Source organism: Microbacterium invictum, from assembly GCF_014197265.1.
Classification (GTDB): domain Bacteria; phylum Actinomycetota; class Actinomycetes; order Actinomycetales; family Microbacteriaceae; genus Microbacterium; species Microbacterium invictum.
Genome location: NZ_JACIFH010000001.1, coordinates 2,735,797 through 2,966,482 on the forward strand (window position 1 = coordinate 2,735,797; position 230,686 = coordinate 2,966,482).

At 67.7% G+C, this 230,686-nt stretch carries 197 protein-coding genes, 1 tRNA gene and 4 pseudogenes (2 of these 202 running past the window's edge); 91 read left to right on the top strand and 111 right to left on the bottom strand.

Going from position 1 to position 230,686, the window contains the following annotated elements:
• From BKA10_RS12760 to BKA10_RS12785, 6 genes are all read left to right on the top strand, one after another.
• On the top strand, positions 1–106 hold the 3' portion of the coding sequence (locus BKA10_RS12760; protein WP_183501200.1) for a DNA-3-methyladenine glycosylase. Its footprint begins 569 nt before the window's first position; only the last 106 of its 675 coding nucleotides appear in the window; its start codon lies beyond the left edge, outside the window; its stop codon occupies positions 104–106.
• Between the two features lie 211 nt (positions 107–317).
• On the top strand, positions 318–554 hold the full coding sequence (gene rpmB / locus BKA10_RS12765) for a 50S ribosomal protein L28 (RefSeq protein WP_055987914.1): 237 nt from the start codon (positions 318–320) through the stop codon (positions 552–554).
• Positions 554–724, top strand: coding sequence for a 50S ribosomal protein L33 (rpmG, locus tag BKA10_RS12770; RefSeq protein WP_029145259.1), 171 nt, complete (start codon positions 554–556; stop codon positions 722–724). Before rpmB ends, rpmG begins: the two co-directional genes overlap by 1 nt.
• A gap of 4 nt (positions 725–728) precedes the next feature.
• Positions 729–1,034 carry a 30S ribosomal protein S14 gene (gene rpsN, locus BKA10_RS12775; protein ID WP_183500231.1) on the top strand — a complete coding sequence of 102 codons (306 nt, stop codon included), beginning with the start codon at positions 729–731 and terminating at the stop codon, positions 1,032–1,034.
• A 466-nt stretch (positions 1,035–1,500) separates the two neighbouring features.
• A complete protein-coding gene (locus tag BKA10_RS12780; RefSeq protein ID WP_183500232.1) occupies positions 1,501–1,779 on the top strand; it encodes an HU family DNA-binding protein in 279 nt (92 codons plus the stop codon).
• A gap of 319 nt (positions 1,780–2,098) precedes the next feature.
• Positions 2,099–4,075, top strand: a complete 1,977-nt coding sequence (locus BKA10_RS12785) for a cytochrome c oxidase assembly protein (RefSeq protein ID WP_248199260.1) — start codon at positions 2,099–2,101, stop codon at positions 4,073–4,075.
• A 62-nt stretch (positions 4,076–4,137) separates the two neighbouring features.
• Here BKA10_RS12785 and BKA10_RS12790 read toward each other — a convergent pair whose 3' ends face one another.
• Positions 4,138–5,238 (bottom strand): hypothetical protein, encoded by a 1,101-nt coding sequence (locus BKA10_RS12790; protein WP_372491442.1) that lies wholly within the window; start codon positions 5,236–5,238, stop codon positions 4,138–4,140.
• Positions 5,239–5,272: 34 nt separating this feature from the next.
• Between BKA10_RS12790 and BKA10_RS12795 the strand changes: the two genes are divergently transcribed.
• Positions 5,273–6,655, top strand: coding sequence for an ATP-dependent DNA helicase (locus BKA10_RS12795; protein WP_206686883.1), 1,383 nt, complete (start codon positions 5,273–5,275; stop codon positions 6,653–6,655).
• Position 6,656: 1 nt separating this feature from the next.
• On the opposite strand, the gene BKA10_RS12800 is transcribed toward BKA10_RS12795, so the two are convergent.
• Positions 6,657–7,319: a biliverdin-producing heme oxygenase gene (locus tag BKA10_RS12800; protein WP_183500234.1), complete on the bottom strand. Its 663-nt coding sequence runs from the start codon at positions 7,317–7,319 to the stop codon at positions 6,657–6,659.
• A 70-nt stretch (positions 7,320–7,389) separates the two neighbouring features.
• Positions 7,390–7,698 carry a DUF2470 domain-containing protein gene (locus BKA10_RS12805; RefSeq protein ID WP_183500235.1) on the bottom strand — a complete coding sequence of 103 codons (309 nt, stop codon included), beginning with the start codon at positions 7,696–7,698 and terminating at the stop codon, positions 7,390–7,392.
• 75 nt (positions 7,699–7,773) lie between these two features.
• Between BKA10_RS12805 and BKA10_RS12810 the strand changes: the two genes are divergently transcribed.
• Entirely contained in the window at positions 7,774–9,021 is a 1,248-nt protein-coding gene (locus tag BKA10_RS12810) for a serine hydrolase domain-containing protein (protein WP_183500236.1), read from the top strand.
• A 270-nt stretch (positions 9,022–9,291) separates the two neighbouring features.
• On the opposite strand, the gene BKA10_RS12815 is transcribed toward BKA10_RS12810, so the two are convergent.
• From BKA10_RS12815 to BKA10_RS12830, 4 genes are all read right to left on the bottom strand, one after another.
• Positions 9,292–13,443, bottom strand: coding sequence for a beta strand repeat-containing protein (locus BKA10_RS12815; RefSeq protein WP_183500237.1), 4,152 nt, complete (start codon positions 13,441–13,443; stop codon positions 9,292–9,294).
• A gap of 183 nt (positions 13,444–13,626) precedes the next feature.
• Positions 13,627–13,700: transfer RNA gene (locus tag BKA10_RS12820), tRNA-Gly, on the bottom strand.
• A 279-nt stretch (positions 13,701–13,979) separates the two neighbouring features.
• Entirely contained in the window at positions 13,980–14,213 is a 234-nt protein-coding gene (locus tag BKA10_RS12825; protein WP_183500238.1) for a hypothetical protein, read from the bottom strand.
• Positions 14,206–14,784: a hypothetical protein gene (locus tag BKA10_RS12830; RefSeq protein ID WP_248199258.1), complete on the bottom strand. Its 579-nt coding sequence runs from the start codon at positions 14,782–14,784 to the stop codon at positions 14,206–14,208. Before BKA10_RS12830 ends, BKA10_RS12825 begins: the two co-directional genes overlap by 8 nt.
• Before the next feature lie 148 nt (positions 14,785–14,932).
• On the opposite strand from BKA10_RS12830, the gene BKA10_RS12835 reads away from it, so the two are divergent.
• From BKA10_RS12835 to BKA10_RS12860, 6 genes are read left to right on the top strand one after another with little or no spacing between them, the layout of a single operon-like run.
• On the top strand, positions 14,933–15,592 hold the full coding sequence (locus tag BKA10_RS12835; RefSeq protein ID WP_183500239.1) for an AAA family ATPase: 660 nt from the start codon (positions 14,933–14,935) through the stop codon (positions 15,590–15,592).
• 2 nt (positions 15,593–15,594) lie between these two features.
• The gene (locus BKA10_RS12840) at positions 15,595–16,086 is read left to right on the top strand and encodes a hypothetical protein (protein ID WP_183500240.1); all 492 of its coding nucleotides are present in this window, start codon (positions 15,595–15,597) and stop codon (positions 16,084–16,086) included.
• A complete protein-coding gene (locus BKA10_RS12845; RefSeq protein WP_183500241.1) occupies positions 16,083–16,340 on the top strand; it encodes a glutaredoxin family protein in 258 nt (85 codons plus the stop codon). The genes BKA10_RS12840 and BKA10_RS12845 overlap by 4 nt, the downstream gene beginning before the upstream one ends.
• Positions 16,337–16,804 (top strand): hypothetical protein, encoded by a 468-nt coding sequence (locus BKA10_RS12850; RefSeq protein ID WP_183500242.1) that lies wholly within the window; start codon positions 16,337–16,339, stop codon positions 16,802–16,804. Before BKA10_RS12845 ends, BKA10_RS12850 begins: the two co-directional genes overlap by 4 nt.
• A 16-nt stretch (positions 16,805–16,820) precedes the next feature.
• Positions 16,821–17,072, top strand: a complete 252-nt coding sequence (locus BKA10_RS12855; protein WP_183500243.1) for a hypothetical protein — start codon at positions 16,821–16,823, stop codon at positions 17,070–17,072.
• A 9-nt stretch (positions 17,073–17,081) separates the two neighbouring features.
• A complete protein-coding gene (locus BKA10_RS12860; protein ID WP_183500244.1) occupies positions 17,082–18,227 on the top strand; it encodes a hypothetical protein in 1,146 nt (381 codons plus the stop codon).
• 22 nt (positions 18,228–18,249) lie between these two features.
• Here the strand turns inward: BKA10_RS12860 and BKA10_RS12865 are convergent, their stop codons facing one another.
• The 3 genes from BKA10_RS12865 to BKA10_RS12875 all read right to left on the bottom strand — a co-directional run bounded on the left by BKA10_RS12865 (position 18,250) and on the right by BKA10_RS12875 (position 20,772).
• A complete protein-coding gene (locus BKA10_RS12865) occupies positions 18,250–19,227 on the bottom strand; it encodes a zeta toxin family protein (RefSeq protein ID WP_183500245.1) in 978 nt (325 codons plus the stop codon).
• Positions 19,228–19,490: 263 nt separating this feature from the next.
• Positions 19,491–19,958: a hypothetical protein gene (locus BKA10_RS12870; RefSeq protein WP_183500246.1), complete on the bottom strand. Its 468-nt coding sequence runs from the start codon at positions 19,956–19,958 to the stop codon at positions 19,491–19,493.
• A gap of 340 nt (positions 19,959–20,298) precedes the next feature.
• Positions 20,299–20,772, bottom strand: coding sequence for a hypothetical protein (locus BKA10_RS12875; RefSeq protein ID WP_183500247.1), 474 nt, complete (start codon positions 20,770–20,772; stop codon positions 20,299–20,301).
• Positions 20,773–21,229: 457 nt separating this feature from the next.
• On the opposite strand from BKA10_RS12875, the gene BKA10_RS12880 reads away from it, so the two are divergent.
• Positions 21,230–22,435 carry a hypothetical protein gene (locus tag BKA10_RS12880; RefSeq protein ID WP_183500248.1) on the top strand — a complete coding sequence of 402 codons (1,206 nt, stop codon included), beginning with the start codon at positions 21,230–21,232 and terminating at the stop codon, positions 22,433–22,435.
• Between the two features lie 289 nt (positions 22,436–22,724).
• Here the strand turns inward: BKA10_RS12880 and BKA10_RS12885 are convergent, their stop codons facing one another.
• The 3 genes and pseudogenes from BKA10_RS12885 to BKA10_RS12895 all read right to left on the bottom strand — a co-directional run bounded on the left by BKA10_RS12885 (position 22,725) and on the right by BKA10_RS12895 (position 26,074).
• A complete protein-coding gene (locus BKA10_RS12885; RefSeq protein WP_183500249.1) occupies positions 22,725–23,909 on the bottom strand; it encodes a hypothetical protein in 1,185 nt (394 codons plus the stop codon).
• Positions 23,910–24,234: 325 nt separating this feature from the next.
• Positions 24,235–24,522 carry a putative quinol monooxygenase gene (locus tag BKA10_RS12890; protein ID WP_183500250.1) on the bottom strand — a complete coding sequence of 96 codons (288 nt, stop codon included), beginning with the start codon at positions 24,520–24,522 and terminating at the stop codon, positions 24,235–24,237.
• A gap of 165 nt (positions 24,523–24,687) precedes the next feature.
• Positions 24,688–26,074 (bottom strand): annotated as a pseudogene (locus BKA10_RS12895) (IS1380 family transposase).
• A gap of 580 nt (positions 26,075–26,654) precedes the next feature.
• Here BKA10_RS12895 and BKA10_RS12900 point away from each other — a divergent pair.
• Positions 26,655–28,124 (top strand): hypothetical protein, encoded by a 1,470-nt coding sequence (locus BKA10_RS12900; RefSeq protein ID WP_183500251.1) that lies wholly within the window; start codon positions 26,655–26,657, stop codon positions 28,122–28,124.
• A gap of 32 nt (positions 28,125–28,156) precedes the next feature.
• Entirely contained in the window at positions 28,157–29,029 is an 873-nt protein-coding gene (locus BKA10_RS12905; RefSeq protein WP_183500252.1) for a DNA adenine methylase, read from the top strand.
• 248 nt (positions 29,030–29,277) lie between these two features.
• On the opposite strand, the gene BKA10_RS12910 is transcribed toward BKA10_RS12905, so the two are convergent.
• Positions 29,278–30,480 (bottom strand): Shedu immune nuclease family protein, encoded by a 1,203-nt coding sequence (locus BKA10_RS12910; RefSeq protein WP_183500253.1) that lies wholly within the window; start codon positions 30,478–30,480, stop codon positions 29,278–29,280.
• 505 nt (positions 30,481–30,985) lie between these two features.
• On the opposite strand from BKA10_RS12910, the gene BKA10_RS12915 reads away from it, so the two are divergent.
• Complete coding sequence (locus BKA10_RS12915; RefSeq protein WP_183500254.1) at positions 30,986–33,976, top strand: AAA family ATPase; 2,991 nt, start codon at positions 30,986–30,988, stop codon at positions 33,974–33,976.
• A 4-nt stretch (positions 33,977–33,980) separates the two neighbouring features.
• Here the strand turns inward: BKA10_RS12915 and BKA10_RS12920 are convergent, their stop codons facing one another.
• Entirely contained in the window at positions 33,981–34,286 is a 306-nt protein-coding gene (locus BKA10_RS12920) for a hypothetical protein (protein WP_183500255.1), read from the bottom strand.
• Between the two features lie 81 nt (positions 34,287–34,367).
• On the opposite strand from BKA10_RS12920, the gene BKA10_RS12925 reads away from it, so the two are divergent.
• A complete protein-coding gene (locus tag BKA10_RS12925; protein ID WP_183500256.1) occupies positions 34,368–34,628 on the top strand; it encodes a hypothetical protein in 261 nt (86 codons plus the stop codon).
• 12 nt (positions 34,629–34,640) lie between these two features.
• Here the strand turns inward: BKA10_RS12925 and BKA10_RS12930 are convergent, their stop codons facing one another.
• From BKA10_RS12930 to BKA10_RS12980, 11 genes are all read right to left on the bottom strand, one after another.
• Positions 34,641–35,003 carry a hypothetical protein gene (locus tag BKA10_RS12930; protein ID WP_183500257.1) on the bottom strand — a complete coding sequence of 121 codons (363 nt, stop codon included), beginning with the start codon at positions 35,001–35,003 and terminating at the stop codon, positions 34,641–34,643.
• A gap of 173 nt (positions 35,004–35,176) precedes the next feature.
• Positions 35,177–35,617: a single-stranded DNA-binding protein gene (locus BKA10_RS12935; RefSeq protein WP_183500258.1), complete on the bottom strand. Its 441-nt coding sequence runs from the start codon at positions 35,615–35,617 to the stop codon at positions 35,177–35,179.
• 37 nt (positions 35,618–35,654) lie between these two features.
• The gene (locus BKA10_RS12940; protein WP_183500259.1) at positions 35,655–36,128 is read right to left on the bottom strand and encodes a hypothetical protein; all 474 of its coding nucleotides are present in this window, start codon (positions 36,126–36,128) and stop codon (positions 35,655–35,657) included.
• Between the two features lie 377 nt (positions 36,129–36,505).
• Positions 36,506–38,326, bottom strand: coding sequence for a type IV secretory system conjugative DNA transfer family protein (locus tag BKA10_RS12945; RefSeq protein WP_183500260.1), 1,821 nt, complete (start codon positions 38,324–38,326; stop codon positions 36,506–36,508).
• A gap of 13 nt (positions 38,327–38,339) precedes the next feature.
• Positions 38,340–39,623, bottom strand: coding sequence for a ParA family protein (locus BKA10_RS12950; protein WP_183500261.1), 1,284 nt, complete (start codon positions 39,621–39,623; stop codon positions 38,340–38,342).
• Positions 39,620–41,227, bottom strand: a complete 1,608-nt coding sequence (locus tag BKA10_RS12955; protein ID WP_183500262.1) for a putative type IV secretion/conjugal transfer ATPase — start codon at positions 41,225–41,227, stop codon at positions 39,620–39,622. The genes BKA10_RS12950 and BKA10_RS12955 overlap by 4 nt, the downstream gene beginning before the upstream one ends.
• On the bottom strand, positions 41,227–42,723 hold the full coding sequence (locus BKA10_RS12960; protein WP_183500263.1) for an SCO6880 family protein: 1,497 nt from the start codon (positions 42,721–42,723) through the stop codon (positions 41,227–41,229). The genes BKA10_RS12955 and BKA10_RS12960 overlap by 1 nt, the downstream gene beginning before the upstream one ends.
• Positions 42,720–44,156, bottom strand: a complete 1,437-nt coding sequence (locus BKA10_RS12965) for a hypothetical protein (protein WP_183500264.1) — start codon at positions 44,154–44,156, stop codon at positions 42,720–42,722. The genes BKA10_RS12960 and BKA10_RS12965 overlap by 4 nt, the downstream gene beginning before the upstream one ends.
• Positions 44,156–44,452 (bottom strand): hypothetical protein, encoded by a 297-nt coding sequence (locus BKA10_RS12970; RefSeq protein WP_183500265.1) that lies wholly within the window; start codon positions 44,450–44,452, stop codon positions 44,156–44,158. The genes BKA10_RS12965 and BKA10_RS12970 overlap by 1 nt, the downstream gene beginning before the upstream one ends.
• A 10-nt stretch (positions 44,453–44,462) precedes the next feature.
• On the bottom strand, positions 44,463–45,023 hold the full coding sequence (locus BKA10_RS12975; protein ID WP_183500266.1) for a M23 family metallopeptidase: 561 nt from the start codon (positions 45,021–45,023) through the stop codon (positions 44,463–44,465).
• A 61-nt stretch (positions 45,024–45,084) separates the two neighbouring features.
• Positions 45,085–45,837: a hypothetical protein gene (locus tag BKA10_RS12980; protein ID WP_183500267.1), complete on the bottom strand. Its 753-nt coding sequence runs from the start codon at positions 45,835–45,837 to the stop codon at positions 45,085–45,087.
• A gap of 322 nt (positions 45,838–46,159) precedes the next feature.
• On the opposite strand from BKA10_RS12980, the gene BKA10_RS12985 reads away from it, so the two are divergent.
• The gene (locus BKA10_RS12985; RefSeq protein ID WP_183500268.1) at positions 46,160–46,477 is read left to right on the top strand and encodes a winged helix-turn-helix transcriptional regulator; all 318 of its coding nucleotides are present in this window, start codon (positions 46,160–46,162) and stop codon (positions 46,475–46,477) included.
• Between the two features lie 187 nt (positions 46,478–46,664).
• Here BKA10_RS12985 and BKA10_RS12990 read toward each other — a convergent pair whose 3' ends face one another.
• The 3 genes from BKA10_RS12990 to BKA10_RS13000 form a co-directional block, all read right to left on the bottom strand.
• Positions 46,665–48,707 (bottom strand): beta-galactosidase, encoded by a 2,043-nt coding sequence (locus BKA10_RS12990; RefSeq protein WP_241740153.1) that lies wholly within the window; start codon positions 48,705–48,707, stop codon positions 46,665–46,667.
• Between the two features lie 144 nt (positions 48,708–48,851).
• A complete protein-coding gene (locus tag BKA10_RS12995; protein WP_183500269.1) occupies positions 48,852–51,968 on the bottom strand; it encodes a family 43 glycosylhydrolase in 3,117 nt (1,038 codons plus the stop codon).
• 117 nt (positions 51,969–52,085) lie between these two features.
• Complete coding sequence (locus BKA10_RS13000) at positions 52,086–52,379, bottom strand: hypothetical protein (RefSeq protein ID WP_183501271.1); 294 nt, start codon at positions 52,377–52,379, stop codon at positions 52,086–52,088.
• Here BKA10_RS13000 and BKA10_RS13005 point away from each other — a divergent pair.
• The 3 pseudogenes from BKA10_RS13005 to BKA10_RS17015 form a co-directional block, all read left to right on the top strand.
• Positions 52,348–52,546: pseudogene (locus BKA10_RS13005) on the top strand (IS256 family transposase); the annotation flags it as partial. The gene BKA10_RS13000 and the pseudogene BKA10_RS13005 overlap by 32 nt on opposite strands.
• Before the next feature lie 267 nt (positions 52,547–52,813).
• Positions 52,814–53,032: pseudogene (locus BKA10_RS17010) on the top strand (hypothetical protein); the annotation flags it as partial.
• A gap of 57 nt (positions 53,033–53,089) precedes the next feature.
• Positions 53,090–53,726, top strand: a pseudogene (locus tag BKA10_RS17015) (ATP-binding protein); the annotation flags it as partial.
• A 509-nt stretch (positions 53,727–54,235) separates the two neighbouring features.
• Here BKA10_RS17015 and BKA10_RS13020 read toward each other — a convergent pair.
• From BKA10_RS13020 to BKA10_RS13050, 7 genes are all read right to left on the bottom strand, one after another.
• Complete coding sequence (locus BKA10_RS13020; RefSeq protein WP_345048085.1) at positions 54,236–56,491, bottom strand: family 78 glycoside hydrolase catalytic domain; 2,256 nt, start codon at positions 56,489–56,491, stop codon at positions 54,236–54,238.
• Positions 56,492–56,540: 49 nt separating this feature from the next.
• On the bottom strand, positions 56,541–58,643 hold the full coding sequence (locus BKA10_RS13025) for a hypothetical protein (RefSeq protein WP_183500270.1): 2,103 nt from the start codon (positions 58,641–58,643) through the stop codon (positions 56,541–56,543).
• Positions 58,640–61,081, bottom strand: a complete 2,442-nt coding sequence (locus tag BKA10_RS13030) for a beta-glucosidase H (protein WP_183501205.1) — start codon at positions 61,079–61,081, stop codon at positions 58,640–58,642. Before BKA10_RS13030 ends, BKA10_RS13025 begins: the two co-directional genes overlap by 4 nt.
• Positions 61,081–61,920, bottom strand: a complete 840-nt coding sequence (locus BKA10_RS13035; protein ID WP_183500271.1) for an ATP-binding cassette domain-containing protein — start codon at positions 61,918–61,920, stop codon at positions 61,081–61,083. The genes BKA10_RS13030 and BKA10_RS13035 overlap by 1 nt, the downstream gene beginning before the upstream one ends.
• Complete coding sequence (locus tag BKA10_RS13040) at positions 61,917–63,785, bottom strand: dipeptide/oligopeptide/nickel ABC transporter permease/ATP-binding protein (RefSeq protein ID WP_183500272.1); 1,869 nt, start codon at positions 63,783–63,785, stop codon at positions 61,917–61,919. The genes BKA10_RS13035 and BKA10_RS13040 overlap by 4 nt, the downstream gene beginning before the upstream one ends.
• Positions 63,782–64,723 (bottom strand): ABC transporter permease, encoded by a 942-nt coding sequence (locus tag BKA10_RS13045; RefSeq protein ID WP_183500273.1) that lies wholly within the window; start codon positions 64,721–64,723, stop codon positions 63,782–63,784. Before BKA10_RS13045 ends, BKA10_RS13040 begins: the two co-directional genes overlap by 4 nt.
• 73 nt (positions 64,724–64,796) lie before the next feature.
• Entirely contained in the window at positions 64,797–66,329 is a 1,533-nt protein-coding gene (locus tag BKA10_RS13050) for an ABC transporter substrate-binding protein (RefSeq protein ID WP_183500274.1), read from the bottom strand.
• A gap of 173 nt (positions 66,330–66,502) precedes the next feature.
• Between BKA10_RS13050 and BKA10_RS13055 the strand changes: the two genes are divergently transcribed.
• The 9 genes from BKA10_RS13055 (at position 66,503) to BKA10_RS13095 (ending at position 75,713) form a co-directional block, all read left to right on the top strand.
• Positions 66,503–67,147: a TetR/AcrR family transcriptional regulator gene (locus tag BKA10_RS13055; protein WP_183500275.1), complete on the top strand. Its 645-nt coding sequence runs from the start codon at positions 66,503–66,505 to the stop codon at positions 67,145–67,147.
• Between the two features lie 2 nt (positions 67,148–67,149).
• Positions 67,150–67,794: a TetR family transcriptional regulator gene (locus tag BKA10_RS13060; protein WP_183500276.1), complete on the top strand. Its 645-nt coding sequence runs from the start codon at positions 67,150–67,152 to the stop codon at positions 67,792–67,794.
• Between the two features lie 571 nt (positions 67,795–68,365).
• A complete protein-coding gene (locus tag BKA10_RS13065; RefSeq protein ID WP_183500277.1) occupies positions 68,366–69,076 on the top strand; it encodes a GntR family transcriptional regulator in 711 nt (236 codons plus the stop codon).
• The gene (locus tag BKA10_RS13070; RefSeq protein WP_183500278.1) at positions 69,073–70,239 is read left to right on the top strand and encodes a mandelate racemase/muconate lactonizing enzyme family protein; all 1,167 of its coding nucleotides are present in this window, start codon (positions 69,073–69,075) and stop codon (positions 70,237–70,239) included. The genes BKA10_RS13065 and BKA10_RS13070 overlap by 4 nt, the downstream gene beginning before the upstream one ends.
• Positions 70,236–71,039: an SDR family NAD(P)-dependent oxidoreductase gene (locus tag BKA10_RS13075; RefSeq protein ID WP_183500279.1), complete on the top strand. Its 804-nt coding sequence runs from the start codon at positions 70,236–70,238 to the stop codon at positions 71,037–71,039. The genes BKA10_RS13070 and BKA10_RS13075 overlap by 4 nt, the downstream gene beginning before the upstream one ends.
• A 38-nt stretch (positions 71,040–71,077) precedes the next feature.
• Positions 71,078–71,974 (top strand): dihydrodipicolinate synthase family protein, encoded by an 897-nt coding sequence (locus tag BKA10_RS13080; protein ID WP_183500280.1) that lies wholly within the window; start codon positions 71,078–71,080, stop codon positions 71,972–71,974.
• 288 nt (positions 71,975–72,262) lie between these two features.
• Entirely contained in the window at positions 72,263–73,267 is a 1,005-nt protein-coding gene (locus tag BKA10_RS13085) for an NAD(P)-dependent alcohol dehydrogenase (RefSeq protein WP_183500281.1), read from the top strand.
• Positions 73,264–74,256 (top strand): carbohydrate kinase family protein, encoded by a 993-nt coding sequence (locus tag BKA10_RS13090; protein WP_183500283.1) that lies wholly within the window; start codon positions 73,264–73,266, stop codon positions 74,254–74,256. The genes BKA10_RS13085 and BKA10_RS13090 overlap by 4 nt, the downstream gene beginning before the upstream one ends.
• A gap of 50 nt (positions 74,257–74,306) precedes the next feature.
• The gene (locus BKA10_RS13095) at positions 74,307–75,713 is read left to right on the top strand and encodes a glycoside hydrolase family 28 protein (protein WP_183500285.1); all 1,407 of its coding nucleotides are present in this window, start codon (positions 74,307–74,309) and stop codon (positions 75,711–75,713) included.
• Here the strand turns inward: BKA10_RS13095 and BKA10_RS13100 are convergent.
• A complete protein-coding gene (locus tag BKA10_RS13100; RefSeq protein ID WP_206686880.1) occupies positions 75,644–76,798 on the bottom strand; it encodes an AraC family transcriptional regulator in 1,155 nt (384 codons plus the stop codon). The genes BKA10_RS13095 and BKA10_RS13100 overlap by 70 nt on opposite strands.
• An 88-nt stretch (positions 76,799–76,886) precedes the next feature.
• Between BKA10_RS13100 and BKA10_RS13105 the strand changes: the two genes are divergently transcribed.
• The 5 genes from BKA10_RS13105 to BKA10_RS13125 all read left to right on the top strand — a co-directional run bounded on the left by BKA10_RS13105 (position 76,887) and on the right by BKA10_RS13125 (position 83,163).
• A complete protein-coding gene (locus BKA10_RS13105; protein WP_183500287.1) occupies positions 76,887–77,825 on the top strand; it encodes an ABC transporter permease subunit in 939 nt (312 codons plus the stop codon).
• A complete protein-coding gene (locus BKA10_RS13110) occupies positions 77,818–78,732 on the top strand; it encodes a carbohydrate ABC transporter permease (RefSeq protein WP_183500288.1) in 915 nt (304 codons plus the stop codon). Before BKA10_RS13105 ends, BKA10_RS13110 begins: the two co-directional genes overlap by 8 nt.
• Before the next feature lie 49 nt (positions 78,733–78,781).
• Positions 78,782–80,101 carry an ABC transporter substrate-binding protein gene (locus BKA10_RS13115; RefSeq protein ID WP_183500290.1) on the top strand — a complete coding sequence of 440 codons (1,320 nt, stop codon included), beginning with the start codon at positions 78,782–78,784 and terminating at the stop codon, positions 80,099–80,101.
• 189 nt (positions 80,102–80,290) lie between these two features.
• The gene (locus BKA10_RS13120) at positions 80,291–81,907 is read left to right on the top strand and encodes an aldehyde dehydrogenase (NADP(+)) (protein ID WP_183500292.1); all 1,617 of its coding nucleotides are present in this window, start codon (positions 80,291–80,293) and stop codon (positions 81,905–81,907) included.
• Between the two features lie 134 nt (positions 81,908–82,041).
• The gene (locus tag BKA10_RS13125) at positions 82,042–83,163 is read left to right on the top strand and encodes an IS110 family RNA-guided transposase (protein WP_206686879.1); all 1,122 of its coding nucleotides are present in this window, start codon (positions 82,042–82,044) and stop codon (positions 83,161–83,163) included.
• A 282-nt stretch (positions 83,164–83,445) separates the two neighbouring features.
• Here BKA10_RS13125 and BKA10_RS13130 read toward each other — a convergent pair whose 3' ends face one another.
• Positions 83,446–84,786, bottom strand: a complete 1,341-nt coding sequence (locus tag BKA10_RS13130) for an alpha/beta hydrolase (protein WP_183500296.1) — start codon at positions 84,784–84,786, stop codon at positions 83,446–83,448.
• Between the two features lie 271 nt (positions 84,787–85,057).
• On the opposite strand from BKA10_RS13130, the gene BKA10_RS13135 reads away from it, so the two are divergent.
• Together BKA10_RS13135 and BKA10_RS13140 are read left to right on the top strand one after the other, a co-directional pair.
• Complete coding sequence (locus BKA10_RS13135) at positions 85,058–86,194, top strand: COG1470 family protein (RefSeq protein WP_183500298.1); 1,137 nt, start codon at positions 85,058–85,060, stop codon at positions 86,192–86,194.
• 138 nt (positions 86,195–86,332) lie between these two features.
• Positions 86,333–87,550 (top strand): family 1 glycosylhydrolase, encoded by a 1,218-nt coding sequence (locus tag BKA10_RS13140; RefSeq protein WP_241740152.1) that lies wholly within the window; start codon positions 86,333–86,335, stop codon positions 87,548–87,550.
• 323 nt (positions 87,551–87,873) lie between these two features.
• Here BKA10_RS13140 and BKA10_RS13145 read toward each other — a convergent pair whose 3' ends face one another.
• The 10 genes from BKA10_RS13145 to BKA10_RS13190 all read right to left on the bottom strand — a co-directional run bounded on the left by BKA10_RS13145 (position 87,874) and on the right by BKA10_RS13190 (position 104,033).
• Positions 87,874–88,416 (bottom strand): gluconokinase, encoded by a 543-nt coding sequence (locus BKA10_RS13145; RefSeq protein WP_183501207.1) that lies wholly within the window; start codon positions 88,414–88,416, stop codon positions 87,874–87,876.
• Positions 88,416–89,654, bottom strand: a complete 1,239-nt coding sequence (gene manD, locus BKA10_RS13150) for a D-mannonate dehydratase ManD (RefSeq protein ID WP_183500302.1) — start codon at positions 89,652–89,654, stop codon at positions 88,416–88,418. Before manD ends, BKA10_RS13145 begins: the two co-directional genes overlap by 1 nt.
• Positions 89,655–89,697: 43 nt before the next feature.
• On the bottom strand, positions 89,698–91,023 hold the full coding sequence (locus BKA10_RS13155; RefSeq protein WP_183500304.1) for a mannitol dehydrogenase family protein: 1,326 nt from the start codon (positions 91,021–91,023) through the stop codon (positions 89,698–89,700).
• The gene (uxaC, locus tag BKA10_RS13160) at positions 91,020–92,447 is read right to left on the bottom strand and encodes a glucuronate isomerase (protein ID WP_183500306.1); all 1,428 of its coding nucleotides are present in this window, start codon (positions 92,445–92,447) and stop codon (positions 91,020–91,022) included. Before uxaC ends, BKA10_RS13155 begins: the two co-directional genes overlap by 4 nt.
• The gene (locus tag BKA10_RS13165) at positions 92,447–96,130 is read right to left on the bottom strand and encodes a glycosyl hydrolase 115 family protein (protein ID WP_183500308.1); all 3,684 of its coding nucleotides are present in this window, start codon (positions 96,128–96,130) and stop codon (positions 92,447–92,449) included. Before BKA10_RS13165 ends, uxaC begins: the two co-directional genes overlap by 1 nt.
• Positions 96,127–98,226, bottom strand: coding sequence for a beta-galactosidase (locus tag BKA10_RS13170; protein ID WP_183500310.1), 2,100 nt, complete (start codon positions 98,224–98,226; stop codon positions 96,127–96,129). Before BKA10_RS13170 ends, BKA10_RS13165 begins: the two co-directional genes overlap by 4 nt.
• Positions 98,227–98,270: 44 nt before the next feature.
• Positions 98,271–100,841, bottom strand: coding sequence for an alpha-L-rhamnosidase C-terminal domain-containing protein (locus BKA10_RS16965; RefSeq protein ID WP_183500312.1), 2,571 nt, complete (start codon positions 100,839–100,841; stop codon positions 98,271–98,273).
• Positions 100,842–100,921: 80 nt separating this feature from the next.
• Positions 100,922–102,208 (bottom strand): ABC transporter substrate-binding protein, encoded by a 1,287-nt coding sequence (locus BKA10_RS13180; RefSeq protein WP_183500314.1) that lies wholly within the window; start codon positions 102,206–102,208, stop codon positions 100,922–100,924.
• Between the two features lie 53 nt (positions 102,209–102,261).
• Positions 102,262–103,083 carry a carbohydrate ABC transporter permease gene (locus BKA10_RS13185; RefSeq protein WP_183500316.1) on the bottom strand — a complete coding sequence of 274 codons (822 nt, stop codon included), beginning with the start codon at positions 103,081–103,083 and terminating at the stop codon, positions 102,262–102,264.
• Positions 103,080–104,033 carry a carbohydrate ABC transporter permease gene (locus BKA10_RS13190; protein ID WP_206686878.1) on the bottom strand — a complete coding sequence of 318 codons (954 nt, stop codon included), beginning with the start codon at positions 104,031–104,033 and terminating at the stop codon, positions 103,080–103,082. The genes BKA10_RS13185 and BKA10_RS13190 overlap by 4 nt, the downstream gene beginning before the upstream one ends.
• A 242-nt stretch (positions 104,034–104,275) precedes the next feature.
• On the opposite strand from BKA10_RS13190, the gene BKA10_RS13195 reads away from it, so the two are divergent.
• Entirely contained in the window at positions 104,276–105,298 is a 1,023-nt protein-coding gene (locus tag BKA10_RS13195; RefSeq protein WP_183500318.1) for a LacI family DNA-binding transcriptional regulator, read from the top strand.
• Positions 105,299–105,462: 164 nt separating this feature from the next.
• On the opposite strand, the gene glpX is transcribed toward BKA10_RS13195, so the two are convergent.
• From glpX to BKA10_RS13220, 5 genes are all read right to left on the bottom strand, one after another.
• Positions 105,463–106,482: a class II fructose-bisphosphatase gene (gene glpX, locus BKA10_RS13200; RefSeq protein WP_183500319.1), complete on the bottom strand. Its 1,020-nt coding sequence runs from the start codon at positions 106,480–106,482 to the stop codon at positions 105,463–105,465.
• A complete protein-coding gene (locus BKA10_RS13205) occupies positions 106,479–107,486 on the bottom strand; it encodes a zinc-dependent alcohol dehydrogenase (protein ID WP_183500320.1) in 1,008 nt (335 codons plus the stop codon). The genes glpX and BKA10_RS13205 overlap by 4 nt, the downstream gene beginning before the upstream one ends.
• Positions 107,483–108,376: a carbohydrate ABC transporter permease gene (locus tag BKA10_RS13210; protein WP_206686877.1), complete on the bottom strand. Its 894-nt coding sequence runs from the start codon at positions 108,374–108,376 to the stop codon at positions 107,483–107,485. Before BKA10_RS13210 ends, BKA10_RS13205 begins: the two co-directional genes overlap by 4 nt.
• The gene (locus tag BKA10_RS13215; RefSeq protein WP_206686876.1) at positions 108,373–109,329 is read right to left on the bottom strand and encodes a carbohydrate ABC transporter permease; all 957 of its coding nucleotides are present in this window, start codon (positions 109,327–109,329) and stop codon (positions 108,373–108,375) included. Before BKA10_RS13215 ends, BKA10_RS13210 begins: the two co-directional genes overlap by 4 nt.
• A gap of 75 nt (positions 109,330–109,404) precedes the next feature.
• On the bottom strand, positions 109,405–110,781 hold the full coding sequence (locus BKA10_RS13220) for an extracellular solute-binding protein (RefSeq protein WP_206686875.1): 1,377 nt from the start codon (positions 110,779–110,781) through the stop codon (positions 109,405–109,407).
• A 183-nt stretch (positions 110,782–110,964) separates the two neighbouring features.
• Here BKA10_RS13220 and BKA10_RS13225 point away from each other — a divergent pair, with 183 nt between their 5' ends.
• Entirely contained in the window at positions 110,965–111,717 is a 753-nt protein-coding gene (locus BKA10_RS13225; RefSeq protein WP_366932113.1) for a GntR family transcriptional regulator, read from the top strand.
• A 39-nt stretch (positions 111,718–111,756) separates the two neighbouring features.
• Here BKA10_RS13225 and BKA10_RS13230 read toward each other — a convergent pair whose 3' ends face one another.
• The 7 genes from BKA10_RS13230 to BKA10_RS13260 all read right to left on the bottom strand — a co-directional run bounded on the left by BKA10_RS13230 (position 111,757) and on the right by BKA10_RS13260 (position 121,037).
• Entirely contained in the window at positions 111,757–113,088 is a 1,332-nt protein-coding gene (locus BKA10_RS13230) for an FGGY family carbohydrate kinase (protein ID WP_183500326.1), read from the bottom strand.
• Between the two features lie 134 nt (positions 113,089–113,222).
• Complete coding sequence (locus tag BKA10_RS13235; protein WP_183500327.1) at positions 113,223–114,671, bottom strand: FGGY family carbohydrate kinase; 1,449 nt, start codon at positions 114,669–114,671, stop codon at positions 113,223–113,225.
• Positions 114,668–116,158 (bottom strand): FGGY family carbohydrate kinase, encoded by a 1,491-nt coding sequence (locus tag BKA10_RS13240; protein ID WP_183500329.1) that lies wholly within the window; start codon positions 116,156–116,158, stop codon positions 114,668–114,670. The genes BKA10_RS13235 and BKA10_RS13240 overlap by 4 nt, the downstream gene beginning before the upstream one ends.
• A gap of 10 nt (positions 116,159–116,168) precedes the next feature.
• Positions 116,169–117,008: a class II fructose-bisphosphate aldolase gene (locus BKA10_RS13245; RefSeq protein ID WP_183500331.1), complete on the bottom strand. Its 840-nt coding sequence runs from the start codon at positions 117,006–117,008 to the stop codon at positions 116,169–116,171.
• A gap of 182 nt (positions 117,009–117,190) precedes the next feature.
• Positions 117,191–118,525 (bottom strand): MFS transporter, encoded by a 1,335-nt coding sequence (locus BKA10_RS13250; RefSeq protein WP_183500333.1) that lies wholly within the window; start codon positions 118,523–118,525, stop codon positions 117,191–117,193.
• Positions 118,526–118,724: 199 nt separating this feature from the next.
• A complete protein-coding gene (locus tag BKA10_RS13255) occupies positions 118,725–119,930 on the bottom strand; it encodes a tyrosine-type recombinase/integrase (RefSeq protein WP_183500334.1) in 1,206 nt (401 codons plus the stop codon).
• Positions 119,931–120,398: 468 nt separating this feature from the next.
• Entirely contained in the window at positions 120,399–121,037 is a 639-nt protein-coding gene (locus BKA10_RS13260) for a Fic family protein (RefSeq protein WP_345048320.1), read from the bottom strand.
• A 61-nt stretch (positions 121,038–121,098) separates the two neighbouring features.
• On the opposite strand from BKA10_RS13260, the gene BKA10_RS13265 reads away from it, so the two are divergent.
• Together BKA10_RS13265 and BKA10_RS13270 are read left to right on the top strand one after the other, a co-directional pair.
• Positions 121,099–123,576, top strand: coding sequence for a helix-turn-helix transcriptional regulator (locus BKA10_RS13265; RefSeq protein ID WP_183500338.1), 2,478 nt, complete (start codon positions 121,099–121,101; stop codon positions 123,574–123,576).
• Between the two features lie 84 nt (positions 123,577–123,660).
• Positions 123,661–124,389: a sigma-70 family RNA polymerase sigma factor gene (locus BKA10_RS13270; RefSeq protein ID WP_183500340.1), complete on the top strand. Its 729-nt coding sequence runs from the start codon at positions 123,661–123,663 to the stop codon at positions 124,387–124,389.
• On the opposite strand, the gene BKA10_RS13275 is transcribed toward BKA10_RS13270, so the two are convergent.
• Together BKA10_RS13275 and BKA10_RS16970 are read right to left on the bottom strand one after the other, a co-directional pair.
• Positions 124,323–126,752, bottom strand: a complete 2,430-nt coding sequence (locus BKA10_RS13275) for a LuxR family transcriptional regulator (RefSeq protein ID WP_183500342.1) — start codon at positions 126,750–126,752, stop codon at positions 124,323–124,325. The two genes, BKA10_RS13270 and BKA10_RS13275, sit on opposite strands and share 67 nt — an antisense overlap.
• The gene (locus BKA10_RS16970) at positions 126,749–129,196 is read right to left on the bottom strand and encodes a LuxR C-terminal-related transcriptional regulator (protein WP_183500344.1); all 2,448 of its coding nucleotides are present in this window, start codon (positions 129,194–129,196) and stop codon (positions 126,749–126,751) included. The genes BKA10_RS13275 and BKA10_RS16970 overlap by 4 nt, the downstream gene beginning before the upstream one ends.
• Before the next feature lie 149 nt (positions 129,197–129,345).
• Between BKA10_RS16970 and BKA10_RS13285 the strand changes: the two genes are divergently transcribed.
• The 3 genes from BKA10_RS13285 (at position 129,346) to BKA10_RS13295 (ending at position 131,768) form a co-directional block, all read left to right on the top strand.
• Positions 129,346–130,098 (top strand): SDR family oxidoreductase, encoded by a 753-nt coding sequence (locus BKA10_RS13285; protein ID WP_183500352.1) that lies wholly within the window; start codon positions 129,346–129,348, stop codon positions 130,096–130,098.
• Positions 130,099–130,159: 61 nt separating this feature from the next.
• A complete protein-coding gene (locus BKA10_RS13290) occupies positions 130,160–130,918 on the top strand; it encodes an SDR family oxidoreductase (protein ID WP_183500354.1) in 759 nt (252 codons plus the stop codon).
• A gap of 100 nt (positions 130,919–131,018) precedes the next feature.
• Complete coding sequence (locus BKA10_RS13295) at positions 131,019–131,768, top strand: SDR family oxidoreductase (RefSeq protein ID WP_183500356.1); 750 nt, start codon at positions 131,019–131,021, stop codon at positions 131,766–131,768.
• 25 nt (positions 131,769–131,793) lie between these two features.
• On the opposite strand, the gene BKA10_RS16770 is transcribed toward BKA10_RS13295, so the two are convergent.
• The 6 genes from BKA10_RS16770 to BKA10_RS13320 all read right to left on the bottom strand — a co-directional run bounded on the left by BKA10_RS16770 (position 131,794) and on the right by BKA10_RS13320 (position 136,640).
• Complete coding sequence (locus tag BKA10_RS16770) at positions 131,794–132,093, bottom strand: oxidoreductase C-terminal domain-containing protein (RefSeq protein ID WP_241740150.1); 300 nt, start codon at positions 132,091–132,093, stop codon at positions 131,794–131,796.
• 45 nt (positions 132,094–132,138) lie between these two features.
• Positions 132,139–133,050: an NAD(P)/FAD-dependent oxidoreductase gene (locus tag BKA10_RS13300; protein ID WP_241740149.1), complete on the bottom strand. Its 912-nt coding sequence runs from the start codon at positions 133,048–133,050 to the stop codon at positions 132,139–132,141.
• 24 nt (positions 133,051–133,074) lie between these two features.
• Positions 133,075–133,998 (bottom strand): alpha/beta fold hydrolase, encoded by a 924-nt coding sequence (locus BKA10_RS13305; RefSeq protein ID WP_183500358.1) that lies wholly within the window; start codon positions 133,996–133,998, stop codon positions 133,075–133,077.
• Complete coding sequence (locus BKA10_RS13310) at positions 133,995–134,813, bottom strand: SDR family oxidoreductase (protein WP_183500360.1); 819 nt, start codon at positions 134,811–134,813, stop codon at positions 133,995–133,997. Before BKA10_RS13310 ends, BKA10_RS13305 begins: the two co-directional genes overlap by 4 nt.
• A 78-nt stretch (positions 134,814–134,891) precedes the next feature.
• Positions 134,892–135,635: an alpha/beta fold hydrolase gene (locus tag BKA10_RS13315; RefSeq protein WP_183500362.1), complete on the bottom strand. Its 744-nt coding sequence runs from the start codon at positions 135,633–135,635 to the stop codon at positions 134,892–134,894.
• Between the two features lie 57 nt (positions 135,636–135,692).
• Positions 135,693–136,640 carry an alpha/beta hydrolase gene (locus BKA10_RS13320; protein WP_183500364.1) on the bottom strand — a complete coding sequence of 316 codons (948 nt, stop codon included), beginning with the start codon at positions 136,638–136,640 and terminating at the stop codon, positions 135,693–135,695.
• A gap of 135 nt (positions 136,641–136,775) precedes the next feature.
• Here BKA10_RS13320 and dcd point away from each other — a divergent pair, with 135 nt between their 5' ends.
• The gene (gene dcd, locus BKA10_RS13325) at positions 136,776–137,381 is read left to right on the top strand and encodes a dCTP deaminase (protein ID WP_183500366.1); all 606 of its coding nucleotides are present in this window, start codon (positions 136,776–136,778) and stop codon (positions 137,379–137,381) included.
• Between the two features lie 69 nt (positions 137,382–137,450).
• On the opposite strand, the gene BKA10_RS13330 is transcribed toward dcd, so the two are convergent.
• The 3 genes from BKA10_RS13330 to BKA10_RS13340 form a co-directional block, all read right to left on the bottom strand.
• A complete protein-coding gene (locus BKA10_RS13330) occupies positions 137,451–137,885 on the bottom strand; it encodes a type II toxin-antitoxin system VapC family toxin (protein ID WP_183500368.1) in 435 nt (144 codons plus the stop codon).
• Entirely contained in the window at positions 137,885–138,121 is a 237-nt protein-coding gene (locus BKA10_RS13335; protein WP_183500370.1) for a type II toxin-antitoxin system prevent-host-death family antitoxin, read from the bottom strand. The genes BKA10_RS13330 and BKA10_RS13335 overlap by 1 nt, the downstream gene beginning before the upstream one ends.
• A 79-nt stretch (positions 138,122–138,200) precedes the next feature.
• Positions 138,201–138,929: a MarR family winged helix-turn-helix transcriptional regulator gene (locus tag BKA10_RS13340; protein ID WP_183500372.1), complete on the bottom strand. Its 729-nt coding sequence runs from the start codon at positions 138,927–138,929 to the stop codon at positions 138,201–138,203.
• 129 nt (positions 138,930–139,058) lie between these two features.
• Here BKA10_RS13340 and BKA10_RS13345 point away from each other — a divergent pair, with 129 nt between their 5' ends.
• Complete coding sequence (locus tag BKA10_RS13345; RefSeq protein WP_241740148.1) at positions 139,059–139,691, top strand: MarR family winged helix-turn-helix transcriptional regulator; 633 nt, start codon at positions 139,059–139,061, stop codon at positions 139,689–139,691.
• Positions 139,692–139,741: 50 nt separating this feature from the next.
• The gene (locus BKA10_RS13350; protein ID WP_183500373.1) at positions 139,742–141,640 is read left to right on the top strand and encodes a BCCT family transporter; all 1,899 of its coding nucleotides are present in this window, start codon (positions 139,742–139,744) and stop codon (positions 141,638–141,640) included.
• A 40-nt stretch (positions 141,641–141,680) separates the two neighbouring features.
• Here the strand turns inward: BKA10_RS13350 and BKA10_RS13355 are convergent, their stop codons facing one another.
• Entirely contained in the window at positions 141,681–143,075 is a 1,395-nt protein-coding gene (locus BKA10_RS13355; protein WP_183501212.1) for an MFS transporter, read from the bottom strand.
• Between the two features lie 234 nt (positions 143,076–143,309).
• On the opposite strand from BKA10_RS13355, the gene dnaK reads away from it, so the two are divergent.
• From dnaK to BKA10_RS13375, 4 genes are all read left to right on the top strand, one after another.
• Positions 143,310–145,178: a molecular chaperone DnaK gene (gene dnaK / locus BKA10_RS13360; protein ID WP_183500379.1), complete on the top strand. Its 1,869-nt coding sequence runs from the start codon at positions 143,310–143,312 to the stop codon at positions 145,176–145,178.
• A gap of 5 nt (positions 145,179–145,183) precedes the next feature.
• The gene (locus tag BKA10_RS13365) at positions 145,184–145,804 is read left to right on the top strand and encodes a nucleotide exchange factor GrpE (RefSeq protein WP_183500381.1); all 621 of its coding nucleotides are present in this window, start codon (positions 145,184–145,186) and stop codon (positions 145,802–145,804) included.
• Positions 145,805–145,817: 13 nt separating this feature from the next.
• Positions 145,818–146,804: a DnaJ C-terminal domain-containing protein gene (locus BKA10_RS13370; RefSeq protein WP_183500383.1), complete on the top strand. Its 987-nt coding sequence runs from the start codon at positions 145,818–145,820 to the stop codon at positions 146,802–146,804.
• A gap of 64 nt (positions 146,805–146,868) precedes the next feature.
• Positions 146,869–147,312, top strand: coding sequence for a heat shock protein transcriptional repressor HspR (locus BKA10_RS13375; RefSeq protein WP_183500385.1), 444 nt, complete (start codon positions 146,869–146,871; stop codon positions 147,310–147,312).
• Between the two features lie 62 nt (positions 147,313–147,374).
• Here BKA10_RS13375 and BKA10_RS13380 read toward each other — a convergent pair whose 3' ends face one another.
• Positions 147,375–151,070, bottom strand: coding sequence for a DUF5979 domain-containing protein (locus tag BKA10_RS13380; protein WP_183500387.1), 3,696 nt, complete (start codon positions 151,068–151,070; stop codon positions 147,375–147,377).
• 265 nt (positions 151,071–151,335) lie between these two features.
• On the opposite strand from BKA10_RS13380, the gene BKA10_RS13385 reads away from it, so the two are divergent.
• Genes BKA10_RS13385 through BKA10_RS13395 form a run of 3 tightly spaced genes read left to right on the top strand, consistent with a single transcriptional unit; the run spans position 151,336 to position 153,693 of the window.
• Positions 151,336–152,436 (top strand): alcohol dehydrogenase catalytic domain-containing protein, encoded by a 1,101-nt coding sequence (locus tag BKA10_RS13385; RefSeq protein WP_183500389.1) that lies wholly within the window; start codon positions 151,336–151,338, stop codon positions 152,434–152,436.
• Between the two features lie 55 nt (positions 152,437–152,491).
• A complete protein-coding gene (gene fabG, locus BKA10_RS13390; RefSeq protein ID WP_183500391.1) occupies positions 152,492–153,241 on the top strand; it encodes a 3-oxoacyl-ACP reductase FabG in 750 nt (249 codons plus the stop codon).
• On the top strand, positions 153,238–153,693 hold the full coding sequence (locus BKA10_RS13395; RefSeq protein ID WP_183500393.1) for a MaoC family dehydratase: 456 nt from the start codon (positions 153,238–153,240) through the stop codon (positions 153,691–153,693). Before fabG ends, BKA10_RS13395 begins: the two co-directional genes overlap by 4 nt.
• 111 nt (positions 153,694–153,804) lie before the next feature.
• Here BKA10_RS13395 and BKA10_RS13400 read toward each other — a convergent pair whose 3' ends face one another.
• Entirely contained in the window at positions 153,805–155,022 is a 1,218-nt protein-coding gene (locus BKA10_RS13400) for an acetyl-CoA C-acetyltransferase (RefSeq protein ID WP_183500395.1), read from the bottom strand.
• A 43-nt stretch (positions 155,023–155,065) separates the two neighbouring features.
• Entirely contained in the window at positions 155,066–156,280 is a 1,215-nt protein-coding gene (locus BKA10_RS13405; protein ID WP_183500396.1) for an acyl-CoA dehydrogenase family protein, read from the bottom strand.
• Between the two features lie 92 nt (positions 156,281–156,372).
• Here BKA10_RS13405 and BKA10_RS13410 point away from each other — a divergent pair, with 92 nt between their 5' ends.
• The 6 genes from BKA10_RS13410 to BKA10_RS13435 all read left to right on the top strand — a co-directional run bounded on the left by BKA10_RS13410 (position 156,373) and on the right by BKA10_RS13435 (position 162,331).
• A complete protein-coding gene (locus tag BKA10_RS13410; protein ID WP_183500397.1) occupies positions 156,373–157,020 on the top strand; it encodes a QsdR family transcriptional regulator in 648 nt (215 codons plus the stop codon).
• The gene (locus BKA10_RS13415; RefSeq protein WP_183500399.1) at positions 157,017–157,421 is read left to right on the top strand and encodes a thioesterase family protein; all 405 of its coding nucleotides are present in this window, start codon (positions 157,017–157,019) and stop codon (positions 157,419–157,421) included. The genes BKA10_RS13410 and BKA10_RS13415 overlap by 4 nt, the downstream gene beginning before the upstream one ends.
• A gap of 459 nt (positions 157,422–157,880) precedes the next feature.
• Complete coding sequence (locus tag BKA10_RS13420; RefSeq protein WP_183500401.1) at positions 157,881–158,933, top strand: phosphotransferase family protein; 1,053 nt, start codon at positions 157,881–157,883, stop codon at positions 158,931–158,933.
• Positions 158,933–160,135, top strand: coding sequence for an acyl-CoA dehydrogenase family protein (locus BKA10_RS13425; RefSeq protein WP_183500403.1), 1,203 nt, complete (start codon positions 158,933–158,935; stop codon positions 160,133–160,135). Before BKA10_RS13420 ends, BKA10_RS13425 begins: the two co-directional genes overlap by 1 nt.
• A 39-nt stretch (positions 160,136–160,174) precedes the next feature.
• A complete protein-coding gene (locus BKA10_RS13430) occupies positions 160,175–161,773 on the top strand; it encodes an AMP-binding protein (protein ID WP_183500405.1) in 1,599 nt (532 codons plus the stop codon).
• Positions 161,774–161,878: 105 nt separating this feature from the next.
• Positions 161,879–162,331 (top strand): SRPBCC domain-containing protein, encoded by a 453-nt coding sequence (locus tag BKA10_RS13435; protein ID WP_183500407.1) that lies wholly within the window; start codon positions 161,879–161,881, stop codon positions 162,329–162,331.
• 107 nt (positions 162,332–162,438) lie between these two features.
• Here BKA10_RS13435 and BKA10_RS13440 read toward each other — a convergent pair whose 3' ends face one another.
• The 9 genes from BKA10_RS13440 to BKA10_RS13480 all read right to left on the bottom strand — a co-directional run bounded on the left by BKA10_RS13440 (position 162,439) and on the right by BKA10_RS13480 (position 170,432).
• Positions 162,439–163,737: an ABC transporter substrate-binding protein gene (locus tag BKA10_RS13440; protein ID WP_183500409.1), complete on the bottom strand. Its 1,299-nt coding sequence runs from the start codon at positions 163,735–163,737 to the stop codon at positions 162,439–162,441.
• Positions 163,738–163,741: 4 nt separating this feature from the next.
• The gene (locus BKA10_RS13445; RefSeq protein WP_183500411.1) at positions 163,742–164,920 is read right to left on the bottom strand and encodes a branched-chain amino acid ABC transporter permease; all 1,179 of its coding nucleotides are present in this window, start codon (positions 164,918–164,920) and stop codon (positions 163,742–163,744) included.
• A complete protein-coding gene (locus tag BKA10_RS13450; protein WP_183500413.1) occupies positions 164,917–165,795 on the bottom strand; it encodes a branched-chain amino acid ABC transporter permease in 879 nt (292 codons plus the stop codon). The genes BKA10_RS13445 and BKA10_RS13450 overlap by 4 nt, the downstream gene beginning before the upstream one ends.
• Positions 165,795–166,511, bottom strand: coding sequence for an ABC transporter ATP-binding protein (locus tag BKA10_RS13455; RefSeq protein ID WP_183500415.1), 717 nt, complete (start codon positions 166,509–166,511; stop codon positions 165,795–165,797). Before BKA10_RS13455 ends, BKA10_RS13450 begins: the two co-directional genes overlap by 1 nt.
• Entirely contained in the window at positions 166,508–167,230 is a 723-nt protein-coding gene (locus tag BKA10_RS13460; RefSeq protein ID WP_183500417.1) for an ABC transporter ATP-binding protein, read from the bottom strand. The genes BKA10_RS13455 and BKA10_RS13460 overlap by 4 nt, the downstream gene beginning before the upstream one ends.
• 98 nt (positions 167,231–167,328) lie before the next feature.
• A complete protein-coding gene (locus BKA10_RS13465) occupies positions 167,329–168,069 on the bottom strand; it encodes a glucose 1-dehydrogenase (protein ID WP_183500419.1) in 741 nt (246 codons plus the stop codon).
• On the bottom strand, positions 168,066–169,046 hold the full coding sequence (locus tag BKA10_RS13470) for an NADPH:quinone oxidoreductase family protein (RefSeq protein ID WP_183500421.1): 981 nt from the start codon (positions 169,044–169,046) through the stop codon (positions 168,066–168,068). The genes BKA10_RS13465 and BKA10_RS13470 overlap by 4 nt, the downstream gene beginning before the upstream one ends.
• Before the next feature lie 4 nt (positions 169,047–169,050).
• Positions 169,051–169,650, bottom strand: coding sequence for a TetR/AcrR family transcriptional regulator (locus tag BKA10_RS13475; RefSeq protein ID WP_183500423.1), 600 nt, complete (start codon positions 169,648–169,650; stop codon positions 169,051–169,053).
• 38 nt (positions 169,651–169,688) lie between these two features.
• On the bottom strand, positions 169,689–170,432 hold the full coding sequence (locus tag BKA10_RS13480) for an SDR family oxidoreductase (RefSeq protein ID WP_183500425.1): 744 nt from the start codon (positions 170,430–170,432) through the stop codon (positions 169,689–169,691).
• A 91-nt stretch (positions 170,433–170,523) separates the two neighbouring features.
• Between BKA10_RS13480 and BKA10_RS13485 the strand changes: the two genes are divergently transcribed.
• On the top strand, positions 170,524–171,630 hold the full coding sequence (locus BKA10_RS13485; protein WP_248199254.1) for an AI-2E family transporter: 1,107 nt from the start codon (positions 170,524–170,526) through the stop codon (positions 171,628–171,630).
• A gap of 82 nt (positions 171,631–171,712) precedes the next feature.
• On the opposite strand, the gene BKA10_RS13490 is transcribed toward BKA10_RS13485, so the two are convergent.
• The 3 genes from BKA10_RS13490 to BKA10_RS13500 all read right to left on the bottom strand — a co-directional run bounded on the left by BKA10_RS13490 (position 171,713) and on the right by BKA10_RS13500 (position 172,944).
• Positions 171,713–172,306 carry a hypothetical protein gene (locus BKA10_RS13490; protein ID WP_183500427.1) on the bottom strand — a complete coding sequence of 198 codons (594 nt, stop codon included), beginning with the start codon at positions 172,304–172,306 and terminating at the stop codon, positions 171,713–171,715.
• Positions 172,307–172,421: 115 nt separating this feature from the next.
• Complete coding sequence (locus BKA10_RS13495; protein WP_183500429.1) at positions 172,422–172,760, bottom strand: type II toxin-antitoxin system PemK/MazF family toxin; 339 nt, start codon at positions 172,758–172,760, stop codon at positions 172,422–172,424.
• Positions 172,744–172,944 carry a hypothetical protein gene (locus BKA10_RS13500; RefSeq protein ID WP_183500430.1) on the bottom strand — a complete coding sequence of 67 codons (201 nt, stop codon included), beginning with the start codon at positions 172,942–172,944 and terminating at the stop codon, positions 172,744–172,746. The genes BKA10_RS13495 and BKA10_RS13500 overlap by 17 nt, the downstream gene beginning before the upstream one ends.
• 152 nt (positions 172,945–173,096) lie before the next feature.
• Between BKA10_RS13500 and BKA10_RS16975 the strand changes: the two genes are divergently transcribed.
• Entirely contained in the window at positions 173,097–174,152 is a 1,056-nt protein-coding gene (locus BKA10_RS16975) for a DUF998 domain-containing protein (protein ID WP_183500432.1), read from the top strand.
• 4 nt (positions 174,153–174,156) lie between these two features.
• Here the strand turns inward: BKA10_RS16975 and BKA10_RS13510 are convergent, their stop codons facing one another.
• Together BKA10_RS13510 and BKA10_RS13515 are read right to left on the bottom strand one after the other, a co-directional pair.
• On the bottom strand, positions 174,157–176,718 hold the full coding sequence (locus BKA10_RS13510; protein ID WP_183500434.1) for a helix-turn-helix transcriptional regulator: 2,562 nt from the start codon (positions 176,716–176,718) through the stop codon (positions 174,157–174,159).
• 71 nt (positions 176,719–176,789) lie between these two features.
• On the bottom strand, positions 176,790–178,292 hold the full coding sequence (locus BKA10_RS13515; RefSeq protein WP_183500436.1) for an arylsulfatase: 1,503 nt from the start codon (positions 178,290–178,292) through the stop codon (positions 176,790–176,792).
• Between the two features lie 181 nt (positions 178,293–178,473).
• On the opposite strand from BKA10_RS13515, the gene BKA10_RS13520 reads away from it, so the two are divergent.
• Positions 178,474–179,406 (top strand): HAD family hydrolase, encoded by a 933-nt coding sequence (locus tag BKA10_RS13520; RefSeq protein ID WP_183500438.1) that lies wholly within the window; start codon positions 178,474–178,476, stop codon positions 179,404–179,406.
• A gap of 45 nt (positions 179,407–179,451) precedes the next feature.
• Here BKA10_RS13520 and BKA10_RS13525 read toward each other — a convergent pair whose 3' ends face one another.
• Entirely contained in the window at positions 179,452–180,345 is an 894-nt protein-coding gene (locus tag BKA10_RS13525) for a formylglycine-generating enzyme family protein (protein WP_183501214.1), read from the bottom strand.
• 127 nt (positions 180,346–180,472) lie between these two features.
• Here BKA10_RS13525 and BKA10_RS13530 point away from each other — a divergent pair, with 127 nt between their 5' ends.
• Positions 180,473–182,827 (top strand): arylsulfatase, encoded by a 2,355-nt coding sequence (locus tag BKA10_RS13530; protein ID WP_183500440.1) that lies wholly within the window; start codon positions 180,473–180,475, stop codon positions 182,825–182,827.
• 255 nt (positions 182,828–183,082) lie between these two features.
• On the opposite strand, the gene BKA10_RS13535 is transcribed toward BKA10_RS13530, so the two are convergent.
• The 5 genes from BKA10_RS13535 to BKA10_RS13555 all read right to left on the bottom strand — a co-directional run bounded on the left by BKA10_RS13535 (position 183,083) and on the right by BKA10_RS13555 (position 187,614).
• Positions 183,083–185,413, bottom strand: a complete 2,331-nt coding sequence (locus BKA10_RS13535) for an arylsulfatase (RefSeq protein WP_183500442.1) — start codon at positions 185,411–185,413, stop codon at positions 183,083–183,085.
• Between the two features lie 94 nt (positions 185,414–185,507).
• Positions 185,508–186,119: a hypothetical protein gene (locus tag BKA10_RS13540; RefSeq protein ID WP_183500444.1), complete on the bottom strand. Its 612-nt coding sequence runs from the start codon at positions 186,117–186,119 to the stop codon at positions 185,508–185,510.
• Between the two features lie 13 nt (positions 186,120–186,132).
• Positions 186,133–186,480 (bottom strand): SHOCT domain-containing protein, encoded by a 348-nt coding sequence (locus BKA10_RS13545; RefSeq protein WP_183500445.1) that lies wholly within the window; start codon positions 186,478–186,480, stop codon positions 186,133–186,135.
• Between the two features lie 2 nt (positions 186,481–186,482).
• Entirely contained in the window at positions 186,483–186,914 is a 432-nt protein-coding gene (locus BKA10_RS13550) for a DUF6325 family protein (protein WP_183500446.1), read from the bottom strand.
• A 28-nt stretch (positions 186,915–186,942) separates the two neighbouring features.
• Complete coding sequence (locus BKA10_RS13555; protein ID WP_183500447.1) at positions 186,943–187,614, bottom strand: GAP family protein; 672 nt, start codon at positions 187,612–187,614, stop codon at positions 186,943–186,945.
• A gap of 234 nt (positions 187,615–187,848) precedes the next feature.
• Between BKA10_RS13555 and BKA10_RS13560 the strand changes: the two genes are divergently transcribed.
• The 5 genes from BKA10_RS13560 to BKA10_RS13580 all read left to right on the top strand — a co-directional run bounded on the left by BKA10_RS13560 (position 187,849) and on the right by BKA10_RS13580 (position 195,688).
• Positions 187,849–189,063: a glycosyltransferase gene (locus tag BKA10_RS13560; protein ID WP_248199251.1), complete on the top strand. Its 1,215-nt coding sequence runs from the start codon at positions 187,849–187,851 to the stop codon at positions 189,061–189,063.
• 2 nt (positions 189,064–189,065) lie between these two features.
• The gene (locus BKA10_RS13565) at positions 189,066–190,163 is read left to right on the top strand and encodes a glycosyltransferase family 4 protein (RefSeq protein ID WP_183500448.1); all 1,098 of its coding nucleotides are present in this window, start codon (positions 189,066–189,068) and stop codon (positions 190,161–190,163) included.
• 451 nt (positions 190,164–190,614) lie between these two features.
• Positions 190,615–191,580, top strand: a complete 966-nt coding sequence (locus tag BKA10_RS13570; protein WP_183500449.1) for a GlxA family transcriptional regulator — start codon at positions 190,615–190,617, stop codon at positions 191,578–191,580.
• 142 nt (positions 191,581–191,722) lie between these two features.
• The gene (locus BKA10_RS16980) at positions 191,723–193,387 is read left to right on the top strand and encodes a SulP family inorganic anion transporter (protein ID WP_183500450.1); all 1,665 of its coding nucleotides are present in this window, start codon (positions 191,723–191,725) and stop codon (positions 193,385–193,387) included.
• A gap of 84 nt (positions 193,388–193,471) precedes the next feature.
• Positions 193,472–195,688, top strand: coding sequence for an ATP-dependent Clp protease ATP-binding subunit (locus tag BKA10_RS13580; RefSeq protein WP_183500451.1), 2,217 nt, complete (start codon positions 193,472–193,474; stop codon positions 195,686–195,688).
• 7 nt (positions 195,689–195,695) lie between these two features.
• Here BKA10_RS13580 and BKA10_RS13585 read toward each other — a convergent pair whose 3' ends face one another.
• Positions 195,696–197,060: a glucose-6-phosphate dehydrogenase gene (locus BKA10_RS13585; protein ID WP_183500452.1), complete on the bottom strand. Its 1,365-nt coding sequence runs from the start codon at positions 197,058–197,060 to the stop codon at positions 195,696–195,698.
• A gap of 56 nt (positions 197,061–197,116) precedes the next feature.
• Between BKA10_RS13585 and BKA10_RS13590 the strand changes: the two genes are divergently transcribed.
• On the top strand, positions 197,117–198,910 hold the full coding sequence (locus BKA10_RS13590) for a glycoside hydrolase family 15 protein (protein ID WP_183500453.1): 1,794 nt from the start codon (positions 197,117–197,119) through the stop codon (positions 198,908–198,910).
• Between the two features lie 202 nt (positions 198,911–199,112).
• Here the strand turns inward: BKA10_RS13590 and BKA10_RS13595 are convergent, their stop codons facing one another.
• Positions 199,113–200,402: an MFS transporter gene (locus tag BKA10_RS13595; RefSeq protein ID WP_183500454.1), complete on the bottom strand. Its 1,290-nt coding sequence runs from the start codon at positions 200,400–200,402 to the stop codon at positions 199,113–199,115.
• A gap of 57 nt (positions 200,403–200,459) precedes the next feature.
• Here BKA10_RS13595 and BKA10_RS13600 point away from each other — a divergent pair, with 57 nt between their 5' ends.
• On the top strand, positions 200,460–200,966 hold the full coding sequence (locus tag BKA10_RS13600; RefSeq protein WP_183500455.1) for a helix-turn-helix domain-containing protein: 507 nt from the start codon (positions 200,460–200,462) through the stop codon (positions 200,964–200,966).
• A gap of 10 nt (positions 200,967–200,976) precedes the next feature.
• On the opposite strand, the gene BKA10_RS13605 is transcribed toward BKA10_RS13600, so the two are convergent.
• The gene (locus tag BKA10_RS13605; protein ID WP_183500456.1) at positions 200,977–201,558 is read right to left on the bottom strand and encodes a nitroreductase family protein; all 582 of its coding nucleotides are present in this window, start codon (positions 201,556–201,558) and stop codon (positions 200,977–200,979) included.
• A 164-nt stretch (positions 201,559–201,722) separates the two neighbouring features.
• Between BKA10_RS13605 and rraA the strand changes: the two genes are divergently transcribed.
• Both rraA and BKA10_RS13615 read left to right on the top strand, forming a co-directional pair.
• Positions 201,723–202,190, top strand: a complete 468-nt coding sequence (gene rraA / locus BKA10_RS13610) for a ribonuclease E activity regulator RraA (protein WP_183500457.1) — start codon at positions 201,723–201,725, stop codon at positions 202,188–202,190.
• A gap of 118 nt (positions 202,191–202,308) precedes the next feature.
• Entirely contained in the window at positions 202,309–202,884 is a 576-nt protein-coding gene (locus BKA10_RS13615) for an NADPH-dependent FMN reductase (RefSeq protein WP_183500458.1), read from the top strand.
• An 89-nt stretch (positions 202,885–202,973) separates the two neighbouring features.
• Here BKA10_RS13615 and BKA10_RS13620 read toward each other — a convergent pair whose 3' ends face one another.
• The 4 genes from BKA10_RS13620 to BKA10_RS13635 form a co-directional block, all read right to left on the bottom strand.
• Entirely contained in the window at positions 202,974–204,089 is a 1,116-nt protein-coding gene (locus BKA10_RS13620) for an ABC transporter permease (protein ID WP_183500459.1), read from the bottom strand.
• Positions 204,086–204,970: an ABC transporter ATP-binding protein gene (locus BKA10_RS13625; protein ID WP_183500460.1), complete on the bottom strand. Its 885-nt coding sequence runs from the start codon at positions 204,968–204,970 to the stop codon at positions 204,086–204,088. The genes BKA10_RS13620 and BKA10_RS13625 overlap by 4 nt, the downstream gene beginning before the upstream one ends.
• Before the next feature lie 219 nt (positions 204,971–205,189).
• Positions 205,190–205,885, bottom strand: coding sequence for a response regulator (locus tag BKA10_RS13630; RefSeq protein WP_183500461.1), 696 nt, complete (start codon positions 205,883–205,885; stop codon positions 205,190–205,192).
• Positions 205,882–207,192 (bottom strand): sensor histidine kinase, encoded by a 1,311-nt coding sequence (locus BKA10_RS13635; protein ID WP_183500462.1) that lies wholly within the window; start codon positions 207,190–207,192, stop codon positions 205,882–205,884. Before BKA10_RS13635 ends, BKA10_RS13630 begins: the two co-directional genes overlap by 4 nt.
• 169 nt (positions 207,193–207,361) lie before the next feature.
• Between BKA10_RS13635 and BKA10_RS13640 the strand changes: the two genes are divergently transcribed.
• The 3 genes from BKA10_RS13640 to BKA10_RS13650 are packed head-to-tail and all read left to right on the top strand — an operon-like array spanning position 207,362 to position 209,165.
• Positions 207,362–207,793: a VOC family protein gene (locus BKA10_RS13640; protein WP_183500463.1), complete on the top strand. Its 432-nt coding sequence runs from the start codon at positions 207,362–207,364 to the stop codon at positions 207,791–207,793.
• A 2-nt stretch (positions 207,794–207,795) separates the two neighbouring features.
• The gene (locus BKA10_RS13645; RefSeq protein ID WP_183500464.1) at positions 207,796–208,500 is read left to right on the top strand and encodes a winged helix-turn-helix transcriptional regulator; all 705 of its coding nucleotides are present in this window, start codon (positions 207,796–207,798) and stop codon (positions 208,498–208,500) included.
• A gap of 50 nt (positions 208,501–208,550) precedes the next feature.
• On the top strand, positions 208,551–209,165 hold the full coding sequence (locus BKA10_RS13650; protein WP_183500465.1) for a dihydrofolate reductase family protein: 615 nt from the start codon (positions 208,551–208,553) through the stop codon (positions 209,163–209,165).
• Positions 209,166–209,280: 115 nt separating this feature from the next.
• Here the strand turns inward: BKA10_RS13650 and BKA10_RS13655 are convergent, their stop codons facing one another.
• Positions 209,281–210,123 carry an exodeoxyribonuclease III gene (locus tag BKA10_RS13655; RefSeq protein ID WP_183500466.1) on the bottom strand — a complete coding sequence of 281 codons (843 nt, stop codon included), beginning with the start codon at positions 210,121–210,123 and terminating at the stop codon, positions 209,281–209,283.
• A 94-nt stretch (positions 210,124–210,217) separates the two neighbouring features.
• Between BKA10_RS13655 and BKA10_RS13660 the strand changes: the two genes are divergently transcribed.
• Together BKA10_RS13660 and BKA10_RS13665 are read left to right on the top strand one after the other, a co-directional pair.
• The gene (locus BKA10_RS13660; protein WP_183500467.1) at positions 210,218–210,445 is read left to right on the top strand and encodes a ribbon-helix-helix domain-containing protein; all 228 of its coding nucleotides are present in this window, start codon (positions 210,218–210,220) and stop codon (positions 210,443–210,445) included.
• A complete protein-coding gene (locus tag BKA10_RS13665; RefSeq protein ID WP_308221569.1) occupies positions 210,442–210,807 on the top strand; it encodes a type II toxin-antitoxin system PemK/MazF family toxin in 366 nt (121 codons plus the stop codon). Before BKA10_RS13660 ends, BKA10_RS13665 begins: the two co-directional genes overlap by 4 nt.
• Before the next feature lie 18 nt (positions 210,808–210,825).
• On the opposite strand, the gene pntB is transcribed toward BKA10_RS13665, so the two are convergent.
• Together pntB and BKA10_RS13675 are read right to left on the bottom strand one after the other, a co-directional pair.
• Positions 210,826–212,229, bottom strand: coding sequence for a Re/Si-specific NAD(P)(+) transhydrogenase subunit beta (gene pntB / locus BKA10_RS13670; protein ID WP_183500468.1), 1,404 nt, complete (start codon positions 212,227–212,229; stop codon positions 210,826–210,828).
• Positions 212,226–213,770 carry a Re/Si-specific NAD(P)(+) transhydrogenase subunit alpha gene (locus BKA10_RS13675; protein WP_183500469.1) on the bottom strand — a complete coding sequence of 515 codons (1,545 nt, stop codon included), beginning with the start codon at positions 213,768–213,770 and terminating at the stop codon, positions 212,226–212,228. The genes pntB and BKA10_RS13675 overlap by 4 nt, the downstream gene beginning before the upstream one ends.
• A gap of 187 nt (positions 213,771–213,957) precedes the next feature.
• Here BKA10_RS13675 and pyrE point away from each other — a divergent pair, with 187 nt between their 5' ends.
• The 6 genes from pyrE to BKA10_RS13705 all read left to right on the top strand — a co-directional run bounded on the left by pyrE (position 213,958) and on the right by BKA10_RS13705 (position 219,970).
• Positions 213,958–214,536, top strand: coding sequence for an orotate phosphoribosyltransferase (gene pyrE, locus BKA10_RS13680; protein WP_183500470.1), 579 nt, complete (start codon positions 213,958–213,960; stop codon positions 214,534–214,536).
• Between the two features lie 181 nt (positions 214,537–214,717).
• On the top strand, positions 214,718–215,761 hold the full coding sequence (locus BKA10_RS13685; RefSeq protein ID WP_183500471.1) for a LacI family DNA-binding transcriptional regulator: 1,044 nt from the start codon (positions 214,718–214,720) through the stop codon (positions 215,759–215,761).
• A 122-nt stretch (positions 215,762–215,883) separates the two neighbouring features.
• Positions 215,884–217,167 carry an ABC transporter substrate-binding protein gene (locus tag BKA10_RS13690; RefSeq protein WP_183500472.1) on the top strand — a complete coding sequence of 428 codons (1,284 nt, stop codon included), beginning with the start codon at positions 215,884–215,886 and terminating at the stop codon, positions 217,165–217,167.
• Positions 217,168–217,254: 87 nt separating this feature from the next.
• Entirely contained in the window at positions 217,255–218,145 is an 891-nt protein-coding gene (locus tag BKA10_RS13695) for a carbohydrate ABC transporter permease (RefSeq protein WP_183500473.1), read from the top strand.
• Positions 218,142–219,068, top strand: coding sequence for a carbohydrate ABC transporter permease (locus BKA10_RS13700; RefSeq protein ID WP_183500474.1), 927 nt, complete (start codon positions 218,142–218,144; stop codon positions 219,066–219,068). The genes BKA10_RS13695 and BKA10_RS13700 overlap by 4 nt, the downstream gene beginning before the upstream one ends.
• Positions 219,065–219,970 (top strand): ROK family protein, encoded by a 906-nt coding sequence (locus tag BKA10_RS13705; RefSeq protein WP_183500475.1) that lies wholly within the window; start codon positions 219,065–219,067, stop codon positions 219,968–219,970. Before BKA10_RS13700 ends, BKA10_RS13705 begins: the two co-directional genes overlap by 4 nt.
• 39 nt (positions 219,971–220,009) lie before the next feature.
• Here the strand turns inward: BKA10_RS13705 and BKA10_RS13710 are convergent, their stop codons facing one another.
• From BKA10_RS13710 to BKA10_RS13715, 3 genes are read right to left on the bottom strand one after another with little or no spacing between them, the layout of a single operon-like run.
• Entirely contained in the window at positions 220,010–220,189 is a 180-nt protein-coding gene (locus tag BKA10_RS13710; protein WP_241740147.1) for a hypothetical protein, read from the bottom strand.
• Positions 220,189–220,317 carry a hypothetical protein gene (locus BKA10_RS16790; protein WP_277816589.1) on the bottom strand — a complete coding sequence of 43 codons (129 nt, stop codon included), beginning with the start codon at positions 220,315–220,317 and terminating at the stop codon, positions 220,189–220,191. The genes BKA10_RS13710 and BKA10_RS16790 overlap by 1 nt, the downstream gene beginning before the upstream one ends.
• A gap of 2 nt (positions 220,318–220,319) precedes the next feature.
• A complete protein-coding gene (locus BKA10_RS13715) occupies positions 220,320–221,129 on the bottom strand; it encodes an HAD-IIA family hydrolase (RefSeq protein ID WP_183500476.1) in 810 nt (269 codons plus the stop codon).
• A 42-nt stretch (positions 221,130–221,171) separates the two neighbouring features.
• Here BKA10_RS13715 and BKA10_RS13720 point away from each other — a divergent pair, with 42 nt between their 5' ends.
• Complete coding sequence (locus BKA10_RS13720) at positions 221,172–222,125, top strand: SDR family NAD(P)-dependent oxidoreductase (protein WP_183500477.1); 954 nt, start codon at positions 221,172–221,174, stop codon at positions 222,123–222,125.
• Between the two features lie 5 nt (positions 222,126–222,130).
• Here BKA10_RS13720 and BKA10_RS13725 read toward each other — a convergent pair whose 3' ends face one another.
• Both BKA10_RS13725 and BKA10_RS13730 read right to left on the bottom strand, forming a co-directional pair.
• On the bottom strand, positions 222,131–222,766 hold the full coding sequence (locus BKA10_RS13725) for an iron dependent repressor, metal binding and dimerization domain protein (RefSeq protein ID WP_183500478.1): 636 nt from the start codon (positions 222,764–222,766) through the stop codon (positions 222,131–222,133).
• 9 nt (positions 222,767–222,775) lie between these two features.
• A complete protein-coding gene (locus BKA10_RS13730; RefSeq protein ID WP_183500479.1) occupies positions 222,776–224,059 on the bottom strand; it encodes an Nramp family divalent metal transporter in 1,284 nt (427 codons plus the stop codon).
• A 242-nt stretch (positions 224,060–224,301) separates the two neighbouring features.
• Between BKA10_RS13730 and BKA10_RS13735 the strand changes: the two genes are divergently transcribed.
• Positions 224,302–224,928: a TrmH family RNA methyltransferase gene (locus BKA10_RS13735; protein ID WP_183501218.1), complete on the top strand. Its 627-nt coding sequence runs from the start codon at positions 224,302–224,304 to the stop codon at positions 224,926–224,928.
• 104 nt (positions 224,929–225,032) lie between these two features.
• Here BKA10_RS13735 and BKA10_RS13740 read toward each other — a convergent pair whose 3' ends face one another.
• The gene (locus tag BKA10_RS13740; RefSeq protein ID WP_183500480.1) at positions 225,033–226,352 is read right to left on the bottom strand and encodes an MATE family efflux transporter; all 1,320 of its coding nucleotides are present in this window, start codon (positions 226,350–226,352) and stop codon (positions 225,033–225,035) included.
• A gap of 115 nt (positions 226,353–226,467) precedes the next feature.
• On the opposite strand from BKA10_RS13740, the gene BKA10_RS13745 reads away from it, so the two are divergent.
• The 3 genes from BKA10_RS13745 to BKA10_RS13755 form a co-directional block, all read left to right on the top strand.
• Entirely contained in the window at positions 226,468–228,255 is a 1,788-nt protein-coding gene (locus BKA10_RS13745; protein WP_183500481.1) for a lipase family protein, read from the top strand.
• Between the two features lie 29 nt (positions 228,256–228,284).
• A complete protein-coding gene (locus BKA10_RS13750; protein ID WP_183500482.1) occupies positions 228,285–230,264 on the top strand; it encodes a M13 family metallopeptidase in 1,980 nt (659 codons plus the stop codon).
• A 101-nt stretch (positions 230,265–230,365) separates the two neighbouring features.
• On the top strand, positions 230,366–230,686 hold the beginning of the coding sequence (locus BKA10_RS13755) for a serine hydrolase (RefSeq protein WP_183500483.1). It continues 612 nt past the right edge of the window; the window shows 321 of its 933 coding nt (coding positions 1–321); it begins with the start codon at positions 230,366–230,368; its stop codon lies beyond the right edge, outside the window.

The window sequence follows — 230,686 nt, forward strand, 5'->3', positions numbered from 1 at the left end:
CGGCACGGCGGCGTACCCGTGGCGGTTCTGGGTGCCCGGCGACCCGACCGTGTCGCCGTTCCGGTGGGGACGCGGCGCCGCTGAGGCCGCGGCCACTCTGGCGTAGGTTTCTCGCCCCGATTCTCGAAGCCGACCGCTCACGGAAGTCAAGGCCGACACGCCGCGCGTGCTAAACTGACTCCTTGTCTGCGCGCACTCCATGCACGCAGTTCGCATCCCTTCCTCAGAGTCCGGCCTCAAGCCGTGCCTGAAGCGGGGGTGCAGACAAGGGATCTTGGGTGGCACCGTCCGGTGTCACGGTACTAAGGAGAATCACTATGGCAGCAGTGTGCCAGGTGACTGGAGCAGTTCCCGGCTTCGGTCACAACATCTCGCACTCGCACCGCCGGACGAAGCGCCGCTTCGACCCGAACGTGCAGAAGAAGACCTATTTCGTTCCTTCGCTTGGTCGCAAGATCACGCTGAACGTCTCGGCCAAGGGCATCAAGGTCATTGACGCCCGCGGCATCGAGTCGGTCGTGAAGGACCTCATCGCGAAGGGTGTGAAGCTCTAATGGCGAAGAAGGCTCAGGACGTCCGTCCGATCATCAAGCTGCGCTCGACCGCCGGCACGGGGTACACCTACGTGACGCGCAAGAACCGCCGCAACAACCCCGACCGCATCGTGCTGAAGAAGTACGACCCGGTCGTCCGCAAGCACGTCGAATTCCGAGAGGAGCGCTGATCTCATGGCGAAGAAGAGCAAGATCGCGCGCAACAACCAGCGCGAGGTCATCGTCGCCCGCTACGCCGAGAAGCGTGCCGAGCTGAAGAAGGCCCTCGTGGACCCCAACTCGACCGACGAGCAGCGCGAAGCCGCCCGCCTCGGTCTGCAGAAGCTGCCGCGCAACGCGTCGCCGGTGCGCCTGCGCAACCGCGACGCCATCGACGGCCGCCCCCGCGGCCACCTGTCGAAGTTCGGCATCTCGCGTGTCCGCTTCCGCGACATGGCACACCGTGGCGAGCTGCCCGGCGTGACCAAGTCCAGCTGGTAATACCTGCAGCACAGCACCGAAGGCCCGGATCTCTCACGAGGTCCGGGCCTTCGCTGTCCCCCGGCGCCCGGCCCCCGGCCCCACCGGCTCCCGCCCGCGGCGCCCCGGCATCCCGGCATCCCGGCATCCCGGCATCCACCCCCCCGGCGAGAGAACAACTCGCGGACGAGAGAACAACTCGCGGACGAGAGAACGGGTGGCACGCGTTCTCTCGGCGCCCAGTTGTTCTCTCGCGGGAAGGGGGACGCGAGGCAGCGTCAGGAGCCGGGACGCAGTCACATTCGTCACTCTGGTCCCGTTTGGCCCGCGACACGCCGGGCAACATCACGTCAGGGCGGCCGAAATCCGCGGAATCACGCGGATCGTGGGTATATTCGGGACCGGTCCAACCGACCAACCAGGCGGCGCGAGTCGTCCGGTCCGTAGTAACTGAGGCGGCACACGCTGCCGTCTGGAGGACAACCCCATGGCCATCACCAAGACCGAGCTCGTTGCCAGCATCGCCAGCGCGACGGGCCAGAGCCAGTCGACCGTCTCGGGCGTGCTCGACGCGCTGTTCGCGACCGTCTCCGAGAACGTCGCCAAGGGCGAGAAGGTCTCGATCCCCGGCTGGATCGCGTTCGAGCAGGTCGACACCGCGGCCCGCACCGGCCGCAACCCGCAGACCGGCGCCGAGATCAAGATCCCCGCGGGCAAGCGCGTCAAGGTGACCGCAGGCTCGAAGCTCAAGGCTGCCGTCAAGTAATCCTGTCGTTCGAAGGGGGATGCCACGCGGCATCCCCCTTCGGCGTTCCCGCCCGCGCCTGCGCGCTCAGACGTCGATCGTGAGGACCGGCGACGGTGCGCGGGACACACACGGGAGGCCGAGTTCATCGACTCGTACCCGGTGACCCACAACGACCCGGCCGGGACGCGCTTCGTGCTCGATCGCCGCTTCGGCTCCGAGCGCGTCACCCGCACGCCGGAGCCGTCGATGGCCTGGGCCCGCCTGCCCGCGTAGCCGGCCGTTCGCCGGGCCATCGCCGGCCGTCACCCGGTGCCGATACGCGATCTAGGCTGGAGTGGTGAATTCCCGCGCCTTCCGGATCGCAGGCCCCGCGATCCTGATCGCGGCCGCGTTGCTCGCCCTCGTGCTCGGCCTGGCCTACGGGGGCGGCGCCGCGCCGCTCGTGCTCGCCGACCCCGGCCCCGTGATCCGGTGGGGGCTGCCGCTGACCACGCTCGTGGTGAACCTGTCGGCGGCGGGCATGATCGGGTCGCTCGTGCTGGCCCTGTTCGCGCTGCGCACCGGCGACCGGCCCTTCGACACGGCGCTCGACATGGCATCGGTCTCCGCCGCGATCTTCACGATCGCGAGCGCGGTCACCGCATTCTTCACGTTCATCAACATCTTCAACGCGACGCCCAGCGCCGACGCCCAGTTCGGCCAGCAGCTCGGCCGCTTCCTCGTCGACACGCCCGCCGGCGTCGCCTGGTCGATCACGACGATCGCCGGCGCCGTGCTGACCGTCCTCACCTTCGCGGTGCGCGGCTGGACCACCACCGCACTCGTGACCGTCGTCGCGGTCGCCGCGCTCCTGCCGATCGCGACGCTCGGGCACTCCGGCGACGAGGCGGGGCACAACATCGCCGTGGCCGCACTCTTCTTCCACATCGTCGGCGCCGCCGTCTGGCTCGGCGGGCTGCTGCTGCTGGTCATGATCCGGCCGCAGCAGAGCCGCGGCCAGCTCGCCGACGTCCTCGGCCGGTATTCGAGCCTCGCCCTGGCCGCCTTCGTCGTGGTCGCACTGTCGGGCGTCGCGCGCGCGGTCGTCGGCGTCGTCGCATGGGAGAACCTGCTCTCGCCGTACGGCGCCCTGCTCATGGTCAAGGTCGCAGCCCTGCTGGCGCTGGGCGTACTCGGTGCCTGGTACCGGCGCCGGCTCATCGGGAAGATTCGGGAGGATGCCGCGTCGCGCCGCTTCTGGAGCCTCATCGGGCTGGAGATGGCGTTCATGGGCATCGCCAGCGGCGCGGCGGTCGCGCTGGCCCGCACGCCCCCGCCCGTGGACACCACACTGCCGACCGACCCGTCGCCCGCGGTGCGACTGACTGGATCTCCCCTGCCGCTCGAGCTCACCATCGAGCGCTGGTTCACGCAGTGGGACATCGACGTGGTGTGGGCCTTCGCCGTCGGGTTCGGGGTGTTCTTCTACCTCGCCGGGGCGTGGCGGCTGCACCGCCGCGGCGACAGGTGGCCGGTCTACCGCACCATCCTGTGGCTGCTCGGCCTCGCGCTGCTGTTCTGGGTCACGTGCGGTCCGATCAACGCGTACCAGGACTTCCTGTTCAGCATGCACATGACCGGGCACATGCTGCTGAGCATGGCGATTCCGATGTGCCTGGTGATGGGTGCGCCGGTGAGCCTGGCTGCGCGTGCGATCCACCGCCGTGACGACGGTACGCGCGGGGGACGGGAATGGATCCTGTGGGCCGTGCACACCCCGTTCTCGAAGGTGATCACCCACCCGCTGGTCGCGGCGGGGATCTTCATCGTGTCGCTGTGGGCCTTCTACTACACGGACCTGTTCCGCTGGTCGCTCTACGACCACCTGGGGCACGAGTGGATGGTGGCGCATTTCCTCATCTCGGGCTACCTGTTCGTGCAGTCGCTCGTGGGCATCGACCCGGTGCCGCTGCGCTTCCCCTACCCGTTCCGGCTGCTGACCCTCATCGCCGTCATGGCCATGCACGCGTTCTTCGGTATCTCGATCATGATGAGCGAGGGCCTGTTCGTCGCGGAGTGGTTCGGCTCGATGGGGCGCACGTGGGGCGCGACGCCGCTGGAGGACCAGTACATCGGCGGCGGCGTGGCGTGGTCGATCGGCGAGATCCCGACGCTCATCCTCGCGATCACCGTCGCGATCCAGTGGAGCCGCTCGGACGACCGCGCGCAGCGGCGGTGGGACCGTCAGGCCGACCGCACCGGCGATGCCGAGCTCGAGGCGTACAACGCCGAGCTGCAGGCGCTCGCCGAGCGCGATGCGCGCCGCGGCGCGTAGTGCTCAGGACCGGGGGCGAATTGCGGCACGTCGCCGGAACGGCGTCGCGTCGAGGCGTGAGCTCAGTCCGCGGCCGACACCTGGATCGACGCCGTGCCGTCGGGCAGCACGTCGATCTCGCCGGTGATGAAGAACGGCACGTCCTCATCCCAGTGGGTGATGGCGCCGGTGCCGATGTCCTGGATGTCGACCTCGATGTGGGCGACGGCCTTGGTGCGCTCGATGGCCCAGTCCGCGCCGTCGGGGACGACCGAGATCTCGGGCTGGGTGGTCATCGACCACTTCGGCAGGTCGACGATGCGGTTGTACACGACCCAGCCGAACGGGCAGCCTGTCGGCTGCAGCACGTCCTGCTCGGTGCACGCATCGAGGAAGCCCTCGACCTTCTCCTGCACGACGTCGATGAACTCCGCCGTCGGCTCCGTCTGCAGGTTGACGGGGATGTCGGCGGCGGGCGTATCCGACAGGACAGCCACCCCCGCGCTGGCCGAGATCGGGGTCTGGACGGACACCGAGTACAGGCCGGGGGAGAAGACGAGCATCGGCACCGGCGCGAGCGGATCGGCATCGAGCCGGTCGACCGAGACCTGTCGCTTGTCGATGTCGAATCCGTTGACGCTGAACTGCATGGCACCGCGCACCGTCAGGTTGATGACCGCGAGCGGGCTCTGCGCGAACCGCCACGAGGGGGACACGCCCACCCAGCCGTCCTGCTCGACCTGGAAGGTGCTGGTGCCGCGGTGCGGTCCCGCCGAGTACTCGACCGTCACGTGGGTCACGCCGTCGCGCTCCTCGGATGAGGTCACCTCGACGTCGGTCAGCGGTGCCAGGGCGGCGCGGCGCAGCAGTGCGTCGGATGCCGTCGTCGGCAGCCCCGCGGATGACAGGTCCAGCGAGTCGATCTGCACGCCGGGCACGGTCAGCGCGTCGGCGGCGGCACCCTCGCCGAGGAGGTCGAGATAGCGCTCGACGAACGCGGCCGGGCTGTACAGGTTGCGGTAGACGACCGCTCCGCCGGCACCCAGAGCCGCCACGAGCAGGACGCCGACCAGGCCCAGCACGGTGAGGTCAAGGCCGAGCGAACGCCGGCGTCGAGGAGCGGGAACAGGCGCCGCCGGTGCGGGCGCGGCATCCACTCGCGTCATGCTGTCGACCCCATCCACAGACGCAGTCTAGAAAACCCACCTGATAGATAGCATGGATACGGTGAGCACGCCGACCCTGTCACCCGAGCAGGATGAGCTGTTCCGCCTCATCGAGGACACCCGCGAGCACGTGTTCATCACGGGGCGCGCCGGCACCGGCAAGTCCACGCTGCTGCAGCACCTCGCATGGAACACCGACAAGCAGATCGCGGTGTGCGCGCCGACGGGCGTGGCGGCGCTCAACGTCGACGGGCAGACGATCCACTCGCTGTTCCGCCTGCCGATCGGACTCATCGCCGACAGCGAGATCGACCAGTCCGACGCGACGCGCAAGATCCTCAACGCCATCGACACGCTCGTCATCGACGAGATCTCGATGGTGAACGCCGATCTGATGGACGGGATCGACAGGTCGCTGCGGCAGGCGCGCCGCCGCCGGTCCGAGCCGTTCGGCGGAGTGCAGGTCGTGATGTTCGGCGACCCCTACCAGCTGGCGCCCGTGCCCCCGCGCGGCGACGAGCGCAAGTACCTGCAGGACCACTACCGGTCGTTCTGGTTCTTCGACGCGCACATCTGGGCGGGCCCGCCCGACGGCGCCATCGGCATGGGCGGTCTGCTCGACCTCGGCCGGGTCGGCGCGCCGCTGCACATCCGTGAGCTGCGCGACATCCACCGGCAGTCCGATCCCGAGTTCAAGGCCATGCTCAACGCGGTGCGTCACGGCATCGTCACCACCGACATCGCCGAGCGGCTCAACGCGACCGGCGCCCGGACGCCCCCGCCGCCGGTGGACGGCGAGCCGCCGATCATCACCCTCGCCACGCGCAACGACATCGTGAACCGGATCAATCAGCGGCACCTCGATGCGCTGCCGGGCCCGGTGCAGACGGCGCGCGCCGAGATCAGCGGCGACTTCGGGCGCGGCGACGCGTCGTACCCCGCCGACGCCGAGCTGCAGCTGAAGGTCGGCGCGCAGGTCATGTTCCTGCGCAACGACAGCGGCTACGGCGGCGACGGCCCCCGGTGGGTGAACGGGTCGATCGGCACCGTCGTCCGCATCGCGGGCGAGACGGTGCGCGTCGAGCTCGACGGCGAAGAGCACGACGTCGAGCCGACGGTGTGGGAGAGGTTCCGGTACGCCTACGATCCGGCATCCCGCAAGCTCAGCCGCGACATCGTCGCGGAGTTCACGCAGTTCCCGCTGCGCCTCGCCTGGGCCGTGACGATCCACAAGTCGCAGGGCAAGACCTACGATCGGGCGATCGTCGACCTCGGCTCGGGAGCATTCGCGCCCGGCCAGACCTACGTCGCGCTGTCGCGGCTGACCTCGCTCGACGGGCTGTACCTGTCGCGGCCGCTGCGGCCCGCCGACATCCTGGTCGACCCTGACGTGCGCCGGTTCATGGCCGGCGTGCGGGCGGCCGGGCGCGGGTAGTTCAGGCGACGCGCTCGGCGGCGCCGGCCTTCGCGGTCGCGAGGTCTTCGAACAGGTCGGTGTTGAACTGGTAGGCCACCAGGACCTCGTCGATGACGCGCTCGTGCTCCGCGGCATCCCACGGCGCAGCATCCAGCTGCTCGCGGTAGACGTCCTTGAACGCCTTCGGGTCGGCGATCTCGCCGAAGATGTAGAACCCGATGCCGTTCGTCTCGAACCCGAACTGGCGCGCCATGACCTTGCCGATGAACTGACCGCCGGACAGGTCGCCGAGGTAGCGGGTGTAGTGGTGCGCGACGAAGCCGCCGGGCCAGGTCGCGCCGACCTGCGCGATGCGCTCCACGTAGCGCTGCGTCGTCGGCAGCGGCTCGATCTCGTCGCGCCATCCGTGTCCGATGAGGAATTCGAGGTCGGCTTCGAGGGCGGGCAGGCGCGTGAGCTTGTCGGTGATGAAGACGGATGCCACCGGGTCGGCCTTCATCCGTTCGGCGGCCGCCTCGAGTGCCGCGTAGATGAACCAGTGCTGTGCGACCAGCGCCGTGTAGTCCTCGCGCGTGCCGCTGCCGCGCATCAGGTCGGACATGAAGCCCGCGCCCTCGCTACCGGAGTGGGCGCTGTGCGAACGCTCGCGCAGGGAGGTGGAGAAGGGGATCGGGTCAGCCATAGCGTCAGTGTAACTGAAACTAAGGCTCACCTAAACTGAAGGTTGGAAGTATTTTCGTGGGCGTCTGGTCTCAGTGCGGGCGCGGTTCGATCCCGAGCCGGGCACACGACGCGTCGTAGAGCGCGACGATCTCGCGGCGCACCTCGCGCCGCTCGGTGATGGGGCCGCCCGGCCAGGGCACCCGGAGGACGTCTTCGCTGCCGTCCGCGCAGAAGACATGCCACTGGCCGGCGTCACCGTCGAACGTCGTCATCTCCGCGCGGATGACGTCAGGCAGCGACGAGAAGGCGCGCGCGATGAGCAGGTTGTCGTCCAGATGGTCGGAGTTCATGTGGCCGAGGACGCCGGTAAGTGCGTCATCGTCGAAAGCGTGGGGCATGTCCTCATGGTACGGATCCCAGCGTCTCGCGCCGGATGTGTTCTAATCAGTGGGAGAACTTTCGGGGGGTTGAACATGCCGCGCATGCACCGCGTTCGGCGCGCCGTCGCCCTCGTGGGTGCCGCGGCACTTGCTCTGACGCTTGCGGCGTGCGCTCCGGATCCGACGTCGGCGGTCGAGCTGCCCGCGCAAGCCGAGGGTTCGCTTCCCGAGGACACCACCGCGCAGCTCCAGGCTGCGGTCGAGTACGCGATGGCGGCCAGTGGTTCGCCGGGAGCGATCGTCGGGGTCTGGGTCCCGTGGGCGGGAACCTGGGTGACCGGCCTCGGCACCACGAAGCCCGACGGCGCCGCCGTGGACACGAACATGACGTTCGGCGCCGGCTACGTGACGCGCGCGATGACGTGCGACGTGCTTTACGCGCTGAGCGCGGAAGGCGCGCTCGAGCTCGGCGACAGCGTCACCGAGTGGGTGCCCGGCCTGCCCGGCCTCGAGGACATCACCCTCGGCCAGCTCTGCGATTCGTCGAGCGGACTGGGCGCCTACACCGGCAAGCTGATCGACCGGCTGGTTGCGAACCCCGCGCGCTCGTGGGCGGCCAAGGAGCTCGTGGCCTACGGCATGTCCTCGCCGCTCACCGGCGATCCGGGTTCGGCCTACCGCGACTCCGACACCGGCTACGTGCTGCTCGGCCTCGCGGTCGAGCGCGCCGGCGGCGAGTCGGTGAAGGAACTCTACGAGCGCTACGTGGCCGAACCGCTCGGGCTGAAGGCGACCGGTCTGGCCGCAACGCCGGCCGGCTCGAAGCCCCTGGCCGCACTGCGTTCGAGCAACACCGAGGGCAAGCTCGACTGCTCTGCGCTGGCCGACGTCACGTCGCTGTCGGCCACACTCGGCTTCACCGCCGGCGGCGTGACGACCAACATCACCGAACTCGGGCGGTACACGCAGGCGCTCGCGACCGGCGCGCGTCCCTACGACACGGCAGAGCGCTACGCCGACCCCTATCAGGTCACCGCGAACGACCCGTCATGGTTCACCGCCAAGGGCGGAACCTTCCAGGCCGGTTCGCTCATCGGGCACTACGGGTCCTACCCCGGCTACCTCACCGCGGCCTTCGCCGACCGTGAGACCGGGATGACCGTCGCCGTGGTCCTGAACAACTCCCGCGGATCCAGCGTGGTCGTCCGGGCGCTCGCGTGGCAGCTCGCGGCGATCGCCTCGAAGGTGCCCGGCGCCGACGGTGCGGCTCCGGAAGCAGGCCTTCCGTGGACCGCCGAGAGTCTCGTCGCCGAGATCGACGACGCCGCCATCTGCTCCTGAGGGCTCGAGGTCTGCGGGCGCACGCCCGGCCGCACTGGCGTCTGCGCGTCCGACGAGGTCGGGGGAACCCGTTCGGTCTTCGCGTGTGACCGGGTTGAGTGGTCGCGGGATGGCCGGAGAGCCGGCGCCGCGTGGGGAGGCGATCGGCGTCACGAGGCACTGACTTCGGCGTCACGCGGTGGGAGGCGTGATGCGGAGGCCATGCAGACGACGATCCGCAGCCTGAGGGCGGCCCTCAGTGGCTCCTCACGCGTCGCCGCGCCCGCGTGGTCAAGCCCGCCGGGTCCTGCGCGACCACAGCAGCGCTCCGCCACCGAGCAGTAACAGCAGTGCGCCGATCGGGCCGGTCGTGTCGAGCGTGCCGCCCGTCCGGGGTAGGGTGCCACCCTCAGCGGGTTGCCCGCCACCCGTCGCGGCGGGGAGCCCAGTCGGATCCGTCGGAGCCACGGGGTGCACGGGGTCGACGGGGTTCTCGGGGTCGACCGGGCCCACGGGGTCTACGGGGTTCTCGGGGTCGACCGGGCCCACGGGCGGTACCGCTGCCGCGCGTACTGAGATCGTCAAGATCTGTTCGCTGACGTCGGATGCCGCGGTCGTCACCATCGTGGGCGCCGTGACGAACATCGCGCGCATCGAGGGCGCGGGCAACGCCGGCAGGAGCGCCCGAACGGTGACTTGGTAGTCTCCGGCTGCCACGCTCCCGAGGACGATACCCGCGATGGTGGCGGTGCCGTCACCGTTGTCAGTGAAGGACAACCCCGCGGGCAGACGGCCGAGCAGAGCGTACGCCGGCAGTGGGTAGCCAGTCCCGGATACGGTGAACGCTCCGGGGACGCCGATCTCGAACGCAGCTGACGGTGCCGATGTGATGATCGGCGCCTCGACCACAACGAGGGTGAGCGCCTGTGTCGCGTCTCCCGCTGCATTGGTCGCCCTGAGCGTCACGGTCGCGGTTTCGGCGTGTCGTGGTGTGCCGACGATGGTCGCCGTACCGTCACCGTTGTCGGTGAGGTTCAGCCCGGCGGGCAGACCGGTCGCGGTGATCACGGCATCCGGGTAGCCGGTTGTCGTCACCAGGGCGGTTCCGGGCTCGCCGAGGCGGACGCGAGCGCTCGGTGCTGACGTGAAGGCCGGGAGTTGCCGGACCGTGAGCGCGAAGTCGACGGTGGCCGTACCGGCACTGCTGCTCGCCATGACCGGCAGGATCCACTCGCCGTGCTCGGTTGCGGCACCGGTGATGGTGGCGGTGCCGTCACCGTTGTCGGTGAAAGTGAGCCCTGCCGGGACGGCGCCGCGGATCTCGAGAACCGGAACCGGGTATCCGGATGCCGCGATCTCGATCTCGCCGATGACGCCCTCGGTGAAGGGCGCAAGAGCGGCGGTCGTGATCGCCGGCCGCTCGGTGATCGTGATCGCCAGTGCCTGGGTCACCGTCGCGGACGTGTTGGCCGCCGTCAGCGTCGCAACGCGCATCCCCGATGAGATCGGAACACCGCTTATGGTCGCGGTGCCGTCGCCGTTGTCGGTGAGGGTGAGTCCGGCCGGGAGACCGGTCGCGATGATCGCGGCATCCGGGTACCCGGTGGTGGTCACGGTGAAGGTGTCGGCTTCACCCAGCCGCAGAGTTGCGGACGGAGCCGAGGTGAATGCCGGACTGCTGGTCACCGTGATCGTCAGGGTGCCGCTCGCGTCGCCGATCCGGTTGGTCGCCGTGAGCTGCACCGTCGCGACGCCAGACGCCGTGGGCGTGCCCGAGATGGTCGCGGTGCCGTCGCCGTTGTCGGTGAGGGTGAGTCCGGCCGGGAGACCGGTCGCGATGATCGCGGCATCCGGGTACCCGGCGGTCGTCACAGTGAAGGCGCCGTTGCCGCCGCGGCTGAATGCCGCGTCGCTCGCGGATGTGAACGCCGGCAACGCAGTGGCCTCTATGGACCAGGTGTCAGAAGTGGAACCCGCTCGGTTCGTCGCCGTGATGGTGATGGTCGTGGCGCCGGTTGCGGTCAGGGTGCCGAGGACGGTGGCAGTGCCGTCGCCATTGTCGGTGAACGTCAGCCCGGGCGCGAGTCCTTCGGCTGTGAGAGCGGGTGCGGGCGAGCCGGATGCGGTGAAGGTCTGGTCGATGTCGGTGCCGACCGCGTCCTCGAGGGGCGCAGGCACGCTGAGACCTGGTCGTTCGTCGACGATGACGGTCACGTCGTGGGTGACGAGCGATCCGAGCACCGCGGCGGTGAACGAGAGCGCGTACGTCCCCGCCGTCGTGGGCACGCCGGTGATGGTCATGGTGTCGTCGACCGCAGTGAGCGAGAGTCCGGGCACGTCACCGGTGACTCCCCACGTCAGCGCGGGATGACCGACCGCGGTGAAGGCGGCATCCGCGTCGTCGCCCTTCACGAGTGTGAGCTGCGCCGGTCCGGTGATCAGGGGTGCGACGAATGGGGTGATGACGATGCTCGCATCGGCGGCTCCCGCGTCGTTGGTGGCCGTGAGTTGCACCGTGGCGGCCATGGGGGTTCCCGTCGGTTCGGCGACGAGGGCCCACGCGCCTCCGGGCGTGCCCGTGAGTCGCACCCAGTCGGGCAATTCCGACGCGGTCACCGTCGGCTCCGGCATCCCGGTGACGTGGATCGGGATCGTCACGCTGTCGCCGACCTCCACCAGCTGCGAGCCGGCCACGGAGATGGTCGGCGCGCTCTGCACTTCGAATGTGACATCGCGTGTCGTCGTCGCCATGTCGTTTTCGGCCGTCAAGCTCAGCGAGATCGGTGCACTCGCCGCAGTGGGTGTGCCGGCGATCGCGAGACTGCCATCAGGCTGCGCCGTCGCGGTCAGCCCCGCCGGCAGCGAGCCCGCCGTGAGACTGACTGTGGGTCGCGGCCATCCCACGGCCGTGATGACCGCTGAGAAAGCGACGTCCGTGTGCGCGACGAACGCGGCTGCGCTCGTGAATCGTGGTGATTCGGTGACGACGAGTGTGAGGTTCTGGGTGACCGGGTCGCCGAGTGCCGGTGTGAGTGTGATGTCGGAGGCGAACTCGCCACCGGCCGTGGGCGTGCCGTGGATCGTCAGGCGGTCGGCGTTCTGGGTGACCTGCAGTCCATCGGGAAGGTTCTCGGGAAGACTGACCTCGGTCTGCTCCGGTGCCTCCCACGTGACGTCGAACGACACCGGGCTGCCCGCCGCGAACGTGGCACGGTCGGGACTGGTGAAGGCCACGTTCTGGACGGTCACCGGGACCGACTCTGTGGTCGAGCCCAGCGAGTTGACGGCGGTCACCTGCATGGTCGTCGCGCCGGGCGTGGTCGGTGTGCCTGTCAGGGTTCCGGCAGGCGACACCGACAGTCCCGCGGGGACTCCGGTTGCGGTGTAAGTGGCCGTGGGCGCGCCGGGGGTGCCGAGAGTGGCGGTGGCCGTAGTACCGGTGAGGAGGGTGATCGGGGTGGTCGAGATCACCGGCAGCGAACCCTGCCGCACGCTGACGGGTGCCGACGTCGCCGCGATGCTCTGCTGGTCCCACGTGTCGCGCACGGCGCCAGGGGCGACTGCCAGCTCGACGGTAGGCGTGCCGGTGATCGCGGCCGTCACGAGGTATGTCGCGCCCAAGCTGGTGATGCCGGTCAGACCACCTGTACCGGCGCCGCTCACATTCAACGCGAGGTCACCGACCGTCAGTGGATCGGTCAGGATCGGAGGGGAGCCGCTGGACAGGAATTGCACCTGATACGTGAGCGTGGTCGTGCCGAGTGTCCAGACAGCGCCCTCGTGGGTCGGGGTCTGGAGTGTGATGGCGGGTGTCGGCGCCGCCGGCTGCACACCGCCGGTGGGTGTCGTGCGGATCTCGTCCACCACGACGGTCGTAGAGTTCGCCTCGTCATGGCTCTTCGGGTAGCCGAAGGCCACCGTGACTCCGGTGACCCGGGTGAAGTCGACCTGGGGCTTGAAGCACGCGGTCTGAGCACTGGTGCATGCGAAGTTCAGCACGAGGTCGAACGCCCCCACGTTGCCGATACCCGTGTTGTAGACGCCCGTGTTGTTTGAGGCGTCGGTCACCGAGATGGACACGCTCACGGCGGTCTCCCACTCGGGGGCCGCGGGGCCGCGCGAGACGCTGTGGAGTCCGACCATGAACTGCGTGTTCGTGCCGTCGGAGGTCAGATCTGTGACGGGGAAGGTGTACTCGAGATTGGCCCAAGGGGCTGAGTTCCCCTCCCCGCTCAGGCCGATCGATGCCGTGCCATTCGACTGGCTGAAGGTCGGGGCAGCGGAAGTGCCGGAGTTGTAGACGGTGAACGCTCGCGACCCCAGCACGTTGCCCGCGAAGTCATCGAAGACGATCGGCGCGGCGGCGGCTGCCGGAAGCGGGACGAGCACCGCGCTCGCGGTGACGGCGAGCACAGTGACGACGCGAGCGATTCGCGAGCGCACGGACGGGTGGGACGAGCGAGCAGGCGCAGTCATCGGCAGCACAATCGAGAGGGCAGGCGGAACCTGCGAGGGGGCGTCCTCTTCAAGCAAATGAGAGAACTCTCATTTACCGTAGCGGGAGTGTGGCGCCAACGGGCGCAAGAGTGCGCAGCGGTCTCGTTGGTGACCGGCGGGGGCGGTAAGTGGAGGGGCTGACGGGAATCGAACCCGCGCTATCTGCTTGGGAAGCAGAAGTTCTACCATTGAACTACAGCCCCGAGGCCTTGAAAACACTGGGAAGTCAGGGTCTTGGCCTGGGTTAGTGCACACATTGGTGCACACATACCTATTCTGTTTTTTGTGCGAGCCGACGGCTCGCGCTTCCCAGCATACCGGTGAGCGCGGCGTGGTCAGGTTGTCGCACGTTGCCGGTGCGTGATCCCGATCGGCGCGAGATCCCGATAGTGGTGCGACCGGACTCGCGACGCCTCAGTTATGCGCGAGAGGGCCTATCTTGACCGGGGGCGCCCACTGGAGACGCGACCCTGGTGTACGGCCTAAATGGCGGTCAACCGCTCGGGACGGGTTGGCAGCGCATCGACGAACCGCTGCAGCTCCGTGATCGAGTACAGCGGCTTCGACCCCGAGAAGTGTGGCGTGACGTCGCCGAGGCGCACGTGGTGGCGCAGACGCGACGGACTGATCCCCACGACCGCGGCAGCGGTCACGTGATCGACGGCGACGACGGTCGGCGCCGTGATGATGCTCGGTGCCGTGATGACGTCAGTCATCCGCCTGGCGGCCGGGCGTGTAGCTCATTCCTTTGAGGAGTCCGGCGGTGCGGGCTTTGCCGATCCAGTCCGAGGCGGTGCGGTGCGGCACGTTGAGCTCGAGTTGGACGGTTTTGGTCGGGGGGAGTCCGGCGAGGGCAGAGGCGCCGTAGAGGATCTGGATGACTTCCATGCGCTCATTCTTCGAGCCGCGCTTGACGACTTCGGCTGCCATCCACTGCGGGATGATGCGTCCCTCAGACTGGGAGAGCTCAGCGATGGTGACCCAGGCGTGCTTGCCCTCGTTCGCGAGGTGGACTGCGATGCAGTGCGGGATCGCGATCTGCAGGATCGCCTGTGGTGCGGTGTGGCGGAGTGCGACTTCGTCGAAGCCGGGGCGGATGCCGCGGCTGACGATGGTCGTGACGATGTACCTGCTGGCGTCTGCGTCGTAGTGCGCTTCGAGCGTTGTCTCGATGCCGGTGGTGTCGTCTGTCGCGGTGGCCACGAAACCGGGCGCGATGCGCAGGGCGGAACCGACGGGCTCGGTTGCCGCGCGCTGCGTCATCTTCTTGCCGTCGATTGTCTTCACGTCGACCTTCACCCCCTCAGTTTGCTATACCGCTCCTGCGAATCGCGAAATCCGATCTTGACTAAGTGTACGACTAAGGCGTCTACTTGTGTCAATCACCAATTCTGTCACGCAGATCGGAAGATCCGGACTCACGAGGGAGAAGAGCATGCACACCATCGCGGTGGCCAATCAGAAGGGCGGCGTCGGCAAGACGACCGTCGCCATGCAGCTCGCGGCCTCCCTGTCCCGCCGGTTCCAAGTGCTCATGTTGGACGTCGACCCGCAGCAGTCCACGGTGTGGTGGGCCGAGAACGCCGGCGACCAGGTGCCGTTCGACTTCGCCGGCTGGCAGCGGCCCGGCATCCTGAACCGGCTCGACAAGCTCGGGGTGGACTACGACTTCGTGATCGTCGACACTCCCGGTAGCCTCGAAGACACGCGCATTCTCGCGTCGGTGCTCGACGCCGCGGACTACGTCATCGTCCCGGTGGCGCCCGAGCCACTCGCCGTGGAACCAACGCTGCGGACCATTCACCGCCTGATCGAGCCCCGGCAGGTGCGGTACGCGGTACTGCTGAACAAGGTCGACCCGCGGGTGCCTGGTCAGATCGAACGCTGGCACGAGCTGCTCGACGTCGGAATCGGGCTGCCGCGGTTCGCGGAGCACCTGCGACTGTACAAGGCACATGCCGATGCTCCGGTGATGGGCCAGCTCGTCACCAACATGCGCGACAACCGATCCACCACCGGGCTGATCTCCGATGTCACCCGGCTCGGGTACGAGGTCGCCGACCAGGTGACCGGCGCTGGCGCGGGGGTGTGGTGAGGATGCCGAAGGTCGACCTCGTCGGGAAACTCGACCTCGTCGGGAAACTCGCCCACGCCCGGGAACGCGTCGAAGCCGCAGAGACGGCCAGGCCGGTGTCCGAGGTGCCGCTGTATGCGACGTTGGTCCGCAAGGAAGCGCTCATCAGAGAAGAGCAACAAGCCGCCTTGACCGCGCTTGCCCGTGACCTGATGCGGCGCCGCCGGCACAAGGCCGAGCGCATCACCGAGAACACCCTCATCCGCGTCGCGATCGACCTGCTCCTCGCGCACGAGGACCGACTCCGCGGCGCGAGCGAATCCGAACTCCGGAAGTCCGTGACTCCGGGACCACCGAACTCCACAAATCCGGCACCTGCGAAGTCTCGGCCTCCGGCATCCCGGGAGTCCCGGACTTCGGCATCCGTGGAGTCCCGGACCTCGCGAGACCGGCAGATCTCGGATGCCGCAGAGGCGCCGCCCGTCACGCCTCCGACATTCGGAGTCCCGCGATGAGTGCCGTGACGGTTTACACGACCGGCCGGGGCTGTCCGCGCTGTGTGTGGACGATGCGGCGGCTCGATGAGCGCGGCATCCAGTACCTCGAGATCGACCTCTCAATCCCCACGAACGCGGCCGCCCGCGAGTACGTGACCGAAGACCTCGGCTACGCCGAAGCACCCGTTGTCGTCGTCAGCGACCAGGACCACTGGTCGGGCTTCGACCGCGATCTGATCGACCGGATCGCCCCACCACAGGAGGAGGCATGAAACAGTTCACATCCCCGGTTGCGGGGGAGTCGCTGGCCGAGGCGGCCGAGCGCATTCGCGCCGCCGTCCCCATCGAAGGCGATACCGCCACGGACCTCGAGTGCCGCTGGCGACGACAGATGATCGACGCCACCCTCGCGGCCCGTGGCGTCGTCGGTCGCACCTACGAATGGCACACGGCGCAGCTGGACGACGGACGCATCGCGGGCGTGTTCGCGGAATCCACCGACGAGGCCGAGCTCAGTCTCACCGTCTGGTGGGGTAACCGCTGCCACTGGGTCATCGCCGATCCCACCTGCCTTGTGCGCGCCGAATACCTTCCCCGCGGCATCCGCACCGCAGCCACTGCCGACAGGCGCTTCCCGCTCGGGCCGCCCCGGCGCGTCCGAGACCAATTCGCCACCGCCGAGTCGCTGCTTGACCGATTCGCCCTGCCCGACCACAGCAGCGCACTCGAGCGCTGAAACCAGGAGGAATGTCATGAACCGCACCATCGCCGACCAGATCATGTACCGGACCGGCAAGCTCGCCGTCCTGTACTACCCCGAGGTCCACGCCGACGACCCCGACTACACCCTCGCCGGCGATGTCGAATGGGTACTCGCCGAGGCCCCCGACCTCGACAGCGTGCAGCGGGCGGAGCTACAGGAGCTCATCGGCCGGGTCATCCTTGACCCGACCGGCAATCGCGAAGCGCTCGCGCACGCGATCTACGCCGCGGCCCGCGTATAGGCGGCAGCCGTGGCTATCTCGGAGAGAGACCGCGAAGAGGCGCGATCCCTGCGCGAGCAGGTCGGAGCAGCCGAAGCCAAACGCGTCCAGCGTGCGGCGTACTACGCCGCACACCGCGACGAAGCACGGGCCGCAAGCCGTGCGTGGAAGGCAGCCAATCCTGAGCGTTCCCGGGAACTGAACCGGCTCTCGATGCGCCGCACGAATAGGCGGAAGCGCGTGCGCCAGCGGAAGAACGCCCGTGCTCGCACCTGGTACGCCGAACATCGCGACCAAGAGCGTGCCCGCTCTCGCGCCTTCCGCCGGCAGCACCCCGAGAAGGTGCAGGAGTATCAGCGCCGGTATCGCGAACGGCACCCCGACCGCGCGGCCGAACAGGCCCGCCGTGCCAGCCAGCGCTGGCGCGACCGCAACGCCGACGACGTCCGCGCGGCGAACAACGACGCTGCCCGGGCCCGCCGCGAGCGAGACCCCGACTCCTACCGGCGCTGGTACGAAGCGAACCTCGAAGAGCAACGGGAGCGTGGCCGCGTGGCGAGCCAGCTCCGTTCCCGGCTCAAGAAGCTGGGGTTGCCGCCCCGCAATATCCACCGGGTCTATGCAAACGAGATGCGCGCCAACACCACCGCGGCAGACGAGTTCTTCGCCGCTCGCCGCACGGCCCAGCAGAAGCGTGATCTGCAGCGGGAGAAGACGTTCGTCATGCCGTCGCGCAGCGAGGTACTCCGAGCGCGCGCCGCGTTGAAGAAGTCGCCTCCAACCGCGGACGAGGTCGAGCGGGTGCGCACCGAGCTCGTCGCCGCGAGCGAGCGTGAGGCGTGGCCGGTGGCATTACCCGCACTCATGCGGGGCTACATGAATGAACACCGTGGCCGTATCAGCGAGGAAGTGCGCATGGACTCGATCGGACGGGAGGTTGCCGGTAAGAAACCGTACGACCATGCCGTCGAGACAGTGAGACGACTCAAGATCGAGGGCTTCAAGTACGCCGCCGCGCAGCTCGTCCCTTCGGGTGACCCCGCGACCCTGAAGCGGCTCATTGCCTTCGCATCCGGTCGTTCGCGACCTCTCGCGTCAGAGCCCCAGCGTCGCGAGTCGGATGCCGCGAGCGTCACCGCCCCGGGATCAGGCGCGTCCACTCGAATCGGACGTTGATCCCACTAATTTGATCAGCCTGCTACAGGCTGGGACCTCTTCGATCTGGCACCGGAGGCACGACCGGGCCAGTCAGGTCCTCCTGGACTTCGGGAGTGCGGGACTTCCGAACTTCGGCACTCACCAACTCCCGGAGTTCGGTGAGCGAAGCCTGCAGGCGCTCCTCCTGGATACGCCGGGCATCCGAATCGACAGGGATCGGCAATTCGGGCACGACCTCGTCCAGAGCCGCCTCATGGAGATCGATGAGCGCGACGGTGGCATCGTGAGGTACATCACGTAGGGTCCTGGCGAACTGGGACGCATGACGGAGTTCGCTCAGCCAGAGAGTCGACCGCAGCGTCCCCAACGGCTCGCGCCGTGCTGCCTCGAACGCGGCCACCGCATCGTCGTGGCCAGGCTCGTCCGCGGCGTCATCGAACACCACCCGCCCGTCGCGATGGAGGATCGTCGTGCGATCGATCGTGCCCTCAGCGCCGACAGCTCGCATCCACTCGACGAGGTCGACGGCATCGGTGTGTGGATCAACGTGCAAACCAGCCCGCGCCTGTTCGAGGCGCAACGAGATTGCGGACATCTGGGTCTCCGCGTCGCGATCGGCCACCGCGACCAGACGCGTTCGGAACCCGGCATCCTGAAACAATCGTGCGATACCGGCGACGAGAGCGGGGGAGCGGAAGTTGCCCTCCACGATCAGTGAGCGGCGCTGCTCACGCGCATGGGCCAGCGACCGCTGCAGCCACTCCGCCGCAGCGCTCACAATGTCGTCCGGCGTTGGCCTCGACGAGTCAGGATAGAAGCTGCGCAGGTCGGCCGCGTTCACGACAGCGGCATCCGGAGTATCCTGCGCGCGAACGCGTGCCGTGGCTCGTGACCGGCCAGAGCTCAGGGCGCCGAGCATCAGGGTGAGTGTCGGCTCGTCAGACGGCCCGGCCTCGCCGAACACGACGGGCACGACGAGGTTCTCGAACACCTCATTCGTGGTCGGAGGCGTAGTCACTGCTCGGTCCCGTGCGTCTCAGTGAGCGTGGACATTGCGGCATCTACGGCGGCACGGTCAAATCCGTCGACCGAGAGGATGAGCCGCCGCACAGCGGTCGCCTTCTGCACGTCGCCAGCCTCAATGAGGCGCGCGACGATCGTGCTTGCGGTTGCGCGCAAAGACTCGTAGGCGGCCGCATCATCGGCACGCCAGGCTGGTGTGGTCGGCAAAGCCCCTCCGAAGCTCAGTCTAGAGCGCTCCGGGTGGAGCCGCGCCGCTGATCATCCCGCCGTCGCAGTACGCTCTGCTTCGCTTCGGGTCTTCTCGTACAGGCCCATGGCGACGAGCACACGCACGATGGCGGTGAAGTCGCTCTTCTGCAGCAGCGCCTTCATCGCATTGCTGTGCCCGGCCGCAGAGGCGTACATCACGTCTTCGAGTTCGGCGGCGACGGTGGGCGAGGTCTGAAAATCGATGGGAGTGTTCGCCATCGCCTCGGCTTGAATCTTCGGGTTGTCGACGACGTGACGCAGGATCGTCTCGGCCGCGCTGACGCCGTTGGTCTCGTCGACGTCGGTGCCGGTGAACAGGGCGTTGATCTTGTCGAGCACGCCTTGCAGCAGCCCATACTTCGCCTCACGCGGCTGTGCCGATCCGGCGGCGGTGATTCCCTCAAGCTCCCCCGACTCACCCGACGTCAGCCCGAGCGAGCGAGCCTCGAGTTTGCGGAGCCGATAATGGGTGAGCACGATGTCGTCGGTGTTCCGCCGGTTGCACGCAAGTCAAGAGCTCCACATCCACTGGCCTATCGCCTACATGCTCCCGGCCTGCTCGACGTTGCCGGGAGCGCGCCCCGCGGGCGCGCGCGTGCCCGATCGTCAGGCGGTCCGGGGAGCGCGAACGGTCGACGGCGCCCATGATCGGGCCAGCCGCAAGAGTGACAGCGCACACCGCCGCCAGCACGAGCACAGATGCGCGCCGAAGCGGCTTTGGTGACGGGCGACCAACAGCAGCACGTCGGCGTCGATCAGGCCGAATCCTCCAGGGTCGTCAGCGACCACGGATTGCCGGTAGCAGAGGGAACCCCACTCAACAGGTGATCGCGTTGCTCATACCGAAGGACGGCGCGAGGATGCGCGCGAATGTGCCGAGCGGACTCCACGCAAAGGCGAGCGACGCTGACATGTCCCCTCGCTCACACGCGGCATTGGCGATGAATCCCAGCAGGATCATCAGGACTAGGGCCGGGGCAAGGAGGCCGACGAGAGCGGCGCCGAACGCACTCGGGAACCGGCCTCGGCGAAGGGTACGGCGAACCTCGTCGCGTCGAGCTCGCTGGTATTCGCGTTCCGTATGGGCCAAGCTGGCGACGAACATGGTCGGCGGTGTTAGCCAGAGCAAGAGCACTGCTCCAACTGAAAACACGGTTGTCCACCCGCTCTCGCGTCCGATGGTGGTGCCTGCCCAAGACATCGCAGCAATGACCATCAGGAATAGCCCAAGCAACAGGGCCGGGTTGCTCAAGAGTGCCCCAACGCCGGTCAGCGCTGCGAAGAACTTCACCAAGTCGCAGCCTCGCTGCATACGCCGTCATCGCGCATGACATCCCCACTCCCACAGATCGAACCCGAAAGGAGGGTTCGGCGCTTCATTGTAGCGAGGTGACGACCGAGCCTTGAGTGACGCGCTATACCGAGTGCGACTACCCGCTGATGTCCCTGATGGAGGAGAACGGTCTCGGCGATGGCTCTACACTACGGGCACGCGGCTAATGCGGATCGGTATACGGGCGTGGGCACAGTCGCGGGCGCCCAAAGCGCACACAGTGCTCCGCAGCGCGCGGTACGGATCTCTGAAGCCCTCGATCGGCCGCTCCGGCAAATCCGGCGGCGGGCGTCAGGGGAGCGACCGGCGTGCATTACGCAGACTGATCACTGCCGCTCGTCGCGTTGCCGACCCCTGGGAGGATGCATCGTCGAGGCATGCGCCGGCCCCGGTCAGTCGCCACTAATGTTCTGCCATGGGGACGGAACTGGCGGATCATAAATCGCTCATCTCGACTGCCAGGCAGATCTCCCAAGGAGATCTGATCCGTCGGGCTTGGGGGCGCGGCGCCGTCATCGTCGCCTCGGGCGCAATCTTGGCTGGGATGCTGGCGATAGCGTGTGTCTTCCTGGCCGTCGAGACGGGCCAATTGCAGCGCGACGTACCGACTTGGCCCGGCTTCCCCGTTGCCGCGGTTCCGATTGCCGAGTCGGGAACGATCGTCTTGCCGGCGCTGATAACCACTTTGGTCGGGTTGTCAGTGCTCAAAGCGATCGGGTGGGGAAACACGTTCATCGTCGGGACCGCCACGCTCGTCGGGACGCTTTCCGTCGCCTGGGCGATCCTCAGTCTCGCCACACTGGCCGCTCCGCTCTGCTCAGGACGTGAGCCGACCAGCAGCGAGCCTTGTTTGGTCGATCCTGTCACCGACGCCGTCATCGCCACGGTTGCGCTTGCTGTCGTCTGTGCAGCAGTTGCGATCACGATCCGAGAGATGCTGCCGCTATCGGATGAATTGCGGGCCAAGGAAATGCGTGATCGCGTGATCGCCCTCGAGTCCAGACAGGAGCGACTGGACAGAGCACGCGAGTCGAGAGCGTACGGCCGCCCCTACCCGGTGGGCCTTTCGCTGCCGTTGACGGCGCTCTGGTACATGTCGGTGTTGCTCGTTCCCACGGCCCTCATGATCATTAGCGTTTGGCTCATCGACGAGCTCTCGACAAGCGTGATCGTCGCCGGCGTCCTGCTCACGATGCTGGCGGTGGCGGGGGCGCTATGTCTGCATGGCTTCGCGCTAGTGCGATTTGACGGGCTACGGCTGCAAGCGATCCCACTTACCTTCCTCGCATCGGTAGGCGCGCTCGTACTTGCCTGTACGCCTCTGTTGACGACTGCGCTGACGGCTACAACTGTGAACGGCGAAGCGTACCTCCTCTCCGCGGGACTCCAGTGGCTCTGGTGGCTCCTCGTCCTCGCGGGCGTCATACTCCCGGCGGCGTACGAAGGGGCCGCGGACGACGTAGCGCTCCCAAGATTCGGCTTGTTCGGCCAAGTCGCCCTCTCGCTCGAGGAACGCACCGTCATCCGTCTGCTCCGACGGCAACGTGCGGTCGACGCCGCGCGTCGCCGGCTCGCCCGCGAACGCGAACCCCGGCCTGGGTCGACAACCACCCGGGGCTGACCTTCAGAAGAGCGCGTCATCACTGGACCGCAGCCGCATCCATTTGCGGGCAGTGTCCGGATGAGGGACGACAGCGTGCCCTCAGGGCCTCACCGGAAGGGTTCGCGGCGACAACCGACGTGTCTTCGTCGGCATGGGCGTCGCAGGTACGGCACGCTCAGCTCTCGTCGACCCGATCTGGGGCGAGTGCGGAGGGGCTGCAGCGGCCTGAAGCCGATGCGCTGACGGCGCGCTTGCAATCGCAACGCAAGTGTTTGAGACTCGGCCGCGCCCGCACCGACGTTTGAGGTCAGCCGAACATCGTGGCAACTTCGCCCGCGTGTTTGCGAGGGTCGTACTTTACGCCCACCTGATAGCGCTGCTTGGCCCCGGTCCGGTCCGGAAACTCAACCTGCACCGTGAACATAAGGGCATCATTCTCGGGCGCCGCCATTCGCTTGCCACCCACCGTCTTGCTCCCGGCGACAGAGCGGAGATTGAAGAGCAGGCTCTTGCTAATTTCCTTCTTGATCGCGTCCGCAAGGGCGAATCGATCAAAGCCAGCGAGCCCCGCCTTCTTCACCGACGCGCCGTGACCGTAGCCCGGCTCCTCACTCGTGAGGTATTCGAATCGTCGCTCGTCGATCGTGAGGGCCATGCTCGCGATGTCGCGCATTACGCCGGAAAGGGCACTGAGCGCAATCGCGCTATCCGACGCACCCCACTGCTCGATTCCCATGTCGATCCGGAAGTCGAGCATGGTCCCGTAGAGGTCCTCGTCTACGCCGACGATTTCGAATCCATACTCATCGAAGCGGTACCCGCGTAGGTTTGCGTTTCCGTCGTCGTCTTCCGCAGTGATGATCTTTTTGTCTAGGCGGAGCGCGATCTGCGGCAGCGCCAGCCCCGTCTTCAGCGGGGTCCATCCGGAGCAGTCGACGTAGCCGAGGTAGGCGACACTCTTCGCCCGCACCTCACGATCGAGTGCGGTCAGCTGCGCCTTCGAGACGTTCGTGAAGTAGACAACGAAGTACTGTTCAGGGGAGAGCGACGGAACCTCCTGTTCAGCTGGGCGCACCAATTGCTGATCGAGCAGCTGCCAGACAAACTGCGCCGGGAGGCCGATGATGTCTCCCTCGGAGATTGCAGTGCGTTTCGGTCCTTTCGCAATCGACAGGGCGGCGAGCCATGCTCTGGAGAACTCTTCACCGTATTGCCAGCTCGTCGCTTGTGACGAGTCAAAGATGAAGGCGATCTCATGCTTGCCCGACTGGGGTGTGAGCGCGGACTTCAGATCGGCGTAACTCACCCCCTTGTCTTTGAGGATGCTCGAAACCTGCGAGTGCATGGTGCGGAGGAGTGTCTGGACCCCGCTGTCTCCGAGGCCGAGAGTCTCCGCCATCACGTCGATGAACACGTTGGTGTAGCCGTTGATCGAGTGAATAGTGAAAGGCTGCGGGGGAATTGCGTCCGCGGTGTCCTGATTTGTATGCATGTATATCTAGGTTTCCCCTTCTTGCTCCCAACATAGAGCTAGGATCGTGGCGGTTCCCCACCTCGAAGACTACGGCGACCGGGAAAAGTGGCGAACTGGTGACGACCCACCAGTGTTCAGCGCGTTGCAGACGATCTCCGGACGGAAGCCATCGCCACCGGAAAGCCGGTCGTCGATGTCCTCCGACGGCAGCAGTTCCCGCTGCGTCGAGGTCAGGCTCGGGTCGGCGTGTCGGCGCCCATAGCCGACCCCATCGGCACGTCGCACGTAAACCATCCCCTTGCGTGCGCTGCCGCGAGCGACACACGACCGTGCATTGTTCCGTTTATCCAGGGTTGAGACCGGTGACGGCGTAGTCCCGCTGGATCGCGGCGGTCTCCGACCCCCACGCGCTCTCCGCTACTCGCGCCTGGTGCGCGCGGAAGGCGTCGGCGTTCTCGAAGCGCTCGGTGACATCCCACACGAGCGACGACCCGCGTCGCGTGACCTCGAAGAGGAGGCACCCGGGCTCGGCGCGGGTCGACAGAACGTGGTGAGGAAGCAAGTCCTCCACGACCTCGGCTTCCGCGGGCGAGGCACAGACCAGCTTGCCGGTGAGCGTGACTTCGGTCATTCGCCCAACCTAAGCCTCAATCCACCGACGTCCTTCGGTGATGGGGCGCGGCGGGATCTCTGAGTCTTCTGGTGGTGGTGGGCGCGTCGGAGCCGCGGGCCTCGCTGCCCGCTGTGTTCCACTGGGTTGTTGATCGTGCCGGATCGGCGGGATGGACGAGTGGTGTCAGCGTCGCGGTGGCGCGAGGGCGTGCGCAAACAGTGGTGACCATGCGGTTTCCCAGGGCCAGGCTTCGGGGAGATGGAGTCGGATGCGGCGTGCGGAGGACGCGATCCTTGCGGGGATGGTGACGAGTTTCCGGCGGATCGTGGCGGTCGTCGCGTTCGCGAGGTGCGGCACCGGTGATGGTCGCGGCGGTGCGGGTGAGGTTGAACGCGATGACGGCGAGGACGAGCCAGGCGGCGTTGGCGGCGAAGATCCCTGAGGGCAGGTGCGCGAGGGCGGAGTTCTTCAGGTCTGCGTTGACTTGCTCGATGACCGCGTGACGGCGGTGGACTTGGTCGGCGGTGACCGTGTCGAGGGTGCTGGTGGTGAAGAACGCGTGGAAGCGGTGCGTGTCGAACAGGGTCGGCTGGGACAGCTTCTTCTTGTTCAGCTCGGGGATACGACGCACCACGAGACGCCCGTGCACCCGGTCCTTCTTCGGTTTCGAAGTGAACGCAGTAAAGGGGACTTCGGCGACTTCCGCATCTGAGGTCCAGGTGTCGGTGTCGTGGTCGTAGATCGCGTCGGTGTACTGGATCTTCGTCCAGGCGTCGTCGCCGATGGTGCCGATCGCGCGTTTCACTGCGGGATCCTGCCGGGCGGTGATCGACACGTCCGCGCCAGCCCGCAACGCTGCGGTCACGGTCGCGTGTCCGTAGTAGGCGGAGTCCGCGCGCAGTAGCACCGGCGCCGCGTTCATTGCCGGGAGTCGGGTGACGGTCTTCAGCGCGTCGGCGACGATCCGGGCGGCACCCCGTGGTGACCCGGCCGCGCCTTTGCGCAGACGCTGTCCGATGATCACCGGTGCGGTGGTCTCGGTCGATACCGTGGCGAGGAGCGCGTTGAGGCCGCGGACGCCGGAGTATCCGAATCCGGCGCCCTGCTTCTTCGATCCGTGGACCTCGACGATCGTGTCATCGACATCGACGAACACCATCCCGCTATCGGTGGGCGTCGGGAGAATCGGAGCCTCACCGGCGAGGTTGATCAGCAACCGGGACGCGACCGCATCGAGTTGACGGACGTGTCCGAAGGTGAACGAGCGCAGCAACGACCCCAATGTTGAGGGGGCATAGATCGAGGCGAATAGCCGGCCCATGCCGCCGTGGCGCAGCACCGCCATGTCATCGATGGAGTCCGCCCCCGCGACCATCCCCGCCACCAGCGACGACACCTTCAACCCGGCATTCGCGCCCTTGTCCGTCGGGACGCTCAACCACTGATCGGCAAGGTCGCGCAGCCCCACCTTCTGGGCCAGAGCAACGATCGGGAGCAGCCCCGCGGCCGACACGAGACTCGGGTCATCGAATGATGCGGCAGCGGACCGGGAGACGTGAGAAACTTGCATCTGCGAGATGCCTCTCTTTTCGGGCGAAATGGAACCTTAGACAAGTCCTATTTTCCCTGATCAGACAGGCATTCTCCGTTTAACGCGCCGACCTCACCTCACACCCGATCAGTGGATCCAGGCTAAGTCACGGACGGCTCCTGCTCACGCGCGATCCACAATCGCGCAATGTGCGAAAGAGGGACGTTCGCCGCGCACGGCTTCATACCCGGCCCCCGTCCCTGGGCTCGGCGAATGAGGATCTTGGACCCCCACTGGTTCGAGGAGCTTCCTTTGAATGAACCGTCGCAGCAAAGCTAAGCGTCCCCGACCGGCATGCTGGTGAGAGGTAGTACCCCGCTCCTGCTGGGGCCCGTCTTCCCTACCGGACCCGATGGTCACGGCGTTGCGCCACAGGACGGTGTCGAGGGACGAGGGCGGCGATGTGCTCGTCGCGAAGCGCTTCGTGGCGACGGTTCTTCGTCACGCTCGGTGGGATCATTCCTCCGGCCGAGGAGACCGGGCTTCGCCCACTTCGCTGGCAAGTCGTTCCGACCGATCGACCGAGCGCCGGCGCTCCCTACCGCTAGAGTCAGGGGAATTGGCCGAATCCTGGGGGGATCAGTTGATCGAGAAGACCACGCTCAAGGGCGAAGACCTATGGAAGCTGCGTCTCGACGAGGAGAATCCGCGTCATGAACGGAAGTCGCAGCAACAGGACGTCATCGACTACCTGGCGGCGAACGAGGATGTGCTGCCGCTACTCGAGGACATCGCCGATCTGCGCTCGCTGAGCCCGTTCGACCGCTTCGGCGCGGTCCGGTCAGGAGAGATTCTTATCGCGCTCGAGGGTAACCGCCGGTTGTGCTCGCTCATCCTGCTAAACGACCCCGAGCTCGCGCCGGCGAAGTACCGGGCTCGGGTACGTGCGGCGGCCGCCGGATGGAATCCAGGTGACATCGAGATCGACGTCGCTGTCTTCGAATCCCGCGAGGAGGCCGACCCGTGGCTCGAGCGGCGACACCAGGGCGCGCTGGCAGGAAAAGGGCTGCGGCAGTGGTCGCCAGCGGCGAAGGACCGTCACTTCGGCGTATCCGCGAACGCGCTCGCGCTGCGGCTCCTCGACGACGGCGTCAGTTTGAACCTCATCACGCCCGAGCAGCGCCGCAAGAGGGTCGTCACGACTGTGCGCCGGTTCTCCGACCGGGTCCCCTTCCGAAAGCGCTACCTACAGATTTCCACGGCCGCGGACGATCCTAACTACATCACGGATCTCGATGGCGAACTATACAAGGAACGACTACGTGTCTTCCTCTGGGGGCTATTCGCGGACGAACCCACCGTTCACTCCCGCATGTCGGCGAGAGACATCCAACAATGGGTCGACGACCAGCTGAAAGACCCGTTGCTCGGCGATGGAGCGTCGGCGGGAACCGAGGGCTTTGTCGAAGATCCGAGCGACGAGGCGGGAGTCGGGGGCTTCGAAGCTGAACAGGGCGCGCGGGCGACGGGTGCCAGCGGCGCCGCAAGCGACGGCTCGGGACGTCATTCCTCGGCCGAGAACGCCGCGGCCGGGAGCGACAACAAGGTGCCAAAGCCGGTGGCGCCGTCCAGTCGTTGGACGCTTGTCGACGGCGACTCCTTCGCCACGCCCACTGCCGATTCCGTCCGTCGCCACGTGATCTACGAACTCTCGCGGGTGTCGAAGAACACCCCGCTAGCGGCGTCAGTCGTGGCACGCGTGTTTCTCGAAGGCATTTACGTCGACATGTGGCGCAAGACCTGTGTGGGCAAGTCCGAGTCGAAGCTTCACGTGAAAGTCCTCGACATCGTTAAGGTGATCGGCGCCTGGCCGGACCTGACTCGCGCCGAGAAGAACGCGCTCAACGCACTGCAACGGAGCGCCCAGAACCCCGGCCAGCTGCTCAGTCCCGCCGGACTGGGGGCAGCCGCGCACGGGGCCGCGATACCCGCCTGGGCGACATTGGTCGCGGAATGGGACTCACTGCTACCGATCACCCGCAAGATCTTCGCGTTCGTAGAGGACTCCGCTGGCCAAGGGCCCTTCTGACCGCTAGCGTCACAGCTGGAGGAGACAGCAACGTGCCCAACACCCACTCACCGCTCCGATATCCCGGCGGAAAGAGCGTCCTGCTGAAGGCAGTCGTCGACGTCATCGAACGCAACGACCTACGAGGGCACCGATACGCCGAGCCATACGCCGGCGGCGGCGGTCTGGCGTTGGCGCTGCTGTACGGGCGCCATACCCACCGCATCGCCCTCAACGACCTTGACCCTGCGATCTACTCGCTGTGGTGGTCAATCCTGAACGCGAACGATGAGCTCCTCTCCAAGATCGAGACCACTCCCATCACAGTCCCGGAGTGGCATCAGCAACGCGAGACGTACTTCCTCGGCGACGCCAGCGATCCTGTGTCGCTGGGATTTGCCGCGCTCTTCCTGAACCGCACCAACCGCTCCGGAGTCATCAAGGGTGGTGTGATCGGGGGCCTAGATCAAACCGGCAACTACCTGATCGACTGCCGCTTCAACCGGGCAACGCTCGCGCAGAAAATCGAACGCATCTGGAAATACCGGGCGCAGATCGAGATATCGAGCCTGGACGGGCGCGCATTTCTCCAGCAGCACGACGAGCGAACCGAGCCGACCCTGTTCTTCGTCGATCCGCCGTACTTCGTGAAGGGACGAGGGCTCTACTCGAACTACTTCGAAGACGATGACCACAACCAGCTAGCTGAGCGGGTGCACGCCCTCAAAAACCCGTGGCTGCTCACCTACGACGACGCCGAAGCCATCGCCTCCTTGTACGGCACTGACCCGCTGTACAGATACTCGATAAAGTACTCGGCGGCGGTGAAGCGCACTGGCACCGAGCTGCTCGCCACGTCCAACGACCTCGAGGTCGCATTCCCGAACATGACGCGCGTGGTTCAGCCCGAGCGAATGACCGCCTGACCGTATTTGGCGAACGAATTAGGCGTGCTCACCGCTCGCGTGGCTCCTGTCCGCGCGGCCGGAGGCAGCCCGCATTTCGAGCGGGCCGAGCGGGCGGGGAGTCGCGGACGGCTGGGAGCCCGCGGATCAATTAGGGTGAGTCGGTCGGCCATGGATGCTTTCCGCGTCGGCTACTCGCGGGTTCAAGTGTCCAGGAGCTCTTGCTCCGTCTCCTCCTCCTTCGTCGGTCGAGGACCGGTCCGATGGCGCTAGCCGCTCACTATGAACTTCGCGCGTGCTAGCAGTTCATCGAACGTGAGGATCTCCACGTCTCCATTCGCTTTGCGGTATAGCTCGAACGATTCCATCTGTTCACTGTTGACGCCGTGCTCCGATCGAAACTCGGCAAGGTTTCCTACCAGAAGCACTTGACGTGCGCGAGTCGTCGAAAAGTCCAACCCAGTTGGTGTGCCATCAGGCTTGGTGTGGTGCTCAATCTGATTGATGAACTGGCGATACGCCTTACGCACGGTCTTCTGAAGCTGAGCTACTCCGCCCACCAGTTCCTCCGTGGGCACGTATACGTCCGGCGTTCGATACGGCTTGGTCTTAAGGAGCGGAGTGTCGTGACGCTTGATCTCGCAGAACAGGAGTGTGCTGATGACGGCACGGGAACGCATGACGGCATCGCTTCGTTTACCGGCTCCCGACCATAGATTCGCTCCGGTTGTGATCTGTTCCAGGCGACCTGAGTCAAACGCGTCATGACCGACGAGGCTAAGTCCATAACCGAAGATCCACGTCGCGCCTTCGAAGAACGCCTGCCAAAGCGCTTCTGGGGTCTTGCCTTTGCGGATTTGCTCCTTCTCGAAGAATGCGGGGTCGGTGAGGAGATTCTCGAAGTACTCGATTGTGCTCTTGCGGTCGCTGATCAAGTTGATCTCGTTCTCGCTCAACGAGGAGCCCAACAGCGTGGAGATCAACGGCACCAACTCGCCGCGATCGCGGGCGTTGAGCAGACGGATGACCTCGACGTCGGTCGCGGGCGACATCTGGAACGTCCCGGCGCCGGCGTCGACTTCCTTGAGGCTCAGCACGTAGCTCATGAGCTTCATGAAGTTCTCGTGTCCACCTGATGTGTCGACCGAGGCCTTCACTGCCAGACTGGCCGTCTCGATCTCCTCCGTGATAGGGACGGATGCTTTCGCCCGATCGACCTTAAGTAGTCGAACTCGCGGGGAGAACCGTCCGTCTTTAGCGACCAGTTTTACCTCGCACAGCAGTGCTACCTGCGCAGTCTCGTCCAGCAGGAACTGCTTGATCAGCGCGCGGCGCTTCGTGTCGTAGAAGAAGGAGAAGTGTTCCTTCGCCTCGCGAATTTCAAGCACGCTGAAATCGTCCTCGGAGACGTCGAACCATTCCGCGCGATGCGAGAGATCGAGCAGTGGTTCCCAGGGCACGATCCGAGCCATTGATCTCCCAGTCATGTAGTCGACGGCTTGAGCCTGGCGTGGTCCCGCCCATCGAACGTCCTCATGCCTGTCGCAGTGGCGTAGATGGCGCACGGTCCAGCAGGCCGTGGGACCAGTAAAGCGGGTCACCGCCGGCGGGCAGCGACGACACGCGAGGCCAAGGCGGGTGCCGTCAGTCCTTCGAGACGCTGGCCCCGTCTGGGTGACCTATTGCTAGTCGGCGGTCGCCCGCCAGCCGGTCCTCGAACGAGCGCACCGTCCTTCAGCACGTCGGCGCTGCTGGCGGTGGGGCGCATGCCCGGATAGCCCGCCCGCTGAAGGTGCCCGTTCACGTACGCCATACGAACGATGGCGAAGGTGAGGATCAAACCTGCAGGGTCAAGAGACGAGACGATCGACTGCCCACGCCCAACGATCGAACAAGAGCGATGAACAAGAGCGATGCACGCAGGCACTTTCTGTGAAACACGGGACACGAATAGCAAATGAGCGTAGCGTGTGAGACATGCGCGGGGGCTTGGAGCGGTGGAAGCGAGGCGTCGACTCGCACGGAGTGAAGGCGGCGATCGCGTACGCTCTGGATGGCAACTGCGACGCGGCGCTGCGCTTGTCGAGCGGAGTCGATGTTCTCGCCGCGTACAGTGACTCCGATGGACGAACGATCGCGCGGTACTCTGTTGAGTCGGGCCAGATCTCGATCGATGAGTTGACGCGCGAGCAGCTGCTGCATTGGGTCGACGGGCGTGACCCCGATACGGGTGAGCGCCGCGGCCGGGACCTGACATCGCCGCAGTCCGACTTGATTCTGGATGGCACGACCAACGCGCCGAAGTCGTACAGCCTTGTCGCGCTGATCCATCCCGAGCTGGCCGTCGAGTTCGAGGCGCTGCAAGACAGGCTGCGCGCGCGAATTCTCGCGACCTGGCAGCGCGAGCTCAACGCGCGCCGCGGCGCAGGTGGTCGATTCCGGGAGGCGATCGGTCGGCTTGAGGTCGTGGAGCTTCAGCATCGCCGTTCCCGCGCTCTCGATCCGCACATTCACCGGCATATGTGGCTGAGTGTCAAGGTTCAAGGTGCTGATGGGAAGTGGTCGAATGTCGACTCCCGGGTGGCGATGAAGCTGCACACGGTGATCAATGCGGAAGGTGACTTGGCGGCCCGCACCGATCCGCAGTGGCTGGCGGCGCTCGCCCGACATGGATACTCCCTCAACGGTGACGGCGAGGTAGCGGAGGTCGCCCACGCGGTGCGTCCCCTGTCGCGGCGGTCGAATCAGATCGAAGCAAATCGTGCGGTGATGCTGGCGGACTGGCGGACCGCGCACCCGGGCCAGCAGCCCGATCGTGATGTGATGCAGCAGATCGACCGACACGCCTGGGCGAAAGGGCGCCCCCAGAAGCCGCGCGATCTCGAGGAGGCGGCATGGGAGCAGCTGATCCGCGACGAGCTCGCCGCTATCGATCCCGGACTGCTCGCCGCCCGCACAGCGATCCAGCCCACCACTCCTGCCACGCCGGACCCGGGACTGCTGGCTGCGGCCGCGTTGGTGGACGCCGACCAGCGGTCGGCGGCGTACGGTGGCCGGTTCAGTGCGTTCGATATTCGGGCGGGTGCGATGCGTGCGGTGGCAGCGTCCGGCGTCGTCGCCGTCCGTGATGAGCTGCAGCCGATCATCGATGACGTGATCGATCGAGCGCACTCCCAGGTCATCGACCTCCTCGATGGCGAGACCGATCGTCCCGCACACATCAAGGGATTCATGGCATCGCAGACCGCCTCGCTGAAGGTCGACCTCGCCGCCCGATTCGATGCACTCAACCTGCCGGGTGCCGATCTCGACCGCGCACATGTCGCCGCTGCCGCGCGCGTCGTCGAGGGTGTCGTTCTGGATGAGGGTCAAGCGGATGCCGCGGCAGCGATCGCCGGGTCGAATCGCCTTGTCACGATCACCGGTCCTGCCGGTACCGGAAAGACGACCATGCTCCGTGTCGCCAAGCGTGCGCTCGAGTCGCAGGGACGCCGCCTGCTTGTGGTCGCACCCACCAAGAAGGCCGCCTCCGTCGCGGGGCGTGAAATCGGAGGGACCACATCGAGCCTGCACGCGCTGCTCCGAGACCACGGCTGGCGGTGGACCCGCGATGCCGCCGGCGCCGAACACTGGACCCGTCTTTCGCCCGGCGAGTCCGATGACAACGGTGGCACCTACCTCGGTCCGCGCCGATACCCGCTCTGCCCCGGTGATCGAATCGTGGTCGATGAAGCGGGCATGGTCGACCTGCACACCGCTCGCGCACTGGCGATCCTGGCCGCGAACACCGGTGCCGGCATCGCGATGGTCGGCGACCACCTGCAAGCCATGCCCGTCGGACACTCCGGCGCGATGGCCTGCATGGCCCGCCGCTCCGCCAGCCTCGTCGAGCTGACGAACATCCACCGGTTCCGCGACCCCGAATACGCCGCGCTCACCGTGCGACTGCGGGAACCGGCATCCGCAACCGACGCGATCGCCATCGCGGCTGAACTCGACGCGCGAGGCCACATCCACACCGTCGCCGACCAGCGGCAAGCGCGCGACGTGATGGTCGAGGCCTACTTCCGCGCCTCAGCGGGCCGCACGCGAGTCGCACTCGTGACAAGCACGAACGACGAGGCTGACGCGGTCAACGACGCCATCCAGCAACGACGCATCGACGCCGGCCAGCTCGCGATGCGCCGGATCGCCGTGGGCATGGACGAGCAGCGCATTCTCGAGGGCGACGTCGTGCAGACCCGCCGAAACGATCGCGTCGCAGACGTCGAAAACCGCGCCCTCTGGACAGTGCGCCGCATCCACCCCGACCGCATCGAGCTCGCCAGCATCACCGACTCCGCCGACGTCCGCACGGTGAGCGCCGACTATGCCGCCGACCATGTCCACCTCGCCTACGCGTCCACGGTGCATGGCATCCAAGGGGAGACGACCGACACCTCGATCGTCGGCCCGGGCGTGGACGCCGCCGGGCTCTACGTCGGCATGACCCGCGGCCGCGTCCAAAACGAGGCGGTCGCCCTCGTCCGGCCGGGCGAGACCGCCATCGACGTCGTCGCGAGCCAGATGACCCGCGGGCTCCCCGAAGTCACGATCGACGACTCTCGCCGCGCCGCACGCAACGAACTCAGTCGGGCCGCCCGCGACGGCACCCCAGGCGACGGGACGCAGGTACAGGACGAGCTCGAGGGCTGGGTGCGCGACAGCACCCGCGTCCTCGCGGAGCAGCACGCACGCGTCGCGACCGCGAACTCGGCCGGTCACGGCCGCGGAGAGCCCGCTTCGTCGCCGGAAGTCGAGCCCCGGTACGAACAGCTTCGAGCTCGCATCGCAGTGCGCCAGGGCCAGCTCGACGGGCTCATTGATGAGCTCAACAGTGCTCCCACTGGACGAGGGACCACGAACTCGGAGGCCGCAGCTCTCGTGCCGATTGGTGCGATGGCCGGCACAGGAGGGCTCTCGCGCTGACCGTTCAGAGCGGGGTGACCGCGTTCGCCCACACCCAGCAGCGCAACTCTCGGTCTCCGACCGTGAACTGGATGCCGCAGGCGACGTCATTCCACACCACGACGACCGCGTCCACTTGAGTCGGGTGCGGACCGAACCGTACCCACGCCCGGCACTTCCGGGGCTTCGGGTCGCGCGTCTCGGGCAGTTCATCGGCACGCCTCTCGGCCCGCGTCAGCGATTGCAGGGGGCTCTCGGTCGCCAGTCGCTGGAGGATGCCGTTGTCCATCCGTCGGTCGATCGCGGCGGCGTAGCGTCGATTGGTCCCCACGCGGAGCTGGCCCTCTCTCCGGCCGATGAAGATTCGGATTGCTCTTTCAAAGATAGAACAACAATTCTAGACTGTGTAGCCATGAAGGCTACTCCGATAGAACATGACCTGACGCTGTGGGTCGAGGGCGACGTGCCGACGCGCATGTTCTATGCGGGCCGACGATGGACCGTCACCGACACGCCCACGCGGCTGCGCGACTCGATCTGGTCCGTCCAGGCCGGTCATCGCGGTGGTCTCTATGGCTGGCGCTTCCAGGCCACGGACGACGCCGGTGACAGCTTGGTCTTCGACGTCTATCCCGACGCGGATGGTTGGCACGTGCACCATACGTACGCCTGAATGGGCCCGATGTCAAGGTGCCCCGGTCAGTGCTCCCGGTTCTACGGCGGCGACGCTGAAGATGGCGATCCACAGCAGGACGGTGTTCACGACCAACACGAAGATCTGTGAGGCAACCGGCTGTGCATTGTTCTTGTCGGTCAGGCTCTGCCAGAGGATGAACCCACCGAAGGCCAGCGCGATCAGCAGCGAAACCCAGAGCCGTGTTCCGGAACCGGTGACGTTGCTGACGATGAAGTTGAGGATGACGCCGGCGACCACCGCGACACCGGGGTAGGTGATGTTCTTCGGATCGAGATAGGTGAATTGCTTTGGTGCATCTGCCGCGATCCCGATGTCCGGTTTCGGGTACGCCAGAAAGTCTCGAAGTGCCATGATGATCCCCAGTCTCCTTCGTCTCCGCTCCATTGCGGATCGATGACGCCAGGGTATTCCTCGAAGGCGGTGTAGGGATAGACCACGACCGCTGCACGGCTCCCTGGCATGCTTGCCGTTCCACGGCAGTGCGGGCGAGAGTACGATGACTCTCGCCCGCACCTGTTGATGGGTCAGCGAGCGAACCCTGCGCCGACGGTCTCCGCCGGTGCGGCTTGCGGCCCCGTTGCAGCGGGGCCGTTAGCTTTTGGGCTGCGGTCGATCCCAACGTCGGCGAACTTGAGCGAGGCGCCGACGTTCTCGGCGATCACATCGCGCGTCTCCCGGGTCTGACCGGACTCCTTGTCGGTGTAGGTGCCGAATCGGAGCTCGCCGGCGACCACGACGCTGTCGCCCTTGCGGAGCGACGCCGCGACGTGTCGTGCCTGCTGGTTGAACACGACGACACGGTGGAAGACAGTGCCGGCGTCCTCCCACGTGCCGGTGGTCTCGTTCAGTCGTCGGTCGTTGATGGCGATCCCGAACCGGGCCCAGTCGGTGCCGTTGTCGCTGCCGCCGTGTTCAGGGTCACTCGTGAGGTTTCCCTCGAGGGTGACGGGGATTCTGGTGGTCATGGTTCCCTTCCTTTCCGGTGTGAGGCGCAGCTGCGCCTCAGTTTCCGTGGGCCTGGCTGGTCCACGTGTCCCATTCCTGCTCGTCGGTCGCCGACTCCCAGGTGCGCGGCTTGCTCGGCCGGTGGCCGTTGTTGCACCCGCCCCCGTAGGCGCGAGAGATGCGGGGGAGTGCGATCGCGAGACGTTCGTGCCAGCCGATCGGACCGAAGCCGGTGTCGCTGTCGTCGAACGCAGCCTGGTGGGCGATGTGCAGCGCAGAGAGCTCTTCGACGAGCCCTCCGTGTTTCCACCAGCATTGAGGTATGACGCTGACGGCAACGTTGTAGCGGACGGTCATCCACTCGACCCACTCACGCAACCGGACCCAGGCATCGGCGGCATCGTCATCTGCGAGGCCGCGCCAGTTGATGATGCGCGCGCCGAGGGGCTCTGACGAACCGTGCCGGTCGCCGAATCCGAACCCGGCGAGTTCGCGGGCCAGCAGAGCTTCGACCTCGCCCTGGTCAGACATGGCCATCCTTCCGGGTGAGTTTCCCCCGCAGTCGGCTGAGAGCCAGTTGCGACGCATCGCGCCGCGACCGCCCCTTCGCCAGCACGGCGTCGCGGTCGAGAAGCCGGTGCAACAGCTCATGACAGTACGGGTGCATCGGAACGAGATCGTCGTGTTTCTCGAACGCGACCCAGCTCCCGTCGCGGCGGACAACGCCCCGGTAGTCGAGGTGATGGAGCTCGAGGCTGGCCCTGCTACCGGAAACACCGCACGCGGCGCAGACAAGTGGGCGGCGAAGCCGAGCGTGGTGCGTGAACCACCGGTCGCGGCGGGCGTGCCAGGCGGGCGAGCGGAGGAACTCGCCGCGATACGCGTTTCGGTAGCCGGATCGGCGCCGATTACTCATCGGCCACCTCCACCGGCTCGACCACGGGCTCGGATGCCGGTGCCGGTCGCTCGACGCTCTGGAACACGTCCTGCTGCTCGGACTCGGTCGCGCGCTTCCCGGTTTGGATCGCGCGAGCGTCGCGCCGTTCGTCCCACCCGGCGAGGTCGAGGAGCACGCTTCGCCGGTTGCGGTAGGCGAGAAGGCCGAGATTCGGCGGCATCCGCCGAATCTCGTCCACCGACATGAGCGGCAACCGTTCGTTCTGCTCGGACGTGTGATGGCCGGTCTGCTGGGTCGACCAGGACCGCTGGGTGCGGCGAGTGTCTCTGGTTCCGAGCAGCGCCTCGATGTCGCGGAGATGGTCGACGTGCGATGCACCGCCGAGGAGGACCTTTGCGGTGGCGGCGGCCCAGATGGTGTCGGCTTCGGCCCGGGACCAGGCGGTCTCTGCCTGGCTGAGGGCTTGGAGGACCACGAACGTGCAGATTCCTCTGCCGCCGCCGTCGGCCATGGTGCGGGGGAGGTTGCCCCAGCGGAACATGTTCGCGATCTCGTCGAGGATCAACCCCAGCGGCTGATGAAGCCTCGACCCGGAGGAGGCGAGGGCCTTCTTGCGCGCGACTTCGACGATGTCGTCGAGCAGTGCGCCGAGGAAGCCGCCCATCGCGGACGCGCCGGACGACGAGCCGATGAGGTACAGGGTGTTGGCCGATTCCAGGAAGGTGTGCGGGTCGAAGATAGGGTCGCCGGGGCGGGGGAGGAGTGTGTCGCGGATCTGCGGGACGGCGAGTGGTGCGACCGCGCCCTGCACGCCGAACCAGATGGAGGAGACGAGCTTCTCGTCTCCGCTGATGGTCGCCTCGAGCGCGTCGCCCCAGCCGGGGGCGCCGTCGGAGCGGAGCACGTCGACGGCGGCCCGGGCGAGGGTGGGGCTGGACCCCCAGTCGTAGACGTCGGCGATCGATCTGCCTCCGACGGCGGCGGCGTGCAGCAGCCGGCCGAGGACGACGCCGGATGCCTGGGCCCACTCTCCGTTGGTGGTGGACGACCCGAGGGCGGTGCCGGTGATGATCGCGTCGCCGCGCTGCATCGCGACCAGCGGGTCTTCGCAGCCGGCGAGCGGACTGATGCGGATCGTGTCGCGGACGCCCGCGAGCCCCTGCGGGTCGAAGACGTGGACGTCGCCGCGCTGCTGCCGCATCCGCATCGTCGCGGTGAGGTTGTCGTTGGTGGTGGAGGTGGTGATGAGCGGGCCCGACCAATCGAGGATCGCCGAGATCAGAACTCGGTACCCCTTGCCCGACCGGGGCGGTCCTTCGAGCGCGACGGAGTCTTCGATCGAGACGAACACGTCCATGCCCCGGGACCTGCCGACCCGCCACCCGACGTCGGTGGGTGCCGGATGCCGCAGCCCCGGGCGCAGCTGGCCGGCGCGGCGCAGCACGGCCCGAGCCGACAGGTGCGCGCGGATCTCGGAGGCCGGCGCGAAACCGGGGCGGGCTCGCAGGTCGGTGAGGAACCACTGGTCGGACTGCCGGTATCGCTGCCACAGCATCCACCCCAGACCGGCGAGGGTGATTAGCAGGAGTGCGAGGACGAGGTCGGCCACCCGGATCTGCCACACCGGCAGGTCGCAGCCGGCCGGCGCCGCATAGGCGGTGGGGTCGCCGGTGGTGGCCAGGACGAGTCCGGAGAAGATGCCGGCGGGTTCGGGACGTGCGCCGCAGATGAGGTGAGTGAGGGTCTCGGCGATCAGGTTGAGCGCGAAGCTCAGCACCAGTCCGATCGCGACGAGGACCGCGATGACTTTTCCCCACAGCCCATCGTTCATGATCCGTCACTCCTCAGAGCCCGTCGGCAGCCGCCGCAGCGACGCGGAGCCACGCATCTTTGGTGGCGGGTCGGAGGTTGTCGAACCTGAGCTGCCCGGATTTCAGTGCGGGGTCGAACGGCACCGTCTCCACTGCCCGTACGAGCCCGTCGAACCCGGCCGCGATCGTCCGGACCGTGCCGGCTTCGGCGGGCTCGGACTGGGTGACGACGACCACGGCGTTCTCCGCGAGGGCGGCGGAGCGTTCGTCGCGACCGCGCAGCGCCTCGAGGAGAAGCGCGGCGGACTCTGCGGATTCCGGCGCAGCGAGCGTAGAAAGCACCAGCTGCCCGGTCGAGTCGATCATGCGGATCCACCGGTCTGCGGATTCGTCGTTGCCGGAGTCGAACACGACGAGCCGGTAGTATCGGGCGCCGACCTGACGCAGCAAATCGAACTGGGCGCCGTCGAGGCGTTGATCGGTGGCGAGCAGCTCCGGGTTGGAGCGGAGCACGTCGTACCGGTCGGCGCCCTGGTGGTGCACATAGCGGGCGATGTCGCTGATTCCGGCGGTGGGGGCGAGGAGGTCGTCGGTCCGGGGAAGCAGGTCGCGGACGGTGGTGTCGTACAGTCCGGTCTCGGTGCGCCAGCCCAACGTGCCGCGGGTGTCGTTGTTGTCCCAGGCGAGCACATTCCCGCCGCCGTGGCGGGCGTAGACGGCGGCGAGCATCGCGGTCGTCATCGTCTTCCCGACGCCGCCCTTGCCGTTCACGACCGCGATGGTGCGGCATCCCGCCCAGTGCCGGGACACGGCGTCGACCCACCCAGCCCGCGCCGTTTCGTACGCAGACCGCTCGACGGGCACGCCGAGTCTTGCGAGCAGGCCTCGCCATCCGGACTGCGCGGCCACTGCCGGGCCAGGGTCGCTGATGAACGAGATCCGCTCCTGCTCCACGGGGTGCACCGCTGCGTGTGACCCTCTGCGGGTGGCGGCGGTGGGTGCCGTGTCGGGGGCGGATGCCGGGAGCTCGGATGCCGCGGGTACAGCGCCCGTGGCATCCGCTCGCGCAGTCTTCTCGACGGCGGTGAGCGCGCCGTCACCGGTGACGAGGAGGTGGTGGTCGCCGCGGTCGCCACTGGTGACCAGCTCGACGGGCCCGCCGGTACGGCGAGCTTCATCGGTCGCACGCCGGATGATGGCCTGCCGGATGTCGCCGTCGCCACCGGCGACGTGTTCGCGTCGCCCGTCGGGTGCAGTGAAGATCGCGACCCCATCGGTGACGGTCGCGTAGGTGCGGGGGTGCTCGGTGAGGGTCATGACATCTCCTTCATGGTGTTCAGCCAGCCATCCAAGTCCGCATCGGCGGCGGCGCGGCCCTGGGCGGGCTCGGTCACCTCGGGCCAGAGTGAGTCCAGCTCGCCGCTGGTGAACGGATCATCCGGCGCTCCCGGGCTGAGAGCGTCGTCGGTCTGGAACAGGTCGAACTCCCACGGGGTGGAGGTGGAGAAGCAGTCCACGAGGTAGGAGTACTGGCCGACGTAGGCGATGAACTCGCCCTTGCGCAGCTGCCGCGCCATCTCCACATGTGGGGCGGGCATGTTCAGCCGCTGCCCGAGCGCCTGCTGCTCTTGGTGGTTGGAGCGGAAGATGAACTTGTTCTCGATGTCACCGACGATCGAGTAGGCGAGGTTGCGTTCTTGCGAGTCGGCTTCGCCGACGGCGTCGAGGTCGCCCATCTTGTGCAGGATGACGATGTTGCTGATCCCGTAGTGGCGGCTGAGTTTCAGCCACTGCTGGTACATCTGCAGCGACGCGAGCGAGGTCATGTCTCGCCACCCCTCCTCGCGGATGACGTAGCGGGTGCGGCGTGCGGAACGGTCGGAGACGACCGCCTGAATCCACGCGGTCGTGCACACCTGCGTCAGCTGAGCGACCAGGTCGCCGCGCGCGAACAGCTCTGACGTGTCGACGACAACGATCGGCGCCTGCTCATCGAACGAGACCGTCGATTCGTCTTCGAACAGGCCCGACAGGTCGCCGTCGACGAACCGGCGCAGCACGAACCGGGGTTGCACGGCTGCTTCGGCGAGCCGGAAGTCGCCGGCCTGGTCCGCCACGATGATCCCGAGCTGTTCATACACGCCACGCAAGGTCGGCATGTCGCGCGTGGCGGTGATGCACCGGTGGAGGGCATCGTGGATCGCCGCGTGCTCGACCGCGGTCAATCGGGTGCCGCCGAGAGCCATCTGCACGAGCGATATCAGGGTGGCGATACGGCGCTGCTTGACCATCTGCTCGTGCTGTTCGTCGGTCGCCGACGTGCGCCGCGGGCCCCGGTCCAGAGGGTTCAACCGTGCCGTGGTTCCGCCGCCGAGTCGGATCACGGTCCCGCCGGGGATCGCCTCGGCCACCGCGACCCATTCCCCTTTCGCATCGGAGGGGACGACCGCGCAGTGTCCGAACGCGATCGACCGGGTCACCAGGGTCTTCACGGTGGCGGACTTGCCCGACCGGTACGCGCCCAGCACGAGCACATTGGTCGAGAACGTGCCCCGGTCGGACGTGTCGGCGTAGGCGTCCCAGGGGGAGAAGTGCCAAAGCGCATCGGCATTCAGGTCGACCCCGACGATGGGGCCGGCGTGACCGAGGCCTGCGTCGGCGACGAAGGGGTAGATGCCGGCGATGTGCTGCGATGTCGCCTGATGGGCCGGCACCACCGCGGCCCCGAGATTCCAGTACCCGCCTTCGGCGATGCCCGGCCCGAACGCTCCCGCGACGGCCGGCTCGGGCAGCGCCCGCTCCCGCCTGGTCGAGGGGGTGGGTGAGCCATTACGAGAGGCGGCCGCGACCTCGCGGCGCAGCGCACGCCGGCCGTTCCGGTCCAGGTCGCCAGGCTCGAACACGAACGCGCTGCGGGCCATCACTTCATCCCCAGCCCGACCGGGAGCGCATTGACCAGGAGAGCTTCGGCTTGCTGGCAGTAGAGGATCTGTCCTTCCATGCCCGCGCGGGAGAGGGCATTGCGCGCGCCGGCGACGGCGAGGTCGAGGTGTTCGTCGTCGGATGCGGTGATAGTGAGGTATCCGCCGTAGCGGAACTCGCCATGTCCCCCCACGATCTCCTGCTCCTGCTTCTCGAGGGCGCGCCAGTCGGCGGCGTCCGCGGCAGATCCGTCAGCGCTGCGCTTGGCGCGCAACTTTTCATTTCCCCGCCACACCTTCTTCTCGTCCCGGATGCGCTTGAGTGCCCGGTTCACCGGCACCGGGGTGAGGATGAGCGAGAAGATGTGGGTGACGGCTTCCCCTGTTCCTGGCTGCCGGGCGAACACGAGTGGGGACACGAAGCCGACGGGGGCGTCGGCGCGGGGCCATTCGTGGACCCACATTGTGGTGTGGACGCCGCTGTCGGTGTAGACGACACCGTTACGGCCCTTCGGCTCTTCGAGGTACATTGGTCCGATTCCCGCGGCATCCACACCGGCATCCGCTCCGGTGCGGTTCTGCACGGTTGCGGCGTACGCCGGGTCGAACGCCACCCGGGCGAGGGCGGCGATCTCCCGCGGGTCCAGCCATCGCCGCACTTTCACGCGGGCTGCGGCCAGAGCGTCGGCGAGGTTGCCGGCCTCGATGACAGCAAGCGCGACAACGGCCTCCTTTCCGCCGCCGAGCGACTTCAGCTGTGCCCCAAGCGCCACCAGATCGAGGGTGAAGGTGAGGTAGTTGCGGTGGGCGACGGCGAACTGCTCCGCCCGGTCCATCACCTCCGAGTAGTTCTTCGCCACCGGCGACGCAGCACTCAGATCGTGGCGAGCCCGGACGGTGTCGTAGTGGTCGCGGGCGGGGCGGATCGTGGTCGGGAGCGTCCGCTCCTGCAGCGTCACCCGTTTGATCCCGGGTCGCTGTGTGAAGGACGCGAGCACCTGTGACCATTGTTGGGCGAGGTCGAATCGTTCTGGGGTGTCTTGCATGAGGAATCCCTGCACCTCGAGCTCCGCGGTCACCGACACCGTCCGGTTGCGCGGGTCGTAGACGCACGCCATCCCGTCCGCCTCCCACAGTTGAATCGACGCCCGCACGCCCGGCAGGTTCAGTGTGCCGGCCAGATGCGTGCCCTCGGGACGGTACCGATGTGTGGTGGCGCCGACGGTGTGCCGCAGCTGTTTCATCACCCACATGCCCGCGATTCGTGGTGCGGAGATCCCATGGATGGTCGCGATCGCCGCCGCCCCCAGGCCCAGGTACAGCGGCGCCGAGTACAGCAGTCCGAGCGGCCCGAACCGATTCACCGCGATCAGCAGGATCAGCCCGGCGGCGGCGAGGAACCCGAGTTGCCATCCGTCCAGACCAAGCACGACGCCCTGCCGCGAGCGGCGGGGAAGTCGGACCGGACGAATGTGCTCGAGCGGTGTGCTGGTCATGACTCATTCCTTCCACCCGCGGCAGCGGGGGCACTGGCTGGCGGCGCGGATGCCGCGGGCGTACGTGATGACGATGACGGCGGGGCCGTCGTCGAGGTCGAAGAGCGTGCGGTGCTCGTGCGGACGGGCGTCGACGCGCCGCGCACGGACGATGCCGCACCGGTCCTTGATGCCGCGGAAGTCGCGCGCGCGGTCCCACCGGATTGCGATGCGCCCATCCCGGCGGGGGTCGCACCCACTCGGCTGGGGATTGAGATGGCGGTGTGGGCGCCGCGAGAGACCATGCCGCCGGCGTGCGATGCCGCGGCCGATCCGATCGAGTCGGCCGCGACGCCGCCGACGAAGCTGAACAACCCGAAGATCGCGAACGGCGCGAAGGCAACGAGCACGAGACCGACCAGAAGCGGCCACGACTGCGGATCCCAGATCGTCTGCACTCCCGCGAGGCCGTTGATGATGAGGGTGACGAACCCGATCGTGAGCGGACCGGTCAACAGCAGCACGACCACGGCCGACACATACCGGACGACCCACTGCGGCCCGATGCCGCGGACGGGGAACACCATCCACGCGATGGGACCCACCATGATCAGTGCGGCCAGCACGATGTTGCGGAACGCGAAGACCAACATGAGCAGGAGCATGGCGACCATCAGCAGCCCATGGATGATGAACGCGAAGAAGTAGTTTGCCTCGCCGCCGGCCCAGGTCACCTTCTGCAGAGTCGCGAACAGGGTGACCACGCCGTCTCGGCCCAGGATGTACCAGGTGAGGTCGTCGATCGCGTTCAGCACGTGTCCGATCAGCCACAAGGTCAGCGAAATGGCCGGGACGGCGATGAAGCTTCGGACAATGGCGCCGACCAGTTCGCTGCGGTCCCCGGAGACGACTGCTGAGGTGATCGCCCACACCATCGAGACGAACAGCACGATCAGTACCGCCCACGCCCAGAAGGACCACTCGCCGGTCGCGGCGTCCCAGAGCGCGGTCGTCGTGTCGAATCGCATGTTCTCGGCGACCGTGAACATCATCGCGGTGGCTCCCAGTGCCATGCCGCGACCGGCATTCTCGAAAGTCATGCACACGACATCGCCGAGACTGCAGCCGTACGCCACGATCGCCTCGCGACCGCCCGCGGACCGCACCGCATTCTCGTGCCCAGCGAATGTGGTGCACACCGTGGTGTTCTCATCGCCGTAGATCACCCAGCGGAAGCACTTCTGCGCGCTGATCTGCGCGGCATCATCGGGCGTGCAGGTGACTTGCCCACCCGACTCTCGGCAGTTGACCGGGAATGCGGGCCCTGACCATGACTCCCCCGAGACTTCTACAGCCATGGGGACCGGTTCGGCCGCGAGGGCAGGAGTGAGCGCGCCCACGCCGGCGAGGATGCCGACGACGGTGCCGATGATGAGGGCGCGCACGGTTCGCATCAGAAGCCGAAGTCGAAGTTCACGAACCACTGAAACAAGCCGCTGGCGGCGCCGAGGACCGCGGCCGCGATGAAGATCCACATGATGTTCTCGCCCGCCCAGGTGCGCACCCGATCGGACGCCAGCCCCCGGAAGGCGAGCGCGGCGCCGGCGACGATCAGCATGATCAGCACCACCAGCAGCGCGCCGGCCAACACGTACGAGGCGATCACTTGGAGGCCGGCGAAGAACGGTGCAGAGAAGTCCGGTTCGATGTCAGGGACGTCGACGTCCACTGGCGCGTGCAAGTTCAACATGAAGTGCTCCTTACCTCAGAGGGAGGCCGCGGGCGGCCATGAACGGTTCGGGATCGATGGCGACCCCGTCGAACTGGACTTCGTAGTGCAGATGACAGCCGGTGGACTTTCCGGTCGACCCCTCGGCGCCGAGCGGGGTGCCCGCGACGACGTGCTCGCCTACGTCGACACGGAGCGAGTCCCAGGCCATGTGGCCGTATAGGGTGACGACGCCGCCGCCGTGGTCGATGCGGACCGTGTTTCCCCATCCCGGCATCGAACCGGCATTGATCACCTCGCCCGGCCCGGCGGCGTATACAGTGACCCCGCAGGGCTGGTCCATGTCATAGCCGAGGTGGTCGGACGGGCAGTAGGCGCAGCCTTTGACGGGGTGATAGCCGAACCCCCGGCCGGTCGAGTAAGAGCCGGCCAGTGGGTAACCCCATTCGCCCTTCGCCACGGGGAGGTCTGGTGGGCTGTACTCGGTGACAGCGGTCGATGCCGCTTGCCCGGCGACCGCCAGCGGGATCGCGACGAGCGGGGTCACCGCCACCGCGATCGCGAGGACGATCAGCAGGACCAGCCCTGCCACCGCTTTCCGACCGGTCCTCGTGTTCGCGAGGGCAGAGACTGCGACGGCCGGGGCGCCCATGTCAGCTCTCCAACGGCTCCGTGAAGAATCGCACCAGCTTGCAGTCCCCAGCCCGCTGCGATGTGTTCGGGCTGGGAACGGAGTCTGCCCCGCACAGCACCTGCACGCTCACGCGCGCGTCTTCGGTGTAGGAGGATTCGGCTCCGGTGCCATCGGTCTGAGTGAAGGTCAGCTCGACGTCACCCGTGGCGATGCGCATCTGCGCGGAGGCGTCCTCGGGAACCTCGGCGAGGGCGATGTCGCCGGAAACGTCCGCTTCCACCCGCCCGTCCTGCCCCGCGAGAGAGTCCCACACCTCCTGCGGAGGGACTACGCCCTGCCGCAGCTCGAGTTGAGACGCCTTCATGGTTTCGGCGCGATCCGCCTCGCTCTCGTAGCGGGTGTCGGGAGTGAACCAGGTGTCGAGGTAGGCGAGCCATTCGTCGCGAGAGCTCCGCGTTGTGTCGAACGTGGATGCCGCAGCCAGCACCGCTTGAACGTATGTCTCGGCATCCGTGGTGATCGGCTCCGGAACCCACCCGCGCTCCGCGACGGAGGCGTCGACCACGTTGCCGGGCGGTGCGGTCGTCGGCGCGGAGGCAGTGGGGTTGGGCTGAGGCGTGGGATCCGAACTGGCCGGCGGCGTGACCGTGGCATCCGGCCCGCGAGACGTGACCGCACCGACGATGATCGCGATGATGCCGGCGACCAGCACCAGACCGCCGATGACTGCCCAGGTAGTTCTGGCGACCCGCGGGTTGCGTGCGGACATCATCGCCGCACCTCCTCTCGGCGGCCCGAGGACGGGAGTGTTCTCGCGTGACGCCGTAGCCTCACGCTAGGCATGCGGTGGGGAGCGTCGGGGGCGAGGGGGCTCATCCTGTGGATAACTGCCGCGTTGGAAAAGAAACTTATCCGGGCCGCGCACATCGCGTCTGTAGGTCGTTTGGGGGACACCGTCACGCGATGAAGCACCGGTGCGGCGGGAGCTTCGGTCGAGACCATGAGTGAACGGTACAGCCGTTCACGACAAAAGTAAACGGATAAAGCATCCAGGTTGCTTGTGTCGATACGCGTCGGTGAGGCACAATCCTGATATGCCCAAGTACGCGAAGCCCGCCGGCGGTGAGGGCGCCGAACAAGCCATCTCGGTCTTCGGCAGTTATGTGAAGTCGGCCGCCATCCGATACTTGCGGCAGCACCCGAACGTCACGCGGAAGTCGATCGCCGAGGCACTCGACCTGCCGCCGACCACGTTCGTGGCCTATCTCGGTGAACTCGAGGACGCCGGGCTGATCCTCGCGAACCCGCCGCGAGGTGAGCGCCGCAAGGGGGAGTGGCCGGTGTATCGGGTGAACGATGCGGAGGTCACGGCGTTGTATCTGCGGCTTGGGCAGGAGCTCGGGGAGATCTGAAGCTGGATCGGGGAGCGCAGAATTGTGCGGGCCTCGTCGCTGAGAACGATCAGTTAACCCTCTTCCGCCGGCCTGACGATAACTGCGCGCGAGGCCGTCCTCGCGGCCCTCAACGAGGTTGTTCGATGGTATCTCGCAGAAGAAGAACATGACCTGGGTTCGTGAGGGGGCGTTGAGTTCGTCTGGCTCATCGTTGTTGGGGTGCGCTCCAGCTATCGACGGCGACCCAGTCGTGTTGTCCGAGTGAGACTACGTCCACATCTCGACCAGATCGAAGCTCACGGCCGCGGAGGGTCAACGTGACGTGCTCGGTGCCGTGGTTGATAGCGAACAACACCTGTCCGCGGGCGATGACCTCCACCCACTCGGATAGCCCCGCGAGGAGAGGAACGACTCGCGCCTCGGCTGCCAACCAACCCATGAGCCGCTCCATGCCCTCGTCGTCGGGGATGGTGGCCAGATAGTACGCGCGCCCGGCGCCCACGTCTCGCGAGGTCAATGCAGGCATGCCCCGGTTGCGCCCGTCTACGAACGTGCCGAGAACAACTGCATCTACGGCGTGAATGACTTCCGCCAAGTACTCACCGCGCAGCTGACCCGCCGGGGAATCGACCGTGGCCGCGTTCTCGCCAGGCCCCGCGGATGAACGCGAGACTGCTGCGGTGTCTCCGGCGGATGTGCCGCTCGACTGCTGAGCGGGCGGGAGGAGTGCCCCGAACTCTTCGAGCGTGATTCCGAGGAGTTCGCCCAGGCTTCGGAGATAGCCGGTGGCGCGGAATCCATCTGTCTCGTCCACGACATCGGTGAACGCCGCGAACAGAATTTGCCCACCCTGCTCGACGTAGTCGCTGACGTTGCGGGCGGACTCGTCGGTGAGCAGGTAGAGGTGGGGCGCGATGACCAGGGAGTAGTCGCTCAGGTCATGCGACGGATGAACGATGTCGACAGGGATGTGCTGTCGGTGCAGCGCGTCGTACCAGCGTTGGACGAGCGCGAGATAGTCGAGTTCGACGGGATGGTCCCGGTTGCTGATAGCCCACCAGTTCTCCCAGTCGAAAACGACGGCAACAGGCGCCCTCCCGGTGTTGGCTGCAAGCGCAGGTAGAGCGCCAAGTGTCTGCCCGAGATCAAGGACTTCACGCCAGACCCTAGTGTCGGTGCCGGAGTGTGGCAACATGCCGGTGAGGAACTTCTCGCTCCCTCGCCGAGACTGACGCCATTGGAAGAACATGACGCCGTCGGCGCCACGAGCTACCGCCTGCGCGGAAAGCGCGGCAAGTTGGCCCGGGGCTTTCGGCGCATTGCTCGGCCGCCAGTTGATGGCGCTGCTCGCCTGCTCCATTAGGATCCACGGGACACCCGGCTTCAGTGAGCGCATGAGGTCGCGGGTGAAGGCGGATCTGCGGAACGATTCTGGGTCGTTCGGGTCCGGATAGTTGTCGTCGGAGATGAAGTCTAGTTCGGGCGCCCACCTCCAGTAGTCGGCAGCGGGGAACGCGCCCATGAAGTTGGTCGTGATGGGCTGGGTCGCGCCTGCGGCGCGGATGATGTCCCGCTCGGCCTTGTACAAGTCGAGGAGCGCGTCGGATGTGAAGCGCTTGAAGTCGAGCACACCGGCGGAGTTCGGGCTGTACGGCATCGAGCGCGGAGGAACGATCTGTTCAAACGACGTGTAGCGCTGCGACCAGAAGTCCGTTCCCCACGCTTCGTTGAGCGCGTCGATGTGGCGGTAGCGCTGATGCAGCCAGATGCGGAATGCGGCTTGGGCGTGGTCGGAGTAGTCCGCGTGAAGGTGGCAGCCGAGCTCATTGTTGACGTGCCACATGACGATGGCGGGATGGTCGACGTAGCGCTTCACCAGCTCAGTGACGAGCTCCTCTGCGAGCCGCCGGTAGTCAGGAGACGTCGGCGCGTACGCCTGCCGGCTTCCCGGCCAGAGGATGGCCCCCTCCGCCGTGCGGGGCAGCATCTCCGGGTACGCGCTCGTTGCCCACGGGGGCGGGGACGCGGTCGCGGTGGCCATGTCGATCTGGATGCCACCTGCATGCAGAAGCTCGATGATTCGGTCAAGCCAACCCCAGTCGAACTCGCCCTCCGCGGGCTGGATGCGGGACCATGCGAACACCCCCAGCGTGACGGTTGTCACGCCGGCCTCCTTCATCAGGCGGATGTCCTCGGGCCAGACCTCCTCGGGCCACTGTTCGGGGTTGTAATCGCCGCCGTAGTGCAACGTGCCTCCTTCTGTTGGGTGTGACGCTGAGCGCGCGGGTATCGGTCGGTCATCGCAGGGGTGAAGCGCTACTCCGAGTTCGGTGTCGCGGACCGAGTCGCGCACTTGCGTTGAGACATACCGACGCGGGGTCGGGCCGCAGCCCTAGGCCGTTGGCTGCCACGGGCCGTTCGGGTCTCCCGGCTGCTGGTTGCGCGTCCACCACTTCGCTACGAAGCGCTTGCCGTCGAACGTGACGGCGTCGCCCGCTACGAAGATGCGCGAGGCGGTCCAACTCGCGACCCCGTCGACCTGACGGAACTCTTGCCAAGGGCCGTTGGGGTCGCCTGGCGTCTGGACCTGTGTCCACCAGGACGCCAGCCACGCCGCGCCGTTGTAGATAACCCAGTCCCTGGCCACGTACGTCGCCGTAGCTGTCCACGCTCGAAGGACACGCAACGTCACAGCGTCGCTGACCACGGGGTGGTCCGCGGAGGTCAGACCAGCGTTGACCGTTACCGTGGCCACCTTATCGCCGGGCTGCGCTGACGAGAACCCGGAGACGTTGTATTGCGATGCGTCGAGCGCGTGCTTCGAACCATCAGCTCGGGTCGCGGTGACGGTCAGCGTTGCCGCGTCCAGCGTCTCGCCCAGGGCGTAGACATCCCGCGTCGTGCTGACGTCGATGCTCTGGACCGCCGAGACGAGTGCGTCCCGCGAGGTGGTCAGTGACGCGAGCGTCGCGTCGACAGCCGCCTGGGTCGCAATAGCGGACTGCAGAGTCGCTTCTGCATCCGTTCGCGCTTGTGCGAACGGCGCCCACGTGGGCGACGAATAGTCTGCGCTGGCCTCGCTCGCACTCTCTTCGAACGCGGTCCGAAGAGCTGCAGTGTCGACCGCTTGACGCACAAGTGACAGCCCGTCGATTCGCACCGCTTGGTTCCCTCCGACGCTGCGGGCTTCGACAGACACCTTGGCGGTGCCGCCGCTGAGCGCGATGTCCCCGAGTTCGACGGACGCCCAGCCGGTCGTGGGCTGGTTGATGTCGAGCGTGTACGACTGCCCCTCGGCTCCGGTCACGACGACGCGGGCATACTCGAGCCCGGCGGCGGTGTTCACCTTCGCTGCGAATCGATAGACGCCGTCGGGCAAGGTCAGGTCCTGGGAGACGGACCCGGAGAAGGCCTCCGCGTTGGCGAGTCGCAGCGCGAAGCGGGACGCATCTGCGCCGGGGCTGGGGTTGCTCACGAACGCGGCCGGCGACCCGTCGTCGACCTTGGTCGTCCAGCCCGTGAGCTGATTCACTGACACGCGGTCGGCCGCGAAGTCGGGGTTGAGGATGTAGTTGTTCTGCGGGCCTACTCGCCACTCGCCGGTGACGGCGTTGAGCTCCCAGTTCGACAGCGAGTTGAATGAGAGACTTCCCGCATCCGCCGAGATCGGCGCCCACTGGTTGTACCCGAGTCCGTTCCAGGCGAAGTCCGCCCAGCGGTCGCCCGCGTAGATGACCGTGTCCTTCTCGGTCCCCTTGACCGTGATGAAGAATCCGGTCTGGGACACGTGGCTGTAGTCCTTCTCCGTTCCCGGCAGGGTGTATTCGGCCGAGTAGGCGCCCTGGATGTTGCTGGTCAGGGATTCGATGACGTGGTTCACCGACGAGTTCCACCCGTGCAGGTCGCTGGTCAGCATGTAGTACTTGCCGCCGAGCTTGAACATCGCGTTGCCCTCACGACCCGCGGCTACGTAGCCGACGAGCTTGCCGGGCTCGATGGTGAGCGAGTCGGCATCGGAGATCTTGCTGACGAACGCGTTCGCCCGACCGCTACTGTTCGAGAAGATCAGGTAGTCGGTGCCGTCGTCGTCAGTGAAGACAGTCTGGTCTCCGGTGGACCGCGTCGGGGAGTTGACGATCTGCGGCTGGATGTTGGCGTAGTCGAAGTCGTCGGTGGGCGAGTCACCCTGAAGGAAGAGCACGAACCCGCGCTGAGCGCCTGACGGGTCGAGATCCGTTCCGCTCTGAATGAGGAGCGTGTACTTACCGGTGTTCTCGTTGTAGGCGACGCCGAGACGGCCGAGCCAGATTGCGTCCGCAAGGTTCTTCATCTGCGCGAAGTAGTGACCCTTCGACTCCGGGATGGTGAGCGGCGTCTCCTGCGTGGCCACGTCGTTCTCGAACTTCCAGTTGACCAGGTCGGTCGACGAGTAGACGGGAATCGACTTGAACGTAGACGTGGAATACACACGGGACGGGTTCGCTCGATACGCCTCGGCTTCGACGTAGTGGACGCCGTACCAGTAGTACGTGTCCCCGAATCGGAACACGCCGCCGCCCTGAGAGTAGATGGGGTTGCCATCGGTGTCGGTCCAGAAGCTGTTGTTCGTAATCGAGTGGAACTCGCCGGTCGAGCTGACGACCAATGCCCCCGCGGTGTCCTGCAGGTTGTTCTTCGCGGTCAAGACCTCGGCGCGCGTCGCGTCGCCGTCGGCCGCAACGTTCTGTGCGGTTTGAAGAGCGTTTGCGAACCCCGTCCACGCGTCGGGTGTGTAGGAGCTCGGCGTGCGCGTGACGTAGTCACCAATCAGGTCTCGGAGTCCACCAACTTCGACCAGCGCACTTGAGGCAGCGCGGAGAGCAGCGATGGCCTCGTTGCGCTGTGCGGTCGTTCCACCGGTGCTGAGCAGGACGGCGCTGTTCAGCGCACTCGCGAAGGCGGGCCAGGAAGCCGCCGTGAAGTCAGTCTCGAGGAGCGCTGAGCCCTGCTTGATCAGCGCTGGCAGATCGTCGAGTATCTGAGGCTCCTCGGTCAGTTCCGACGTGAAGACGGCCGAGGTGTGGTCGATGAATCCGCCCTCGACTTCCACTCGCAGGGTGTGCCGGCCCTGAGGAATGCCATCGCGGGTGAACAGGACGCGCGGAGTGGTGATGCGGGCAGCGCGGTAGTTGACCGTTGCGATCTCGACATCGTCGAGGAAGACGCGGCCGATGCCATGGCCGGTGTTGGTGAGCCCGGTCAGGCTGACGGAGTTGCCGACGAAGACGATCTCGAACGACGCGCCCGTCGTGGCGTAGTGGCTGCGGGAGGTAGAGAGCCAGCCCGACGAGTAGTAGGTGTGGTTCAGGGTGCCGCGCGTAGTGGTCGTCGTCGCGTGACCGACGGTGACAGTCTCGGTCGCAGCATGAGCTGGCGGAGCGATGAGCAACGCCAGGAGGACAGCGAGCGCGGCGGCGACGGCGAGCACCGGACGCGACAGTTTTCGAGGGGCTGCGAGAGCACGAGACATGGCAGACGGGCCTACTTCCTTGGAGTCGTTCTGCGTGTTTCTTATCGATAACGTTTAACGATTCATCCAAATTAGTATCGATAACACGACGGCGTCAAGGGCCGGCTGCGCTCCACGCTACGCGTGGTGGCTCGCCCGACGGGGCGTTCCATCCCACACGTCGGCGATCTTGTAGGACGTGATTCTGATGGATGGGCCGTACCCGAAGTCATTGACCTTTCGCCGGAACGACTTGCCGAAGAGGGCGCCGGGGACGGCCTCGACCTCCTCGGATGCCCAGCCGACCTGTCGAACCAAGCGTTGCCGGATGGACTGGATCGCTACGGTCTTCCGGGTGAGGCTCACGACCTGATAGAAGTCGATGTTCGTCTGCTCCCAGCTCCAGGCGCTCTGGCTCGCGATCTGCAACATCGAAGACAAACGAGCCGCGGATCGGGCGAAGGAACGTGGGCTGCGCCGCGGCTCGAAGCGGAAGGGCCGAGGGGCGTCTCGTCGAAGGGCAAGTCGTGACGAACTGGATGATAGCACTCGAGCAGCTCTCACTCGTCTACCCCGGGCGGATCAACCGATACCTCTAACCCCGAGACCCTGCCCGCTTACACACACAACTTGACGTAGAGGATGGCATCACCTCCCCCGTCGGGCGTGTGACTCTGCCCTTGACTGGCGGCTTCCGGGTCTGCCTTTGATCTGATCCGTCCACGTCTCCCGACGGGGAGGTGACCGATAGGATCGTCGGCCAGGAGCGAGCATGACCTCATACGAGCCTGGAGAGAGGCCCCGTCAACGTCCTGTCTGCCAGCTCCTGACCGACGTGCCCACTGTGAGGAAGGCACGAGTCCATCATGACAACAACCACCGCGGATATCACCGCTCAGGTCGCGGACGGGTCTGCGCCTGTCGACGTCGTCGCGGGCGTCGACACACATAAAGACACCCATCATGTCGCTGTCCTGGCGGCTGCCACTGGAGCCCGGCTCGGGGACCTGAAAGTCCCCGCAACTCCGGCCGGCTATGAGCGGCTACTCGGATTCGTCGGCTCGTTCGGGACGGTCCGCCTGATCGGCGTCGAGGGCACCAACTCGTACGGCGCCGGCCTTGCCCGCTTCTTGACAGGCTCCGAAGAACGCGTCAAGCTCGCCGTCGACGACGCTCACGCCACGTTCACCCACTCCAAAGTCGAAGGCCTCATCCGGCGGGCAGGGCTCCGCTACCCGAACGCGGACCTGCGCCGGGTCGACATGGTCGAGCAGCGCGGCCTGGACCGGGGTGTGATCGCGCAACTCGGGACCTGCCAGTTCATCACCCGGCAGCAGAACGTCGTGTTCCAAGGCTTCACAGGCTCCGGGAAGTCATACCTCGGGTCCGCGCTCGCGAAGCAGGTCTGCCAGTACCGCTACCGGGCGCACTACATCCGCGTGCCCGACCTCGAAGAAACCTGGGCCGCGGCCCGCGACAAGCCGGGCGGGGAGGAGAAGTGGCTCCGGAAGTATGCCGCATTTCATACTCCTCGTGATAGACGAATGGCTGCTCGACAGCCCCGATGACAGCGTCCGCGGCATGCTGCTCGAGCTCCTCGAACGCCGCTACGACGCCACGTCGACGGTGTTCTGCACCCAGTACGCGAAGAAGGACTGGCACCAGCGCCTCGGCGGCGGAGTCCACGCCGACGCGATCATGGACCGCATCGTCCACAACACCCTCTGGATCGAGACCGGCAGCACCAACATGCGCGAACACACCGCCATGACAGCCTGACCCGCGCCGGTGAGCGCCGCGTCCAACCGGGGGCGGCGCCCACCGGCAATATCCAGTGGCCTCGAGTCCCAATATCGAGTGGCCCTCAAGCCTCCAAATACTCAGTTCGGGACACGTAGCGGAGAAGTCCATGCGGTGCGGGCCGGCGAAACGATCTTCGCTGATGACCCGGCGAGGAGCATTTCCACGCCGCGCCGCCGGACTGCTTCATGGAGCAAATCGTCATGCTCGAGAACGGGAACGACCCCGGCGCCACGACGGTGTGGTTCGAGCACCTGACTGAACGGGATTACGTGCGAGTGAGCGAAGTCGCGGGAGCAGTCGCTCGACGGGAGTGACGGCGCCTACGCGGTCCTGTGGAGTGCGCATCACCGGTCACCAACCTGCACGATTCGTCATTCGTGAATGCCCGCTCGCTGGGCATCGTCGCGTCAACGTAGGAGAGCGCAGGCTAGGCCCTTATCGATCTACGCCATGCATCGAGTCTCCGCTGCATCACCGGTTTACGGTCAGGAGTGAAAAACGTGCATGCCGCCACCGACGTGCAGTTCGTCGCTATTGGGTAGCCGCACGACGGCCGATGATCCCTTGGGAACTTCTGCCTCGACGGTGAGCGAGTCACCGTTGATCTCCCAGCGAACGGACGTGCGCCCATGCGGTGTCTCCAGTGCGGCAGACGCCCAGGTGAGTCCACCCCCGGGTTGCGGTGCGATAAGAATGCGAGAGTAGCCCGGCTCAAGCGGGGCCAACCCGGCGACGGTCCGATGCATCCAGGTCGCAATCGAACCGAACGCATAGTGATTGAAGCTCGTCATCTCGCCGGGGTTGATAGTCCCGTCCGGCAGCATCGAGTCCCATCGTTCCCATATCGTCGTGGCGCCCATCGTGACCGGATAGAGCCACGATGGATTCTCGGTCTGCAGAAGAAGCCGATATGCCGCGTCGAGGTGGCCGGTCTTTGTCAGCGCGCCACTGATGAACGGTGTCCCCGCGAATCCTGTGGTGATGGTGTAGCCGCTCTCAGCGACCAGCTCTGCGAGGCGTTCACCAGCAACGCGGTCAGCATCCTCATCGAGAAGGTCGAAAGCGATGGCGAGGGCGTAGACTGCCGGCGCATCACTCAGGACTCGGCCGCCATCGACGAAGTGCGCGTTGAAAGCTGTCCGCAACCGCGCGGCGAGCTCGAGGAACTCAGCGGCGTCATCATCGCGCTGCAGCAACACGGATGTCTTGGCCGCAATGGTGGCAGACCGATAGACGCACGCGGTGGCGACAACCTTGGGATCAGCCTTGGCCTCGAAGGGCGCATCCGGCGGGGCGGTTGGGTCCAGCCAGTCGGCAAGTTGCAAGCCGGCTTCGAGCAGATCGCGGTCGGAGAGCACGGCGCTGACTCGCCGGACGTAGGCGGCCATCGAGTCGTACTGCTGCTCGAGGATCGTGATGTCGCCGTATGCCTCCCAGAGACTCCAGGGAACCCAGCACGCGGCGTCGCTCCAAAGAGCCATCACCGGCGCGAGCGCCGGGGCTTCGGATCCCAGGTCCTTCATCTGGATCTTCAGGACGTCGGGAACTACGAGGGCGACGTCGCCATTGGCGTGACTCTGTTCAGCGGATAGGTCGAGCAGCCAGTCGCTGAGGAAGGACTCGACGTCGTAGAGAAATGATGCGGTGTCGACGAATGCGGAGAGGTCACCGGTCCAGCCGAGTCGCTCGTCGCGCTGCGGACAGTCCGTCGGGACATCGACGAAGTTGCCGCGCATGCTCCACACGACGTTCGAGTGCAGCTGGTTGAGAAGGGGGTCGGAGCACGCGAAGGTTCCGATCCGGTCGAGTTGCGATCCGATGACCACGGCGGTGAGGGCCGCGGATAGCTCGTCGAGGGTTCCAGTCCAACCCGTGACCTCGGCGTACCGGAATCCGTGGAACGTGAACGTCGGCTCGAATACGTCGAGTTCGCCGCTGAGGGTGTATTCATCGGTTGCGCGCGCGGTGCGAAGCGGCCGCACTCCCAGTTCGTTGTCTTCGAGCACCTCAGCGTGGCGGATGGTGATGGTGTCCCCGGCGCGGCCTCGCAGGCTCAAGCGGATCCATCCGACAAGGTTCTGGCCGAAGTCCGCGAGGGTCGCCCCGGTGGGAGACGTCCAGATGCTGACGGGCGCACGCTCTTCCTGGCGGCGCACAGGTGGGCCGACATAGGGCGTGAGGCGGGACCGGTCGAACGGGATAGCCCGCGTGCCCGACCATCCGGATGGCAAAGTACCCGGTGAGGTCCAAGTGAGGTCCCGGCGGCGGGCGTCGATTGATTCACCGTTGTACAGGTCGTCCGCGAGGACGTCACTCGGCCCGGACGCCCAGGACTGATCTGTTGCGATGATCTGCACGTGTCCGTCGTCGAAAGTGATGTGCAGTTCGGCGAGCGCGGCGCGCTCGGGTCCGTACAGCGCCTTGCCTCCTGCGAAGCCGAGGTGTCCGGTGTGCCATCCGTTTCCGACGAGGATGCCGATGACGTTCTCCTGCTCAAGCAGGTCGGTCACGTTCCACTGCGCGTAGCGAAGGCGCCACTCGTAGCTGCTCCAACCAGGTGTGAGCAGGTCCGGCGAGGCGGGCTTGCCGTTGATGGTGACCTCGCAGACGCCGAGGGCAGTGGCGAGAAGTTCGGCGGAGGTGACCTCTCCGTGCCCGGAGTCGAGCGCGAAGACCCTCCGGAGTAGTGGGGCGGTGTCCCGCTCGACGTCGGGAGAGATCATTTCAGCGGTGAAGGTCATGCTCGACTACTCCTATCGACGGTATTCCTTGGCACGTTCGCGGCACGGTTCAAGGCCACGGGAGGAGGCCCTCGTGACGAACGGACCAGCCTTCGCTCGGAAATCCGGGGGTGTCCTCACTCCCGTCCCAGCCCGCGCACATCAATGACACTGCGGCGAGCAGTCCGCCGTTGCCGGGCAGGTAGATCGGAAGGAAGTTACCCATCTGTGGATTGTGGCCGTTCATCAGGTACTGGTTCTTCGAGGCATCCAGCATCAACGCATCGATTGCTGCTTGTGGGTCTCCGGCGCGCGTGGCAGCCATAGCGAGAACGGGGAAGTCCCATCCCCAGGCTGTATCCCAATCCCACTTGTCCTTCACCCATCCAAGCGTGGCAAGGTGCGTTGCAGCATGTATCAGAGGCGTGGCGGGGATCATTCCGAGCGCAGCCAACATCGATGGGTGGTCGTCCACTCGCGTGAAAGGTGGCGTCCCGATGGCTGTGTAGATTCCGTCGAGGACGTGCGGGTTGACTAGGCCGGCGAGCTGGTGGTCCCACGTCGCGTTCCTAGAGCGTTCCGCGCGCTCCCGCCATTGCTGCGCGATTTCGAGACCCCACCACCAGTAGGCGAGCTCGAAGGTGGGATCCTCTGTTGTCGTCGGGTCGTAGAACTCTTGCGCCGGCATAATCGGCGCAGGGAGGTGGTATCCGTCACTGCGCTTCTCGGCGTAGGACGACATGAATACCGCTGTCTCCTCGACCAGAGGCTCGAGGCGATTCAGCAGCTGGACGTCAACACCTGCCCGCCTGAGCAGCTCGGCGAAGTAGATGATGTGCGGCTGCTGCCAGACGAGGAAAGAGCCGATGTCGGTAGGGCTTTCCCTCCCGTCGGGACCTGTTTGCTTCGGCCAGCGGGCGCCCATGTATCCCTGCCGGCGGGCAGTCTCCTGCGCGACGTCGAGGACGGATTCGTACCAGCCGATACTTCTGGCCAGCAGCTCTGGACGCCCCCAGGTGGCGAAGTGCGCCGCGTGCCACCAGTGCATCTCCAGGTGGAACTTTCCCTGCCAGGAGTTCGTTACGAGACCGGTCTCCTGGGGCGGCTGATCTCCCGAGCTGTTCACGGCGGTCAAGTACTGCGACAGCACGATTCGTCGCTCCAGTTCGAACGCGCGTGGGTCGGTGCTGCCCGATAGGTCGATTGCGGCACCGTTAGTCCAGAAGGAACGCCAATGCTGCGCCGAGCGACGAAGAGTCGAGTCGACGGAGATCTCCGTGGTGTGCGCCGTCACCGTACCGTCGTCAAACTCCGCTGTCAGCTCAAGGACGTTCTCACGAGTGCGGAGTAGGAACTCGTGGGGCGCGACGTTGATGAGCTCCCCGCGGTTCCATCGAGCGTGCACTCGGTATGAGGTGTCGTCTAGTTCTCTGAGGAACGTGGCGCCCTCGCTGTGTGAAGCCGACTCGGTGAGATGGCGGTCAGGGTGTGTCCAGACGCCAGCTCGGTGGAAGCTGTCGCTGGCGTAAGGGAAGGCGAAGGAAACGGTCAAGCGACCATCGGTGAGCAGCGAGGAACTGATCCGAAAACCGACTGTCGCCGTCTCGGGGTCTGCGGCGGTGATGACGGTGACCTCTTCGCCGGCGTATCGGAATCGGCTTGTCAACGTGCCGGTCCACAGGTCGAGGTGTTGCGTGGTTTGCTCCAAAGCGGATGCGGCGGTCTCGATGTCGCCGCCGGGAATGGCGGACAGGCGCAGTCCGATGCGTCCGAGATCAATGCGCTGCGGGTTCACGTGCAACCACATGGACGGGCGGGTCTCCTCGGTCACCGGTGTGCGACCGAGGATTGTGGGGATGTCGAGCTTGTCCGGATAGGAGACTTCACCACGCGCCGTTTGGTATGTGCTGAGCGAGTGAGCCAGTTCGAATCCTTCAGGGTTCGGCATGCTGTGCCATCCCCACGTGGACATCGTGCACGTGTCGACGGTCAGCCGCCCCTGTTCCTCAGCGAGGTCTGGGTCATGCTCGTCTCGAAAGGTCTGCATTCCGGTGATGTCAGCGGTGTAGGCGAAGTTGCCGTTCCCGACGGTGAGCGGATTCCGAGGGTCAGGAGCCGTCAGTCGGATGGCATGCCGGTCGATGACTGCCCGCCTGTCAATTGGCGAGGTCATCCGTTGAGCGTCCACTCGAGCTCAAGCGGAAGGTCCTCGACGGACGGCCCGATGCGAAGCGTGTAGGCACCTGGCTCGACCACCCACTGGTCGTCCCAGTAGGCAAGTGCACGCGACGGAACGGGTATATCGACAGAGGCCGATTCCCCGGCTTCGCTACGCGCGACCGCGAATCCGACTAGCCAACGAACGGGTCGGTCAACGGAGGAATCTGCGCGTTCTGCGTAAACCTGGACCACCTGCTTGCCCGCGCGATGACCCGTGTTCGCAAGCGTCACCCGCACGACCGAGCTGTCAGCGTCTGCCGTCGCATCAGACCAGTTCCACTCGGTGTACCCAAGGCCGTGGCCGAAGGGGAACGCAGGTGGTACATCGGACTTGAGCCACGCGCGATAGCCGATGTGGATGCCTTCGGTATACGTGAGCACTCCGTCGGTCGGGACGACATCGACCACGGGCACATCGGCCAGGGCGGCCGGCCAGGTCGTGGGAAGACGACCACCCGGCTCCTCTGCACCGGTGATGATGTCGGCGATGGCGGCACCGAACTCTTGCCCGCCGAAGTAGCCGAGCAGAACGGCGGCGACGTCATCCACCCACGGGAGAGAGACGGGCGCGCCGGCATTGACCACCACCACCGTCCGCGGGTTGGCTGCGGCGACAGCGCGCACGAGGTCGTCCTGAAGACCCGGCAAGTTGAGATCCGTCCGGTCGTATCCCTCGGATTCGACCTTCGCGTTGGTGCCTACGACGACCACTGCCACGTCGGCCGACGTGGCGGCAGCGACCGCCCGTTCGATGAGGATGTCGGGATCGGTCTCGACCGGGGCAAGACCGAGGGTGCCGCTAAACACTCCGACCAGTGGTGAGTCGAGTCCGACCATCGTGAACTCGGCACGAATGTCGATGGCCTGTCCTTCGACGGCATCGATCCTCGCGGTCAACGAAGGGGGGTTCAGGAACGAGGCGCCCAGGTCGGTCCCCTCTATGACCGGTTGGTCGTCGACGACGAGCTGGTCGTCCAGGTAGAGACGGCCGTGGTTGCCGCTCGCAAAGCCCAACAAGTTGATGCCTGACGCACTTGGGGTGTATACCGTGCGCATGATGAGGTGATGCGCGGTGGCAACGGGTGCGTCCCCGCCGAAGTAGACGAGCGCACTCGAGCGACGATCCTCAGCGAACAACACGTTGTCGTCGGAGTCGACAAACTCAACCAAAAGCCCGCGGTCGCCCGTTCTCGGATTCGTCATCTCATCGAGCGATAACGGCGCGACACCTTCCTGAACGACGGCACCGATCTCGAACGAAACTTCAGCGTCGGCCAATGCGGCGCGAAGGCCGTCGAGTGGCGAAACGACGTGCTCTGGGATGACGGTGGCACTTCCGCCTCCTTGAGTTCGTGCCTCGCGGGCGTTCTGGCCGATGACCGCGACCCGCTGCCGCTTCTCGGCCGCCAGCGGGAGGATCCCATCATTCTTGAGGAGCACGGCGCCTTCGACGGATGCCTGACGCGCAAGAGCGACGCCGTCGATGATGGCGGGCGCTGCCGATGGCGATCCATCGAGCGCGCCCACACGTTCCGCAAGAAGGAGCAAGCGAAGCACCTTGCGGTCGATGTCGGCTTCCCGCACTCGGCCGTCCTTGACGGCTTCCGCGAGCTGTGCCCACACCGGGGATGGGCCCGGCATTGCGAGATCCTGCGCGGCTGCAACTGCGTCGATGCTCCGGACCGCTGTCCAGTCAGACACGACGACGCCATCGAAGCCCCACTCCGAGTTCAGCGGAGTTTCCAACAGATCGTTCTCGGTCATGGTGACCCCATCGACCGCGTTGTATGCGCTCATCAGGCTCCATGCGCCAGCTCGCACCGCCCATTCGAATGGAATCAGGTAGAGCTCGCGCAGCGCGCGGTCTCCGGGCTGCACGTCAACGGTGAACCGATCCGTTTCAGAATCATTCGCGACGTAATGCTTCGGCGTCGCCGCGACGCCGTTTGCCTGCATACCTCGCACGTACCCGGCCGCCATCTGGCCGGTGAGTTGCGGGTCCTCACTCAGACACTCGAAGTGGCGGCCGCCCAGCGGTGACCGGTGAAGATTGATGGTCGGGCCGAGGACTACGTCGACGCCTTTGCGCCGAGCCTCGGATGCCGCCGCTGCGCCGTATCGGAAGGCTAGGTCGACGTCCCAGGACGCCGCGAGTGCGGACCCGGACGGGAGATTCAGGGACGGTTCTCGTTCATCCCAGCGTGGACCGCGCACGCCGGCAGGACCGTCGGAGAACGTCATTGCGCGCAAGCCAATCGAGGGCAGCGCAACAGTTGTCCAGAAGTCCGCACCCTGAATCAGTGAGACCTTCTCGTCGAGCGTGAGCCGTCCGAGGAGTGGACGGAGATGGTCTACAGCGCCGGTCTGCGCTGTCGTCGAGGACGTGGACATCATGCGGCCTTTTCTGCGTCGAGAAGCTGGCGCCTTTCAGCGCGTCTCTGCTGCTGCTTGTCGGGGTCGGGCTTGGGGGCGGCCATGAAGAGGCGCTGGGTGTAGGGATGTTGGGGACGGGAGGTGACCTGGTCGCAGTCGCCGCTCTCGACGATTTCGCCGCGGAACATGACCGCTACTCGGTGGCTGATGTGGCGCACGACCGCGAGGTCATGGGTGATGAACAGGTACGCGACTCCGGTCCGGTTCTGAATCTCGATCAGCAGGTCGAGCACACGAGCTTGCGTTGACAGATCGAGTGCGGAGACCGGCTCATCACAGACGATGAGTTTGGGATCCAGCGCCAAAGCACGAGCGATTGCGATGCGCTGACGCTGACCGCCGGAGAACTCGCGAGCCAGTCGTCCTCGCGCATCGGCGGGCAACCCGACCTGATCCAGCAGCTCACGCACGCGCGCTTTCGCGGGCGTAGAGGCAATGCCTCGCGCCTGGAGTGGCTCGGCGAGGATCTGCTCAATCGTGAGAGACGGGTTCAGCGAGGAGTATGGATCCTGGAACACCACCTGAATCTCTGAACTGAGTGTACGTCGCTCCCGGCGGGCAAGATTGCTGATGTCTTGGCCGTCGTAGTAGATTGTGCCTTCGGTCACGGGTGCGAGCCCGAGTACCGCGCGACCGAGAGTCGTCTTCCCCGAGCCTGATTCCCCTACCAATCCGAGAGTCTCCCCTGGTTGGATATCTATCGAAACGCCAGCCAACGCTCTGAACGGCTTGGCGCGGAAACCCTTACCTGGGTAGGCGACGACGAGATCCTTTACGTCAAGCAGCGGACCGGTCACAGCGTCTCTCCTTGGGTTGTTCCGGCAAGCGATGGCCTGGCCGGGCCTTCGTCGAGGATGGAGTCGAGCAACGACTTCGTGTAGGGATGCTGCGGATCGTTGAAGATCGCACGCACCGGCCCGGATTCGACGAAGAGCCCGCTCTGCATCACGGTCACCTGGTCGCACAGGTCAGCCACGACTCCGAAGTTGTGAGTGACCAACAGCATTGCCATGTGGCGCTCAGCTTGCAGGTCTCGAAGCAGATCGAGCACTTCCGCTTGAACTGTGACGTCAAGGGCCGTCGTCGGCTCGTCCGCGATGATGAGGTCCGGGTCTGTCGAGACGGCACCCGCGATGAGCACGCGTTGAGCCATACCGCCGGACACCTCGAAGGGATAGGCGTTGAAGGTGCGCAGCGGTTGCGGGATTCCAACGCGCTCTAGAAGTGCAAGCGCCCGTTCACGGGCTTCGCGCTTGCTCAGGCCGAGCGTCCGGCGCAGAGGCCGGGTCAGCTGACTGCCGATGGTAAACGACTGGTCGAGGTTGGACATGGGCTCCTGGGGGATGTAGCCGATGCGGCGCCCTCGAATCGCGGTGTAGACGGCTTCCGAGGCGGTATCCAGCCGTGTGCCCTCGTAGTCGATTGTTCCGCCGGTGACGCTGCCACCCTTCGGGAGGAGGCCGAGTACTGCGAACGCCGTCTGGGACTTACCCGACCCCGATTCACCGATCAGCCCGTGCACTTCGCCTTTCCGAATGTCCATGGATACGCCGTGGACGACTTCCACCGATGAGCCGTCGTTCTGCTGGTAGCCAACGCGAAGGTTCTCAACGCGAAGAACGACCTCAGCGGCGGCCACAGCGCGCTTGGGGCTGTCGGGGTGACGGATGGTGTCGCTATCGACGAGGACGATCTCTGTGTCATCGGCCAGATCGCCGAGGCTTGTCGAAGTCGTTATCGCGGCTACCGATCCCGTTCGCGTGGTGACTGCGCGGCGGCGCTTCCGGCGGACGACGATAGTGCGCTCCAGAACGTCGCGCATTGCGTTGGCGAGCAGCACCAGTGCAACGCTGGTCAACCCAATGGCCAGGGAGGGCCAGAGCATGAGGATGGGGGTTTTGTAGATGTTGGCGAAGGCGTCGTTGAGCATCCCGCCCCAGGTGGGGAGCGACGTATCTCCGAGGCCGAGGAACTCCAGGCCGGCCTGAATCCCAATCGCGATGATCGCCACCACTGCGGTCTGAATGATGATTGGTGCGCGGACGACTGAGAGGACATGTCGTCCGATGATCCTGAAGTCGCCCAGACCCGAGACTCGAGCGGCGTCGACGTAGAGCTCGGATCGGGTTGCGGTGACCATCGAGTAGACGAGTCGGAAGTAGGCGGGCGCCAAGAGAACGCCGATGATGAGCATTGCCCACCAGATCGACGGGCCGAGTACCGCGCGAGCAGCGAGCAGCACGACCATTCCGGGTAGCGCCATGACCAGTGTCGTGAACCACGACGAGACGTTGTCGAACCAGCCCTGGTAGTAGCCGGCGAGGAGACCGGACACGACGCCTATCACCAGCGAGACCACCACTGCGAGGGCCGCAGCGACCACACTGATTCGCGTTGCGCTGAGGAGTCGAGAGAGCACATCGCGCCCCGCGCTGTCCGCTCCGAGCAGATGTTCAGCGCTCGGCGGAGCGAGTACGAGGTCGAGTGAGGCTTTCGCTGGGTCGTAGGGCGCGAAGTACGGGCCGAACACGGCGACCAGAATGACAAGCGCAAGGAAAGCCATCGATGCTACGGCGAGCGGCCTGCGCAGAAGGCGATTGAAGAGCCGGTCGGTGCGGGCACCAGCGGTGGGGATGTCGGTGGGGACTTCTACTGCGGTCATGACAGTCGCACCTTCGGATTGAGCGCGGCCTGCGCAAGGTCGATGAGTAGATTGACGATGACGGCGATAATCGCGCTGACAACGACGATGCCCATCACGACTGGAATGTCTCCTTGTGCTGTGGCCTGGACGGTGAGCGAGCCGATGCCAGGGAGCGCGAAGATGTCCTCGACGATGACCGCGCCGCCGATCATGCCGATGAACTGGACGGCGAGCAGCGCGAGGGCGGGACCACCTGCGTTTCGAAGCACGTTCACGTAGATGACTTGGTTAAGGCTCAGTCCCCGGCTGCGGAGCGTCCGGACGTAGTCACGGGACAGATCGTCCGTGACTGCACCCCTGACCTGCTGCGAGATTGTTGCGACGCCGCCGATGGACAGGGCGATGATGGGCAACGTCACCGATGCCACCCATCCACCGAATGAGGTGGTGAACGGAATGTAGCCGGTGGCTTTGAACCAGCCGAGGTTCACGGCGAAGATCAGCACGAGGTATAGCGCGATGAGGAAGCCAGGGATGGCGAAGCCGATGACTGAAACCAACTGCACGACCCCGTCGACGATTCGTCCCCGCCGCGCAGCCAGGACACCGAGGACAACGGAGACGATTGCGGTGACCAGAATCGAGCCGATGACGATGGACAAGGTGACCGACAGTCGGCTGGAGAGCTGCACCGTGACTAGTTGACCGTTGAACCACGAGCGACCGAGGTCACCCGTGAGCGCAGACGTGAGCCAGTCCCAGAACTGTACGTACAGTGGTCTGTCCAGACCCAGCTCTGTCGCCTTCTGCGCTACCAGTTCCTCACTGGCGTTTTGACCGAGAAGCGTGCGTGCAATGTTGCCGCTGCCGAGGTACAGCAGCGTGAAGGCAATCACCGTGATCACGACGACCAGTACCACCCCTGAGGCGACGCGGCGCGCGATGAATGTGAGCATGGCTCGACTCCCGTGAATGACGATCTCTGGTGAGAGCTCGGCCCGCCCGTTGCGTCGGGCGGGCCGAGAACGACTACTGCTTCGGCTGGAAGTCGTAGATGTTCGGGTAGGCGTTGGTCGGGAGCATCTTGACGGTCGTGTTGGCGTCCGTCGCGACGCTGCCCTGGACGCGGTAGAACGGCGCGAACCAGGCCTGCTCGACGATGTACTTGTTGAGTTCCTTCGCTTTGTCCGCCTGCGTCGCCTCGTCGCCGTACTGAATCTCCCGGATGAGGCCGTTGACGGTCTCGTCCTCCGTGTGAAACGGGTTGAAGACGGCATTGGGGGTAATCATGAACTGGATCAATTGCCAATCCGGGTTCTGTTCAAGTGCCATGTACGAAGCCGGGTACTTCGGCGCGAGCAGGTCAGTGATGAAGTTGCCCGCCGGGACATCGGTCGCCTCGACTGTGATCCCGATGTCGGCAAGTTGTTGTTCGATAAGCGCGTACGTCGCAGGCGGGAACACGGCGATCGTGGGCATCGAGATGGTGAGCCCGTCCGCGTAGCCGGCTTCGGCGAGGAGTTCCTTCGCCTTCTCCGGGTCGTAGTCGTAGTAGCTGTCCAGCTCGGGGTCGTACGCGGGCGACTCTCCTCCGAAGACCTGCGTGGTGACTGTGCCGTACTCCCCGTAGAGCGCCTTTAGAAGGCCCGGGCGGTCGAACGCGAAGTTGATAGCCTGCCGCACCTTGACGTCGGCGAGCGCGGGGTTCATCGTTCCGTCGCGGTCGAGCAGCAGCACGCCCTCGAAGTCCAGCTCGTTGGCGTTGATGGTCCAACCGGCAGCCTCGACCTCAGGGATCGCGTTGTTCGTCACCTTGACGCCGTTCGCCTCGCCGGCCTTGATGGCGTTCACCTGCGCCGTGTTGTCACCGAGGACGTTGATGACGAGGTTCTCGTAGTGCTGGACGTCGGGATTCCAGTAACCGGGGTTCCGCGTGTACGCATACGTCGACCCGGTGACAGTCGCCGCGGTGTCGAGGATGTACGGGCCCGAACCGACCGGGTTTGTCGCAACATCTTCGCTGTCCAACGATGCCTCGGCACCGACGAGGCCTGGGTCACGCGTCAGGTAGTTGAGCATCGCGGGATCGGGTGCCGCGAGCGTGATGACCACCGTCGTGTCGTCGGGCGCCTCGAAGCTCGTCACTCCTGCGAAGTAGCCGGCGTCCGGAGAGGTGCCCTCCTTGAATCGCTGCAGGTTCTTCACGACAACGTCCGCGGTGAGCTTGGAGTCGTCTGTGAATGTGACGTTGTCACGGATGGTGAGGGTGAGCACGGTGTTGTCGTCGTTGTACGACCACTCGGTCGCAAGCCACGGCTCGATAGTGCCCTCGGGGGTGGCAAGGAGCAGCGTGTCAAACACCGCCTGGTAGTACGGAGCGGCGTTACCCCACTGCGAGCCCGAGGGATCGAACGTGGTCGGCGATCCCACTGCTCCGAGCGTCAGCGTTCCGCCTTCTCCAGTGCCTTCGTTGTCACCTGCCCCTCCGGTGCAAGCGCTGAGGGCCAGCGCGGCGGTGACGGCGAGCGCCGCTGCTGTCGCGGCCTTCTTCCATCGGATCATCTTCGAGTCCTCTAGGTTCGGGGGCGATGCCACTCTGGACCGCCGGTGGACACAGACGCTAACATGAATTCTGAGTATTTACTAGATTTTGCGAGAACACTCCGAGCACGAGCTCGGTTTTCGCCCGGAGCAGAACGGTCTGGATCCGGATGATGGTTGGATTGGTCGCAACAATGACGAACGCAGCAGACGAGTCGCCGAGGCACGCCCCTCGGGGTGCATACGCCAAGTCAGCGCGCACTCAGGCAGCGATACTTGAGGCCGCGCTGGAGGTCTATGCCGAGTCGGGATACCGCTCTGGGACCCTTCGGGGGGTGGCGGATCGTGTCGGAATCAGCGAAGCCGGTCTGCTCCATCACTTTCCGAGCAAGAGTGCGCTGCTCGCCGCGGCACTCGACCGCCGTGACAAGCAAGCTGAGCTTGTCATCGATTTTGATGCAAGCGGTCCTGAGATCCTCCGCGGGTTGATACGAGTGGTCGAGCAGAATGCCACAACACCAGGCGTCGTCGACCTCTTCTGCCTTCTTTCCTCCGAGGCCACTTCACCTAAACACCCTGCTCACGACTACTTCGTGAAGCGGTATGAGTACGCCCGCTCAAGCATTCGCCGCGCCTTCGAAAAGCTGAGAGATGATGGACTTCTTCGAGAAGGTGTCACAGCCGAGCGTGCCTCGGTAGCGACTATCGCTCTGATGGACGGTCTCCAGGTCCAGTGGCTGCTGGATCGCCAGGCGCTTGACATGGCGACCGAACTGAAAGCCTTGCTCGCGTTACTGGTTCGAATGGACTTTCATGACGCGAGCGGATCTAGGATCTGAACGTGGCAAAGCAAGTCCGCCCACGAGGCGCCTACGCGAAGAGCGCGACCCGTCGCGCCGCGATAGCGCAGGCGGTACTCGACCTCGTCAATGAGCGAGGGCATCGGGCGGTGACCTCACTTGAAGTCGCTCGTCGCGCGGAGATGAACGAGTCGACCGTTCTGTACCACTTCCCCACGAGAGAGGATTTGCTCGTAGCCGCGATGCAGCACGCAGAACGACACCCCTTGTCTCGTATCACCGACACCGGCGTGAGCTTGTACGAGATCGCCGCCGAGCATGCAGTGATGGGCGTCGCGCACATTAACTACAGTCGCCTCTTTGTGACGATGCAAGCTGAGGCCACCGATCCCTCTCACCCTGCTCACGAGTGGTTTCTGCGTCACAATGCCGGCTCGATTGCAGTCCTCGCGAGGGACATCCGCACGCGTCAGGAAGATGGCCTTGCTGACCCTGGCATCGATGCCGTTCGGGCGGCGAGACAGATCGTCGCAGTATGGGACGGGCTGCAGGCTCAGTGGCTGATCGATCCGTCGTTCGATATTGGCGCGGAACTTACCGCGGCGATGGCCGCGATAGCTCAGTCCCGAGAAGTGGGCCCACCGGCGGAGACTGCCTCGCTTAGCACTCACCGCCCAGAAGGATGATGCGGACACACCTAACGCAAGCTCCTTCGGGCCGAAGGGTGCATCCAAGGCACAGTCGAACCCGTTGCGAAAACTGAGCGCAGGAAACAATCCGGGCCGACGACGGGCCGCGCAGAGCGACTGACTACGTGGTGCCTCGGCCGACCACCTCACCTGGCCCGAGCTCGGTCAAGGGGAGGCCCCTTCTCAGTGGCTGGCCAAGATCCTCGCTGGTCGGTTCACGCAAGAAGGTGACCGGGGACTGGCCTGCGGATGACGCGCACCACATCGGACAGGTTGAGAGTTCGAGCAAGTGATGACCGCCGCGAAGGGCGTCGCGTCCTTGAAGCGCGCCGCCTGGTGGCGACGGCCATCACTCGGGTTCAGGCCCCTAGATGCCCATTCCCGTGCCGAACTTGCTGACCGCGATCGACCCTGCGGGAGCACCTTCCGTAGGAGGGGGTACCGGTTGCCGCGAGATCACCCCTGGCGTGAGTACGTCGCAGAACGAGCGAGGGGATCAGTGCGAGCGCCCGTTGACTCCGGGCCACCAAAGATCCAAATTGGTATACCAAGATGTTAGGATCGCGGTATGCCTAATTTCCTCGTTGACGTAGCCGCGCCGCTGGATCGGCTCCCGTCGATTCGAGCCGAATCTCACGGCGATCGTGTTCAGGCCGCGCTGCAGCAGGCGATCCTCGATGGACGTCTGCCTCAGGGCGCGCCGTTGGTCGAGCGTGAACTCGCCGAACAACTCGGCGTATCGAAGACTCCTGTGCGTGAGGCGCTCAAGCGTCTCGAGTCGAGCGGACTCGTGGAGTCGTCGTACCGGTCAGTGACCGTCCGTAGACTCGACGCGAACATTGTCCGGTCCCTGCATGACGCACGCCTAGTAGTTGAGCCCGAGGCCGTTCGGCTGGGTGTCCTGAAAGTCGGTGCGGGCGAACGGGCGAGTGCTCGCAGAGCGCTCGACATCGCGCATGCCGCCATTGGTTCGGGCGACACTGCGATGCTCGGAATCGCGAATCGCGGCTTCCATCAAGAGCTCTATCGACTGTGCGCCAACGAGTGGCTGGTCGAGTTCCTCGACAAGCTTCAGGCGCTGAGCACGTTCGTGGCTACGGCGGGCTGGCGTCTGGATCCGACCTTCGATGCCGAGGCGGAGGAACATCGGGAGATTTTGCATGCCGTCGAGAGAGGTGATGCCGAAGCCGCGGCGTCGCTCACCCGAGATCACATCGGTGCCGCATCCCGGGCGCTCTTGGACTCGCTGAAACGCCAGGGAGAGGGAGGCGCGGAATGAGTGCCATCATCACGTCGGTCACACTCACATCGGTGACCGCGCCCCGCGCGGGAATCTCTTGCGGCCACGTCATCGTCGAGATTGCTGCAGGACTGGACGGTGTCGTCGGCGTGGGGGAGATGTCGGATTTCCAGCATCTTCCGATGTATCACCCCAACGTGGCCGATCTCGAGCGAACGATCAACGGGCTGCTCGTCGGGCGAGACGTCCGACGAACGAACGTGATCGATGAGGTCATGCGCGAGGCGTTCCCGCACTCGGGAAGCCTGTACGACAAGGGGAGTGTGATCCGCGGCGGTGTCGATATCGCCCTCTGGGATGCGCGGGCGAAACTGCTGGACGTCAATGTCGGAGAGCTGCTCGGAGGGCGAGTCCGTGAGGCTCTCCCCATCGCATTCCCCATCTTCCGACAGCAGTCCGAGGCCGACGTCGAAGCGAATCTCGACATCGTCGACACGATGCTCGAGAGAGGATTCTCGCGGTTCCGCGTGTACGTCGGTCGGGACTTCGCGCTGGACCGACGGTTTCTCGAAGCATGCGTCGGTGCGTACGGGGACAGGATTTCCATCAAGTCGCTGGATTTCTCCAATCTCGTCTCCGCGCAGGCAGCGGCGCGCTTCATCAACCAGACGAGCGACCTCGGCTTCGAATTCGTCGAGGCGCCTTCGAGGGCCGGGGATGTGGACGGCATGCGCTTCGTCCGCGATCGGACCGGCATCCCCGTCAGCGAGCACGCGGCGGGGGAGCGATCTGCCCTCGCTCTCATTACCTCAGGCGCGGTGGACGTGTTGAACGTCGGACTTTTTGTGCTCGGTGGCATCACCGGTGCGCAGCGCGTGCTCGGTATCGCGGAGGCCGCCAGCATCCCGTGTCTGATCGGAACCACGCAGGAACTCGCGATCGGAACGGCCGCCGCAGCGCACGTCGGCACATGCAGCCCCGGCGCCACCGCAGCCGGCGATCCGGTCGGACCTCTGCTCTACACCCGCGATGTGGTGACCGAGCCGCTCGAATTCCGCGATTCCGCGCTCGTGCCTCCGTCCGGTCCCGGGCTCGGTGTGCAGATCGATCCGCAGCTGCTCGAAGCGGCCCACGAACCACTGAGCTGGAGCGCGACGGACGCCCGCAGCGCCATCGACCGGACGGGAGCGCGAGCGAAATGACGGAGACAACGCGCAGGATTGTGCTGGTGACCGGTGGTAGTCGCAATCTCGGACGAGCCATCTGCCGACGCTTCGCGTCGGACGGAGCGACGGTCATCGTGAACGGGGTACACCCCGGCGAGGCGCAGAGCGTGGCCGAGGAATTGCGTGCCGGAAGGGCGGATGCCGTGGGCATCGACGCCGACGTGTCCGACCCGGCCGACGTTGACGCGATGTTTGCTCGAATCAGGGTCGATTACGGCCGCCTCGACGTGCTCGTCAACAATGCCGCTCTCACCCTCGTCGGACGGGTTCCGCTGACGGAACTGACTGTCGAGGATTGGGATCGGGTGTTCGCGGTCAATGCGCGCGGCATGTTCCTCTGCACCCGCGGAGCATTGCCTCTACTGACGGCTCGCGGCGCGGCCATCGTCAACATCTCCTCCATCGGAGCTTCCAAGGCGCACCGCGAAGCAGCCGCGTACGATGCGTCGAAGGGGGCGATCGAGGCGTTCACGCGCGCGGCGGCGATCGAACTCGCGCCCCAATCGATCCGAGTCAACGCGGTCGCCCCGGGGGCCGTTTCCAACGCAGAATACGAGCAGATCCCCAACAGTAGGAAGCGGATCGAGGCCGAGCCCATCCCGCTCGGACGTATCGGACGCGGCGATGAGATCGCGGATGCGGTCGCATACCTGGCTTCGGATGCGGCGTCCTATGTGACTGGACACGTGCTGACGATCGACGGAGGCCTCACCGCGCAATCACGCCAGAGATCGGCCGAGATAGACATCCACGCCAGAACAGGACGCACATCGTGAATCACCACGCCGGCTCGATCGAGAACGCCCTCCGCGGAGTGACGGCGGTGCTCGTCACCCCTTATCGCGAGGGCCAACTCGATGTTGGCACTCTCGCGGACCTCGCCTCACGCGTCGACCGCGCAGGGATTCATGCCATCACCGCGCTGGGCAATACGGCCGAAGTGTTCCAGTTGACGCGCGCAGAGCGGTCCGCGTACATCGAAGCGACGGCAGACGCGGCCCAGGACGCATTGCTCGTCGCGGGGGTAGCAGGCAGCCTCGCAGAATCCCTGGCAGATATCGACGTCGCAGGCTCGCAGGGATACCGCGCTGCGATGCTCCACGAGCCGGTGGATCCGTTCGGCGACAGCCAAGGGCTCCTGGAGTTCTATCTCCAAGCCGCCGACCGCACAGCACTGCCCCTGGTCCTCTACCTTCGGACGAGTCGACTCGCTGGCCCCGCGCTGCGGGACCTCGTGCGGCACCCCTCCATCGCGGGAGTGAAGTACGCGCGTCCGGGCATCGACGATCTGACGCACGCTCTCGCCGACGATGCGGGCGCCGACTGCGTCTGGGTGAACGGCTCGGCCGAGTCCCGCGCCCCGGAGTTCCTGGAGCTGGGTCTCACCGGATTCACCTCGGGCATCGCGAACGCACGCCCCGACATCGCCCTCGGCGTTCATCGCGCCCTGGTCAGCCGCGACCGTGCGGCGCTCGATCGCGCGCTCGCGCTGGCGGCGCCGATCGAGCGACTGCGGGCTGACGGACACGGCAAGTACAACGTGTCGGTGTTGAAAGAGATGCTTCGTGCGATCGGACTGGAAACCGGCCCGGTTCGTCCGCCCCACTCACCGTTGCCGCCGCGGGAGCGCGACGAGCTGCACCGCGTGCTCGCGGGTACGCGAGTGGGCATTGCGCAAGAAAGTACCGGAAGTGAACCCCCCGGGCGCTAGTTCGCCCGCGAGCGCCCGCGTACCGTCGAATCGTTCCACGACCGATGCCGACACGGGAACGAGAGTTGGGCGAGGGAGCATGACGCAATGACCGGCGAGACCGACCTCTCCGTGAGGGGTCGCTCGCAGCGACGTCGCCTCCACCGCGCATCCTCGACCTGACATGCGTGCGCGGGCTGACCGGGCCGGGAACGACACACAGATTGACACGATCCTGCCTGACGGCCACGCCGGGTGGTCGTGCGAACGGCAACGCGTCATCCGCAGACGAACAAAACCCGGAGTAACATGACCAACCCCAGCGCCGTCCTATACGCCCCCAATGACATCCGTATCGAAGATCGGCCGATTCCGGAGCCCGGCGCGGGCGAAGTGCTCGTGAACGTGCGAGCCATTGGGATCTGCGGCTCCGACGTGCACTACTACGAGCACGGTCGAATCGGTCCCTACATCGTCGAGCATCCGATGGTCGTGGGGCACGAGTCGGCGGGCGTCATCGTCGGTGTCGGCATCGACGTCAGTCCGACGCGGATCGGTCAGACCGTCGCTCTGGAGCCAGGTGTTCCGTGTCGAAACTGCAAGGAGTGCCTCGCTGGTCGCTACAACCTCTGTCCCGACGTCGTGTTCTTCGCCACGCCTCCGGTGGATGGTTCGATCGCGGGCTATGTCACGATCGACGCGAGGTTTGCTCACCCGGCGCCGGAGAACCTCAGCTTCGAGGCCGCGGCGATGGCGGAGCCGGTGTCGGTGGGGGTATGGGCTGCGCGGAAGGCGGGGATCACCGCCGGTGACCGAGTCCTCGTTACCGGGGCCGGCCCGATCGGGCTCTACGCTGCGCAGGTGGCGCGTGCGTTCGGCGCGGTCGAGATCACCGTCACGGATGTCAGTTCCTTCCGGCTCGAGAAGGCGAGGTCCCTCGGCTTCGCCGCGGAACGCGCGGGCGAGCCCGCCGAGACGACGTTCGACGTCCTTCTTGAATGCTCCGGCGCCGCTGTCGCTCTCGACGGCGGGATGAAGCGTCTCGCTCCCGCGGGTCGTGTCGTGCTCGTCGGGATGGGAGCGGACTCGGTCCCGATCGACGTCCCGCTCGTGCAAGGGAAGGAACTCACGATCAGTGGCATCTTCCGGTACGCGAACACCTATCCCACTGCGCTCGCGCTCCTCGCATCGGGTGAGGTGGATGCCGAGGCGGTCATCACCCATCGGTTCGACATTGCACACACCGAGGACGCTCTCACGCTCGCGCGACGGGATCCCGAGTCGCTCAAGGCGATCGTGCTGCCGGAAGCATGAGCGGCATCGATCGTTTCGACCGTGCTGGTCCGTCCGTCCTCGTGGTCGGCGAGGCCCTCGTGGATATCGTCGTGAGGGCGGACGGGGCGCGATCGCAGCATCCGGGCGGTTCTCCACTCAACGTCGCCGTCGGCCTCGGTCGTCTGGGAGACACGTCGATCCTCGCGACGTCGATCGGCGACGATGCTCAAGGCGCCGCGCTGCGCGACCACCTCGAGCTGTCGGGCGTGAGTCTCGCTCCCGACACCGCAGGAACCGCTCCGACATCGACCGCGACGGCGCATCTGCGATCGGACGGCTCCGCCGACTACGACTTCAGGATCGGGTGGGACATCTCCGGCGTCGCTCCGCATTCCACCGTGCTGCACACCGGCTCGCTGGCAGTCGCGCTCGCACCGGGACGGCAGGTCGTCGAAGCGCTGGTGCAGGACCGTCGCAGCGAATCCGTCGTGACGTTCGATCCGAACATCAGGCCGTCCCTCGTCGAAGACTGGACCGAGCATGTCAGTCGCGTGGAGCGCTTCTTCGCGCTCGCCGACATCGTCAAGCTCTCGGACGAGGATGCTCGCTGGCTGTACCCGGATCTGTCTGACTTAGGCGTCGCGGAATGCATCCTGCAGCTCGGCCCCAGCGTGGTAGCCGTCACCCGAGGCGCGTCAGGGTCCTTCATCACAGACGGGGTCGAACTCATCGAGTCGAACGCGCCGCGCATACCCGTCGTGGACACGGTCGGGGCCGGCGATTCGTACATGGCCGGACTGATCCATGCCCTCATCGCTCTGATCTCGGACGGACTCTCGAAAGACGTCATCCGGTCTCGCGGTTGGGCAGATCAGGACACGTTGATGATGCTGTCGGCCTTCGCCGCCGAATGCGCCGCCGTGACCGTTCAGCGCCAGGGAGCAGATCTGCCTTGGTCTGGCGATCTCCCGTCGTCGCTCCTCGTCTCCGGCCCGTCGGCATCGGTCGACCCGTCGGAACTCACCTGACGCGTTGCAGACGGACGCGCCCGATCATTTCCCGTACGAGAGGACCTCACATGACAGATCGAAAAGACTTCGACCCACGAACCTTCGGCGCGGTGGCCGATGGCTCATCCGACGACACCCGCGCTATCCAGAGCGCGATCGATGCTGCCGCCGTCCACAGCGGTCGTGTGATCCTTCGCGGAGGGACCTTCCTCACGGGATCGCTGTTCCTGGCGAGCGGCGTGGACTTCCATCTCGACGAGAGCGCCGTTCTGGCGGCGACCTTCGACCAAGACGCCTACCCGAACACCCCGTCTCGGATCGCGGGTGTGGAGATGAGCTGGCCTGCTGCCATCTTGAACGTGATCGGCGCCGAGAACGTGACCGTGACGGGCGGAGGGCTCATCGACGGTCGCGGGTCGCACTGGTGGGATCAGTTCTGGGGGCCTGACGGCAAGAGCGGCCTCCTGAACGAGTACGAGGAGCGCGGACTCCGTTGGGCCACGGACTACGACTGCCGCCGGCCTCGAGTGATCCTCGTTCAGGGTTCGAGCCGGGTGACGATCCAGGGGATATCCATAAAGCGGTCGCCGTTCTGGACGGTGCACCTGCTCTACTCGAACGATCTCACGGTCGCGGACGTCCGCATCGATGAGAACCTCGGTCCGTCCACGGACGGTATCGACATCGACTCCTGCGCGCGCGTGGTCATCGAGCGGTGCGAGATATCCTGCGCGGACGACAACATCTCGATAAAGTCCGGGCGCGACGCCAACGGGCTGCGCGTCGATCGCGTGTGCGAAGACATCGACATCAGGCACTGTGTCTTCGGTGAAGGCGTCGGACTGGCGCTCGGAAGTGAAGTGTCCGGGGGAGTACGCAACGTCCGCATCCACGATGTCGAATTCGATGGCACCGACTACGGGATCCGATTCAAGTCCTCGCGCGCGCGGGGCGGATTCATCACGGATGTGAGTGTGGAGAGGGTCACGTTGCGTGACGTGGCGTATCCCATCAGCCTCCAGCTCAACTGGTACCCCCTCTACAACACGATCACCGTGCCCGAAGATCATTCGGGCGAGATCCCGGAGTCGTGGCGCGTGCTGTCCGAGCCGCTCCCCGAAGGCGTGCGACCAACTGTGGTGAGGGATATCGCCATCGTGGACGTGACGAGCGACCTAGACGAGTCGTACGACGGTCCGTCGTGGGCGTTCGACATCGACGGGCTTCCGGATGCCCCGATCCACCGGCTCCGGCTCGAGAACGTTTCACTCCGCGCGAGGGAGCTGGGGCGGATCATCGGGGTGCGCGACCTCGATCTGAGTGGCGTCCGGCTCGAGATCGAGCACGCCAACACGGTGGATCCCAATCCGAACGACCACTCCCTGCACCATCAATGGCGTGCTCGTCACCGCACCTTGCCTCGCACGGTGCGTCGCACGTCGGCGTCGGCTCGCGCAGGGGAAGTCTCTTTCTGAGCGGTGCCGCCTTGTCGCGGGCTCTCGCGGACCCGACGCCGGTACTGCAGAGGGGTGCAGCCCAGTTCGGCCAGGAATTGACGATTGAAGTTGGAAAGGTTCCGGTAGCCCACCGTCTGCGCGATGCTCGCGATCGCATCCGTCGTGCCGTCCAGCAGTTTGCACGCGTGCGCGAGGCGCAGTCTGCGGACCATGTCGCTGAAAGTGTGGCCGCTCGCGCGGTGGAAGTACCTCGAGAACGCGGATTCGGACATGCCGATCATGCGCGCAGCCGTAGAGAGGCGCACGTCGCCGGCGAGATTGCTGAACACGTACTCCAGTGTTTGGCTCACCACGTCGGCGGACGCGGGATCGTGCAGAGTCGGGATCCACTCATTGGCCAGATGGCGCCGCTCGTGCTCGGGGGCACCGGCAAGGGTCGCGAACAGCGCGAAGATCAGGCTCAGACGCTCGGAGCCGGACGAAGAGCCGATGGCGATCAGCTGTTCTGCTCCCACGGCGGCCGTCTCTCCGAGGAACTGGATGCCGCGTGTCGAATTGGCCAGAGTGGTCGACAGATCAGTGATCTCCGGCAGCAGTTGCGCGCATGCGCTGATCCAGTCGTCGTGGAATTGCATGACGATGTCGCGACCGACGACGATCTCGCCCGGCTCCAGGTCGCTGATCCAGTCGTGCGGGAGTTCCGGGCCGATGAGGAACAGTTCGCCAGCGGTGAAGGAGTCGATGTGGTCGCCGACGATGTAGCGACCGGTCCCCTGAGTGATGAGGTGGACCTCGTACTCAGGATGGAAGTTCCATCGTGCGATAGGGCTCGGATAATCGTGCTGATGCCAGCGCACGGAGGAACGCGGATCGCGCGGCACGACCTCGCGCACGGCCGGCCGGCCAAGAAAGTACTCCGCGTTCGTCAGCATCCTCGACCTCCAGGTAAGCAGGCGCGTTCGTTCGCTCCACGTGTGCACGTCGGCGCCGCTGCGCAAGATAGTATCGAAAGTAGCCCTCAGGCGCGCTAGTTCGCGCTGGCTTCGCCACATAGTTTCGTAGGAGTTGCCAGTGCTCCCGCCACTGGCATGGATGCCACGCAAAGGAGCCTGACCAGATGAGCGCCGCCCGCACCCCTGTCGGAGACGGAGCGCCGAGCACTCGGCACCGTCGAGTCGGCGGTGGGGATTCGTGAGCGCGCTCGGCGAGATCCGCTCGCTCAGTCGCAAGAAGGGTTCGACGGCGAACGACACCGAGAGCCGCAAGGACAACAAGGCCGCCGCGATCTTCCTCGCGCCGTGGATCGTCGGCCTCCTGGCCATCACGCTCGGACCCATGCTGGCTTCGTTGTACCTCGCGTTCACCGACTACAACCTGCTCCAAACCCCCGAATTCACGGGACTGGAGAACATCCAGCGCATGCTGGGCGACGAGCGCCTGGCGAAGTCTCTGAGCGTGACCTTCACGTACGTGCTCGTCTCCGTACCGCTTCAGCTCATCGCCGCACTGCTCCTGGCGATGCTTCTGGACCGAGGGCTCCGTGGCCTGGCGTTCTATCGATCGATCCTCTACCTCCCCTCGCTTCTCGGCGCGAGCGTCGCCATTGCCGTGCTGTGGCGACTCGTCTTCGGCGCCGACGGACTGTTCAACGCCTTCCTCGAGGTGTTCGGGATTCGCGGTCAGAGTTGGATCGCCTCTCCGGACACGGCATTGGGCACGATCATCCTGCTTCATGTGTGGACCTTCGGTGCGCCGATGGTGATCTTCCTCGCCGGGCTCCGTCAAATCCCGCGGGAACTCTACGAAGCGGCCTCGACGGACGGAGCCGGGCCGTGGCGGAAGTTCTGGAACATCACCGTTCCCATGCTGAGCCCGATCATCTTCTTCAATCTCGTCCTAGCGCTGATCGGCGGATTCCAGTCCTTCACCCAGGCGTTCATCGTCTCGGGTGGCTCGGGTGGACCCGCGGATTCCACTCTGTTCTTCTCCCTCTACCTGTACCAGGAGGGTTTCCAGAGCTTCCGGATGGGCTATGCCTCCGCGCTGGCGTGGCTGCTACTCATCATCATCGGCGCATTCACCGCCCTGAACTTCTGGGCCTCCAAGTATTGGGTTTTCTACGATGACTGACACGATCGCGCCTGCCACCGTGACCGCCGTCCTCCCCCCAGGCGCCCCCATCCCGCGGCCCACTCGCGCGGGACTCGGAGGACGTCGGGTCGCTTCCGTCGTGAAGCACCTCTGCCTCGTCCTGATCTGCCTGGTGATGCTCTATCCGTTGCTGTGGATGGTCGCCAGCTCCGTCCGACCGAACGATCAGATCTTCGGGAATGCCGGCCTGTTCGTCGACGTGTTCGACTTCAGCCACTACCCGGATGGGTGGAATGCGCTCAGCCATCCCTTCAGCACGTATCTGCTGAACTCCGCGCTCATCGTGCTCGGCTGCGTGATTGGGAACCTCATCTCGTGCTCGATGGCCGCCTACGCCTTCGCGCGGCTCAGGTTCCGATTCAAGACGCTGGCGTTCGTGATCATGCTCGTCACGATCATGCTGCCGATCCACGTCCTGATCATTCCTCAGTACGTGCTCTATTCGCAGATCGGGTGGCTGAACACGTTCCTGCCCCTCATCGTGCCGAAATTCTTGGCGACGGACGCGTTCTTCATCTTCCTGATGGTCCAATTCATCCGTGGCATCCCGAGAGAACTGGACGAAGCAGCTCGCATCGACGGCGCCGGTCATGCGCGGATCTATTTCCAGCTCATGCTCCCCCTCATGGTCCCCGCTCTGGCTACGACGGCGATCTTCACGTTCATCTGGACGTGGAACGACTTCTTCAGCCAGTTGATCTTCGTGACGAAACCCGATCTCTACACCGTTCCGGTGGCGCTCCGATCGTTCATCGACGCGCAGACGCAGTCCGACTACGGTGCGCTCTTCGCGATGAGCATCGTCTCGCTGGTCCCGATCTTCCTTGTATTCCTGTTCGGTCAGCGGTTCCTTCTCCAGGGAATCGCGACGACCGGCGGCAAATAGCTTCACTGCCCGCACCTTGTACACCCGAAAGAGAGAAGCAATGAACAGCATGCAACGACGCAGAATCCTGCTCGCCGGAATCGCGATGATGACCGCCGTCGGCCTCGCCGGCTGCGCCACCGGTGGCGCGGGAGGAGAATCTGCCGAGCTCAGTGACGAGCCGGTGACGATCTCCTTGAACTGGTGGGGAGGCGACGCCCGCACGCAGGCGACGAAGGAAGCCGTCGCGCTCTTCGAGGCGGCCTATCCGAATGTAACCGTCGAGACATCCTTCTCCGACTGGAACGGATACTGGGACCGTCTTGCGACGAGCACCGCCGCGAACGACATGCCCGATGTAAACCAGTTCGACCAGCTGTACCTCGCGTCGTACGCGGATCGAGGAACGCTGCTCGACCTGAGCGAAGTGGGTGCTCAGCTCGATACCAGCGTCATCGACGAGAGCATCCTACAGTCGGGCGTCGTCGACGACACTCAGTACGCGCTTCCGATCAGCGGCACGCCGAACGGCGTGCTGATCAACAAGACGCTCCTCGAGAAGTACGGGATTCCGATCCCGGACTTCGACATCTGGACGTGGGACGACCTGACCGAGATCGCCCAGACCGTCTCCGATGAGTCCGGCGGAGCGGAGTGGGGCATCAATCCCCTCGCGCTCGGAATCGATTCGTTCGCGGTCAACGTCTGGGCCCGCCAGCACGGCGAGGACTTCTACGACAAGGAGGGCGATCTCGTCGTCTCTCCGGAGACCATCGCCAGCGCCTGGGAGCAGGGACTCAGCTGGATCGATTCAGGCGCCGCGCCCACGGCTGACCACATCGCCGAGAACACGGCGAACACTCTGGACCAGACTGACTTCGCGCTCGGGCGCGTCGCCATGATCTTCGCCGGTGTGAGCCAGCTCGCGTCGTATCAGGCCGCCGCTCCGACCCAGGAGTTGATCGTCGGCAACTGGCCGACCGACTCCGAGACAGTGGAGGGCTTCCAGTACTTCAAGCCCGTCCAGTACTGGACGGTGTCGTCGCGAAGCGAGCACCCGGCCGAGGCGGCCGCGCTGATCAGCTTCCTCACGAGCGATCCCGAGGTGGCGAAGCTGTTCGGGACGGACCGTGGGGTGCCCGCGAACCCGACCGCGCGCGACACCATCGAGTCCAGCCTGGATCCTGCGGGCATGCTCACCCTCGAGTTCACGACCGCGATGGCGGAGCAGGTGAAGAACCCGCCCGCGATCACCCCGAACGGCGCGAGCACGGTAGACGCGACCTTGGCTCGCTACTACCAGCAGGTCCTGTTCGGGCAGGTCGAGCCCGTGGACGCCGCAGAGCAGTTCATCAAGGAGATCCAGGCCTCGATCGACGCCGCGAAGTAGGCGGTCGACCGGACCGATCGGAACCTCCTCGCCGTCCCACAGGCGGGGAGGTTCCGTCGTCCTGGTCGCCGCGCACAGCCCCCCGCATCGGGGCCGGCGTTCCGAAAGGGAGCCGGGCTCGCCGCTACAGGAGAGACCGCTGTCCGTTCACCTGCGCCCCCCGGAAGAAGACAGAGATGGAGATTCACGATGACCGATCCGAGTGATGCACGCACGGCCGCATCCCCGACCGATATCCTCGGCGCCTCCGTGATCGGCGGAAGATCGGTCCGTGGGGGCGACGGGGAGATCGCCGCGATCGATCCCCGAACCGGAGTCGAGCTCGAGCCGAGCGTCGGGTTGATCGGTTCGGAGGAGCTGGATCGCGCGGCGTCGCTGGCGGCGGAGGCCTTTTCGAGGTTCCGTGCGACGACGCCGCTTCAGCGGGCTGCGCTCCTCGAATCGATCGCGAAAAATCTCGAGGCGATCGCGGAGGTCCTTGCGGACCGCGTCGTTCTCGAGACCGGCTTGCCGCGTGTGCGCGCCGTGAGCGAGACGGGCCGCACCACCGGACAGCTGCGTCTTTTCGCAGACGTGCTGCGCGAAGGAGTCTTCCACGATGCGCGTATAGACCGCGCTCAGCCGGACCGCAGCCCTGTGCCCCGTGCTGACATTAGGCTGCGCAAGATCGCGCTCGGGCCGGTCGCGGTGTTCGGCGCATCCAACTTCCCCCTCGCGTTCTCCGTCGCCGGCGGCGACACCGCCTCGGCACTCGCCGCGGGATGCCCGGTCATTGTCAAAGCGCACGGTGCGCATCCCGGTACGTCGGAACTCGTGGGGCGGGCCATCGCCGATGCGGTGGCTGCGAACGGCCTGCACCCCGGGGTGTTCGCCCTGGTCTTCGGACGCGGCGAGCAGATCGGAAAGCGATTGGTGGAGCATCCCGCGATCGCTGCGGTCGGCTTCACCGGCTCTCGCCGCGGCGGATCGGCGCTCGTACAAGCCGCCGCACGTCGCGCCGTCCCGATTCCGGTGTACGCCGAGATGAGCAGCATCAATCCCGTCTTCCTCTTGCCGTCGGTGCTCGCGGATGCGGATGCGCTCGCGGCATCCTGGATCGGATCGCTGACCCTCGGCGCAGGTCAGTTCTGCACGAATCCCGGACTGGTCTTCGTTCCCGCAGGGGATGCCGCGAACACATTCATCGCCTCCGCGGGCCGTCGGGTCAGCGCCGCCCCCGATGCCACGATGTTGACTCCGGGTATCGCAGCGGCCTATGCGGACGCAACCGCAAAACTCTCGCGAACCGACGGTGTGACGACGGTCGCCGAGGGTGAGGCGGACGACGAGATCGCCCACTCGGGCACGCCGCAGATCTTCGCGGTCGATGCGTCCACCTTCCTCTCTGAGACGGCGCTCCAGGAAGAGGTGTTCGGTGCTGCCGGGATCATCGTCACGGTGCGCGACGTCGGCCAGATGATCGAGATCCTGAAGGGTCTCGAGGGCCAGTTGACGGTGACGATCCACGGAGACCAGACCGACGAGGGTGTTAGCCAGCTGATCGCCACCGCAGAGGAGCGGGCGGGTCGCATCCTCTTCAATGGCTGGCCCACCGGCGTCGAAGTCGGTCATGCCATGGTCCACGGAGGCCCGTACCCCGCGACGTCGGATCCTCGGGCGACATCGGTCGGATCGCTCGCCATCGATCGGTTCCTCCGGCCCGTCAGCTACCAGTCGTTCCCCGCCGAGCTGCTTCCCGAACCCGTGCTCGATGCCAATCCGTGGCAGGTGTGGCGTCAGATCGACGGCACGCCAGGGAAGGTCTGATCCGTGGCCGGTTCCGACACGTCCACGAGTGCCCGCGAGCTCTCGCCAGACCTAGACGGTATGTAGTGGCCCCCTTCTGGTGAGGGGGTCGCGGGACGGGGCCTCGCTCACAAAACTCGTGGGTTACCGGGCGAATGGTCCGCCCGGTCTATCCGACAGTTGTGGGAGGCCCCGTGTTTACTGAGCGTACGAGTGTTGGGCTCGATGTGCACGCCCGATCGGTCGCGGCAGCGGCGATCGATGGCGTCACTGGCGAGTTGTTCCAGACGAAGCTGCCGCCGGGGAACGATCGAATCGTGGCGTGGGTTCACGGGCTTCCGGGTCCGGTCGCGGTTGCGTACGAGGCCGGGCCGACGGGGTTCGGGCTGCACCGGTCGCTGACAGCGGCCGGGGTGCGGTGCGTGGTCGCTGCGCCGTCGAAGCTGCAGCGCCCGTCCGGCGATCGGGTGAAGACCGACGCGAAGGATGCCGTTCATCTGGCCCGCCTGCTGCGGTTGGACGAGATCACTGCGGTCTCGGTGCCGTCCGCCGATCAGGAGGCCGCGCGGGATCTGGTGCGGGCCCGTGAGGACTGCCGTGGTGATCTGATGCGGGCCCGTCACCGGTTGAGCAAACTGCTGCTGCGGCACGGGATTGTGCATGACGACGGCGCCGCGTGGACGACCAAGCACGACCGGTGGCTCACGCAGCAGCACCTGGCCGGTGACGCGTCGCGGGCGGCGTTCGATGCGGAGTATGAGACGGTGCTGCAGATCAAGGCGCGACGGGACCGACTCGACAAGGCGATCGGCGACCTCGCGAACGACAACGAGTTCACTCCGATCGTGCGCCGACTGGGGTGTCTGCGCGGAGTGAGCACGCTGACCGGGTTCGCTCTGGCGGTCGAGATCGGCGACTGGGAACGGTTCACCGGGAACAGCATCGGCTCGTTCGTCGGGCTGGTTCCCTCCGAGTTCTCATCCGGGCAGTCCCGCGTGCAGGGGCCGATCACGAAGACCGGCAACGGACACGCCCGCGGGCTGCTTGTCGAAGCCGCTTGGCACCACCAGCCGCAATATCGCGTCGGCGCAGTCATGCGCGCCCGCTGGGAACTCGCGTCCGCGGTCGCGAGAGCTCGCGGCGACCTGGGAAACCGGCGGCTGCACGACCGGTGGGTACGGTTCGGACAGCGCCGCAAACGACACACGATCGCGAACATCGCCGTCGCCCGCGAACTGGCCGGCTGGTGCTGGTCCTTGGCGGTCATGGACGACTGACCAACCGAGCCGCTTCGCGATCCGACCACCCGGTGGCAGCGCGAGGAGCGACCCGCGACTCGACTATGAGCAACCCGATCACCGGGCCACGCTCGTTCCTAGACACGCAGTCCCGCTCCTGCCGAAAGCACCGTCCTGCGGCAACCCACCCGCGAATATCAGACTGACCGCGCGTCGAAGACACGCTCACCGCACCGTTAGATCCGCGAAGCAAGAGGCGCCGCCCGGAACCACTCCCGGGCGGCGCCTCGCCATGCCCTCTTGACAAGCAGGCACTACATATCAGTCGACAGGGAAGAGCGACAGGGTGATCTTCGACGTATACGTGCCGCCCGCGGTGTCGACCGGGGCCTCCAAGAACACGTCCGCGCTAAGCACCGCCGAGCCGGTTCGGCTGGCGTTCCCTGCCTCAGCGAGTCGTGACGACGTCGACAAGCCAGAACCGCCGTCGATTGCAGTCGGAGTGGTTGCGCCGGTTTCGACGCCGGGCTTGGTGTTGAGCGCTCGGGGTGTCCACCCCAGGTGCGCAGCGCTGAGCTGTCCCTCGCTGGACGCGAGATTGGATGCCCTACCAGACACCGCCCAGCCACCGCCCGCCGCCTGGATCGCGTTGCGTGAATCCGAAACGGTGACAGTGGGCAACACACCGTCGAGCCGCAAACGGTCGCCAGCGTTTCCACCGCTCAAGGTGACACCGTCGTTTGCTCCGATTGTGAGGGTGAGTGCACCTGCTTCGCCCTCCGCGATCTCGGCCTTCACGTCGATGCCGGAGCCGGCGCCCTGGAAGAAAGAGCCGAGGCCCTGCAGCAGGGCAAGTCTGCCCGCGACGTCGTCGTGCCCGACGCCCGGAAAGCGCACGTACTTCTGAGTCTCAACGCCATACTTCGCCAAGAGTTCGGCCGTAGCCAGGAGGTTTGGCCCGGCGAGATTGTCATCCGCGCCATCGCGAGCCTCGACGTAGGACACCCGCCCGACAAACTCGGGGGAAGTGATCTTCGCTTGAATCGCCGGGTCGGAATCAATGAGAGCGCGGGTCGCGGGGAACCATCCTGTGCTCCACATACCGAGCTGGGAGAACTCGGTCGGGTAGGTCAGGAACGTGTTCAGCGCCTGGACGCCTCCACACGAGTTGCCGGCAATGGCACGTGATGCTCCGTCGGTCTTGACGTCGAAGTTCGCCTCCATGTACGGAATCAGATCATCGACAACTACGCGCCCGTAGATGTCCTCCAGCGGACTGCCCAGCAAGTTCGACCCGACGGCGCCGTTGACCATGACTAGAACCTGTGGCACGGCCCCGTCGCTGAACACTGCATCGAGGTCTTCCAGGGTGATAGCCGGCCCGGCTGGCTCAAGCCAGTAGCCCTCCCCGCGACAGCCGCCCGGCGACACATAAGTGGTGGGCAAAGCGTGCTCACCGTCGTATTGCGGTGGCACGTAGACCCACGCGCCTTCCTCGCGTTGCAGCGTGTCCGAGAAATAGGTCACGTGGGTAAGCGTCCCGCTGGCTGCATCCTCCTCGGCGTAAGCCGCCGCAGGTGCCACTGCAGCGGCGAGCAGCACGGCGGCGGTGCTGGCAATGGCAACTCGCGCCCGTCGATGGGCGCGTAGGGGTATCGACATCGATGTCTCCTCTTATCGTGGCCGCACGAGACGCGAGGCGTCGCGCACATGTCGCAATGCTAGGGTCGCCGAATATTGATGCGCAAGACTCAATATTGGTGTTTACTCGGATTTCAATACAGTCCTACGCTTCCGTGTAAGCCCGGCATTTTCATAGAAGCGCCCGCGCGCAACATGATGCCTATGAACAAAAACTCGCGTTCGTTCAACTTTCAAAGCGACCGACCGCCCAACGCTAGCGAGGTGGATCATTGTGAGGCGACGCTGGACGATGCTGCTTGACCGTTACGTTCCCAAACACGTCCGGAGACGTCGCGCGCCGGCTCTTTCTGCGTTTGCAGTGGTGGTCGGTGGAGTGTTTATCGTCGTGGCTCCCGGTGCGCCGGCATGGGGGTCGGACACGACCTGGGCAATACAGCCCTCAACTGGCACGGACGGCCAAACCCGAGTTTCGCTTCGGTACGAAATCGACGCCGGATCTGATGTGTCCGACTCGGTGGTAGTCACAAACTTCAGCGACCACACGAGTCGCTTCGCTGTTTACGCCAGCGACGGAACAATAACGGAAGACGGCAGTTTCGATCTGATCAGCGACGAACAGTCCTCCAGAGATGGAGGAGCGTGGATTGAAATCGGCCCGGCGGCGGACTCACAAGTCCGTCCCGAGGGTGGCCTCTTCCTGACCGTGCCAGCTAAGTCCGCTGTCGCCGTACCAGTGCAGATTGACGTCCCGGTCGACGCTACGCCTGGGGACCACCCCGCCGGCATAGTCGCAGAACTCGCCGAGGTTCAGGGCGAGGACGTCGAGTTCGCGACCCGAGTGGGGGTCCGGGTTCACCTGCGTGTCCTCGGCGACATCGTGGCTGAACTAACCCCACAGATCGACGCTGTTTCATGGGCTGCGGGCTTCAATCCGTTCGCGCCCGGGCGGGTGCGCATCGATTACCGCCTACTGAACAACGGCAACGTGCGCCTTGGCGCGACCGGCGAAGTCCAAGTCGCGGGCCCCTTAGGGATCGGCGTCGCAGACGCCGAGATCGCAACGCGTGAGATTCTTCCGGGCGAAACGTACGCCCAGTCGGTTGAGCTGCACATTCTGCCGTTGCTCCTCGGGTTCGGTCTCGTGGAGGTCAACGCGTCCGCCGTCGGCACCGACAGCCTTCCCGGCGATCCATCTCCTGTGTCTGTCGACTTCATCGTCTGGTCGGTGCCCTGGCCCCAGATGGCGCTCGCACTCGTGACCGGAGCAACGGTACTGGGTGCGCTGCGGTTGATTCGGCGTCAGCGTCGCCGATTCGAGCTTCGCGTAGAGGCGGCCGTCGTCGAAGCGCAGCGTCGAACGGCGGAGGAACCTTTAAGAGATGAAGCAACGCCGAGAGTCGCTGTGCCGACGGAGAGCGCTAAGTGAGCTGGGCTGATGCGGCTTCCTGTAGCTGCATTCCGCGCCTACGCACCGAACACTTTGAGGCAGGCGCACTGAGACGGTCTGGACGGTTGTAGAGGCTGTCTACCTGACCAAGCGCCGATGACGAGTAGGAGCTCGATGATGGAAACCCCGACCACGTTCCTTTGGGGTGCGAGCACCGCTCCGCACCAGACCGAGGGCGACAATACCGCGAGCGATTGGTGGTACGTCGAGAATCTCGAGCATTCCCCCATTGCGGAGCCATCTGGGAGCGCCGTCGACAGCTTCCATCGTTATCCGGAAGACATGCAGCTGCTCTCCAACTCGGGCTTGAACGCATATAGGTTCGGGATCGAGTGGGCCCGAATCGAACCCGTTGAGGGCGAGTTCTCTGAGGATGCTCTCCAGCACTACCGACGCGTGATTGAAACGTCACTGTCACTGGGGCTCGAACCCGTCGTAACCCTCCACCACTTCAGCAATCCATACTGGTTCACCGCTGCCGGCGGTTGGGGTAGCGACCAAGCCGCACAGCGTTTTGGTCGCTATATCGAACGGATCGCTCCGATCCTGGAGGGCGTCAAGTGGCTGGTGACAATAAACGAAGGGAACCTCTTGGCGTTTATCAGCCGGATGTTCCAGGCGGTTCTCGATGGCGATGGCGATGACTCCGCGAAGGCTGGACCCACCATCGCCACGGGGATCGCTGCGCCCGAGGAACGCATCGGGCGGACAGTGATCGCAGCGCACCGAGTCGCCGTCTCCGTACTCCGCGAGCGCACCACCGCAAAGATTGGGATGTCGCTGGCGATTCAGAACCTAACTCCCGAGAAGGGCAGCGAGGATGTCTTCCCGGAGATCGAACGACTGTGGGAGAACCTCTACATTGATTCGCTAAGGGGTGACGACTTCATCGGAGTGCAGAGCTATACGACCCAGATCGTCAACGCTGAGGGAATCGTCCCCGCGCCGGAGGACCCCACCAACACGCAGATGGGGTGGCGGTACGAACCGGAGGCGATTGGCATTGCCGTGCGCTCTGTTTGGGAACGAGGCGCTCACACGCCGATCTTGGTGACCGAGAACGGAATCGCTACTTCCGACGACTCCGTCCGGATTAGGTTCACGCGAGATGCGATCCGGTCAGTCGTCGAGGCGGTCGACGACGGCGTCGACGTCCGCGGCTACATGCATTGGTCCGCGGTGGACAACTACGAATGGGGGCACTGGGCTCCCACGTTCGGGCTAATCGCCATCGACCGGGAAACCTTCGCCCGGAGCCCGCGACCGAGCCTCGCGTGGTTCGGGCGTGTCGCGAGATCGTCAGGAAGGATTTCGAAGGGTCTCGACGCGATTTGAGTCGCCACCTTCTCGCGGTAAGCAGTGATAAATCCTGATGGCGGTCCGCGCGCGGCAGGACGATCCGCAGCCTGGTCATGCGGGCGCCACCACCTCTCGCGCTTCTGCATCCGAGCCGGCGGTTCGTCCTTTGCGCGCGCAGCCCCGCATCGGTGAGACAGCGACGTACTGAACCAGGCTACGCGGTGTGGTTCCGCCTAAGACAAGGGATTCGGGGTTCGACCCCACCCCAAAGGCCCACCCTTGACGCCGGAGCACAAGTTCGCGGGTACCGAAGACGGCACGCCCACCTGGGTCGGCAGACCGGCGGCCTCACCCGGTCTTCAGAGACTCCTCGGTTCTAGGGGAGGTCGACCTGCCTCCGTCACGAACGCGGCAACGAGATCGGTGACTGGTCGCGCAACGTCCATAGTCACGCCCTCCTCGTCTACCTGGAGCGGCTCCAGTGTGGCGAATTGTGAGGACAGAAGAGCCGGCGGCATGAAGTGGTTCTGGCGGGCGATGGCGCGCGCTTCCAACATCTCGCGCGAACCGTCAAGGTGTACAAACACAAGCCGCTCCCCGGCAACGGCGCGGAGTCGGTCACGGTAGATTCGGCGTAACGCAGAGCAGGCGACAACTACTCCGCCCTCCTCCGCGGCGCGGGTCAGCGCATCGCCCACGCTGTCGAGCCACGGCCAGCGGTCTGAATCATCGAGCGGAATCCCGGACGCCATCTTGGCGCGGTTCTCAGCCGGATGTAGGTCGTCTGCGTCGATCCACCCGATGCCGAGCTGGTCAGCCAGCGCAGCGGCGAGGGTCGATTTCCCGGACGCTGAGACGCCCATCACGACGATGAGAGGCGGGACAGGTTCGGGTGCGACCATCACCAGTCGTGCACAGTTCCGTCGAGGAGACGGTTGTACGGAAGGTACGCCTGCTCATACGGGTACCTCCCTGCTTCATCGACGTTCAGCTCGACGCCGAGCCCAGGGTTGTCGCCGGGGTGCAGGTAGCCGTCGGTCCAGGTGAAGGACTGCTCGAACACGCGGTCGGTCTTCGCGCCGTGCTTCATGTACTCCTGGATCCCGAAGTTGTGGATCGCGAGACCGAGGTGCATCGCTGCAGCCATGCCCACCGGTGAGATGTCGGTGGGTCCATGCATGCCGGATTTGATCTGGTACATCGCGGCGTAGTCCAGGGTCTTCTTCAGAGCCGTGATGCCGCCCATGTGGGTAACTGCACCGCGGACGTAGTCGATGAGCTGGTCCCGGATGATGTCCTTGAAGTCCCAGACGGTGTTGAAGATCTCACCGATGGCGAGCGGCGTCGTGGTGTGCTGACGCACGAGTCGTAGCGCCTCTTGGTTCTCGGCTGGCGTGCAGTCTTCGAGCCAGAACAGGTCGTACGGTTCCAGATCCTTGCCCAGCCGCGCCGCCTGAATGGGCGTCATACGGTGGTGCCCGTCGTGGAGCAGCGGGATGTCGGGACCGAACTCGTTGCGGACGGCTTCGAATACGCCTGGCAGGTGGTTGAGGTACGCACGCGTGTCCCAGTCCTCTTCGACGGGCTTCGCGCCGCGACGGGCAGGTTCGTGGTCGTAGCGGACGTCGGCGTCACCGACATCGGCGCCCTGAGCGGCGATCCCGTAGATCGCTTGGAGCGTCGGAACCCCGGTCTGGATGCGGATGGCCCGGTAACCCTGCTCCTGATGCGCGCGCACCGAGTCGAACAACTCGGGCAGTTCCTTCCCGGATGCGTGGCCGTATGCCATAAGACCACTCCGGCTCGCTCCACCCAACAGCTGATAGACGGGCATCCCGGCGGCTTTGCCCTTGATGTCCCAGAGCGCCATGTCGACTGCCGCGATGGCGGCCATCGTGACGGGACCGCGCCTCCAGTACGCCGAGCGGTAGAGGAACTGCCACGTGTCTTCGATGCGTGAGGCGTCGGCGCCGATGAGCAGGGGAACGACGTGTTCAGTGAGGTAGGTCACGACGGCGAGTTCGCGCCCGTTGAGTGTGGCGTCCCCGAGCCCGGTGTGCCCCTCGTCGGTCGTGATCTTCAGGGTGACGAAGTTGCGGTCTGGGCTTGTGACGATGACTTCTGCCCGGTCGATGAGCATGAGATTCTCCGATTCTGGTGGGGAGGACGGTGCCTGTGGCGGTTCATGCCGCTGAAGTTGTCCGCAAGCGCGCGATGATGGCGCTGACCTCGCCCACGACACCGTCGGAGCCGAGGGCTGGGTTCAGCTCATCGAGAGCTCGCCGCACTTCGAGTTCCGACGACCCGGCACCTGTGGCGAGGAGGACTGCTGCGATGCCGGTCAGGGCTCCGGAGGGGAGCCGCCCGGCACGCAGCTCGAGGAGGGCAACAGGGACGAGCCGAATCCGAGACTTCGCGAACGCATCCTGTGCGATCTGCGAGAGCCTGTGCGCGATGCGGGGATTTTCGAATCGAGACGTCAGCGACTCCAGGTAGTTGTCGAGGTCCAGGTCCCCAGGAAGGTGCCTGCGCGCTTCCCGCCACCACGCGTCGAGTGCGTTGGCGCACTCCCTGTCTCGCAGCGCCTCATCGACGGTCTCGATGTCCTTCAACCCGCCGAGCGCGGCGAGGACCGTGTGGGCGCCGTTGAGCAGCCAGAGCTTTCGGAGCTCCCACGGTCGGATGTCTGACACGAAGCGCGCACCCGCGGTCTCCCACTGCGGGCGGCCGGAGGGAAACTCACCTTCGAGAACCCAGTCGGAGAATGGCTCGGTGACGACTGGGACCTGGTCCAAGTGGCCCGTCCGCTCCGCAACGTCAGATACATCCGCTGCGGTGAGGCGGGGAGTGATGCGGTCAACAGAGGTCGACACGAAACTGGCTACTTCGTCGATCCACGACGTCTCTGATTCCAGTTGCTGGGCGAGACGGAGACACGCCGCTGCAAGGAGACGACCGTTGTCCGCGAGGTTGTCGCAGGATACGACGGCCAGAGCGGGCGCCCCGGCGCGGTGCCGAGCTCTGAGGCCCGCCACCAGACGTGCGATAGCGCTGGACAGGATCGACGAGTCACCGGCGTGGAGCGCGTCGATGTCCGCGCGAATGACGGGGTCGGTCAGATCCAGTTGCCCATCTGCGCCGAGGCGGTAGCCGCCTTCTGTCACGGTGAGCGTGATGACTGCCACCTCGGGCCTACGCACGATGTCCAGGAAGGACTCGATGTCGTCACCGAGGTGTGCCTCGACGACTGATTCGATGACCTCGAACTCGTCGGTTTCCGAGGAGCGTTGGATCAGCGTGTAGAGGCAGTCCTGCTCTTCAAGCTCGCTGACGATGCCCGCCGAGCGTCCGGCGAATGCGGCGATGCCCCACTCAGGCGCGTCCACAGCGTTGGAGGTGTACCAGGCCTGGTGGGCACGGTGAAACGCTCCCAGCCCCAGGTGGATGATCCGGGCAGGAGGGCGCGGGCGGGTGCGCGCAAGCGCCGTGACGATGCCGGCACTGCTCATAGTTTGAACACTCGCCTCGGTTGGGCCCCGACGATGTCGTCGGCGATCCGCTCTGCGTCGCGTGTTCGGATCCTTCCTTCCACGACCAGACGTGCGAGGAACCCCGCGTCCACTCGACGCGCCGTGTCATGACGGGCGGGGATCGAGAGGAAGGCACGTGTGTCGTCGATGAATCCGGACCCGCGGGAGAAGCCCGCCGTTTCCGTGACCGCCGCCCGGAAGCGAGAGATGGCATCCGGCGCGTCGAGGAACCACCAGGGAGCGCCGATGTAAACGCTCGGATAGAACCCGGCTAGCGGTGCGATCTCTCGGGAGTAGACGGTCTCGTCTACTGCGAAGAGCACGAGATGGAAGTCGCGTTCAAGCCCGAATCGTTCCAGCAGTGGCCGCAGACCATTGACGAAGTCGGTGCGCACGGGGATGTCGTGGCCAGTGTCCGGACCGTGGGCTTGGAAGGTCGCGGAACTGTGGTTGCGGAGCACGCCTGCATGGAGCGTCATGACAAGACCGTCTTCAACGCTCATATTCGCCATCTCCAGGAGCATGTGGCCTCTGAAGACGCGTGCCTCAGCCGGAGTGAGGGTTCCATCGAGCGCGCGTTGGAACAGTCGTCGCGCGTCACTCGGCTCGAGGTCGTGCGTGTACGCCTCCTCGACTCCGTGGTCGGTCGAGACTGCTCCATGGTGGAGGAAGTGCTCGCGGCGGCCTCGCAGTGCGGCAAGGTAGCCCTCGAACGTCGCGGTCTCCTCCGTCAGGGCGAGGAGACGCTCGACGCTGGATCCGAACTGGGTGTTCTCAGGGTCCAGGTAGCGGTCGGGACGGAAGGTTGGAATCACTCGGCCCGGCAGGCCGGACTCTCGTAGGGCGGCGTGGCCCGCCAGATCATCGAGCGGGTCATCCGTTGTTGCGAGGACATCGATCTTGAAGCGTTCGAAGAGCGCGCGGGGGCGGAAGTCGGGGGTGTCCAGTCGGTTCTGAATCTGATTGAAGACGCGGTCGGCGCTGTCCGCGTCGAGCGCTTCGTCGATCTCGAGGACTTGGTCGAGGGCCTCTTCCAGCCAGTAGCCCGAGGCCGTCCCCGCGAACAGGTGCCAGTTCTCGGCGACAATGCGCCACGTCTGCCGGGGATCGCTCGGAGCGCCACCGACGCCGAGCGAGTCGAGCGCGACGCCGGACGCGTGCAGAAGTCTCGTTATGTAGTGATCTTCGGAGATCAGGAGGGACGCGGGGTCCGAGAACGGCTGGTCGTCCACGAGCCACCGTACGGGCACGTGCCCGTGCGGAGACACGATGGGTGCGTGTGCGACGCGTTCGTACAGATCGCGGGCGACAGCGCGGGTGGTCGGATCCGCGGGGAGGAGTCGATCTGGATCTCGCGGTTCGGTGCCTGTGCGCACAGGCGCCCCGGTGTCGTGGGAGTCCATCAGACGTTCCTGGCTGCCAGTCCGCGGGCATCCCGTCGGCTGGCCTTCCATTCGGCGTCGACGGGCGGAAGCTCATCGCCCAGGGTGAGGTAGACGCGATCCACGCGGAACCCTGACTCGCGCCCGAGGATCGTCAGCGTGTGCTCGCCTTCGGTCAGTTCCACGTTGGAGATCTGTGCCCACAGCCAGCGCTGGCGAAGGCCGTACTCGCAGAGTGCGCCGCGCGAGAACTGTTCCTCGATGGGCTGGTGGACACCGTCGACGGCGATGACACACGAGTCGTCGGTGTCGTCGTCGAACTTCACTAGGAGCCACAGCCGATAGATGCCTGCTCGGCTGACACGGATACGGAAGTTGAGTCCCGGGGCGGTGAGCGGGCTATCCCACCGGAGGCCGCGGGGGCGAACGTGCATCGCCAGCCCGGTTCCGTCGGCGGTTTCGGCTTGCGTGTGTGTCCACTGCTCACCGGCGGTGCCGGGGGTAAGCCATGCGCTGTCGCCCTGACTGAGGGCGTTCTCGGCTTCGAACGCGAGGATGCCATCAGACTCCACCACGGCGCCCGCGTGGAGCGCTCCGATGACGTCTTTACCTCCAGCGCCAGTCGTGTATGCCACGGCCTCGCCGGACCGAAGCTGAGGCACCGAGAGAGGAAGCCTGAAAGTCGTATCGCCGTCCCAGAAGGCACGGTCGGCGTACGTCTGATCTGGATGTGGCAAGTCCGACGGAGAGAATCGATAGAGCTCAGCCGCCTCGGTGAGAATCCGCGAGGAGCTCACATCCGCCGGATCTGGATCCGGTTCAGTTTGCTTCGGCCTGTCGCTGCGCACGCTGAAGTCGGGCCCGAGATTGGTGGGACGACGATCCCCGGTGTAGAGGACGAGCTTCGAGAACGCCACGTGATCGTCCACGGCATGCAGTGTGAGGACGTGCGGGCCAGCATCCATCCACGGCAGTCGCAGGCTGAGCCGTTCGACGTTGTCCTGGATCGCCGCCGACCACGACCCGCGATGCTCGTCCGTCGTTTCCGTCTCGACGGTCACCGGAACTCCGCCGTCGACACTGACACCGACGCGGATGCGTCCGATGGAGTTCAGAGTGGGCAGGCGGTGGAGCTCAAGTTCGTGGGAGCCGGCCGTAACCAGGTGGAAGTTGAAGTTGAGCGTCGCGTCCCCGGCGCCACCGGACTCCCGAACCGGTTGAGGCTCGATGACGCCGTTCGAGTAGCGACCCAGGTGCGGAGTACTTACCCATCGTGACTTCGCGCCGTCCCGCGAAGAGTCAGGTCGAGTCGGATCGATGCTGATGAAGCTGTCCGCCTCAAGCCAGCCGCGATAGTCGAGCGCGACATCCGCGGCCTCGGAGAGCGTGACGGTGACCGTTCGCACAGTACCCAGGCTCGGGGATGACACGCGGATACGACCGGTTCGCGGCAGAGTTCGTTCGGCGTGACGGACTCTCACCGGGATGCGGACCTCGGTCTCGACGGATCCCTCGTGCCGACCGACTTCGATCCACGGGTCGGCCTGAATCTCGTAGTCTAGGACGCCGCCGCCCGTGTTGTGGACTTCAATCCACTTCGTCTCTGTGCCATGCGGTGAGAAGGTCAGTCGAGATCCCGCACCCTCGGTGCCCCAGACGACTACTCCGAGACCCGGTGTCCCGATTTCGAGGGCAGGGGTGGCAGCGGGGTGCAGCGGCATCACGGGTGGGGGGAACGCATGCGGCGTGAACATGCCGCTCCAGCGACCGTCTGACATCACATGGTTGTAGTGGTGGATGAGTGTGCGCGCGGACTCTGCGAACGCGCGTGAGACGTCCAAGTAGCGGTCAGCCGATGAGGGCTTCCCTTGGGCAGCGGACCTGGTGCTGCGGTCGGCGTAGTAGAACTCGGCGTTGGTGAAATACGCCAGGTGGATCTTGACTGCGAAGAGCTGGAAGAACGCGTCCCTCTCGTCCTCCGGAAGGCCCAGGAGAATCTCGTTCGTCTCGTCGTAGAGGCGACGGAACGCGCGCAGACGTCGTCCTGCCTCGTCACCGTACCCGGTCTGGGGGAACACATCCGAGGTGAGGTGTTCGATCTTTCGCTGGTTGTTGAGTTGGTAGTAGGCGGCGTAGATCGTGCCTGCGCGGTCACCGTGGCGGCCAGTGAACTTGCTGTCGATCCACTGTGCGACGAACGCGGGGACGTCCGCCGTCGTCGTTTCCTTGCCGGCCTCCCACGCGCTCCGGAGGAAGAACTCCATCTCGATCTCGAGCGGCTTGAGGCCTCCGATGTTGTCTACCCACAGGCGACGGATGCCACCTTCCCATGCCCGGCGGAGTTCGGCCTTCATGAGGGCGAGCGGTGTCGAGGAGGTCGCGAGATAGCTTGTGATGTAGTTCGACCAGTAGGACGAGTGGTAGTAGAGCCCGTGACCGCCGCTGCGGTCGCGCTCCTCCTCGCGCGGGAGGCGGCGAATGTGCCCGAAGCTGTCGTTGGCCCAGACGACCGTCACGTCGTCGGGGACCTGCAACCCCGCGTCGTAGAGCGGGAGCACTTCCTTGTAGGGGATGAACAGCTGTGGAATCTCGGTGGGGTCTGCGCCGAGTTCTACTGAAAGCAGCGTGCGCTGGTCCTGGATGATCTTCTCCAGGAGGGCCACCCGTGCGGTGAGCTTCTCATCGTCGTTCAGCGTGCCATCGTCGTCGATGGCTGCCGTGATGAAGCCAGAGTCGTGGACTCCACGCATCCCGACCGTCCACGTCACCTCGTAGTCGCGGTTCTGCTGCACGCTCTCACGCCAGTAGTCCTGCAGCAACTCTCGATTTCGACCCTCGATGGAGTAGTCGTACCGCACGTCCTCGCCTCGACGGGCGACCCAGGGACGGAACTCGTGCTCGTTGCTGCGCAGGAGCATGTCGCAGTGCTGGGTGCCGACAATCACCCCCATCTCGTCGGCGAGGCGCCCGTTCTCGAGATCGTCGTTGAAGGCGCCGACGTGCATGGCAGCCCAGAGGTAGTTGCCCTTTAGCCTCAGGATCAGTTCGAAGATGCGCTCGTACGCGACGGGGCCGATGGTCCCGTCAGGCGTGTGCGCCTGAGCCCAGTGATAGAACTCTTCTTCATCGTTGAGAAAGATGCCGCGGAGCCGGACCGACGGCCAGTCGACGTGGTGTGTGTCAGATGCGACGGCGATACGGTCGCGCTGGCGAATGGGCACGTCGCCCCACCAATGCCAGGGCGAGACGCCCAGCTCTTCGACGAAGTCGTAGACCGCGTACACGGTGCCGCGCCGATCTGCGCCGACGAGGAAGAGCACGTCATCCACAACGGAGACGAGGAACGCTTCCCAGCGCAGCTCGCCATCGTCATCGCGAAGCGCGGAAACGTCGAGGCGTCCAGCGGAGATGGCAGCGTCGACTGCGGGAGAAGTCCCGATTGTCCCGACGATGATTCGCTCGGCCGAAGAGCCGTCGGAGAGCGATGGCTCTGCGCCGGACACCGTTCGGATGTCCTTGGCGAGGTCCATCGCAGCGCGGTGAACGGCTGGATCCTCATGGTCTGAGATCGCGATCTCGAGCGGACGTCCTCGCGTTGCGACGGCGAAGCCGCCGGCCGGGTCCGTCAAGACGTAGCTGGTCCGCGACTGCTGCTCAGCCTTGACCGCGGGCTGTTCCGTGGCGACTGTCGTTCGGAGGTTCATGACCGGGCATCCGAGCTGGACGAGGAGACCTCGACGACCCGCACTTCGCCGACGGCGAGTAGTTCGGAGCTGCCGACCCGTTCTCCGGTGAGGAGGTCCACCCCTTCGACGCCGGCTCCTCCCGGGACGTCCCCGTGGTTGATCTGAACGACGAAGGTCCGGTCTTCGCCGAAGCGCGTCACCGTTTCGATGTCGGACACGGGCGAGTACGGCAGCCCCGCAGCGCCGAGCACTCCGACGACGAAGCCGTCGAGATCGTCGCCGTCCAGGGCTGTAGACACGTACCAGGCGGTGCCGTCGCCGAAAGAGTTGCGCGTGATGGCGGGGCCGCCAGCTGCGGGGCCCTCGTTGTACGAGGTAACGGTGACGGCACCTCTCAAAGTGATGTCGTCGCTCCAGACTCTGCCGTGGGCCCCATCCTGGAGCGCTACTCTTTCCCCTTCTCGCAGAGGCAGGAACTCCTCTACGACCAGTCCGAGCACGTCGCGCAGCTGGCCCGGGTAGGCACCGTAGGGCACGTCGTCGCTCGTGGACACGATGCCGGAGAAGAACGATGCGGCGAAGTGTCCGCCGGCGGCGACGAAGGAGCGGATGTTCTCGGCCGCGTCGTCATCGAGCAGGTAGGAGGCGGGCGCGAACAGCACGTCGTAGGTGCCCAGGTCCGCGGCGGGGTGAACGAAGTCGACAGTGATGCCGCGACGCCACAGTGCTGCGTAGAAGGCTTCGATGCGTTCGCGGTGGTCGAGGTCGGCGGAAGGCCGGAAGTCGAGGTCCTGAGCCCAGAACGACGCCCAGTCCCATGCGATGGCGACTCGTGCATGTGCGCGTGAGCCGAGGAGCGGGGAGAGCGCGGCGACATCGCCGCCGAGGCGAACGGCTTCGCGCCACTTGCGGGAGTCCTCGCCTGCCTGAGGAATGAGGGCGGAGTGGAACTTTTCGGCGCCCTTCCTCCCGGCTCGAATCTGGAAGAAGAGCGTGGCGTCGGCGCCCCGTGCGACGTGCGCGAGGGTGTTGCGACGCATCTCGCCGGGACGCTTGGCGATGTTGCGGGGCTGCCAGTTCACGGCCGAGGTCGAGTGCTCCATGAGAATCCATGGCTTGCCGTGCGCGAGGGAGCGGCAGAGATCGGCAGACCTCGAGAGGTGGATGTGGTTGTCGGCCTGCTCGCCAATCAGGTAGTGGTCATTAGCGATGATGTCGACCTCGTCAGCCCACGCCCACAGGTCGACGCTCGGGCACGTGATGGCCATGAAGTTCGTCGTGATCGGCTGGGTGGAGTGCTCACGGATCGCGTCGCGCTCGTTTCGATAGCACTCGAGGAGCGCCTCCGAGCTGAATCGGGCGAAGTCGAGGCGCTGTGCAGGGTTCGTGACAACCGCTGTCGCCCGAGGCGCGTCGATCTCGTCCCATTCGCCGTACCTCTGTCCCCAGAACGCGGTCCCCCAGGCGTCGTTGAGGCCCTCCAGGTCGGTGTACCGCTGGCGCAGCCATTCGCGGAAGGCGATGACCGACGCGTCGTCGTAGCTTTCGCTGACGGGGGTGCCGTACTCGTTGTGAACGTGCCAGAGGACGACGGCCGGGTGAGAGGCGTATCTGGCGGCGAGACGCGACGCGATGGCGCGGGAGGCCTTCCGATACTCAGGCGAGCTCGGGCTCACGATCCCGCGCGATCCGAAGGCGAGTGGGATGCCCTCTCGGGTGACGGCGCGTGCGTGCGGGTACTTGCGGTAGAACCAGGCAGGTGGTGATGCTGTCGGCGTGGCGAGGTCGACGTCGATTCCCGCCTTCCAGAGCAGGTCGATGATGTCGTCCAGGAAGCTGAAGTCGTAGACACCTTCGCGTGGCTCGAGGAGGGCCCACGAGAAGATGCCGATGCTCACAAGGTTGACGCCCGCCTCACGCATGAGTCGGATATCTTCGTCCCACGTTTCCCGGGGCCACTGCTCCGGGTTGTAGTCGCCCCCGAACCGAATGGTGCGACTCCCCGGAATCCACCGGTGCGTATCTTCGTCGACGAGCAGCGTGGCATCAGCTGCGGAGTCGATCTGACCGGTGGCGGTGGCGTGCTGCACGGGGGTTCCTGTCTGGTGTGTCATGGGTGCGAGTCGGTCCGGGATGGATGGAAGTGGCGCGGACCGGGTCAGGTTCGAACGGTGAATCGGCCCGCGGGCACCTCGAACTCGAGGTACGGAGTAGTCGGGTCCGACTGGGCGATGAGGTCGATGGGGCCACCGTCGACCTCGACTCCTTGCAGCCGAGCGGACTCCGCGTCTGCTGCGGGTACGCGGACGATCCCAGAGGTGCCCGCCGGCGCTTCGAGTTCGAGTTCGAGGCGTCCGTCGACTTGTTTCCAGGAGACGTGGATCGGTCCGGCGGGCGTGGGGACCTGGGCACGCGCCCAGTCCAGGGAGGCCGGCTGGGGTTCGATGATCCAGGTGTGGAACCCGGCGGATGTTGGGCGAACCCCGGCGATGTACGAGGTGAGTGCAACGCTCGCGCCGCTGGCCCATCCGTGAGCGAGGCTTGTCGTGGCGCCGAATCCGGGTGAGCCATCGGTGGCCACGAGTTCCCAGGCGGTCCCGACAGCGTGCGGGTCCGAACGCGACATGTGGCCCCACAGGTCGTGCACGAGTGCCAGCGCGTCGTCGGTCAGCCCCGCCTCGAAAAGCGCAGTGAGATGGCTGCCCGACACGTATGGGCTGATGTCGGTGCGGAATCCGGTTTGGGTGTTGAACGGCGAGAACCCGAACGGTGTCCGAGGAAGCGCCTCGGCGAGGGCACGCAGGAGCGAAACGGCATCGCCCTCCGGCACGACCCCGGCGACAACGGCCAATGCGTTGGCGTCCTGGGCTACGCCAGCGCGCCGGTCCTCGGAGAGCACGTAGAGGTGACGCTCTGGATCGTACAGGTGAGCGTTGATGGCGGTCTTGAGGTTGGTGGCTCGCGCCCGCAGCGTCGCCGACAGCTCCACCTCGTCGATGGCCGCTGCCAGATCGGCGGCGAACAGCAGTGACTGATAGCAGGTGATGTTGTACGCCGTGACTGCGCCGGTCTTGGCCCCGTCGTACCAGTCCCAGTCGAGACCGTTGGACTCGTCCGTGATGACAAGGCCGCGGAAGTCGATGAGTGAGCGGTCGTAGTCCAGTTGGCGCAGAATCGCCGGCCATTGTTCGCGGACGAAGTCGACATCGCCGGTGTAGAGATGGTGCAACGCGACGTTGATGATCTGGTGCATCGAGTACGCGGCGGAGTAGGTCTGCCCGTGTTGTGGCGCCACCGCCAATGGCATCAGAGGAGGCACTCGTGCAGCTGACTGTCCCGTCGGCTCCTGGTAGCCGTTGAGGAGTTCGATGGATCCGCGGACGTACTCCTCGGCGCCAGTGGTGTGGAACACGTTGGGGATCTGTACGAGCAGGTCTCCGCTCCAGACCGTGCGGTCCCTCTTCCCACCGTCGAGGATCACGGGTAGCGGGTCGGGCGAATCGACCCCGTCGCCGACGAAGCTCTCGAGGATCGCTGAGTTATCCAGCGCGTTCGCGAAGAGAGTCCGGCCGTCTGCGTCGGTGATGGTCAGGTGGCGGAAGCGGGCGTGCTCGACGTCGATGCGGCTGGTGCCCCACATGGCGTGGAATCCGAATGAGCCCGAGGTGAGGAGGTTCGCGGTCGCGTCGAGGTCCGCGACCTCGAAGGATCCGACGGTCTCCGCGTCCACGGTCACCGTGAGTCGGGAGCCGACAACGGTCGTGGTTACGCGGTGCCAGTCGGAGGCGGCGAAAGGAGTGCTCAGCTCGACGTGAGCCAGGCGCGAGTAGCGACGGACCGTGTCTTGCGGGCGGTCCTCGTAGCCGTCGTCGAAGGTGACGAGCTCGAAGGAGTCGATGCGCCCGTCGGTCGCGCGGAGGGTGCACAGGTATCCGCGAGCTCCGTCTTCCTGGGCGCGGACTACCCAGCCGATGGCACGCTCGACGAGCTGCGCCTCGAACGTGACAGTGACGTCCTGCCAGTCGGTTCCGTCGGCGATGACGGCGAGAGTGCCGCCCTTGACTCGGAGCACGCTGTCGTCGATCCGCCAGGCCGTCGGCAGGGTGTTGGCGGGGAGCTGGTTGATCTGGACCGTGTACGCGCCCTCGTACCAGACCCGATTGAGTTCTTCTGAGCTGGAGACGAACCATCCTGCATAGTCGTCGGGCGTGGCCGCATAGGCGGCGAATCGCATACCAGCGCTGCTGATGGTGACGGCGCCGGGTGATTCCAGCGCTACTCGCTGGTATCGCTGGCCGCCTTGAATGAGACCTGAGGTGAGCCGTCCGCTGCCGGTGGCGGTGATGATCTCCACGCGGCTGCGGTTGGCGCTGTCGTTGTGGCTTCCGTGGTCGTCGCCGTCGGGGCCGGTCCAGGCTCCGCTCTCCGTGTACGAGACGCGGACTGCGGGCTCGTTGGCCACGCGGGACAACTCAAGCCAGGGCACGCCGGCCACTTCCCGCCCGTAATCGAAGACGAGGCTTGGAGCGGGACCGTCCGGGTTGAAGGTGAGCGTGAGATCCCCGGTGCCGGCGAGGAACTCTTCGACGCCGGAGACGTCACCGGTGATCTCGCGGACGGCGACCGGCGTGACATCAGGTGTGCGCGGCCCGAGCACGTAGGGGTGCCAGTCAGTGTCGAGTGGAAGTGCTTCTGCCGTTCCACGGTCGGGGCTTCGTACGTCGCTCACTGCTGGCCTATCCGGAAGAGTCGAGTCGGGTCGGGCAGGGTTGCGGGTCCCTCGGAAGGAGCCGAGGGACCCGCAAGGTCCTACTGGGCCGCGTACGCGGCATCCATGTTGTTCAGGACGTCGGTGGTGGTTGCCTGTCCGTTGAACATCGCCTGCACGCCGTCGAAGAGGGCGGGCTGGACGGTGGGGTTGGGCCATAGACGGTCGGGGAACGTGGTGATCTTCCCGTCGGTGACGAAGGCCGAGGCCACTTCGACGACCTGGCTGTCCTGCGTCAGGTCTCCGGGCATGGCGGCGGTGTCGCCGAACGCGTCGGCGAAGAGGATCTGCGCTTCGGGTGTCGCGAGGTAGGCCAGGAACTCCTTCGCCTCGTCGGAGTGCTCCGACGCCGCGTTGACTCCGTAGGCCGGGCCGACCGAGGTGGGAAGAAACAGGTCCGCCGGGTCGTCGGTGGCCGGGAAGGGCGTATAGGTCAGCTCGACGTCGTCGGGCGCACCCGTCTTGATGGACTTGGTCTCGGAGGAGATGCTGACGGTCGCGAGCGTATTACCCGCACGGATCTCGTCCTGAACCTGTGCGTACGGGGTGCCGACCGGGGAGGCGTTGAAGCATCCGGCGTCGCTCATCTCGCTGTACGCGTCGAGAGCCTGAACCCAGGCCGAGTCGACGAACGAGGCGTCGCCAGCGGCCTGCTCGGACACGAAGTCGGGGTTGGCGCCGTAGACGAGCGTCGACGTCAGGGCGTACGGGATGAGCTGGCTCGTCCACACGTCCGACAAGCCGAGACCGTAGGCGACCTTGCCAGCCGCCGTCGCATCCGCGCAGAAGTCGAGCACTCCGCTCCAGGTGTCCGGGATCTCGAGTCCGGCGGCGTCGACGGCTGTCTGGTTGTAGATGCCGCCGATGGACGCGAACACCATCGGGACGGCAACGAGCAGACCGTCGTCTGTCGAGAGCTGCTCGCGGGCGGCTTCCGGAACGTCAGCCCCCCAGGACTCGTCGGCCAGGTCGAGGTAGTAGCCTTCGGCGCCGGCTACGCGGGCGCTGATGGCGTTGCCACCCCCCGGCGGGATCTGGATGACATCGGGGGCTGTGCCACCGACGAGCTGCGTGCCGATGAGTTCGCGGTACGCGCCAGAGTCGGCAGGCGTGTCGACTCGTTCGACCGTGAACCCGGGGTCAGTTGCGTTGAACGCCTCAACCACTGCGTCAATGGCGGGTCCGTTGGCTGCGAGGGTGACGACGGCGCCATCTCCTCCGTCGCTGCCTTCCGGCTCATCCGAGGTTGAGCATCCGGTGAGGGCGAGGCCCAAGAGCGCGATGGCTGCGACTCCGGTGACCAGCCCACGCTGTGTCTTCACTGACATTCGACTTGCCTTTCGTTGTGATTCGGGTGTGGTGCAGACGGCTGAGCGGGTGCTCAACCCTTCAGGCCTGTTGCGAAACCCTTCATGATGAAGCGCTGCATCAGGAAGTAGGCGATGAGGATGGGGAAGATCGACGCCAGCAGGGCGGAGAAGACGAGCGACCAGTCGGCGCTGTACTCGCTAACGAAGGCATACACCGACAGCGGTGCTGTGCGACTGCTGCTGCCCGACAGGTAGAGGAGCGGGTGAAGAAAGTCGTTCCAGATCGCCAGGGCGGCCAGAATCGCGACCGTTCCGGAAACCGGGCGGAGAAGGGGGAACACAATCGACATGAACGCGCGCAAGGGTTTTGCGCCGTCCAGCAGGGCCGCTTCTTCGTAGTCTCGCGGGAGATCGCGGAGGAAAGCGCTGTAGAGGAAGATCGCAAACGGTAGGAAACCGGCGACGTTGATGACGATGATGGATATCGGGTTACCGACGAGCTTCAACTGAGCGAACGTGAGGTACAGCGGAAGCAGCGCGAGCTGACCGGGGAAGAGGAATCCCGTGAGGAATAGGTAGAAGGCGCCCTTCGACCAATACTGGGTGCGGCGGGTGATCGTGTACGCGGCGATGGAGGACACCGCGAGGATGAGCACGACGGAGACGGTCGTGATCCAGATCGAGTTGATGATGCTGGGGCCCATCTTCGATTCCACCCACGCGGTGACGAGGTTGCCGAAGTTGAGCGGCCAGGTGAAGCCGAGGAAGCCGGGGACCGCGTTCGGGTCCCGGAGCGCCACGGCGACCAGCACGAACATGGGCACCATGAAGAGTGCGCCGAAGGCGATGAGGACGACTTCGAGGATGAAGGTGCGCCAGGTGTAGCGGTTCATGCGAGCGCCTTCCGCTGCGTGAGTCGGAACTGGAAGAACCCGATGACGCCGACGAGCACAGTCAGCACGACGCCTTGAGCCAGTGCGTTCGGGTATTGCAGGTAGACGAAGGCGGTCTTGTAGATGATGGTCGCCATCGTTTCGCTGGCTCCCGAGGGGCCACCTCCGGTCATCGCGAAGACGGTGTCGAACTGCTTCAAGTTGCCGATGACGGCAATGAGCATGTTCACGACGATGGCTCCGTTGATGAGCGGCAGCGTGATCGACCACGTCCGTCGGATGGGACCGGCGCCGTCGATGGCGGCAGCCTCCAGAGCGTCCGTGGGGACGCCCTGCAGTCCGGCGAGGTAGATGACCATCGAGTAGCCGGCGCCCTGCCAGATGATGACAGCGCAGATGGAGAAGACGACGATGTTGGGGTCTCCGAGCCAGTTCTGCTGGAGGGCGCCGAGACCGACCGATTCGAGGAGATTGTTGATAGTTCCGGTCGGCGTCATCAGGTACTTCCACAGGTACCCGGCGACGATGGGCGTCAGGACCACGGGGAGGAAGAAGACGAGCCGCAGCACATACCGGCTCTTGACCATTGTGTTCAGGCCGAGCGCGAGAAGCAGTCCCAGCAAGTTCTGGCCGAGCGAGACGATGATCGTGATCACGAAGGTGTTCGTGATGGCGCGCAGAGAGTTCGGATCGGAGAGGACGGCCGCATAGTTGGCGAACCCCTGGAAGCTCCAGTCAAGGCTACGGCCATTCCAGTCCGTGAAGGAGTAGAAGATGCCCTGACCGTTCGGCCACAGGACGACCAGCAGGTAGAGCACAAGTGCGGGGATGAGGAACCACGCCGGCGGCCGGACCCCACTCGAAACCTTGCGGGTTCGAGCGCGTTTGGATGCGGGCTGCTGTGGTTCCGCCTCCATCGCTCCTGCGGGCGAGTTGAGTGCGACGGTCATGGCGTCGGGCGCCGATCACGTGTGAGAGTACTCAGGACACTCATCTCCTTCGATGACGTAGTCGCGGTGCGAGCTGCGTTGCTTGATGTGTTGGACCTACTGCAAGATCGTTCGAAGTCTTATCGATAACGTTTGCGTCTTGGCACTACGATAGTTATCGATAAGAGATTGGTCAAGTAACGGTCTGCTCACGGCGTCGAATCACCGTGAACGAGCCGAGAATGATGCGCAAAGGGGCGAACATGACGGACGACACACACCGGCGTCCCACCATCTATGACATCGCCGACACTGCGGGCGTCTCTCACATGACGGTGTCGAGATACCTCCGCTACAACGGTGACAAGACCCGTGAGAAGACGCGCGACGAGATCAAGGCAGCCATCGCGAAGCTTGATTATCGGCCCAACCTGGCGGCACGGGCCATGCGGACTAGTCGCACGGGTCGGCTCGCCATTCTTCTTCCTTTCGGAACGGCGGCCAGCTCGGTGCACATGCTCGCGGGCGCTACCGAGAAGGCGCGGAGCGCGGGGTATCAGGTGGACGCCATCATCCTCGATGGCACGACCGAGGATCGCTCGAACCGCATGCTCGAACTCGCGGAGGCTGGACTCTTCGAAGGCCTCCTTGCGCTCACGTACCTCGCCTCGGATCGACACGAGCAGATTGCGTCTCGAGTCCCGGTCGTGGTTGGCGCAGAATACGACGACGAGATGCGCGGGATCGGTGATCTGGCCGACGCTTCGCCCGTCGCGGACATCATCGAGCAACTGGCAGCTCAGGGCCACCGCACCTTCCTGCATGTAGCGGGCGACCCCGCGCACACCACTGCCAGAAGCCGGGAGACCGCGTTCGTCGAGACCATCGCACGTTTGGGTCTGAAATCGGCGGGGGTCGTCGGGTGGGATTGGAGTGGTGAGGTCGCCCGGCAGGCTGTTCTCGACGTCCCGTCCGCCGCCAGCGTCACCGCCATCATTGCCGCCAACGACGTGCTCGCTGCCGCGGCGATGCGTGCCGCCGTGGAGCGGGGATGGCGGGTTCCCGAGGACGTCAGTGTCGCAGGGTGGGACAGCAGTCCAGTCGGAGAGTGGTTGAATCCCTCCCTTACGACTGTCGCGGTTGACTACGAGGAACTCGGCCGCCGAGCTATGGCCGGCCTGCTGGCAACCATCCGCGAGGAGGCACCGCCCACGTACTCCACCCCCGTTGGACGCGTCATATGGCGTGGTAGCACCGCGCCGCCCGCTGAGTCGACGTCGGGTTGACTCAGCGCACCTGCTTAGGGGAGGCGGTGGGTCGGCTCGAGCAGCGAGACGCTTGCGCGAACTGTTCGGTGAACTCATGAACACCCATTCGAGTGGTCTGGGACTTCACATCCCGCAGATCTCGAGCATCACGACCGACTGTTGAACTGGAGGCTCGGAAGCCCTCACCCGTCGTCTCCGAGCCATTTCTCGGCGAGGTGGTCGGCGACCACGCGTCGAATAGTGCCCGAGCGCGCCCGCAGGACGATGCTCTCGGTTCGGATGACGGGACCCTTCCGGCGAACCCCGCTCACCAGATTGCCGTCTGTCACGCCCGTCGCGACGAAGAACGTGTTGTCGCCCGCGACCAGATCGTCTGCCTCGTACACGTGGTCGAACTTCAGGCCCGCGTCGATGCCGCGCTGACGTTCGTCGTCGCTTCCTGGCGCGAGCCGCGTCTGGATCAGCCCGCCGAGGGCCTTGATGGCGCACGCTGTGGCCACGCCCTCCGGGCTTCCGCCGATGCCGATGCACATATCAAGCCGGCCCTCGTAGCTCGCCGCGTCGATGCCGCCGGCGACATCACCGTCGAGGAGAAGTCGCGTTCCCGCGCCCGCGGCACGGACCTCAGCGATGAGCTGCTGATGGCGGGGCCGGTCCAGGATGCCCACGGACACTTCGGACACCGACTTCCCGAGCACCTTGGCGAGCGCTCGAACGTTCTCTGCGACGGGCTTCCGGATGTCGAGAACTCCAACGGCGAGAGGCCCGGCGACGAGCTTGTCCATGTAGAACACGCTGGACGCGTCGAGCATCGCTCCGCGATCCGCGGCCGCGATCATCGAGATCGCGTTCCGACGGCCGGCTGCGGTCAGTGACGTGCCGTCGATAGGGTCCACTGCGATGTCGCACGCTGGACCTCGGCCGTTGCCTACGACCTCGCCGTTGAACAACATCGGGGCTTCGTCCTTCTCCCCTTCGCCGATGACGACCGTGCCGGAGAAGTTGACGGTTCCGAGGAACTTCCTCATCGCGTCGACCGCGGCCCCGTCTGCGCCGTTCTTGTCGCCGTGCCCGATGAACGGAGTGGCTCGGATCGCGGCGGCCTCGGTCGCCCGCACCAGTTCCAACGCGAGGTTGCGGTCCGGGTGAAGGTAGAGGGTCGCGTGCTCGGTTACGGGCGGATTCGTCGCTCGTTCAGTCACGAGTTGACGATCTGGACTTTGATCTGGTCCGGGCTCTGAGCGGCAGCCATAGCCCGGGCGTAGTCCTCCAACGAGTAAGTGGATGTGACCAGGCCAGTGAGGTCGGCCTGCAGATCGACCATTCGCTCCGCCGCTTCGGGGTACTTCTCGGCGAGGGAGTTGGAGCCGATGATGCTGAGCTCCTTCGCGAACACCTCGTACGGGTAGAGCGGGACCGTGGCAGTCGGTGCGGCAACGCCCATCTGCACAAGTCGTCCGCGAGGTCCGAGCGTGGCGATAGCCTGCCCGATGGCGACGGGGTGACCACTTGCGTCGAGGGCGAGGTCGTAAACCGTGTCGTCGAGCTCGCCCACCGAGGCGACAGCCTGCAGGGCGCCGAGGTCGGCGGCCGCCTGGCGGCGCGCGGGGTTGGGCTCGACGACCCGGACGCCGGTTGCGCCCTCTGCGCGTCCCAGGATGACGGCCATCAGACCGATAGATCCGGCACCGAAGATCACCATCTCCTGGTCGGTCCAGTCGGGCACGCGTTCAAGGGCGTGGAGCACGCACGCGAACGGCTCGATGAGGGGTGCCGCCCGGTGGGAGATCGACGCACTGAGAGGGAACGTGATCCGCGCCGGGACTGCGACGTACTCGGCGACCGAGCCGTTGACGGAGACTCCGACCGGTCGGATGTCGATGCAGAGGTTGGTTGCGCCTCGAAGACACCAGGTGCACTTTCCACAGGAGACATTGGGGTTTACCCCGACGTAGTCTCCCTCTCGGAACGTGGTCACATCGGAGCCGACTGCTGTCACGTAGCCGGCGAACTCGTGCCCCGGGACGACAGGGAACCTGCCGTGCGGGTACTCCCCAGATGCTAGGTGCAGGTCCGTCCCGCATACGCCGGTACCGACCGGTGCGATGACGACCTCGTCCGCTGCGGGACGGGGAATCGGGATGTCCTGGATGTCGATCCCGCCGGCACCGTCGAGGACTGCTGCGCGCATTGTCGAACCGCTCATTTCACTGCTCCAAACAAGAGGCCTCGGACGAGGGACTTCTGTGCGATCCATCCGGCGATGACGACGGGGATGCTGACGACGACGGCGACCGCTGCTACCTGGGCAGTGTAGAGCTCGCCGAACGAGAGGAACTTCTGCATGAACAGCGGCAGTGTCGAGTTGGTCGTGGTGAGGTTCGCCGCGTAGAAGTACTCGTTCCAGGAGAAGACCGCACACAGGAGAGCGGTGGACGCGATGCCCGGCCGCATCAGTGGCAGGACGATGGACCAGCCGACTCGCCACGAGCTCGCGCCGTCGACGGCAGCGGCTTCGAGGATCTCGTGCGGGATCTCCTGCATGAACGAGCGCAGCATCCAGATGCCCAGCGGGAGGTTCATACCGAGGTGCATGATGATGAGGATCGTCACGCTGTTCAGCAGGCCTAACTGGCTGGCGATGACGTAGACGGGGATGATTCCCGCGGCGATGGGCATCATCTTGGTGGAGATGAAGAAGAACAACGAGTCCTGCGGGTTCTGAATCGCGCGGACTGACAGTGCCCAGGCCGCCGGCAGCGCGAGTGCGATGACGACGAACGTAGAGACGATGACCACCACGAACGAGTTGATGGCGTACGGCCAGATGCCCGACTCGAAGGCCTCTACGTAATGCTCGAGAGTGGGGACGAAGAAGAGCTGTGGGGTGGCGTTCGCTGCGACCTGCTCGGTCTGGAAGCTCTTGAGGACCATGTAGGCGATGGGGATGAAGAGCAGCATGCTGCTCACCCACGCGCCGGTCGCCATTCCGACGGAGACCCAGCGCTTGCGCTTGGACGTTCGTGCCTGGGCGAGTCGTGTGTGCTTGCCACCCTTGGTGACGATGACTCGCGTTTCAGTCAGCTGGCCGGTCATGCTCGTCCCTCCGTCTTGAAGATGCCCGAGAGCAGTCGGAGCATCGGCAGGATGAGCGCGATGGTGAGAATCAGGGAGACCACACCGAGCGCGGACGCGAAGCCGAAGTCGAAGGACTGGAATGCCGTCAGGTAGATGTAATAGGTGATGTTGGTCGTGGCGTACGCCGGGCCGCCTGCCGTGAGGAGGGCGATCTCTCCGAAGGTCTGGATCAGGTTCATCGCCAGCAGAAGCGCCGCGAGTTCGATGAACGGTCGCAGGTGGGGCAGCGTTACGTGGCGGAAGCGGAGGAAGACGTTCGCTCCGTCGACCTGCGCGGCCTCAAGCTGATCCTGCGGGGCCGACTGCAAGCCAGCGATGAGAATGAGCAGTGCGAACGGAACGAATCGCCACGTGAGAAGGATGATGAGCGCGGCCATCGGATACTCGGAGAGCCACGCGACCTGAGGCAGGCCTAGCGAGCGTGCGATGAACCCGAAGAGTCCGAAGCTCGGGTCGAACATCGCCGACTTCCAGAACAGCGTCGCCGCGACCGGCATCACGAAGAAGGGCGTGATGGCGAGGGTGCGGGCGAAGCCCCGTCCCGGGAAGGCGTGGTTGAGGAAGATCGCCATCAGCAAGCCGATGAGGAGGCAGGCGATGGTCGTGCCACCGGTCATGACGACCGTGTTGATGACCGACCGCCAGAACGTTCCGTCGGTGACGACGTTGACGTAGTTCGCTCCCCAGTTGAACTGAGCCTCACCGTCGGTGAGAAGCCGCCAGCGCGAGAAGCTGAAGATGATGGTCATCAGGAACGGAATCTGCGTCAGCAGCAGAGTGAAGACCAGGGCGGGGAGCAGTGGTCCCCGGCGGCGCCACTTCTCGGCGCGTGACATTGGCGGCGGGGCGGTCGGGTCGATGGCGACGACCTCCGTCACCTCGTCCGTGCTTGCGAGAGCTGTCTGGCTCATGATGATTCTTTCCCGTGTCATGTGAAGGCGGCTGCCTCGAAGCGAGTCCTCGAGGCAGCCGCCGACGAGGGTTGTTTACTGGCCGTAGCCAGATTCTTTGATGACGTCGCTGGTGAACGTCTGGCTGGCCTCAAGGGCCTCACTCACCGTCTGGCTGCCACTGATGGCGCCGGCGAGCTGCTGCGACACGTAGTCACCGATCTCGACGAACTCGGGGATCTGCACGTACTGGACGCCCGTGTACGGGACCGGGTTCACCGTCGGCTGAAGCGGGTTGGCCGCCTCGATGGACTTGATGGTGAGGTCCGCGTAGCGCGAAGCTGCCTCGAGGTACTCCGGGATCTCGTAGGTCGACTTGCGCGATCCGGGAGGAATGGAATCCCATCCCGCCTCCTGACCGGCGAGCTGGATGTAGTCCTTGCTCGTGGCCCACGAGATGAACTTCCACGCGGCGTCGGGGTTCTGGCTCGACTTCGTGATGCCGAGGCCCCACGACCAGAGCCACCCCGAAGCGAGGTCCGACGGGCCTGTGGGCGCCATCGTGAACGCGATGTTGTCGGCTATCTCGGGCGTCGCCGCAGAGTCGATGGCCGAGCCGGCGAAGACCGTGTCGTCGTACCACATGGCCGACTGACCCTGGCTGAACGACTGCAGGCAGCCCTCCCATCCAGCAGCGGCGGCGTCAGGCTGGCCGAAGTCACGAAGCAGGTCGACGTAGAACTGCACGCCCTCCTCGGTCTCCGGCATCGTCAGCTCGGTCTCCCAGTCCTCGTTGAACCACTGGCCACCGAACGTGTTGATGACGGTCGTGATGGCAGCGAGGTTCTGGCCCCATCCGGGAAGGCCGCGCATGCAGATGCCGGAGACGTTGTTGGCGTCGTCGTCCATGGCCTCGGCCGCGGCACGAACTTCGTCCCAAGTTGGCGTTTCCGACAGCGTGACGCCAGCAGCCTCAGCCAGGTCCTTGCGGTAGAAGAGGAAGGACGAAGAGCCGTAGAAGGGTGCGGCCACGAGCGTGCCATCGCCGTCCGAGACGATGTTCTTGATGGGCTCGAGGAGATCGGCTTCGTCCCACTCGGTGTCTGCGCTCGCGTATTCGTCGAGCGGGATGATCCAGCCGCGGTCGGCCCAGATCGGCACCTCGTAGCTGCCGATCATGGCAACGTCGTACTGGCCGGCGTTGGTCGAGACGTCCTTGGTGACTGCCGGGCGCAGTTCGTTCTCCGGGAGGACAGTGAACTCGACGTTGATGCCGGGGTTCTTCTCCTCGAAATCGCCGATGAGCGACTCCGCGGTTTGCATCTGGGGGTTGGCCGCCAGGGCGACCGTGATGGTGACCTCGCCGCCGTCGGCGCTGTCGCCGCCGCCGCCGGTGCAACCAGCAAGGACAACCGCGGTGACCCCCGCGATGCCCAGGGCCGTGAGGCCCCTCTTCCAGTTCGAGTGCGCCACGCGCTTCCTCCTCGTTGAGACTGCTGAAACCGCCTCTCGGTGCTGAGGGCGATGCGCCATCGACTTCTTTGGCGTGAGATGAAAGTAGCGCACCCTGTCCGGCTTGTCTAGTCTGTACGTACATACCGGTTCAGCCGATCTGTTCTCGCTGACCTGTACCATTGCGCGCAAAGGAGTGTGGCGGTGTCGGAAACGATTGAGCGGACTTCTCCGGTCCCCTACTACGAGCAGTTGTTCGGCATCTTGCGAGACCGAATCGCAGAAGGCTCCTTCGAGACGGATGAACGTCTACCAAGTGAGCACGAGCTCTGCAGAGAGTTCGGGCTATCGCGCGCGACTGTGCGTCAGACCCTCGCGAAGCTGGAGAGCGAGGGGTATGCCAAGCGGGTCGCCAGACGTGGGATGTTCGCATCCACTCCCGAAGAATCAACTGGCTGGACTGTTCAGGACACCCAAGGCTTCCTCGAATTGCAGATCCGCCATGGACGCAACGGCGTGGACACCCAAGTGCTCGACGCGAGTCTCTTGACGCCTCCCTCCCATGCCCGCGAGGCCCTCCGCGTCGCGGCTGACGAAGAAGTCTTCGTGCTCGAGCGACTTCGTTCTCGAGACGGTGAGTTGGCGATGTACAGCACCAATTGGTTTCCCGGCGCTGCGGGTGCAGCTATTGCTGCGACTGCCGATGTGCTCGATGGCTCCGGGTCGGCCAACAGCACTCTCCGCGCAGCCGGGTTCGTCACGAGTGGTGCACGACGTGTCGTGGAGTCGCTCCCCGCGCCGGAGGTAGTTGCGAAGCACCTCCAGGTGGATGTGGGCCGCCCCGTGCTGCGTATCCGGTCGACGTCGTGGGATCAGAATGACTTCCGGTTCGACTACTACGAGACCTGGGTGCTCACGGACGTCGTCCCCCTCGAGATCAACGTCGCCTCGAACTGACCAGCGCCCTCGACCCGAGCACACTCCGCGAGAGTCGAGTTAGGCGCCGGGCTCCGCGAACACACGAGCAGGATCTGGATCCCACCCGTACGCGTATGCCGCGAGCAACGCGGCGCTGACCGCGGTGACCTCCGGCTCGACCACCGGCTCGGCGTCGTATCCAGTCACGGCGGCCTTGATGCGAAGCCAACCGACAGAACGCGCCCACCCGCCCGCTGTGCGAACAGTTCGTGACTGGGGCACCTCCGCCTTCACCGCTTCGATGGCCTCGCCCCCCGCGAGAGCAAGCGCTCCGAGAACAGCGGATGCCCTCGCCAGGGGATCCCGCGGCGCATCGAGAGCGTATGAGGGACGCCCACCACCACGCCTTCCGGTGTGGAAATAACCGGCATTCAGAACGGGGTCCGGTTCGATTTTCCCAACCATGAGTGCTCGGATCTGGAAGGCCACCTCTGGATCTTGGGATGCCCAGGCGACGTTGCGAGCGAGTTCTTCTACGCGCATCAGCGTGCGTCCATCGGAGCGGATGCCCGGCGCGATGTCGACACCCTCGCGGCGGCTTGCCTGCTCAGAGTCCGCTTGGAGCACGACGACTTCGGCGGTGCCCATCGAGTCCAGGACGGCGCCCGGGGTGAGCTGGTCCACACCCCATCCGCCGAGTGGATGGTCGTGGCCGCCGGCGACGGACACGGCGGCGTCCGCCAATACGCCTGCAGCCTGCAACGCCTGCGAGCGGAACTCTCCGACCACCTCGCCCGCGCGGAGAACAGGCGGCAGCAGGTCCGTAGTGCCCAGAGTCAGTTCGACGCGGTCTCGCGCCCAGCTGCGGTCGCGAGTGCGCCACGCGCCGGTACGGGATGCGAGCGTGTCGCTCATGAAGGGGCGTGATGCCCAGAGCGCTGTCGGCAGGTCGGCGACGGCGAGCCAATGAGCAGCCCCTGACGCTCGCACTTGACCCCGGGACCATTTCCAGCCCGTCATCGTCCGGGAGGCGTCGCTGGACGCGTCGTAGAGATCGTCATCGTGGAGAGCCTTTCGGAACCCCCGATAAACGCCCTGCCTCCGTGGATCGAACCACGAGAGGGCATCGGTGAGGACGTTGAGGTCTTCGTCGACGAGTACACCGTCTTCGCCGATTCCCGCCACACTCACGGAGCAGACTGCCCACGCGTCCGAGCACGCGGCGAGGATCATGGCGTCGATGCGTTGAAGGAGAGAAGTGACGTCGATGGACAGCCCCTCGCTGTCGCGCGGCGTCTCACTGCGTTCGCGCGCAACGACGGCACCCTCGGCGTTCATCAGCACGACCTTGACGTTGGTGCTGCCGATGTCGACTCCGCAGGCGACCAGCTGTCGGGAACCGCTTCGCACTCGTGTCTCTCTTGTCGGGCCTTCTCACATGGTCAAACGTGGACCGATCTCATCGTTGACGGCCGGGTGCGCCGTGTCAAACCGTTGGCCATCGGCGACGAGGCTGATACCGCCCGTTGGCTCGCTCCTCGCACCTACACCGTCGAACGCTCCTTGCTCACCGTCTCGACGTATCCCAGCGCGAGCTTCGCGGCAGCATGCTGACCACCGATCTCCGGCTGAGCGGTCGTGGCCGGAAGCGTCTCCGATTCCATCGCCCAAGCGGGGAATCCGCCGTCCAGTGCCGCGGCTGCCTGCATCGCAGCACCCTTCGTGACGTACTCGTCGGATTCCGGAACCGAGATCGGAACCGACACCATTTCGCTGAGCACACGTTGAACAGCGTTGCTCTGCGCCGCACCGCCGATGAGGATGAGCCGGCTGGTGGGGACGTTGCTCGCCTCGAGCGCATCGAGCATGTACACCTGGCTAGCGATAGTGCCTTCGATGACTGCGCGGGCGAAGTTCGGGCGCGTGAAGTTGGTCAACGATGCCTCCAGAAGCGAGCCCCGTGAATGAGGGAGATCAGGCGTGCGCTCCCCTTCGAAGAAGGGCAGAAGCGTGAGTCCCTCGGAACCCGGGGGCGCCTGGAGCGCGAGCTCAGATAGTTGCGCGTGAGTGCATCCGAGGATCCGCGCGCCGATGTCAAAGTTGCGGGCCGCGTTGAGGGTCGCCACCAGCGGAAGGTGGTCCCCGGTTGCGTCGGCGTAGCTGCAGACGTAGCCGCCGAAGTCGTGGACCGTGTGGCTCGAGCGTGCGTAGACGACTCCGGAGGTCCCGAGAGAAAGCACCGTCTCACCTTCAACGAGCCCAAGGGCGAGCGCGGCCGCTGCGTTGTCACCGCTGCCGACCCCGATAGGAATTCCTGGGGCGACGCCGGGTATGCCGCTGCCCGTCGTCCCGGCGCTGTCGAGCGGCCCGAGGATGCGCGGCAGGTGCGCGATCTTTCCGAGCGCCAGTTCGAACAGGTCCACGCAGTACTCGCCGGTGTCCCCGGACCAGTAGGCGGTGCCGCTCGCTTCGGAGCGGTCGGTGATGAACTCTTCGATACCGCCGGTTCCGGGCCCGTAGCCCATGAGTCTCCAGGTCAGCCAGTCGTGCACGACCGCCACGGCCTCCGTGCGGTCAGCCGCGACGGGGTTGGTGTCGCGAAGCCAGCGGAGCTTGACCACAGTGTCTGAGAGGGTCAGTGGAAGACCGGTGCGGCGGATCCATTCATCGCGGCCGAGTTCGTCGTTGAGCGCGACCATGTGCGGGTGCGACCCGGTGTCATTCCAGAGCGGCGACGGACTCACGGCAAAGCCACGTCCGTCCATGAAGATCGGCGTGTGTTGCTGTCCGCTGACCGAAACCGCGACGACGTCTTCGAGGCCGCCAGCGTCGGCGACGGCTTCGAGCAACGCGGTCCACCACACGTCGGGGTCCACGACCGTCTGGGTCGGATGCATCGCCTTGCCGGAGCGCACTTCCTTGCCGGTTGCGAGATCGCGCACCGAGACTTTGCATGACTGTGTGGAGGAGTCGATCCCCGCTACGAGCGTCATGAGGTCTCCTGAGGCGAAAGCGCGTTTGCAAGCGGCACGTAACTGGTCGTGGGGGTTGCTTTCAGGTGCTCCCACTGAGGCCGAACGTGTTCGGACCACGCCGCCAGTTGCACGTGGCGGTCGGCATCGGGGAGCACCGTGCGCGGATCGGTGTCGCTCCACAACGTGGGCTGCCCGCTCGCGAGCGCGTGAGCTCCTCTTGAGACCACTTCCGGGAACTGCGACACGCTCAGCGGTGTGTTGAGCAGGTCTGCTTTGAGCTGCAGCCAGAGGGAGTTCCTGCTTGCCGGTCCGATGACCTTCACGGTCTGGGGATGGATGCCGAAGAGGGCGAGCACGTCGGCGAACTGAAGGACCAGGCCAAGGAACGTGGTGAATACGAGGTCCCTCGCGGTGGTGCCGGAGTGGACGCCGGAGATCACTCCTCGCGCTGTGGCGTCCTTGTCGGGTGGAGGGCTGCCGCGGAACTGTGGAAGCACCAGAGGGAGCGTGGCCAACTCGATGTGCCCCGCCAAGTAAGCCGCGTGCAGCTCGTCGGTCATGGTGATCAGCTGCGACTCGCTGAGGTTGAGCATGCCCTGCAGAGTCGCGAAAGCGGACCCGCCCGTCGGGATGGATGCGAAGAGTGTGTAGAGGTCGCCGGCGCATGCCACGCCGTTCGCCAGCTTCGACCTTTCGTGCTGCACGTCGGTGCTGGGCCGGTCTTGCAGGAAGAGCAAGCCCTCGGTGGTTCCTGTGGAGTTCAGGAGCTCTCCCGGCTGGAGGTCAGCCCCGGCTGCGCCGACCATGTGGTCGTGACCTGCGACGTGGACCGTGGTCGAGGATGACAGGTGCAGTGTCGCGGCGAACGAGTCGGAAATCTTGATGCCGTCGCGAGCGGAACGGATACCGGGGAAGACGGATACCGGAAGCTCGAACATCGAAGTGATCTCTTCGGACCACTCGCGACGTTCCAGGTCGAGCGCCATCGTTCGGCTGGCCAGCGACCACTCGGCCCAGCGTTCACCCGTGAATCGGGCGGCGACGTACTCGGCGATGTTCAGCCACTGCGCATCTTGAGCGTCCGTGGCATGCTCTTTGGCCCATGCCGTCTTCGAGACGCCGTAGTTGGCGTTGGCGGGAAGTCCTGCGATCCGGTGTATCGCCGTCCGGTCGAAAGCGTCGAGTCTGTCGAGGAACTCAGCGCCTCGGTGGTCGTGCCAGAGGATCATCGGGGACGCGAGGGAGAGGTCCGCCCGGACCAGTCCGCCGGACTCGCCGACGCTCGTGAACGCTATCCGGCCGACGCTCGCGCGTAACTCCGTGTCGAGCCCGAGGATAAAGGACTCGATGATGTGCGTGAGCGCGTCAAGATCGTAGATCTCGCCCCATTGGTCCTCGACGGTGGGCGTGGGGTGGCGGTCGGAGGCAGCGAGGTGTCCCGCCGAGGTGAAGAGGCAGAGCTTCACCCCGGTGGTGCCGATGTCGACGGTGACAGTTGCGGACACGGTGCTCCTGTCAGGCCACGCTGGGATTGAGCATGCGGATGCGTCGCTCAACGACGTCGGCGATGGACGCCACGGCGTCCTTGGACACCCGGATGAGCGAGACCTCATTCGGGTTCGCGACAAAGGCCTCGCCGAAGGTGCGGATCATCGCGTTGCGCAGGTCGCTGGCGACGTTGACCTTCACGACGTTGAACTCGATGAGGCGGCCGAGCTGCTCGGCAGGCAGGCCGGACCCGCCGTGGACAACGAGCGGGACTCGGCTGGCGTCACGCACCGCGGAGAGCAGTTCGAAGTCGATACGAGCATTCGGGGAGTATCCGTGGACGTTACCGACAGAGATGGCGAGCATGTCGCAGCCGACCGCGTCGACGAAGTCAGCGACCTGACCGGGGTCGGTGGTGTCGGCGTGGTCGGGGCCGATCTCGTCCTCTTTGCCACCGATGCTGCCGAGCTCTGCCTCCAGGGCAATGGTCGGCGCACAGAGAGTTCGGGCGTGCGCGGAGATCGCCTTGTTCTCTTCATAGGGGTGCTCTGACGTGTCGATCATGACGGACGTGAAGCGCGCGGCGAGGGCGTCCTCGACGACCTTGATGTCTTTGCCGTGGTCCAGGTGCAGGGCCACCGGGATAGGAGAGGACGCCAGCCGGCGGCTGACCATGTCGTAGATGTAGTCGAAGCCCGACAGCGCGACGTTGGTCGGTGCGACCTGGATGAAGGTCGGGACCCCCACGCGCTCGATGGCCTCCACGATTCCCATGGTCGTCTCGAGGTTCGTGGTGTTGAACGCGCCGGCAACGAGACCGCGCGAGGTGGATTCGTTGATGACATCAACGCCGCTGACGAGGGGCATGTGGATCCTTCCGGTTTGCCACCGCGTCGCCGGGCTCCGGCGCATCCGCCGTAGGTCTGTGGTGGTGCTTGCGGACTCAGAGTATTCGAGATGGTACGGCTTGTCTAGTCTGTACGTACAAGCGAAGCGGAGACGCGAAAGGAGACGGTCCGAAGACCATTCGCTTGGCGCCCCGACTGCGGCTAGGTGTCCTTCGATTTGACGTCGGAGTTGACAGCGTCGAGCGGCAGACCGGCCTCCCCGAGTTCCTGAGCTTCTTCGGGAACCGTGAGCCAACGCACGGAAACGCCGGCGAGCACGTACAGCGCGGCGAAGATGATGATCACCCCAGTTGCACCCAGCGGTACGAGGAAGACGGCGACGATGAGCGGTCCGACAAACGTGGCAGCTCCTGCGCCGAGGTTGAGGACTGCGATGGCGTTGCCCTTCTGTCCAGGCGCCATCAGAGACATCAGCACCGAGATGGGAGTGAACCCGGCGAGGGTAATCCCAAACAGTGCAGCACAGACGGCAGAGACCCAGTACTGGTCGCCGACATACTGCGGGAGGAAGTAGAAGAGAAGGATGGTGACGGCGGAGCCGATGCAGCCGAACCATCGCAGTGTTCGGTGCCACCCGAGCCGGTCGCTCAGGACGCCGAAGAACAGGTTGGCGAAGATGTTCGCTGCCCCGAGGATGAAGACCAGCTGCAACCAGCCCGCCGTGCCGAACCCGAGATCGCCCGCGAAGACCGTAGGGAAGAAGACGAAAAGCCCGAACTGCGGAGCTGTATTCACGACCCGCACGAGACAGCCCAGGCCGACACGAGGGTTCTTGAATGCGACGGCGACACTGTTAAACATGCTGCTGCCCGTTGAGACGTCCGGAGCGGCAAGGCGACCACCGCCGCGCGCGTGACGCAGCCCGATGAGAGATACGAAGCCACCGGCGATGACGAGGCCGAGCGCTACCCAGAAGGTCCAGTAAGGGCCGATGAGCGGTTCGGTCCCACTTGCGACGAGCGAACCCAGCGTAGGGAGACCGCCGGTGAAGGCGAAGTAGAACCATCCGACCGCAGACCCGAGGCGATGCGACCGGCTTGCCCCGAGTACCCACACCAGGAACCCGTACGCGAAGAACGGATACGCGATGCCCCGCAGCCCGTAGATCACGAGCATGAGAGTGAAATTCTCCGCAGGCAGCGCGACGCTGAGGAACAGTACCTGGAGTACTGCCCAGAGCGCGAGCCCGATGGTCATCACTCGGCGGGGGCCCCAGACATCTGAGAGCGCACCCGCCAACCACGAGCCGATAGTCACGAGCAAGCCATAGACCGCGATGATGACCGCGGCGTTGGTCTCTGAGCCTGCACCGTGCTGAGCGAGATACGGTGCGATGTAGCCGGACTCGACGCCGTCGCCAATCATGAAAAGAAGCAGGCCAACGAAACCCCATATGAGTTCCTTGGGCAGTCCTAGCCTTTCGATGAGTCCGCTACCCCGCTCACCGCGCCCTCGAATGGTCGTCGTCGTTGACATCGCCGTAGTCTCCTCGCCGTACGCGTGGCGCATCAGGTCGGAGTTGACACGCGAGGACCATTGTACGTCCTGTACGTACAGCACCCGCGTCGACCGACAGCTCCGGCGGAGGGGAGTGTCTGATTCAGTGGCTCCGACGGGCGTCGATCCCGTGACCTCACGATTTTCGGTCGTGCTGCCAACGTGCGGGCCCTCGTGGCTATTGCGCGACCCAAGCGGTAAGGCTATCGACAGCTCGACGACCCTCTGTGGTGAGGACGTGACGGTACGGATCCGAGGCCTCGGTGCTGCCGTGGCCGCTGACGCCCGAGAAGGCTGCCCAAGGCACCCCTGCATGCTCTGAGAGAGTCACGTATGAGTGCCGCAGCCAGTGCGTTGTAGCGGCTGGTCGGTCGATACCGGCGGCCAAGAGTGCGGCCCGCAAGTCCTGATTGTCGTCGGTGTTCGTTTTGGGTGAGCCGTCCGCGCGGTGCCACACCAGCGAGTGCGGGTTAGGCGTAACCGCAAACTGCGCCACATCCTGCAATTGCTTGAGCGCGTCCTTCGGGATGGGAATCTCTCGTGGCGTACCGTTCTTGGGGCGCACGAGGACGTGCCGATCCTGCAGAGGTATCCACTCCAGGTCGTCTGAGATGTCCATCTTTCGTTGCGGGCAGGCGCCCGCCGTCTTCTTGCCGCAGGTGCCGCCGCAGCCGTGCACGAAGCTTGCTCCAGTCAGCGACCACGAGAGCCGTGCGACCCCTCTCTTGAAGTCAATGTCCTCCCAGCGGAGGGCTCGAGCCTCACCACTGCGGAGTCCGGTCAGAAGCCCCAAGGTCCAGCGTGCATCATTGAGGGCCAACAGTGCCTTGGCTTCCTCGCGCGTCAGTGACTCTCGCTTCTTGCCTGGCTGGGCCCGACGCGGTGGGGTCAGCATTGCGACGTTCTCTGTACTGATGCGTTCCGCACGTGCGAATTCGAGCATGGTCACGAGTGTGCGGTGAGCGCTCGAGACGCTCGCATCGCCAGCACCGGACGCACGGATGGCTGCGTGCATCCTACGGATGTCGGTCGGCGTGAGCTCCGAGATCAGCCGACGTCCGAGCACCGGTGCGATCTTCGCACGGACGTTGGATCGATAGTTCGCGATCGTGCTCGGCTTAGCCCGGTGGGACACATCATCGAGCCATCGGTCAGCGAGATCCGAGACGCGCGTGGACCGGTCGAGCACGCGCCCCAGCGACTCACGTTCGCGCAACATCGTGTTCAACTTCTTGACGGCGCCGTCCTTAGTCTTCGAGTACAGGCCCTTCTGTAGACGCTTTCCCGTGTATGGGTCGAACCCGACGTCCAGGACTGCCTTCCACATGCCTCGGGAGGCGACCCAGTACAGAGCACCTTGTCCGTGATCACGAGCCTTCGGCATGTCGACCATGCTACGCGCAGGTGCACACATAGGTGCACACATATCTATGGCGCTGTGTGGTGTGCCGTGGCGAGGAGGCGGCAGAATTGCGCGGAGAACCGTGGATACTCAACCCAGTACGTGTACTTGGGAAGCAGAAGTTCTGCCATTGAACTACAGCCCCGAGGCCTTGATTTTACTCGGAAGTCACTCCCGGCCAAAGGCGAGGTGCACACCTATTGTTCACCTGAGCAACTCAGTAAGTACCGTGCTCTAGCAACAACCTACACGATCTACCAGATGGCCTTTGCGGGATCGAAAGTCCCGCTTCAGAGGGGTGTTGCGCAGCATCGGGGGACTCAGTAGCCGAACTCTTCGGTAGTCGTCGGTGTAGGCATCGACGGCCGTGGAGAGCTCGGTGCGGACCGGCGGGGAGATAAAGCCTGGGGTAACGTCGTGCGGTATCGAGCGGGAAGCCGTCGAATGTGGCTATCCAGCGCTGGGGGCCGAGATGATGGCGAAGACTTCTGGGGCTCGGAATGCCATGACGCCGGGTACGGTGCGTTGCTCGAGGATACCGATCTCCTCAAGCTTGCGCACGGCGTTGCTGACAGCCTGATAGGTAAGCCCGGTCGCGTCGCGCAGGTTGGGGATGTTGATGTAGGGATTGCCGATCAGAAGGTCGGCGGTATCTCTGACCGCCCTGCGAGCGCCAGCCGCCCGCAGGCGTTCGTGGTAGCTGTTCCGAAGCTCCAGCAGGCGACGGGTCCGATCGGCCGAGTCGTTCGCCGATACCTCGATGCCTTCAGCGAAGAAGCTGATCCAGTCATCCCATTCACCGGTCGCGCTGACGTCAGCGAGGAGTTCCTGGTATTGGTCTCTGCGTTGTTCAAACCACGGCGAGACGCTCAGGAGGCCCTCGGGCAGGACGCCCTGACCGACCGGCTGGAGGACGATGAGGAGTCTTCCAATGCGGCCGTTTCCATCATTGAATGGGTGAAGAGCCTCAAACTGGTAGTGCGCCATCACTGTGGGGATGTTGATGTGACGATCCTGGCGTGCTTGTGACGAATGTGGAGCCTGTGCTCGGAGCGCACATGTCCGTCGCCTCCGAGTGGGACTGGAGATTCATTACTGCGGCGGTCGATGAGGGGATGTGGGCGACCGCCGAGCTCAATACTTTGAGAACATGCACGCAGTGCCCTTCCGCAGCGCGACCGCGTCTCGCCTCGACCTGAGGCGGGATGCACGCGATGTGGTGCGGGCCTGGATCATGCAGCCTCGCACGACGCGCACGCTCGTAGTGCGAGGCGATCTCGGGACAGGCAAGTCGACCCTCCTGGCGTCCGTCGCGCAGGAGATCGGCGCTGAGGTCTACACACCCGGCCGACTCGGGGAACTCGTCGAGTGCCACGAGCCGAGCACCCACCCGACCATCGTGTTGATCGATGACGTCGAGCGGATCGACCCGCCCTCACTGGGGGCGCTTCAGCTTTGGGTCTCGGCGCTGCCGGCATCGACCCCAGGCTTCGGCGTGATCGTCGCCGCTCGCGGACGGACGCCATTCGACAGCACGGCGGAGGTCGTGGTGCTCGACGAGCTGGATCCGATCGATGTGCGGGGCATCATCTCCGCGACGCACCCCGGCACGCATCCGCACCTCGTCGACCGTGTGGTCGCGGAAGCGGGCGGAAACGTCGCGCTCATCGCACACTGGCTGTCCGAGCCGATGACCGGGCGCACGTGGCTCGACGACTTCTCCGAGGAGACCGTCCTCTCTGTGCCCCCTCGATACCGCTCCATCATCGACGAGTTCACGGAGTGGACCGGAGCCGAGCACCGCGAAATCCTTAACGCCGCTGTCAAGCATTCGAGCGCAGCGCTCGAAGCAGCCTCGCGGCCCGGCGAACCTGCTCTGCTCGGCAGCGGCCCCTTGTCGCCGATCCATCGCATTGCTCTCCTCCGCGCCGCCACGCCGGAGCAGCTGCGCGCCGCGCATTCCGCCGCCGCGCAGGATCGCGGGATCCACTCGACTCTCCGGCTGCGACACGCGGCGATTGCCGAGGGCACCGCCGATGCTGTCGCCACGTGGGCCGACGAGCACCCCGAAGCGGCACCGCTGCTGGCCCTGTCGGCGCGTGCATCGGCCGTGCGACTCGCACGCGACGAGCACGACGCGCGCGGCTGGACGGCACGCCTCGTCGCCGAAGCCACCTACCGCGGCGACCTCGCGCTCGCCGAGCGGATCTTGATCGAGTCGACAGCCGACCTTGCGACCGAGCCCGTGGCCACCGGCGCGGTGGCGCTGATCCGCCTGCTCGGATACGGCGACCTCGACGCCGGGAGAGCCGCACGCGACCGTGGGACGCCGTACGACGAGACGGCGACCCTCATCGTCGCCACCTTCACCGCGCTGCTGTCCGGGCTCGACGACGACTGGATGCGGGCGGGCGAGGCGGCGGAGCACGTCGGCGACGATCCGGCCGCACGGCGCCTCGCACATGCGGTGCACGCGCGGATCGATGCGGTCACCGCCACCACTGCGTGGCCGCACGTCGCCCGCCTCGGGCTGGCGGGCACCCAGCACGACCTGCTTCAGGCCATCGGCGTCGCCGTCGACCCGGGATCAGCATGGATGCCGGAACTCGGCCTGCCTCCCAGCGGCGGCCCATCGCCGCTGATCCACGCCGTACTCGGACTGGCGCGCGCACTGTCGCTGACGCGCGAGGGCGCATGGCTCCAGGCCGTCGAGGCGGCGGGTGCGGAAGCGGCGACGGCCGACCGGTTCGGCATGCGCGTGGTGGCGCTCAAGGCGCGGGGCGTGCAATCGGTCGCGTACGCGTACCTCGGCCGGGTGAGAGAGGCGTCGGCGCGCATCGGCGAGCTCCTGGCCGACCCGATCGCGCGACGTCTGGCCAACGTGATGACCTGTGTCCGCGATGCCCAGCTGCAGCTGGCGCTGCAGAGCGACGACGACAACGGGGTCCTCAGCGCCATCGCCGGCATCACGACCTTCCGCGCTGCCGATCACGTCTATCCCGCGGGATGGCTGCTCGACATCGCAGCGGCACGCATGCACCGCGCCGTCACCGGCCGCGGCATGACCAGACGGCTCGCAGACGCGCGGGCGGGGTCATCGCTCACCGAGAGCACAGAGTTCGCCGCACGGTGCCTCGATGTCGTGGCAGCCGGGCGGGACGTCACAGCCCGGCTGGCCGGACTCATCGACTCGCGTGCGGGCTTCATCCGGCCCTTCGAGGCGGCACGTTCCCGCATCGTGCTGGCCGACCTGCTCGCCCACCATGGCAGAGGTGAGGACGCCCGCGACGCCTATGCGATCGCGGCGGCAGAACTCGACGGCACCTCGGCTGACGGATGGCAGGAGCGAGCGCGTTCGCGCAGCCTGATGCCCCCGCCATCCGCGACGGCGACCCCGCACGCGATGGAGCCTCAGGTGCTGCTGACCGCCCAGGAAGAGCGCATCGCGGCGCTGGCGGCGGCCGGACTGTCGAACAAGGAGATCGCACAGCGATTGCACCTGTCACCGCGCACCGTCGGCGGGCACCTGTACAACATCTTCCCGAAGCTCGGCATCGGCTCCCGCGCGGCGATGCGGGACGCCCTGCTGCGGCTCGACCGCGTCGCCGCGCACGCGCTCGCCTCCTGACGCCGACACCGGGTCGATGACTCGAATCTGACTCGAGTCGAAGTGCCGTGGCCCCCGCGGCATCCCCTCGCGAGGCTCACCCTCATGAGAGAGCAACTCGATATGCAGGTCGCGGCGGACCGTGCCGCGCGCGACGGGTGGGAGCGCCACCTCGAACTGTTCACGGGCGAGCGACGGCGACTGTTCGGCATCGCCTATCGCATGCTGCGGTCGGTCGCCGACGCCGACGACATCGTCCAGGAGGCGTGGATCAAGTGGCAGCGCGTCGACCTCGAGCCGCTGCGCGACCCGGTCGCATTCCTGGTGACCATCACGACACGGCTCTGCCTGAACCTGGTCCAGTCCGCGTACCGGCGCCGCGAAGTCACCGCCGAGCCGTGGCTTCCCGATCAGACGGCGTCACCGCACGACCCGGCGCACGATGTGGAGATCGCCGATCAGCTGCGAGCGGCAGTCGACCTGCTCGTGACGCGACTCACGCCGGCCGAGCGGGCGGCCTTCGTCCTGCGCGAGACGCTGGACTATCCCTACGCGCGCATCGCCACGCTGATCGGGGCGTCACAGGCCGGCGCGCGTCAGCTGGTCAGCCGCGCACGCCGGCAGCTCACCTCGCCGACGCGCCGCGACATCGTGACAGGCGACCCGCGACCGCTGCTGGTCGCGCTCCGCGACGCGTCACGCGGCGCCGGAACGGAACGTCTCGAAGCTCTTGTGGTCGACGCCATCCCGCGGACCTCCGCGGCCGGTCACCGCCCTTCGCGGCCGGCCCACGCCATCAGGTCGGCGCGCGAAGACAGCCCGAGCTTCGCGTAGATGTGGCGGATGTGGGTCGTCACCGTGTGCGGCGAGATCGACAGCTCTTCCGCGATGCGGGGAGCGGTCGACCCCAGCACCGCCCGGTCGAGAACCCTCCGCTCCGTCGGCGTCAGCCCGTCGGCGGGATGCGCGTCTGAGGCGCCGCCGACCGCGACGCCGTGACCGCGCAAGACCCGTCTGAGCAGCCAGGCATCGCGATGCGCCCCGAACCTCGAGAAGTCGTCGTGCGCCGATTCGACCAGTTCGAGGCCGCTGCGCTCACCGGTCTCGATGAGAAGGATGCCGGCATCGGCCCTCGCTGCCGCAGCCAGGAGCGGGCGTTTCGACCGAGCCCAGTCGTCTGCGACCTGAGTCAGCTGCGCTGCATCGCGCGAGGTGAGTCCCGCCACATGATCGGCGACGGTGCGTGCGAGCGGGTGGCCGCGCGAGATCGCCGCACGATGGGCCGTCCACGTCGCGATGCGCGCGAGGGCATCGGTCAGACCGCTGCGCAGCAGTGCCCGCGCGATCAGGATGTCGTCGGCCGGATCCAGCCACGACACCGGATCGAGCGCATCGGGGTTCGCGCTGGCGCCGACCCGCGACTCGGCCTCGTCGAGAAGAAAGCGCCACCACTCCAGCCGCGCTCGCGCCTCGCTCTGCGGGGGAGTGTCGGCGGCGAGCGGCTCGCGCAGCTCGTGGAGCTCGGCGGCCGCGCCGCGGTGCAGGGCGACCTTGAGTCGCACCGACAGCGCGATCGCCTGAAGCCTGTCCGATGCACCGGGCGGCAGCGCCCAGAACCGCTCGGCAAGGGTCGTCGCCAGCACCGCCTCATCCCAGGCCTCGTCGAGGCGTCCGAGATCCAGTAGCACGAGGCTCCGCTCGGCGTGGACGAACCGGCGCGCGGCCGCTTGCGACCGCCCTTCGAGGTCGACGAGCAGATCGTCGAGCTGCTGCAGCGCCGTGGCGGCGTCGCCGAGCTGCAGTTCGACGTGCGGCGCCCAGATCATCTCCGGCATCCATTCGGCCGTCGGTGCGCCGGATCGCCGCCAGCTCGCCACCGCCTCCTCGGCCAGTGCACGCGAGGCGGAGTAGTCGCCCCGGTAGAACCGCCGGATGCTGTCGCAGGCGACCAGCCGGGAGCGCGATTCGTCGTCCCCCAGGCGCGCAGCCCGGCTGATCGCCTGGGGCAGCAGGGCATCGACCTCGTCGCGGCGGCCGAGGGTCGACAGCAGCCGCAGGTGCACCGCGAGCAGCTTCACCTGGGTCGCCTCGGACACCCCGGGCAAGGTGAGCGCGTGCGTCGTGTGCCGGACGGCATCCTCCGCCGATCCCTCCAGCCGGGCCAGCCACCACAGGGCGCGCGCCTCGGCGTCGCTGCGGCCGTCTTCGCTGAAGACCCGGGCGATCAGCTCTCGGGCGTCGGCTGACCGTGAGGTCTGCCACAGCAGCGGCAGCAGCCGCCAGGTGAGGTCGGTCAGCTGCGGACGGGGCCCCGTGATGAGGTCGGCCGCGGCCAGCCCGTACCGGGCGGCGGTGTCGGGATCGGCGTCGTGGAGGGCCTGAGAGGCATCGGCGAGCACCCGGACGGCCAGGGGATCGTCAGGGGTGGATGCCGCGAGCGCGAGCTCCGCGAGCAGATCGGCCGCAACGCCGCGCCTGTCGAGTACCGCGAGGATGTCGTGCGCGATCGCCCGGCGAACCGTGGCCGGCGGGGGCGTCGCGCGGCTGCCTGCCGCATCTCCGGTGACGAGGACGGCACCGTGCGCGACGCCGGCCAGACGCGGCGACGCGGCCTGCGTGGCGATGACGTCGTCGCGGGACACTCCGGTCAGCTCGGCCACCTCGTCCGGCAGCAGTGCGATGGGGGAGAGTCCGGCCACCTCGAGGATCGTCTGCTCGATGGGCGTGCTGCTCGGACCCGCGGGCTCCGATGACCGCGGCCGCTCCGCTTCGGCGCGGACGACATCACCGCCGATGTGATCGATCGCCCACACCACGGGCAGCTCGGCCGTCTCACCGCGCAACCGGTCGAACTCCACTCGTGCCGACCCGGACGCGTCGTCGGCGCTGACCACCACGATCGTCGGGCGCGCGGTGCTCCGGGTGCGCAGAGCATCCACCAGGTGGCGGCGCAGCACCCCGTCAACTGCCTCGCTGACCACGTGCAGCGAAGCGGCACTGAGCTCGTCCAGCAGACGGGCGAGCACACTCGTGTGCGGCACGACGGGCCCCAGCGCGATCACGTCGGCCCCGGTGGCAGCCTCGGCCACGAGCGCATCGCGCTGCGCGGCATCGTCGAGGTCGACGGTGGCGCCGTGCCCGTCGGCCGCGGCCCGCAGCAGATCGGCGAACGGTGCCGCTTCGGCCTCGCCGGTCATCGGCCGGCCCCGCGGGCCGGGTCCGGCGATCGGATGAGGTCGATCAGCTCGCCGCGGGAGCGTACGCCGACCTTCGCGTAGATGCGGCTCAGATGCACCGACACCGTGTTCGGCGAGAGGAACAGCGCGCGTGCGACCTGCTCGTTGGTGGCGCCCGCGAGCACCGCCTGTGCGACGCGCTCCTGGGCCGCGGTCAGGCCGAGGCCCAGGCTGCTGTCGTCGGCTCGGGCGCGGCTTCCCATGGTGCGGAGCAGCTGCGCGATGCGTGCGGCTTCGCGGTGCGCGCCGAGCTCGGTCCAGGTCGCCGCGGCCGCGTGTAGCGCATCTTCCCGGGCGGGCGGCGCCGAAGTGGCCAGGCCCACATCCTCGCCCGCCTGCGCCGCCAGCAGCCGGCGGCCGATGGCCAGGTAGGTCGCCTGCGCCTCGCGGATCGCGCCCGCGTCGCCGTCGAGCAGCCCCGAGCAGTGCCGGACGGCGGCGCGGAGGAGGATCGACTCGGTCGTCCGGCTCAGCAGCTCGATCGAGGCGAAGTGGCGCAGGGCGCTGGCCCGGTCGGCGCCGTGGAATGCGAACCGGAAGGTCGAGATCACGTCGCTCAGGCCGCGCGCGATCCAGTAGTGCCGGGTGCGGGAGGCGCCCTTCCCGCCGTTCCCGCCGCCCGCTGTCCCTTCGCCCGCCGCCGCGGCGGGGCGGTCGAAGCCGAGGGCGTCGTCGGCGAAGGCGAGGGCGCGTGCCGCGGTCTCGGCGCGCGCGTCATCCTCCTGCAGTCCGCGCTGCAGTGCGGCCCGCAGCTCCTGCAGACGCACGAGGTCCCCCGTCATGCGGTAGACGTGCGTCAGCAGGTTCGCACAATTCGTCGAGACCAGGCCCGGCAGCTGCATGCCCTCGCCGAGCTGGAGCGCGCCCTCCGCGTGCACGGCGGCGGCCGCGAGTCGCCCGGCATCCATCCGCAGAATGCCGGTCATCATCATGAGAGGCGGGATCGCCTGCGCCTGCCCCGCCCGGTGGGCGGCGGCGACCGCTTCGGTCAGCACAGCCTCGGCGTCTTCGGTGCGGCCGAGATCGGCGAGAAGCCGCGTGCGGTAGACAGCCGCCATCCACCACACCGGCCCCTGGTCGGCGCCCCACGGCAGGGGCATCGGCAGGGTCGCGGCGCGAAGTGCCGCGCCCAGGTCGCCCTCCTCGGCTTCGAACAGCGCCTCCGCGAGCCGGCGCAGGCCCTCGGCGCGCGCATCGCCGGTGGCATGCACGAGGGCGTCCACGTCGTGCCGCTGGGCATCGGTGGCCAGACCGCGATAGGTGTCGGCGACCAGCGCCAGGCCCGACAGCCGCGCACGGTCGGCGCTGGTGAGACCGCTGCCGGCGAGGAGAGGGGCCACCGCGGCGCGCGCCTTCTGGGTGACTGCCGCGAAGGTGGCCTCTGCGACGGCGAAGGTGAGCGCCGGACCGGCGCCCCCGTCGAGCACCCCGGCATAGTCGCCGTACGCGGTCGGAACCCCCGACTGCAGGCTGAACGTCGCCGCCCGGGCGGCGACCGCATCGAGGTCGGATGCCGGGAGCCGGCCGAGCACCCGCGTCAGGGCGACGGCGGCGGTGGCCGGGTCGCTCGCGCTCATCAGCTCGCACGCCGCGACCGCGCCGGCCGGCTCGAGGCGGTCGAGGGTCAGCACGCCGGTGCGCACCCCGTCGGCCAGCGCCGCACTCTTCCCGGCGTCGATCAAACGCCTCACGACACGATCGTGCAGGTCGTCGGCCGAGCGCACCGCGTCACCCACGGCATCGCTGAGCACCCGTCGCCGCACGCGCGGGTCGGCGAACCGGAGGTCGCTGTCGTCCTCGACGAGGATCCCGGCATCCATCGCCCTGCGGAAGAACGGCAGCAGCGACGCGACCGGCCGATCGAGTGCGGCCGCCAGATCGGCGGCGTCGATCGGGCGACCGAGCAGGGCGGCGGCGAACAGGTGATCATCGTCCGCCGTCGTCGTCGTGACGGCATCCGGTGCCGCGTCGTCGGGGGCGCCGGGGTCGCCCGGTTCGCCGAGATGCACGATCCAGGCGGCTGCCGCCGGTCCGATCTTCGGGCGCGCGACGGCCACGAGGGCGCGCGAGGCGGGAGCGAGGCTGTCGAGGCCGGCAACCGTGATGAGGATCCGGGGCGTTGCCGCGCCCGGCGCCGAATCGGCGATGGAGTCGTAGAGGCGAGACGTGTCGAGCGGGTGACCGCGATCGACGCGCAGGGTGGGGATGCCGGCATCCGCCGCCAGGCGCTCGGCCTGATCGAGCAGCGCCGTGCCGCGCGCATCGGCGTCGAGATGGACGACAGTGCCCCGGCCGGCACGCAGCTGTGCGATCGCGGCGGAGACGGCTGCTCCGATCGTCTCGGACGACTGCACTTCTTCCCTCTCGACGGCGCCGTTGGTCGTGCCCGGCGGCGGGTCGAGCACTGCCGTGCGCCCCCGGCACTGCCGACATTACCGCCGGGCGGCGCTCCACGGACGCGTCACAGTGCGCAGCGGCATCCGGTCTTCTCTGAAAGGGGCCGCGACCGGTCTGTCGCCGGGACGCGTCGCACGACCGAGAGTAAGGACACGTCATGAACATCACCGTCGTCGGGGGCACCGGGCTCATCGGCACCCTCCTTGTCGCGCACCTGCGCCGCGAGGGCCATCAGGTCGTCTCGGCGGCACGGGCCACGGGGGTCAACTCCTACACCGCCGAAGGGCTGCCCGAAGCGCTCGACGGCGCGCAGGCGGTCGTGGACGTGTCGAACTCGTCGTATATCGACGAGGCCGCGGCGCGCGAGTTCTTCTACGTCTCGACCATGAATCTGCTGTCGTACGGTGCGGCCGCCGGCGTCGCGCACCACGTCGCGCTGTCGGTCGTCGGCACGGACCGGCTTGCCCGCGCCGAAGGCGGATACTTCCAGGCCAAGGCGGAGCAGGAGCGGCTCATCGTCGGCTCCGGTGCGGCGTTCACGCTCGTGCACGCGACGCAGTTCTTCGAGTTCGTCCGCAGCATCACCGACGCGGCGACGCGGGGCCCGGTGGCACGCGTGGCGGCGGCACGAATCCAGCCCATGGCCGCGCGCGACGTGGCCGCCGCCGTGGCCGTGGCCGCCACCGGCGCCCCGCAGGGCGGCATCGTGGAGCACGCCGGACCTGAGGTGTTCGAACCGCGGGCTCTGGCCGAGCGGGAGCTGCTGCACCGGCGCGACGACCGGCAGGTCGAGGCCGACCCGCTCGGCACGTACTTCGGTGCCCGGATCGGCCGCGATGATCTGCTTCCCGGGGCCGGAGTCAGGATCGCTCCCACCCGTTTCGACGATTGGCTCGCGTCGTCACACTGACGCGCCCGGCTCGGTCTGATTGGTGATGCCGCGCACGCGGCCCCGAGAGAAAGGCATGGACATGGCAAGAATCGTCGTCATCGGCGGGACGGGACTGGTCGGCTCACAGGTCGTCGCGAAACTCACCGAGCACGGCCACGAGGCCGTCGCCGCGGCACCCAACACGGGGGTCGACACGATCACCGGCGAGGGTCTGGCCGAGGCGCTGACCGGCGCCGACGTCGTCGTCGACGTGTCGAACTCACCGTCGTTCGAGCAGAACGCCGTCCTGGAGTTCTTCACGACGTCGACGACCAACCTGCTGGCCGCCGAGCGGAAGGCAGGAGTCGGCCACCACGTCGCGCTCACCATCGTGGGCACCAACCGGCCCCAGGACATCCCGTACTTCCAGGCCAAGGTCGCGCAGGAGAAGCTCATCCGCGAGTCCGGCATCCCGTACTCCCTGGTCCACGCCACCCAGTTCTTCGAGTTCATCGGCAGCATCGCCGACATCTCGACCGACGGCGACGTCGTGACCCTGCCCGGTGCGCTCGTGCGCCCCCTGGCCTCGGCCGATGTCGCAACGGCGGTCGCACAGACCGCCGCGGGCACGCCGCGCAACGGCGACCTCGAGATCGCCGGGCCCGAGGAGTTCGGACTCGACGAGTTCGTCCGCCGCGGGCTCGCCTTCCGCGGTGACCCGCGCACGGTCGTGCGCGACGACTTGGCGCCCTACTACGGCGCGGTCGTCGCCGAGCGCACACTCGTGCCGGTCGCCGGCGCACGGATCTTCACGACGCGGCTCGAGGACTGGCTGCCCGTCAACCCGCCGCGCTCGTGACATCGCGCGGTGCCCGGTGTGTGCCCGGCGTCGCGCCCACTCCGACACACCCGTCGCCTCGGCGGGTGTGTCGGCATGCCGAGAGAAAGGAACGAGGCCGATGAAACTGGCAATCGCCGGAGGAACGGGCACGGTCGGACGCCACGTCGTCGCCGTCGCCCGAGATCGCGGGCACGACGTGGTCGTGCTGGCACGATCGCAGGGCACCGATGTGCTGCGCGGAGAGGGGCTCACCACCGCCGTCGAGGGCGCGGACGCCGTGATCGACGTGACCAACCTCACCACCCTGTCGGCGCGGTCCGCGCGCCGGTTCTTCGAGACCGTCACGGGAAACCTGCTGGGGGCGGAGATGGATGCCGGGGTCGCCCACCATGTGGCCCTGTCGATCGTCGGGATCGACGACATCGACGCCTCGTATTACGCCGGAAAGCTGGCGCAGGAGCGTGCGGTCATGGCCGGGTCGGTGCCCTACTCGATCGTGCGGGTGGGGCAGTTCCACGAGTTCGTGGGGCAGCTGCTGTCGGGCATGAACGGCCGGACCGTGGTCATGCCCACGATGCTGATGCGTCCAGTGGCGGCGCGGGAGATCGCCGCGCACCTGCTCACCGTGACCGAGGGCGGCCCGGCGGGTCGCACGGCCGAGCTGGTTGGGCCGCGGGACGAGCGGCTCGGCGATCTCGTGCGCATGCAGCTCGCGTACGACCTTCAGCGGCGGCGTGTGCTCGAAGTGCGCCTGCCCGGCCGGTACGGCAGGGGCCTGGCCTCCGGGGCGCTCCGCGGAACCGGGCGGGAGCTGCAGGGGGAGATCACGTTCGAGAACTGGCTGCGCAGCGACGACCACCGGCGGTGAGTCGCTGCGCAGCCAGTCCGGATCTTCAGGGCGTCGCGGATTGTCCGCGGCGCCCTGCGAACTCCGTCAGGTCGGCCGGCGCCACGGCCGCGGTCACGATGGCGTCGATGTCGGAGGTCGCATCGGGGACGTTCAGCGTCAGACCCGCGTCGACCCGGCCGTCGCGCACCCAGAACGCGGCGAAGGCGCCGGCATCCACATCGCCGCTGACGACCACGTCGTGGCCGCCGTCCGGTGCGACGAACCCCGTGTACTCCATGCTGGTGTCGTACTGGTCGCTGTAGAAGTACGGCAGCCGCGTGTACTCGGCGTCGGACCCCAGCATCGCCTTGGCAGCGTGCGGGCCGGTGCGCAGCGCGGTGGCCCAGTGTTAGACCCGGACCGGCCGCCCCCACCGCGGCGAGGGAATGCTCGCGATGTCGCCGGCGGCGTACACATCCGGATGCGACGTCGCCAGCGTGCCGTCGACGGCGACGCCGCCGCCCAGGTCGGCGGCAGCGATCCGCAGGCCTGCCGCCGCGGCGAGACCGGTGTTGGGCGCCGCGCCGACCCCGGCGACGACGACGTCGGCGTCGAGGACCTCGCCGCTGGCAAGTTCGACGCCGGTGACCTGGCCGTCCACACCGACGATCCGCGTCAGCCGAGCCCGCGAGCGGAGGCGCACACCGTGCCGTTCGTGGAGGTCGCGGTAGAAGGCGCCCACCCGAGGGCCGAGCACCCGTGCGAGCGGTACCTCGCCGCGACCGACCACCGTGACATCGAGCCCGAGTGAGCATGCCGATGCGGCCACTTCCAGTCCGATCCACCTGTCGCCGATCACCACGACCTTCCCGTCGCCGTCCCGCTGGGCGGCCGTCAGGCGCGCGGCGAGCAGATCCGCGTCGTGCACCGTGCGCAGCGTCTGCACACCACGCAGGTCCGACCCGGGCACGTCGAGCGACCGCGGCGACGATCCCGTCGCCAGCAGCAATTTTGCGTACGCGAGGGACCGGCCGTCGGCGAGAGTGACGCGGTGCGCGTCGGGCTCGATGGCGACGGCCGAGAGGCCGATGCGCACATCGGCGTCGTTCTCGCGGTACCAGCCCAGCGCGGGGGTGAACAGCGCCGCACGGCCGGACTCGCCGCGCAGGTAGTCCTTCGTCAGCGGCGGGCGCTCGTACGGGTGGTGAGGTTCGGCGGCGATCACGACGACATCGCCGTCGAAGCCCTGGCGGCGGAGTGTGCGCACGGCGCTGCCGGCGGCGAGCCCGCCGCCGATGATGATGATGGGTTCCTCAGGCATGCTGTCTCGCTCTCTCGTGGTCGATCAGGGGGTTCCGGCGCCGTCACCGGGCGGTTCGGCGACGTCGACGATCAGCTCGGCGAAGGCATGCGGCGCTTCGGCCGGAAGATTGTGCCCGGCGTGGGGTATGAGCCGGTGATCCCGCGGCCCCGTGAACAGGTGCGCGTCGCGCGAGGGGTCGGATGCCGGGAAGTTGCCGTCGGCCAGTCCATCGACGGTGATGGTCGGAACCGCGATCGGCGGACGGCTCGCCAGGCGCCGCTCGAGCTCGTCATACTGCGGCGCCCCGGGTTCCAGACCCAGCCGGTGCCGGTACGAGTGGATGACGACGTCGACGTAGTCCGGGTTGTGGAAGGCGTGCGCGACCTCGTCGAGGTGGGCGTCGGTGAACGACCAGTCCGGCGAATTGCGCCGCCAGATGACCTCCGCGATCTCGCGCCGGTTCAGCTCGAGCCCGCGGCGACCGCGTTCGGTGGCGAAGTACCAGAAGTACCAGAACCCGGCCTCCAGCTGCGGGCTCAGAGGCGCGGTCGACCCGCTGACATCCTGGATCAGGTATCCGTTCGTGGTCACCAGCCCGCCGACCCGATCAGGCCAGAGCGCGGCGACGACACAGGCCGCCCGGCCGCCCCAGTCGTAACCGGCGAGGATCGGCTGCTCGAGGTCGAGCGCGTCGATCATCGCGAGCAGATCTGCGCCCAGGGCCGCCTGCTGCCCGGAGCGCGGGATGCCCGGGTCGAGGAAACGCGTCGGCCCGTGACCGCGCAGATAGGGCACGATGACGCGGAATCCGGCGTCGGTGAGCATGGGGGCAACCTCGGCGTAGCTGTGGACGTCGTAGGGAAAGCCGTGCAGCAGGACGACGGGTTCGCCGTGCGGGTCGCCACCGTCGGCGAATGCGATGCTCAGCTCCCCGGCATCCACGTGCTTGATCGGGAACGCGGTCATGACGCCACCTCCAGGCGCGGGTGGTGGTGCAGTAGGTGACGCAGCTGCGGCATCCCGGGCTTGGACGGCCGATGAGCGTGCAGCCAGTGGTCGAACCGGGTGGGCGCGATGAACGCGCACGGGCCGGGCAGCAGCTCGGTGACGTCGATGTGGGCGCCGAAGTACAGTCCGTCATCGGACTGATCGATGCGGCGCGGGTCGTGGCGGGGCTCGAGCACGGCCCGCACGAAGTCCACCAGCGGGAGGCGGTCGGGCCCGGCGAACTCGATGACGCCGTCCAGCGCCGGCTGATCCGCCACCCGGGCGACGGCCGCGGCGATGTCGTCGGCGGCGATGGGCTGGACGAGGGTGTGCGGCAGCCGGATGCGATCGCCGTGCGTCGCGTCGTCGGCGATCGCCGGTGCGAACTCCATGAACTGCGTGGCGTGGACGAGGGTGAAGGGAACGCCGCCGCGTGCGATCAGCCGCTCGGCGGCGGCCTTGGCCTGGTAGTACGGGATGGCCGGGTGGCGGTCGGTGCCGACCGCGGCGAGCATCACGTGATGGCCCACACCGGCGGCGCGGCCGGCGGCGAGCAGGTTCGTGGTGACAGTGGTGAAATGGCTGCGGACGGCGGCCGGCTCATAGGTGCGCGGTTTCGAGACGTCGACGACGACGTCGGCACCGTGGAGGGTCTCGGCAAGCCCCCTGCCGCTGACCGCGTCGACGCCGGTCGACGGTGCTGCGGCGATGGCGTCGTGACCGGCGCGGGTCAGACGCGTGACGATGCGGCGGCCGACCATGCCGGTTCCGCCGATGACGATGATCCTGGACATGAGATGCCTCCTCGGTTGCAGGGGGTGGAGGGCGACGTCCCGGGAGCGGGGGGTTCGACCGGGACGCCGCCCCGTGTTTCAGGCGGTGGACGCCGCGCGCCGCGCGACGTACGCCTTGCCCGCCTCGGCGATGGTCGCCGCGACCGCGTCGGGCTGCGACACCGTCAGGGCGTGTGATGCCCCCGCGATCTCGCGGGTGCCGCGCGACGCGGCGCGCTCGGCGCCGGCGCGGTGGACGGCGACCGGGATGTTGAGGTCCTGGTCACCGAACACGTGCCAGGAGGGGATGTCCTTCCAGGCCGGACGGGTCGTCGGCAGTCCCTCCGACAGCGCCGCCTCGGTGACGGGGCGCTGTGTGGCTGCCATGAGCGTTGCCTGCGCGACCGGGACGTCGGCGGCGAACTGCGCGGGGAACACGTCCTGGCGGATGGCGAACTCGTTGCCGCCGCCGTCGACCGGGTAGGCCGTCAGAGCCTCGCCCAGGGTGCTCCCGGGTGCGCTCGTCGACAGGGCGAATGCGCTCTCGCCGGTCTCGGGGACGAAGGCCGCCACGTAGACGAGGCCCACGACCGAATCGTTATCGGCGGCGGCCTCGGTGATGACCAGGCCGCCGTACGAGTGGCCGACGAGAATGACGGGGCCGCCGATGGCGGCGATCACGTCGCGGACGTAGGCGGCGTCGCCGGCGAGGCTCCGCAGCGGGTTCGCGGCCGCGACGACGGTGACGCCCTTCTCCTGCAGGCGCGCGATGACGCCGTTCCAGGAGGCGGACTCGGCGAATGCGCCGTGGACCAGGACGACGGTGGGCTTCTGATCGGACATGGTGGTTCCTCTTTCTTGGGGGTGGGTGGATCGGGTATTGCGGATGGGTCGATCGGGTCAGTGGCCGAAGGCCTTGCGAAGGTTGTGGATGGCCTGCTCGACGGCCGCGGTCGTCGCGGCGGACGGGCGCAGCGGGTTGAGCATCATGAAGTCGTGGATGGTGGCGTCGTACCGCACCAGGGTCGTCCGTACGCCGGCGGCGATGAGCTTGCGTCCGTATCCCTCTCCCTCGTCGCGCAGGACGTCGTTCTCGTCGACGATGAGGAAGGTCTCGGGCAGGCCGGTCAGCTCGTCGGTCGGTGCCTGCAGCGGTGAGGCCGTCACGTCCTTGCGAGCGTGGTGGTCGGGGAGGTAGCAGTCCCAGAACCAGGCCATCGCGTCGGCGCGCAGATGGTAGCCCGCTGCGAACTCGCGGTAGCTGGCGGTGTCCTGCCCGGCATCGGTCACCGGGTAGTACAGCGACTGGTGCACGAACGCGACGTCGCCGCGCTTCTTCGCGAGGATCGCGAGCACGGCGGCCATGTTGCCCCCGACGGAGTCGCCGGCGACGGCCAGGCGCGAGGCGTCCAGGCCCAGCTCGATGCCGTGCTCGGTGATCCACCGTGCCGTCGCGTATCCCTGCTCGATCGCCACGGGGTGCTTCGCCTCGGGTGAGCGGTCGTATTCGACGAACGCCACGGCCGCGTGCACTCCGGTCGCGATCTCGCGCACCAGCCGGTCGTGGGTGCCGGCGTTGCCGAGCACCCAGCCCCCGCCGTGCATGTACAGGACTGCCGGCAGCGCCCCGGCCGCGTCGAGCGGCTTGACGATGCGCACGCGCACGTCGCCCACTTCGGCGGGAACGGTGATCCACTCCTCGTCGACGTCGGGCTTGTCGACGGGTGCGGCCTGCACGGAGTCGAGGAGTTCGCGCGCGCCGTCGACGCCCAGGTCGGCGAGGAATGGCGGCTTCGAAGTGGCCTCGGCGAACGCCTGGGCTTCGGGTTGCAGGGTGTGGTCGAGCATGAGTGGTCCTCTTCCTTCGTCGGGTGCGGCACCCGGTGGCGACAAGGCCCAGCGGGCCGGATACAGACAGGACCGTGGTCGCCGTGCGTATGTGACGCGCGCGGCATCCACCGGAGCGCGCACTACGCTGAGGGAGTGCTGCTCAGTGACCGAGACATCCGCGCCGAGATCGATGGAGGCCGCGTCGGCCTCGAGCCGTGGGACCCGGCGATGGTCCAGCCGTCGAGCGTCGACGTGCGCCTGGACCGCTACTTCCGGTTGTTCGACAACCACAAGTACCCGTTCATCGATCCGGCCGAGGACCAGCCCGACCTCACCCACCTCATCGAGGTCGACCCCGACGAGGCGTTCGTGCTGCACCCGGGCGAGTTCGTGCTGGGTTCGACGTTCGAGCAGGTCACCCTGCCCGATGATGTCGCCGCACGGCTCGAGGGCAAGTCGTCGCTGGGCCGCCTGGGCCTGCTGACCCACTCGACGGCGGGCTTCATCGACCCCGGCTTCTCGGGACACGTGACGCTGGAGCTGTCGAACGTCGCGACCCTGCCGATCAAGCTGTGGCCGGGGATGAAGATCGGGCAGCTGTGCTTCTTCCGACTGTCGTCGCCGACCGAGTCCCCCTACGGCTCGGGACCCTACGGCAACCGCTACCAAGGCCAGCGCGGTCCGACGGCGTCACGCTCGTTCCAGAACTTCGTACGCACCGACGTCGGTTCGACCGACAGCGGGTCGCGCGGCGCCTGACGCACGTATACGCGGGCGCCCCGACGGCGCGCTACGACGGCGAGGTCGGGGCACGCAGCGAGGGGCTGATCAACGCCGAGCTTCGGCACCCATGTCGGGCAGAACCTCGATGCCCGCCGCCGCCGCCGCATCGGCAAGTCGGCGGTCGAGCGTCGCGAGTGGGAGGCCGAGCCGCTCGGCGAGCAGCAGATAGGCCGCGTCGTAGACGCTCAACCCGTGGCGAAGTGAAGCTGCGACCAGTGCACTCTGGTCGACCGGGCGTTCGTCGATACGCAGGGGAAGCGCAGACTGCAGCTCAAGACACCGGGATGCCTGTGCTTCGCTGAGACGGCCGCGGCGGTGGGCAGAGACCACCACGTTCGCGGTCTCCTGGACCCACAGTTGCGGCGCAATCATGGTGTCATTCGACGAGATGATCCGCGCGAGCACCTCGTCGGCGTCCGCAGACTGCTCATCCGGCAACAGCCACGCGAGTGTGACCGACGTGTCGACGACGACCGGCATCAGTACCGGCGCCCCTCGTCTACGAGTGCTCGCACGTCGACCGGCTCGTCGCCCAGACCGTCGCGGAACGTCCGCACATCCTCGAGGAGGTCCCGAGTGTCACGCCGAGCATCGATCGGCACGAGCCGAGCGACCGGGCGTCCGTGCTTGGTGATCGTGATGGATTCGCCCGCATCCGCGCGTTCGAGGAGGGCGGACAGATGGGTCTTGGCCTCGTATGCACTCACCGTACTCACGTGGTCAGTCTAGTCTACGACTGGTCTAAATACCGGCGCCCGCCCTCGCTGCGGGGGCGGGCGCCGGTAGGAAAGGTACTCAGGCGGTCTGGGCGTCGCGGCCGCGGGTGAACCCCGCGTCGAAGCCACGCTCGTACGCGCGCTCGGCGGCGCGGTGCTCGCGTCCACCGCGGTCTCGACCGTGGCCGAAGCCGTCTCGACCTTCACGGCCGCAGTCGTCGCCGCGCCCGAAGCCGCGGGGCCCGACGTGGGAGCGTCCTGGGGCGAACCGCTCGCCCGGGCCGTAGTCGGCGTCCAACGCCGGGCCGAAGCCGCGGCGGCGGTGACCCCGCTGGCCGCCGTGCCCGAACCCGCGGAGACCGCGGCTGAAGCCACGCTCGGGCGCGCTCTCATCCCAGCCGAGCTCCCGGGCGATCGCCTCGAGGGTGCGGACGGCGGTCGCGAAGTCTTCGTCGGGCACGCTGCCGGCGACCTTCGTGCGGATGCCGGTGACGGCGGCACTGAGACGCTCCTTGGCGGCCCGGCCCTCATCGGTCAGCGTCCAGGACCCCTCGGTCTCGGTGACCCAGCCGCGGTCGACGAGGCGGCGCAGCTTCTTGCCGCGTCGCTCGAGGTGCTCGATCAGTTCGGGTGCGTCGACGTCGCCGTCGAGCACGTTCAGGATGCGCCAGTCACGACGCGTGATGTCTTCGTCGGCGAACGCCGTTTCGAACTCCCGGGCGATCAGGCGGTCGACGATGCGCAGCCAGTAGCCGAGCGGCCGGGATGTGGGGGTGGTGTTCTCAGTGTTCTCGTATTCGGTGTTCATGGAAAAGTCCTTGTCGTTTGGGGGATCGGGCCGCCCGATCGGCGCCCTGTCGATTACATGTCATCTGGCATGTATATGCAGTATGACATGGAGTTCCGGAACATGTCAAGTCGCATGTAAATTTGAGGCATGACCGACTCGGACGCCTCAGCCGCTGAACTCGATGCGCTCATGGCTGCGCTGGCGCAGCTGCGTGGCGGTGGTCCGGGTCCGTTCGGTGGCCGACCCGTCGGGCCGGACGCGCCCTCCGAGGCGAGCTCCTCCGGTGGCGGCTGGGGTCCGCGCGGCAATCGCTCGCGCGGCGGCCACCACAGTCACGGCGGCCCCCAGGGCCACGGGCCCTTCGACGGCACGCATGGCTCCGGTCCATTCGGCCCCGGCCCGTTGGGCCGCGGGGGGCGACTGGGCGGACCGGCGCGGCTGCGGCTGCTCGATGCGCTCGCCGCGGCATCCCACCCCCTCACGGTGAGCGAGGTCGGCGAGTCGATCGGGGTGGATCAGCCCCGTGCGTCACGCCTGATCCAGCAGGCCGTCGAACTCGGTCTCGTGCGGCGCGAAGCCGACCCCGACGACGCACGCCGCACGCGGGTGGCGCTCACCGATGAGGGTGCGCGCGTCGCCCGTGGCCTGCGCGGCCGGCGCCGCGAGCAGCTGTCCTCAGCGCTCGCAGATTTCTCCATCCAGGAGCGCACCGACCTCGTGCGACTGCTCGCGAAGCTCGCCGCGGCGTGGCCGGATCCACCCTCGCGGCACGACCGCTGATCCAACGCAACCCCTTTCGGCGCCGGAACGGCGCTCGCTAGGGTGACCGCATGGCGACCCAGGTGAAGGACGCGACCTCGAAGACTGGACGCACGTCGGCGATCGAGCGCTGGGTCTTCTGGCCCGCGGCCGTCGTGATCCTCGCGTTCACCGCGTTCGCGCTCATCGCGCCGCGCCTGGCCGAGGCCGTGTTCGCGAACATCCAGTCCACGATCGTCAACGCGTTCAATTGGTACTACGTGCTGATCGCGGCGTTCTTCGTCGCGTTCGCGCTGTTCCTCGGGTTCAGCAAGTACGGCGACATCCGCCTCGGCGCCGACGACGACAAGCCCGAGTTCTCACTCGGCGCCTGGTTCGCGTTGCTGTTCGCCGCCGGCATGGGCATCGGCCTGGTCTTCTACGGCGTCAGCGAACCGCTCAGTCACTTCGTCACGCCGCGGCCCGGCGTGAGCGGCACTCCGGAGCAGCTCGCCCAGGCAGCGCTCGGCCAGACCTATTTGCACTGGGGCGTGCAGGCATGGTCCATCTACGTCGTGGTCGGGCTCGGCCTCGCCTACGCGATCCACCGGCGCAAGCGCCCGATCTCCATCCGCTGGTCTCTGGAGCCGCTGCTCGGCCGCCGCGTGCGCGGGACGTGGGGCAATGTCGTGGACGTCATCGCGCTCGTGGGCACCATGTTCGGAGTCGCGACCTCGCTCGGTCTCGGCGTCCTGCAGATCTCGGCGGGCCTCGACTCGACGGGAATCGCCGAGCCCACCGAGACCCTGCAGGTCATCATCATCGGCGTGATCACGCTGTTCGTCCTGGCATCCGTCCTCTCCGGCGTCGCGAAGGGCATGAAGTGGCTGTCGTCGTTCAACCTGATCCTGGCGGCGATCCTGGTGGTCTACCTGCTGGTGCTCGGGCAGACCGAGTTCCTGCTGCGGGAGTGGGTGCAGTCGATCGGCAACTACATCCAGAACTACGTCGGGCTGTCGTTCAATGTCGGCGCCTTCCAGGGCACCGAAGGCGAGCAGTGGCAGGCGGCATGGACGTCGTTCTACTGGGGCTGGTGGATCTCATGGGCACCGTTCGTCGGCATCTTCATCGCCCGCATCTCGCGCGGGCGCACCGTCCGGCAGTTCGTCGCCGGCGTCATCATCGTGCCTACGCTCATCACGATCCTCTGGTTCGCGGTGCTCGGCGGCTCGGCGGTGTACATCGAGCTCCATCAGCCCGGCGCGCTGACGCAGGCCGACGGCACGGTGAACGTCAACACCGCCCTCTTCCAGATGCTGGAGTTCTTCCCCGCATCCAACGTGCTGACCTACGGCGTCATCCTGCTGATCGGCATCTTCTTCATCACCTCGGCCGACTCCGGGGCGCTCGTGATGGGCATGATCGCCACCGGCGGCCAGCTCGAGCCGCAGCGGTGGGTGCGCACCTTCTTCACCCTGACGACCGCACTGCTGGCCATCGCGCTGCTGCTCACCGGCGGCCTCGTGGCGCTGCAGACCGCGGCGATCATCATCGCCCTGCCGTTCAGCGTGGTCATGCTGCTCATCTGCTGGTCAACGGTGGTCGCCTTCGCCCGCGAGCGCCGGGCCTACGACCGCGCCGCACGCGCGCAGTTCGTCGACCACATCGGCGAGTACTACGGCCTCGAGGTCGAAGAGCCGACGAAGCGCGGCGTGATCGCCGAACCGGCGTGGATGCGCCGGCTCTCGCGCGTGCTGGCCCGGCGCATGATGCCGCCGGCGCCGATCGTCCCGGCGCCGATCGAGCCCGGGGTGCGCCATGCGCGACCCGAGTCGCTCGCGGCAGAGAACGCCGAACCGGACGGCGTGCCGACCGACGACGTCGACTCGATCGTGTCGCAGGACCCCTTTGTCGGTCGCGACGCCGACGACATCCCGGATCGCACGCGCACGGCGCGTGGCCACGATCCGCTGTCGGGTGGGCGTGGATGAGTGAAGTGGATGCCGGGAGTGCGGCATCCACTCGTCTCGGCTACCCGATGTCGGCGATCCGCTCATGCCGCGGCAGCCGGACCATCAGCAGCAGCACCAGGCCGATCGCGAGGATGATCACGATGCCGAGGATGCCGAAGTGCGTGGCGCCGAACGCGCCGATGAACAGCGCCCACAGCAGCGGTGAGAGGAAGCTCATGACCCGGCCGGTGGTCGCGTAGAGGCCGAAGATCTCGCCCTGCATGTCGCCCGGTGCGAGCCTGGCGAGCAAGGCGCGACTCGATGCCTGGGCGGGGCCGACGGCGGCCGAGAGGATGATCCCGCCGACCCAGAAGATCGTCTTGCCCCCTTCGCGGAAGAAGAAGACGAACAGGGCGCTGACGATGAGAATGGCCAGGGCCCAGACGATCACGTTGCGGGCGCCGAACCGGTCGTCGAGACGACCCGCGATGATCGTCGAGACGCCGGCGACGAGGTTGAGAGCGATGCCGAACACGATGACCTCGGTCGCCGAGAATCCGAACGACACGGCGGCCAGCACGCCGCCGAACGCGAACACGCCGGCCAGTCCGTCGCGGTAGACGGCGCTCGCGATGAGGAACCACGCGGTGGGGCGGTTCGTGCGGAACAGCGCCCCGATGTCCTTCACGAGGACGACGTAGCCCCGGAAGAAGCCGACCCGCGGGCGCTCGGGGTGCGGCGGCGCCTCGGGGACGAAGAAGAAGAACGGCAGTGCGAACACGATGGTCCACACGGCGGCGCCCAGCGCGATGAGGCGGTAGGCGAGGCCATTCGAGGTGTCCATGCCGAACCACTCGAACTGGGTGAGCACCACGACGATCACAAGGGCCAGGATGCCGCCGATGTAGCCCAGGCCCCAGCCGAGGCCGCTCACCCGGCCGACCGTCTTGGGTGTCGAGACCTGCCAGAGCATCGCGTTGTAGTTGACGCCCGCGATCTCGGAGGCCACCGAGCCGAGCGCGACCACGATCGCGCCGTACCAGAAGAAGACCGGATCGGTGAAGGTGAACAAGAGCGCGAACTGCATGAGGGCGAGCGCGATCGTGCCGCCCATCACCCAGCGCTTCTTCGTGCCCGCGGCGTCCGCTCGCTGGCCGAGCACCGGCGCGAGCAGCAGGACGAGGATGCCGGCGGCGAACGTGACCCAGCCGTACCACGCCGACAGGTCGGACAGTCCCTGGCAGTAAGCGGTCGCGGCATCCACCGCCCTCGAGCAGACGAGCTCGCCGTCTTCGTTCAGCGCAGCCACTTCGGGGGGAAGGAACGCGTCGGAGACGAGGTACAGCGAGACGAAGACGAAGGTCAGGATGACCGAGTTGAACGGCTGTGTCGCCCAGTCCCACAGCGCCCACGACCGGACCTGGCGGCGGGTCGGGGCGGTGGTGTCTGCGGCGGGCTGATCGGGAAGCGACATGTTCGTCACGCTAGGACCCTTCGGTGAACTCCAGATGCCGCCGCGCTGCGGCGCGTGCCCAGGCTATCGGGCGGCGCACGAACACGCGTCATCAAAACTTGATACGAGTCGTATCAAGTTCGTTTTGACATGTGGGATGCCGGGGTCTATTCTGAAACCTGGATGAAGTTGAGTCGGTCTGGCTCATCTTTGATCCCTCAGACTTTTCCACGATCCACAAGAAGGAGAACACACATGGCACGTGCAGTGGGTATCGACCTCGGGACGACGAACTCCGTCGTCTCCGTCCTCGAGGGCGGCGAGCCGAAGGTCATCGCCAACGCCGAAGGATTCCGCACGACCCCCTCGGTCGTCGCCTTCACCAAGGACGGCGAGGTGCTCGTCGGCGAGACCGCCAAGCGCCAGGCCGTCACCAACGTCGACCGCACGCTGACCTCGGTCAAGCGCCACATGGGCACCGACTGGAAGAGCCAGTCCATCGACGGCAAGAACTACACGCCGCAGGAGATCTCGGCTCGCATCCTCCAGAAGCTCAAGCGCGACGCCGAGGAGTACCTGGGCGACACCGTGACCGACGCGGTCATCACCGTCCCCGCGTACTTCAACGACGCTGAGCGTCAGGCCACGAAGGAAGCCGGCGAGATCGCGGGCCTCAACGTCCTGCGCATCATCAACGAGCCCACCGCTGCGGCCCTCGCGTACGGCCTCGACAAGGGCAAGGAAGACGAGCTCATCCTGGTCTTCGACCTCGGCGGCGGCACGTTCGACGTGTCCCTGCTCGAGGTGGGCAAGGATGACGACTTCTCGACCATCCAGGTGCGCTCGACCTCGGGCGACAACCGCCTCGGCGGTGACGACTGGGACCAGCGTGTCGTGGACTACCTGATCAAGCAGTTCAAGGACACCACCGGTGTCGACGTGTCGGGTGACAAGATCGCCCTGCAGCGTCTGAAGGAAGCGGCTGAGCAGGCCAAGAAGGAGCTCTCCAGCTCGACGTCGACCAGCATCAACCTGCCGTACCTGTCGCTCACCGACTCAGGGCCCGTCTCGCTGTCCGAGACGCTCACCCGCGCCAAGTTCGAGGACCTCACCAAGGATCTGCTCGACCGCACCAAGAAGCCGTTCGCGGATGTGATCCGCGAGGCCGGCATCAAGGTCGGCGACATCGACCACGTCGTGCTCGTGGGTGGATCGACGCGCATGCCGTCGGTCGCCGAGCTGGTGAAGCAGGAGACCGGCAAGGACGCGAACAAGGGCGTCAACCCGGACGAGGTCGTCGCCGTCGGCGCCGCGCTGCAGGCCGGTGTCCTCAAGGGTGAGCGCAAGGACGTGCTGCTCATCGACGTCACCCCGCTGAGTCTCGGCATCGAGACCAAGGGCGGCATCATGACCAAGCTCATCGAGCGCAACACGGCCATCCCGACCAAGCGCAGCGAGACCTTCACCACCGCCGACGACAACCAGCCGTCCGTGGCCATCCAGGTCTTCCAGGGCGAGCGCGACTTCACGCGCGACAACAAGCCGCTGGGCACGTTCGAGCTGACCGGCATCGCGCCGGCTCCGCGCGGCATCCCGCAGGTCGAGGTCACCTTCGACATCGACGCGAACGGCATCGTGCACGTGTCCGCCAAGGACAAGGGCACCGGCAAGGAGCAGTCGATGACGATCACCGGCGGCTCGTCGCTGCCGAAGGATGACATCGAGCGCATGGTGCGCGAGGCCGAGGAGCACGCCGCCGAGGACAAGAAGCGTCGCGAGGCCGCCGAGGTCCGCAACCAGGCCGAGACCCTCTCGTACTCGATCGAGAAGCTCATCGCCGACAACGCCGACAAGCTGCCCGAAGAGGTCAAGACCGAGGTCCAGGCTGACGTCGACGCGCTCAAGACGGCGCTCGCCGGTGACAACGACGACGCGGTCAAGGACGCGTTCGACAAGCTGAACCAGAGCCAGGGCAAGCTGGGCGAGGCCATCTACGCCTCGTCGCAGGCTGACCAGGCTCCGGATGCCGGTGCCGAGGCGCCCGCAGGCGACGAAGGTGCGGCTTCCGCTGAGGAAGACGTCGTCGACGCCGAGGTCGTGGACGACGAGGACGAGACGAAGTAGGACACATGACGAACAAGGACTTCGAACAGCCCGAAGACGGCGACGAGGTTCTCGGCGAGGAGGGGTCGGAGGCGCAGGCCTTCGACCCCGAGTCGCAGGAGGACACGGACGAATCGGCGCAGCCCGATGCGGAGGCGGATGCACTGACGATAGAGGACATCCTCGCCGCGGCGCAGTCGGATGAAGCGGCCGTCGCCGACGCTCCCGCCGAGGAGCACGACCTCGTGCTCGACCTCAAGCGGGTGCAGGCCGAGTACGCCAACTACCGTCGTCGGACCGAGGAGCAGCGGCAGATCGAGATCGAGCGCACGACCGGCTCGGTCGCAGCGAAGCTGCTGCCCGTGCTCGACGATCTCGACCGCGCCGAGAAGCACGGCGACCTCGTCGAGGGGTCCGCGCTGACCGCGATCGCCGAGAAGCTGCGCGGCGTGGTCACGCGACTGGGTGTCGAACGCTACGGTGAAGCCGGCGAGGAGTTCGATCCGCGCCAGCACGAGGCGATCTTCCAGGCGCCGACACCGGGCACCGAGACGCCGACGATCCTCGAGGTCGTGGAGATCGGATACCGCATCGGCGAGACGGAGCTTCGCCCTGCGAAGGTCGTCGTCGCCGTCCCGGCGGAGTAGTCGAGGAGAGCGGATGGCCAGTCAAGACTGGTTCGACAAGGACTTCTACAAGGTCCTCGGGGTGTCCAAGGACGTCACCGAGCCCGATCTGAAGAAGTCCTATCGAAAGCTGGCGCGCAAGTATCACCCCGATTCGACGCAGGGCGACCCGGCGGCCGAGGCCAAGTTCAAGGAGATCAGCGAAGCGTACGCCGTGCTGAGCGACAAGACGCAGCGCGAGGAGTACGACCAGATCCGCGCCATGGGCTCGGGCGCCCGGTTTCAGGCGCCCGGCTCGGGTGGCGGTGGCTTCGAAGACGTCTTCAGCCGGTTCGGTCGCGGCGGCGGTGGTGCGCAGCAGGCCGACTTCGACGACCTCTTCGCGATGTTCGGCGAGCAGGGCGGCGGTCGGTTCGGCTCGGGCCGGTTCGGCCAGACCAGCGGAGGCTTCCGTGGCTTCGGCGGCCCGCAGCGCGGCGCCGATGTCTCTGCGCGGACCACGCTGGACTTCCAGACCGCGGTGCGCGGCGAGACCATCACTCTCGCGGGAGAAGACGGCAAGCCGTTCAAAGTGAAGATCCCGGCCGGTGTCGCCGACGGGCAGAAGATCCGCCTGCGCGGGCGAGGTCGCCCCTCGCCCGACGGGGGAGAGACCGGAGACATCGTCGTGACTGTGACCGTGCGTCCCCATCCCGTGTTCACCCGGGACGGGCTGAACCTGCGCGTGACCGTGCCCGTCACGTTCACCGAAGCAGCCCTGGGCGCCACCATCGAGGTGCCGACGCTCGGCGGCGACCCCGTCAAGCTGCGGGTCGCGCCCGGCACCCCCTCCGGGCGGGTGCTGCGGGTCAAGGGACGCGGCGTGGTCTCGAGCAAGGGCACCGGCGACCTGCTCGCCGAGGTTCAGGTGGCCGTCCCCGCGCACCTCGACGACCGGGCCCGCGAGGCGCTCGAGCGCTTCCACGAGCTCGAGCCCAAGGAGAACCCGCGGGCCGATCTCATGAGCAAGGCGCGGGAGTGAGTCAGCCCCGGCTCGGGTGACAGCACGCGCGGAACGCGGGAGGATGGCAGGAGAGGAGCGCACCATGGTCGACGATCAGATCGATGAGGAGACGCCGGTCTTCGCGATCGCCGCCGCCGCCGAACTGGCGGGCATGCACCCCCAGACCCTCCGGCAGTACGACCGCCTCGGGCTCGTCATCCCGGCGCGCACGCAGGGCGGGTCGCGCCGCTACTCATTGCGCCACGTCGGGCAGCTGCGCGAGGTCGCGCAGCTGTCGGCCGAGGGCATGAGCCTGCCCGCCATCGCGCGCATCATCGAGCTCGAGAATCACGTGCGCATGCTGCGCCGCCAGGTCGGCGAGCTCGAACAGCGCCTCCGCGAAGAGATCGAGCAGCGACGCGGCGTGCGCGTGTTCGCCGCCGGTGCGACCGGCAGCGTCGTCACGCTGCGCCACGGCACGCGCACCCGCCGCGCGACCGACGTCGTTCTCTGGCGCCCCCGCCCGCCGCGGACCGACGGCGAGTAGCCCGCGCATTTCGATCCGACGGGCCCCGAAACGCGCACCCTGTCCGCCGGCGAACGAGACGCTCAGACCTGGACGCGTCGCCGCCACACGAGGATCACGCCGAGCGCGATCAGGGCGAGCGCCGTGAGCGGCAGGCCGGCGTGGAACACGCCGCCGGTGACCGGCAGCTCGCCGGTCGGGTCGGCATCGGCCGTGTTCTCCAGCGCCAGTGTCAGCGTCTCGCCGGCGACGAGGGTGACCGTTACCCAGCCGTCGGCGTCCGGCGTCAGAGTATCGTCGCCGGCGCTCCAGCGCGGCGCACCCCAGGTGACATCGTCGATGTCGGGCAGGTCCCCTTCGCGCACGCGCACCGTGGCCCCCGGTTCCAGCCCGTCGACCGTGAGCGGCTCATCGATGCCCACCGCGGCGTCGACCGGCGCAGCCCCGTCGACCGAATACTCGATCGCGAACTCAGTGCCGGCGCTCACGGCATCCGCCCCATCCCCGGTCACCGACTTCTCGACGGCGAACGCTGCCACGGCATCCGAAGCAAGAGCGTTGGTCAGCTCGAACGCGATGGTCTCCTCGTGTGAGGCGACCGGCACGACGACGTGGCCGTTGTCTTCGATGGGCAGTTCCTGCCCATCGATCGTCCACACCGGGGTCTGCCAGGTCGCGCCGGGGATCGCTGCGGGCTGCGGCTCTGTCGCCTCGAGGATCGACCCGACGAGGAACTGATCGGAGGCTACGGTCTCACCCGCAGTGAGCGTCAGCGCCGGCTGCGGCTCGTCGTCGACCCACCAATCGACCGTGAACTCGGTGTCCGCGGGGGCTAGTCCGGCCTCGTCGACGACCGTCTTGGTCAACGACACCCGCGCGTATTCGACGGCCGTGTTGGTGACCGTCGCCGTAGGCACCGCAGTGTCATCGGCGGTGATCGTGATCACCGGCGACGGGCTCCAGACGGGGGTGCCCCATCGGAAGTTGCCCGGCAGGACGTCATCGCCGGGGACGACTTCGGCCAGGATGATGCGCGTGCCGATCGCGAACTCGACCGGCACGCCGTCGGTATCGAGCGGGCTGACCGGCGTGCCGTCGAACGGCACCGCCATGGTGCCCGTCCGCGCGCTGCCGTCACCGGCCGGCGGTACGGCGAGGTAGCCGACGGTCACCGTGTCGGCCGACAGCCGGTCGGCGGTGATGCCGCTGAGCTCCTTGGCGACGCGGAACGTGCCGGTGGCGATCGTCGCGGTGTTGATCACGGTACCGGCGACGGTCGCCGAGTCGCCTGCGCCGATCGTGAGCTGCGCGGGATCGAACGCCACATCGCCCCAGGCGACGCCGCGCATCGCCGGCGGTGCCTCTTCGTCGAAGGTGACGACCGTGTCATACGGGAACTGCATCGGATCGCCGGCCGCATCCCGGGGCGTGACGGGAGTGCCGTCGACGGGCAGGCTGATGGTGCCGGTGGTCTCGTTGTCCAGTGGATCGGTGGCGGTCCAGCTGACGTTGACGGCGGTGCCGACGGGGAGGTCGGCGGGGTCGATGCCCTCGAACTGCTTGGCCAGCGAGAAGGTGCCGGTCTTGCGGTTGTTGACCACGTCGATGACGATCTCCCCGCTGTCTGGCAGCGGGATCTCGACGATGGCGTCCGCGAGCGGCACGTCGCCCTCGAAGCCGCCGGCGGCGAACTCCTGCGTCTCGCCGTCGATCGTGACACGGAACACGGGTGCATCCCAGGCCGACACGTCCACAGGGGCGTTGTCGAACAGCGGGACGAGTTCGGCCAGCTCGAGCGTGTCGGTGCCGGTCTCCAGGTCGAGCAGCGTGATCGGGTCGCCTACGGCGATCTCCTGCGTACGGCGCTGCTCGGTGCCGGGTATGTCCGGGTCGGCGTTGTAGCTGATCGCGTACTGGAAGCGCGGATCTGCCGCATGGCCGGTGACCTCTTTCACGACCGATACGGTGCGTTCGGCGGTGTCGGGGATGAGGAGGTTCGTCAAGGTGATCTCGGCCGTGGTGCCATCGCCGACGACGATGACACGCCCGGGATCCCACCCGGCTGCCCCCCAGTCATAGCCGTCCGGTGGGGTGACGCCGGTGAGGTCCTCCGACAGGGTGATCAGCGTTCCCGCGGGGAAGTCGGTGTCGGGGGAGACGGGGGTGCCGTCGAGGGGCACCTGAATCGTGCCGGTTCCGGTCTCTTCGCCCCCGGACGCCGCCCGCCACGTGACCGGTACCTCGCCGGACAGGTCGTCCACCGGGTCGCCGGCGTCGTCGACGACGGATTTGCTGACAGAGAACGTGCCCAGCTGTGCGGTCGCGGTGTTGGTCACGGTGACCTGGGCGGTCGTCCCCGCGCCGATGATCAGCGGATTCGGTGCGATCTCCGGGGTGCCCCAGTCATACCCGGGCACCGACGGCGGCGTGATCTCGGCGAAGGTCACTGCGGTGCCCGCGGGGAATCGTTCACCGGCATCCACCCACTCACCGGTGGCAGGAAGATTCAGCGAACCCGTCAGGTCGCCGTCCGGCGTGGCGGCGGTGTAGTTCACGGTGAAGACCACACCGTCCAGCAGCGGATCGGTGGGGTCGATGCCCGTGACGTCCTTCTGCACGCGGAACGTGCCGTCGTCGCTCGGCGCGCACGCGATCTGCCCGGCGAACATGAACGAATGGATCTCGCCGCCGAGCGTGGCAACGGTGCGGCCGATGATCTGGCCGTCCAGGGGCGACGCATTGACCGTGACATCGGCCTCGGGCGCATAGATCGAGCCGTCGATGCGCGCCTCGGCCGCGCGCACCAGGACGTCGCCGGTGAGTGCTGACAGATCCCACAGGATGTACGGCGAGTGCGCCCCCTGCGGATCGGCGCGCGCGCCGATCACTTCGGTCGTGCCGGCGGCGACGCGGATGACCAGGGGATTCGCGATGCCCGGGGTCGGTCCCGAGCTGAACTGCAGCAGGCCGGTGCCGGCGATGTCGTCGTAGTCGACCACGTTGGGCTGGTCGGCGCTGAGCGGTGCGAGGACGACTCGGCTGCCGGCGTCTTCGGCGACATCGACGTGATAACCGGTGCCGGTGACGGGGTCGGTGACGTCGTCGAGGCACTGCGCAGCCTGGTCGTAGCTCGCCTCGGCGTTCGCCTCGACATAGTCGGCCACCGCAGTGGCTGAGGTGTCGAACGTGTAGATGCTCCCGCTGCCGGTGGCGGATGCCGGTGGTGTCGCGCTTGCGGGATACTGCTGGTCGGTCGCGTCGATCAGGGGAGTCTGATCGACATTGGCGGGGTTGGTGTTCAGCCGGACCCAGTCGGCGCGCGCGAACGGCTGGAAGGGGCCGTCGCGCTCGACCATCTTGAGGTCGCCCTGCAGCGAGGGCTCCTCGGTGCCGGCGCTGGTGATGGCCATGATGCCACCGCTGCTCTGCGAGTACGAGTCCACCAGCAGCCGCGTGGGATCGCCGTCGACGGTCGGCAAGGTGTAGTCGCCGGTACCTGCGGAGACGTGGATGATCGTGTACTGCCCGCCACCGGGCTTGGTGAGGACCCCGCCGACGGCGATGCTGCCCTCGGTCTCGTCATTGCCCAGACTCGCGTCCTCGCGGGCGTAGACGGTGAATCCGCCGCTCGCGGTGAACGGGTTGAACGTGTCGGGATACGCCGCTGCCGCCGGTTCGCTCGGGGTCAGCGCGACAGCGCCCGAGACGGCGAGCACCGCGGCGAGGGCCATCGGCACGAAGCGACGACGGCGGGATGGTGCGACTGAGACAAGGGGCATGAGACTCCTGGGGCCGGATCGGTCCTCAGTCAAACACGCGGCCGGCCGTTCTGTCTCGGGTATCGCCCCTCCGGCATCCGGTATCCCCCGCGATGGGGGAGGGATGGATCGCCCCAGCGCGGCGTAGACCTCTCGCGTGGAGGTGTCGGATTAGACGAGCATACCGCGCGGTCGGTATGCTCGGCTCGGAGTAGCGTCGTCGGTGTCGCGATCGATGCGACGGCCGCAGTCGGAGCCGACGCGGCGGGCAGACGAGGAGGTCGGCATGGAGATCATCGGAGCGGTGCTCGAGACGTCCGGGGTCGAGAAGCCCTTTGCGCAGACGCGGCCGTTCACCGTCGGCCCGCTCGAGCTCGACGCGCCCGCCCCCGGCGAAGTGCTCGTGCGCATCGAAGCGGCGGGGGTGTGCCACTCCGACCTCAGCGTGGTCGACGGCAACCGCCGCCGCCCCACCCCGATGCTGCTCGGCCACGAGGCTGCCGGCATCGTCGAGCGGCTCGGCGACGACGTCGACGACCTCGTCGTGGGCGACCGCGTCGTCATGACCTTCCTTCCGCGGTGCGGACACTGCGCCGGCTGCCGCACCGACGGCCGGCTGCCGTGCGAGGTCGGCACGGCCGCCAACAACGCCGGCACGCTCGTCGGCGGCGGCATCCGCCTGCACCGCGACGGCGCCGACATCCGTCATCACCTCGGCGTCAGCGCATTCGCCTCGCACGCCGTCGTCAGCCGCACCTCGATCGTGCCCGTGCCCGCCGACGTGCCGGCCGAGATCGCCGCACTCCTCGGATGCGCCGTGCTCACCGGCGGCGGGGCGGTCATCAACGCGGCCCGTCCCGAAGCCGGAACACGGCTCGTCGTCGTCGGCCTCGGCGGGGTCGGCATGGCGGCGCTGCTGGTCGGCGTCGCGCTCGGGCTGGAGGTCATCGGCGTGGATGCCGTGGACGCGAAGCTCGAGCTGGCCCTCGGCCTCGGGGCCGCGCAGGCCCTGTCTCCGGCGGATGCCGTGGACCGCGGCATCCGCGCCCCCGCCGTCGTCGAGGCCGCCGGGCATCCGCGCGCGTTCGAGACCGCGGTCGCTCTCACCGCCCCCGGCGGCACGACGGTCACCGTGGGCCTTCCCGCGCCGGATGCCCGATCCGAGGTGTCTCCGCTGCAGCTGACCGCCGGGGCGCGCACGATCATCGGCAGCTACCTGGGGTCGGCCGTGCCCAGCCGCGACATCCCGCACTACGTCGAAATGTGGCGCTCGGGCGCTCTGCCGCTCGAGAAGCTCGTGTCCAGCCGCATCCGGCTGGACGAGATCGACGCCGCCATGGACCGGCTCGCCGCCGGCGGAGAGCTGCGACAGCTCATCACGTTCTGAGTGTGATCCGTACCGGCCGCCGGACCTGGCGGCATCCATCATCGAAGGGAAACGCATGACCCGCACCGCCATCGTCACCGGAGCCGCGCGCGGCATCGGCGCCGCCACCGCGAAGCGCCTCGCCGCCGACGGGTTCGCCGTCGCCGTGCTCGATCTCGACGCCGCAGCCTGCGCCGACACCGTCGCCGCGATCGAAGCCGCCGGAGGGCGCGCGATCGCCGTCGGCGCGAACGTCGCCGACGGTGCCGCCGTGGCATCCGCGGTCGAGAAGATCGTCGCCGAACTCGGGGCACCCACGGTCCTCGTCAACAACGCCGGGATCATCCGCGACAACCTGCTGTTCAAGATGACCGAGGACGACTGGGACGCCGTGCTCACCGTGCACCTGCGCGGCGCGTTTCTGATGACCAAGGCCGTGCAGACGCACATGGTCGACGCCGGCTGGGGGCGCATCGTCAACCTGTCGTCGACATCGGCGCTGGGCAACCGTGGCCAGGCCAATTACGCCGCCGCGAAAGCGGGCATGCAGGGCTTCACCAAGACCCTCGCGATCGAGCTGGGCCGTTACGGCGTGACGGCGAACGCGATCGCGCCGGGGTTCATCCAGACCGACATGACGCGGGCGACCGCCGAGCGGATCGGTGTCTCGTTCGAGGACTTCGTCGCTGCCGCGTCGAAGGAGATCCCGGTCGGCCGCGGCGGAACGCCCGAAGACATCGCGGGCGCCGTGTCGTACTTCGTGTCGGAGGACGCGGGGTTCGTGTCGGGTCAGGTGCTGTATGTGGCGGGAGGTCCCCGCGCATGAGCATTCGGGTGGCATCGGTGACGGAGCTGCCGTCGGCGGTCGGGCAGACCGCGGTGGGCGAGTGGTTCGAGATCTCGCAGGAGCGGATCGCCGGCTTCGCGGACGTGACCGAGGACTGGCAGTGGATCCACCTGGACGCCGAACGCGCGGCATCCGGACCCTTCGGCGGCACCATCGCACACGGGTATCTGACCCTGTCGCTGCTGCCGCGCCTCGCCGACGGGCTGCTCGAGGTCGACGGCGTCGCGATGGCCGTGAACTACGGGCTCGACAAGGTGCGGTTCCTGCAGCCGGTGCGCGCCGGGTCACGCGTGCGCGCATCGACCGAGGTCGTCTCGGCGGAGCCCGGGGCCCAGGGCACGCGGGTCGGCCTGCGCACGACGGTGGAGATCGACGGCTCCGAACGTCCCGCACTGGTGGCCGAGACGATCGCGCTGTTCGTGCCCCGCTGAGCCCGCGGGGTGTGTTCATCACACTCCCGCGCGTGGGATGGGGGGCCTCGTCGCGAGCGTGCGGCCTGAGCACGCCCCTCGCGCGGGCTGTTCGTGCCCTGTGGGCCCCGCTCAGCGGATGCGTTCGAGCACCATGGCCATGCCCTGTCCGCCGCCCACGCACATCGTCTCGAGGCCGTAGCGGCCGCCTGTCTCCGTGAGGCCGTTGATGAGGGTCGAGGTGATGCGCGCGCCGGTCATGCCGAAGGGGTGCCCGACGGCGATCGCACCGCCGAAGGCGTTGAGCCTGTCGGAGTCGATGCCGAGCTCGCGCGCCGAGGGCAGCACTTGGGCGGCGAAGGCCTCGTTGAGCTCGACGAGGTCGATGTCGTCGATCGTCAGTCCCGCGCGACCCAGGGCCTGACGCGACGCCTCGACCGGGCCGAGGCCCATGATCTCGGGCGACAGCCCCGTCACGCCGGTCGACACGATGCGGGCCAGCGGCTGCAGGCCGAGTTCGTCGACGACGCGGTCCGAGACGATGACGACCGCGGCGGCCCCGTCGTTCAGAGGGCAGCAGTTTCCTGCGGTCACGGTGCCGTCCGGCCGGAACACCGGGTCCAGTCCCGCAAGTGCTTCGACGGTCACCCCCGGCCGCGGGCCGTCGTCGGAGGCGACCACCGTCCCGTCGTCGAGGGTCACCGGTTCGATGTCGCGCGCCCAGAAGCCGGAGGCGATGGCGCGCTCGGCGCGCTGCTGCGACTGCGCGGCAAAGGCGTCCTGATCGTCCCGCGTGACACCGTGCACCTGGGCGACGTTCTCGGCGGTCTGCCCCATCGCGATGTACGGATCGGGCAGGGCACCGGTGGACCGCGGGTCGGTCCACGCCGCAGCGCCGGCCGCACCGCGCGCGGCGGTGCGTGCCTTGGCGTCGGCGAACACCGGATTCTCGGCGGCGGCGATGTCGGAGTACCCGTGCTCGTAGCGCGACACCGACTCCACCCCGGCCGAGACGAACACGTCGCCCTCGCCGGCCTTGATCGCGTGGAAGGCCATCCGCGTCGTCTGCAGCGACGACGAGCAGTAGCGGTTCACGGTCGTGCCGGGCGCGGCATCCAGCCCTGCGAGCACGGCGACGATCCGCGCCAGGTTGAATCCCTGCTCACCCGCGGGCTGGCCCGTGCCGACCATGAGGTCGTCGATGCGCCCCGGGTCGAGCGAGGGCACCTTCGCGAGCGTCGCGCGCACCATCCGCGCGGTCAGGTCATCGGGGCGCACGCCGATGAGCGACCCTTTGCGGGCCCGGCCGATCGGCGAGCGTGCGGTGGCGACGATATAGGCCTCGGTCATGGCATCCTTCTCCAGACAATCAGACGAACTCGGGTGAATCAGATCAGACGAACGCGGCGATGCCGGTGATCGCCCGGCCCACGATGAGGTTGTTCATGTCGTACGTGCCCTCGACGGTATATATCGCCTCGGCGTCGGCGAAGTAGCGGGCGACCCCATGGTCGAGCTGGATTCCGTTGCCGCCCATGACCTCGCGGCACAGGGCCACCGTCTCGCGCATCCGCACGGTCACGAACGCCTTCGCCATCGCGGAGTGGTGATCGCCCTGCACGCCCTCGTCCTGCAGCTGCGACACCCGCATGCACATCGCGAACGATGCGGTGATGTTCGACAGCGCGATCGCGAGCTTCTGCTGCACCAGCTGGAATCCGGCGATCGGCTTGCCGAACTGCAGGCGGGATGTCGCATATCTCACCGTGGCCTCGTAGGCGCCGACGGCGACGCCGAGCGCCTGCCACGCGACGTCGCCGCGGGTCAGGCGCAGCACGATGGCGACATCGCGGAACGAGCGGATGGCCGGAAGGCGGTCACTCTCGGGTACGACAACGTGCTCGAGCACGATGTCGGCGTTCTCCACCGCGCGCAGTGACTGCTTGCGCTTGATCTTGGTGCCGGTGAAGCCGGTCGCCGGCGTGCGCACGAGGAATCCCTTGACCTGGTCGTCGGCGACGTCGCGTGCCCAGATCACCACGAGATCGGCGAAGGCGCCGTTGCCGATCCACCGCTTCGCGCCGTTGAGCACCCATTCGTCGCCGCGGCGCTCGGCGGTGGTCTCGAGGCCCTTGGCGGTGTCGGATCCGTGGCCCGGCTCGGTGAGCCCGAAGGCGGCGACCAGCTCGCCGCGTGCGAGCCGCGGCATCCATTCCGCCTTCTGCTCGGGCGAGCCGCCCACATCGATCGAGGTCATCGCCAGGCCGCTGTGCACACCGAGGAAGGTCGCCGTCGACGGGTCGGCGCGCGAGATCTCCATCGCGACCCAGCCGCGGTAGACGTTGCTGTTCTCGAACTGCGCCGTCTCGGCGAACGCGTGACCGAACAATCCGAGCTCGGCGAACCGCGGCCACAGGTGCTTGGGGCTCTCGGCGCGGTCCCAGAAGTCATCGGCGAACGGCGCCACTTCGGTGTCGAGGAACTCGCGGATGCGAGCCAGGTGCTGCTGCTCGGTCGGCGAGAGCTGCGCCTGGAAGCCGTAGAAGTCGGCGGCCAACGGCGCAGCCGGGGCGGCCTCGGCCCCGGCTGGGGTGAGGGTGAGCGACATCGCATCTCCGATCGTCGGTGATCTGTGTGTGGCCATTGTGCAACAAACTGCAGAATGTTGCACATCGACTGCGCGGCGGTAGAGTTCAGGTCATGTCAGCCCCGGTCCAGATCGCGTCGATCGCGACGGTCGGAGTGGACGCTGCGCCCTCCTGGCTCTCGGAGCGCATGGCCGGCCACGCCGACGCTCGCCGCGCATTCGAGCTCGCCCGCGAGCTGTTCATCTCGGGGCGACGCATCGACATGGGTGGCCTGGCGGCGACGCTCGGGGTGGACCGGACGTCGCTGTTCCGCTGGGTCGGCAACCGCGACGCGCTGCTGAGCGAGGTGCTGTGGTCGCTCGCCATCCCGACCCTGGTGCAGGCCGAGCATGCGACCGGAGACCTGCACGGCGCCGACCGCGTGGCCGCGCTGCTCACGAGTTTCGTGGCCGACCTCAACCGGGCCGAGTACTTCCGCGAGTTCCTGCGCCGTGAACCCGCCCGAGCGCTGCGGCTGCTGACGACGACGGAGAGCGAGATCCAGCGCCGCTACGTCGCCACTGCCGACTGGCTCGTGCGGCGCGAGCTCGGCGATGCCCCACTGGGCGGCGCCATCGACGTGGCGAGCCTCGCGTACCTGCTGGTGCGCGTCTCGGAGTCCTTCACCTACGCCGACCTCATCGCCGGCGACGAGCCGAGCGCCGCCCGCGCGGGTGTGGCGTTCCGCCTGCTGCTGCGCGTGGACCGGGCGACGACGTGACCGGCTACCGCGTGCGCCGGCCGTTCGCCACCCGCTGGCGCGACAACGACCAGTACGGGCATCTCAACAATGTCGTCTACTACGAGGCGATGGACACCGCCGTCAACGCCTGGATGATCGACGCCGCAGGTCTCGACCCCGCCGGCACAGAGATCGCGATCGTGGTGGCCTCGTCGTGCGAGTACCGTGCGTCGGCGTCGTTCCCCGAGCCGCTCGAGGTGGGCATCGCCGTCGAGCGCCTCGGCACGACATCGGTCACCTGGGCGCTGGGGATCCTGCGACCGGGCGAGGACGAGCCCCTCGCGACGGGCCGTTTCGTGCACGTCTTCGTGGATGCCGCGACCCGGCGCCCGACGCCGGTTCCGCCCCGCGTGCGCGCGGCCATCGCCGCGCAGCTGTAGGCGTCCCGCCGCCTGGCCGCTGTCGCGTGGGAGTCGCCGGGTGCGGGCCCGGCGCCGGTCGCGTTTGTGGTCGCGTGTTGCGGGTTCGGCGGTGGTGAGGCCGCCCGTTGTGACCCCGATTCGCGGCGCGGCCCGGCGCCGGTCGCGTTTGGGGTCGCGTGTTGCGGGGTCGGCGGTGGTGAGGCGGCCAGTTGTGACCTCGATTCGCGGCGCGGCCCGGCGCCGGTCGCGTTTGTGGTCGCGTGTTGCGGGGTCGGCGGTGGTGAGGCGGCCCGTTGTGACCCCGATTTGCGGCGCGGCCCGGCGCCCGTCGCGTTTGTGGTCGCGTGTTGCCGGTTCGGCGGTGGTGAGGCGGCCATTTGTGACCTCGATTCGCCCAAACCAGGGCGTCCTGGGTTTGGCCACAAACCGACCGGGCGGTATGCTGGCCTCACGCGACAGCGAGAAGGGCGGTCGAGGATGACCCAGGGTCCGACCACGACCACCAGCGCGGTGCCGGGGCTCGACGCCCGCGCCCTGACCGCGTGGATCGCCGATGCCCACCCCGAACTGGCCGACCGGCCGCTCACGGCCGCCGTCATCGCGGGCGGTCGCTCCAACCTCACCTACGCGGTCGCCGGGGCGCGGATGCCGCTGATCCTGCGCCGTCCGCCGCTCGGCCACGTGCTCTCCAGCGCCCACGACATGCGACGCGAGCACCGCGTCATCGCCGCGCTCGGCAGCACGACGGTGCCGGTGCCGGTCGCGATCGACATCGTCGACGACACCGGCGGTGCGATCACCGGCACGCCGTTCTTCCTCATGGAGCGGGCGCCGGGACGCGTCCTGGCGCGACGGGCGCAGAATGCCGAGTACACGGCCGCCGGGCTGCACCGGCTCAGTTTCGAACTCATCCGCACGCTCGCGGACCTGCACGCGGTCGACCCGGCATCCATCGGGCTTGCCGGCTTCGGCCGCCCCGACGGCTACCTCGCCCGGCAGCTGAAGACCTGGCGGCGGCAGCTCGACGCGTCCCGCTCGCGTGAGACGCCGCTGCTCGACCGCCTGCAGGAGCACCTGGGCGAAGGGATGCCGGAGACCGGCCGCAGCGGCATCGTGCACGGCGACTACCGGCTCGACAACGCCCTGGTCGATGGGCCCGAGCCGCGCCTGTCGGCGATCCTCGACTGGGAGATGGCCACCCTCGGCGACCCGCTCGTGGACCTCGGCATGTTCGCGCTGTACTGGGAGATCGGCCGGCTGAACGCCGACTTCGCCGGCGCCGTACCGAGCCCGGTCGACCCCGCTGCGGGGTACCCCGCGTTCGACGAACTCGCCGCGGCGTACGGCGAACGGGGCGGCATCGACGTGCCTGACCTGGCGTGGTATCGCGCCTTCGCGGCGTACAAGCTCGCGGTGATCCTCGAGGGGATCCACTTCCGCTACCGGGCCGGCGACACCGTCGGCGAGGGCTTCGACACCATGGGCGAGCTCGTCGAGCCGCTCGCGCAGCAAGGGCTGGAGGGCCACTGATGGATTTCGCATTCGACGACACCACCCGCGATCTCGCCGAGCGGACCCGCGCATTCCTCGACGAGCAGGTGCTGCCGGCCGAGGCGCTCCACGAAGAGCAGCTCGCGGCGACGCCCGGGCAGTGGCACTTCCGCCCCGTGGTCGACGAGTTGCGCGTGAAAGCCCGCGAAGCCGGGCTGTGGAACCTCTTCCTGCCCGGCGAGAACGGCGCAGGGCTCACGAATCTGCAGTACGCGCCGCTCGCCGAGATCACCGGGTGGAGCCCGCGGCTCGCACCGGTCGCCCTCAACTGCTCGGCACCGGACACCGGCAACATGGAGGTGCTGAACGACTTCGGCACCCCCGAGCAGCAGGAGCGCTGGCTCACGCCGCTGCTCGCGGCTCAGATCCGCTCGGCGTTCTGCATGACCGAGCCCGATGTCGCCTCGTCGGATGCCACGAACATCGGCACCCGCATCCGCCGCGACGGCGACGAGTACGTCATCACCGGGCGCAAATGGTGGTCGACGGGCGCGATGAGCCCGGACGCGAAGATCTTCATCGTCATGGGCAAGACCGACCCCGACGCCGACCGGCACCGTCAGCAGTCGATGATCCTCGTACCTCGCGACACCCCCGGGGTGACGGTGGTCCGGCCGCTCACCGTGTTCGGCTACGACGACCGCGACCACGGCGGCCACGCCGAAGTCGCATTCGACGAGGTGCGCGTGCCGGCGTCCCATCTGATCGCGGGGGAGGGTGACGGGTTCGCCATCGCGCAGGCACGGCTCGGCCCCGGCCGCATCCACCACTGCATGCGGGCACTGGGCACCGGTGAGCGCGCCCTCGCGCTGATGGCCGACCGTGCGAACGAACGCGTCGCGTTCGGCCGGACCCTCGCCGAGCAGGGCGTCATCCGCGAGTGGGTCGCCCGGTCGCGGATCGAGCTCGAGTCGCTGCGCCTGCTCGTGCTCAAGACCGCGTGGCTGATGGATACCGTCGGCAACCGCAGGGCGATGACCGAGATCCAGGCGATCAAGATCGCGGTGCCGCGCGCCGTGCAGCGGATCCTCGACCGCGCGATCCAGACGTTCGGCGGTGCCGGCGTCTCACAGGACACCCCGCTGGCCGAGCTCTACGCCGGCGTGCGGACCCTGCGCATCGCCGACGGTCCCGACGAAGTCCACCTGAACAGCCTCGGCCGCGCGCAGCTGCGCCGCTGAACCCCGCCCGCGCGACTTTCAACGACGAAAGGACCCACTGTGAACCACCGATCCGACCCCGCCATCGACGGACCCGGCTACGCGACACTGTCTGTCGCGAGCATCCTCGCCGAGTCCGCCGTCCGCCACGCCGACCGTCCCGCACTGCTGTTCGCGGGCACGACGACGACGTACCGCGAGCTGTGGGAGCAGACCCGCGCCTACGCGGGCGCCCTGCAGGCCCACGGCATCGGCCCCGGCAGCCGGGTCGCGATGATCGTCCCGAACGTCCCCGACTTCGCCCGCGTCTACTACGCCGCCCTGTCGCTGGGCGCCATCGTGGTCCCGGTCCACCTGCTGCTCAAGTCGGCGGAGATCACCTATGTGCTGAAGGATGCCGGTGCCGACCTCTTCGTGGTCGCCGCACCCCTTCTGGCTGAGGCGCTGCCGGCCGCCGCCTCCGCAGAGGTCCCGGTCGTCACCGTCCTGCTGCCCGCAGGCGCGCCCGCCCCCGCAGGGGATCTGCCGCGCCTGGAGCAGGAGGCCGCGGCATCCACTCCTCTGCTCCGCCACACTCCCACCCGCCCGAGCGACCCGGCCACCATCCTCTACACGAGCGGTACGACCGGAACGCCCAAGGGCGCGGTCGGCTCGCACCTGTCGATCGTGGAGCAGGTGCACTGCACGCTCATCGACTCGTTCGACCTGAGCGCCGACGACATCGTCTTCGGCGGCCTGCCGCTGTTCCACACGTTCGGGCAGACGGCCGTCATGAACATGGCGTTCCGCGTGGGTGCGTCGGTCATCCTGCTGCCGCGATTCGACGCCGACGAGGCGCTGGCACTCATGGTCGCCCACGGCGCCACGGTCTTCACCGCCGTGCCCACGATGTACGTCGGCATGCTCGAAGCGGCCCACCGCAGCGACGCCCGTCCACCGCTGCGGTACGCGGTCTCGGGCGGTGCCGCGCTGCCGGTCGTCGTGCTCGAAGCCTTCCGCGAGCAGTTCGGCGCGGACGTGCACGAGGGCTACGGGCTCACCGAGACCGCACCGATCGTCTCGTCGAACACGCTCGTCGAACCCATCCGGCCCGGCACGGTGGGACGGGCGCTGTGGGGCGTCGACATCGCGATCGCCGACGGCGAGAAAGACGACGCCGTCGTGCTGCTGGACGACCCCGATGCGCTCGGCGAGATCGTCGTGCGCGGGCACAACCTGTTCACGGGGTATCTGGGCAGGCCCGAGGCGACGGATGCCGCGGTCGCGGGCGGCTGGTTCCGCACCGGCGACCTGGGGCGGTACGTCGACGGGGTGCTGACGATCGTCGACCGCAAGAAGGACATGATCGTGCGCAGCGGGTACAACGTGTACCCGACCGAGGTCGAGGCCGTGCTGGCCCAGCACCCGGGCATCGCGGTCGCCGCGGTGTTCGGCGTGCCCGACCATGTGCGCGGGCAGGAGATCCATGCGGCCGTCGTCGCGCACGACGGCGTGGCGCTCGACGATGCCGAGGTGGTGGCCTTCGTGCGCGACCGGATCGCGGCGTACAAGTATCCGCGCACCGTGCACGTGATTGACGAGCTGCCGCTGGGCGCCAGCGGCAAGGTCCTCAAGCGCGCGCTCGTCGACCGGTTCACGCTGCAGCCCGCGGGGGAGTGACCACCCCGCGACTCGTCGATGTCGCACGGTCCGATCTGCTCCCCTCTAGCGTCGCCGCCTCGGGGAGAGCAGACTGTGCCCTGACCCACGAGAGGGACCGGGCCGATGACCCCATCGAACCTCGAGCCGGCTACCGCGCCGATCGTCGTGACGCGCCAGGTGGCGGCCGATCCTGTTCATGCCTTCGAGGTGTTCACCGAGCGCTTGGGCGACTGGTGGGATCCCCTGCTGACTCCCGATCCCGACACCTACGAGGGCGCGGACATCGAAGAGGTCGAGGGCGGTGAGGTGGCGCTGCGCCACGATGGTGAGGACATCCCCATCGGCACCGTGCGCGAGTGGGAGACCGGCGAACGGTTCGCCATGACGTTCCACCTGGCTCTGCCGCACTCGCACCCGACCCGCGTCGCGGTCGACTTCGCCCCCGCCGAGGGCGGCACCCTCGTCACGCTGACCCACGACGGCTGGACCGCCGGCAACGCCCGCAGCCGCGGCACGTTCACCGAGTGGCCGCACCTCCTCGCCCGGTTCGCCGCGCTCGCCGAGTCCGGCGACTGAACGCGAGCCTGCGGTCCGAATGCGAGACCGGGGCGAGCGCGAGTCCGCGGACAACGCGAAAGGGGAGGCGCCCGCGAAGGGCGCCTCCCCTGAGCGATCCGCGCGCGTCAGCCCGGGATGCCGTTACCGGTCAGCGCGACCGGCGCGGGCTCCACCGCGGTCACCGCGCCGCCCCGCACCTCGTAGGTCGTGCCTATGTAGTCCTGCACGCCCTGGTCGACGCTCGTGATCCCGACCGTCAGATACGCGGCGTGGTTGTCCGGGGCGAACGCGAGGGGCGCGATGCCGTTGCCCTGCAGGTCGCCCGAGGTGATGGCCTCGAGCAGGCTCTCCCTCGTCGGGTCCTCACCGGCGGCCGCGAGCGCCTCGGCGAACGTGTACGCGACGCTCATGCCGTAGATGGTGTTCCCGTCGAACGGCGCACCGTCGTTGTACTCGTCGTTTATCTCGCGGAACAGCGTCACCCAGTCGTCGTCGCCCATCGGCGAGTAGTTGGTGCCGATGAACCCCTGCAGCAGCTGCGGCGCCGCGTCGCCGAGGTAGCCCTGCAGCGTCGGGTAGTCCGCGCCCGATGACGAAGCCATCCACTGCGGGAACCAGCCCAGCTGGGCCGCCGTGCCGATCGCGAGCGCCGTGAAGCCGTTGATCGTCGCGAGGGTGACGACCTCGCAGCCGGCGGCCTGCAGCGCGCCGATCTGCGCCGTGACGTCCTGGTTCGACACCGAGTACCGCTCGACGTGCGCGACACCGTCGGCGCCGAGCGCGGTCTCGAGACCGGTGAGGAAGTCGTCGCCGAAGTCGTCGTCCTGGCCGAGCATGCACACCGACGTGCCGGGCAATTCGTCCGCGGCGTACTGCGCGAGGGCCGCGCCCTCGACGACGTAGTCGGCATTGAAGCCGAACGTGAACGGGTATTTGTCGGGCTGGTTCCACGAGGTCGATCCCGATGCCACGAACAGGTCGGGCACCTTGTTCTGGTTGAGGAACTCGAGCACCGACTGGTGCGTCGCCGTGCCGAGGCCGTTGACGATCGCGAACACCTCGTCCTGCTGCACGAGCTCGCGCACGACCGTCTGCGTGTTGGCGGGGTTGTACCCGTCGTCCTTCACGATGTACTCGATCTCGCGGCCGTGGACGCCGCCCTCCTCGTTGATGTACTCGAAGTACGCGGTCGCCGCCGCCGAGATCGACGAGTAGCCGGCCGCGGCCGGGCCCGTCAGCGGCGTGTGCGTGCCGATCGTGACGGTCGTGTCGGTCACGCCGGTGCTGTCGCCGGTCGCCGCGGGATCGTCGGAGTCTGAGCCGGGTGCTGACGGCGTGCTGCACGCCGTGAGCACGAGGGCCGATGCCGCGAGCAGCACGCCGAACCGGCGGGCAGAGCGCGACGCTGAACTCTGGTGGGACATGGTGTCACCTTTCTTGTGCAAGGAACTGCTTCGAGGGGTTGGAGGTCGTGCCGGTGGTGGATGCCGGGGACTGACGATTCGGGGCTTGATCAGACCCCGGCATCCGATCGGCTGACGCGGTGAACCCCAGCTCTGCGTCAGCCGACGTATGGGTGGACTTCGTGCGGCGCCGGACGCCCCAGCTGCCGGCGAGGCCGGTGGGGCGGACGAGCATGACGATGATCAGCAGGACGCCGAAGACGAGTACGGAGAGGTTGCCCGACAGGCGCTGCTCGAGCTCGGTCGGCAGCTCCAGCGCGCCGGCGAGCACGTTCAGCAGCCAGGGCAGGACGACGATGATGACCGCCCCGAGCGCGGCCCCGCCGATGCTGCCGAGCCCGCCGATGACCGCTGCCACGAGCAGCAGCAGCGAGAAGGCGAGCGTGTAGCCGCCCGGGCTGACCGACTGCGTCACGAAGCACAGCACGGCACCGCCTGCGCCGGCGGCTGCGGCCGACACCGTGAACGCGGTCACCTTCACGCGGCGCACGGCCACCCCGTTCACGCGGGCGGCGGTCTCATCGTCGCGCACGGCGCGCATCCGCAGGCCGCCGACGCCGCGTCGTACCAGTACGAGGGCGGTGGTGGTGACCGACGCCACACCGATCGCGACCCAGGCCTGCCACTGCTCCAGGGCGATGAGCCGGTTCAGGAACTCCGGCACGGGACTGTACGCGGTCTGCACGCCCTGGTCGCCGCGGAACACTGCGCTGAACACGCTCGTGAAGGCGGGCAGGGCGATCACGAGCGCGAGGGTCAGGCCGGCGAGGTACGGGCCGCGCAGGCGGGCGCCGGCGAGCCCCAGGAGCAGGCCGAGGAGGGAGGCGGCCACGACGCCGGCCACCAGGGCGACCGCGAAGCGGACGACGCCGTCCACTCCGGCATCCGTCAGCGCATTCGAGGTCAGCGCATAGCCGTACCCGCCCGCGGCCATGAGCGCCGCGTGCCCGAGCGAGAGCTGGCCTGACAGGCCGATGAGCAGCGTCAGGCCGCCGACGGCGCACAGGTATGCGGCCGCGGTCGCGAGCTGGAAGTTGCGGAACGGGTCGAGCAGGAACGTCCCGCCGATGGCGAGGAGGGTCAGGATGCCGGCGAACACGAGCACGCGGCGCGTGCCGGTCAGGCGGGGGAATACGCGCTTCATGCGGTCCGGGCCTCTCTCATCGAGAACACTCCGCCGGGTTTGACGAGCAGGACGACGACGAGCAGCACGAGCACCCCGATGGGTGCGACGGTCGACCCGAGGTAGCCGGTGATCAGGCTCATCACGACACCGACCGTGAGTCCGCCCAGCAGCGCCCCGACCGGGGAGTCGAGGCCGCCGACGACGGCGACGGTGAACGCGTAGACGAACAGCATGTCGGTCGAGTGCGGGTTCAGGCCCAGCTCGGTCGGGATCAGCAGCAGCGCGGCGAGGGCGGCGACGGCGGCGGAGAGCATCCATCCGATCGTGACCATGCGTCCGACGCGCACGCCGAGCATGCGCGACACCTCGGGGGCGAAGGCCGAGGCGCGCAGCTGCAGGCCGAGCGCCGTGCGCGTGAAGAGCAGGGCGAGCAGGCCCATCACCCCGAGTGCGACCACGAGCACGAAGATGTCGTAGGGCGAGAGCAGCGGCACGCCGCCGACGAAGATCGGGGTCTCGTCGAACGGTGCGGCCATCGGCCGGTACTGCGGGCCGAACGCGATGCCCAGCAGCGACTGCAGCACCATGACCAGGCCGATCGCCACGATGACGCCGGCCAGCGGGGTCGAATGCGGTGCGTGCCGCATGACGCCGCGCTCGACGACCCAGCCGATCGCGGCTCCGCCGAGGATGCCGGCGGCCAGGCCCGCGGCGTACGAGCCGGTCATGCCTGTCACCGCGAACGCGAGGTAGGTGGCCACGAGCGCCATGGCGCCCTGGGCGAAGTTGATGATGCGTGCGGCGCGCCAGATGAGCACGAGCGAGAGGGCGAACAGCGCGAAGATCGCGCCGCGCGCCAGTCCCGTGGCGAGGAGGAAGGCGAGGCGGTCCATCAGAATCCCAGGTAGGCGTGGCGGAGGGCGGTGTCGTCGGCGAGGGCGGATGCCGCATCGTCGGCCACCAGGCGGCCGAGGTCGAGCACGACGCCGCGATCGGCGATCGACAGGGCGCTGGTGACGTTCTGCTCGGCCAGGAGCACCGTCATGCCGCCCTGCGCGGCGGCGTCGCGGAGGGTGCCCATCAGCTGGGCGACCACGAGGGGCGCGAGGCCCAGCGACGGCTCGTCGAGGGTGAGCACGCGAGGACGGGCGAGCAGGGCACGGCCGAGCGCGAGCATCTGACGCTCCCCGCCCGACAGCTGGTGGCCGTCGGCGGCGCGGCGCCGGGACAGCGGCTCGAACAGCTCGTAGATCTCGGCGATCGCGGCCTCGCGGCCGCGGCCGCGGTAGCGCCAGAGGGCGCCGAGGCGCAGGTTCTCGTCGACGGTGAGCTCGGCGACGACGCTGCGCCCCTCGGGCACCTGGGCGATGCCCAGCCGGGCCCTGTTCTCGGGGTGCACCCGGGCGAGGTCTGCGCCGTCGAGGGTGACCCGGCCCGACGTGGGCCGGACGAACCCGGCGAGCGTGCGCAGCAGGGTCGTCTTGCCGGCCCCGTTGGCACCCAGGAGCGCGACGACGTCGCCGGGCTTGAGGGCGAAGCTGACGGCGTGGAGGACGGGCTCGCCGCCGTAGCCGACGGTGAGCTGTTCGAACGCGAGCGCGCCGGTCATGCGGTCGCCTTCACGCCGAGGTAGGCCTCTTCGACCCGGGGGTCGACCCGGATCTCGGCCGGGATGCCGCGGGCGATGACCTTGCCGAAGTCGAGGACGACGATGTGGTCGGCCAGGTCCATGACGAAGTCGACGTGGTGCTCGACCAGCAGCACGGCGCAGCCGGTGGCGGCGATGGTCCGCACGGTGTCGGCGAGGGCGGCGATGTCGTCGTGCCCGAGCCCGCCGGCCGGTTCGTCGAGCAGGAGCAGGCGGGGCTCGATCACGAGCGCGCGGGCGAGGGCGACGCGCTTGCGGACCGGGTAGGGGAGTGCGGCGACGGGGCGGCCGGCGACGTCGGCGAGCCCGCGGGCGTGCAGCTGCGCGGCGATGCGGTCCGCGGCATCCGCAGCCCCGGCGATCGGGAGGGCGATGTTCTCCTGCACCGTGAGCGCGTCGAACAGGCCGAGGCTCTGCAGCGTGCGGGCGACGCCGTGGCGGGTGAGCGCCGAGGTACGGGGTGGAACCGGCTCGCCGTCGAGGCGGATCTCGCCGGCGCGGCGGCGCACGAGCGAGCAGACCGCGTTGAAGACGGTGGTCTTCCCGGCGCCGTTGGGGCCGATGAGCGCGACGATCTGCCCGGCGCCGACCTCGAAGGTGACATCGTCGAGCGCGGTGAGCCCGCCGAACGTGACGGTCAGTCCGTCGACGCTCAGTCGCGGGGTGGGTACGGCGTTCATCGGCACCTCTCTGTGTCGGGTGTCGCCAACTGTACCGCAAAAACCGACTGGACGGTATGTTGCGATGAAAGGACCACCCAGCGCGGCGGGGCGGGGTCCTATTTGTGGGGGATGCCGGTGATCATGCCACCGTCGACGACGAACTCGGCGCCGGTGGTGAACCGCGACGCGTCCGAGGCGAGGAACACGATCGTGCCGGTGACGTCTTCGGGGGTGCCGGGGCGCCCGAGCGGGATGTCGAGGTGGGCCGGGTCGATGCGGGTGGTCATGTCGGTGAGGATGAGCCCCGGGTGCACCGAGTTGACGCGGATGCCGCTCGCCCCGAGCTCGACGGCCATCGACTTGGTGAGGCCCCGCACGCCGAACTTCGCCGCCGTGTAGCCGTGGAGTCCGCGGCTGCCGCGGATGCCCTCCACCGACGAGATGTTGATGATCGACCCGCCGCCGGCCGCCTTCATGACGGGCACCACGGCGCGGCATCCGAAGAACGTGCCGGTCAGGTTCACCGCGATGACCGTGTCCCACTTCGCGGTGCTCAGATGCTCGATGGGCGCCGCGTTGACGATGCCCGCGTTGTTGACCAGGACATCCAGCGCCCCGAAGGCGGCGACGGTGTCTGCGATCGCGGCATCCCACCCTTCTTCGTCGGTGACGTCCAGGGGAGTGAAGCGGGCGCGCTCGCCGAGTTCCGCCGCCAGGGCTGCGCCTTCGGCTTCGAGCAGGTCGGCGATCATGACGGCGGCCCCCTCGGCGTGCAGGGCACGCACGTATGCGGCGCCGAGGCCGCGCGCACCGCCGGTGACGAGGACCGTCTTACCGGTCAGCGAGAACGCGCTCACGCGCCGACCTCGATCACGACCCGGCCCACGGTGCTGCCGCCTGCGAGCTTCTCGATCGCATCGGGCGCCCGTTCGAACGGGACGACCTCGTCGATGACCGGGCGGATCGCACCCGAAGCGGCCAGCGCGGTGAGGGCGTCGTGAGCCTCGATGACCAGGTCGGGCCGGCGCTCGGAGTACAGGCCCCAGTACAGGCCGAGGACGGCGAAGTTCTTCACGAGCGCGATGTTGGTCTTCAGCTGCGGGATCTCGCCGCTGGCGAACCCGATGACCACGATCCGGCCCTCGAAGGCGATGCAGCGGGTGGACGCGTCGAACGCCGCTCCGCCCACCGGGTCGAACACGACGTCGGCGCCGTGCCCGGCGGTGATCTCCTTGATGCGGGCGGGCAGGTCGTCGCGCCCGCGGACGAGCACCTCTTCGGCTCCCGCGGCCCGGGCGACCGCGGCCTTGGCATCCGACCCCACCACGGCGATCACCCGCGCGCCGGCCGCGACGCCGAGCTGTACGGTCGCCGCACCCACACCGCCGGCGGCCGCGTGCACGAGCAGCCACTCGCCGGCCTGCAGCCGTGCCCGGCGATGCAGGGCGAAGTACGCCGTCTGGTAGGCGACCATCAGACCCGACGCCGCGATGTCGTCGAGCGCCGCCGGGGTCGGGTGCACGTCGCGCGCCGGCACGGCGGCCAGCTCGCTGAGCACGCCGATCATGCCGCCGACGACGCGCTGCCCGATCTCGAACCCGGTCACGCCGTCGCCGAGCGCGACGATCGTGCCGGCGAACTCGACGCCGGGCACGAACGGCAGGTCGGGCTTGACCTGGTACAGGCCGCGGGACAGCAGCACGTCGGGGAAGTTCGCCGCCACGGCTGCGACGCGCACGAGCACTTCACCGGGACCGGCCGCCGGGTCGTCGACGTCGACGAGCTCGAGCACCTCGCGGGGCTCTCCGTGGGCGGTGACGTGCCATGCGCGCATGCGGCTACTCCTTGGGGTGCGGGTGGGGGGTGTGGATGCCGGTGAGGTAGAGCTCGGTGAGCTGCTCGGCAACCTGCGCCGCCGACTCGGGTCCGCCCGGCGAGTACCAGTGCGACAGGTAGTGCACATCGCTGAAGAAGTGGGCGATGAGCAGCGGCGCCGGGATGTCGGTGCGGAACGCGCCCTCCTGCTGACCCCGCTCGAGGAGCGCGGCGACCTCGTCGTGATACGCGCGGCGGCGGCGGGTGACCTCCTGCCGGCGCGGAGCCGAGAGCATGTGGGCGCTGCGGAAGTACACCGTGCCCTCGTCGAGGGATTCGATCGACGTCTTGATCACATCGATGCACACCGCGCGCAGCACGGCTTCGGCGTTCTCGCCGCCGGCCGCGATGATCTCGTCGAGATGGCGTTTCTGCAGCGACAGCAGCCGATCGTAGATGCCGAACAGCAGGTCGTCCTTCGACTCGAAGTAGTGGTACATCGCGCCCTTGGTGACCCCGGCCGCCTCCACGATCTGCTGGACGCTCGTGTTGGCATAGCCCTGGCTCGCGAAAAGCTCCACGGCAGCCCGGGTGACCTCGTCGGCGACACTTGTCTGCTTCATGCGTCCATCTTCTCGCGTCGGGTGCGACTCAGTGCGACTCAGCCGATCGGGCGGATGGACGCGCCGCCATCGATGAGGATCGTCTGGCCGGTGATCCACGCGGCATCCGTCGACAGCAGGAACGACACCGGACCGGCGATGTCGGCCGGTTCGCCCAATCGGCGGAGCGGATACGCCGAGGCCGCCTCTTGCTCGTGCCCCTCGTACAGCGCGCGTGCGAAGCGCGTCTTGACGACGGCGGGCGCGACGGCGTTGACGCGGATGGCGGGGGCGAGCTCTTCGGCCAGCTGCATGGTGAGGTTGATGAGGGCCGCTTTCGAGACGCCGTAGAACGAGATGTTCGGCGAGGCGGCGACCCCCGAGACCGATGCGATGTTCACGATCGCGCCGGCGAGGCCGGCGTGCACGGCGTCGCGCGACCATTCGAGCGCGGCGATGACGTTGACCTCGAGGATCTTGCGGGCGGCGGCGGGGTCGACTTCGAGCGCGGGGCCGTACGCGGGGTTGATGCCCGCGTTGTTGACGAGGTGGTCGAGCCGGCCGTGCCGCTGCGCGATGTGCGCGAAGACGGCCGCGCGGTGCTCGGGGTCGTCGGCGCGACCGGCGACGGCGGAGGCTGCCGGGCCGAGGGTCGCGAGCGCTTCGTCGAGGCCCTCCTGGTGGCGGCCGGTGATCACGACAGATCCGCCTTCGGCGACGAGGCGCTCGGCGACCGCGAACCCGATGCCGCGGCTCGCGCCCGTCACGAGGGTCACGGTGCCGTCGAATCGGGCGAGAGCCATGCGTGCCTCCTTGCACATACCGTCTAGTCGGTACGACCTTAGCACGCCGCGCGTCGCGGGGATGCGGGGGCGACGTGGGTAGCCTGGGGGCGTGAAGCGCTCTCAGGCTGTCAGTCCCGCGGTCCCGCAGCCCGTGCTGCCGCCGACGCTGCGGATTCTGCTGGGGCTCGCGGCCGCAGTGATCGTTCTGGTCGGGGTGCACCTGGCGGCCGAGATCGTCGGGCCGCTCGCGCTCGCCGCCGTCATCGTGATCATCTGCCATCCGCTGCGGCATCCGCTCGAGCGCCGGGGCTGGCCGCGCTGGCTCGCCACCACCACGGTGATCGTGGTCGCCTACGCGGTGCTGGCGGCGATGGCGCTGCTGCTGTTCTACGCCGGCGTGGAGTTCTACCAGCTTGTGCGCGATGCGGCCGGCACGCTTCAGGCGTCGGCCGACGGCATGATCGCGTGGCTGCGGGATCTCGGCGTGCAGCAGGAGGTGTCCGATGCCATGGGCTCGATCCTCGCGCCCGGGTCCATCCTCGGGTTCGTGGCGTCCGCCGGCGGAGCGGCGATCGGCGTGCTCACCGCGTTCTTCTTCGTCCTCGCGTACGTGATCTTCATGGCCGTCGACGGGGCCCGTTACGCCACCGCCCCGCAGGTGCTCGGGGCGCACGTCCGACCGACGGTGTCGCGGTTCCAGGCATTCAACCGGGGCGTGCGACGCTACTACATCGTCAACGCCAGCTTCGGCCTGGTCGTCGCGATCATCGACGGCCTGGCCCTGTGGGCGCTGCACGTTCCGGCGCCGGTGGTCTGGGCGATCCTCGCGTTCGTGACCAACTTCATCCCGAACATCGGTTTCGTGATCGGCCTCGTCCCGCCGGCGCTGCTCGCGCTGGCGGTCGGCGGCTGGCCGCTCATGCTGGCGGTGATCGCCGTCTACTGCGTGGTCAACGTCACGCTGCAGGTGCTGATCCAGCCGAAGTTCGTGTCGGATGCCGTAGACCTGAGCCTCACGCTGAGCTTCTTCTCGGTGATCTTCTGGACCTTCATCATCGGCCCGCTCGGTGCGATCTTGTCGATCCCGCTCACGCTGCTGGTGCGTGCCCTGATTCTCGAGGGCGACCCGCAGGCGTGGTGGCTGCGCTGGCTGTCGGGCGACACGCAGGCGCGCCCGCCGCGCGGCGTGGAAGCGGCCGCCGGCGACGCCACGTAGCCGCGAACCTCGGGCGGAGTGAATGCCGCCGGCGACGCCGCCCGCGGACCCGCGCCGCAGCCGGTCAGCGCGCCGCGACGGGTCAGGACGGGTCGAGCCGCAGCACGGTCGGCGACTCGCCCACCGAGAGGTCGTCGACGATCCGCAGCGTGCGGGCGATCTCGTCCACCGCCCCGATCACCGTGCCGAACCGCTCGCGGTCGCCGCAGACGGCGGTGAGGGTCACGAGGTGCGTGCCGGTGTCCCACGTGTAGCTCGCGAAGGGCGGGGTGCGCGGATCGGCCGGCAGCGGCATCGCCAGCTTCTCACCGGTGCCCAGGTGCGGGTTGCGGAACGACTCGGTGTCGTCGTACTCCATCGGCATCATCGCGCGGGCCGTGCGCAGCTGCGGCGTCAGCTCCTGGAGCTGCGCCATCACGACCAGCAGCGCCGGATCGTCCTTCCACACCCACACGAGCACGCGGCCATCGGCCTTGCGCATCAGCAGCGGTGCCGCCTGGCTCATCGCCCACGCGGCGAACCCGCCGCCCGGCCGGCTCGGCGCACCGGTCACGGCACCGGCCTGACCCATCAGCATGCGGATCGCCGCCTTGCGGTGACGTCGCCCGCGGAAGCCGAGCGAACCGGTCACGGGCACCCAGCGATCGGCGGGGGCATCGGCCTGCAGACGGGGCATGTCTCCAGCGTAGGCCGGGGGCGCTGGCGGTTGGCTGGGACGCCCGCCACAACTTCCAGCGTCAGGCCGTCGGCAGCATCGAAATGGCCGGCCTGAAGTAGCTCGACCGGGGCAGTCAGGCGTCGATGATGATCATGACGGTGCTCCGGATCTGTTGCAGTACGATCGGGCCGACGTTCCCCAACCTTGCACTCACGCGGGTCGTGGCGACCGATCGGATGTGCTGGCACTGCGCAGCCGAGGCTACACCGAGGCCGTTGTGCTGATCCGGTTCGACGACGACCTCGGAGCCGCTGTCACGGATCGTGCGCGTGAGCGGAACGACCTGGATGACGTTCGGGCTGCCACGGAGGATCTGCTCAGCGGTGACGACGACCGCAGGCCTGCGCACGCCGGCCTCTGAACCCGCGGGCGCGCCGAGGTCGAGGTCGACGACGTCACCCGGCGTCAGCATCGAGCCAGGCGAGCTCGTCGTCGCGCAGCGGCGCGGAGAGGTCGCGCCCGATGGCTTCCTGTTCGAGCAGGCGTGCACCCCGGGCGACGGTGTCGGTCAACGACTCGCCCCGGCGGGCGGCCAGGTCGTTGAGGATGTCGCGTGTGGCGCGAGTGATCCGGATCGTCGTCGTCGTCTGGCTCATGCATCCACTGTAGCTCATGTAGACATTCCAATCTACACGTCGCGCGATGCCGCGTCATTCCGGCGCGGTCGACATCTGTGCCTCGGCAGTCGCCTCAGGAGCCCGGCGCGGCGCACCTCGATGCGCCGGGCTCACCGTGGGACACTCGGCGTGTGACCGCACCTGCCACCCGCCGCGCCGCACGGCTCCGCGCCGCCGCCGAGATCGACCCTTCGAGCCAGCGCTCGCTCGAATCGCTCGGGCTCGGGATCGGGGCGATCGCGTTCGTCATCACCGCGCTCGTCGCCCTGGCCGCGTTCCGCTTCGAGTCCGCCCCGATCGCCGGGCCGAACTCCGCGGGCCAGTTCGCCGCGATCGCCTCGGCCGTCACCGCAGCGCTCGCTTTCATTGCGGGCCGCTATGTCGTTCGCGACACGAGCCGCCAGGTGCGTGCGCTCGACGTCCTCGACGTGGCCGCGCTCGCGTTCGCGCATGCGATGGTAGCGCTGCTGAGCTGGACCCTGCTCGCGGTCATCTTCGAGGGCGGGTTCGTGGATGCCGAGGTGTTTGCGCTTCCGCTCCTGATGCTCTCGGGCGCGGCGGCCGCCCTCACCGGATACGTCGCGTTCTTCTCGGCGACTCACATGGATCTGTCGCTGCTCGCCGTCGTGCTGGCGGTCTTCCTCGTACTCGGGGTCCTCGCGAGCACGCTGAGCTCGGCCGACCCTCACTGGTGGGAGATGAACCTCAGCGCACTCGGCGCGACCGACGATCTGTCGGCGCTCGCGTTCAACCTGACCCTGATCGTCGCCGGTGTCATCGTTACCACACTCGCCCGCTACGCCACCCGGTCGCTGCCCACCCCGCATCCGCACGGCGCCCGCAACGTACGCATCTGCCTGATCATCGTCGGGATCTTCCTGGCCTGCGTCGGCATCTTCCCTGTCGATGAGCACTTCTGGATCCACAACACGGTGGCCACCGGAATGGCCGTCGCGTTCGCTGTCGCCGCGATCCGGATGCCGGTGTGGATCCCCGGCATGCCGCGCGCGTTCGTCGCGCTCGGGTGGCTGTTCATCGCCATCACCGTTGTGCTCGGGGTGCTGTTCGCCGTCGGCTACTACACGCTGACGGCCGTCGAACTGGTCGCCGGGGTGCTCATCTTCTCGTGGATCATCCTGTTCCTCCGCAACGCCGCCGCGCTGCACGAGGACACCGACCGGGCCTGAGGCCTCACAGACGCACGCGCACTGCCTCGCGCCGGTTGGTGACGTCCAGTTTGCGGTAGAGCGACTGTACGTGGGTCTTGACCGTGTTGGTCGACAGGAACAGCTGCGCAGCGATCTCGGAGATCGTCATAGGAGTGCGCAGGTAGGCCAGGACCTCGCGCTCGCGGGCCGAGAGCGCGCCCGCTGCCGTTGCGGTGCCGCCACGGTTCAGCGCCTCGGCGATGAAGGCGCCGTGGCGGCTGCCCCACGTCGCGTGGGTCTGCAGCAGGGCCTGCACTTCGGGCAGCGGATCGGCGAACGGCCGCAGGATGTGCTCGATCGCGGCCAGGTCGAGTGCTCGCTCGAGCACAATGTGCGCGTCGTCGCGACCGGCATCGTCGCGCAGCAGCGCGTCGGTCAGCATCAGCCGCACCCGGGCGGGCACCGTCAGCGATCCCGCCGGTGTGCCGGCCACGATGCTGCGGGCGGTGGCGACGTCGCCCGCTCGGCGGAGCACCTCGGCGGCGACGGCACGCGGGACGGGGAGATAGTCGTCCGATTCGATCGACCGGTTCGCGTACCGGATGGCGTCGTCGGTACGTCCGCGGACGATCGCGAGCTTCGCGAGCGCGCAGTCGCGGAAGCCCTGCCAGGGGACGCCCAGCACCGTCTCGGCGGGCATGGTGTGCAGTCGTTCGAGGGCTTCGGCCTGCCACGTCATGTCGCTGGATGCCGCGGCGGCAAGGGCGTCGTACATGAGCGCGACCGGCTCGTACGCGGTGCGGCCGATGGCCAGCCGGCGGACGTCGGTGAACGCGTCGCGCGCCAGAGGCAGATCATCGCGCCAGTACGCGACGAAGCCCTCGGTGCACGCGGCGCTGCCGCCGTCGTACACCTGCCATTCGTCGTCCTCGCCGACGGGAACGCTGCGTGCGGCGAGCCGGAGCGCCTCGGTGAGGTGGCCGTCGAACGCGAGCGCGAAGGCGAGGGTGCCGGCCACGCGGGCCGCGAGCCGCGGCCGTTCGCGCGCTTCGGCTTCGCGCAGCGCCGTGCGCAGCGTCGCGATCGCGTCCACCGGTCCACGGCGCAGGCGCAGGGACGTGTAGCCGAGCACGAACAGCACGTGCGGGGTCAGCCGGTGGCCGACCGCACGGGGGTCCTCCAGCGCGGAGACGGTGCGTTCCACGTAGGCACGCAGTGGTCCGGGCTCGTCCGTGGTCATCATGCCGGCGACCGCGACGACGGCGCACTCCTGCGGCGTCTGGGCGACGGCATCCGCACCGCGGCGCATGAGCAGGCGGGCGCCTGCCGTGTCGCCGGCGATCCAGGCGCAGCACGCGCGGATGCCGAGGGTGGCCGCGCGGTCCGCCCACGCCGGCGGCAGCGCCGCGCACAGGCGGTCGAGAGCACGCGCACGCCCTTCCTGCATGAGTTCGAGCCACGTCGACATGAGCACGCGGTGCGCACGTCCGGGCTGCTTCGCGGCGAGGTAATGCTCGACGGAGGCGAGGGGCTGGGTCTCCTCCAGGTACTCGGCGGCCCGGATATGGCGGGCCGCGGTCTCTTCGGGCGCCCGTCGCTGCTCGGCGGCGAGGACGGCGGCGCGGAAGGCGGCGTGCCAGGTGTACACACGGCGACCCTGATCACTGAACCGCTCGAGGAACAATCCACGGCGTGCGCACTCGTCCACGTGCGCGGCGGCGTCGGGGTCGTCGGGCAGGAGCGCCGCCGCAAGCCCGGCGTCCAGTGGCGAGGCGATCGTGGTGGTGCGGATCAGCGTCGCCAGCTCGGTGGGCAGCCCGCTCAGGATGACGTCGCCGACGTAGTCGTCGAGATCTTGCGGCAGGCTGGCCGAGCCGCCCCCCAGATGCAGACGCACGGCCAGCGGCCAGCCTCCGGTACGTCGCTGGATGTCCGCTGCTTCGCTGTCTGAGCAGCCCTTGCCGGCGACCAGCGCGGCCGCGGCGGCGATCTCCGTGGCGTCGAATGCGAGGTCGTCGGGGCCGAGCGCGGTGCCGTCGACGCCGAGCGTGCGGAGCATGTCTTCGCCGTTGAGCGTGGCCAGCAGGATGAGCTGCAGCCCGGGCGGGCGCTTGAGCGCGAGGGCGCCGAGCGGGCCGGTCTGCAGAGCGTCCGCGAACTCGACCTGGTCGATCACGAGTGCGAGGCCGTCCTCCAGATCGGCGAGGACGGCTGCGAGCGCATCGGCCACGGTGGTGCCGTCATGGACGTCGATGGCGGCGGTGTCGAGGTGCGCGAGCGCGCGGACGTCGCGCAACTCGCGGCGCACGGCGGCGATGATGCCGTGCGCGATTCGCTCGTCGTCGTGATCGAAGCGCGTCAGGCTCAGCCATGCCACCGGACGCGGCGCCGAGCGCGCCCATTCGGCTGCTGCCGTGCTCTTGCCATAGCCCGAGGGTGCGCCCACCGCGACGACTGCCGCGCCGTCCACGGCAGTGTCGATCGCGGCGATCACGCGCGGCCGCGGAATCGTGAGGCGTGCTTCGGGTGGGGTGGTCAGAAACCATGGCGTGCGCGGCCACTGGGCGAGAACCTCGCCCCCGGACGCGCGTAGCCCATCGGTCATGGCCCTCATCATAGAAGGGTCATGGAACGTCGAGACGACGGCACGTCACACATCGCCGCGCGGCGTGCGAGTCATGAAGCGCCGGCCGTCGCCCCCTCCAGCTTCGCCATCACCTGGTTGATCGTGAACGACGCCGACTCCTGGCGGGCCGGGAACTCGCGGAGGCTCTGCAGCATCCGGGCGACGTAGGCCTGCGCCGGCACGAACAGGAAGATGCGGTCGATCACCCAGTCCCAGTAGGTGTTCGACGTGATGTCAGCACGCTCGTACGGGTCGGTGCGGAGGTTGAACAGCTTCGGGAACCGGAGCTCGATGTAGGGCTCCTGCCAGACGGCGAGCGTGCCGACCGCGCGCTGCTCGAGGAAGACGAGCTTCCAGTTCTCGAAGCGAAGCCCGGTGAGGTCGCCATCGTCGGACACATAGAAGAAGTGGCGACGTGGACTGTGCTCGGCGGCCCCGGTGATGTAGTCAAGCTGGTTGTGCCCGTCGAGGTGCACCTTGTATTCGGTGCCGTGCAGCTCGGTGCCTGCCGCCAGCCGCTCGGCGATGTCGGTGTCGCCGGCGGCGGCGAGCAGCGTCACGAACCAGTCGTTGTGGCTGACGATGCCGTTCAGGGTCGTGCCCGCCGCAATATGCCCGGGCCAGCGAACGATGGCCGGCACCCGGTACGCGCCCTCCCAGTTGGAGTTCTTCTCGTTGCGGAACGGCGTCATTCCGGCATCCGGCCAGCTGTTCATGTGGGGACCGTTGTCGGTCGAGTACATCACGATCGTGTTCTCGGCCAGGCCGAGCTCGTCGAGCAGGTCCAGCAGCGAGCCGACGACGTCGTCGTGGTCGAGCATGGTGTCGTGGTAGTTCGACTGCCACCGCCCCGCCCGGCCCTTGCTCTCCTCTTTCGTGTGCGTACGGAAGTGCATGTGCGTCGAGTTGAACCACACGAAGAAGGGCTGGTCGTCCTCAGCCTTGGCGCGGATGAAGTCTGCCGCGGCGTCGCGGAACTCCTCGTCGACGGTCTCCATCCGCTTCTTGGTCAGCGGGCCGGTGTCTTCGATGCGCTGGGTGCCGTCGTCGTTCGCCCAGGAGTGGATGACCCCGCGCGGGCGGAACTTCTCGCTGAAGCCGGGGAACTCCTCGTCAGTCGGGTAGTCGGGGTGCTCGGGCTCCTCCTCGGCGTTGAGGTGATACAGGTTGCCGAAGAACTCGTCGAAGCCGTGTGCCGTGGGCAGATGCTCGTCGCGGTCGCCCAGGTGGTTCTTGCCGAACTGACCGGTGGCGTAGCCGTGATGCTTGAGCGCGTCCGCGATCGTCGGGTCCTCGGGCTGCAGGCCCAGCTTCGCTCCCGGCATGCCGACCTTCGTCAGACCGGTGCGATACGGGTTCTGGCCGGTGATGAACGCGGCACGGCCGGCTGTGCAGCTCTGTTCGCCGTAGTAGTCGGTGAACTTCACGCCCTCGTGGGCGAGACGGTCGATGTTCGGCGTGCGATACCCCATGAGGCCGTCGGAGTACGCGCTGACATTGCTGATGCCGATGTCGTCGCCCCAGATGATGAGGATGTTGGGCTTGTCGGTCATGGCAGGATCCTCGCTCGCAGAGTTGATGAGTCTGCGGGTATGCAAGCACGGCGCGTCGCGCTACGCCAGGGCCAGCGAACGACACTCGCCCCGCGTGGGTGAGCGTGACGTCGTCGCGGAGGAAAGTGATGCGGCGGAGCGCACACGGCCCTACCGTCGGAGTCATGCAAGGAACACGCTCATGACCGATCTGCTGCCCTCGTGGCGCGACACCGCCACCCGCGCCGCGATACTCGACTTCGTCGACGCGGTGACCGATTCGGACGGACCGCATTTCGTTCCCGCCGGTGACCGCGTCGCCGTCTTCGACAACGACGGCACCCTCTGGACCGAGAAGCCGTTCGTGACGCAGTTGGCGTATCTGCTCGAGCAGTGGAAGGCACAGGTGGCCGCCGACCCGTCGCTCGCCGACACCCAGCCGTACCGGGCCGCGGCCACCGGCGACCTTGCCTGGCTCGGCACCGCGGTCGACAAGCATTACGCCGGCGACGACGCCGACCTCGGGCTGCTCATCAAGGCCGTGGCGGGCGCGACCGCGGGCACGAGCGTCGAGGACTACCAGGCCGCGGTGTCGGCGTTCTACCGCGATGCCCGGCACCTCACGCTGCAGACGTCGTATGCGCACACCGTCTACCAGCCCATGGTCGAGCTGATCCGTCTGCTGGACAGCCACGACTTCCGCACGTACATCGTGTCGGGCGGCGAACGCGACTTCATGCGCCCGATGGCCGAGGAGTACTACGGGATTCCCGTGCAGCGGGTCATCGGCACCGCGCTCGGTCTCGAGTACGACGCCGACGCCAACGTGGTGCGGTATTCACCGTCGCTCGACTTCTTCGACGACGGAGGCGAGAAGCCGGTGCGCATCTGGGCGCGGACCGGCAAGCGACCGATCCTCGCGGCGGGCAACTCGAACGGCGACGTGCCCATGCTCCGGTACGCGCAGGGATCGCCTGCCAGCCTCGCGCTGCTCGTCCACCACGATGACGACGCCGGCCGTGACGTGGCCTACGACAAAGGCGCCGAAGACGCGCTCGCTGCGGCCGACACACACCGCTTCACCGTGATCAGCGTGCGCGACGACTGGGAGACGGTGTTCCCCGCAGAGGGGTGAGAGACGAGTGGATGCCGGGTTCGGGCATCCACTCTCCTGCAGTGCTCACGCGTCGCGGGCGCAGCGGAACCCGATGTGGCTCATGCCGGTGTCCTCCGCCTGCGGCGAGCGGGCCGCGGGACGGAATCGGAGGCAGTAGTCCGGCGAGCACAGCTGTGAGCCGCCCTTGAGCACGCGGCGCGGGATGTCGGGGAAGCCCTCCTGGGCGCTCGCGGCGGCCAGCAGGTTCTGGCGCTTGCCGGCATCGACCGGCTTGTCGCTCAGCCGCAGATGCCGCGGGGTGTAGAAGTCTGTCGTCCACTCCCACACGTTGCCGATCATGTCGAACAGGCCGTAGCCGTTCGCCGGGTACGACCCGACCGGCGCGGCATCGCCGACGCCCCGGTTGTCGTAGGGGAAGTGTCCCAGCCAGCTGTTCGCCTGCGGCACGCCGTCCGGGTAGGGGTCGTCGCCCCACGCGAAGCGCGCACCGTCGACCCCGCCGCGGGCGGCGTACTCGTGCTCGGCCTCGGTGGGCAGTCGTTTGCCGGCCCAGGCCGCGTATGCGACGGCATCCTCGTACGCGATGTGCACGACTGGATGCCGGGGCCGATCATCGACGGACGAGCCCGGCCCGAACGGGCGCCGCCATGAGGCGCCCGGCTGCCAGCGCCACCAGTTGCGCCAGTTGCCGAGGTCGACGGGGCCGCTGGTGGGAGTGAACACCATGGATCCCGGGACGAGGTCGGCGGGGTCCGCGCCGGGGAAGGCCGCAGGATCGAGGTCGCGTTCGGCGACGGTCACGTAGCCGGTGTCGGCCACGAATCGCGCGTAGTCGGCATTGGTGACCTCGTGCCGATCGATCGAGAAGGCGGCGACGCTGCGCTCGTGCACGGGCCGCTCGTCGGGGTAGAAATCGGCTGACCCCATCTGGAACGTTCCCGCGGGGATCAGCACCATGTCGTCGGTCACGTCGTCCACGCTACTGCGCTGCGGGTGAGGTGCAGAAGCGACCATGGTCAGGCCCCGCCCGTTGCCCCTACATTTGGGCGTAGGCCGACGTCCGCTCGGTAGAAGGATGCGTGTGATGAGCGACAACCTCCAGCGCGGCGCGCTGCCGATCCCCGACCTCGCCTACACGGGGACGGTCACCTACGACGCCACTGATCCGGACACGCATTACCCGCCCATTCAGCCCATCCGGCCGCCGGCCGGGGCCCCCAACGTGCTCGTGGTGCTGATCGATGACACCGGGTTCGGGGCATCCAGCGCCTTCGGCGGGCCGGTAGAGACCCCGAACTTCGAACGTGTCGCGGCGGCGGGCCTCAAATACACGCGCTTCCACACGACCGCGCTGTGCTCGCCCACCCGCGCTGCGCTGCTGAGCGGCCGCAACCATCACACCGTGGGCATGGGCGGCATCACCGAGATCGCCACATCGGCGCCCGGCTACAGCTCGGTGCGGCCCAACTCATGCGCCCCGCTGGCCGAGACGCTGAAGCTCAACGGCTACAACACCGCCCAGTTCGGCAAGTGCCACGAGGTGCCGGTCTGGCAGGCCAGCGCGATCGGGCCGTTCGACGCGTGGCCGAGCCCCGGCAACGGCTTCGAGTACTTCTACGGCTTCATCGGCGGCGAGACCAACCAGTGGTATCCGGCGATCTACGAGAACACCACGCCGGTCGAGCCCTGGGGGACCCCCGACGAGGGCTACCACTTCATGGCGGACATGGCCGACAAAGCGATCGCCTGGACGCGCGAGCAGAAGACCCTCGCCCCCGAGGTCCCCTCGTTCACCTACTTCGCACCCGGCGCCACGCACGCGCCCCATCACGTGCCTGCCGAATGGGCTGACAAGTACAAGGGGAAGTTCGATCAGGGCTGGGACGAGGTGCGCAAGGAGACCTTCGCCCGGCAGCTCGAACTCGGCGTCGTCCCGGCCGATGCGGTCCTCACCGCGCGCAGCCCCGGCATCCCTTCGTGGGACGAGATGAGCGACCTCATCAAGCCCGCGCTCGCGCGGCAGATGGAGGTCTACGCGGGATTCCTCGCCTACACCGACCACCACGTCGGCCGCCTGCTCGACGCATACGAAGAGCTCGGCATCCTCGACGACACCCTCGTCTACGTCATCATCGGCGACAACGGCGCGAGCGCCGAGGGGTCGATGCACGGCACGACCAACGAGGGTTTCACGATCAACCACATGAACGAGATAGAGACAGAGCAGTACGTCGCCGACCACATCGACGAGCTGGGCACGCCCAGCTCGTACAACCACTATGCGGTCGGCTGGGCGCACGCCATGGACACCCCCTATCAGTGGACCAAGCAGGTCGCTTCGCACTGGGGCGGGACGCGCAATGGCACGATCGTGAGCTGGCCCAACGGCGGCGTGGAGAAGGGCGGCATCCGCAACCAGTTCTCGCACGTCATCGACGTCGCCCCGACCGTGCTCGAAGCGGCCGGCATCCCCGAGCCGTCGACCGTGCACGGCGTGACGCAGCGTCCGTACGAGGGCACGCCGATGAACTACACGTTCGCCGACGCGGAGGCCGAGGAACGCCACGTCACGCAGTACTTCGAGATGTTCGGCAACCGCGCGATCTTCCACAAGGACTGGACCGCGGTGGCCAAGCACAAGGATCCGTGGCTGGCATCGAGCCACGGCCTCGACGACGACGTCTGGGAGCTGTACAACGTCGACGAGGACTGGACGCAGTCCACCGACCTCGCGGCTGCCGAGCCGGAACGGCTCGCGCACCTGCAGCAGCTCTTCCTCATCCAGGCGGCACGGTTCAACGTGCTCCCGCTCGACACCCGCAGTGCCGAGCGCTTCAACCCCGACATAGCCGGCCGGCCCCAGCTCATCTCCGGCGACACGCAGACGTTCTACCCCGGCATGAAGCGGCTGAGCGAGAACTCGACCATCAACATCAAGAACAAGTCGTGGACGGTCACCGCGAAGGCGACGGTTCCGGATGCCGGTGCCGACGGTGTGCTGATCGCCCAGGGCGGCGCGTACGGCGGGTGGTCGTTCTACACGACCGGCGGCGCGCTCGCGTTCGCCTACAACCTGCTCGGCATTGCGGTCGACGTCGTGCGCTCCGATGGCGCCGTCGCAGCGGGCTCACACGAGCTGCGCGCGCACTTCGCCTACGACGGGGGCGGCCTCGGCAAGGGCGGCACGGTGACGCTGTTCGCCGGGGATGAGAAGATCGGCGAGGGCCGTGTACAGCGGACGCTCCCGTTCCAGTTCACGTTCGACGAGACCGTCGACATCGGCTGCGACCTGGCGTCGCCGGTCTCACCCGATTACGGCGCGACGGGCAACGCCTTCACCGGCACGCTCGACTGGGTGCGCATCGACCTCGGTGATGACGACCACTCGCATCTGATCGATGACGAGCACAAGCTGCAGGTGGCGATGCTCAAGCAGTAGTTCAAGCAAGTGCATGGCGTACGAGGGAGTCGCGGATGAACTGGCCGTCACCCTGGTCGACATGGGCGCCGACAACTTCGCCTACATCGGCACGCGCGCGACCGGCCCGGACGGGGTGCTTTCCTGCTCGTCGGGCCGAGTTGGAAAGGCGAGGTCCCCCGTGACGGATTCACCCGGGTGCTGCATCGGATGCCGCGGGCGAACGCCTCAGCGGCGCCCAGCTCACTCGGTGGCGGTGACGTGCCGCCACCAGGCTCATTCCACGGACAGCAGCGCGGCCGCCTCCAGCTCGAGGTCGCGGTACTGCTCCTTGCCGACGTCGATCGCCACCCCCAGCAGCTTGCCGCCGGTGAAGGGGAACGGGTTGGTGTACTGCCGGCTCACCGTGTCGGCGCTGTCGTAGCCGACGCACAGGCCGTCGCCGCACAGCGTGAACTTGCCCACCTGCGCCCGCATCGGACCCTCGTCCACGAGCTCCTCGTCGACGTAGAGCCGGCACGTTCCCACCGACTCCTTGTGCTCGCCGGCGCTCTCGCGGATGAACTCCATCCCGAGCACGTGCGGTCCGGGTGTCAGCTCCTTCGAGACGAACGTCTGCTCGGGTGGGATGCCGAGGAAGTTGTACACGTAATGCAGCTTGTTGTCCTTGATGAACAGGGCGTGACCGCCGAACCGCGAGCCATGCGCGAAGAGCACACCTTCGGCATCCGCCTCGAGATCGACGTCCGCCAGGATCTTGAACGAGCGACCGCGCACGTTCACCGCGACGCCCTCGGGCACGGGGCTGGTGTCGGGGTAGTAGACGTAGCGGTCTCGCGTCGGCTCGGCCTGGGGGCGCTCGGTCGTGAGCATCTCCATCACAGAACGGTCGTCCATCGGCAGCGCGTAATTCTTGTGCGCCTCTTCGAACCACGCGTCGACGAGCTCCTTCACCTTCTCGGGGTACTGGCCGGCCAGGTCATTGGACTCCGAGCGGTCGACATCGGTGTGATAGAGCTCCCACGCATCCTTGTCGAAATTGCCCTTGCCGTTCATCGGCGCGTGCGTCGCCGCAGCCTTCCAGCCGTCCTGCCAGATGCCCCGCGTCCCGCCGATCGTGTAGAACTGCCGCTTCTTCTGCGTCGGCGCATCGCCGTCGTCGAACGTGTAGCGCATCGAGACGCCGGGCAGCGGGATCTGCTTCACCCCCCGGTAGACGTCGGGCATCTCCAGCCCGATGATGTCGAGGATCGTCGGCACGATGTCGGTCACGTGGTGGTACTGGTGGCGGATCTCGCCCTTGGCCTGGATGCCCTTGGGCCAGTGGATCACCAGCGGGTCGCAGGTGCCACCGGCGTACTGTGCGTAGCGCTTGAACATCTGGTACGGGGTGCTGAAGGCGGCCGCCCAACCGGTCGGATAGTGGTTGTAGGTGTCGGGCGTGCCCAGCTTGTCGATCATCGTCATGTTCTCGGCGAGATCGTCAGGGTAGTTGTTGAAGTACTTGTTCTCGTTGACCGAGCCGCTCTCGGTGCCCTCTCCCGAGGCCCCGTTGTCGGCGCAGTAGAACACGATGGTGTTGTCGAGCTGACCGGTCTCCTCGAGATAATCGATGACCCGGCCGACCTGCGCGTCGGTGTACTCGCTGAACCCGGCGAACACCTCCGCCATCCGTGAGAACAGCCGCTTCTCGTCGTCGTTGAGCTCTTCCCACGGCTTCACGTGGTCGATCGGGTTCTGCTGCTCCTCGAGGATCGGATTGAACGGTGTCAATTGAGTGTCCTCGGGCAGGATGCCCTTGGAGATCATGCGCGTGAGCACCCACTCGCGGTAGGCGTCGTAGCCGTCGTCGAACATGCCCCGGTACTTTTCGGCGTAATCCTTGGGGCTGTGATGCGGCGCGTGGTTCGCGCCGGGGCAGAACCACATGTACCAGGGCTTCGACGGGTTCGACGCCTGCTGGTCGCGCAGCATGCGGATGGCCTGGTCGGCGAGGTCCTTGGAGAGGTGGTAGCCCTCTTCGGGGGTGTACGGCGCCTCGATGAAGTGGTTGTCCTCGACCAGGTCGGGGTACCAGTTGTTCGTCTCACCGCCCAGGAACCCGTAGAAGCGATCGAAGCCCATCTGCAGCGGCCACCGCGACCGGCTGCCACCCGCGGCGATGTCCTCTTCGGGGACGTCGTGGTCCTTGCCGATCCAGTACGTCGAGTAGCCGTTGTCCTGCAGGATATGGCCCATGCTCGCGCACTCGTCCGGGATCCGGCCCGAGTTACCCGGAAAGCCGTTGGTTGTCTCCATGATCGACGCGATGCGGTTCGTGGTGTGGTCGCGGCCGGTGAGCAGACACGAGCGTGTCGGTGAGCACAGCGCGGTGGTGTGCCACTGTGTGTAGGTCAGGCCGTTCTCGGCGAGCCGGTCGAGCGTCGGCATGTTGATACGGCCGCCGTACGGCGACCACGCGGCCATGCCGGTGTCGTCGAAGAGGACGACGAGCACGTTGGGTGCGCCCTCGGGCGCCCGCGTGAGCTCGTACGGCTTCCAATCGGGGACCGAGTCCCGAACGTCGAGGTTGATGACACCGCTGAATTCGGGCTTGTCGCCGGCCATGGCAATCTCCTTCGTCGCGATCAGGGTCCGAGTCCCACGCTAGCGAGGCGCCACTCGCGGCGTCACCCGGTTCACCCCGGGGGGATGAGCGTGGTCAGATCTTGATCGGAAAGGTCAGCAGCATGACGATCAGCACCAGGTCGATCGCCACCGCCAGTCCCAGCAGGGTGCGACCCACCCACGGGGTGAAGTCGCGCTGCGACAGCGCGGTCAGGAACAGCACGAGAGCGAACATCACCGTCAGCAGCGAGTAGTTGTCGCCGCGCTGGTTGTTCTCCAGCGCCTCGTCGAACTTGGCATCGGCGCGGGCGGACAGCTCAGCGGCCTCGACCGTTCCCGGCGGCACATACTCGGCCATCGCCATCGGTCCCCGCTCGATGCGTCCGCCCGCCTCCCACGCATCGAAGGCGACGCGGAACTCGGGAGTGAACCGCTCCTCGATGAACTCGACGAGCTCGGTGTCTTCGCCGCGCTCGGCGAGCACCCACTCGGTGTAGATCGTGAGGTCGTACTGCCGGGCGTCGCGCGCTTGACCGTCGGCCGCGGCGGCCTGGATGCGGGCACCCGAGGCCTGACTGAAGGAGATCGACATCTCGCCGCCCCACTTCGACGCCTCGAATCCGCACCACGCCGTCAGTACCGCCGTGATCGACAGCGTGAACACCGTGATGATGTCGACGATTCGTTCGCGCGTGGCTTCCTTCATCGGTTCGCGGGCGTCAGCTCAGGAGCTTGGCCTTAGCGGCGGCGAACTCCTCGTCGGTGATTACGCCGGCCTGCTTCAGGGAGGCGAGCTTCTGGAGTTCGGCGACGACATCCGTGCCGGCTGCCGGTGCCGCCGGAACGGCGGGTGCGGCCTGCTGCTGCGCTACCGCCTGTTGCGCGGCCGCCTGCATCGCAGCTTGCTGCTGCGCGGCCTCATACTGCTCCTGCTCGTACTGCGCCTGCGCTTTGCGCTGCTGGCCACCGGCCACGGCACCCGAGACGGCGGTGGCGGTGCCGGCGACGACGGCCGTGCGGGCGGCCATGCCGATGAGGCCGGGGCGGCCGATTCGACGTAGGGGCATGATCATTCTCCTTCTTCGTTTTCGATGACATCGACGATCGCGTTGACGACGGGTGCCGGGATCCGCTCCGAGCTGAGCACGACACCGCCGCTCGCGGCGAGCTTTGAGGCCAGTTCCCGGGCGAACACGAGTTCGAGCGCGATCAGCGCCGCCGAGGCGCCGGGCTCGATCAGCTCGGCGAGTTCGTCGATGTCGTCCTCGCCGGCGATGCCGACGGCGCCGAGCTCGACGTCACCGAAGCCGTACTCGTCTTCGTCGATCTCGGTCACGGTGACTTCGCCGTCGGCCGAGCGCGCCACGATGACGAAGTCGAGCAGCCGGACGGTGCCGCTGTCGAGCTGGGCGGTCAGCGCATCCATGACCTCGGGTGCGGGACGATCGCCCTCGAAGCCGACGAGGTACAGCTCGACGGGACCGTAGCGGAAATCTGCCATGGTGATCCTTCCTGATTGATGGAGCGGCTCAGAAGCTGCCGATCCCCTTGCCGATCATCGACACGCCGATGACGAGCAGCAGGACGGCCATGATGATCGCGTTCTCCCGGGCGAGCCAGCCGTGGAGCGCGTCGAGGGGACCACGCAGCTTGTCAGCGGCGAAGAGATAGCCGACCACGGGGACCAGCACGGTCGACCCGGCTATCAGGGTGTAGACGACGATGACGAGCGTCGTCGATCCGGCGTCGAGATCGTGCGCGCCGATCGCGGTGCCGGCGCCCACCGCCATGATGAGGTTCTTGGGATTGAGTGCCGACAGCAGGAAACCCAGACCCAGCGCGGTCGGGAACGACACCTTGTCGATAGCGGCCATCCATTTCGGCATGGCCGGCGCCACGCCGTCCCGGGGACGCTTGCGCCACTGGCCCAGCGCCATCACGATCAGCAGCACGCCCAGCACGAGCTGGATCACGCCCTTGATGGGCTGCGAGGCCGCGGCATCCTCTTCCGGCAGCACCGCCGACAGCAGCGTGAACACCGTCACCGCGACGACGATGCCCACGATCCAGCCCACGAGGAATCCGGTGCCGGTCACCTTCGCCTTGGGGGACAGGAGCATGAGGATCGCGGCGATGATCGGGATCGGGCTGATCGCGACACCGAGCGCGAGCGGCAGGATCTCACCTATGGCACCATTCACGGATCACTCCTCGCTCGCATCGCCGGATGAGACGACGCTATCGGTCCGCCGGTCGTAGCGGCAGGGAGCGGCGGCCCGGTCGCCCCGTGCGGGTGATGGTCCGGTGGACTCCATCGCCCACTGCGGCCTCAGATGGCGGGCGAGGCTCCGGGCGCGGGGAATCGCCTCCGGTAGAGTGGGGGTGCGCCGGCACATCTGGCCGTCGCGCCGCAGAGATAGGCAGCCACCGATCCCGTGACTCCCCCCGCGACCCCCGAACCCGCCGAAGCCGCGGACGAGCGCCGCCCCCTGACGATCGTCATGGCCGCAGACACCTTCGCCCCCGATGTGAACGGGGCGGCGCGCTTCGCCGAACGCCTGTCCGCCGGCCTCGCCGCCCGCGGCCACGATGTCCACGTCGTCACGCCCAGCGTCGGCCACTCCAAGCACGGCACCTTCACCGAGGTCATCGAGGGCCAGGACCTGACCGTGCACCGGCTGCCCGGATGGCGCTGGTACCCCCACGACTGGCTGCGATTCACCCTGCCTTGGATGAGCAAGCACTATGCCCGCCGGGTGCTGAGCCAGGTCAAGCCCGACGTCGTGCACAGCCAGTCGCACATCGTCATCGGTCGGGGACTCACCCGCATCGCGCACCAGCGGGGCATCCCCGTCGTCGCCACCAACCACGTGATGGCCGAGAACATCATCGACTTCACGACGCTGCCGCCGGTGCTCGACAAGATCGTCATCAAGCTCGCGTGGGACGATGCCAGGCGCACCTTCGACATGTCGCGCGCGGTCACGACGCCCACGCGCCGGGCAGCCGAGTTCCTCGAGCAGACCATCGACATCAGCGGCGTGGTCCCGATCAGCTGCGGCATCGACAAAGGCAACTACACCCCCGACCTCACGCCGCGCGAGCACACCCGCGTGCTGTTCGTCGGCCGGCTCACCACCGAGAAGCACGTCGAGGTCACGCTCGAGGCGATCGCAAAGCTCGTGCCCGAACTCGACCTGCACTTCGACATCGTCGGCGGCGGCGACCAACGCCGCAATCTGGAGCAGGCGGCGCACCGTCTCGGCCTCGATGAGCGCGTCACCTTCCACGGCCGCACGTCCGAAGAGGACCTGAGGGCGGCCTACACGCGTGCCGACGTCTTCGTGATCGCGTCGATCGCCGAGCTGCAGTCCATCGCGACGATGGAAGCCATGGCATCCGGTCTTCCCGTCATCGCGGCGAACGCGGTCGCCCTGCCCCACCTCGTGCACGACGGTGAGAACGGCTACCTGTTCGAACCGGGTGACGCCGACGACCTCGCCGGCAAGCTGCGCCGCGTACTGACCGCCCCGCCCGAAGAGTACCTGCGCATGCAGGAGGCCTCACTGAAGGGCGTCGAGATCCACGACATCGAGCGCACCCTCGACACGTTCGAGGCGCTCTACCGCGGCGAGCCGCTGCCGAGCTGACGATGCGCCTGTTCTTCGACGCGCGCTACATCCGCACCGACTTCCACGACGGGATCAGCCGCTACTCGGCAGAGCTCGCCGCTGCCGTGGCCGCGGAGGCCGCCGGCGACGTCGTCGAAGTGACGTTCCTGGTGTGGGACGACGCGCAGATCCCACTGCTGCCGGACGGGGCCGCGACGCTGAAGATCCACGGCCCGACGTCCTGGCGCGAGCCCGTCACCCCCCTCATCCTCAACCGGCACCGGCCCGATGTGGTCTTCTCGCCGATGCAGACGATCGGTGCGATCGGGCGGCGCTACCGCCTGATCCTCACGCTGCACGACACGATCTACTACCGGCACCGCACGCCGCCGCGCGACCTGCCGTGGCCGGTGCGGGTGGGCTGGCGCCTGTTCCACCTCTCGTACGTGCCGCAGCGGATCACGCTGAACAGCGCCGACCTGGTGGTCACCGTCAGCGAGACCAGCAAGCAGCAGTTCGCCGACGTCAGGCTCACGAAGCGTCCGGTCATCGTCGTGCACAACGCGCCGCAGCGGCTCGACCAGCAGCTGCCCGACGGGGTGACGGTGACCGGTGACGGCCCGGCGCGGAACCTCGTCTACATGGGCTCGTTCATGCCGTACAAGAACGTCGAGACGCTCGTGCGTGCCATGCCGCTGCTGCCCGGCCGCACGCTGCACCTGCTCTCGCGTATATCGCCGCAGCGCCGGCACGAGCTCGCCGCCCTCGCGCCGGACGCCGACATCGTCTTCCATGATGGGGTGACGGATGCCGCGTACGCGGCCGCCCTGGCCGATCACGCCGTGCTGGTGTCGACCAGTCGTGACGAGGGCTACGGCCTGCCGCTGGCGGAGGCGCTCGAGATGGGCGTGCCGGCCGTCGTGACCGACATGCCGATCTTCCGCGAGGTGGCCGGCGGTGGCGCGCTCTACGTGGACCCGGACGACCCGTTCGCCGTCGCCTCGACGGTGCGGTCGTTGGACGACCCGAAGGTCCGGGCTCGGGTGGTGGATGCCGGTGCCGCCCACATCGCGCAGTTCACCTGGCCGCGGTCGGCGCGCACGCTGCTCGACGCCGTCGCGTCGCTCGCGCGCCGCTGAGCCCGCGCCGCTGGTTCATCCGGCCGAAGATGTCGCCATGCCCTGGGTTGCCGACACTTCGCGACGGATGAGCAGGTTGCCGGTCCCCGCGCCCGGGTTCATCCGGCCGAAGGCGTCGCCATGCCGCGGGTTGCCGACACTTCGCGACGGATGAGCAGGTGCCCGTCCCCGCGCCCGGGTTCATCCGGCCGAAGGTGTCGCCATGCCCTGGGTTGCCGACACTTCGCGACGGATGAGTAGGCCGCCCGGCGCGCGCAGCGGGCTCAGGGTAGGCGACGCGGGTCGGTGGGGACGGCACGGAAGCCGTCGTTCGTCAGCGCGCGTACGGTGGCGCCGACGGCGCCCGCGGCGAGGGCTGCGAGGATGATGAAAAGGAACATGGCAGGAACACTACGCGCGGTGTGGGACTGCCACTAGTGGCAGGACTGCACATATGAGTATGATTTCTGCCATGCGTACCGTTGCCTGCATCGTCCTTCCCGGCTTCGCCCCGTTCGAGTTCGGTCTCGCCTGCGAAGCGTTCGGACTGGACCGTTCCGACGACGGCATCCAGAACTTCGACTTCCGAGTCATCACCCCAGAGCCGGGCGTCGTGCCGTCGAAGATCGGCTTCTCGCTCAACGTCGAGCACGACCTGTCATTCGCATACGAGGCAGATCTCGTCGTGGTGTCGCCGATCCCGCGCCCGTACTGGGGGAGCGTCGACGAGCGCGTCCTCGATGCGGTGCGCGCCGCCGCCGCCCGCGGCGCCTGGCTGCTGAGCGTGTGCAGTGGATCGTTCGTCCTCGGCGCGGCCGGGGTGCTCGACGGGCGTAAGGCGACCACGCACTGGATGTACGCCGACGTCATGGCCGAGATGTTCCCGGCGGTCGACATCGATCCGAATGTGCTCTACGTGCAGGACGGCCGCATCATCACCAGCGCCGGCACCGCCGCCGGCATCGACGCCTGCCTGCACCTGCTCCGCCTCGAACTCGGCGCCGAGGCGGCGAACACGATCGCCCGCCGCATGGTCGTGCCGCCGCAGCGCGACGGCGGCCAGGCGCAGTTCATCGCCAAGCCGCTGCCCGAGACCCGATCGCAGTCGCTGGCGATTGTCACCGACTGGATGCTCGAGAACCTGCGGCTCGATCTCACGGTCGATCAGCTCGCGGCACGGGCGCACATGTCGCCTCGCACGTTCGCCCGGCGGTTCAGGGCAGACCTCGGCACGACACCGGCGGCGTGGCTCGGGCGGCAGCGTCTCATCCAGGCGCAGCGGCTGCTCGAGCAGACCGACCTGGGTCTGGATGCCATCGCCTACGAGTGCGGGTTCGGCTCGGCCGCGGTGCTCCGCCAGAACTTCTCGCGCACCCTCGGCACGACGCCGACCGCGTACCGCGCGCGCTTCGCGTGCCCGGTCTCGATGGCATCCTGACCCGTCAACGCTCGCTCAACCGCATACATCTGACCGAGCCGGCTACCTATGGGCGGCCGGATCGTGTCGGGTCGAACGAGGCTATGCGGCTCGCGGTGATGCGAGCCGTGCACGCCGGTCGGCAGACCGTTAGCGTTGACGCGTGCGCATCGATCCACGGCGGTGGTTCTCCCGCAAGACGCTCGGCAGCGACGTCAAAGCCGGACTGGTGCTGGGCGTCGAGAGTGTGCCGGATGGTCTCGCGTCTGGGCTGCTGGCCGGGGTGAACCCGCTCGCGGGCCTGTACGCCTATCTGTTCGGCATGGTCGGCGCCGCATTCTTCACCAGCAGCACGTTCATGGCGGTACAGGCCACCGGCGCCATGGCACTGGTGGTCGCCGACGCCGACCTCGGCGCGCGACCCGACCCCGACCGGGCACTGTTCACCCTCGCGGTGCTGTGCGGCGTCGTCATGATCGTGGCCGGCCTCCTGCGCGCGGGCCGGCTGGTCGCCTTCGTCCCCACGGCGGTGATGACGGGCTTCATCACCGCCGTGGGCATCAACATCGTGCTCGGCCAGCTGTCGAATTTCACCGGCTACGCCGCAGTGGGGGCCAACCGCATCGTCAAGACCGTCGATCTGGCGTTCCATATCGCGCAGTGGAGCCTGCCGGCGGTGGTCGTCGGCGTCATCACGGGTCTGGTCATCGTCGTGCTCGAGCGCACGCCCGTCGGCAGTATGGGCCTGGTCATCGCGGTCTTCGTCGGCTCGGTGTGCGCACTGCTGCTCGACCTGTGGGTGCCTGATCCGGTGGTCCTGCTGCGCGACATCGTGACGGTGCCCGGCGGCCTGCCGGCCCCCGTCCTGCCCGACATCGGTGACATCGCGTACCTGATTGTCCCTGCCATCTCCCTCGCTTTCGTCGGGCTCGTGCAGGGGGCCGGGGTGTCGGCCGGCATCCCCACACCCGACGGCAAGCCCGCCGACGCGTCGCGCGACTTCATCGGTCAGGGTGCCGGCAACGTCGCCGCCGGGCTGTTCCAGGGCATGCCGGTGGGCGGCTCCATGTCGGCTTCGGCGCTGCTGGTCACCGCCGGCGCCAAGACGCGGCTGGCCCTGTTCGTCGCCGGGCTGGTCATGGTCCTCGTGATCCTCCTGGCATCCGGCCTGGTCGCCTATGTCGCGATGCCCGCGCTCGCCGCCCTGCTGATCGTCGTCGGTGTCGCCACGGTCAAGCCGAGTCGCGTGTACTCGGTGATCCGCAGCGGACCGCTGCAGACGGCGATCATGACCGTCACGTTCGTGCTCACCCTGCTGATTCCGCTGCAATTCGCGGTGCTGGCGGGGGTGGGGCTGGGCATCATCCTGTTCGTCGCGCAGCAGTCCAACCGGCTGCGGGTGCGGCGCGTGACACTGACCGCCGACGGCCGCATGCGCGAGGACGACCCGCCGCCGGTGGTCGGCGCCGGCGAGGTCGTGATCCTGCAGCCGTACGGCAGTCTCTTCTTCGCGAGCGCGCCGACGATGGAGAAGCAGCTGCCCGTCGTCAGCCGCGCGTCGACCGGCTCCATCGTCATCATCCGGCTGCGCGGCACCGACCACCTGGGGCTCGCCCTCATCGAGGTGCTGCGCCGGTACGCGCACGCGCTGCGCGACGCCGACGGCGCGCTCGTGCTCGTCGTCAGCGAGAAGCAGGTGCTCCGGCAGCTCGAAGTGGGGGGCATGGTGGCCGAACTCGGCGAGGAGAACGTGTACCACGGCAGCGAATGGGTCGGCGAAGCTCTGCGCCGCGCCTACGCCGACGCCCGCGAGCGCCTGGGTCGCTGAGGGCGCATTGCCCCGGCATCCACACGGTGATAAAGTTGAGTCCACAAGGCTCAACTTTGAGTCGGCATACTTTCGGGAGAACACATGAACGCACAACCCACGCCGGGGCAGGAGGACCAGCAGAGCGCCCTCGAGCAGTTCGGCATCAACCTCACCGACCGTGCCCGCAATGGCAAGCTCGACCCCGTCATCGGGCGTGACAGCGAGATCCGGCGCGTCAGCCAGGTGCTGACCCGCCGCACCAAGAACAACCCCGTGCTCATTGGCGAGCCCGGCGTCGGCAAGACCGCCGTCGTCGAAGGTCTCGCCCAGCGCATCGTCGCCGGCGACGTCGCCGAGTCGCTCAAGAACAAAGAGCTCATCACCCTCGACATCTCCGCACTCGTGGCCGGCGCCATGTACCGGGGCCAGTTCGAGGAGCGACTCAAGAGCGTGCTCAAGGAGATCACCGAGTCCGAAGGACGCGTCATCACCTTCATCGACGAGCTGCACACCCTCATGGGCGCCGGCGGCGGCGAGGGGTCGGTCGCGGCATCCAACATGCTCAAGCCGATGCTCGCGCGCGGCGAGCTGCGTCTCATCGGCGCCACCACCCTCGACGAGTACCGCGAGTTCATCGAGAAGGATGCCGCGCTCGAGCGCCGCTTCCAGCAGGTCTACGTCGGCGAGCCCAGCGTCGAGGACACGATCGCCATCCTCCGCGGGCTGAAGGGCCGGTACGAGGCCCACCACGGGGTGACCATCAGTGACAGTGCGCTGGTGGCCGCGGCCTCCCTCTCCAACCGCTACATCCCGTCGAGGCAGCTGCCCGACAAGGCGATCGACCTCATCGACGAGGCCATGAGCCGGCTGAAGATGGAGATCGACTCGAGCCCCGTCGAGATCGACCAGCTGCGCCGCCAGGTCGACCGCATGCGGCTGGAAGAGCTCGCGCTCAAGAAGGAGAAGGACGCGGCTTCCAAAGAGCGTCTGGCGGCGCTTCGCGAGCAGATGGATGCCGCGACCGCCGAACTGAAGGTCCTCGACGAGCGGTGGGAGCGCGAGCGTGCGGGCCTGAACCGTGTCGGCGACCTGAAGAAGCAGCTCGACCAGGCCTACACCGACCGCGACCGCGCACTGCGCGAAGCCGACTATGCCCGCGCGTCGCGGCTCGAGTACGAGACCATCAAGCGTCTCGAGCAGGAGGTCGCCGCCGCCGAGCGCGCCGAGCAGGACCCCGCCGAAGAGCGCATGGTGAACGAGCAGGTCACCGACGAGGACATCGCGGCCGTCATCGCCGCGTGGACCGGCATTCCGGTCGGGCGGCTGCTGCAGGGCGAGAGCGAGAAGCTCGTTCACCTCGAAGCCGAACTCGGCAAGCGGCTCATCGGGCAGAAGGAGGCCGTGAAGGCCGTGTCCGACGCCGTTCGCCGCTCGCGCGCGGGCATCAGCGACCCGAACCGGCCCACCGGGTCGTTCCTGTTCCTCGGCCCCACCGGCGTGGGCAAGACCGAGCTGGCCAAGGCGCTCGCCGAGTTCCTGTTCGACGACGAGCGGGCCATGGTCCGTATCGACATGAGCGAGTACGGCGAGAAGCACTCCGTCGCCCGTCTGGTCGGGGCCCCTCCCGGGTACATCGGCTTCGAGCAGGGCGGTCAGCTCACCGAGGCGGTCCGCCGTCGCCCCTACTCGGTCGTACTGCTCGACGAGGTCGAGAAGGCGCACCCCGAGGTGTTCGACATTCTGCTGCAGGTGCTCGACGACGGACGCCTCACCGACGGGCAGGGCCGGACCGTGGACTTCACGAACACGATCCTGGTGCTCACGAGCAACCTCGGTTCGCCGATCCTCATCGACCCGACGCTGTCGGCCGAGGTCAAGCGCGAGCAGGTCATGGACCTCGTGCGCCACGCCTTCCGGCCCGAGTTCCTCAACCGGCTCGACGACATCGTCATGTTCCAGGCGCTGAGCGAGGACGACCTCGCCCAGATCGTGGAGCTGTCGGTCGACGCGCTGCAGCGTCGCCTCAAGGACCGCCGGCTCACGCTCGCCGTCACCCCCGATGCCCGGGCGTGGCTGGCCGAGCGCGGGTACGACCCGCTGTTCGGCGCCCGGCCGCTGCGCCGCCTCATCCAGTCCGAGATCCAGGACCGTCTCGCCATGGCGCTGCTGTCGGGCGGCGTGCGCGACGGTGACATCGTGCGGGTGGACGTCGCAGCCGACGGCTCGCAGCTCGTGCTCACGAGCGAGGGTGCGGTGCCGGCGTCCACCCCCGGAGATGACGACGACGAGGTGATCGAGGCCGAGCTGCTCGACGACTGACGCCGGGTCACAGCTCCGGCCAGGCCGCCGGCCCGCCCGAGCCGGCCGGGTACTCGTCGAGGGGCACGTCGCCCCTCCGCCACGCGTCGAGCACCGGCTGCACGATGCGCCAGCTCTCCTCGGCGGCGTCGCCACGCACCGCCAGCGCGGCGTCGCCGTCGAGGATGCCGGACAGCACCTCGCCGTAGGCCAGCAGCTGCCCCTCGCCCAGGCGGGCGGTCAGCGCGGCACGATCCAGATGCAGCGGATCACCGGGGCCGTTGATGTTCAGCTCCAGCGACATCTCGTCGGGGCCCAGCGTGAACCGCAGCACCGACCCGTCGGCCGAACCGGTGAACCCCGTGGGCAGGTGCCGCACCGGCTTGAACCGGACCACGATCTCGGTGTGGCGCGCCCCGATCGCCTTGCCCGACCGCAGGGTGAACGGCACGCCCGCCCAGCGCGCGGTGCGGATCTCGCACGTCATCTCGGCGAGCGTCTCGGTCTGGCGGGCCGGGTCCACGCCGGGCTCGTCCACGTAATCCGGCACCGCGGTGCCCTGCACGGTCCCGGCCGCGTAGCGTGCCCGGCGCGAGCCGGCCACCGGGTCGTCGTGCCAGACGCGGGTGGCCCGCAGCACCGCGCACCGCGCGTCGCGCATGTCGCGCTCGCCCAGCGTCGACGGCGGCTCCATCGCGAGCACGGCCATGACCTGCAGCAGATGGCTCTGCAGCATGTCGACCAGCGCCCCGGCGCGGTCGTAGTAGCCGGCGCGGCCCTCCAGACCCAGGGTCTCGTCGTACCGGATCACGACCGACTCGACGTGATCGGCCGACCACACCGGCTCGAGCACGCGGTTCGCGAACCGGGCACCGAGCAGGTTGAGCGTCGTCGACCGGCCCAGGAAGTGATCGATGCGGAACACCTGCTCCTCGGGCACGATCCCGGTCAGCACCCGGTTGAGGGCGCGGGCGCTGGCCTCGTCCGAGCCGAACGGCTTCTCCAGCGCCAGGACCGTCCCCGCGGGCACGTGGATGCCGGCCAGAGCGTCGCAGGCTCGCGTGGTAACGGCGGGCGGCACCGCGAAGTACAGGATCGGCCGGTCCCCGGCATCCATCAGCAGCGATCGCAGATCGTCCGGGTCGGTGATGTCGGCGCGTCGGTAGGTCGTCGCGGCCACGCGGTCGTAGGCGGACTCGGCGCCGACGGTGGCGAACGCCGTACGCACCACGTCGCGCCATCGATCGTCATCGCCGTCCTCGATGGCGGCGCCGAGCAGCCGGACACGGCGGGCGGGCTCCCGGATCAGCAGTTGGCCGAGAGCGGGCAGGAGCAGGCGCGAGGTGAGGTCGCCGGACGCGCCGAGGATCACGAGCGTGGTGTCGTCGGTCATTCCCTCAACCTAACGCTGCGGTTCACATCGCACAGGGGGTTTGCGACCATGGGGGAATGCCCGCGCCGATTGAGGATTATGCCCTGCTCAGCAACCGCCGGACGGTCGCGCTCGTGTCGCGGCAGGGGAGCATCGACTGGCTGTGCCTGCCCCGATACGACTCGCCCTCCGTGTTCGGCGCGCTGCTGGGCGATGAGGAGCACGGCTGCTGGAGCCTGCACCCCGTCGACCGGGATGCCGATGTCACGCGGCAGTACGACGGTGACTCGTTCGTGCTCGTCACGCGGTGGGAGAGCGACGGCGGGGTGGCCGAAGTCCACGACTTCATGCCGCTGGACGGAGAGCGCGCCGACGTCGTGCGACGTATCGTCGGCATCTCGGGCACGGTCTCGTTCGAGACGCGCCTGTGGCTGCGCTTCGACTACGCGCGTGGCATGCCCTGGGTGCGGCAGGTGCCCGAGCCCGAGGGGCCCGCTCTGCTGGCCGTCGTCGGGCCGGGTGCCGTCGTCGTCCGCGGCGCGGAGCTGACCGCCGACGCGCACAGCCACCGCGGCATCCTCACCGCCGAGGCCGGCACCACGATCGACCTGACGATGACCTGGTTCCCGTCGCACCTGGCCGTGCCGGCGCGCGTCGACGTCGACGTCGTCTGCGAAGCCACGCGCACCTGGTGGCAGGAGTGGGCGGGCCGGATCGACCACACGGGCCCGCACCATGACAAGGTGGTGCGCTCGCTGCTGGTGCTGAACGCCCTCAGCCACGCCGACACCGGTGGCATCGTCGCGGCGGCGACCACGTCGCTGCCCGAGGAGTTCGGCGGCGAACGCAACTGGGATTATCGCTACGTGTGGCTGCGGGATGCCGCGATGACGCTCGAGGCGTTGATCGGGCACGGGTTCCTCGGCGAAGCCGAACGGTGGCGGGGCTGGCTGCTGCGCGCTGTCGCCGGCGACCCCGCAGACGTTCAGATCATGTACGGCATCGCCGGCGAGCGCGACCTGCCCGAGCGGACGCTGACGAGCCTGCCGGGGTACGCCGGCTCACGACCCGTGCGCATCGGCAACGGGGCGGTGTCGCAGTTTCAGGGCGACGTCATCGGCGAGGTGCTGCTGGCGTTGGAGGCGGCCCGTGCTGCGGGGCTGGAGGAGACGAGCTTCTCGTGGCCGCTGCAACGCGCGCTCGTCGAACGCGTCGTGGCGACGATCGACCGGCCGGACAACGGCATGTGGGAGATCCGCGGCGAACCGCAGAAGTTCACGCACTCACGCGCCATGATGTGGGCGGCGCTGGACTGCGGGGTGCGCGCGGTGATCGAGTCGGGCCTGGACGGCGATGGCGAGACATGGGCGCGGTGGCGCGACCGGCTGCGCGCCGAGATCGACGAGCAGGGCGTGCATCCGACCGGCGGTCACTTCGTGCAGTACTACGGGTCGGAGCAGCTCGACGCGTCGCTGCTGTTGCTGCCCGAGGTCGGGTTCTGCGCGCACGACGATCCGCGCATGCTCGCCACCGTCGACGCCATTGAGCGCGATCTCATGCGCGACGGCCTGCTGCTGCGTTACCGCACCGACACCGGGGTCGACGGGCTCGCCGGCGACGAGCACCCCTTCCTCGCGTGCTCGTTCTGGCTGGTCGAGCAGTACGCGGCGACGGGGCGCGACGCCGATGCGGCGGCGCTCATGGAGCGGCTGTGTGCGCTGACCAATGACGTCGGACTGCTGTCGGAGGAGTACGACGTCGACCATCGCCGGCATGTCGGGAACACCCCGCAGGCCTTCTCCCACCTCGCGCTCGTCCGCGCCGCTGACGCGCTCGCCGGGCGTCCCGAGGGCACCTCGCGCCGCCGGTGAACCGGGAACAGCTCAGTGGCCGTCGGGCGCCCGCGGCGACCCCGCGCGGGTCGGCCGTGGCGCCCACTCCGGCGGGCACGCGACGCTCGACCGTCGGACGATGCGGATCGACGCCTGCTGGCGGAACCGTTCGCGGTCGTATCGTCGACACCGGCCCCCGGTCGAAGATGCCGCCGGAGTGAACAGCGGTGATCCCTCCCGATCAGGCGCCGGGATCGGGCAGCGACCGGGTGGTCCAGAACGGGCCGGTCACGACGAACAGCGCGGAGGCCACTGATCCGACGGCGCCGATCCACATGGTGGCGGTCGTGCCGAGCCACGTGCCCAGGCCGCCGGCGGTCAGCGCCGCGAGGGGCATGACGCCCCACACGCAGAACCGGATCGAGGCGTTCATGCGGCCCAGCAGGCGCGGCGGCGTGATGCGCTGCCGGAAGGTGACCTGCGTGATGTTGTAGAGCAGAACGCTGAACATGGCGACGAAACCCTGCACGAGCACGATCGGGAAGGCGACGTCGGGGAATGTCGCCGCCAGTGGCAGCAGCAGCGCGATCGACGAGAACGCGATGGCGCCGATCGGGATCGCCGGGCCTTCACCCAGCCGCCGGACGATGTGCGGTGTCGCCATCGCACCGGCGACGCCGCCCAGCGAGCTGACCGCGAAGACGAGGCCCAGGCCTTCGGGCGTGATGCCGAGGGTCCGCAGCAGGAAGATCGGCATCAGCGTGAACGTCACCGTCGAGAAGAAGTTCGACACGGCCGTCGTGCCCACGATGCGTCGCAGGTACCGATTGCCGAACACCCAGCGCAGTCCCTCGCCGATCGAGCGGGCGAGCGGATCGTGCTCGGCGGCCGGCGCCACCCGCTCGTGATCGCGTGTGAACGCGAGCGCGAGCATCGAGGCGACGTAGGTGCCGGCGGTGACCAGGATCGCAAGCGGCGCGGTGATCACGCCGATGAGCCAGCCGCCCGCGGCAGGACCGGCGATGCCGGCGAGCTGCGCGGTCGTCTCGAACTTGCCGTTGGCCTCGGCGATCTGGCCGGGTCGCACGAGCGACGGGATGACGCTCTGGTACGAGACGTCGAAGAACACGGTCGCGATGCCCATCACGAGGGCGACGGCCACCATGTGCCAGATCTGCAGGGCGCCGAGCACCCAGAGCAGGGGGAGGGATGCCAGGGCGAGCGCCCGCACGAGGTCCGCGACGATCATGACGTGGCGTTTGCGCATGCGGTCGATCCACGCGCCGGCGGGGAGTCCCACCACGAGGAACGCGGCAGTGCCGGCGGCGTTCAGCACTCCGATCTCGAACTCCGTCGCGTGCAGGAGCAGCACGGCGAGAACCGGCAGGGCGAGCTCGGTGATCTGCGCCCCGAACTGACTGAGCGCCTGACCGCTCCACATCGTGAGGAAGTTGCGGTCGCGCCACAGTGACCCGAGCGAGACGTCGGCGGGAGCCGTGGTGAGGTCTTCCGGCTGAACCGATTGAGACATGTCGATCAGTCTGCGAGAGTGATTGGGAAAAGTCAATCACGGGAGTAGGATCAGTGCATGGACGATGACGAGGCGCGTGCCGCAGGCCGTGCGCTGAGTTCGCCGCTGCGGCTGCGCATTCTGCGACTGTGCCGCTTCGACGCGCGGACGAACAAGGAGCTCGCCGACCTGCTCGAGCTGAACCCCGGCACGATGCTCCATCACGTGCGCACACTCGTGGACACCGGCTTCCTCGCGCCGCAGCCCGAGCGCAGCGGGGCGCAGGGCGCCCGTGAGGTGCCGTATCTGGCGACCGGCCGGTCATGGAACGCGCCGATGGAGAACGCCCCGGCGCTGATCATGGAGACCGTGCGCCAGCAGGTCGCCCTCGCTGACCCTGACCGCATCTACTTCGGATGGCTCGGCCTTCGGCTGTCCGAGGCGCACAGGGACGAGCTCCATGGGCGGCTCAACGCCCTGTTCGCGGAGTACAAAGACCGGGAACCCGACGCCGACGGCGCAGACTACTCCCTCGCGGTGTTCCTGCACCCCGAAGGCACGCCCCCGGCATCCACCAGCCCCTGAGCGAGCAGCCCTACGCGTCGACGAGGAGTGAGTCGGCGGCCGAACGCCGGACGCGCGGCGCGGCCTCGCGCTCGCGCAGTGCCTCGGATGCCGATGCCGCATCGCCCAGCGTGCCGACGGCCATCACGGTCACGGCGGCGAGGCCGTCACCGAAGCCGAACGCCTCGGCGATCGCGTCGCGGTCGAATCCGCCCATCTGGTGCGTGTGCAGGCCCGAGGCGTGCGCCTGCACGGTGAAGTACGCGGCGGCCTGGCCGGTGTCGTAGACGGCCCAGCCCAGCGGCTTGTCGTCGAGCGTGGCGACGGCGGCGAACACGACCAGCACGGCGGCATCGCCGGCCCAGGTCTGGTTGAAGCCGATGAGGGACCCGACGATCGCCGCGTGCGCCTCAGTGCCGCGGCGCGCGACGACGAACCGCCACGGCTGGGTGTTGCTGGCCGACGGCGCCCACCGTGCCGCTTCGAGGGCGCTGGCCAGTGCAGCCTCGTCGATGGGCGTCTCGGCGTCGAAGATCCGCGTGCTCCAGCGCTCGGCGAGGACGTCGAGAATGGGGGCGTCGACGGTGGCGGTGCGGGTGAGGGTGGTGTGCATGGGGTCTCCTGGGGGTGTCGGAAAGAGACGCCATCGGCTCACCTGCAACTGTATGCGCCCCGCCTCGGTGCCAGCTGACCGTGTCTTCCCGAAGACGGAAGTCCCGTCGATCTTTCCGAATGGATGCCGGAGGTGACCCTCCCCGCGCGCGTAGCGTGGCAGCCATGACGATCGCGACGGCAGACCTCTACGACGAGCGCGGCGACGATCTGGACTCCCTCCCGCTGCAGCTGCAGGACATCGGCGGCCACCCAGCCTTCGACGGCCCGATCCGCACCATCCGCTGCCACCGCGACAACGCCCTGGTGAAGGCGACGCTCGCGACGCCCGGCGACGGCGCGGTGCTCGTGGTCGACGGCGGCGGTTCGCTCGAGTCGGCGCTGGTGGGGGATCTCATCGCGGCATCCGCCGTGGAGAACGGGTGGGCCGGGATCATCGTGCACGGGGCGATCCGCGACCGCACGGCGATCGGCGAGCTGCCGCTGGGGGTCAAGGCGCTGGGCTCGAACCCGCGCAAGAGCGCAAAGGACGGCGTCGGTGAGGTGGACGTGCCCGTGACCATCGCCGGGGTGATATTCGCGCCCGGCAACCGCGTGTGGGCCGACGCCGACGGCGTGCTCGTGGAGCGCTGAGACGCGTCGCAGTTCTTCATACGTGGGAATAGACCTTGCCCTGCCCGTGTTGGGGCGGGAGTACGTCCATGGCGGCCGCTGGAGCGGGCGCCCTTCTTCTGTCAGGAGCACACACAACATGACCGACCGGACCATCGGCTACATCGTCGGCAGCATCTCGTCGACCTCGATCAACCGTCGCCTCGCGACGGCGCTCGAGCGTCTCGCCCCCGAGGGCACCACGCTGGTAGAGATCCCGATCGCGGATCTCCCGTTCTACTCGCCCGATCACGACGCCGACTACCCGCAGGTCGCGCGCGACTTCAAGCAGGCCATCGCCGACGTCGACGGTGTCATCATCGTCACGCCCGAGTACAGCCGCTCGATTCCCGGTGTGCTCAAGAACGCCCTCGACTGGTCGGCCCGTCCGTGGGGTCAGGCCTCGTTCGACGGCAAGCCCACCGCCGTCATCGGCACCTCGGGCGGCGGTATCGCCACCGCAGCGGCCCAGCAGCATCTGAAGGCCATCCTCAGCCACTACAACGCCCCCACCCTCGGCCAGCCCGAGGGCTACATCCAGTCGCTGCCCGGTCTGATCACCGAGGACGGCGAGGTCACCGACCAGCAGACCGCCGAGTTCCTCGCAGCCTACCTCACCGCGTTCAACGGTCTCGTCGAGCGCGTGCTCTCGTCGCGCGAGGTCGTCGCGGCCTGAGTCTTGCGCACCGGGAACGCCCCGGCCGTCCTTTCGGACAGCCGGGGCGTTCTCGTTCAGTGGATGCCGGGGTCTCCGGCATCCATCGATCAGGACTTCAGCGCCTCGGAGAGCTTCACCCGCGCACCCATCCGCAGCAGCGAGTTCTGGTAGATCTTCGCGCCGACGAGGATCGCCACGACGCACGTTGCGAGCAGGATCAGCAGTGACAGGATCGGTTCCCACCACTGCGCTTCGCCGAGGAAGACGCGCACGGGCATCCCGACCGGAGCCGAGAAGGGCACGTACGACATGATCGTCAGCACGAGCGGGTTGTCGTTGAAGAAGATCACCAGGAAGTACGGGGCCATCACCAGGAACATCAGCGGCGTCGTGGTCGAGCCGATGTCCTCCTGGCGCGACACCATCGCGGCGGCGGCGGCGAACAGCGACGCCAGCAGGATGAAGCCGAACAGGAAGAAGATCGCGAACCAGACCAGCGGCGCGCCGAGTCCGGTGAGCAGCTCTCCCTGGCCGGTGACGGTCAGCCCGACGATCGCGATGACGCCGATGCCGACGACCTGACCCATCGCGAGGATCGTGTTGCCGATCACCTTTCCGGCCAGCAGCGCCCGCACCGGGATGGCCGAGATCAGCAGCTCGACCACGCGGGTCTGCTTCTCTTCGACGACCGACTGGGCGATGGTCGCGCCGAAGGACAGCGCCGCCATGAAGAAGATGATCCCGAATCCGAACGACACGATATAGCGGAGGAAGTCGTCGGTGGCACCCGGGTTGAGCAGCTCCACCTCCGGCGAGACGCTGAGCGCGCTGACGAGGGAGGACGGAACGCTGTCGTCGCCGATGAGCGTGAAGCCGAACGGCTCGGCGCCGCCGGGAACGAGCGCGGCGTCGACTTCGCCGTCGGCGACCAGGTCGCGGGCCTCGTCTGCCGAGGCGACTTCGGTGACCTCGACGAGGTCATCGAGTCCGGCGACGGCGGAGACCGTCTGGGAGGTGACCGCGACCGGAGTGCGCTCAGGGCTCTGCGCGGCGAAGCCGGCCCAGACGATGCCCACCAGGAAGATCGCGAAGGTGATCGCCGTCGAGATGAGGAACGCCTTGCTGCGCAGTTTCGAGGCGACTTCGCGCTCGGTGACGAGCCAGACGCTCTGCGCGAACGAGGGCGAGAGGGTGCCGGCCGGGGTGCGGGTGGCGGTGCTCACTGGATGACCTCCTTGAAGATCTGGGCGAGGGATGGATGCCGGGGGGCGAAGCTCGCGACGTCTCCGGTCTCGACGGCACGACGCAGCACCCGCTGCGCGGTCTCGTCGCTGTCGGCGTCGAACACGGCGTAGCCGCCGTCGAACTCGAGCACGTCGACGCCCGGCTCGGAGCGCAGCCAGCCGGCATCGCCGGACGAGACGAGCTCGAAGCGGTTCAGCGCATGCTCGGCGCGGAGGCCGTCACGACTGCCTGCCGCGCGGATCGTGCCGTCGGCGATGATCACGAGGTCGTCGCACAGGCGCTCGACGACGTCGAGCTGGTGTGAGGAGAACAGCACGGAGGCGCCGTCACCGGCACGTGACTGCAGCACGCCGGCAACGACGTCGACGGCGAGGGGGTCGAGGCCGCTGAACGGCTCATCGAGGATCAGCACCTCCGGGTCGTGGACGAGCGCGGCGGCGATCTGCGCGCGCTGCTGGTTGCCCAGCGACAGCGTCTCGACGTTGTCGTTCAGGCGCTCGCCGAGACCCAGCTCTTCGAGCAGGGCCTTCGCGCGGGTCGTCGCATCCGCTCTGCTGAAGCCGTGGAGGCGGGCGAGGTAGACGATGTGCTCGAGCACACGCATCTTCGGGTACAGGCCACGCTCTTCGGGCATGTAGCCGAAGCGGCGGCGGTCCGCCGCGGTCACCGGCGTGCCGTTCAGGGTGACGTCACCGCCGTCTCGGGCGAGCACCCCGAGGATGATCCGCATCGTCGTGGTCTTGCCGGCGCCGTTGCCGCCGACGAAGCCGGTGAGCCGGCGGTCGGCGACGGTGAAGGCCACGTCGTCGAGCACGCGGCGTGTGCCGTAGCTCTTGGTGATCCCGTTCAGTTCGAGCATCCGCTCCTCCTCAGGTCGATACCTCGACGCTACGGAGCTGCGCTCGCGGTGACCTCCCCCCTGGGGCGGATCCTGCCGGCTCCCCCCTGGGCGCCGACGGGCGGTGGATGGCGGGGCGCGACGTACGCAACTCCTCCAAAATCGGCCGCCAGAGACCGAAATCGCGCGTTGAAACGTTTTTCCGCGCCGGATCGAAGGAGTTACGTGCGCGCGGCCGGATCAGGTGAGGCCGTGGCGGTGGGCGTAGACCACGGCGGCGACGCGGTCGCGGGCGCCGAGCTTCTGCAGCACGTTCGAGACGTGGGTCTTCACGGTCGCCTCGCCGATGTAGAGGCGCGCGGCGATCTCGGCGTTGCTCAGCGCCTGTGCGAGCAGGCGCAGCACCTCGTTCTCACGCTCGGTCAGCTCGACCGGGATGGCTCCGGGTGCGGGTTCGCTGACGGCCACGCGAGGCTTGCCGGCCATTGCACCCGCATCCACCCCGCTGCCGTTTCCCGCCGCGAACCGCTCGATCACCCTCCGCGTCACGGCCGGGGCCAGGAGTGCGTCGCCCGCGGCCGCGACCCGCACGGCGCCGATGAGTTCCTCGGGCCCGGCGTTCTTGAGGAGGAATCCGCTGGCTCCGGCGGCCAGGGCCTGGAACAGGTAGTCGTCGCGGTCGAACGTCGTCACGATGATGACGGCCGAGGCCACCTCCGGGTCGGTGACGATCTGCGCCGTCGCCTCAAGCCCGTCCATGTCGGGCATCTGCACGTCCATGCAGATCACGTCCGGATGGAGAGTGGATGCCAGGACGATCGCCTCGCGCCCGTTCGCGGCCTCGCCCACGACCTCGATGTCGCCGGCGGCCTCGAGGATCATGCGGAAGCCCGCGCGCATGACGGCGTGGTCGTCGACCAGCAGCACCCGGATCACGCGGTCGCCCCCGTGCCGGCCGCGGCGCCGGCGCGCCGCGACCCGGTCCTCGGAGCACCGGCGGCGGCGCCGGCCAGCAACGGCAGCCGCACGCGCACGAGGAATCCGCCGCGCTCACGGGACCCGACCTCGATCGTGCCGCCCGACGCCGCAGCGCGCTCTCGCATGCCGACCAGTCCGAGCCCTGCCCGCCCGGCGATCGGTACGCGCCCGGTGTTGGTGATCTCGAGCTCGATCGCTTCGTCCGTGTAGCGCAGTCGCACATCGGCGGTAGCGCCCGGGCCGCCGTGCCGGCGGGCGTTCGTGAGCGACTCCTGCGCGATGCGGTAGAGATTCGCCTGCACCAGCTCGGTCACCGGGACGGGTTCGCCTACGACGGTCAGTGTCGTGGGCAGACCGTTCTCGCCGGCGTGCGCGACGAGCTCGGGCAGTGCGGACAGGTGCAGGGTGGAGCCGCCCGGCGCGTCTGCGTCAGGAGTGCGCAGGGTCTCGAGCAGCTGGCGCAGCTCGGTGAGCGCCGAGCGCGCCGACTCCTCTACGACGGTCAGCGCCGCCTTCGCCGCCACCGGATCACGATCGACCACGGTGCGCGCCGCTCCGGCCTGCACACCCATCGCCGAGACGTGATGGGCGACGACATCGTGCAGTTCGCGCGCGATGCGCACGCGGTCGAGTGCGACGGCCTGCGCGGCGGTGAGCTCGCGCTCGCGCTCGAGCTCGGCGGTGCGCTCCTCGAGGGCCATCCGCTCCTGCGCCTGTGCGTAGGCGCGCTCGCCGAAGAAGTATGCGCCGCCGAAGAACGCCGCGTTGATGAGGAACTGGATCAGGACGAACGCCGCGAAGGGCGAGAACAGTCCGGCGTGCGAGAACGTGCTCTCGTCCGGGGTGGTCGCCGCCTGGAACGTGGTCACGAGCAGCCAGCCGAACATGCCGGCGATCACGGCCACGCGCACGATGGTAGCCCGGCGCCGGTCGTCGACCCATGCGCCGACGGTGTACATCGCGATGAACACCACGACGTTGCAGACGTAGAGGTCGGGGATCCGCAAAGTCACGGCGGCGAAGAACACCACCGAGACCACCACGAGCACGATCTCGGGGTAGCGACGCCTGACGGCGATGGGCGCCGCAAGGGCGACGCTGTAGACGAGGCCCCAGGCGAGGTCGGCCGACTCTTCGCCGTAGACCCCGGCGATGCTGCCCAGCGTGGTGCTGAGGATCGCCGCGACGCACAGGGCCGCGGCGAGCACGTAGTCGCGGCGCAGCGCGGCCGCGGACGGACGGCGACGCGGGATCGGCATACTCATGTCTCAACGCTAGGCCGCCGGTGGGAGGGGCGGCATCCATCGCGCGGGGGAGTTCCGCCACAGAGCGATCGGATACTCACGCCTGAGTACTTGCTATTGACAAGCACGCTTGCTTTTTGCAAGCTGGACGTACCGGGATGATCCCGCGATCCATGCGAAGGAGCATGACATGACGCACATCTTCGTGAACGTGCCCACCAGCGACCTCGAGCGCAGCAAGGCGTTTTACACGGCCCTCGGGTGCGACATCAATCCGCTGTTCACAGACGAGAACGCGGCCTGCATCGTCTGGGACGAGAACATCTTCTTCATGGTGCTCACCAAGGAGTACTTCGCCACCTTCACCGACAAGCAGATCGTCGACCCCACCACCCACGCCCAGGTGCTCATCGCGATCGGCCGAGACTCACGCGAGCACGTCGACAGCACGATCGCCGCGGGCCTGGCCGCCGGCGGCAGCGAGCCCACTGAACCGCAGGACCTCGGGTTCATGTACTCCCGTGACCTCGACGACCCCGACGGCAACGGCATCGAGTTCGTCTACATGGAGCCGCAGGCAGCCGAAGAGGGGCCGGAGGCCTATCTGACCGGCCTGGCCTAGCGGTGGCGGCGCGCAGCTACGGCCAATACTGCGGTGTCACCACCGCCGTCGAGCTGATCGGCGAACGGTGGGCGCTGCTCATCGTCCGCGATCTGCTCGTCGGGCCGCGACGGTACACCGACCTCAAGCAGGGCCTGCCGAGAATCCCGACGAACATCCTGTCGACGCGTCTCAAGGAGCTGCAGGCCGGCGGAGTGGTGCGACGCGTGCCGCGGCGCAACTGCGGACTGGTGTACGAGCTGACCGCCTACGGCCGCGAGCTCGAGCCGATCGTCCTCGCGGTCGGCCGCTGGGGCTTCCGGTCGATGGGCGAGCCCGCCGCAGACGACGTCGTGACCGGCGACTCGCTGACCATGGCGCTGCGCACGGCTTTTCAGATGGATGCCGCGGCCGCGCACCCCGAGACCGTCTACGACGTGCACGTGGGAGACGTGGCATTGCGTGCCTTCGCGGGACCGCAGGGCCTGCGTGTCGTGCAGCTCGCTCCGCCCGCCCCACCGGTCGGGGGCGTGCTGCCCACCGGTGAGCCCGATCTGTCCATCGCGGCAGGCCCCGGCATCCGGCACCTCATCTCGGGCGAGCTCGCACCGCAGGCAGCCGTCGACGACGGCGTCGTGCACGTCATCGCCGGTGACACGACACTGCTCGAGCGGTTCGCGGCCACCTTCCACATCGATGCGGCGGCCACCTCGACGCTCGCCGTCTGATCCGGACCCGCGGATGCCACGGCATCCACATCCACGAAACGGAGACGATCATGACCGGTCGCATCATCATCGACCTGTTCACCACCGTCGACGGCGTCGCCCAGGCGCCCGGTGGCGCCGACGAAGACCGCGAAGGCGGCTTCGAGTTCGGCGGCTGGCAGGCGCCGTTCGCCGACCGGACCAGCAGCGACCTGATCAGCGGAGGCATCGCCCGGATGGACGCCCTGCTGCTCGGGCGCCGCACCTACGACAACTTCGCGGGCTATTGGCCGCACCAGAGGGGCACGATCGCCGAGGTGCTCAACCGGGTGCCCAAATACGTCGCCACGCGCGGCACGCTGTCGCCCGAGTGGACCGGCACCACGCAGCTGGGGCTGGACCTGGCCGCCGAGATCGCCGCGCTGCGCGAGCGACACGGCGAGACCCACGTCATCGGCAGCGTCGACTTGGTGCAGTCGCTGCTGGCCGATGACCTGTACGACGAGCTGAAACTCTGGATCTATCCGGTCGTGCTCGGTCAGGGCAAGAAGGTGTTCCCCGACGGGGCGGCGCCCACCACGTTGCGGCTGGTGGCACCGGCGGTCACGACCGAGAACGGGCTGATCCTGCTCCGCTACGCGCCGGCCGGGCCGGTCGTGGCGGGGAAGATGGCGCCCGAGGGCTGAGGGGCGCCCCGCTTGCAATGTACGTGCGCAGTATTGCGCGATCTTCGCATCGAGAACGCCTGATCGATGCGAAGATGGCGCGATTCTGCGGACTTGGTGACCCGGCCGTGCTCGGCTAGCCGAAGATCATGGGCAGGTCGTCCTCGTCGGCGCTGCCGAGGTCGAGGTCGACGACGATGGGAACGTGGTCGCTGGGCGCCTCGCCCTTGCGCTCGTTGCGGTGGATCGCGGCGCCGGTGACCGCGTCGGCGAACGCCTGCGAGCCGAGGATGAAGTCGATGCGCATGCCCTCGTTGCGGGGGAAGCGCAGCTGCTTGTAGTCCCAGTATGTGAAGCCCGTGGGAATGAGCGGGCGGACGGTGTCGGACAGGCCGGCATCCAGCAGCGCCTGGAACGCGGCCCGCTCGGGCGGCGACACGTGCGTCGAGACGCCTTCGACGACCGCCGGGTCGCCGTTGTCGGCGTCGGTGGGCGCGATGTTGAAGTCGCCGGTCAGCGACAGCGGCAGCCCGGGATCGCGCGTCAGAGTGTCACGGGTGTACTGGCGGAGGGCGTCGAGCCAGTGCAGCTTGTAGGCGTAGTGCGGGTCGCCGAGCGCCCGGCCGTTGGGCACATACAAGCTCCACGCGCGCACCCCGCCCACGGTCGCGCCGATCGCGCGCGCCTCCTGCGGTGCGTCGGGGCCCTCGTGTCCCTTGAGGAACCCGGGCATGCCGGGAAAGCCGACCTCGAGGTCTTCGATCGGCTCACGGCTGGCGATCGCGACGCCGTTCCACTGGTTCAGGCCGTGCGCCTCGACGTGGTAGCCGGCCTCCTCGAACTGGGCGTACGGAAACTGTTCGGGCTTGCACTTGATCTCCTGCATCAGCAGCACGTCGACGCTCTCGCGCACGGCGAATTCGACGGTGCGCACGACGCGCGCGCGGATCGAGTTGACGTTCCAAGTGGCAAGACGCATGGCATCCAGCCTAGAACCGGCACCCGACACCGCTGCGCTGCCGGTGCCCCGGAGTTCGGTAGCATTCATGTTGCTACCGGAGTAGCATAACCGTATGGCCTACACGAAAGTCAGCCTCAGCCTCAGCGAGAAGGACGTCGCGTTCCTCGACGGCGAGGCGCTCGAGGGTCGCTTCCCGACGCGCTCGGCTGCGGTACAGGAGGCGGTGCGACTGCTGCGCGAGAGCCGACTGGCCGACGCCTACGCCGAGGCGTACGGCGAGTGGAACGACGACGCCGACGTGACGGCGTGGGATGCCACTGCGGCGGACGGCATAGCGTGACCGCGGCGATCGCGTTGCTTCGCCGGGGCCAGATCGTGCTGGCCGACCTCGATCCGGCCGCAGGGCGCGAAGCGGCCAAGACGCGCCCGGTCGTGATCGTGAGCAACAACACCGCCAACGCCGCCGCGATCCGTTCGGGCGGGGTGGTCACCGTCGTGCCCGTGACCTCGAACACGTCGCGGGTCTTCGACTTCCAGGTGCTGCTGCCCGCCGGCGAGAGCGGGCTGCCCCGCGACGCCAAGGCGCAGGCCGAACAGGTGCGGGCGATCTCGGTCTCGCGGATCAGTGCGATCGCCGGATGGGTGCCCGCCGAGCAGCTCGGCGCGCTCGACGAAGCGCTCCGCCTTCACCTCGCACTCTGAGCCGCGCGGTGCCGCCGGTCACAGCTCCCGCAGGATGTCCTCCACCCGCTCCTTCGCGTCGCCGAACAGCATGTGCGCGTTGTCGCGGAAGAACAGCGGGTTCTGCACGCCCGCGTACCCTGAGGCCATCGACCGCTTGAAGACGATGACGCTCTCGGCCTCCCACACGCGCAGCACCGGCATCCCCGCGATCGGCGAGCCCGGGTCCTCCGCCGCGGCGGGATTGACGGTGTCGTTCGCGCCGATCACGAGCACGACCGACGTGCGGGCGAAGTCGTCGTTGATCTCGTCGAGCTCGAGCACGATGTCGTACGGCACCTTGGCCTCGGCCAGCAGCACGTTCATGTGACCGGGCAGGCGCCCGGCGACGGGGTGGATGCCGAAGCGCACCTCGACGCCCTTCGCCCGCAGCTTCTCGGTGAGCTCGGCCACCGGGTACTGCGCCTGGGCGACGGCCATGCCGTACCCGGGGGTGATGATCACCGATGAGGCGGATGCCAGCATGTCGGCCACGCTGGCCGCGTCGATCTCGTGGTGCTCGCCGTGGTCGGTGTCGTCGCCCTTGGGCGCCTCGATGCCGAACCCGCCTGCGATGACGGAGATGAACGACCGGTTCATGGCCTTGCACATGATGTACGACAGATACGCACCGGACGATCCGACGAGCGCGCCCGTGACGATCAGCAGATCGTTGTTCAGCAGGAAGCCCGCGGCGGCTGCCGCCCAGCCGGAGTAGCTGTTGAGCATCGAGACGACGACGGGCATGTCGCCGCCGCCGATCGAGGCGACCAGGTGCCAGCCCAGCGCGAGGGCCAGCACGGTCACGGCGATCAGCAGAGGCAGTACCGGAGTGATCACGTACCAGACCGTCAGCGCGACGAACACGACGAGGGCCCCGAGGTTGAGCAGGTTCTTGCCGGGCAGCATGAGCGGCTTCGAGCTGACGCGACCCGACAGCTTCAGGAACGCGACGATGGACCCCGTGAAGGTGACGCCGCCGATGAACACCCCGATGAAGACCTCGGCGTGGTGGATGTCGGCCAGCGCACCGGTCAGGCCGGTGTCGTAGAGCGCGCCGTTCCAGCCGACGAGCACGGCCGCGAGCCCGACGAACGAGTGGAGCAGGGCGATCAGCTCCGGCATCCCGGTCATCTCGACGACCCGTGCCCGCCACAGCCCGATGGTCGCGCCGATGACGACGGCGACGACCAGCAGGATCAGCCCGAGCGTGCCGGCGGGCTCGCCCCAGGCGCCGGCGGCGGTGAGCGCGACGGTGGCGACGAGGGCGATGGTCATGCCGGCGATGCCGTAGGCGACGCCCCGACGGGAGGTCTCGTGCTTGCTGAGCCCGGCGAGACTCAGGACGAAGAGAAGGGCGGCGACGATATATGCCGCTCCGGCGATGGATGCCGCGACGCTCACTTGTCGGCCCCCTTCTGGAACATGGCGAGCATGCGCCGGGTGACGGCGAACCCTCCGAAGACGTTGATGCTGGCGACGAGCACCGCGACGGCGGCGAGCACCTGGACGACGAGGTTGTCGACGGTGATCTGCACCATCGCCCCGACGACGATGATGCCGCTGATGGCATTGGTCACGCTCATGAGCGGCGTGTGCAGGGCGTGGGCGACCTTGCCGATGACGTAGAACCCGATGATGACCGACAGGGTCAGCACGAGGAAGTGCTGCGGCAGCGGCGCCGGGGCCACCGCGCACACCGCGAACAGCACGGCGATGCCCGCGACGATCAGTGCGGTCTTGCGTCCGGACGACATGGCCGGCTTCGGCTTGGGCGGTTCGGGCGGTGGCGCGGCGACCCGCGGCGCGGCCGACACCTGCACCGGCGGAGGCGGCCAGGTGACCGCGCCGGTCTGCACGACGGTGACCGCACGCTGCACGACGTCGTCGAAGTCGACGGTGAGCTGCCCGTCCTTGCCGGGGGTCAGCAGGGTGAGCAGGCTCAGCAGGTTCGTGCCGTACAGCTGCGATGCCTGCTGGGGAAGGCGGCCGGCGAGGTCCGAGTACCCGAGGATCACGACACCGCCGTCCGTGACGATGCGCTGACCGTTGACCGACCCCTCGACGTTGCCGCCCTGGCTCGCGGCCATGTCGACGATGACGCTGCCCGGCTTCATGGCGGCGATGTCGGTCGCGGTGATCAGGCGCGGGGCAGCGCGCCCCGGGATCAGCGCGGTCGTGATGATGATGTCGACGTCGGCCGCCTGCTCGGAGTACAGCTCGGCGGCGCGGCGGTCGTATGCCTCGCTCGTGGCCTTCGCGTAGCCGTCGGCCGAGACCTCCTTCTGCTCGTCCGGGACGATGACCTCGAGATACTCGCCGCCGATGGAGCGCACCTGGTCGGCGACCTCGGGGCGCGGGTCGGTGGCGCGCACGATCGCGCCGAGGCTCGATGCTGCGCCGATCGCGGCGAGCCCGGCCACACCGGCGCCGGCGACGAGCACCTTGGCGGGCGGCACCTTGCCGGCGGCGGTGACCTGCCCGGTGAAGAAGCGGCCGAACTCGTGGGCGGCCTCGACGACGGCGCGATACCCCGAGATGTTCGCCATCGAGCTGAGCACGTCCATCGACTGAGCCCGCGATATGCGCGGGACGGCATCCATCGCCAGGGCGGTGACCCCGCGGGCGGCCAGTGCCTCGAGCAGGTCGGGGCGCAGCGCGGGGCTGAGCAGGGCGATGAGCGTGGTCCCCGGCTGCAGGAGGGCGATCTCGCCGGGCTCGGGCGCGTTGATCTTGAGCACGACGGGGGCGGCCCACGCCTTCTCCCGATCCGTGATCGTCGCGCCGGCGGTGACATACGCGGCATCCGGGAACGACGATGCGTCACCCGCGCCGGACTCGACCACGACCTCGTAGCCGAGGGCGCGGATCTTGGCGACGGTGACGGGGGATGCCGCGACCCGGCGCTCGCCGGGACGTTCGGCGACGATGCCGATCTGGGACATGGGGCTCCTCGGGGTCGTGCGGCGGGCTGGCTCGGGTGAAGCCATGATGGACCGACTTCCGACTCTAGGAAGCCAGTCAAGGCCCTGTCACGATGATTGCGCGACAAGAATCGCCAGACTTTCGAATTCGAGACGATGTGGACCGATGCCGGGGTCGCGACATCGGCGACGTCCGTAGACTCGAGGCATGACCGTCGCCTCCACGCCCGCACTCGAAGCCGACCGCCAGAACCTCATCGCGCTGATCGGCGACGAAGCGGTGTTCCACGGCGATTTCACGCTCTCCTCCGGTGCGCAGGCGACCTACTACGTCGACATGCGCAAGCTGACGCTCGACCACCGGGCAGCACCGGCGATCGGCCGGATCATGCTCGACCTGATCGACGGCATCGACGGCATCGTGGCCGTCGGCGGCCTGACGCTGGGCGCCGACCCGATCGCGAACGCCGTCATGCACGAGTCGGCCCGCACCGACCGGCCCCTCGACGCGTTCGTCGTGCGCAAGGAGCCGAAGGACCACGGTCGCGGCCGGCAGATCGAGGGCGCCGACATCGTGGGCAAGCGCGTCATCGTGGTCGAAGACACCTCGACGACCGGGCAGTCGGCGCTGAAGGCGGTCGAGGCGCTGCGCCGCGAGGGCGCCGAGCCGGTCGCCGTCGCCGTGATCGTCGACCGCAAGACCGGCGCCCAGGCTGCGGTCGAAGCCGCCGGCCTGCAGTGGCTGGCCGCGATCGACCTCGACGACCTGGGCCTGTCGCCCCAGTAGGCACGACTGCCGTCGAGCGCGTACCGCACGCGTCGAGCGCGTATCGACCTCCGGCGTGATGTCGTGGGCATGGGAACCATGGCCGTGAGCTACTTCGGCGGACTTGCGTTCTTCTGACGCGGGCCTGGCACGACTGCCGCGACCTTGCGGTCGGGAACGTTTTCATGTCATGCTCCCCCCGATGGACGATGACGCTGACCCGACGCCGTCGCCGGACGGCCGTCGCGGGCGCGCGACGATGAAGGACGTCGCCCGGCGCGCGGGTGTCGGACTGTCGACCGTGTCGCGCGTCGTATCCGGCGGAGGAGGGGTGAGCCGCGACAAGGTGCGCGCCGTGGAGCGCGCCGTGCGCGAGCTCGAGTTCAGCCGCAACGAGTTCGCGCGCACGCTGCGCACCGGCACTGCCGCAACGATCGGGATGCTGGTGACCAACATCTCGGACCCGTTCTTCGCCGCTGTCATCGATGCCGTCGAAGAGCAGGTGCGTGCGCGCGATCAGCTGCTCCTGGTCGCGAGCAGCTCGGACGACGCCGACGAGGGCATCCGGGTGCTGCGACGGCTCACACGCAGCCGTGTCGACGGGCTCATCGTGGTCGTCCCCGAGACCGCCGACCTGTCGTTCCTGCAGCGCCAGCAGGACGCGGGGATGCCGGTGGTGTTCGTCGACCAGCCGTCTGGCGGCGTGTCGGGCGACCTCGTCCTGTCCGACAACGAGGGCGGGATGGCCGAAGCCGTGCGGCATCTGGCCGCGGCGGGGCACCGGCGCATCGCCTGCATCGCACATGTCGGCGGTCGCTACACGTCTGAGCGTCGCCAAGACGGATACTTCCAGGGGCTGACCGCAGCCGGGCTCGCACACGACGCGGCGCTCGTCGTCGAGGTCGAAGACAGCGTGTCCGCGTGCGCAGCGGCCCTGGCGGAGCTGACCGGACAGCCGGATCCTGCCACGGCCGTGGTGACGACCAACAGCCGCACCACCAAGGCGGTGCTCGAGGCCCTGCGGCTGACGCGGCAGCGACTCTCGCTGGTCTCGTTCGACGACTTCGACCTGGCCGTGCTCATGGACCCGCCCGTCACGGCGATCGCGCAGGACCCGGTCGCGATCGGCCATGCCGCAGCCGACCTGCTGTTCGATCGCATCGCCGGGCTCGGCGGCGCGGTGCGGCGCATCGTGATCGGCACACGGCTCATCGAGCGCGGGTCGGGCGAGCAGCCACCCCGCTGAGTCACGATCCGGTCACGAAGCCGCGAGACCGAAACTCTCCCGCTTGTGGTTGGGAACGTTTTCAGATTTCATGGCCAGTGTCCGCACCGTTGCGGGCACATCGCACATCCAGGGAGGATCACATGCGCAAGTCAGTGGCAGCGATCGCTGGTCTCGCCGTAGCCGGGCTCGCGCTCGCCGGTTGCTCGGGCGACACCGGCGACAACGACGCGAACGGTGGCAGCTCGGCCGACGAGGTGGAGGTGTTCACCTGGTGGGCATCCGGCTCGGAGAAGGTCGGACTCGACGCCCTCGTCGGCGTCTTCAACACCCAGTTCCCCGACATCGAGTTCATCAACGCGGCGGTCGCCGGCGGTGCCGGCTCGAACGCCAAGGCCGCTCTGGCCTCCCGCCTCGAGGCGAACGACCCGCCGGATTCGTTCCAGGCCCACGCCGGAGCCGAGCTGACCGACTACATCGAGGCCGAGCAGCTGCAGGACCTCAGCTCGTTCTACACCGAGCAGGGGCTCACCGACGTCTTCCCCTCGTCGCTGATCGACCTGCTCACCGTCGACGGCAAGATCTACTCGGTGCCCAGCAACATCCACCGTGCCAACGTCACGTGGGTCAACACCGAGGTGCTCGAGAGCGCCGGCATCGACCCGACGGCCGCTCCCGCCGACCTGGATGCCTGGATCGAGGACCTTGAGACGCTGAAGAGCTCCGGCGTCGAAAGCCCGCTGGCACTGGGAACCGAGTGGACCCAGATGCAGCTGTTCGAGACGGTGCTGATCGCCGACCTCGGCGCTGAAGGCTACACCGGGCTGTGGGACGGCTCGACCGCGTGGGACGACGCAGGCGTCACGACGGCGATCGACCACTACGACACCCTGCTCGACTACGTCAACTCGGACTTCGCCGGCCTGGACTGGGATGCCGCAACGCAGATCCTCATCGACGGCGCCGCCGGGTACAACGTCATGGGCGACTGGGCCGAGGCCGCGTTCGCGCAGGCCGGCTGGACCTTCGGCCAGGAGTACACGACGTGGGCGTCGGCCGGCACCGAGGGCGTCTTCGACTTCCTCGCCGACTCGTTCACACTGCCCGTCGGTGCGCCGCACGAGCAGCCCGCCAAGAGCTGGCTGACCACCGTGGCCTCCGCCGACGGTCAGAAGGCCTTCAACCAGGCGAAGGGATCGATCCCGGCTCGTACCGACGCCGACGCGGCCGACTACGGTCCCTACCAGCAGACGGCCATCGAGTCGTGGGCCAACGACACGGTCGTGAGCTCGCTCGCGCACGGCGCCGCCGCCAAGATCTCCTGGTCGAGCGACATCTCGTCGGCGATCGGCAAGTTCGCCACCGATCGCGACACGGCAGCACTGCAGACGGCGCTCGTCGCCGCCGCCGACAAGGCGCTGGGCTGACCCACCGCCGACGGTGCGGGGCGGCGTGAACCCGCCGCCCTGCACTCCCTGCGACCGGCCGAGGACCGCCCGGCAGAGAGGACGATCATGCACAAGGGCATCCGCAACTGGGGTCCGCCACTCCTGCTGATCTCACCGACGATCATCATCCTCGGCATCTTCGTGTACGGACTCATCGGTGCGAACGTCTCGGTCGCGATGAGCAACCGGCACTCGCTGCAACCGGCGACCGAGTTCGTCTGGTTCGACAACTTCATCGAGCTGCTCACCGAGGATCGCTTCCTGCATTCGCTGCTGAACCTGCTCGTGTTCACGGTCATCTTCATGGTCGGGACGATGTTCTTCGGCTTCCTCTGGGCCTGGATGCTCGACAAGGGCGTCACCGCCGAAGGCGGGTTCCGCAGCATCTACCTGTTTCCGATGGCGGTGTCGTTCGTCGCCTCCGGCGTGGTCTGGCGCTGGCTGCTCAACTCCGCCGAGGGCGATCGCGCCTCGGGCCTGAATCGCATGCTCGAGACGATTGGGCTCGGATTCCTGCAGAACTCGTGGTGGAACACCCCGATCTGGGGCATGGCGGCCATCGCGATGCCCGCGATCTGGCAGCTTTCCGGATACGTGATGGCACTGTTCCTCTCGGGCTTCCGCGGCATCCCCGAAGAGCTCCGTGAGGCTGCGCGGATGGACGGCGCGACCGAGTGGCAGCTGTATCGGCACGTGATCTTCCCGCAGCTCAATCCCGTCATGCTGTCGGCGCTGGTCATCGTCGCGCACATGTCGCTGAAGGTCTTCGACCTCATCATGTCGATCACCGGAGCCATCTATCAGACCGAGGTCCCGCACACGTACATGTGGATCGCGCTCACCTCGAACGACTATGCGAAGTCGGCGGCCATCGCCACCGTGCTGCTCGCGCTGGTGTGCGTGTTCATCATCCCCTACCTCGTTCACCTGGCCCGTTCCGAGAAGAGGACCCGATGAGCGTCCAGACCGGGCTCGAGCGTGCCGCCTCCCCGCGCGACATCGCCGTGGCCCCCACCGCGGGCAAGGCGAAGCGCCGCCTCGGCCGCACCGCGAAGTACGTCATCCTCATCGGGTTCGTCATCGTCGTGCTGATGCCGGTATACGTGCTGATCGTCACGAGCCTCAAACCGCCCTCGGACGTCAACCCGGCCACCTCGTGGGGATTGCCCGTGCGCTGGCCGTGGGAGCCCGCGGTCGACGGCGGCCCGACCGGGTTCGACAACTGGACGACGGCGTGGAGCACACTGGCCGCTCCCATCGGCCGCACCTTCCTGCTCGCGATCCCGGCATCGCTCATCTCGGCGTTGCTCGGATCGATGAACGGCTTCGTGCTCTCACGCTGGCGCTTCCCGCATGCCGACATCGTGTTCACGCTCATCCTGTTCGGCATGTTCATTCCGTACCAGGCGATCATGACCCCGCTCGTGCAGATGAAGACGTCGCTGGGTATGCCCAGCGACATCTCGACGCTGATCATCGTGCACATCATCTTCGGTCTGCCGATCTGCACGCTGATCTTCCGCAACTACTACGTCAGCATCCCGAACGAGCTCATGGAGGCGGCGCGGGTCGACGGCGCGGGCATGCTGACCGCGTACTGGCGCATCGTGCTGCCGCTGTCGCTGCCCGGGTTCGTCGTGACGATCATCTGGCAGTTCACCTCGGCGTGGAATGACTACCTGTTCGCGCTGTTCCTGACCAATGTGCAGGGCGGCCCGGTCTCGCTCGCGCTGGTGAACCTGTCGCAGGGTGCGCAGCTGGCGAACTACGGCGCGGCCATGGCGGGAGCGCTGATCGCATCGGTGCCGACGCTGCTGGTCTACATCCTGCTCGGCAAGTACTTCATCGGCGGCCTCATGAGCGGCTCCGTGAAGTCGTGAGCCTGCTCGCCCTCGCCCTCGACCTCGGGGGCACCAAGCTCGACGGCGCTCTCGTGACAGATGCGGGGGCGATCGTCGCGGACTCTCGCGTCCGCCGTGCGACGGGACGCGACATCACCCCCGAACGCCTGCGGGCCGTGCTCGCCGAGGTGGTGGCGGAGGTGATCGCGCGGGTGCCCGAAGACGCCGTCGTGGCGGGCGCAGGTGTGGGCACCGCCGGGCCCGTGGATCTGCCCGGCGGTCGCATCGAGCCGGTGAACATGCCCGAGCTCGCAGGCTTCCCGCTGGTGGATGCCGCGGTGGAGGCGCTGCGCGCAGCCGGCGTGGCGGCACCCGTCGTGGTCGGTCACGACGGCGGCTGCCTCGCACTGGCAGAAGAGTGGATCGGCGCGGCGGTGGCGGCCGCGGCATCCCTCTCGATCGTCGTGTCGACCGGCATCGGGGGTGGGTTCGTCGTCAACGGGGCGCTGCTGACCGGGGCGACCGGCAACGCCGGACACCTCGGGCAGACGCACGTGGGCGAGTCGACGCTCGAAGAGATCGCCTCGGGGCCGGCCAGCGTGGCCTGGGCCCGCGCAGCGGGGTGGAAGGGAACGACGGGCCTCGAGCTGGGGGCTGCTGCCGCAGGCGGCGACCGGCTCGCACGGGCGGCCGTGGAACGGTCTGCCGGCGCCGTCGGCGTAGGTCTCGCCGACGCCGCCACGCTGCTCGACCTCGATGTCATCTCGATCGGCGGCGGATTCTCTCGCGTATCCGACGACTACGTCGACCTCGTGTCGACGGCGCTGCGCAGCGCCGCCGAGCTCGACTTCGCGCGCCGCGTCACGATCGTGCGCAGCGGGCTCGGCGACGACGGTCCGCTGATCGGCGCTGCCGCACTGGTCCTGCGCGGCGCACGCTGATCGCCGGCACGCGATGGCCGGTGCCGGATCCGGCGCGGGTCAACGGAAGATCGGCAGCTGCGAGGCCAGGGCGAGCACCAGGCCGAGCAGCGTCAGGATCATGATCGTGCGCCGGTTCGTGGTCGCGCCGCCGGCGCCGGGCTCCTTCGATGTGCGCAGGAACATCACCAGCGCCACCAGCAGCACGGCCAGGCCGCTGACCGCCAGGACGATCGCCATCAGCTGCCGTCCCGGTCATCGTCGTCGTGGCGGCGATTGCGGATGAAGCCGACCGCGAACGCCACGAGCGTTCCGGCCAGGATGAGCGTGGTCACCCCATACAGCAGGTTCTGCTCGAAGTCCGACACGGTCACAGCACTTCGGGCAGCTCGGTCTCGAACGGTTCGACGGCGATCAGGTCGGCCACCGAGTCCACGATCTCATCGGGGCGGAACGGGTAGCGCTCCACTTCGGCGCGGTCGGAGATGCCGGTCATCACCAGGATCGTGTGCAGGCCGGCCTCGATGCCGGCGACCACATCGGTGTCCATCCGGTCGCCGATCATCCCCGTCGACTCCGAGTGCGCGCCGATCCGGTTCAGCGCCGACCGGAACATCATCGGGTTCGGCTTGCCGACCACGTACGGTGACTTGCCCGTCGCGTGGGTGATCAGGGCGGCGAACGAGCCCGTCGCCGGCACCACGCCCGAGGCGGTCGGGCCCGTGGCATCCGGATTCGTCACGATGAACCGCGCCCCCGCGTTGATGAAGCGGATCGCCAGCGTGATCGCCTCGAAGGAGTACTGCCGCGTCTCGCCGACCACGACATAGTCGGGCTGGGTCTCGGTCATGACGAAACCGGCCTCGTGCAGCGCGGTGGTGAGTCCGGCCTCGCCGATGACGAACGCCGTGCCGCCCGGATGCTGCGACCGCAGGAAGTCCGCCGTCGCCAGCGCCGAGGTCCAGATGCGGTCCTCGGGCACGTCCAGCCCCGACCGGGCGAGCCGGGCGCTGAGGTCGCGCGGCGTGAAGATCGGGTTGTTGGTGAGCACCAGGAACGGCGTTCCGGCGTCCCGCCATTGGGCGAGCAGCTCGGCCGCCCCGGGGATGGGACGGTTCTCGTGCACGAGAACGCCGTCCATGTCGGTCAGCCAGCAGTCGATATCGGCGCGCGTCCGCATGGGGCCAGCCTATCCGGGCGGCGGGGACGTAGTGTCGGGGCTGTGGCACGCGACACCTGGGACCCGACCCACCTTCCCGATCTGCACGGACGGCGGTATCTGGTGACCGGGTCCAACGCGGGCCTGGGTTTCTTCGCGTCGCTGCAGCTGGCCGGTGCGGGCGCGCGCGTGATCATGACCGGGCGCAATCCGAATCGGCTCGCCGCGGCACGGGCGGCGCTCCTGCGGCAGGTTCCGGATGCCGATCTGGAGAGCCTCATGCTCGATACGAGCAATCTGGGGTCGATCCGCGCCGCCGCAGCGACGGCGCGGGGCCGTACCGGGCTCGATGGTGTGCTGCTGAACGCGGGCATCGTCCACCCGCCGGCGCAGCGGCAGACGACCTCGGACCGGCATGAGCTGGTGTTCGCGACGAACGTTCTCGGCCACTATGCGCTGGCCGGTGAGATGCTCCCGCCCCTCGCGGCGGCGCGCGGACGCATGGTGTGGCTCGGTTCGATGTCGACGTCGATGTGGCAATACGATCCGCTCGACCCCGAGCTGGAGAACGGCTACACCCCGTGGCGCGCGTATGTGCAGTCCAAGGTCGCGGCGACCGCGCTGGGCTTCGAAGCCGACCGGAGGCTGCGCAGTGAGAAGGTGCCGGTCGCGAGCCTCGTCGCACACCCCGGTTACTCCATCGGCGGCCGCACGCGGGGCATCGCCGGGGTCAATGAACCCAACCGCGCCAAGAGGTTCCGCGACAACCTGCAGGCGCCGATCGCCCAGTCCAAAGAGCGCGGCGCCTGGGTGCTCGTTCGGGCGCTGGTAGACCCCGCCGCCGAGGGCGGTCAGTTCTGGGGCCCCTCCCGCGGCATGCGCGGGGCGCCGCGCCCGGCGTCGGCCTCGAAGGTCACCCGCGATCTCGACGTGGCCGCCCGCATGTGGCACTACTGCGAGCACGCCACCCGCGTGCCGTGGCCGTTCGAGAAGGCGCGCAAAGCCAAGCGACGCTGACCGGCTCAGGCAGTCAGCCAGATCGCTTCGGCCGCTCCGGCCGGCAGCGCGACCGGGTCGCCGTCCAATCGCACCGCGTCGCGCCCCGCGGCCGTGAGTGAGCGCCCGACGACGACCCCGGCCGCGTCGAGCGCGCGCAGCAGCGCCGGATCGCGGTCGGACACCCGCAGCACCCGGCCGGTATGCCCGACGTGCGCCTGCCCCAGCAGGACGAATGCTTCCCGGTCGACCACCCCCGCGGCATCCGGAATCGCATCGCCGTGCGGATCGAACCGGGGGTGGCCGAGGCGCTCGTCGATGCCCGCCAGCAGCCGGTCGCTGATGGTGTGCTCGAGCACTTCGGCCTCGTCGTGCACCTCATCCCACGCATAGCCGAACTCGCGGACGAGCCAGGTCTCGATGAGCCGGTGGCGCCGGATGATGGCCGCCGCACGCGCCTCGCCGTCGGCGGTCAGCGAGACCGGTCCGTACGGCCGATGCGTGACGAGCCCCTGGGCTGCGAGTTTCTGCACCATCTCGGTGATCGACGACGGCGCGAGGCCGAGTTCGGCCGCCAGCTGCGACGGCGTGATCGGCGCGGTCTGCCACTCGGTGTGGTGGTAGATCGTCTTGAGGTAGTCGTCGATCGCGGCGGAAGGCACGGTGCCAGGCTATCCGCCGGTGAACACCAGCCACAGCAGCAGGGCGTTCAGCGCGATGAGGAACACGGATGCCAGGACCCCGGCCGCCGTCGTCACGACGCGGTTGCGGTGGGCGCCGAGCAGGTCGCCTCTTGCGGTGAGGGCGACCAGCGGGATCAGCGCGAACGGGATGCCGAAAGAAAGCACGACCTGGCTGAGGATGAGCGCGAAGGTCGGGTCCACGCCGATGGCGAGGATGGCCAGCGCGGGGATCAGCGTGACCAGCCGGCGGGCGAGCATGGGCACCCGGACCATGAGCAGTCCATGCATGATCTCGGCCCCGGCATATGCGCCGACCGAGGTGCTGGCCAGTCCGCTGGCGAGCAGGCCGACTGCGAACAGCGTCGCGACGACGGGGCCGAGCCCGGACTTGAGGGCTTCGTAGGCGCCCTCGAGGCTGTCGGTGCCGGGCACTCCGGCGAGATTCGCCGCCGCGAGCAGCAGGATGCAGAGGTTCACGGTTCCCGCGATCGCCATCGCGATGGTGACATCCCATCTGGTGGCGCGCAGCAGTCGCGTCGTGGAGAACCGCTCTGTCTCCCTTGCCGGAGCCGACCGCGGACGGAACCGGTCGCGCGCCAGCGCACTGTGCGCGTAGATCGCGTGCGGCATGATCGTCGCGCCGAGGATGGATGCCGCCAGCAGTACCGAGTCGGCTCCCTCGAAGCGGGGGACGAGCCCGCCGATCACCCCCGCCGGGTCGGGCGGCGCGAGGAAGACGCCGTACGTGAACCCGATCGCAATGATGGCGACGAGCCCCATGATCACGAACTCGAAGCTGCGTGCCCCGCGCCGCGACTGGATCATCAGCAGCACGATCGACACCGCGCCGGTGATCACGCCGCCCCACAGCAGCGGCACGCCGAACAGCAGCCACAGTGCGACCGCGCCGCCGATGACCTCGGCCACATCGGTCGCCATCGCGACCAGCTCTGCCTGCACCCAGTACGCGCGCCGCGTCCACCGGTGCTGGAAGCGGCGGCCGAGCGCTTCGGGCAGGCTCAGCCCGGTGACGATGCCGAGCTTCGCCGACAGGTACTGGATGAGCCATGCCATCACGTTGCCGATGACGACCACCCAGACCAGCAGGTACCCGTAGCGGGCGCCGGCGGTCATGTTGCTGGCGACGTTGCCGGGGTCGAGATAGGCGACGCCGGCGACGAGGGCAGGGCCGAGCAGCCACGCGATGCGCTTCGCGGGTGCCGGCGGCGCCGCGCGACCCGGTCCCGCGCCGTCGACAACGGTTTTAGGCATGTCGAAACCATAGCGCACAATATTTCGGTATGCCGAAATATTGTGTCTGAGTCGAATCGTTGTCGCGTGTTGCCGCCTCCGACGTCGTAAGGCGACCAGAAGCGACCCTCATTCGTGAGACGCGGTCCTTGGGGCGCGCGATTGCCCAGGACTGCAGGTCACCCGCGATGACGTCAGCCCGAGGGTGATGGGTACCGGGGTAGCCTGTCCCGGTGACCGACACCGCGCCCGAGAGCCCCGAGGTGATCACCGAGCGCGAACCCGAACTCCCCGTCGGCGTCGGCCCGTGGCCCGGCGGCGCCGACGAGTGGCCCGCCGACTCCCGCTACGACCCCGAACTGCTCGCGCACGGCGACCGCCGCAATGTCATCGACCGCTACCGGTACTGGACCATGGCCGCGATCGTGGCCGACCTCGATGAGCACCGGCATCCGTTCCATGTCGCGATCGAGAACTGGCAGCACGACATGAACATCGGCTCGATCGTCCGCAGCGCGAACGCGTTCGGCGCAGCCGAGGTGCACATCATCGGCAAGCGCCGCTGGAACCGCCGTGGCGCGATGGTCACCGACCGCTACCAGCACGTCCGCCACCACGAAGACGTCGCGGCGTTCACCGCATGGGCGATGGATGCCGGCATCCCCGTCCTCGCGATCGACAACGTCGACGGGTCGGTGCCGGTCGACCGTGCCGACCTGCCTCAGCGCTGCGTGCTGCTGTTCGGCCAGGAGGGTCCGGGGCTGTCCCCCGAGGCGGTGGCGGCAGCGGATGCCGTGGTCGAGATCACCCAGTACGGCTCGACCCGCTCGATCAACGCGAGCGCCGCCGCGGCGGTCGTCATGTACGAGTGGTGCCGCCGCTGGGCGTAGCCCGTCCGGCCGTGCCGCGCAACGACCGACGGTCCTCGGCGCACGATGCGCGCTCAGCCGCGGTCGATGCCGAATGTGTGCTCGACCAGCGCCTGGGAGGCTGCCTACACCCCGACGCGCAGCCACTGCGGCCGGCGCACCCGCCAGCCCAGGGTCGCCAGGCGCGCGAGCATGTACACGCCGAAGAAGCAGACCGCCAGCCACGCCAGCCCCGCCGCACCCGTCGGTGCGACCGCCGCCAGGATCAGCAGTGCCGGAATGTACGGCACGAGGTTGAGCACGCCGGCGATCGCGAGAAACTTCGCGTCGCCCGCGCCGATCAGCACGCCGTCGAGCACGAACACGATGCCGCACACCGGCTGCGCCACCGCCAGGACGATCAGGGCCGGCTGGATGAGCGCCGCCAGTTCGGCATCGCCGGTGAACAGCAGCCCGATCAGGCCCGAGAACCCGCCGATCAGCACGCCGATGATCACCCCGAACCACACGCCCCACGCCATCGTGCGCCCCACCACCCGCCGCACGAACGGCTCGTCGCCGGCGCCGAGCCCGCGCCCGATGAGCGCCTGCGCCGCGATCGCCAGCGCGTCGAGAGCGAACGCGGCGGTCGAGAACATGGTGAAGGCGACCTGCCAGCCGGCCAGCTCGGCGGTGCCGAGGCCGGTGGCGACCCCGACGGTGGCCAGCAGCGCCGCGCGCAGCGACAGCGTCCGCAGGAACAGCCAGCCCCCGGCCCGGGCAGACCCGCGCATGCCCGCCCGCTGCGGGCGGATGGATGCCGTGTGCCGGCGCGCCAGACGTGCCACCACCAGTGCGTAGGCGCCGACCATGCCCCACTGGGCGATGATCGTGCCGGCGGCCGAGCCCGCGATGCCCCACCCGAACCCGTAGATGAACAGCCAGTTCAGCAGCGCATTCGCGCCGAAACCGAGCCCCGCGATCCACAGCGGGGTCACCGTGTCCTGCATGCCGCGCAGCAGCCCGGTCGCGGCGAACACGATGAGCATCGCGGGCAGACCCCACATCGACAGCCCGAGATAGATCTCCGCCTGCTCGGCGACCGCGGCATCCGCGCCGAACATGCCCACCAGCACCGGGGTGGCGAACCATCCGGCGACGGCGAGCACCGCGCCGAGCCCGAGCGCCAGCCACAGCCCGTCGATGCCCGCGCTGACCGCATCGCCGTGGTGGCCCGCGCCGAACCGGCGCGCGACGGCGGGCGTGGTCGAGTACGCCAGGAACACCATCAGCCCGACGATCGTCTGCAGCACGGCCGAGGCGATGCCGAGGCCGGCAAGCGGCACGACGCCGAGGTGGCCGACCAGCGCGGCGTCGACGATGAGGAACATCGGCTCGGCGATCAGCGCGCCCAGCGCCGGGACGGCCAGCCGCAGGATCTCGCGGTTGAGGGTCGACACGGGCATCCCCCGAGCCTACGGCGCACCGGGGACCGCAGACGGGTGGGACCCCCGCCGCGGGTGGAGCGCGGTGCACCCGGCACGTACTGTGGTTCGGGCGCAGAGCAGGGAGGTGGCACGGATGCGGGTACTCGAACGGCTGCCGCTGTGGCGCCTGCACTCGCGCATGCCGCTGTGGCTGCGCATCGCCATCGCCGCCGTGTCGATCGGCCTCGGCGCGGTCATCATCATCCGGCCGACCACCGCGCTGGATGTCCTGGCCCTGCTGCTGGGCGGGGGCATGGTGCTCACCGGCATCCTGGAGCTCACCGGCCGCACCGACGACGACGAGCGGCCGCGCTGGCGCTCGGCGATCGGCGTCGCGTGGCTCGTCGCGGGTGCCTTCATCCTGTTCTGGCCCGGACTGACCGTGCGCCTGGTCGCCGTCCTGGTCGGGCTGCTGCTCATGTTCAACGGCGGCGTGGGAGTCGTCTCCGCCTTCCGGCGGGGGCGCACGTGGGACCAGCGGGTGTCGGATGCCGCGTTCGGCGCCTCCGGCATCCTGTTCGGCATCTTCGCTCTGGGCTGGCCCGACATCACCCTGCTGGTGGTCGCGGTCGTCTTCGGTGCGTGGCTGATCATGCGCGGTTCCGCGGGCCTGTGGAACGCGCTGCGTCGGCGCCGCGCACACACCCCCGAAGATGCACCCGATCCGCCGTGGCGCCGGTGGGGGCGCACCGCCCTCGCGATCGGGGCGGTCGCGCTGGCGGTCGCGACGGTGCTCGTCACCTCGCCGCTGCGCGAGGCGTCGACGGTCATCGACGCGTTCTACGCCGCACCCCGTGACACGCCGTCCGAGCCCGGCAGGCTCGTGCGGGCCGAGCCGTTCACCCGCGACATCCCCGCCAACGCGCAGGGGTGGCGGATCCTCTACACGACCACCGGCGTCGACGGGGAGAACCGTGTGGCCAGCGCACTCGTGGTCGTGCCGCTCGAGGGCGACGGACGCTGGCCCGTGATCGACTGGAACCACGGCACCACCGGATACGCCCAGCACTGCGCGCCCTCTCTCCAGGAGCGGCCGCTGTGGTCGGGCGCGATGTACCTCACGCGCCAGGTCATCAACGAGGGCTGGGCGATCGTCGCCACCGACTACATCGGCCTCGGCACCGCGGGCCCGCACCCCTACCTGATCGGCCCCCCGAGCGCCTCGGCGTCGCTGGACGCCGTGCGCGCCGCGCGCGAGCTCGACGACGCCGACCTCGGCGCGAGCACCGTGGTGTGGGGCCATTCGCAGGGCGGGGGAGCGGCCCTGTGGACCGGATCCATGGCGCGGTCCTACGCCGCTGAGGTCTGGGTGCGCGGCGTCGCGGCCCTCGCACCGGCCAGCGACCCCCTCACTCTGGTCGACGGGGTCTCGGCCATCACCGGCGGCAGCATCTTCGCCTCGTTCGCCTTCGAATCGTTCGAGTCGATCTACCCCGATGTGACCGCACGACGCTACATCCGCCCCGGCGCGCAGCCGATCGTCGAGGCGATGGCCGCGCGCTGTCTGTCCGACCCGGGCACCGTGGTCTCGGTCCTTGCCGCCCTCGGGATGAGCCGCGACCCGGTGATCTTCGCCGCCGACCCCACCGTCGGCACCCTCGCACGGCACCTGCGCACCAACATCGCCCCGCTGACGACGACCGCCCCACTGCTGATCGCGCAGGGCACCTCCGACAGCATCATCGACCCGGCCAGCCAGGACGCGTTCGTCGCGCGACTCTGCGACGCGGGCACACCCGTCGACTACCGCACCTACGCCGGCATGGAGCACACCGCGCTGGTCGAACGACCCTCGCCCTTGACCGAGGAGCTGTTCGAGTGGACGCGCGCCCGGTTCGCCGGGGAGCCGTACCCGACCGAGTGCACCAGGTCCGACCGGTGACCCCGCCCGGACGCCATATCCTTGAGGGCATGACCGAGAACCCCCTCCGCTCGGGTATCGCGATCGACGAGCTCAGCGAGACGATCCGCCCCCAGGACGACCTGTTCCGCTACGTCAACGGCGCGTGGCTGGACCGCACCGACATCCCCGAGGACAAGGCCCGCTGGGGATCGTTCCACCTCATCGCCGAGCGGGCGGAGAAAGACGTCCACGGCATCATCGAGGAGGCGACGACGGCCGAGCCCGGCACCGAGGCCCGCAAGATCGGCGACCTGTTCGCCGGCTTCATGGACATCGAGCGCATCGACGGGCTCGGCGCCGAGCCCATCCGGGCCCAGCTCGACCGGGTCGGCGAGATCACCGGCATCCCGGACCTGCTTCGCGCGGTCGGAGAACTCGAACGCGAAGGGGTCGGCGGGTTCGTCGGCCTGTTCATCGAGCCGGATCCGGGCAATCCGCAGCGCTACGTCGTGTTCTTCGAGCAGAGCGGCCTGTCGCTGCCCGACGAGAGCTACTACCGGCTCGAGAACTTCGAGCAGACCCGCACCGCCTTCCGCGGCTACGTGCGGACGATGTTCGAACTCGCCGGGTTCGACGACGCCGAGGCCCAGGCCGACCTCGTCGCCGCGCTCGAGACCGAGCTCGCCACGCACCACTGGGACAACGTGCGCAGCCGCGACGCGGTCGCCACCTACAACCTGACGTCCTGGGATGCCGTGGTCGAGGCAGTCGGCGTCGATCTGGCCGACTGGCGTGAAGCGGTCGCCCCGGGGCACACCGACGCGCTCGCCGAGATCAACGTGCGTCAGCCGAGCTTCCTGACCGGCCTCGGAACCCTGCTGACAGAAGACCGGCTCGACCAGTGGCGGGCCTGGCTGCGGCTGAAGGTCATCCGCGCGTCCGCGCCGTTCCTGTCGAGCGACTTCGTCGACGCGAACTTCGCCTTCTACGGCACCGAGCTGACCGGCGTCCCGGTCAACCGCGAGCGCTGGAAGCGCGGCGTGAGCCTGGTCGAAGCCGCGATGGGCGAGGCCGTGGGCCACGTCTACGTCGAGCGTCACTTCCCGCCGCAGGCGAAGGAGGAGATGGACGAGCTGGTCGCGAACCTCATCGAGGCGTACCGGCAGTCGATCTCGCAGCTCGAGTGGATGACGCCGGCCACCCGCGAGCGGGCCCTCGCCAAGCTCGAGGCGTTCACCCCCAAGGTCGGCTACCCGGTGAAATGGAAGGACTACTCGGCGCTCGAGATCGACGGCGACGACCTCATCGGCAACGTGCGCCGCGCGAACGCGTGGGAGCACGACCGACAGCTTGCCAAGCTCGGCCAGCCGATCGACCGCGACGAGTGGTACATGACGCCGCAGACCGTCAACGCCTACTACAACCCGCTCATGAACGAGATCGTGTTCCCGGCCGCGATCCTGCAGTTCCCCTTCTTCGAGTTGGATCGGGATGCCGCGGCCAACTACGGCGGCATCGGCGCGGTCATCGGGCACGAGATCGGGCACGGCTTCGACGACCAGGGCAGTGCGTACGACGGCACCGGCGCCCTCAACGACTGGTGGACCGACGACGACCGTGAGGCGTTCTCGTCCCGCACGGCGGCGCTCATCGCGCAGTACGACGAGCTCAGCCCGCGCGAGCTGGGCGACGAGCACACCGTCAACGGCGCACTCACGATCGGCGAGAACATCGGCGACCTCGGCGGCCTCGGCATCGCGATCAAGGCGTACCGCCTCCATCTGGAGGCCAACGGCGAGACCGGTGACGGGCCCGTGATCGACGGGCACTCCGGCATCCAGCGCCTGCTGCTGAGCTGGGCGCAGATCTGGCAGCAGAAGGGGCGGGATGCCGAGACCATCCGTCTGCTGACCATCGACCCGCACGCGCCGAACGAGTTCCGCTGCAACCAGATCGTGCGCAACGTCGACGAGTTCTACCGGGCTTTCGATGTCACCGCGGGCGACGAGCTCTGGCTCGACGCCGAACAGCGCGTCACGATCTGGTGACCGAGGGCGGAGCGGCCGATCCCGGCGCGCGGCGCCGCAGTTCGGCGCGCGCCGCGGATGGGGCTGCGCCCGCCAGCACCTCGGGGACCGATGCCGACGGGATGGCTGTCAGCACCCGCCGCGCCCCCGTCCGGGACGCCGACATGCAGAGGCTGCGCGGCAACACGAGGTCGAGCCTGCGTCGCCCGCGCGGACCGGCGGCATCGGGCCGGTCGTTCGACGCGACCCTGCACGCGCTGCACGAGCTGGCGACCTCGGGCGCGAAGGTGTCGGTGCGGGTCACCGATCTCGACCGCGACACCGTGGTGTTCTCGGGCGACGAGCACCAGCTGCTGCCGGTGGGCGGCATCGGCCTGGTCCCGCTGCTGATCGAGGTCGCGGCGGCGTTCGAGTCCGGCACCGTCGATCCGTTCGAGATCGTG

Bases quoted from the DNA above. Each gene is read 5' to 3' on its own strand.
- BKA10_RS13370 (WP_183500383.1), top strand. From the start codon at position 145,818: ATGGCCAGTCAAGACTGGTTCGACAAGGACTTCTACAAGGTCCTCGGG.
- BKA10_RS13490 (WP_183500427.1), bottom strand. From the start codon at position 172,306: ATGCCCCGTCTGCAGGCCGATGCCCCCGCCGATCGCTGGGTGCCCGTG.
- BKA10_RS13025 (WP_183500270.1), bottom strand. From the start codon at position 58,643: ATGACCTCGCCAATTGACAGGCGGGCAGTCATCGACCGGCATGCCATC.
- BKA10_RS13245 (WP_183500331.1), bottom strand. From the start codon at position 117,008: ATGCCCCTCGTCAGCGGCGTTGATGTCATCAACGAATCCACCTCGCGC.
- rraA (WP_183500457.1), top strand. From the start codon at position 201,723: ATGACGATCGCGACGGCAGACCTCTACGACGAGCGCGGCGACGATCTG.
- BKA10_RS13215 (WP_206686876.1), bottom strand. From the start codon at position 109,329: ATGAGCCAGACAGCTCTCGCAAGCACGGACGAGGTGACGGAGGTCGTC.
- BKA10_RS13550 (WP_183500446.1), bottom strand. From the start codon at position 186,914: ATGGCAGATTTCCGCTACGGTCCCGTCGAGCTGTACCTCGTCGGCTTC.
- BKA10_RS13055 (WP_183500275.1), top strand. From the start codon at position 66,503: ATGACGAACGCAGCAGACGAGTCGCCGAGGCACGCCCCTCGGGGTGCA.
- BKA10_RS12835 (WP_183500239.1), top strand. From the start codon at position 14,933: ATGCACACCATCGCGGTGGCCAATCAGAAGGGCGGCGTCGGCAAGACG.
- BKA10_RS13745 (WP_183500481.1), top strand. From the start codon at position 226,468: ATGCGGGTACTCGAACGGCTGCCGCTGTGGCGCCTGCACTCGCGCATG.
- BKA10_RS13685 (WP_183500471.1), top strand. From the start codon at position 214,718: ATGGACGATGACGCTGACCCGACGCCGTCGCCGGACGGCCGTCGCGGG.
- BKA10_RS13295 (WP_183500356.1), top strand. From the start codon at position 131,019: ATGAAACTGGCAATCGCCGGAGGAACGGGCACGGTCGGACGCCACGTC.
- BKA10_RS13710 (WP_241740147.1), bottom strand. From the start codon at position 220,189: ATGGCGATCGTCCTGGCGGTCAGCGGCCTGGCCGTGCTGCTGGTGGCG.
- BKA10_RS13275 (WP_183500342.1), bottom strand. From the start codon at position 126,752: ATGACCGGCGAGGCCGAAGCGGCACCGTTCGCCGATCTGCTGCGGGCC.
- BKA10_RS13075 (WP_183500279.1), top strand. From the start codon at position 70,236: ATGACGGAGACAACGCGCAGGATTGTGCTGGTGACCGGTGGTAGTCGC.
- BKA10_RS13580 (WP_183500451.1), top strand. From the start codon at position 193,472: ATGAACGCACAACCCACGCCGGGGCAGGAGGACCAGCAGAGCGCCCTC.
- BKA10_RS13475 (WP_183500423.1), bottom strand. From the start codon at position 169,650: ATGAAGCAGACAAGTGTCGCCGACGAGGTCACCCGGGCTGCCGTGGAG.
- BKA10_RS13145 (WP_183501207.1), bottom strand. From the start codon at position 88,416: ATGGTCGCACCCGAACCTGTCCCGCCTCTCATCGTCGTGATGGGCGTC.
- pyrE (WP_183500470.1), top strand. From the start codon at position 213,958: ATGACCGTCGCCTCCACGCCCGCACTCGAAGCCGACCGCCAGAACCTC.
- BKA10_RS13000 (WP_183501271.1), bottom strand. From the start codon at position 52,379: ATGTTGCAGATCGCGAGCCAGAGCGCCTGGAGCTGGGAGCAGACGAAC.
- BKA10_RS13365 (WP_183500381.1), top strand. From the start codon at position 145,184: ATGACGAACAAGGACTTCGAACAGCCCGAAGACGGCGACGAGGTTCTC.
- BKA10_RS13400 (WP_183500395.1), bottom strand. From the start codon at position 155,022: ATGACCGAGGCCTATATCGTCGCCACCGCACGCTCGCCGATCGGCCGG.
- BKA10_RS13545 (WP_183500445.1), bottom strand. From the start codon at position 186,480: ATGCCCCTACGTCGAATCGGCCGCCCCGGCCTCATCGGCATGGCCGCC.
- BKA10_RS13525 (WP_183501214.1), bottom strand. From the start codon at position 180,345: ATGGTGCTGATCCCCGCGGGAACGTTCCAGATGGGGTCAGCCGATTTC.
- BKA10_RS13565 (WP_183500448.1), top strand. From the start codon at position 189,066: ATGCGCCTGTTCTTCGACGCGCGCTACATCCGCACCGACTTCCACGAC.
- BKA10_RS13715 (WP_183500476.1), bottom strand. From the start codon at position 221,129: ATGCGGACGCGCGCCGATATCGACTGCTGGCTGACCGACATGGACGGC.
- BKA10_RS13740 (WP_183500480.1), bottom strand. From the start codon at position 226,352: ATGCCCGTGTCGACCCTCAACCGCGAGATCCTGCGGCTGGCCGTCCCG.
- BKA10_RS13510 (WP_183500434.1), bottom strand. From the start codon at position 176,718: ATGACCGATGGGCTACGCGCGTCCGGGGGCGAGGTTCTCGCCCAGTGG.
- BKA10_RS13355 (WP_183501212.1), bottom strand. From the start codon at position 143,075: ATGTCGCTTCCCGATCAGCCCGCCGCAGACACCACCGCCCCGACCCGC.
- BKA10_RS13320 (WP_183500364.1), bottom strand. From the start codon at position 136,640: ATGCTCGACCACACCCTGCAACCCGAAGCCCAGGCGTTCGCCGAGGCC.
- BKA10_RS13065 (WP_183500277.1), top strand. From the start codon at position 68,366: ATGCCTAATTTCCTCGTTGACGTAGCCGCGCCGCTGGATCGGCTCCCG.
- BKA10_RS13085 (WP_183500281.1), top strand. From the start codon at position 72,263: ATGACCAACCCCAGCGCCGTCCTATACGCCCCCAATGACATCCGTATC.
- BKA10_RS13165 (WP_183500308.1), bottom strand. From the start codon at position 96,130: ATGAACCTCCGAACGACAGTCGCCACGGAACAGCCCGCGGTCAAGGCT.
- rpmG (WP_029145259.1), top strand. From the start codon at position 554: ATGGCGAAGAAGGCTCAGGACGTCCGTCCGATCATCAAGCTGCGCTCG.
- BKA10_RS12915 (WP_183500254.1), top strand. From the start codon at position 30,986: ATGCGCGGGGGCTTGGAGCGGTGGAAGCGAGGCGTCGACTCGCACGGA.
- BKA10_RS12825 (WP_183500238.1), bottom strand. From the start codon at position 14,213: ATGACTGACGTCATCACGGCACCGAGCATCATCACGGCGCCGACCGTC.
- BKA10_RS13420 (WP_183500401.1), top strand. From the start codon at position 157,881: ATGACCCAGGGTCCGACCACGACCACCAGCGCGGTGCCGGGGCTCGAC.
- BKA10_RS13195 (WP_183500318.1), top strand. From the start codon at position 104,276: ATGACGGACGACACACACCGGCGTCCCACCATCTATGACATCGCCGAC.
- BKA10_RS13660 (WP_183500467.1), top strand. From the start codon at position 210,218: ATGGCCTACACGAAAGTCAGCCTCAGCCTCAGCGAGAAGGACGTCGCG.
- BKA10_RS13605 (WP_183500456.1), bottom strand. From the start codon at position 201,558: ATGCACACCACCCTCACCCGCACCGCCACCGTCGACGCCCCCATTCTC.
- BKA10_RS12910 (WP_183500253.1), bottom strand. From the start codon at position 30,480: ATGGCTCGGATCGTGCCCTGGGAACCACTGCTCGATCTCTCGCATCGC.
- BKA10_RS13285 (WP_183500352.1), top strand. From the start codon at position 129,346: ATGAACATCACCGTCGTCGGGGGCACCGGGCTCATCGGCACCCTCCTT.
- BKA10_RS13130 (WP_183500296.1), bottom strand. From the start codon at position 84,786: ATGTCGATACCCCTACGCGCCCATCGACGGGCGCGAGTTGCCATTGCC.
- BKA10_RS12945 (WP_183500260.1), bottom strand. From the start codon at position 38,326: ATGAACGATGGGCTGTGGGGAAAAGTCATCGCGGTCCTCGTCGCGATC.
- BKA10_RS13730 (WP_183500479.1), bottom strand. From the start codon at position 224,059: ATGCCTAAAACCGTTGTCGACGGCGCGGGACCGGGTCGCGCGGCGCCG.
- BKA10_RS13540 (WP_183500444.1), bottom strand. From the start codon at position 186,119: ATGAAGGAAGCCACGCGCGAACGAATCGTCGACATCATCACGGTGTTC.
- BKA10_RS13265 (WP_183500338.1), top strand. From the start codon at position 121,099: ATGCACGCAGTGCCCTTCCGCAGCGCGACCGCGTCTCGCCTCGACCTG.
- rpsN (WP_183500231.1), top strand. From the start codon at position 729: ATGGCGAAGAAGAGCAAGATCGCGCGCAACAACCAGCGCGAGGTCATC.
- BKA10_RS13140 (WP_241740152.1), top strand. From the start codon at position 86,333: ATGGAAACCCCGACCACGTTCCTTTGGGGTGCGAGCACCGCTCCGCAC.
- BKA10_RS12925 (WP_183500256.1), top strand. From the start codon at position 34,368: ATGAAGGCTACTCCGATAGAACATGACCTGACGCTGTGGGTCGAGGGC.
- BKA10_RS12855 (WP_183500243.1), top strand. From the start codon at position 16,821: ATGAACCGCACCATCGCCGACCAGATCATGTACCGGACCGGCAAGCTC.
- BKA10_RS13570 (WP_183500449.1), top strand. From the start codon at position 190,615: ATGCGTACCGTTGCCTGCATCGTCCTTCCCGGCTTCGCCCCGTTCGAG.
- BKA10_RS13345 (WP_241740148.1), top strand. From the start codon at position 139,059: ATGACCGACTCGGACGCCTCAGCCGCTGAACTCGATGCGCTCATGGCT.
- BKA10_RS13350 (WP_183500373.1), top strand. From the start codon at position 139,742: ATGGCGACCCAGGTGAAGGACGCGACCTCGAAGACTGGACGCACGTCG.
- BKA10_RS12780 (WP_183500232.1), top strand. From the start codon at position 1,501: ATGGCCATCACCAAGACCGAGCTCGTTGCCAGCATCGCCAGCGCGACG.
- BKA10_RS13445 (WP_183500411.1), bottom strand. From the start codon at position 164,920: ATGAAGCGCGTATTCCCCCGCCTGACCGGCACGCGCCGCGTGCTCGTG.
- BKA10_RS13440 (WP_183500409.1), bottom strand. From the start codon at position 163,737: ATGTCCCACCAGAGTTCAGCGTCGCGCTCTGCCCGCCGGTTCGGCGTG.
- BKA10_RS12800 (WP_183500234.1), bottom strand. From the start codon at position 7,319: ATGGCTGACCCGATCCCCTTCTCCACCTCCCTGCGCGAGCGTTCGCAC.
- BKA10_RS12995 (WP_183500269.1), bottom strand. From the start codon at position 51,968: ATGTCTCGTGCTCTCGCAGCCCCTCGAAAACTGTCGCGTCCGGTGCTC.
- BKA10_RS13640 (WP_183500463.1), top strand. From the start codon at position 207,362: ATGACGCACATCTTCGTGAACGTGCCCACCAGCGACCTCGAGCGCAGC.
- BKA10_RS13635 (WP_183500462.1), bottom strand. From the start codon at position 207,192: ATGAGTATGCCGATCCCGCGTCGCCGTCCGTCCGCGGCCGCGCTGCGC.
- BKA10_RS13500 (WP_183500430.1), bottom strand. From the start codon at position 172,944: ATGAGCCAGACGACGACGACGATCCGGATCACTCGCGCCACACGCGAC.
- BKA10_RS13700 (WP_183500474.1), top strand. From the start codon at position 218,142: ATGAGCGTCCAGACCGGGCTCGAGCGTGCCGCCTCCCCGCGCGACATC.
- BKA10_RS13625 (WP_183500460.1), bottom strand. From the start codon at position 204,970: ATGCTCGAACTGAACGGGATCACCAAGAGCTACGGCACACGCCGCGTG.
- BKA10_RS13270 (WP_183500340.1), top strand. From the start codon at position 123,661: ATGAGAGAGCAACTCGATATGCAGGTCGCGGCGGACCGTGCCGCGCGC.
- BKA10_RS13190 (WP_206686878.1), bottom strand. From the start codon at position 104,033: ATGACCGTCGCACTCAACTCGCCCGCAGGAGCGATGGAGGCGGAACCA.
- BKA10_RS13395 (WP_183500393.1), top strand. From the start codon at position 153,238: ATGAGCATTCGGGTGGCATCGGTGACGGAGCTGCCGTCGGCGGTCGGG.
- BKA10_RS12970 (WP_183500265.1), bottom strand. From the start codon at position 44,452: ATGTTGAACTTGCACGCGCCAGTGGACGTCGACGTCCCTGACATCGAA.
- BKA10_RS13695 (WP_183500473.1), top strand. From the start codon at position 217,255: ATGCACAAGGGCATCCGCAACTGGGGTCCGCCACTCCTGCTGATCTCA.
- BKA10_RS12980 (WP_183500267.1), bottom strand. From the start codon at position 45,837: ATGATGTCCGCACGCAACCCGCGGGTCGCCAGAACTACCTGGGCAGTC.
- BKA10_RS12935 (WP_183500258.1), bottom strand. From the start codon at position 35,617: ATGACCACCAGAATCCCCGTCACCCTCGAGGGAAACCTCACGAGTGAC.
- manD (WP_183500302.1), bottom strand. From the start codon at position 89,654: ATGCTCATCGACCGGGCAGAAGTCATCGTCACAAGCCCAGACCGCAAC.
- BKA10_RS13235 (WP_183500327.1), bottom strand. From the start codon at position 114,671: ATGACGCTCGTAGCGGGGATCGACTCCTCCACACAGTCATGCAAAGTC.
- rpmB (WP_055987914.1), top strand. From the start codon at position 318: ATGGCAGCAGTGTGCCAGGTGACTGGAGCAGTTCCCGGCTTCGGTCAC.
- BKA10_RS13750 (WP_183500482.1), top strand. From the start codon at position 228,285: ATGACCGAGAACCCCCTCCGCTCGGGTATCGCGATCGACGAGCTCAGC.
- BKA10_RS13535 (WP_183500442.1), bottom strand. From the start codon at position 185,413: ATGGCCGGCGACAAGCCCGAATTCAGCGGTGTCATCAACCTCGACGTT.
- BKA10_RS13690 (WP_183500472.1), top strand. From the start codon at position 215,884: ATGCGCAAGTCAGTGGCAGCGATCGCTGGTCTCGCCGTAGCCGGGCTC.
- BKA10_RS13650 (WP_183500465.1), top strand. From the start codon at position 208,551: ATGACCGGTCGCATCATCATCGACCTGTTCACCACCGTCGACGGCGTC.
- BKA10_RS13120 (WP_183500292.1), top strand. From the start codon at position 80,291: ATGACCGATCCGAGTGATGCACGCACGGCCGCATCCCCGACCGATATC.
- BKA10_RS13290 (WP_183500354.1), top strand. From the start codon at position 130,160: ATGGCAAGAATCGTCGTCATCGGCGGGACGGGACTGGTCGGCTCACAG.
- BKA10_RS13385 (WP_183500389.1), top strand. From the start codon at position 151,336: ATGGAGATCATCGGAGCGGTGCTCGAGACGTCCGGGGTCGAGAAGCCC.
- BKA10_RS13600 (WP_183500455.1), top strand. From the start codon at position 200,460: ATGGACGATGACGAGGCGCGTGCCGCAGGCCGTGCGCTGAGTTCGCCG.
- BKA10_RS12810 (WP_183500236.1), top strand. From the start codon at position 7,774: ATGCCGCGCATGCACCGCGTTCGGCGCGCCGTCGCCCTCGTGGGTGCC.
- fabG (WP_183500391.1), top strand. From the start codon at position 152,492: ATGACCCGCACCGCCATCGTCACCGGAGCCGCGCGCGGCATCGGCGCC.
- BKA10_RS13330 (WP_183500368.1), bottom strand. From the start codon at position 137,885: ATGCCGGTCGTCGTCGACACGTCGGTCACACTCGCGTGGCTGTTGCCG.
- BKA10_RS12885 (WP_183500249.1), bottom strand. From the start codon at position 23,909: ATGCATACAAATCAGGACACCGCGGACGCAATTCCCCCGCAGCCTTTC.
- BKA10_RS12950 (WP_183500261.1), bottom strand. From the start codon at position 39,623: ATGACCCTCACCGAGCACCCCCGCACCTACGCGACCGTCACCGATGGG.
- BKA10_RS13595 (WP_183500454.1), bottom strand. From the start codon at position 200,402: ATGTCTCAATCGGTTCAGCCGGAAGACCTCACCACGGCTCCCGCCGAC.
- BKA10_RS13045 (WP_183500273.1), bottom strand. From the start codon at position 64,723: ATGCTCACATTCATCGCGCGCCGCGTCGCCTCAGGGGTGGTACTGGTC.
- BKA10_RS13205 (WP_183500320.1), bottom strand. From the start codon at position 107,486: ATGAGCGGTTCGACAATGCGCGCAGCAGTCCTCGACGGTGCCGGCGGG.
- BKA10_RS13255 (WP_183500334.1), bottom strand. From the start codon at position 119,930: ATGCCGAAGGCTCGTGATCACGGACAAGGTGCTCTGTACTGGGTCGCC.
- BKA10_RS13460 (WP_183500417.1), bottom strand. From the start codon at position 167,230: ATGAACGCCGTACCCACCCCGCGACTGAGCGTCGACGGACTGACCGTC.
- BKA10_RS13310 (WP_183500360.1), bottom strand. From the start codon at position 134,813: ATGTCCAGGATCATCGTCATCGGCGGAACCGGCATGGTCGGCCGCCGC.
- BKA10_RS12795 (WP_206686883.1), top strand. From the start codon at position 5,273: ATGGATACGGTGAGCACGCCGACCCTGTCACCCGAGCAGGATGAGCTG.
- BKA10_RS12930 (WP_183500257.1), bottom strand. From the start codon at position 35,003: ATGGCACTTCGAGACTTTCTGGCGTACCCGAAACCGGACATCGGGATC.
- BKA10_RS13425 (WP_183500403.1), top strand. From the start codon at position 158,933: ATGGATTTCGCATTCGACGACACCACCCGCGATCTCGCCGAGCGGACC.
- BKA10_RS13030 (WP_183501205.1), bottom strand. From the start codon at position 61,081: ATGTCCACGTCCTCGACGACAGCGCAGACCGGCGCTGTAGACCATCTC.
- BKA10_RS13405 (WP_183500396.1), bottom strand. From the start codon at position 156,280: ATGTCGCTCACCCTCACCCCAGCCGGGGCCGAGGCCGCCCCGGCTGCG.
- BKA10_RS12960 (WP_183500263.1), bottom strand. From the start codon at position 42,723: ATGACCAGCACACCGCTCGAGCACATTCGTCCGGTCCGACTTCCCCGC.
- uxaC (WP_183500306.1), bottom strand. From the start codon at position 92,447: ATGGACTCCCACGACACCGGGGCGCCTGTGCGCACAGGCACCGAACCG.
- BKA10_RS13615 (WP_183500458.1), top strand. From the start codon at position 202,309: ATGACCGACCGGACCATCGGCTACATCGTCGGCAGCATCTCGTCGACC.
- BKA10_RS16770 (WP_241740150.1), bottom strand. From the start codon at position 132,093: ATGCTGGGGTCCGACGCCGAGTACACGCGGCTGCCGTACTTCTACAGC.
- BKA10_RS13380 (WP_183500387.1), bottom strand. From the start codon at position 151,070: ATGCCCCTTGTCTCAGTCGCACCATCCCGCCGTCGTCGCTTCGTGCCG.
- BKA10_RS13050 (WP_183500274.1), bottom strand. From the start codon at position 66,329: ATGATCCGATGGAAGAAGGCCGCGACAGCAGCGGCGCTCGCCGTCACC.
- BKA10_RS13250 (WP_183500333.1), bottom strand. From the start codon at position 118,525: ATGTCAACGACGACGACCATTCGAGGGCGCGGTGAGCGGGGTAGCGGA.
- BKA10_RS13170 (WP_183500310.1), bottom strand. From the start codon at position 98,226: ATGACACACCAGACAGGAACCCCCGTGCAGCACGCCACCGCCACCGGT.
- BKA10_RS13515 (WP_183500436.1), bottom strand. From the start codon at position 178,292: ATGACCGACAAGCCCAACATCCTCATCATCTGGGGCGACGACATCGGC.
- BKA10_RS13305 (WP_183500358.1), bottom strand. From the start codon at position 133,998: ATGACCGCGTTCCCGATCAAGCACGTGGATGCCGGGGAGCTGAGCATC.
- BKA10_RS13585 (WP_183500452.1), bottom strand. From the start codon at position 197,060: ATGACCGACGACACCACGCTCGTGATCCTCGGCGCGTCCGGCGACCTC.
- BKA10_RS13435 (WP_183500407.1), top strand. From the start codon at position 161,879: ATGACCCCATCGAACCTCGAGCCGGCTACCGCGCCGATCGTCGTGACG.
- BKA10_RS13655 (WP_183500466.1), bottom strand. From the start codon at position 210,123: ATGCGTCTTGCCACTTGGAACGTCAACTCGATCCGCGCGCGCGTCGTG.
- BKA10_RS13135 (WP_183500298.1), top strand. From the start codon at position 85,058: ATGCTGCTTGACCGTTACGTTCCCAAACACGTCCGGAGACGTCGCGCG.
- BKA10_RS12845 (WP_183500241.1), top strand. From the start codon at position 16,083: ATGAGTGCCGTGACGGTTTACACGACCGGCCGGGGCTGTCCGCGCTGT.
- BKA10_RS13070 (WP_183500278.1), top strand. From the start codon at position 69,073: ATGAGTGCCATCATCACGTCGGTCACACTCACATCGGTGACCGCGCCC.
- BKA10_RS12985 (WP_183500268.1), top strand. From the start codon at position 46,160: ATGCCCAAGTACGCGAAGCCCGCCGGCGGTGAGGGCGCCGAACAAGCC.
- BKA10_RS13315 (WP_183500362.1), bottom strand. From the start codon at position 135,635: ATGTCCGATCAGAAGCCCACCGTCGTCCTGGTCCACGGCGCATTCGCC.
- BKA10_RS13300 (WP_241740149.1), bottom strand. From the start codon at position 133,050: ATGCCTGAGGAACCCATCATCATCATCGGCGGCGGGCTCGCCGCCGGC.
- BKA10_RS13090 (WP_183500283.1), top strand. From the start codon at position 73,264: ATGAGCGGCATCGATCGTTTCGACCGTGCTGGTCCGTCCGTCCTCGTG.
- BKA10_RS12940 (WP_183500259.1), bottom strand. From the start codon at position 36,128: ATGTCTGACCAGGGCGAGGTCGAAGCTCTGCTGGCCCGCGAACTCGCC.
- BKA10_RS13180 (WP_183500314.1), bottom strand. From the start codon at position 102,208: ATGTCAGTGAAGACACAGCGTGGGCTGGTCACCGGAGTCGCAGCCATC.
- BKA10_RS13450 (WP_183500413.1), bottom strand. From the start codon at position 165,795: ATGGACCGCCTCGCCTTCCTCCTCGCCACGGGACTGGCGCGCGGCGCG.
- BKA10_RS13480 (WP_183500425.1), bottom strand. From the start codon at position 170,432: ATGGCTCTCGCCCGATTCGACGGCACCGTGACCCTCGTGACGGGCGCG.
- BKA10_RS13185 (WP_183500316.1), bottom strand. From the start codon at position 103,083: ATGAACCGCTACACCTGGCGCACCTTCATCCTCGAAGTCGTCCTCATC.
- BKA10_RS13495 (WP_183500429.1), bottom strand. From the start codon at position 172,760: ATGCTGACGCCGGGTGACGTCGTCGACCTCGACCTCGGCGCGCCCGCG.
- BKA10_RS12850 (WP_183500242.1), top strand. From the start codon at position 16,337: ATGAAACAGTTCACATCCCCGGTTGCGGGGGAGTCGCTGGCCGAGGCG.
- BKA10_RS12890 (WP_183500250.1), bottom strand. From the start codon at position 24,522: ATGACCGAAGTCACGCTCACCGGCAAGCTGGTCTGTGCCTCGCCCGCG.
- BKA10_RS13520 (WP_183500438.1), top strand. From the start codon at position 178,474: ATGACCGATCTGCTGCCCTCGTGGCGCGACACCGCCACCCGCGCCGCG.
- BKA10_RS13470 (WP_183500421.1), bottom strand. From the start codon at position 169,046: ATGCGCGCATGGCACGTCACCGCCCACGGAGAGCCCCGCGAGGTGCTC.
- BKA10_RS13210 (WP_206686877.1), bottom strand. From the start codon at position 108,376: ATGACCGGCCAGCTGACTGAAACGCGAGTCATCGTCACCAAGGGTGGC.
- BKA10_RS13115 (WP_183500290.1), top strand. From the start codon at position 78,782: ATGCAACGACGCAGAATCCTGCTCGCCGGAATCGCGATGATGACCGCC.
- BKA10_RS13155 (WP_183500304.1), bottom strand. From the start codon at position 91,023: ATGAGCAGTGCCGGCATCGTCACGGCGCTTGCGCGCACCCGCCCGCGC.
- BKA10_RS13340 (WP_183500372.1), bottom strand. From the start codon at position 138,929: ATGAACACCGAATACGAGAACACTGAGAACACCACCCCCACATCCCGG.
- BKA10_RS13095 (WP_183500285.1), top strand. From the start codon at position 74,307: ATGACAGATCGAAAAGACTTCGACCCACGAACCTTCGGCGCGGTGGCC.
- BKA10_RS13020 (WP_345048085.1), bottom strand. From the start codon at position 56,491: ATGACCTTCACCGCTGAAATGATCTCTCCCGACGTCGAGCGGGACACC.
- BKA10_RS13125 (WP_206686879.1), top strand. From the start codon at position 82,042: ATGGTCCGCCCGGTCTATCCGACAGTTGTGGGAGGCCCCGTGTTTACT.
- BKA10_RS13410 (WP_183500397.1), top strand. From the start codon at position 156,373: ATGTCAGCCCCGGTCCAGATCGCGTCGATCGCGACGGTCGGAGTGGAC.
- dnaK (WP_183500379.1), top strand. From the start codon at position 143,310: ATGGCACGTGCAGTGGGTATCGACCTCGGGACGACGAACTCCGTCGTC.
- BKA10_RS13590 (WP_183500453.1), top strand. From the start codon at position 197,117: ATGCCCGCGCCGATTGAGGATTATGCCCTGCTCAGCAACCGCCGGACG.
- BKA10_RS12880 (WP_183500248.1), top strand. From the start codon at position 21,230: ATGGGGACGGAACTGGCGGATCATAAATCGCTCATCTCGACTGCCAGG.
- BKA10_RS13110 (WP_183500288.1), top strand. From the start codon at position 77,818: ATGACTGACACGATCGCGCCTGCCACCGTGACCGCCGTCCTCCCCCCA.
- BKA10_RS13375 (WP_183500385.1), top strand. From the start codon at position 146,869: ATGGTCGACGATCAGATCGATGAGGAGACGCCGGTCTTCGCGATCGCC.
- BKA10_RS13455 (WP_183500415.1), bottom strand. From the start codon at position 166,511: ATGACCGGCGCGCTCGCGTTCGAACAGCTCACCGTCGGCTACGGCGGC.
- BKA10_RS12965 (WP_183500264.1), bottom strand. From the start codon at position 44,156: ATGCGAACCGTGCGCGCCCTCATCATCGGCACCGTCGTCGGCATCCTC.
- BKA10_RS13530 (WP_183500440.1), top strand. From the start codon at position 180,473: ATGAGCGACAACCTCCAGCGCGGCGCGCTGCCGATCCCCGACCTCGCC.
- BKA10_RS13675 (WP_183500469.1), bottom strand. From the start codon at position 213,770: ATGTCCCAGATCGGCATCGTCGCCGAACGTCCCGGCGAGCGCCGGGTC.
- BKA10_RS13040 (WP_183500272.1), bottom strand. From the start codon at position 63,785: ATGACCGCAGTAGAAGTCCCCACCGACATCCCCACCGCTGGTGCCCGC.
- BKA10_RS12955 (WP_183500262.1), bottom strand. From the start codon at position 41,227: ATGGCCCGCAGCGCGTTCGTGTTCGAGCCTGGCGACCTGGACCGGAAC.
- BKA10_RS12805 (WP_183500235.1), bottom strand. From the start codon at position 7,698: ATGCCCCACGCTTTCGACGATGACGCACTTACCGGCGTCCTCGGCCAC.
- BKA10_RS12840 (WP_183500240.1), top strand. From the start codon at position 15,595: ATGCCGAAGGTCGACCTCGTCGGGAAACTCGACCTCGTCGGGAAACTC.